Below are 230686 nucleotides of genomic sequence, written 5' to 3'. Positions count from 1 at the left end.
GCTTTGGGCCTTAACCCTTTTGAGGAGGCCGTAGTGCGTACTACTTTGGTACAATCAGTTCAAAAACGGATAGAACTTCAAATTTTGGGTCTTGAGCCATTGAAGGCCAAGGAGGAAATGGAAAAGATTGAAAAGAAACAAAATGAGGAGTTAAAGGCCGGCTTGCCAGAGGACAAATACAACGCATTTATGGAACTCCAAGAGAACCGCTTCAAATCCAAGAAGAAAAAGAAGAATAAGAAAAAGAAAAAAGATTAACAAATCGTTAAGGTCATTGACGGGCCCAATTGTGCTGTTGACAGATATTAATTTCAGTTCTTCTGAATTTCCTACCACATTTGTCGACTTAAAACCAAACTATGCACAAAATCATCATCCCGTTATTTCTATTCGCTTTATTTGCGGTAAATATCCAAGCTCAAAATTCCATCACCATTTCTGGAAAAGTGGTGGATCAAGACTCCGGTCAACCGTTGGAGTATGCCACTTTTGTGCTGCAAAACGCCAACAGCCCCGATCAGGTCACCGGTGGAATAACAGATTTGGATGGCAAGTTTGAGGTTGAGGCTTCGCCAGGTCAATATAATATCCGGGTTGAATATATTTCCTATAAAACCTACGCCCGTACCAATCAAACCTATAACGCTTCCACAAATTTAGGTTCCATTATCCTAGCTCCTGATGTAGCACAACTACAAGAAGTTGAAGTCGTCGGGGAAAAAACCACTGTGGAGGTAAGACTGGATAAAAAGGTCTATAATATTGGAAAGGATATCACCACTAGTGGAGGAAATGTAAGTGATGCATTGGGCAATATTCCTTCTGTTTCCGTGGATGTTGAAGGGGCCATAAGTTTACGAGGCAATGAAAATGTGCGGATATTGATCAATGGAAAACCTTCCGCTCTAGCAGGGTTTGGTTCAACTGATGCCCTACGTCAATTACCGGCAGATGCCATTGAAAAAGTAGAGGTCATCACCAGTCCGTCTGCCCGTTATGATGCAGAAGGAACAGCTGGAATCCTGAATATTATCCTCAAAAAGGAAAAGACATTGGGTATCAACGGGTCCGTGAATACCACCGTGGGCATTCCTTTCAATGCAAGGGCAACGACCAATTTTAATATTCGTACTGAAAAGTTCAATATTTTCAACACATTGGGGTATTTCCACAGGGAATCTCCGGGAGAAGGAAGAAATGACAATACCTACCTTTCTGATGCTAGCCAGTTTGATCGAATCATTGAAGAAAGGGATATCAGTCGAAATGACGATGGTTTTAACATAAATCTTGGGATGGAATATTTCCTAACGGATAAATCTTCGATTACCGGTAGTGTTTTCTTTAGATGGTCCGATGAAAATGACCTGACGGAAAACGACAACCAGCGTTTTATAGATAATAACTTGGACAGCCGAACCTTTAGAACGGAAGATCAAGGCGAGGATGACCGTAGCAGTCAGTATTCCTTAAATTATACCAATAACATAAATGATAATGGCCACAAGCTTACCGCAGATTTTCAATATTCAACGGATGATGAGGATCTTTTGACGGTTATACAGGAAAACAACACTTTTCCAAATGACAATTTGTTGGCCCTTGAGAACATTTATGAAAAGCAAACCCAAGATGATATTTTGGCCCAGATAGATTACGTTCTACCCATGGGCGATGCACAATTTGAGGCAGGTTACCGAGGTAATTTTGAAAAGGAAATCAATGATTATCAATTGGATACCTTGAATCAAGGTACAGGCAATTTTGAAACCAATACCGACTTGACCAATATATTTACGTACCACGAAAACGTAAACGCACTCTACACCCAATATGGTAACAAGTATGGCAAGTTCTCTGTTTTGTTGGGCCTGCGTTTGGAAAATACCCAAATGAAAGGGAGTGTGGATTCTGACATTGATGGCGCTGTATTGGATGAACTCATTGGGGAAGATGTTGACCTTAATTTTGATAAAAATTATTTGGGTCTATTCCCTACGGTAAACTTAGTTTTCGAAATTTCCGAGACCCAGAACATCTCTCTTGGATATAACAGAAGGATCAACAGACCAAGAGGTTGGTTCATCAACCCGTTCCCGTCAAGATCTAGTAGGACCAATGTTTTTCAAGGGAATCCGGACCTTGACCCTGCATTTGCCAATGCCTTTGATTTGGGATATATGAAAAGATGGAAAACCTTGACCTTCACTTCTTCCATTTACTATCAAAAGGAAACAAGGTCCTTTGAGTTCATTACGGAAGAAACGGGCCAGGTAACTTCAGATGGTATACAGATTATCCGATCTCTGCCCATAAACCTATCCACCAATGAACGTGTTGGTGCGGAAGCAGGTGTAATGTACAGTCCTACAAAATGGTGGAGATTGAATGGGAGCGTCAACTTCTTTATGTTCAGTACAGATGGAGAGTTCAACAATGTAGATTACGGTGCCTCCAACTCAAGCTTTTTCACTAGATTGAGTTCCAAGTTCACACTGCCCGCTAAAATGGAACTTCAGGCAAATTCATTTTATATGGGTCCACGGCAAAATGCCCAAACCGAAACCGAGGCAATGTTTTCTTTGGATATGGCATTGAGCAAGGACTTGTTCGAGGATAAGGCTACACTTTCATTGAATGTAAGTGATATGTTCAACTCAAGAAAGCGCCAATCCTATACACAAACTGCTTCGTTTATCAGGGACAGTGAGTTTCAATGGAGAAAAAGACAGGTGAACCTATCATTTATATACCGATTTAACCAGCCCAAGGATAGAAGGCAAGGAAACCGACCCGACGGGGATGAACGTGGTGGTGAAGAGCAGGGAGAGTTTAAAGGCGGAGGAAATTCCTAAGCTGGGGACAAAAAAAAGAAGCCAAAAGGCTTCTTTTTTTTTATTTTCTTTTTTTATTCTTCGAGCTGGGCTTTTTTGGCCTCGCGTTTTTCTTTCATCATTTCCCTAAGGTTGCCGACCAACCAATAAGGGACCACAAAGGTCAATAAGAAAATCATCAACCAAAAACCGATGGTCAATATTGTCAAAAAAGCTAAAAATCCTAGATATTGGTCAAATTCGAACATTATTCTTTCCTTTTGTTCAACAAAGATATAATGAAAAAGTATTATCAAGCAACTACCAAGATACTTTTATGCCTTTTTTGAACCAAAAATTTTCTTTCGAAAAGTACCAAAAAGTGCAGCGGCCCCAACGGCAATAATTTTCCAAAATTTGAGAAGCGCTGCAAAAAAACCAACTTTCGTCAAAATTTTACCAGCAATCAAGCCTCCTATCCCATAGGCAGCAACATCGTCAAAATCCGGATCGAAATCTGAATATCTATAACCTTCATTAAACTCGGTACTGGATATTACTTTATCCACATTTTGTTCGACCAACGATAACTGATTCATATCACTTATTGCATTCAGGTTTAAATATCCTTTTCTTCCCAAGATCCTAATGTTATAGTTCAAGGTATTTTCGTCTTCTCCCTCAAACTTAATTTCTTTGGCCCAATATAACTTCTTTGTATTTTGATCATAGTAGGGTTGTGTTGCCCAACCAACAATTTCAGCTGTGGGATATCCCTGTTCTGTTCGGAATTTATTTTCTTCTATGGCGCTTTCCTGCATTTCTTCCAGCAAATCGTCATAATCAATGTCATCAGCATCACTATCATCGATATACCCCTCTTCAGAATAGGTAATCTCAATCGCATAGGTGAAATTCTCTCCTATAATGGGAGTGTCCTCAGGAAACAACATTCCTAAATTTTCAGAAGGAGGGTTCCCCCATAGTTCTGTCAAAACCCTTTTGCTTTGATCTCCATCAAGATATTTGTATCCATTGGGAACATTCAAAGTTGCCAAATCACCTCCAAGTATAATGGTTCCTTTTTGATACGTAAACGAATTATTGATGCTATCAATAATTCGTTGATAGGCAATTTCATCAATTTCGTTATAAGTTTCAGTGGAATCTGTTTGGGCAAATGAAGTGTATGTACCCAAGAATAAGGCTAAGTAAACTAAGTTTTTCATGGTTAGCGAGTTGTTAATGGGTTTTCAATTAACCAATAATTTGTTAAAAGAAAAAGCTGTATTACAAATTTTAGTCAAAAAGCAACATTATTGGGTTCATGTAGATGCATGATATTTTCATGCTTATCTTTGTTACATATTATCAATTATCATATTCCAATGGATTTCAGAATAGAAAAAGACACCATGGGCGAGGTAAAAGTGCCCGCAGACAAATACTGGGGGGCGCAAACCGAACGCTCCCGAAACAATTTTAAGATTGGCCCTTCGGCTTCCATGCCCCTGGACGTGGTCTATGGCTTTGCCTATTTGAAAAAAGCCGCGGCTCATGCCAACCATGAACTGGGTGTTCTTGCCGTGGAAAAAAGGGATTTGATTTCCCAAGTCTGCGACGAAATCCTGTCCGGAAAACACGATGACCAATTTCCATTGGTGATTTGGCAAACAGGATCCGGGACCCAAAGCAACATGAATGTCAATGAGGTAGTTGCCAATAGGGCCCACGAAATTGCCGGCAAGAAAATTGGGGAAGGCGAAAAAACCATCCAGCCCAATGACGATGTGAACAAAAGCCAGTCTTCCAATGACACTTTCCCCACAGGAATGCACATTGCCGCCTATAAAAAGATTGTAGAGGTAACCATTCCGGGAGTGGAACAACTCAAAAATACCTTGGAGAAAAAATCCAAAGAGTTTAAGGAAGTCGTGAAGATTGGGCGTACCCACTTAATGGATGCCACTCCCCTAACCTTGGGACAAGAGTTCTCCGGGTATGTATCACAGTTGGAGCACGGACTGAAGGCCTTGAAAAACACATTGCCCCATTTGAGCGAACTTGCCTTGGGCGGAACTGCCGTAGGTACTGGACTTAATACCCCAAAGGGCTATGATGTCCTTGTTGCCAAATACATTGCGGATTTCACCAAACTTCCATTCATAACTGCTGAAAACAAATTTGAAGCTTTGGCGGCACATGATGCCATTGTGGAAAGCCACGGCGCCCTTAAACAATTGGCAGTGTCGCTCAACAAAATTGCCAATGATATTAGAATGATGGCCTCAGGTCCCCGTTCCGGAATAGGGGAAATCATTATACCGGCCAATGAACCCGGAAGCTCCATTATGCCCGGTAAAGTAAACCCCACACAATGTGAAGCACTTACCATGGTGTGCGCACAGGTATTAGGCAACGATGTGGCCATAAGCGTTGGCGGCACGCAAGGCCATTATGAACTGAATGTATTTAAGCCCATGATGGCCGCAAACATTCTTCAGTCGGCCCAACTATTGGGTGATGCCTGCGTGAGTTTCGATGAAAACTGTGCAGTGGGTATTGAGCCCAACCATCAAGTGATCAAAACCCTTTTGAACAACTCCTTGATGTTGGTTACAGCGTTAAATACTAAAATTGGATATTATAAAGCTGCTGAAATTGCCAATACAGCCCATAAAAATGGTACAACCCTACGGGAAGAGGCCGTTAATCTTGGGTACGTTACCCCAGAAGAATATGATGCTTGGGTAAAACCGGAAGATATGGTGGGCAGCTTAAAATAGTTGCTAACCTTCTAAAAAAAAACAAAAGGCCCGTCCAAATTGGACGGGCCTTTTATGGTTTATGGATAGTGTGTGTATTATTTCAACTCAAATTTGGAAGTACCCAACAATTTCAACTTGTTGTCATAAACATTGACCATGTAGTTTCCTTTTTGGTAGTCACCAGCAGGTTTGTTTACGTAATCACATACATCCAAGGAGCTGTTCTCATAATAAAAGTTGGTTCCTTTGCTGTATGTAATGGAAGCTCCTTCCTCAGTAGCTTTGGTCAATCCTTCTCCAAGAACGTTTCCTTGAGGACCCAATACTTCAATGAAGAACTCCCTGTCACCAGCCTCGGCAATAGTGTTGTTGGCCACTGTAAAACATACTTTAAGTTTATCGGTAGCCCTTGCTCTTGAAGTAGATACCAATTTACCGCTACTTCTTTCCTTAACAGCATCTACGCTGATAACAGAAAGGTTAAGTGCAGAACCTCTTTCCACAGCATCGGCCAATTGGGTGTTCTGTACGATCAAGGAATCGTTGAAAACAGTTTGTTTTTCCAACTCGGTGAACGTACTGTCGCGCTGCATGGCCAACAAGCTGTTGGACTGTGTCAAGGAATCTACTTGTTTCAATAGTTTTTCTCTTTCAGCCTTTAGAACGCTTACTTGTCTTCTGTATCTTGAAAGGGAAGCGATATCGGCTTTCATACCCTGTACTGAATCGATGTACTTTGCAATGTTGTCCCTAGCGGCAACCAACTCTTCGTTAGTGGCGTTGCTTTCAAGGATAGCTTTGTCGTACTCAGATTTCAAGTTGTTCAAATCTTCAACAACCAACTCCTTTTCTTGTGTAAGGGCTTGAGTGGTCTCCTTTTTATCTTGGTAAAGGCTAACAGTGTAGATAATGGTTCCCAAAAGAACTACACCCAACAAACCAGCAATTACCTTCAATCCGTTGTTATTTTTTGCTTCTGTCATAACTTTTTGTGTTAATTGATTCTCGTTTAAGGTTTTTAATCAATCGTGTTTGGTTTATATACGCTTCAGATTATTGTTTGGATCATTTGAAATAAAATAATCTTAAAAAAATCACTGTAAAGATTCAGATACCTTAATTTTAAAGGAACTTCAAAAGAGTCGTCATGATAAAAAAAATTACCATTTTGTGTTTAGGAATTGCGTTGATTGCCAGTTGCAAGTCAAAAAATAAGTCACAGGAGGAAACCCATGAAACCGTTTTTGAAAGCAAAATGGATATCCCTTCAGAAGTCTCTATCATACCTATTGAGCATGCCACTGCAGTTTTGGAATGGAATGATGTTACCTTATATATAGATCCTGTAGGAGGGAAATCTGCTTTTGAAGGACAAAACAGCCCTGATATAATTTTGGTGACGGATATACATGGTGATCATTTTAATTTGGAGACCCTCCAAGAAGTTTCAACAGAGAACACTACAATTATTCTTCCCCAAGCTGTTGCAGATGAAATTCCAAGCGAGTCTACCTTGGCCTTGTATATCATGAACAATGGGGACACCAAAACCCATTCCGGAATAGCGATTGAAGCCATTCCCATGTATAATTTACGGGAAGAAGCGTTGGATTTTCATACCAAAGGACGTGGAAATGGGTATCTCTTGACTATTGGTGGGCAGCGTCTCTATTTTTCTGGGGACACCGAGGACATTCCGGAAATGAGGGCCCTAAAAAACATTGACAAGGCTTTTGTGTGCATGAACCTTCCCTATACCATGACCGAAGATAGTGCCGCGGATGCCGTTTTGGAATTTCAACCCAAGGAAGTCTACCCATACCACTATAGAGGTCGACCCGATGTAAGTGATGTGAAAAGGTTTAAAGAGCTTGTAAATAAAGGGAATCCCAGTATTGGGGTAATCCAATTGGATTGGTATCCGAATGACGATTTTTGATGGAATAAAATATTTCCCCTACATTGTCGTTAAGATAACAGACTTAACCAAATCAAAAAATACTTTACCATGGCTCCCAAATCCCATGTTTTAGTAGCTATTGCATTTTTCTGTGCACTACAAGCTGCTTTTTCCCAATGTGACAATTTTTATTCCAAGGTGACCTATGCGCTGAACCATTGCAAAAAAGGAATGTCGGCCACCAATTTTGAGCACCAAATGTATTATGCTGAAAGGGCTTTGACGGCCCTTGAAAAATCGGAACAGTTCAAAAATGAATGTGATTGCGCCAAGGCAGAGAACAAAACTTTAGACGCCTTGGAGACCTTGGACAAAGCCATTGAACCCGTTGATTGGGAAGCTGGCAGGTACTTTACCAAAAAGGCCCTTGGGCAAATCAATGACCTGATCACCATTTTGGATGAATGTACTTTAGGTGCTTCTACCACGGTGACCATTGCTGATAATGCGACCACCACTATGGAACACCAGGCCCATGCTGATGATGAAGCTCCTGAAAATGCTATGGAAATGGAGATGATCAAGGTATTTGAGAAACACTCCAGCGAAAAACTAAATTCGGCCAAAGAGGCCATTGACCAGCTTGTGGAGCTTTCAAAAACCATTGGAACCCTAAATGGCAACAGCATTGACTCCAATAGTTTGGAGTATCACCAAAAAGCCTATCTGGAAAATGCCAGAAAACTTCTTGAGGAAGGATTGAAAAATATCGGCGGAGAAGAGTAAAATTCCCGTCTACCTAATAAGTTTCTTGTATTTGATACGCTTGGGCATGATATCCGTTCCCAAGCGTTTCTTTTTATTCTCCTCATAATCGGAGAAAGATCCTTCAAAGAAATATACCTGTGAATCCCCTTCAAAAGCCAAAATATGGGTGCAGATCCTATCCAAGAACCATCTGTCGTGGGAAATGATCACGGCACAACCTGCAAAATTTTCGAGACCTTCTTCCAAAGCCCTCAAGGTATTCACATCCAAATCGTTGGTGGGCTCATCCAAAAGTAAAACGTTGCCTTCTTCTTTTAGAGTCATGGCCAAGTGAAGTCGGTTACGCTCTCCACCGGAAAGCATGTTTACTTTCTTATTCTGCTCACTACCAGAGAAATTAAATCGGCTTAAATAGGCCCGGGAATTCACTTGCTTCCCTCCCATCATCACCAATTCTTGTCCATCACTGAAATTCTCCCAAATACTCTTTTCTGGGTCGATGTTAGAATGAGATTGGTCCACATAGGCCAGTTTGGCGGTATCCCCAACAATAAACTCGCCTTTATCCGGGGTTTCTTCTCCCATAATCATTCTAAAGATGGTGGTCTTACCCGCACCGTTGGGGCCAATTATTCCAACAATCCCTGCTTGGGGTAGATTGAAGTTTAGGTCTTCATACAACAATTTATCCCCATAAGCTTTGCTTACCCCCTTGGATTCAATAACGTTGGTGCCCAATCGGGGTCCATTGGGGATGTAGATTTCCAGTTTTTCTTCCAACTGTTTTTGGTCCTGACTAAGGAGTTTGTCATAATTCTTCAGACGGGCCTTTTGCTTGGTCTGTCTTCCTTTGGCTCCTTGACGAACCCAATCCAACTCACGTTCCAAAGTTTTTTGTCTTTTGGAGGCCTGTTTGCTTTCCTGTGCCAAACGCTTGGCCTTTTGGTCCAACCATCCAGAGTAATTCCCTTTCCAAGGAATGCCTTCACCTCTATCCAGTTCCAAAATCCAGCCAGCTACATTATCCAGGAAATAACGGTCGTGCGTTACGGCAATCACCGTTCCCTTGTATTGTGCCAAATGGTGTTCCAACCAATGTACGGACTCTGCATCCAAGTGGTTGGTAGGTTCATCCAACAATAGTACATCGGGTTCTTGTAGCAATAACCTGCATAAGGCCACACGTCTTCGTTCCCCGCCAGAAAGCACCCCAATCTTCTTGTCTGATTCAGGCGTACGCAGCGCATCCATGGCAATCTCCAATTTGGTGTCCAGTTCCCATGCGTTCGATGCGTCAATTTGATCTTGAAGTATCGCCTGACGGTCCATCAACTTTTGCATCTTATCGGCATCTTCATATACTTCGGGAAGACCGAACATATCGTTGATCTTATTGTATTCGTCCAAAATAGCAACGGTCTCGGCAGCGCCTTCCTTGACGATTTCAAGTACGGTCTTTTCTTCATCCAATTGAGGTTCCTGCTCCAGATATCCTACCGTATATCCTGGGGAAAATACCACATCACCCTGATAGTTCTTATCCACTCCGGCAATAATCTTGAGCAAGGTGGATTTACCGGAACCATTAAGACCCAGAATCCCAATCTTAGCCCCATAGAAGAAGCTGAGATAAATATTTTTGAGTACGGGGGTATTGGCCGTTTTAAAGGTCTTGGTAACCCCGGACATTGAAAAAATGACCTTTTTATCGTCTGACATTTGGTTGTGTTTATAGAATTAAGAAAAAGAGAACTTATACCCGTCCCTTGAGTGCGTTGAAAACCCAAGCTACGGCAAAAAAGCCTATGCCTACTGCTCCAAAACCGTATCCGGCCACTTCATCGTACTTGAAAGCGCCAAGAGCTATCATTCCGATTCCCACAAAAATCATAATCCAAGTGGCCCAAGCGAGCACAGTATTTTTGTTCATTCCCATATATATCGTTCAGTAGAAGTCCAAATATCGTAAAAAATGGACTATTCCAAAATGGTTATTTGTCGATTATCCCTCAAAAGGGAACCGAATCCCGCATTTTTCACGCACAGTGTCCAGTAATTCAGCCACATCCAAACTATTTTGATGCGTCCACAAATCACTTTCCACTTTCTTCGCCCTCAAGCATTGGTGCACCTCCAAAATCTCGTAATAAAACCCTATTCCTTTTAACGGATGTTCAAAAGTTTCAGAAACACCATCTTTCAGTAAAGTATACCCATCTGCCTCATGCCATCGGGAGGGAAGAAAGATTTCACCTTGGCTTCCTGATAGTTCCGCTTCGGTACGGGTTCTACTGGTAAATCCACTATACAGCACGGCTTGCGCCTGGGGATACTGGAAAATCATTGAGGTCTGTAATTCCGTTCCATTAGGGTGAAAATTTGATGCTGCAAATATTTCCTTGGGCTTGCCCAAAAATAGGTAGGCCAAAAAAATGGGATAAATACCAATATCCAATAATGAACCGGAAGCCAAATCAAGGTTAAGCACCCGGGAATCCTCATCCCTGTCCAAGGCATAAAACCCAAAATCCGCATTAATGTGGGTCAAATCCCCTATCTCCCCATTATCTACCAACTGCTTTACTTTTTGAATGGCCGGATTAAAACGGGACCACAGTGCTTCCATAAGAAAAACCTTGTTCCGTTGGGCCGCATCCACCATTTCCTGCACCTCTGGTTTGCTCACCCCCAAGGGTTTTTCGCAAAGTACGTGCTTACCAGATTCAAGGGCTTGCAAAGTCAATGCTTTGTGGAACCGATGTGGGGTGGCAATATAAACCACATCCACAGTGTCTGAAGCAAATAGTTCCCCATAGCTTCCAAACACATTTTCAATGGCATATTCGTCGGCAAAATCCTTTGCCTTGCCCAATGAACGGGAAGCTACTGCTGCAACCTCGGCATCTTCCACCAATTGTAAATCCGATATAAACTTCCGTGCAATTTTTCCCGGGCCCACGATGCCCCACCGTATCTTAGTTTCCATATGGAATCAAAAGTAATGATTATAACTCCTTATCTTTAGCCAATAAGAAGAAATTGACAGTACATGGATATCAACTTCAATAAAAACGAAGACCATAATAAATTGATGCTTTCCCAACTGCGGAAACGACTAGCCGAGGTTAAACTTGGAGGGGGAAAGAAACGCATTGAAAAGCATCACGAAAAGGGCAAAATGACCGCCCGTGAGCGTATTGATTATTTGTTGGACCCCGATTCCAATGCTGTTGAAATTGGCGCGTTTGCAGGAGATGGAATGTATGAGGAGCATGGTGGCTGTCCGTCTGCCGGGGTGGTGGTGAAAATAGGATATGTCCAAGGAAAGCAATGTGTGGTGGTGGCCAATGATGCCACGGTGAAAGCTGGAGCCTGGTTTCCCATTACCGGAAAGAAGAATCTAAGAGCACAGGAGATTTCCATAGAGAATAAACTGCCCATTATCTATTTGGTGGACAGTGCCGGGGTATACCTCCCTATGCAGGATGAAATTTTCCCGGACAAAGAGCATTTTGGTCGCATTTTCAGGAACAATGCCATCATGAGCAGTATGGGCATTACCCAGATTGCTGCGGTTATGGGCAGTTGCGTGGCCGGCGGGGCCTATTTACCCATTATGAGCGATGAAGCCCTTATTGTTGATAAAACAGGAAGCATTTTCTTGGCAGGCAGTTATTTGGTAAAAGCGGCCATTGGTGAAAGCATTGATAACGAAACCCTGGGCGGGGCCACCACACATTCCGAAATCAGTGGAGTCACGGATTACAAGGCCAAGGATGATAAGGATGCGCTCGATAAAATTAAAAGTATCGTGGGCAAGATCGGTGATTTTGACAAAGCTGGTTTTAATCGGGTTGAAGCAAAAGACCCAACGGAAAACCAAGAAGATATTTACGGTATCCTCCCAAGTTCACGGAGCGATCAATACGATATGCTTGAAATCATAAAACGATTGGTGGACAACTCCGAGTTTGAACAATACAAAGAGGGCTATGGTAAAACTATTTTGACCGGCTATGCCCGAATTGATGGTTGGGCCGTGGGCATTGTGGCCAACCAACGGAAAGTGGTCAAGACCAAAAAAGGCGAAATGCGTTTTGGTGGGGTCATTTATTCTGATTCGGCCGATAAAGCCACCCGTTTTATTGCCAACTGCAACCAAAAGAAGATTCCCTTGGTGTTCCTGCAGGATGTAACCGGTTTCATGGTAGGCAGCAAGAGCGAGCATGGGGGCATCATTAAGGATGGTGCCAAAATGGTGAACGCGGTTAGCAATTCCGTGGTACCCAAATTCACCATAATCATAGGAAACAGCTACGGGGCAGGTAACTATGCCATGTGCGGCAAAGCCTATGACCCTAGATTGATCGTGGCTTGGCCCAGTGCCGAACTTGCCGTGATGAGTGGAAACTCAGCCGCAAAGGTGCTGTTGCAGATTGAGAAGGCTTCCCTTGAAAAAAGTGGACAACCTTTGGATGCCGAAAAGGAAAAAGAATTGTTTGATAAAATCAAACAGCGGTATGACAACCAAATATCCCCCTATTATGCCGCGGCACGGTTATGGACGGATGCCATTATAGATCCCTTGGATACGAGGAAATGGATCAGCATGGGGATTGATGCTGCCAACCATGCCCCCATCGAGAAAAAATTCAATATGGGTGTACTTCAGGTATAGCTCAATCCACAGAGAATTTGGCCAATTGGACCTCTTCCTCCACTTCCTGTAAACGGATTAAAAATTCCTCTTTTCTTTGGTTAGGCTTTCCAAAATTGTACTCAACACTACATTTTAGAAACGTAGCCGCTTTGTTGGCAGGGGTTCTGTTCCCGTCATAAGTGACGTTCAAAATCCATTCTCCCTTGGTATCGGAACCCACAATTTCAAATTGCTCCGTGGAATTCCCGTTTTCCAGTTCATCCAAGATTCTTTTTCGGTCCCCTACCTCAGTATGTTCCCAAGTGAAAAATCGTTTCTGCGGATTTACAAACTGTACGGAAAATTCAGCATCTGGTTGGTTCCAATCCAACACCAACCGGGCATTATAGGTAAGGTTGTTGTGGTATTTTGGGTTGACCTTTGAGATATCCAACTCCGCCCTATGTTTGTTCACCAAGTTTCGTACCTCTGCTCCCACTACCTTTTCCATTCCCCTAAAATTCAATTGAGGATTGGCTTCGCCCGTTAGCATCCCATTGTACATATTGAGTGCTTCCTGATAGTTTCCCAATTGTTCTTGTGAAATGGCCACATCCAAATAGGATTGAATCTTGTTGGGAAACACTTCGAACAATCGGTTGGCCGCCAAAAGGGCCATACTATGATTTTCGATTTCCACGGACCGCAGATATAGGCTTCTCAAAGTGCCATAATCGGTGTCCTCGCTTTCCAAAACATTGGACAAAATACGCAAGGCAATTCCTGGACTGGTCCCAAAAAAGAAATTGGAGACATCCAAGAAATACGATGGTTCATTTTGATATTTTGCCCTTTGGGCAAGATAGATATCATACGCCTCCCTGATATTTTTGCCTCCTTTTAATTCCTTTAAATATGGAGTGACCAAGGTTTTGGTATTTACCTTGATTTTTTCTTCGTAGATATTATCGGTCAAACGGGCCAAGTCCTTCTTCTCACCGGTTTGCTTGGCATATGTTGCCGTTTTTGTGGTGATCAACAATACTCCGTTAGCCCCCAAACTACCATATTTATTGGTAGCGGCCAAACCCTTTAAAACCGTGATGTCTGCAATGTTTTCCGGATTTACAAAATCTGTACTGTACACCACTCCACTGTGTGATCCTGATTGTCTCAGAGGAACCCCATCGACCACAATCAGACCATAAACATTTCCCAAAATAGTATTCCGAGGACGCATTCTGACTTGGCTCAAATCTTCATTATTCCCCAAATTGACTCCTGAAAATTTTCCCTGTACGGCCATATTGACCGTGGATGCGGCATCAGGGATATCGTCTTCAGTAATGGATTGAACGGCATAACCCACGGCATCTTTGTTCTCTTCCCCATAGGCTGTGATTATCTTTTCTTCTGGTTCTGCTATTCTTTCACTCACCACTACTTCCTGTAACTGTACACCTCCATCGCCCAATGAAAAATTCATCGTCTTGGAATCCCCCAAAACCTGTTTTTCCATTTTGTCTCCGTACATCGCAATAAGGGTATCCCCTGGCTTCCCATGAATACTGAAGCCTCCTTTTTCATCCGATCTTACTTTGTCCTCCTCGTTACCTTGGATATAGACTTCGGCATTGGACAAACCTGCAGTACCACTTAAAATGGTTCCAGAGTATTCCTCAATGGGGTCAATGGATTCATCCATCTCTTTCTTTTCCATAAAATTCACCACATCACCATTATTCATGATAGATAATAAATTAAGGCTTCCTCTATCAAAGCTCTTATTACTATTAATGATGAACAATTTTCCTCCAAAGTTGGGGGTGCTTGTCCCGAGATTCTGTCTTCCATCGGTGAACAAGAGTATGGTGCCACCGGTTACATAACTTCCTAAGGATGCATAGGATGTAGCGCCATCATAAGAAAGTCCTTTGAGTTTTTCCTTAATGTCGGTCCAACTACCAGCGGAAACCACAAAGTCATGCTTTGACAAAACTTGATCACTAAAGGTCAGAACAGTAACCTTGGCATTCTGGGCTGTTTTAAAGTAAGCATCCAAGAAATAGAAATCCTTTTCAATATCCCGGTTTTGCATAGAGAGGGATACATCCCAACAGATGGTAACATTCTCGGTGTTTTGGGCCTGTACATGAGTTCCCCAAAAAACCCCAAAGGCGAGAATCATTATAGACAATAGCTTGGTCATTTTTAAAATGTTGTTGTGGAGCTACCATTTTTTATTTGGAAAAGGGCCTGGTTAATGTTTTTAGCGGTAAGTTTAAAAACTTTGATTTCCTTACGCTGGTTTTTGGTGCCAAAATCATAGAATATGGTGGCTTTAAGATACGATGGGGTCAAGCTTTTGTTCCCTAAATATTTGACATTTATTGTCCAATTGCCTTGAATGGGTTTGTAGAACAGATAATCTTCAGATGAAAACCCGTTGGTTTTTTCTTCTTGAATTCGCTCTGCATTGGAAAACATCGTATGTTCCCATAAATAATATTGATTCTCTGGGTTGACCAACTGAAGCTCAAACTCTGCTTCGCTGTTATTCCATTCGAACAACAAACGGACACCGTCAAAATCCTCGTCTTCTGTCTGGACGACACTTGTACTTCCTATTAGGGAACCTTGTCTGGAAAACAGGCTATTGATATCTCTTTTAATGATGGGTGCAAAGGTTTTGGAAGAATCCAAAAGTGATTTCTCCACTAAATCAAAATAGCGTGCATAGAGGACCACAGCACTTTCCACCGCACCCATATTTTCATAACTCCTTGCCAAGTCCGAATAGGATTGGGCGTAATGGGGCCTCATGGCAAAAATCTGTTTGTATAGGTCACTGGCCCATTCGTACTGGTTTTGTTGCTCCAGTAGATATGCCAATGCCTTGAGTACTGTAGGATCCGTGGCAAACTTGTTCTGAATTTCTTCACCAATGGTTTTTTGCATCTCACCATCTTTCCACTTTTCACCAAAAAAAGAAAACATATCCAGATAGAAAAAAGGAGAAGTTTGATACTTTTTCTCCAATTCCTGATATAGCGCAATACCTTCTTCTTCACTGGCAACCACAGATAGTTCCTCTATATATTTTGGGAGCGCCATCTTGGAAATGGCCACGGCACTTCCTTTTTCAAAATAATTATCCCGTCGCCGGGCCAAATCGTAAGGTTTATTCGTTCCAGGTTCTCTTGTTGCGTAATTACCCGTTTTTGTGTTGATCACTATAACTCCACCTGCCGATCCCGTTCCATATTTGGAGGCTCCCGCCAAACTACCAATCACTGCCACCCGCTTGATATTATTGGGAAGGACAAAAGTTGGCGCGGTTCTATACACCATACCATCCACTTCATAAATTGCGCTTTGGCCCAAAAGTTTCTTCATAGTATTAAGATACATCACCGGGATATTTGGATCATCCGGTGATGGCTCTATAATTACCCCCGGAAGTCTTCCTTGAAGTGCCCGAACCAAATCAATGGCTGCCGGGTTGAGCTCATCCCCATCAAAAATTCTCAGGGAATACCCCACCCTATCTTTGTCCAAAATACCGAATCCGGTTTTGATCAGGTTTTTGTTGGATTCATACTCATACAACAGTTCTTTTTGGGTTTTCTTTTTTTTCTTGGTCACCACTACTTCATCCAATTGCTCAATATTGGGATACAAGGTCACGTTTAAGACCGAGGTAATGTCTTCCACAATGATTTCAATGGTCCGCATACCCACATAACTATAAACCAAAGTCTGTCCTTCATCCACATAAATTTCATAGGTTCCATCCGTGTTGGACTGCACGCCAGTGTCTGTACCCTTCACGGCAATGTTGACATTGGATATGGGTGATGCCCCATCCGATACCCTACCCCATACCTTCTTTATCTGGGATTGGGAAAAAATCATTGAAAACGATAACAGGAAAACGGTAAACACAATTTTACGAAGCATGGCGATGTGTTTTTTGGCTAATTTCCTACAAGTTAAAAATATTATTTAAATATTTAGTTCCCTGCACGTTACGAATTAAAACCGTATCACAGTCATCCAGCTATTAAGGAAATAAAAGCCTTCCTCCCTAAGTTCGCCAGAACCAAAAACCCATTTTACATGGGTATAGGTCAATAGCCTTGTTGCTGTTTTATCCTTGGGATCAGTAGTAATTCGGTCTGCCTGCCATTTACATATCTGAAACCGTTCTCTCCATAAAAGCCAGCTTCTTCCAACATAATGCGAATGTCCCGTTTCCATTCGGGTATGTTCACGGTAGCATTCAATTCTATGGCATAAACCGTATTAGGGTTTAGGGGGTAGTTTTCACCATCGTCCTTCATAACCCCTCCTTGTGCATCCCACATGCCAATAGTAGTCCCTGCAGAGTGGCCATATGTTCCCAACGGATGGGTATAAATGGCTGGTTGCAATCCATTATCCTTGGCATCTTGTAGTGCTTTGGCCAATATTTGGTTTCCTGTTCTTCCCTTGATCATGTTTTTGGTAAGGAAATCCTGCACTCGGTTTCCGTCGTACAGGGCATTCACCAAAAATGAAGGGGCTTCCGTTTCCCCAGGTTTGAGTACATAGGCCAACTCCTGACAATCTGTATTGAGGCGCAAATAGGTAATTCCAAAATCGCAATGCAAGAGGTCCCCTGGCAGTATCACCATATCATCTGGACGGCCTGAAAAGGAATATAAATGGCCCACCAATTCTTCACTATTCCGCTGGATGTCGACAGTTGGATGAAACCATGTTTCCAGTCCCAGGTCGGTCACTTTTTGTCGCATCCACCATTCCACCTCAGTGGTTGTGGTCACCCCGGGAGTGATCACTTTTTCCGAAAATGCTTCTGCAATGATATCGTGGGTAATATCCACCAATTGATCGTAGATGACCATTTCACGTTCGGTACGGGTTTCAATCCAACGTACGGCCAATGATTCGGCGGAAACCACTCTTGAATGGAATTTCTTGGGTAGATTCTGCATGAACTCATCGTAATCTGTTTTGTCCAAACCATCTGCAATATTGTGGTCTTTGGAGAAGTTCAATCCAATTTTGTTTGGGTTTCGCTCTGCGATCAACTCCATTAACCGCTTCCATTGATCGGGTTCCTTTTCCTTGTCCCATGCCGAAACGATGCTTTTCCCGACATTATAACGTGCCACGGCGAGCTTGTCCATGGTGTTCTTTTCCTTGTCCCGATAAAACAGTAGGATGGTCCTTCGCCTTGCGTTCAACCAGGTGGCAGGAAGCATGGTCCGAAGGACCGGGTCTTCATTGTATTCCCGTGAAATCAATATCCACATATCCACCCCTACATCATCCATCAACTTTGGAAGTAGATTGGTAAACCGATCTTCCAGCAATTCATCTACCACCCGAGCGCGTTCCACTTCGGGAAGGATTTGTTGGGATTGCAATACAAAACATGAAAATATGCCAAGGATGGTAAACAGTCTGTTCATAGGGTTGATTTTGGATGAAGTTACAAAATCCATCCATATCCAATCAATGTGGCATCAATGATTGTCCGATACGCATGAAAGCTGTTTTCTTACTAGAAATCAAATGCTTATATTAGAAGTCAAGGAAATCTCCCCCATTAAACTAAACAAGGATGAAGAAAGTTTGTTTTCTAATGTTATTTGTTTGCGCTGTAGGTTGGTCACAAACAAAAATTGAGGGGGTTGTCTTTGATAAAGCCACCCAAGAACCACTACCCTTTTCCACAATTACCGTTTTTGGAGAGGATACCCATCACACCATCACCAATGAGGATGGCAAATTTGCCGTGGACGGTCATATCCAAAAAGATTCCATGGAAGTACGGCATTTAGGGTTTAAAACAAAAATAGTGCCCTTGACATACTTTACTGATGAGTCCAACCTTTTTTTGGAGCCCGATGTTTCCACCCTACAAGAAGTTGTGCTCACCGCTGGTGAGGACAAGGAATACCCTTACAGATTGTTGGACAATATTGTTCAAAAGTATAGGCAACAAGGGGAAACCACTTCAAGCAAGGCCTTTTTAACACTAACCTCCGCTGTGAGAGGCATCCCCCTAGAACAGATAGAAGGTTTTTATAATAGTAAGCAAAGCCTTTCAGGAGGTATTACGGATCTAAAAGTCAAAAGCGGACGATTTGGCCTCAACAAATCTTTTGCGTTTTACAGTCTGGACAACACCCAGATTTTAAGTGATTTTACCTTTTTCGAGGAAACCGGTCAAATATTGCCCGATCACCCTGGCAATATGGACTACAATGCCCTCAAAAGAAAATATATGGTTCGAATTGACGATTGCAGTTCGTGCACCCAAGAAGAAGCATCGCTTTCTTTTACACCCAAAAACCCGAATGGAAGGTTGTTCTATGGAAAAATGATTGTGGATTATGAGAAGTTGATTGTCAAAAAAATTGAGCTTGGCATCAAGGACCCCGTGACCAATGCCCTGACCTCCATAAATGAAACCGTTTCCCTGACCCCCATGGAAATTGGGTTCAATATTGTTTTCAATCCTTTGGATTATGGGAAAATCCAATATTTGGATTTCTCCTTTCAGATGAATTACACTACGGAAAGTATTTCGGAAATCATCAATTCACGAACATTCATCTATTTCTATGATTACAATAAATCGTTTGAAGAACCTTATTTTACAAAGGACATTTCCTTTAGCAATGACTATGATAAAATAATCGCCCTACAGGCATCCGATGATTTTTGGGAAACCAATTACCAATACCCAAAAAGCTTCAATGACCAAAGATCTTTGGATTATATGAAAGAAAAAGGGTACCTGATCAATTATGACAGCTATATTCCTATCGAAGATTTGGCCTATGCCCGCCCATCGGTCCTTTCATGGCAAGAAGACAAACGTTTTGAATGGGACCATTTACGCGATGAAACCGAGGATGTTCCCAAAGGGATTCAAGGTGACAAGGAATATAAAACGGGAAAGGACTATGATTCCCCCTTTCAAGTTCTAAGGAAAACCTCTGGCCCCAAAGGAAAGAACCAGATCAATATTGGTTATATGCTGGATATGTACTGGGATTGGAACGGAAACAGAAAAATTGTCGGAAGAACCCTTATGGATATCAACTCTTCCGAATTTCATCATGAGCATACCAGAAACAAACTTATTTACATTAATCTGCTCTTTGACATCTATGAGATATATAGACAGTTGGCCAATTCCCGAATCAAGGAAGGGATGACCTTTGACGAAATGAAAGCCATTTACGATGAGGTCTACGATGGCGCCAATGCCGAAGCCAAAAACATGAGGAAGGAGACCGATCATGGGGATGACCTTGAGGCGTTGCGCAAATGGAACGGCAGGATAAAATCACGGTTGAAGATTGATAATTTCGCCCTTATGCGATAACCTTCAATCTATTCAATACCAATTTTGTTCGTTAAAAGTCACTTCCTTCCCCGGCCCGGATAGAGTTTATAAAACTATTTCCCTAATGTTCCCATGGAGGTATTGATCTTTACCAAACCATTCCCTTCATATTCTTGGGTTAATTTTAGTACCCGGGTTTCCGAACGCTGCGTGGGAAGTCCATAATTGAAATAACTGGTTATCCTCAAGTAGGTAGGGGTTTGGGTTTCACTCTCATAATAAAGTAAATTTAATAGCCACTCACCTGACACATTTTCATCCAGAAAAAATTGAGTACTGGCATATCCCCTGTCCGTTTCATCATCATGGGATTTTACTTCCCATGTCTTGAATGAAGACTCGGGATCCTCCAATTGGAACCCAATCTTAACATCAGGGTTGTTCCAAGACAAAGCGATTCGGGTATGTGAAATCTCTCCTCCCATTCCTTCGTTTATTTTTTCCCAGCTCGGTCTTTCTTTATTGGACTTCACATATCCATAAGAGTCCGTGGTCATGAACAAATCTGCGCCATACGCATCATAAGGAAGATCATTCCCTCTCATGGCTTGATAATCTTCATACGTCTTGGAAACTTTTTTATAGTTCATTCTTTCCGCGTAGGCCTGTGCGACATCACAATAGGATTGTGCGGACAAGGGGTCTTGCTCCAATACTTCAAGGAAAATCTCCAAAGCCTTATCATGTTTGCCCAATAAGGCGTACCTATAGGCCAAACCTCTCAAAGCAGGTATGTTTTGCGAAAATTCTTCATGAATTTCCTTTAGGATATTGTTTGCTTCCTTTTCGTCTTTCCAACGTTCTCGAAAATAATACGCCATATCCATTAGAAAATACGAATCCTTCATGTAATCTCCCTTGCTCGTTTGGAACAACTCCATTGCCACTCCTTCTGAGGCAATGGTTCCAAAGGCTTCCATATACTCCGGAATTGCAGGTACATAATCTGCTTCTTCAAACAAGTGGTTCATACTATTGCGCACATCGGCCGTGGTATAATCCTTGCCATACCCCAACGCATCCATTTCACTTTTGGCTTTGGTATTAATGATGATTACCCCACCAATAGCCCTTGGCCCATAGCGGCTTACGGCTGCATTACGTTCCAATATGGCCACTCGGTCAATATCCGAACCGGTTAAATAGGTAGGAGCCGTTTCCTGCACAAAACCATCCACATCAAAAATAGCCCTGGGTTGTGAAGTCCGAAGGGAATCTCCTGTAACATCCATATAAGAGATTCTGCGTAAATACACGTTCACTTCACCATACGGGGCTTCAGGAGGCCTAACTACCCGCATATTAAGGTTAAAATTCTGCAAAGACGCCAAAAAATCCGGACCCACTGGCAACAGATTATCACCATCAATAATTTCCAAGGCCGTGGAAGAACGATCTTTGTCCAAAATACCTATTGTGGTCTTGATCAAATTTTTATTGGTGGCATAGTCTACCAACAGGTCCTGTCTAGTCTTACGCTTGGCCTCTTCCACAACCACCTCTTTCAACTTTGTGGTCCTAGGGGAAAGGATGATTTTAAATCTTTCTTCCATTTCCAGTATCTCCATTTCCACATTGCCATACCCTACTGCAGAAAACACCAACACTTCCCCTGTGTCGGCATTTAAAGAGAACCTTCCTTCCGCATCGGTCTGTACCCCACGCTCCGTACCTTTTACCAAAACGTTCACATCTTCTATAGGGGTTTCCCAAACATCGGTGACCTGTCCGGCAACCATCCTATCCGTAGCTTGGGGGTAAAGTGGCAGCACCGCACACAAAACCAAAAACAATAGTGTGTTTTTCATTTTTTTTTTGAGATTTCAATGATATAACTGATTATAAATCAATTGGGGAACTCTATGAAGATATGAAAAAAAAGCTTACACAGTGTAAGTAAGTTCCTGTGTTTCATTGCGCAATATTTTCCCCGTTTTGGTTTCAATGAATTTGGGAACGCAATAAATGACTTTGGGCACTTCAAACTTTTGAAGCGTTTCAAGGGATTTTATTTCTAGAAGGAGCTGCTTTGTATTGCAAGTTCCTTCTACTATCAAAATCAAACGTTGTCCCAATTTTTCATCGGGCTCTCCTGCTACAAAAAATCTGGAATTGAAAAGTGGGGATAGCTTTTCTTCTATCTTTTCAGGAACCAGTTTTATTCCTCCAGAATTTATAATGGAATCAAACCTACCCAACCACTGAAAGGTGTTTTCCGAAACAATGTCCACCAAATCATTGGTCACTATAGCCTCTGATGCAATAGCTGGAGCTTCTATGACCAAACATCCCCTCTTATCCTTTGAGATGTTAACCCCGGGAAGTGTCTGAAAAATATCGGAACCTTTGGGACCATTAATGGCTTTTAGGGCAATATGGGTCACGGTTTCGGTCATGCCATAGGTTTCATAACAGTGGGTGCCAAGGGTACCCAGCTTTTTTTTAAGAGTTGCATTTACCGGTGCCCCTCCTATGATCAATGTGCGAACCTGCCCCAATTGTTCCAGTGAGTTTTGCACTTGCAGCGGAACCATGGCCGCGAAATCATATCGTTTGCTGGTACGGGTCAAGGGTGTGGAGGTGGGTTCCACATAATCCAATTGCCAGCCCAAGACCATGGCACGGACCAACATCATTTTGCCGGCAATCCCTGAAAAAGGCAGACAAAGCAAGGCCGTATGACCCGCATCCATGTTGAAATATTGACCGGTAGCCTTGGCGGAATTGACCATATGCTCCTTCTTTAAATTGATTTTCTTAGGCGCTCCCGTAGACCCGGAGGTAAAAACCTCTTGTGCAGGGTCCTGTGAAAGCCAGCCCAATAAAAAGGTGCCCATATCACGCTCAAAAACACTGCCTTCCTTGACCAAGGCATGCCCTTTATCCAAAAGTTCGTTAAAGGAGTACGGAACACCGTTGAGCTTAAAAGCTGGATGGATATTATGCCATATCGGATTCCCCATGGGTCAATGCTACAAATTCCTCTTTGGTCATTACCTTTCCGAACAATCGCTGTTTCCAGTTTTTCCATCCATATTTTCTGGAGAAGAACCATAACAGTAAGGGGAAAATCACAAACACGGGAATCAACGCATCCCACCCCAAAGCAGGTTCAGAAATATCTTTGTAAACAGAATTGGTTTGAAAAGCCGTCCAATCCGCTGTGACCAATAAAGCCGTTATTAAATTGTTGGCAGCATGAAAACCCAAGGCGAGCTCCAGTCCTTCATCCATCAAGGTGAGGATTCCCAAGAAAAAACCGGTACCGATATAATAGACCAAAACTCCATGACCCAGCTTTTCCACTTCCGGATTGGCAATATGCATCAAACCAAATAAAGTGGAGGTGACTACCAAGGGCACCCATCGGTTTTTGGCCAAAATACCTAGACCCTGCATCATATGTCCCCTAAAAAGGTACTCTTCGAAACTGGTCTGCATGGGAATCAGGACAACCCCAATAATCGCCAACAGAACAAACTTGGCCCAATCAAAATTGAGCACATATTTATCCGGGGAAGCGTAAATATCAATTCCTGTCAGAAGTAGTGTCAGTACGGTCCATAAACCAAAGGAGAAAAAAATCCGCTTCCAGTCCACTTTTTTTCTGGAGGTGGTCAACGAGGTTATGGACTGTCTATGGACCAAATAGGTCCAGCCCCATACCACCAACAATCCAACGGACAAGGGCAGCAAAAGAATAATCAATACCGTATTGGAACCTAGCTGCTCTATCAACTGCTGCATGGTGTCCTCCACACTTATGGGCGAATTGATCGTGATGATATAGTTCATTACCATAAAACCCATAAATGCCAACGGAATCACAAAATATTTCCATAACCCAATTTCTCCTTTATAGCCTTGTTCTATATACATAAACTTTTAATTAAATCATTTTTCCAATTCTTATTCGACTTATAGCACAAATTGCCGTGCCCCACTTCCAATGGACTCTCAAAATTGTTGGTATACAAGCTTCCAGTGCCCAAACCTTGTGGCATTTGGTTGCCCAAGGTGTATGTCCATTGAGCAATGGCATTGAGTCCTATATTGCTCTCCAAGGCACTGGTGATCCACCACCCGATTCCCTGCTTTTTGGCCAAATCAATCCACTCCAAACTCCCAGAAAAGCCGCCGACCAAACTTGGTTTCAATATAATATATTGGGGTTGAATGGTTTGTAGCAATTCTTCTTTTTCTGTTACACTGAACACGCCTATGAGTTCCTCATCCAAGGCAATGGGCAAGGGAGTATTTTTGCATAAATCTGCCATCTCCGTAGATTGACCAGCCTTGATGGGCTGCTCTATGGAATGCAATTGGTATTCTGACAATCGTTGGAGTTTTCCCAAAGCTTCATGAGGTGTAAATGCTCCGTTGGCATCTACCCGAAGTTCAATTTCATCTGGACCAAAGTTGTTACGAATACTTTCCAAAATGGCCATTTCCTTCTCGAAATCCAAGGCCCCTATCTTCATCTTGATGCAGCGGAACCCTTCCGCCAATTTCTGCTCCAATTGGGAAAGCATAAAAGACTCATCCCCCATCCAAATCAAACCATTGATGGATATGGGCGCTTCGTCTTGGGTGAATTCCGAAGGGAACAATTCAAATGGATTCGAGGACTTTAATGAGCGAAAAGCCTGTTCCAGTCCAAACTGAATGGAAGGAAACTCTTGAAGCCTGTTTAGTAGCTCCATCTCACCCAAATCCATATTATCACAAACCCAGGCAAGTTGTTCTTCGTATTCGGGGACATCGTCCACACTCAACCCCCTTAAAATACCACACTCCCCTATACCAAGGTGGCCTTTTTCTTCGAGAATCAAAAACCAGGTCTCCTTTTGGGTAAGAATGCCACGGGAGGTCCCACTGGGTCTTTTAAAGTCAAGGGTGTACTTTCTGTAATGTGCTTTCATCCAATGGTATCAAATGTAACCATTTTAAAAAGCCCAAGCAGAAAAGATCTTAGCTAAAGTTGAACCAGAACCGCACCCCTTCATTATCCCTATCAATGTTCAATTTGGATTGAAGCTGGTTCACAAGTCTGTTCATCAGTCGGATACCCATGGAGGAATGGGCACGCTCCTCGGCATCTTCTGGAAGTCCTACCCCATTGTCTGTGTATTCAAAATAACCCTGTTCCCCATTTTTTCTGAGATGGATATAAATTTTTCCGTTCTCATCATTCTCCGGAAACGCATATTTAAAGGAGTTCGATACCAATTCGTTCAAAATCAATCCAAACGGAATGGCACGGTCTATATCCAGCTCGGTACCTTCGGCATCAATGGTTATGCTGATGTTGTGGCCACCTTTCTTATAAACCGATTGCACACTGTTGATCAAACTTTCAATATATCCCTGCATTTCAATAACGGAAAGGTCATCGTTCTGATACAACTTTTGGTGGATCAATGCCATGGCCTTTACCCTGCTCTTTCCTTCTTCCAAGGCTTCAATGGCGGCCTTGCTCCGTGTATTTTTTGTCTGCAGGCTCAAAAGACTGGAAACCATCTGAAGGTTGTTCTTTACTCTATGGTGGATTTCCTTCAACAGGGAATCCTTTTCAATAAGCGCATTCTCTATGATGTGGTTCTGCTCCGCGATCAACCGCTGGTTTTTTATACTCTTTACATAGGCATATACCAATCCTGCAAAACCAAGCAAAGTGAAAATCAAGGAAATGAACACCAAATTGATGCGCTCATCCTTGGCCTTCATCTCACTACGCGCCAATTCATTGATCCTTTTTTGTTCGTCGATCAAACGTTGGGAATTTTCCAAATCCTCATTGGCCACAATGGTCACCAATTGCTGCTTGATAATGGAGGACTGTTTTTGCGCAAGGGAATCTTTTATCCGCTCATTGCGCTTATAATACATGGCCGCATTTTTGTAGTTTTCGACCTTATCATAATAGGCTGCCAACAAACTGTTCCTTTTGATGCTTTGGAGTATGCCAATATTCTCAAAATCAACATCCAGACTTTTTTTGGCTTCTGTGTAACGCTCCAATTGCAGATTGGCATCGGCCAAATAAAGCGTGTTTTCAATGATTTCGTTTCTGTGGGCATTTTTGGGAGAAACTTCCAAAGCTTCAATACTGCCCTTGAGCAAGGGGATGGCTTGCTCGTATTCCCCCAACATGACGTGACATTTGGCAATATTGCCTTCGATATCTGCTTTGAGCAAGTCGCTCTCAAATATCTCAGCTTCGCTCTTTTGTGCCGAAATGTCATTGAGATAGACATCCAAATAAGCTTTTGCCTTTTTTAATTCGCTTAGAGCAGTTGGGGCCGAATTGTCCAATCTCAGGTAATTGCCCACTTTACTGTGGTATTTGGCCAACCCGTAGGAATCATTGTCCGCTATGGTTGGTTTTACCTCCATGATGTATTGGTTCCGAGCCTTTCGGTAGAGTCCCAAGTTGCTGTAAATATCATAAAAGGCCACATTTTCCGTAATGCCCATTTCCCGCTTCTGCTTACGGATCTCAATCTGCTTGTCATACAATTGGAGATTGGCATAATTGTCATCCAAGACATCCAAAACAATTTTTTGTGATTCGGTGTCCAAGGAATCCTTGGCAAAATAGAGCTCCTTGGCCAGCGCGGTACTTTTGTCGTATTCCCCAAGATCATTGTATATCTGGGCCTGCATAACCTGATATAGTCTTGTGGCTATGGTGTCATTGGTCTTTTGGGCATTGGAGAGGTATATTTTTACAGTATCCAACCAATCGTATGCCGAATGTTCTTGGTACCTGTTCACGGAATTGAAAAAGACATTGAACCTCCCGGATGGGGTGTTTATATCCTGAAACTCCTTTAGGGTATTGGGTTCCTCACCAGTGATGGATTGCGCAGAACCACTGAATAGGAAAGCAAAGTATATGGTGGCAAATAAGAATCTTACGTAACGTCCCATTAATCTATTAAATATATCGACCTTGGGAATTACCCTCAAGGTCCATACTACTGTTTGTGCCCTTTTTCATGTCCCCATTACGCAAAATGGCAAATCTGCCTAAGCAAAAAATAAAGCTTTGCAATGCAAGTATGGGGTATATAAAGAACGCTAGTTTACCCCCAAAATTAAATCCAAACGGAAAGACTTGCCCACCAATGTTGTGAAACCCCAAATTTCTGTTGTGAAACCACCCTTTGGTTATGTGAAAGTGTCTTTTGTCGATGTTTTGTGCATTTCATGGATTTTACGGAGTATTGGCCCATGTACCAAACCAAAAAAGGCCTTGCCAATTTGAACAAGACCCTTTTACGAGAACACTATATGAAAATGAAAAAATTACTTTCTGAATCAATTACATTGCTAAAATACCGGCATCCTCCCGAAGCATGAAAATTTTGTTGTGAACCCCGTGAAAGTTGTGGTCATGTATTTAAAAGGGATTGTGGCATAAAAAAAGTGCCCGATCGGGCACTTTATCATATCTTATTGTTCCTCAAGAATCAACTGTTCATTGAGGAGAGGATGAACTCTTTGAAATCCTTGGAAATGGGAATCAAGTTGTTATTGATCATAATATCCTTGGAGTTGATGGCATCAATATGGTCCACATTCACAATATAGGATTTGTGCGCCCTGTAGAATTTGTTCTTGGGCAATTTTTCCAAATAATCCTTCAAGGGAGAGCGCACCAAGAATTTCTTGTCCACCGTGTTCACTTCCAAATACACGTTGTCCGCTTTGATAAATTGAATGTCACCGAACTGGATTCGGTAATACAAATGTTGCTTTTTTACGAATATGGAGTCTTTGAGCACTGAGTTGGATGTGATGGTATCTCCATCCTCACTGTCCGTTTCCTTTATTTCCGCTTTTTTTGAATAGTTAAAGTTGGAAAGGGCAATTTCTATGGAAGTATACAAATCTTGTTGCTCAAATGGCTTCACCAAATACCCATCCGGTTTTACCGTTTTGGCATTTTCAACCGTGGCCCTATCCGAGTTGGAGGTCACAAAAATGAATGGAATATTGTACGCATCGCGGATGTGCTTTCCAAGGTCTATCCCTGTTTTGTCAGAAGCCAAGATAATGTCGATCAAAACCAAGTCAACATGGTTGTTCTTCAATACTTCCACGGCCTGCTCGTAAACAATGACATTGTCCACGATCTCATAACCAATCTCTTCCAACATGGACTGCATATCATCCGCAATGATGACGTTGTCCTCTACAATCAAAATTTTAATCGGTTGCTCCACGTTCCTTAAAGTTTATCTGGTTATATCTCAAAATTACAAAAAATAATTTACTGCCGCATAGAAGAGTATGGACAATAGAAAAGTACTGAGGGCCAACTTTTTAAGTTCACTATCCAAGGCTCCTGGCACTTGGGTGGACATGACTTTTATCAAGTGGACCACTATGGGCACAAAAGCGATCATAAAAAAGGATTGCGCAATGCTCAATCTTTCAATAAGGATGTAGGTTATAAAGCTAAGAAGGGCAGATACCAATAATAGGAAATGATATTTTTTTCCATTTTGAAACCCCATTTTTACGACCAAGGTATTTTTTCCGTGCTTTCCATCGGAAACCACATCCCGCAAGTTGTTCAAATTAAGGACTCCCACACACAATGTTCCTATACCAATAGCGGGCAACAATGACGTCCAAGTGATGCTTTTTGTATAGAGGAACATGCTTCCCAACACGCCCAAGAGCCCAAAAAACAAAAACACGAACACATCGCCCAAACCCATATACCCATAAGGATTGGAACCCATGGTATATTTCAATGCGGCCCAAATGCTGAGAATGCCAAGTATTAAAAACAATAGAATGTAAGGTAGATTATCCAACCCAAAAGCAATGTAGATTAACCCAATGGCCAACAAAAATGAAATCCCAATCGATACGATGATTCCTTTCTTCAACGCAGAACGGGTAAGCCACCCACTTTGTAGGGCACGTGCCGGACCTATCCGGTCTTCATTATCGGTTCCCTTTACCCCGTCGCCATAATCATTGGCAAAGTTGGAGGTCACCTGAAAACCGACCGTGGTCAACAGTGCAAAAATAAAAATCGTCCCACTAAAAACACCTTGTTTGGTAGCCAAGGCGGTACCCATTATAATTCCGGATAGAGATAACGGAAGGGTGCGCAGTCTAGCAGCCTGTACCCAGGCCTTAAAATTTCCCAAGATTAATACGGATCTTCTATTTTAATTCGTTTTCCGTCTTGGTACGAGGCTACAAAGGCATCCTGAAAGCCCATCTGTACCAATTGTTTCCGGAAGGATTGCGCCTCATCCAAGGTCTCAAAGTTCCCTAGTGAATACGCATAAAATGGATTGGTCTTTACAAAAAGTGTATTGGTCAATGCTTCTGAGGCAAGCGTTACATTGTTGTCCACAAACGACTTTACCTGTACGGAATAGATGGTTTCCTTATTCAGGAATTCTTTGGCCAAGTAAAATTCCTTGACCAAGCTGAGTTCCTCATTCTGGCTTTTAAGATTGTCTATTCGGGTCTTGATGGCATCCAGACTGTCAATACTGACCAAAAGATTGTTTTGGTTCTCAAAGGATTGTTTGCTACTCAACCCTGCTGTAAAGGATGTGATGGCCAAGGTGCCAATCACAAAAAGTCCAACGAAACCCATAAGAATGTTCCGTTGCAGCTTTATTTTCCGCAAATCCTTGTTCTTATATTTTATCTGATCTAGAAGTCTTTCGTTGATAATCTGGGCCTTATCGATATCCTTATGAAGGTCCAACAAATCGCTTTCTTCAATAAAAGGCATATTGCTAAAAGGTTACGGGTTCTACAGTTCTGCTAAGCACATAACTGTCAATGAGTTAATCTACACACTTACAAATGTAAAGTTTTTGTTGAAAGAAAAAAACCCAATGGTATCAAAATCCCTTATAAATCCTTGCTATTTGGGCCTTTATGGTATTTTACTCACAACAAGTGGATGCCATCCTCCTGAAGATTGATCTTTCTTTGTCGGTACAGAATGCCTATCCCCTTTTTAAAAGCCTTTTTGCTCATGCGCAACATCTGCTGTATTTCTTCTGGAGAAGATTTATCATGCAAGGGCAGAAATCCATCGCTCTGCACCAACTTATCATAGATCATTTTGGCCGTGGGCTCCAACATTTTCGCCCCAATGGGTTGAAGGGACAGGTCTATTTTTTTGTCCGCCCTCACATTTTTGACATATCCTTTAAGAGCGTCCCCAATAGAAATGGGCCGGAAAACATCACTTTCAAAAATGAGTCCTTTGTGCCTTTCATCCACAATGACCTCCCATCCCAACGGGGTTCGTCTATAGACTAGCAAATCCACCTCATCGTTTATCTCATAGGCCACTTCCACATTGGATAAAAACTTGTCCACCTTGCTGGAACCTGTCAAGCGGAATGTCTTTTCATCCAAATAACAGTGTACTACATACTTTCTCCCTTCTTCCATTCGAACGGTCTGTTCCTTGAACGGAACCAACAAGTGTTTCTCCACGCCCCAGTCTATAAAAGCCCCGAACTCCCCTACTTCAGCCACTTCCAAAAAAGCAAAACCATTTCTAATGATGAGCGGCTTCAATGTAGTGGCTATGGGGCGTTCATGATTGTCCAGATAACAGAACACCTCCATGTCCATGTCTATCTTAAAATCTTCCGGGACATATTTATTGGGTAGAAGGATCTCGGTTCCTTCATCATCTCCCAAAAAGAGGCCTACGCTGGTACTTCGCAGTACCTTTAGGGTGTTATAATTGCCTAGTTGAATCATGTGGCAAAGGTAGATTGAAATTATGGGTATAAAAAAAGCTGCCCATTCAGCAGCTTTACTTGTGGTGCCTTTTCTTACGTATAGATGGATTCCTTTTTGAAATGCTTGGCCAACATATAATAAATCACAGCACGATATTTATTCTTATCCGACCTACCATAGGCATCTATGACCGTATTGATGGCTTCGGACAATTCGGGACCATCCGAAAGTCCCAGCTTTTTGATCAGGAAATTGTTTTTTACCGTTTCCATCTCCTTTTCATTGGACCCGGAAACTTTTGAAGCGTCCAAATTATAAATGGAAGGTCCCAATCCTACGGTTACCTTGGTCAAAAGGTCCATATTGGGTTCCTCTCCGAATTTTGTTTTGATCTCCTCTGCGTACTTCTGGATGAGTTCGTCTCGTTTGCTCATTTTTAAATGGTTAATGTTGATGATGTATACTTCCCCTAAGATATGAAATCGAAGTAGCCAAGCAAAATTTTATCGTTCAGCAATCGAGGGGTGCTAACCTCCAAGATCTTGGGACTGCCAGACGCATCATAAAAACCGGTCAACCCGTTCTTCAACTGTGCCTCATCATCCACTTTTTGATACGAAAACCCATACATTTTCGCCAAATGTTCCGCCGTATGGCCATGATGGGTTTCGAAAAAGGTAGAAAACTCACCCGTATCCTCATTTCCGGGAAGAATCCTAAATATGCCCCCTCCTGAGTTATTGATCAAGATAATTCTAAAATCTGGACGCATGTGAGCGTTCCACAACGCATTGCTGTCATAGAAAAAACTCAGGTCGCCCGTAATCAAAAGTGTGGGCTCTTCTGTAAAAATGGAGGCGCCCACCGCCGTGGAAGTGCTTCCATCTATCCCACTCGTACCCCGGTTACAGAATACCTTCAGTGAAGGGTGCATGGGAAACAATTGGGCATACCGTATGGTGGAACTATTGGCCAAATGCACCTGATACCCTTTGGGTATACCGCGTAGAATCTCATTAAAAACCGAAAAATCCGTGAATGGAATTTGTTCCAAATACGTCCTGCGCTTTTCTTCATAGCCTTCTTTTACGTTGAGCCATTTGGTTTTGTAGGCACCAAGGGTACTTTCATCAGGAAGTATAGCCTTGAAAAAAGTGTTGGGGTCTACCTTTAAATGCTCAGACAGACAAAAGAACGTATCAAATGCCTTTTTGGGATCCACATGCCAATGGGTCTTGGGTTGATACTTTCGTAAAAAAGCCTTGATCTTTTTGGAAACGATCAGTCCACCAAAAGTGACCAGCAAATCCGGTTGCAAATCCTGAAAAAGGGTTTCCCGATCGGCTGATTTTTCTATAGGGGCGATAATACTGTCAATACTGGAAAAGAAATCTGGATGATGCAGATTGGACGTGGTCTCGGTGAATACCAAGGTGTTGCCATCTTGTGCCAAGGCTTCCAGCACTCCCCTCTCCATAATATTGGGCTGGTTTACCCCCACCAGTACCATTTTCCGTTTACTGGTTTTCCAAACCGAAGCGAAACGGTCCCAATCCATTTGGACTTTTTCCAATTCCATTCTTTGTTTATCCGCTGGAATGGGGATGGTAGGCTCTGATACCGTCCCATACAAAGGTTCCTCAAAAGGAATGTTGATATGTACCGGGGATTTTTCAAAGAGTGCGGTTTGCAGCGCTTTCCCGATAGTGGCTTCGTTATAGGCCTGTATATCTTCTTGATTTTCTTTTGAGCGTTCCCCTCCCCATTTGGAAACGGAAGCAGCAGCATGTGAAACATCCTGCTTCAAATTGGCGGAGTACCCTACGTGCTTTTCCAATACATTTTCTTGACGGATGGTCTGGCCGTCACCAATATCAATGCGATAGCTGGGACGATCTGCCGAAACCACGATCAATGGAATATCACTGTAAAACGCTTCGGCCACGGCAGGGTAATAATTCAACAACGCACTGCCCGATGTACAGACCACGGCAACCGGTTCCTGTAATTGCTGCGCCATGCCCAAGGCAAAAAAAGCAGCGCATCGTTCATCCACAATACTAAAGCACTTAAAAAATGGATACTTGGTGAACCCCAAGGTCAAGGGAGCATTTCTAGAACCCGGGGAAATCACAATATTTCTGATACCTCGGGATTTAAAATGTAAGACCAATGTCTGCGCCGAGGGGATATCTGAGTACATCATGGAGTACAAAAATACACCTGAAAATGGGATTGCCCTAAATTATGCCATGCCAAATTACAGGATATTGAGCATGGTCCTGCTTTTATTCTGGGTCTCAATCCATTCCCGTTCCGGGTCAGAGGCCTGTGTTATCCCCCCACCTACGAAGATTGAAGCTGTGTTACCCTGAAGTTCCATACACCTCAAGTTCACAAACAAAGAAACTTCTGCCTTGACATTGAGATTGAGTTCGCCCAAAAATCCCGTGTAATAGGTTCGCTGATAGTCTTCATTTTCCAAGATAAAGGTCTTGGCCGCTTGGGTCGGGATGCCACAAACCGCAGGTGTAGGGTGCAATAGGGAAATGATTTCCCGCACGGAACTATTTTGAGACAACACACCTTTGATTTCGGACCGCAAATGCCAAAGGTTTCCCGCCCTAACAGATTTGGCAGCTTCTACATCCAAGGTTTCCATGGAAGGGGTCAAACGTTCCTTAATGTAATCCGAGACCATTTGCTGTTCCTCCAGTTCCTTTTGGCCCCAGTTTGGGGTCTCTCCCTGAACAAACGGAAGGGTGGCCGCCAAGGACATGGTGCGCATTGTTTTGTTTTGAATCTGTACCAAGGTTTCTGGGGTGGCACCACACCAAGTGCCTACTTTAGGATGGGAAAACAGATAGCAGAACGCATTGGGGTACGACAGCAAAAGTTTCCCGAAAATTTCGGTGATGGGTTTCTCGGTTTCCTTTTCCAATTTTCTGGAGAGGACCACTTTTCCCAATCGGCCTGCAGCGATTTCCTGAATTCCTTTTTGCACCAAATCAAGATGGGCCTGCCTGCCTATTTCAGTAACGGAAATCTCTTCAATCGAAGGACGAACACTACTGGTATGCCCACACAAATACATCTCATCCGGTTTGAGCAATACCGCTCCATTCTCCAAACGGAACGGGGCAAAGACAAATCCACTTTCCGTAAAATCCACGACCGGGTGCAAGCGATCATCCGTTTGAAAGACTGCCTTTATTTGGTCCTCCTGGGGTTTCCGATAAATACAGAACGGTAGACCTTTTTGAAACCAAAGGTCCACTTGTTCCATAATGGTTGTAAAATCCTTATTCTCTGGGTAGGGCAATGGTGGTAAGTTTACAGTTGGAAATGAGTTTCCCTTCTTCGTCGGTGACCTTGATCTCCCAAAGTTGGGTGGTCCTTCCCCTATGCAACATGGAAGCACGTGCATACACATAGCCTTCCTTTATGGACTTGACATGGTTGGCGGCAATTTCTATACCTCGAACAAAGAATTTTTTTCCATCCAAAAAAACATAGGAAGCGGCACTGCCCACACTCTCGGCCAATGCTACGGTGGCCCCTCCATGGAGAACGCCATCGGGTTGATGCACTTTTGGAGTTACCGGCATACGGGCAAGTAAAAAATTCTCCCCCACATCTATGTAATCTATATCCAAGGTTTCCATCAATGTCCCCTTGCAAATGTCGTTGCAAACGGACAGAATTTTCGCTTTATGCGCTTCCATCGTTCTATTTTTTTGTAAAATTACACAAAGCTTAATCAATAGTACCCCTACAATCCACTTTATGTTCCCCAAAGAAGAAACGGTAACGTACACCGCTAAAAACACCTATCTTACGCAGAATTCACTGGGAGAAAAAACCAAAAATGTTTGGTTGGTATTCCACGGCATTGGCTATCTAAGTCGATATTTTGTGAAGTATTTTGAAGGTCTTGACCCCGATGAAAACTATATCATTGTTCCCCAAGCCCCCTCCAAGTATTACCTCAAGAACGAATATAAATATGTTGGGGCCAGTTGGTTGACCAAGGAGAATACTTCCATGGAGATTGAAAATGTCATCCATTATGTAGATGCGGTTCTCCAAGCAGAACAGATACCTTCCCACATAAATCTTGTTCTTTTTGGATTTTCCCAAGGGGTTTCGGTGGCCACCCGTTTCTTGGTCCATAAAAAGCTGAAATGCCATGCCTTGGTTTTATATGCCGGGGGAATTCCGAACGAACTCAAAAAAGAAGACTTTGATTTCCTTGATCGGGACACAACGCAGGTAAAATTCATCTATGGGGATAAAGACGAGTTTATAACCCCCGAACGGTTAGCTTCTGAAAAGGTTAAAATTGAAGACCTGTTTCAAGGAAAGGCTGAAGTTCTGATGTTCAAAGGTGGTCATGAGGTGAAACCAAAACTCATTCGGGGTTTGGTCTAACCCCTATTTCTTGTCATTGGGCCCCTGTTGGGTTTCTTCTTTCTCTGGGTAATAGGTAATCACCCGGGTGATGTAGGTGTTGTTTGGGGTGATGATTTGCTTTACCCAGTTTTTTTCCTGGTGGTTATCAAACTGAAATATGTATTCCTCAACAGCTTCCGTGGTCACGGTCTTGGTCACCACCTTATCCAATACTCCATCCGAATAATGATAAAAGCGTTTCTCTTGTGAGATAAATTCCTTTTCCGCTACATTGTACAAAAAGTCTTCGCTGGTAACCAGTTTACCGTTTGGACTAAAAACTTCCTCAGTGGCACGGTTGGGTTCCCCATCTATATACTCCTTGGTAAGGATCACTTCCTGTACCCCTTTTTTAGTTTTCCGTTCCGACGTGCGAACGGATTTTTCCAAAATACCATTGGTAAACGTACTTACGGTAATCTCATTTTTATATGGGGTGTATTCAAAAGTGGTCTCATCCACTCCTTCGGCATTGGAAGTAATGATCCGTACCAACTTACCCTCTTCATTGTATTGGTATACCTGCTGTTCCAAGAACTGTTTGTCATAGGAAACGATTTTTTCCAATACTTTACGTTGTGGCACCGTATCAATGGTGTAAAAATTGGCCATGGAGGTAGATGCGTCCAACGTATTGTTCTTATAACTTTCCATGCGTTTTTCCACCAATTCCCCACCATCGTACTTATAATAGGTAATATCTTGATCGGAATCGTTGTATTGGGTCACCGTCCGTTTCAACACCCCCTCTTCATTAAACTCGAAAGATTCCCTGCCATAATCCGTGATCACCAGACACGACTTTACCTTCCCATTCAGGTCAAAATCCCCCACATGGAATATGCGAACCTCTTGGGGATATAGACTGAGATTCAGAAAAAAGAGAAAGAATGAAAGTATGGTGTAGTCTTTTATCATAGGACAAAATTACTTTTAAAAAGAGCAACTAAAAAATTTATGGCACATACCGTGCCTAAATTAACCCAAAGAAAATATGGACTTTAAAACTTACGATCGGGATGAAACGCATTTAGGTCCATAGATGGCTTTTCCCCAGAGACCAGCTCTGTCACAAATTTACCGGTGGCAGGACCCAAACTCCACCCCATCATGGCATGACCTGTGGCCATGATGAGATTATCAAAACCTTTGGGTCGTCCAATATATGGTAGGCCATCTGGGGTAACCGGACGCAAACCGCACTGGGCATTGTTCTTGTCTTCTTCTGATATGGTAAGTCCTTTGTAATAATGTGTTGCTCCCTTGGCAATGGCTTCCACCCTTTCTTTACGAATGATGCTATTGATTCCTGAAAACTCCATGGTCCCAGCAAAACGGGTAAAACCTTTCATTGGCGTGACCGCCATTTTGGATTCCATTAAAATTGCGGGCATGGATATTCCGGTGGGTGCTTCCACATTGATGCGATATCCTTTTCCCGCCTGCAACGGAAGCTTTATTTTCAATTTTTTGGAAAGAAGAGAAGTCCATGAACCTGCCGCAAAAACCACTTCATCGGCTACATAACTTCCTTTATTGGTGACCACTTCCGAAATGGTATTTCCTAAAATCTTCAAGTCTACCACCTCTTCGTCCTTTTTAATGGTCACTCCTACTTTGGTAAGGAAATCCACCATACTTTTCATAATCTGGGGCGGAGTGGTATGTCGGTCGCATTCGTACAAAATGGCCCCTTCGGCATTCAGTTCAACATTGGGTTCCATCTTCTGGAGTTCGGACTTGTTCAAATGTCTACCTTCCAACCCCAATGCACTGGCTTTCTCCATTACTTCCAATTCATGGTCCCTTGCTTGATCGGTCTGATACATCATGAGCAGACCTTTATCACCCAAATGAAAATCACCCAGGTCACCCGAAGCCTTCATGTCCTCATACAACTTTCTACTGATAAGGTTAATGTCCCTGATGACAGGCATAGACCGCTCCACCTTGTCCTTGGTGGATGATTTTTTAAAATACCAGGCCCATTTGAAGAAATCCATATCCAATCGGGGCTTCATATAAAACGGACTGGAAGAATTGAACATATACTTGATTCCCTTTGAAATCATTCCCGGGGAGGCCAAAGAAATAATGTGGCTAGGCGTTAAATAGCCTGCATTGACAAAAGAGGCCCCGGAAGTAATATCGGACTTGTCCAAAACCGTGACCTGGTGTCCCTCCTTTTGCAAAAAATAGGCTGTTGAAAGTCCAACAATGCCCCCACCGACCACTATGACGTTCTTGTTCTTACCCATACTTCGAATCATTTCCAAGGCAAAATATCGCCCTGTTTTAGGTTAACCACAAAGCTCTAAAATAGGGAGCCAAGATACATAAAGGGCTTGAAAAAGTTAATCAGGCGCCCATCATTTCTTTCGTAATCTTTTAAGTACTTTTGGTAAATTTTGAAAACCTATCACACAATGAAAAAAATCTGCTTGTTTGCCCTGGGCCTGATGTTTGCCTGCAACTCCTCCCAAAAAACAGTTTCAGAAAATGCCTCAACAGCAACCCAGCAAGGACCGGATTTGTCCATTACCTATGCCCATACCATTACCCAAGATGAATTAAAGGAACATTTATATACCTATGCATCAGATGAGTTCGAGGGGAGGGAAACCGGAAAACCCGGCCAAAAGAAAGCAGCGGAATACCTGAAAGCCCAATATGAGGCCATGGACATTCCAGCAGCCAAGGTAGATGGCGACTATTTTCAAAAAGTTCCCCTTGAAGTGGCCGGTGTGCCCCAAGGTAGCATCAGCATAAACAACACCACTTTTCCCTTAGGGGAAGATGTGGTGACCTTTACGGTGGCGCAAGGTGATTATAATGAAATCATATATGTAGGCTATGGGGTCGAAGACGGCAACTATTCGGATTATACCGGACTGGATGTAAATGGAAAAGTAGTTCTCATCAAAGCAGGGGAACCAGCCAATACAGATGGCACCTATGTAGTGACCGGTACCGATCAAAAATCGGTCTGGGGCAATATGTCCGATGGCATGGAAAAGAAGGCCAATCTGGCCATTGATAAGGGCGCCCGGGGAATTTTATATTATGACTCCCTAAACTACCCTCGGTACCAAGGGTATTTTAATTTTATAAAAACCAATAGTAGTGGCAAAATGGAGTTGGCCGGGGACAACAGCGAGGTGTTCTTGATCATGCTCAACGAAAAATCCGCCACCAACCTTAAAAAGGATATTGATGCCAATGCCACACCGGAAAAAATCACGGTAGACATAAAATTGAGTGTGGAAAGTGGAAACGAAAAGATTGACTCAGAAAATGTCGTTGCGGTATTGAAAGGGTCCGAAAAGCCCGATGAATATGTGATCATTTCATCGCATCTAGACCATATTGGGGTCAATGCCAATGGCGAAATCAACAACGGCGCGGATGACGACGGCTCTGGGACCGTTGCTCTTTTGGAAATAGCCCAAGCCTTTAAGCAAGCTGCCGATGAAGGCCATGGACCAAAGCGGTCCATTGTATTTCTTCATGTGACCGGAGAGGAAAAAGGGCTGTTGGGTTCCAGATACTATACGGATGTAGACCCTATATTTCCTTTACACCAAACCGTGGCCGACCTCAATATAGACATGATCGGCCGTATAGACCCCAACAGGGATGGGGACAGAAACTATTTGTATCTCATCGGTTCAGACAAGTTGAGTACGGAACTCCACAATTTATCAGAAGAGGTAAACAAGAAATACACCAACATTGAGTTTGATTACACTTACAACGATGAAAACGACCCCAATAGGTTCTATTATCGAAGTGATCACTACAACTTTGCCAAAAACAATATCCCCATAATTTTCTATTTCAACGGAACCCATGCGGATTACCACAGACCGGGCGATACCCCGGACAAAATCAACTACGATCTTTTGGAGAACCGAAGCCGTCTTATTTTCCATACGGCGTGGGAAGTAGCCAATAGGCCCAATAAGGTTCTGGTAGACAAACCCATTGAATAATATTCAAGGAATCATACAGAAAAGCCCTCCAAATGAGGGCTTTTTCATTACAAGCAAACGACAAATAAGGCTTTTAAATTTCTTATATCACCAGACTTGCCAAATGATGTGATTATTCCATATTTTTACACCAAATAAGTTCTTTACTTAATTTCTTTATCAAAACGATAAAGGTCTTCATTGAAGAATGGAGTTAAAAGGGAATCGTGTGTAAATCACGAGCTGACGCGCAACTGTAAGTCCGATCCCATTTTGGGATAGCATGTTTTTGCCATTAGAGCCATTGTCTTTCTAAAAAGATGAGAAGGCGGTAAAAATCGGATGAGCCAGGATACCTGCCTTTTCGTTCCCACTTTGTGGGATTTTGACGGTGCCTTCGCGTATAAGGCAGGTCGAACGTTTGAACTTTCCCATCAACCCGGGCAAATTCCGTACGCGTTCTTCTTGTTTTAAGGCATTGCGAAGTTGAGCTAAGGAGCTTTTATCTAATTGTTCAATTTTATAAAAGCTTTAGCAATGAAGACAAGCAATTTGGGTTACCCAAGAGTTGGTGCCCACCGTGAGCTGAAAAGGGCTTGCGAAAAGTATTGGTCGGGCAAGATTTCTTTGGAGGAACTGCTCGTGACCGGAAAGAGCATCCGAAAAGAAAACTGGAAGCTCCAACACGAAAAGGGAATCGACCTTATCCCTTCCAACGATTTTTCATTTTATGATCAGGTTCTGGACACCACTTTAATGGTGGGTGCCATTCCAGAGCGCTACAAAAATGCCCAGGCATCCAATGAAAATTTATTGGATCTTTATTTTGCCATGGCGAGGGGCTTGCAAAAAGATGGCGTGGATGTCATTGCCATGGAAATGACGAAATGGTTCGATACGAATTATCACTACATCGTTCCTGAATTTACCAAAGATCAAGAGTTTGCACTACTATCCTCAAAAGTCATTGACGAATTCAATGAAGCCAAATCACTTGGAATCCATACGAAACCTGTGCTTTTGGGTCCTGTAACCTATCTGCTACTGGGGAAGGAAAAAGAAGAGGGTTTTAAAAGGCTTGATTTATTGTCCAAGCTTCTTCCTGTATATTTTACCATTTTGGAAAGATTGACGGAAGCGGGAGCGACCTGGGTACAATTTGATGAGCCTATACTGTCCACAGACCTTACACATGAGGAACAAGAAGCCATTATCCATGTATATCATAGGATTTCAGAAAAATTCCCAAACCTAAAAACCTATTTGGCCAGTTATTTTGGGGATTACGGGAACAATCTTGATACTGTGCTTTCATTGCCGGTATGTGCACTCCACTTAGATTTGAAAAGAGGGCCCAATCAACTGGAACAGGTTTTAAAGTCCGATAAACGCAGAGAAAACATTTCTCTTTCTTTGGGTGTGGTCGATGGGCGGAATATTTGGAAAAATGACTTCGCAGCCTCATTGCAATATATTCAGCAAGCCAAACAACAATTAGGAGAGGACCGTATCTTTATATCTCCATCTTGTTCGTTGTTGCACGTGCCTTATGATTTGGACTTGGAACAAAACGAGAAAGTGCTTTCCAACGAAATAAAGGATTGGATGGCCTTCGCCAAACAGAAATTGGAAGAACTCCAAAGTCTAAAGACACTGGCCCATATCCCTGATCATGGATCCCATCCTCTTTTCAAGGAGAATTTGGCTTCCATCAAAAAAAGGGAGAATTCCACATTGATCCATAAAACCAAAGTGAAACAACGTCTGGAACAGTTGGATGAAAAGGATTACCATAGACAATCCCCGTTTGAGAAAAGGAAGGTCCTGCAAGAATCACATTTAAAGCTTCCTCTTTTTCCAACCACTACCATTGGGTCTTTCCCTCAAACTAGGGAAGTGAGACAAAATAGGTCATTGTTTAAAAAGGGGGTGATCAATGAGGAACAATATGTTGCATATCTAAAAAGTGAGACCGAAAAAGCAATAGCATTACAAGAAGAAATTGGCCTGGACGTACCCGTGCATGGCGAATTTGAACGTAACGATATGGTGGAGTACTTCGGGGAACAACTGGAAGGCTTCACGTTCACCCAAAACGGATGGGTCCAAAGTTACGGATCGCGCTGCGTAAAACCCCCTGTTATTTATGGCGATGTCTCCAGACCAAATCCCATGACGGTTTTCTGGACTTCATTTGCACAATCATTGACCAACAAACCTGTAAAGGGAATGTTGACTGGACCTGTAACCATTTTGCAATGGTCTTTTGCTCGGGATGATCAGCCCCGATCCGCTACCTGTGAGCAAATTGCATTGGCCATTCTGGATGAAGTCTTGGATCTGGAAAAAGAAGGCATCAACATAATCCAAGTAGATGAGCCTGCCATCCGCGAAGGATTGCCTTTGCGCAAAAAAGATTGGAACCATTATCTGGATTGGGCCATAGGGGCCTTTCGGCTATCTACAAGTGGTGTAAAGGATTCCACACAGATCCACACACATATGTGTTATTCCGAGTTCAATGATATTATCCAGAGCATTGCGGACATGGATGCCGATGTGATCACCATTGAGTGTTCCCGATCCCAAATGGAACTGTTGGATGCTTTTTATCAGTTCGATTATCCCAACGATATAGGGCCTGGGGTGTATGACATCCATTCTCCACGGGTTCCTTCTTCCAAAGAGATTTTGGGGCTTTTACAAAAAGCTGAAAAAGTGTTGCCCGCTTCCAAGCTATGGGTAAACCCAGACTGTGGATTGAAAACAAGAGGTTGGGAAGAGACCAAGGAGGCTCTGAAAATCATGGTTTCGGCCGCACAACAGATGAGAGATACCATTAAACAACCAGTGCACTAAAACAATGGGGCCAATGAAAATTGGCCCCTTACCCATATGGCACATCACGAGGAAAAAAATTGCCCGCGCTGCAATACCCGTTTCGAATGTAAAATGGGTTCCATCACCTTGTGTCAATGTACGACTATTGAACTCGATAAGGAAGAGTCTGGATACATTAATCTAAAATATGACGATTGTCTTTGTGCCCAATGCATGAAAGCACTAAAGGCCGAATACAGGAACTTAAAACACCAACAATCCCTAAAAAAAATACTGGGGATTTATTACAGAAAAAACCATGACAACAGCTGAACGGATAGAGCAATCCAAAACCAACATATTCAAAGCGGTATTTCCCAATACGGTGAACCATTACGATAGACTTTTTGGAGGTACTGCCCTTAGCTTAATGGATGAGGTGGCCTTTATTACCGCAACCCGCTTTAGCAGAAAACAGATGGTCACGGTGAGTACGGACCGCATTGATTTTGAATCCTCCATCCCCTCAGGAACCATCATAGAATTGATAGGCTCGGTAGTGAAGATCGGGAATACTAGCCTAAAGGTACAAGTAGATATTTTTCTGGAAGAAATGTACTCCAATACCCGTGAAAAGGCCATAAGTGGCCTATTTACCTTTGTGGCGTTGGACGAAAACAAAAAGCCTATTCCAGTATTGTAAAACCCACCACTAAACCATTGGAATATGAAGGAAGAAAATAAAACCTATGTTTCGCCCCTACTTAGTTTTGACATGTATTTGGAGCATTACCACAAATTATGTGGGCGACTACGGAGAAAAAATGACGTCACCCAACTACAGTCAATTCTAAAAAGTGAAATCGCTTCCAAGGTACGGGAAACCATCATTGAAGAAGAATATGATGCGCTTGTCCTTACAAAATCCAATCAAAATATTGTTTGGGTAAGCAACGGTTTCCAAGAAATGACGGGATACTCCAAAAGTTTTGCGTTGGGAAAAAATCCTCATTTTCTTCAAGGACCCAAAACTTCAAAAACCATTAAACTGGAAATTCGGGAACAGTTAAAGCATAGGCATGGGTATAAAGGTTCTATTATAAACTACCGTAAGAATGGGGAAACCTATATATGCCATATCAAAATAATTCCCATTTATGATCGCAACAACATTCTGACAAACTTCTTGGCGTTGGAAAAGGAATTACCTGCCGCTTAATCGGAAAAGTACACCAGCCCCTTTTTCAATATAAGTTTCCCAAAAAACAAAAGCCTCTGCAAAATACAGAGGCTCTGGGCTATTGGGTGGAAGACCGGGTTCGAACCGGCGACCTCTGGAACCACAATCCAGCGCTCTAACCAGCTGAGCTACAACCACCATTAAAAGCGGATGCAAAAATACTTTTTTGTATTGATTCAACCAAAAGATTTTACTACTTCCCTTAAGCAAAATCAACTTTTTTTAAAGGTGTCCACTTTCTGTTAAGTAAATCACATAAGGTCAACACAATATAAATTGAAGTCTATTTCCTACAAATATCGATGAAATGCATTTTTAAGCGGATAAAACACACATTTTTTGACCTTTCACAACATTTAGTTTCTTACAACAGGTATGGAAAGGTATTTTTACACTTGGTAGATTAGCGTAGTATGCCCCATAAAAAATTCAACCTTTCACTACTCCAATTCCAACTTGGGAAAGTTGCCATTCTTTGGTGCGTACTTCTGATGTCTTCATTGGCACACGCGCAACTGACCAAAAAAGATAGTCTTTCCTATAAATTAAAAAGGTTACAATCCACCAATCGGTTCAATACCAAGGACACTACCCATATCAACTTACTTTCCGATCTTGCATTCTCATATCGTTTTGTCAACAGTGATAGCCTACATAGCATTTCCAAGCGGGTATTGAAATATAGTACCGACATTGAGTATACCGGAGGGATCATAAAAGCGTTAAGCGGTATGGCCAACTACAATTCTGATCAGGGTAATCGTGAAAGATCTATGGCCCTATTTAAGGAGGCTCTTATCTTAACTGAAGAAACCGGGAATGAGCTTTCCGAATTGGACATCATCAATGGTCTGGCCCATGATTATAGTTATGAAGGCAATTATGCCGAAGCCCTGAATCTTTATCTGAAAGGAATTGATGTGGCCCGCCGTATTGATTGCAAAAAAATGCTGTCCATATTAAATGAAAATATAGCCAGCTTGTATGCCGACCAGAAAGATTATAAGAATGCCCTTATATTTTATGATACGGTACAACGAATCAACCGAAAACTGGGTGATGATATCATAGACGCCGAAACCTCGAGCAATATGGCCTCACTCTACAAGGATGCCAAGGATTTTGACTTGGCCATGTTCAACATCAACAAGAGCATCAATACGTTTGAAAAAAACAAAGTATATGATTGGTTGGCCTATGCCTATGAGGTAAAGGGAAGCATATATCTGGAACAGGAAAAATATCAGTGGGCCCTATATTGGTATGACCAGAGTAACATGCTCCACAACCAACAGTTGGATGACGATCGCGAAAAAATAAACCTGATGAACGGTATGGCCAAGGTGTACCTGGGCTTGGGTAGGGACAGCCTCTCCATGAAATACGCGAACGAGGGCCTTGAGATATCCAAAAAAATACAATCGTTGCAAGGGCAGATAGATTGTTCCGAAACGCTTTACAAGGTGTACAAAAACAATGAAGAGCATGTTGCTGCCCTTAATTATCTTGAAAGCTTCAAAGCACTTTCCGACTCCTTGTTCCGGGACAAGAACAAACAAAGCCTTTCCCTTTTGGAAACCAAAATACAGTACGAACAGGAAAAACAACAACTTATAGAGGTCAATGAAGCCGCTTTGGCCAAGCAACGGAACTATATCTACTTTACGGTAATCATCCTATTGATTCTCAGTGTGATTACATTTGTGATACGCCGTAGTGAGAAAATCCAGAAAAAGCTGAACAAGGAACTTCACGAAAAAACTGAAGCCGTAACCGAGAGGGAAAGCCAGTTGAACGAGGTGAACAAGACCAAGACCAAACTGTTTTCCATTATCGGGCACGATCTTAGGGGGCCTATTGGGGCATTACATGGATTGTTGAAATTGTACACGGATGGTGAAGTGAACAAAGATGAATTCGTATCGTTCATCCCAAAGCTTAAAGCTGATGTTGAGAACATCTCCTTTGCCTTGAACAATCTGTTATCATGGGGACAGACCCAGCTAAATGGAGTAGTTACCAAACCCAAACGGGTCTCTTTGGATAACTTGGTGAACGCCAACATACAGTTGCTTTCCGAGATAGCCTCTGGGAAATCCATCAAGATCATCAACCAATTGCCGGAAAATCCCCAAATATGGGCCGATCAAAACCAAATTGATATTGTGATTCGAAACCTTCTGAGCAACGCCATCAAGTTTACCCCGGACAATGGTCTGATCACCATTGAGGCAGTGGAAAAGTCGGGCATGTGGCAAGTAACGGTAAAGGACACTGGCATTGGAATGAACCAAGAAATCCAGAAAAAGATATTCGAAGACTCCTCCAATATCACCACCTATGGTACCAATAATGAAAGAGGTACCGGTCTAGGGCTGTCGCTCTGCAAGGAGATGATCCTGAAGAACAAGGGGAAAATATGGGTGGAAAGTGTTCCCCGCAAAGGCACTTCGTTCTTCTTCACCGTTCCAAAGGCTGAAAAACGGTATCAGCAGGCCAGTTAATCCAAATTAAATAAGGGCGTCCAAATTATCCACAGCGGCATAGCGTTCCACTGTGAAACCTTCAGCGTGCTGTACTCCCACCAATCTTCCTAAATCCCTGGCCCTATAGATAACACTGTCCGTAAAGTTCTTACTGCTGATAGGGGTTTCCGGCTCATCACTGTTTGGGTCGTAGAACTGGGAGGCATAGGCCATGATCGCCTCAGCTTTCCTGTCCATAAAACCAGAAACATCCACCACAAAATCCGGTTCCAAATTCTTCCATTGGATGAAGTGGTATACCAACTTCGGACGCCAAGGGTCCTGCCATTCGTCATCCCCATCCATTTGGGTGTCAATTTTCACCAGCCCACTTAAAAAGCAGGCATCACTGACCAATTTACTCCCTTTGGGGTGGTCAATATGGCGATCGTCCACAGCATTGCAAAGCACAATTTCCGGGCGATATTTCCGAATCATCTTGATGATTTCCATCTGGTGCTCCCTATCGTTCATAAAAAAGCCATCATCAAATTCCATATTCTCCCGAACAGCAATGCCCAGAATTTTTGCAGCCTTGGCGGCTTCCTTGTCCCTTAGTTCTGCGGAACCCCGGGTTCCCAGTTCACCCCGGGTCAAATCAATGATCCCTACTTTTTTTCCACGGGAAACTTCTTTGGCTATGGTTCCTCCGGCACCCAGTTCGGCATCATCCGGATGGGCCCCAAAAACTAAAATATCTAACTTCATAGGTTTTGTTATGCGGGTATGGTCATGGTTTTGGCCTGTGCAATGGCTTGTTCAATATCTCCAATAAGGTCATCAATATCCTCGATTCCCAAAGAGAACCGGATCAAACAATCCTTGATGCCCTGCTTCTCTCGATCTTCAGGGCTCATCAAAGCATGCGAGGTAGTCACGGGCAAGATCACCGTACTTTCCACCCCAGCCAAACTCATTACCGGTTTTATCAATTTAAGGTGTTTGAAGAATTGGGATATATCCACATGGGGCAACTCAAAGGAGAGCATTCCCCCAAAGCCGCTCATCTGTGATTGGGCCAATTCATGATCAGGATGGTTCTTCAGTCCTGGATAATATACTTTTTCCACATCTGGATTGCTTTCCAAATAATTGGCCATTTTTAGAGCATTGTCGTTCTGCGCCTTCACCCGGATTCCCATGGTCTTGATACTTCGTTCCAAGAGCCAAACCGTATAATCGCTCAAATTACCTCCAAAACAAATGGCTGATTGGAACACTTGGTCCATATGGGCTTGCGAAGCTGCCACTACACCAGCGCAAATATCGGAATGCCCTCCCATATACTTGGTGGCACTGTGCAACACCACATCCACCCCAAAATCAATGGGGTTTTGGTTGATGGGGCTGGCAAAGGTATTATCGATCATGGAGATCAATCCTTTGGATTGGGCCAACTGGGCCACTCCCTGGATATCCGTAATGGTAAGCAGCGGGTTGGAAGGGGTTTCCAAATACACCACCTTGGTATTGGGTCTGATTTCCTTTTCAAAGTCTTCTACGGCCCATCCGTTGGTAAAGGAATATTCTATGCCATACTTATTAAGCTGGGTAACCGCAAAGTGATAGGTGCCGCCATACATGGTCTGCTGCAGCACAATATGGTCGCCTGCCTTCAAAAAAGCCATCAAGGCCGTGCTGATGGCGGCCATGCCACTGCCAAAAATCAAAGCGGCCTCGGCATGTTCCAAGGCCGCCAGCTTTTTGCACAACGCTTCTTGGTTGGGCGTGTTGAAATATCTTGGGTATCGTTTTAGGTCGACATCATCAAAAGGATAGGACGTGGCCATGTACAATGGGGACACGGCACCTCCAAAAACTGTATCGTCCAATTGCCCACTATGGGTGCAAATGGTATTGACTCCTTTATTTTTGGTATTCATGATGGTATATCTTTATTAGGTTAAAGATACGAAACCCATCATACTTGAACCTGCTTCCATTTTCCTTTTTTGAACCAGACCATGGCCATGATGGCCAATAGCACTTCGGCCAAGGTGATGGCAATAAAGACTCCTTTGGCCCCCCATCCCAAAACCAAAGCGGCCACATAGGCCAAAGGCAATTGAAATAACCAGAAAGAAATCAGGTTGATCTTGGTCGGGGTTTTGGTATCCCCCGCCCCATTGAACGCCTGACTGACCACCATACCATACGCATAGAAAACATATCCCAAGGCAATGATCTGGAGACACAGCGCTCCATTTTCCACCACACTGGGTGTTGCGTTGAACCAAGAAATGATGCTTTTAGCAAAAATGAGATACACCAAGGATACAGCTCCCATAAAATAGGCATTATATTTTCCTGTTTTCCAAACGGATATTTCGGCCCGATCGGGTTGCTTTGCGCCCAAATTCTGTCCCACCAAAGTGGCTGCGGCATTGCTCATGCCCCATGAGGGCATAAGGGTAAACATCATCACACGAATGGCTATGGTATACCCGGCCAATACCTCACTACCGAACTCGGACATAATCCGCATGAGGAATACCCAACTCGAAGTACCTATCAAAAACTGGGCAATGCCTCCTAGGGAAACCCTGATCAAATTCACCATGACCTTGACGTTCAACACCAAATCCTGAAGTACCAATTTGATCTTTCCCCATCCAAAGAAGAGGATTCCTAATTGAAACAAGACTGCCGTACCACGCCCAATATTGGTAGCTATGGCCGCTCCCATGACCCCATACTCGGGAATGGGTCCCCAACCAAAGATAAAAATGGGGTCCAAAATAATGTTGAGTCCATTGGAAAGCACCAAGGTCCACATGGCCATGGAGGCATTACCGGCACCCCTAAAAATGGCATTGATCAAGAACAAAAGCATGATGGTAATGTTCCCCCCGATCAAAAGTTTGGTATACCCGTATCCTTCGGCAATTAAATCGGGTTCTCCTCCCATGAGCGCCAAAATTTCCTTGGCATATAGGATTCCGACCACTCCCAAAACAAGGGAAACCAAAACACCCAAGCCTATAGCCTGAACGGCAGCCACCTTGGCCCCGTCAACGTCTTTCTCCCCTATTCTACGGGCCACTACCGCCGTTGCGGCCATACTCAACCCAATGGCCAAGGCATATACCAAGGTGATGACGGATTCGGTCAATCCGATGGTAGCCACGGCGTTTACGCTTACTTTGGAAACGTAGGCAATATCCACCAAAGCAAAGATGGATTCCATCAACATCTCCAAAATCATAGGGATGGAGAGCATAAAAATAGCCTTGCGGATGCTCCCGGTTGTAAATTCGGTTTCCTTACCGGATACGGCAATCCAGAAATAGTTAAGATATTTCTTTACTGAAAAGTTTCTATGATTAGATTGTGTCATTTTAAAAAGAATTATGTGTGTAAAAAAGAAGTAATGTCAATGGTACCGAAAAGTATTTCGGTTACTTTTTTGGCGTAAAGCCAAAGATGACATCTATAGCGTACATAATTCTTATAACTTCATGATGAAGCAAATATGCAATTTTTTTTCAAGTGAAATCCCATAAAGGGCAAATTATTTTGCGTAGTGCACTTTATATCGCCACAAACTGACCCCTCCCAAAATGAATACCCCAAGTACGGTATACCAAATAAAAGTGGGGGTTATCACTTGATCTCCACTGGCATAACTGTGCAATCCCACCAAGTAAAAATTAACTCCAAAATAAGTCATCATGATACTGGCAAAGGCAAGGATACTGGCAAAATTATAGATCCATTTCCCCCGAAGACCGGGTACCAAACGCATATGGAGCACAAAAGCATAGATCATTATGGAAATCAGGGCCCAGGTTTCCTTGGGATCCCAACCCCAATACCGTCCCCAACTCTCATTGGCCCATTGTCCTCCCAAAAAGTTTCCAATGGTGAGCATTACCAGACCAGCGGTCAAGGCCAACTCATTGATAATGGTCAGCTCCTTAATGCTCAAGTCCATTCGTTTTTTGTTCTTTTCAGTGGTCAAAATCATTAGGATAAGGGCCACAACCCCCAAAATCATCCCAACGGTAAGTGGGCCATAGCTTCCCACAATAACGGCCACGTGGATCATAAGCCAATAGCTGTCCAGAACAGGCACCAGATTTGAAATGGCCGGATCTACCCAACTTTGATGTGCAATGAACAAAAGCATACAGGTCACAAAGGCACTTGCCGCAATGGTGAGCTCACTCTTTTTGGCAAAGGCCAAGCCAATTCCCATGGTGGCCCAAGCCACGTAGAGGATACTTTCATAGGCATCACTCCAAGGTGCATGACCCGAAATGTACCAACGCAAGATCAGTCCGGCCGTATGCCATATAAACATGAGGATAATGGTCCCCTTGAGCAGGTATGCCAATGCATCGTAGATTTTCCGCTCCTTAAAGATTTTCAATATCAGTATAAGGAAAAGGAGACCCCCTACCAATCCATAATACCTGTACAATCGGTTGAAGATATCCAGCTTGTTGTATATGATCTCAATCTTTATCTTTTTATCGGAAGGCAATATTTCCTCCCCATGGTTTTTCTGATTCTGTTTGAAAGCATCCAACAATTTGTCCGGTTGGGAATAATCTCCCGTAGCTATGGCTTCTTGCAAGGAACCCAAGTAATAGGGCATGGCATTCCGCACAAAATTGGAATACAGGGAATCCTGCATTTGGTATTGACCTGATCGGTACTCCACAGCCGAAACCCACTTATTGTTCTCATCTCCCAATAAGGGGAAAATCTTGACTATCCTACCACTCAAAGCAATGTCCAACAAACTGAGTCTTTCGCCTACTTTTTTAAAGTCCTTTTCAAAATTTGAAGGATTGTTGGTCGATGTGGCCTTCTCCAAATACGGTTGCAGCTTGTACCTGCCTTTTTCATCAAAGAAATCCGTGGCCTTGACATATTCCGTGCCTTTTGGCACCCCTACAATTTCCCGGATACTATCATTTTCACGTTTGGCTAGCTCTATGAACTCTGTGCTGTACCATACCCCAGGGTTCATCATCATGGAAAGAAAAACCTGATTGGCCGTTAAATCCTGATAGGTGTCCTTGCCACTCAATTTACGTAAAAGCTCAGAGGCAAACGTATGAACTGGTTTCATTCTACCCCCTTCATCCTGAATGACCAGAGCCCCGAATTTTTCTGCATGTTCCTCGGCAACCACCGCTGAATGAATGATGGAATCTACCTGCTGCTTTGTGGGCAATCCAGCATGTTCATGACCAGTGGTATCCTCTTGGGCATTAGCCAAAGTAGTAGTGAACAATAGCACAATTGCCGTAAGTGCGGCTTTTTGGGCCTTTACCTTTTCAATAGCCTGTTGCAAATCCCTAAAGCGGGTCTTTCCAAAAAACATGATGCCCATCAACCCTATATACAATAAAAAATAGCCTATGTAGGTAATCCAAGTTCCCCACATATCGTGGTTAACGGACAGAACGGTACCCTTTTCATCCGGATGGAAACTGGATTGGAAAAAGCGATAGCCCCTATGGTCCAAGATATGGTTCATATAGATGTCATAGTCAAACGGACGTTCATCCTGCACCGTTACCTTGCTCATGAACGAGGCATAGCCTGTCTCGGTTCCAGGATACTTTTCCGCGATAAAATCATTGAGTTTGATCGAAAAAGGAAGCTCATATACCTTGGAACCATAACTCAATGAAAAGTCCAATCCGCCTACGGTAATCTTGTCCGAAAAATCGGCATAACCCCTAGCACCCAACAACTCCACCTGTTTGGTTTCCCCATTGGCCGAAATGGAAACGATCAACGCGTCCTTGGAGCTTTCATCTACCTGCTCCTTAGGCAACTTGACCACTCCGTAGCTTCCCTTCACTATGGGGTCGGGAATTACAAACTGCATTCCCGCCAATGAATAGAGGGAACGCAACTGCAAGGCTTGCAGGCTGTCGTTCGCCACATTACCTTGGAATTGGTCCGCCATCCGCATAAAGTTTCCTTCGAACGGGGTCTTTATTTGATAATCACTGCCATCGTAAAAAATGTTGATGGCTCCTTCCGTCTCCTTGTTCAGGGCAAACAACACATTATGTATGCTGGCAATCTGGCCATTTTCCAGATAATGCTCATGGCGTTGTCCATCCCCGGCTTCCACAATCTTTAAATATTCCTTTCCGTTTTCATTGGGAACCAATCCTTCGTCCGCACCAGCAATAAAGTCAACATATTCAATAGTAAAAGGTTGTCCGTTGAAATCGGATTTCCAGGGAAGACTGGAACGACGGCCTTCAGGTGTTACGATCAGATTGTCCTCAAGTACCTTGCGTCGGGTTTCCCCATTAAAATCGCCATCCACAAAAGCAGTCAAATAGGTCTTGTCCGAAAACATTTTGTTCTCCGTGGCCCCCTCTCGAATGGGCATTACCCCTTCATAACTGATGTATCGGGTAACAAATGCACCCAAGATGATCAATATCCAAGAAAGGTGCAGGACAAGTACCGCCCATTTTTTCCACTGCAACAACTGGTACCGGAAAATATTCCCGATAAAATTGATCACAAAAAAGACCATGATCGCTTCAAACCAAGTGGCGTTGTAAATGTAAATGCGTGCGGTTTCCGTGCTGTACCAACTTTCCACAAAGGTGCCAATGGCCATTGCCGTGGCAAAAACCAAAAAAAGAACGGCCATAAGTCTGGTGGAAAAGAGGGTTTTCTTGAGAATGTTGATCATGTAAATGCGGTGTACTTTTCAACATGCAAAAATACGGCCTTTTTACAACTTAGTTGTTCGTGGCATGCACAAAAAATCAAACAATTTTGTTAATTCTTTACGTATCCCATCGGTTCAAAATTTGTAGTTTTGGGCATGCTCAGCATTGTGATTTTAGGTACCGGAAATCTTGCCAAGCATCTGTTCAATGCCTTCGCCAAAACAGATGGCGCCCAAGTGGTTCAGGTTGTGGGTAGAAACCATGATCGCTTGGAATGGTTTTCGAAAAAGACTTCCGTTTCCCATGATTTTTCCTCCATTATGAAGGCCGATATCTATCTCATAGCCGTCAAGGACGATGCCATAGCGGAGGTCTCCCAAGCCTTATCGCATAAAAAAGGTGTGGTGGCCCATACCTCTGGGGCAGTTCCCCTAAATGCCATCGCGGCAGAACGAAAAGGGGTCTTTTATCCTTTACAGACCTTTACAGAAGGGAAAATAATGGATTTTAAACCGATTCCCCTATGTATTGAGAGCAACCGTGATGAAGACATATTGATTCTCAAAAAGTTGGCCAATTGCCTATCGGATAATGTGAAGCAAATAGATTCCGACCAACGAAAAAAGTTGCATCTTGCAGCCGTTTTTGTCAATAATTTCACCAATTACCTATTTGGCGTGGGGGAAGAAATTTGCCTGGACAACCAGTTGTCCTTCGACCTATTGAAACCGTTAATCAAGGAAACCGCGGAAAAAGTACAGTCCATGTCCCCGAAACTGGCCCAGACCGGACCGGCTCGGAGAGGGGACCAAAAGAGCATGCAAGAACATTTGAAATTACTGAAAAACAAAAACCAAATAGCACTTTACACCTTGTGCAGCGAAGCTATAGAAAACGCTTATGAAAAAGAATTATAAGGAATTGTTGAGCGGCATCACCACTTTTGTGTTTGATGTTGATGGTGTATTTACCGATGGCTCCGTATTGGTGACATCAAAAGGGGAACTGCTCCGCAGAATGAGCGTAAAGGATGGCTACGCAGTCAAGACCGCCATTCAAAAAGGGTATAATGTATGTATCATTACCGGAGGCACCAACGAAGGAGTCAAGGAGCGTCTTCAAGGACTAGGGGTTACGGATTTTTATATGGGGGCGCACCACAAGCAAGACCCCTTGGAAGAGTATCTGGATATTTACAACATAGACCCCAAAAATGTGCTGTACATGGGTGATGATATGCCAGACATTCCCCCCATGAAGATAGTGGCGGTGGCCACTTCCCCCCAAAATGCGGTACAGGAGGTCAAGGCGATTTCCGACTATGTTTCCCATAAAAATGGTGGTGATGGCTGCGTGCGGGACATTATTGAACAAGTTCTTAAAGTCCGTGGGGATTGGAACGATAACTTCAGTGCAGAAAATGACTGACAACCCGCTCAATACAAAACTCAAAACATACACACTAATTTTAGGCTCCGGTTCGCCCAGACGAAAAATGTTCTTGGAAGAAATGGGATTGGATTTTGTGGTACGACCCAAATCCGTGGACGAAGTTTATCCCGACCATTTACAGGGAAAAGAAATTTCAGATTATCTAGCGGAACTCAAGGCTGTTCCCTTTCAGGCCGAGCTAAAGGAAAACGAGATTGTACTGACTTCCGATACCGTGGTGTGGCATAACGGTACCTCTCTAGCCAAAGCCTCCACCAAGGAAGAAGCTTTCTCCATGCTTCGCACTCTTTCAGGGGATTGGCATCAAGTGATAACATCGGTATGTTTTACCACCAAAGCCAATCAAAAGATCGTAAACCAAACCACTGAGGTAAAATTCATGGATTTTACCGATGAGGAAATCAATTTTTATATTGAAAACTGGCATCCTTTTGATAAAGCTGGGGCTTACGGCATCCAAGAATGGATCGGCATGGTGGGAATTTCAGAAATACGGGGTTCCTATACCAATGTAGTGGGGCTCCCCACCCATTTGGTTTACAAAACGTTAATGGACATGGTTTCTTAGGTTGGGTTGCTTAACTTTACTGAAAACCAGTGTCATGACACCCATTCGCGCTACTATTACCCTCTTATCCTTTCTTGTTGCCTCAATTTCCTGTAAACAGAAATCCGGTTCCACAGAAGAAGCTATGCTAGTTTCCAACGAGGAGGTGATATTGGAAACCGTAGCTCCCAAGAAACCACTTTCCAATGAATTTAAGGACTATTGGTACGCAGGCAAAGCTGAGATTACTTCCTATACCTTGGAGCAGGCACGTTATGGGGAACTTCGGGATGGGAATGCAGTCCTTATTTATGTTACCGAGCCATTCCTTCCCGAAAAACAAGTCAAGGCAGACCATAACAATCCTGGTAATATATCGGTCTTAAAACTCAATGCCACCAAAAACTTTTTAACGGGTATCTACCCCTACTCCATCTTAAGCAGTACTTTTTATCCGGTCCATGACAACCAGCATGCCTTAAAGACCAGTTTGTCCGTTCAGGAATGGTGTGGCCATGTCTACGCACAAATCAACAACAGAAATACTTTTGAATACACCTCCCATTCGTATTTTGAAAAGGAGGCAGACCAAAAATTAAGTCTGGACAAAGCTATCTTGGAAAATGAAGTCTGGACCAAACTGAGGATTAACCCCTTTGACCTTCCCATTGATAACATTAAGGTTGTTCCATCTTTGGAATATCTCCGTTTGAGCCATACAAAGATTGATGCCTATAATGCAGTGGGTTCACTTTCGTCCAATGAAGGAATGGCCTCCTATACATTGACTTACCCCAGTTTGGGCAGAACTTTACAAATTGATTTTTCTCCCGAGTTCCCGTATACCATACAGGGATGGACGGAAAGTTTCAAAAGCGGATTCGGGGCCAATGCCAAAGTCCTGACCACCAAGGCCACTAAAATGAAGTCCATCAACACGGCATATTGGGGCCAGAACAGCAATCAAGATTTGGTGCTCCGCGACAGTTTGGGGCTATAATTAACAACTGGGGAGCGGCTTGTTAAAGATGTTCTAAAGTGCCAACCCCTGCTACTAAACTTTCTATATTTGGGAAACCACAAAAACCAAACTATGCGTAATTTATTGGTTTGCACCTTGGCAATCATTGGAGTCCTATCCAATGGTATTGCCCAAAAACCGGACAAACCTACTTCAGCAGAAATCTACCACAATCTCCAAAAATTGAATTTTTTGGGTACTGCACTCTATATTGCCGCCCATCCTGATGATGAGAACACCAGGCTCATTTCATATCTCTCCAACCACGACAAGGCCAGAACGGCATACCTCTCCCTGACCCGTGGCGATGGTGGACAAAATTTAATCGGTTCCGAACTAAGGGAGCTGTTGGGCGTATTGAGAACCCAAGAGCTTTTGGCTGCCCGAAGTATAGATGGTGGGGAACAACGGTTTTCCCGCGCAAACGATTTTGGTTTCTCAAAACATCCCAAGGAAACCCTCAAAATTTGGGACAAGGATAAGGTATTGGGCGATGTGGTCTGGACCATCCGTAATCTAAAGCCTGATGTGATCATCAATCGGTTTGACCACCGAACCCCGGGATCCACACACGGACATCATACCTCTTCGGCCATGTTGAGCATGGAAGCCTTTGATTTGGCCAATGACCCAAATGCCTACCAAGAGCAATTGAGCCTTACCTCTACCTGGCAACCCAGAAGGGTATTTTTCAACACTTCGTGGTGGTTTTATGGCAGTCCCGAAAATTTTGAAAAAGCCGATAAATCCAAAATGTTGAAGTTGGATGTCGGGGTCTATTATCCCAATCTAGGTCTCTCCAACAATGAAATAGCCGCCATGGCCAGTAGCCAACACCTTTGCCAAGGTTTTGGTAGGCTCACGGATAGAGGTTCCACCGATGAATATGTGGAGTTGTTAAAAGGTGATCTTCCTTCAGGCACCAACCTTTTTGATGGCATTGACACCAGTTGGTCGCGCATCAAAGGTGGGGCGGCCATAGGGGATATTTTATATCCCATTGAGAAAAATTTTGACTTCACCAATCCTTCCAAGCATGTGCCTGATTTGGTAAAAGCCTACCAACTTCTACAAAAGATAAAGGATGAACACTGGAAATCCATCAAATCCAAAGAACTCAAAAATTTGATACTTGCCTGTTCCGGGCTCTATGTGGAAGCCAACTCCGAAAATGCCTCCACTACACCGGGAAGTTTGGCCAAAATTAATATGGAGGTGGTCAACCGTAGCTCACAGCATATCGTACTCAAGGAGATAAAACTTATTGGCGCCACTGCTGCCATACAACCCAATAAGGTACTCCAAAACAACCAAAAGGAAGACTTTACCATGGACTTCACTGTCCCCAACACGGCCCAATACTCCAGTCCATATTGGTTAAATGAGCCTGGCACGTTGGGGATGTACACGGTAATGGATCAAAATCTTATTGGAAAACCGGAAACGCCCAGTGCTTTTAAAGCCCAGTTTGTGTTGGATTTCAATGGAACGATCATCAATGTTGAAAAAAACGTGGTCCATCATTATTCAAAACCGGATAAAGGGGAATTGTATGAACCTTTCGTGGTTTTGCCAAAGGCTACTTCCAAAATCGATGAAAAAGTCCTGATTTTTTCTGATGCATCTTCCAAAGCCGTGCAGGTAAAAGTACAAGCTGGAACCGATAACCTAAAAGGACAGGTAAGCCTGAACCACCCTTCGGGCTGGATGGTCTCCCCGGCCAGTATACCTTTCTCCATTGCGCAAAAAGGTCAGGAACAAACCGTGACCTTTACCGTTACCCCGCCTTCCTCGGAAAGTGAAGGGAAAATTTCCCCAATAGTCACCATCAGAAACCAAACCTATGGCAAGGAACTTGTGGAGATTACTTACGGACATATTCCAAAGCAATCCATTCTATTGCCTTCGGAAGCAAAAGTGGTTCGTATGGACATTCAAAAATCGGGAGAACATATTGGGTATATCATGGGTGCTGGTGATAAAGTTCCTGAAAGCTTGGAGCAAATTGGCTACCAAGTACATCCCATCGACCCCAGTGACATCCAAAAAGGATCCTTGGACAAGTACGATGCCGTTGTTGTGGGTATTCGCGCCTACAATGTAGTGGATGACCTGAAATTTAAACAACCCATTTTATTCGACTATGTAAAAAATGGCGGGAATATGATCGTGCAGTACAATACCGCTGGACGCTGGGCCGAACAATTTGAGAACATTGCACCCTATGATCTTACCCTGTCCAGGGACCGTGTGACCGATGAGACTGCCAAAGTGGACATTATTGCCCCCGACAATTCCTTGGTAAACTTCCCCAACACCATTAAAGAAAGTGACTTTGATGGATGGGTCCAGGAAAGAGGGTTGTATTTCCCCACGGAATGGAGCTCGGAGTTCACCCCGGTACTTTCCATGCACGATGAGGACGAATCCCCTAAAAATGGAAGTCTTTTGGTGGCACCTTATGGCGAAGGTCATTATATTTACACAGGGCTCAGTTTTTTCAGGGAACTTCCGGCAGGGGTTTCAGGAGCCTACAAACTTTTTGCCAATATGCTTTCCGTGGAAAAGGATGAAGTAAAAAAAGAAAGTCATGTCAAAGGATAACATGAATACTAAATTCGATTGGAAGAAGGAATACACCATTGTCATTCTTTTGAATATGATCTATATCCTTATTTTTTATTTCATCATGATACTAAATAATTAAACCTTAATGGCCTTATTAGATTGGATCATTCTTGGTAGTACATTGCTCTTTATTGTTGGGTACGGCGTATGGAAGACCCGTGGGAGTAAAAATGTTGACGATTATGTTTTAAGTGGCAATGATGCCAAATGGTGGACCATTGGGCTTTCCGTAATGGCCACGCAGGCCAGTGCCATAACCTTCTTATCCACACCGGGCCAGGCATTTCACGATGGAATGGGCTTTGTGCAGTTTTACTTTGGACTTCCGTTGGCCATGATCGTTATCTGCCTGGTGTTCATTCCCATTTACAAAAAACTGAAGGTCTTTACCGCCTATGAAATGCTCGAGGGAAGGTTTGACCTAAAGACCCGGACGCTCACCGCATTTCTGTTTTTGGTACAGCGTGGTCTTGCTGCGGGAATCACCATTTTTGCCCCATCCATCATCCTTTCCGCCGTGTTGGGTTGGGATCTACGGACCCTGAACATCATTATTGGCATTCTTGTCATTATTTACACTGTATCTGGAGGTACAAAAGCGGTAAGTGTTACCCAAAAGCAGCAGATGTTCATCATCATGATGGGGATGTTCTTTGCCTTTTTCTTCATCTTGGGGTCCTTCCCTACGGATGTTTCCTTTGGAAAGGCATTGAAAATAGCAGGGGCCAACAACAAATTGGACATACTGGATTTTACGTTCGATACCAACAACCGATACACGTTTTGGAGCGGTATTACGGGAGGTTTCTTTTTGGCGCTGGCCTATTTCGGAACCGACCAGAGCCAGGTACAACGCTACCTATCGGGAAAGTCGGTTCGGGAAAGCCAATTGGGGCTGATCTTTAATGGTATCCTAAAGATTCCCATGCAATTTTTTATTCTATTGGTGGGTGCCATGGTCTTTGTTTTCTATCAGTACAATCCCTCTCCCTTGAATTTTAACCCAGCGGCTACCGAAGCGGTCATGGAATCGGAATATTTGGATGATTACAAGGCCTTGGAGGAAGATCATTTGGAGTTGGAGATGGAAAAAAGGATTGCCCAAAATGCCTTTTCAGCGGCACTGGAGCTCAAGGAATATAATGCCATTCAGCAGGCCAAACAGAATATCATCAAAATCAATGAAAAGGAGCGTGCCAGTAGAGACACCGCCAAAGAGCTTATAGAAAAGGCCAGCACAACGGTGGAAACCAATGACAAGGATTATGTCTTCATACATTTTATATTGAACAACCTTCCTACTGGGCTCATTGGGTTACTTTTAGCCGTAATCCTATCCGCGGCCATGTCGTCCACGGCTTCTGAGCTCAATGCATTGGGGACCATCACTGCATTGGACCTTTACAAAAGAAACAATAAGAACCCTAAGGATGACAAACATTACCTTTTTGCCACCAAGGGCTTTACCCTACTTTGGGGAATTATTGCCATTGCCATTGCCTGTGTGGCCAGTCTGTTTGATAACCTTATCCAACTGGTGAATATTATAGGTTCTATTTTTTATGGTAATGTATTGGGTATTTTCCTCTTGGCATTTTTCTTCAAGTTTGTGAAAGGCAATGCAGTTTTTGTGGCGGCCATAGTCACCCAGATTATTGTGATCATAGGATGGTACATGGATTGGATGTCCTACCTATGGCTCAATGCCTTTGGATGTGTGCTGGTCATTATATTGGCCTTTATCACACAAGTCTTTGACAACTTCTTGGGCAATTCCCCCATAGAGTAATAAAAAAAGCCCACATAAAGTGGGCTTCCAAAAACCTTTTAGGGATGTCTATTCGGTTTCCCATTCTTTTAGGGAGTCCTTGTTCATTTTTACATAATCTTGGTTACCGGCCGCCTGTGCCGCCACCAAAGATTTCTTGGCAGCTTCAATGGCTCCTTTTTTGTCTCCCAACTTGGCATAGATCAACGATTGAACGCGCATCATCCAATAGGCACTTCCATCACCCATGGAAACCGCTTTGTCTATCCACTCCTTGGCCTTGCCCACATTCATGCCCTCACTAAAGTAGTAGGAGGCGGCAGCAAAATAATCATTGGCCGTTAAGTTGGATGGGGACGCCATAGCAGCCTCAATACTTTCTGTAGCCTTGGCCACTGTAGGGACCACAAATTTTACTCCAACATATACTTTTTCCCAAAGGATGCCCAAAGTACCACCATTATTATGCAAATCATCAATGATCATGGTATAGGTTTCAATGGGAACGGGCATGGGGTAGACTTCCACTTTGACCGTTGCAGCCACCTTGGAAGCATCCCACTCTTGGGGAGTTCCCCAGTTCTCTGAATCCGAATAGAAAATGACTTCCCAAACGGCTTCACCTGGTCTTGTAAAGATGGCGTAGGTGCCGGCTTTTAATTCTTTCCCTTCAACCACAACATCATCGCTAAAGGTAACAGTGGTATTTTTATTAGCTCCTGTTCTCCAAAGAGCATCATAAGGGACCAAATCCCCAAAAATGGTCCTTCCACGCATGGAGGGACGGGAATACTCAACAACTACATTGGTAAGTCCCACAGTTTGCTCCAATTTGGAGGATGGACTGGGTTGAGGTGTCTGTATCTGGGCTTGCAGGGAAACCGAAAGCAATGCCGTAAATACTACTAGTGCAAATTTTTTCATAGGAATAGTGTTTTAATTGTTAGCTGAACAAAACTAAATATAAAGACATGTCCCATTTGTTAAGAAATTCCTAAACAAATAGCCACTAAATGACATGAAGGTGATAAATGAACATACCTCAAATAAATATTTTGTTTAATTTATTTATAATAAAGTTAAACATTTTGTATTTTTGTATCACATTTAAAACAGTAACCGTGTATCAACTAAGAGCTCTACAAATAGTCCCTGTGAGCAAGTCAAAGGCTTGGGAATTTTTATCAAATCCGAAAAATCTAAAAGTGATTACTCCCAGTAGTATGGGTTTCCATATTTTAAGTGGGGCCGATAGACCCATGTATCCCGGTCAAATTATCGAATACAAGGTAAAACCCTTTCCTTTTTCCAGTGTGAGATGGGTCACTGAAATTACCCATGTAGCCGAAAATGATTATTTTGTTGATGAACAACGCTTTGGACCCTACGTGTTCTGGCACCATAAGCATTTTTTAAGGGAAACCTTGAACGGGACGGTTATGGAAGACATTGTGGATTACAAGCTTCCCTTTGGCATTTTGGGGAGATTGGCCCATTCATTTTGGATAAAAAAACAACTGCAGCATATTTTTAAATATCGGGAACAAAAACTCATCCAGCTTTTCGGAGAGGTCCAAGAAACCAAGAATGCACTGGAACTCAAGCGCATTTAATGCAACGGTATGATGAAAACCATTACCATATTTTGGTTCCGGAGGGATTTAAGATTGGACGACAATGTAGGACTGTACCATGCCCTAAAAGGGGAACACCCGGTACTTCCCGTGTTCATTTTTGATACGGAAATACTGGACAAACTTCCTAAAGACGATGCCCGGGTCACCTTTATCCACGAGCAACTTCAAAAAATCCGGGAGGCCCTGCAAACCCAATTCAAAGGAAGTCTAGCCCTGTTTCATGGCAACCCCATTTCAGTTTTTCAGGAGCTTATTTCCAAGTATGAAATCGATACCGTCCATACCAATCACGACTACGAACCCTATGCCCTAAAACGGGATGCTGAAGTGAAGACATTCCTGGACAAGCATGGGATTGGATTCAACACCTATAAAGATCAGGTGATATTCGAAAAAAATGAGGTGGTAAAGGATGATGGCAATCCTTACGTGGTGTACACACCATACATGAAACGCTGGAAGGAAAACTTCAATCCATCCAAAAATATCAATGGGCATGACTCCTATAGCTTACTTCGTGAAAGCGTATTGCAAGAAGACAATCTGCCCAATCTAAGCCTTAAAGACATTGGCTTTACCGAATCTACCATCAAAGTTCTTGATTACACTGCCACACCAAATTTCATCCAACACTATGAAGAAACCAGAAACTTCCCTGCCTTGGCCAGTGGCACATCCAAATTGGGTCCGCATTTGCGATTTGGCACGGTCTCCATCCGTAAAATGGTACAAAAAGCCATTTCCGAAGAAAACGAAGTGTTTTGGAACGAACTGATTTGGCGGGAATTCTTCATGCAGATTTTATGGCACTATCCCCATACCCTCAATAAAGCTTTCAAGCCCAAGTATGACCGGGTTGAATGGCGAAACAATGAAGCAGAATTTGAACTGTGGAAAACGGGAAACACAGGGTATGCCTTTGTGGATGCCGGTATGCGGGAGCTCAATGCCACCGGCTATATGCACAACAGGGTACGGATGATCGTAGCCAGTTTTTTGTGCAAGCACCTACTTATCGATTGGCGATGGGGAGAGGCCTATTTTGCTGAAAAATTGTTGGACTACGAACTCGCCAGCAATGTAGGAAATTGGCAATGGGCCGCTGGTAGCGGAGTGGATGCAGCTCCCTATTTTAGGATTTTCAATCCCATGACCCAGATTGAAAAGTTCGACAAACAAAGGCAATATATTGACCATTGGGTTCCTGAATTACAAGAACTTAACTACCCTCCAAAAATGGTCGATCACAAAATGGCCCGCGAACGCTGTTTAAAAGTCTACAAAGAGGCGGTAGGTTGATGCATTTTCAGTATTTTTAGAATTCGTTCAATCTCTTGCCATCTTAAATATTGGTCTTGAGGTTGTTGACAATGTTTAACCGACTCAAACATTTTGAAAATGAAAAAAATTTCAACCTTACTCTTTTTAGGTTTGATTTCATTGAACCTAACTGCACAAAAACTTACTTCAAACAAAAAAGCCTTGATTGCTTCCGTAGAGCAGCACAAGGATGACCTTATCAAGATCAGTGATTCCATTTGGGCCTTGGCCGAAACGGCCTTTGAAGAATCAAAATCCGCCGAAATATTGGCCAAGTATGCTGAAGAAAATGGAATGAACGTCACCCGTGGTGTGGCAAATATCCCCACGGCGTTTACAGCCACCTATGGTTCGGGAAAACCAGTGATCAGTATTTTGGGAGAGTTTGATGCCCTCCCCGGGTTGTCACAGAATACGGTCCCCACCAAAGACCCACGTATAGAAGGCGCACCAGGACATGGGTGTGGGCACAATATGTTCGGAGCTGCCAGTTTGGGGGCCGCGATTGCCATCAAAGAACAAATTGAAGCTGGAAAAATAAAAGGTACCGTCAAATTCCTGGGGACCCCAGCCGAAGAAAAATATTTTGCCAAAGTATGGATGGTGGAAGCCGGGCTTTGGGACGACGTGGATGTGAATGTAAGCTGGCACCCCGGGGCCAACATAGAGGCCGATGTACAGAGCGGCCTTTCCTTGATTGACTTTATTGTGGAGTTCTACGGACAGGCGGCCCATGCCTCAGCCGATCCATGGAACGGTCGTAGTGCCTCCGATGCTTTGGAGCTGTACACCACAGGAATCAATTATTACAGGGAGCATATAAAACCTACCTCCAGAATCCATTATCATATACAAGATGGAGGCCAAGTAGTGAACGTGGTTCCCGATTATTCCCGAATTTGGGTACGGGTTCGCGATCCTAAAAGAAAAGTAATGCTTCCTACCTACGAACAAGTAAAGAAAATGGCCGAAGGTGCCGCGATCATGGCCAATGTGGATTATAAAATCTCGTTGGTTTCCGGGATTTATGAAACCTTGGTGAACCGTTCGGGTGGTGAAATCATGCAGAAAAACTTGGAGCTTTTAGGCCCTATCACCTATACGGATGAAGAGATTGCCTATGGCAAAGCCATCCAGGAGGCCACTGGAAAACCCCAAGTGGGCATGGACAGCGACATCAATCCCTTGCGGGAAACCGAAGAGCTTCCCGGTGGTGGATCTACCGATGTGGGCGATGTAAGTTGGAACGTACCCAACATCAACCTAAGTGTCACTGTTGCCCCAAAAGATACCCCGTGGCACTCATGGGCCGTTGTGGCCTGCGGTGGAATGAGCATTGGCCACAAAGGAATGATCTATGCCGCCAAAGCCATGGGAATGACCATGTTGGACCTTTTTGAAAATCCAAAATTGGTGGATAAGGTAAAAGAAGAATACAAAACCCGTAAAGGAGATGAAAAATATGAGGCTATGATCGATGGCCCACCTCCAATACAAGGACAATAGATAATGAAAAGAACAATGTGTATAAGCCTGCTTCTCGCAGGCTTTTTCAACTTGCAGGCCCAGAGTAATGGACTTTCCATTTTTGAACCTCTGATGGGAAAAACATGGAAAGCTGAGGGTACTTGGGGCGATGGTTCCCAGTTTAAGCAGGAAATCACATTTGACTATGACTTGGGCCAAACCTTGGTGGTAACCCACAGCAAGGGTTTCACCAATCAGGAGCAGACCACTTACGGTGACAGAAACCATGGTATTAGAAAATACGACCCACAAACCCAATCCCTGATTTTTTGGGAGTTTGATGTTTTTGGCGGCGTTACCAAAGGTACCGTGGCCCAAAAAGGCAAGGATATTGTCTATACCTATCAATATGGCGATTCACAGGTCACGGATTATTGGGAATATGTGGATGCGAACAGTTATAATTTTACTGTGGGCAGTTACAAGGATGGAAACTGGGAACAAACCTATCTTCAGACCCAATTCAAGGCAGACATCCCTGATTTTGGTTTTACATTTGATCATTATTCCATCATCGTGGATAAATTGATGGAAACCGGTGATTTTTACCGGGATGTATTTGGATTGACCGAAATTCCCCATCCCGATAAGGCTCCTGGTTTCAGATGGTTTCAAATACACGGAAGCTCCCAGCTGCATCTCATCAAAAAAAATGTGGACGGATTTACGAAGAATAAAAGCATGCACCTCTGTCTGTCGACCCAAGACCTGGAAAGTTTCATTGAACACCTGATGGCAAAAAACATTGATTTTTATGACTGGCCGGGAAACAAAAACTCCATTACCGACCGATCGGATGGCGTTAAACAAATCTACATCCAAGACCCGGAAGGGTACTGGATTGAAATCAATACAGCAATACCTTGATCATTATGAACAATCCTATTTTACATACATTTCCGTTGGGTTTTCCTTGGCACACCCAGGACCCCTTCCTCTTCTGCGTATACCATTTGGACCATTTTCCCAATGGAAATGGTGAAATGGGACCCGACCCTGAGCTACTCAAGGGAAGAAATATGGGCAATGATTTTGACCCCACCCAAAAGTGGCGCATGTACCATGGTAAGACCATACCCGGTTTTCCCTATCACCCACACCGTGGATTTGAGACCATCACCGTGGTGAACAAAGGGTATTGTGATCATTCAGATTCTTTGGGAGCCGCCGGGAGGTTTGGCGAAGGCGATGTACAGTGGATGACGGCAGGAAGAGGGGTACAACACTCCGAAATGTTTCCGTTGCTCCATGATGATACGGACAATCCCATGGAACTGTTTCAAATTTGGTTAAACCTACCCAAGGCCAATAAGTTTGTGGATCCCCATTTTAAAATGCTTTGGCACGAAGAGATTCCCATGGTAAAAGAAAACGGGGTACAAATAAAAATCATTGCGGGGGGCTACAAAGACACTCCTGCCCTTTCCCCGGCCCCTGATTCCTGGGCGTCCAATCCTGAAAATGAGGTAGCCGTTTGGAATATTTCGGTAGAGGCCGATACCCAGTTTACTCTACCAAAAGCGAGTAATGGCACTAATCGTACCCTATACTTTTACGAAGGGTCCGAAATCTTTATCGGAGACCGCAAGGTAAACTCCAAATTTGGCATCGCTCTGGATTCTACCCTAGAAGTCACGGTTAAAGTGGGTGCAGAAAAAGCCCATTTCTTGATGCTCCAAGGAAAGCCTATTGGGGAACCCGTAGCCAAATATGGCCCATTTGTTATGAATACCCAAGAGGAAATCCAACAGGCCATGGAAGAATACCAGCTCACCCAATTTGGGGGTTGGCCTTGGCCCCATCCAGACCATGTGCATGATAAGCACAGAGGTAGATTTGCACTTTATCCCGATGGCTCTCTAGTGGAAAAAGACTCGTAAATATTCCTATTTGCCTGAAATAGAACAATAAACTTTGCCATATGTAGGTGAAATTTTTAAAAATTATTTGTGTAGTCAAATAGCTACACATATATTTGTAGCCATATAGCTTCATATTTTAAATTGCTTCATGATGAAATTGAGACGAGATCCATTCCAAGCCATTGCCGACCCAACACGCAGGGCCATATTGGTCCTGCTGGCATCACAAACCATGACCGCTGGGGCCATAGCGGAAAATTTTGATGCGGCTCGGCCCACCATATCCAAACATCTTCAAATCCTAAACGAATGTGATTTGGTCAAATCCAATCAACAGGGTAGAGAAATCTTCTATGAGTTGAAGGTTGACAAGATGCAGGAAATTGACCTGTGGCTGGAACAGTTCAAGAAAATCTGGGAAAACCGTTTCGATAATCTGGATAGGTATTTGGCCGACCTTCAAAACGCAAAAAAGAATGGAAAACACTGAACGCAGACAATTATCAATATCAAGAACCCTCAAAGCTCCCATTGCATTGGTATGGGAAGTATGGACCAACCCCGAACATATTGCCCAATGGTGGGGACCCAATGGTTTTACCAATACCATACAGCAAATGGATTTTAAGGAAGGTGGTGAATGGAAACTGACCATGCATGGGCCAGATGGCACCAACTACCCCAACCGGAGCATTTTCAAGGAAATAGTTCCCCATAAAAAAATTGTGTTTGAGCATTTCAATCCACATTTCATTACCACAGTTGTCTTTGAACCCAATGGAGAGGAAACCCACATGTCCTGGACCGCAGTATTTGATACCGAGGAAATGCTACAGACCGTAATCAAGGCCCACAAAGCTGATGAGGGCATGAAACAGAACATCGCCAAACTTGAAAACTATATATCCCAATTAAAACCTTCTCTATGAAAACCAATCTCTTATTTGATTTTACTGTAAACAAGGAAAACAGCAGCGTACATGTAAAGCGGGAATTTGCCGCCGGACAGGATGTGGTGTGGGATGCTTTCACTAAACCGGAAATCCTGGACCAATGGTGGGCACCACAACCGTGGGTGTCCAAAACCAAATCCATGGTCTTTGAGGTAGGTGGAAGACGCCTGTATGCCATGTGCGGTCCCGAAGGAGAGGAACATTGGGCCGTGGCCGATTTCACCTCCATTTCACCAAAGACCAACTTTCAGTATATGGATGCTTTCTGTGACGCAGACGGAAATATCAATGATGAATTTCCGAGATCTAACTGGAATTTGGATTTTGTGGACCAAGGAAACACCACCTTGGTATACATCACCATCAAGCACAAAAACTTGTCCGATTTGGAAAAAATAATCGAACTTGGTTTCAAGGAAGGCTTTACCATTGCTTTGCAAGGGTTGGATTCCATATTGTCAAATTCATAAATTATTCCTACCATGAAACAAAAAATCATTACTGTTGTGAGTGTGCTGTTCGGTCTGATGTTCATGAATGCAGGATTGAACAAATTTTTCAACTACATGCCCGTTCCTGAAGACCTGCCGGAAAGTCTAATGCAAATGATGCAAGCCATTATGACCATGGGGTGGTTGATCCCTTTAGTGGGCCTTGTGGAACTTGTTGGCGGTATATTGTTCCTTTTCAAAAGGACCAGGGCACTGGGGGCCATTGTCATTCTGCCCGTGATGGTGGGCATATTGTTGATCAACACCATTACCGATACTTCAGGACTTCCCATTGCACTTCCCTTATTTGCCATCAACCTTTGGGTCATTATTGAGAACTGGCCCAAATATCGCCCTATGCTACAACCTTAAACCAATACTGACATGGATACAACACCCATCACCATAGACGTCAACATTGCTGCAACCTTGGATAAGGTCTGGGCTTGTTATACAAAACCGGAACATATTACCCAGTGGAATTTTGCCGATGATAGCTGGCACTGTCCATCCGCAAAAAATGATTTGCAAAAAGGCGGAAAATACATAGCTCGAATGGAAGCCAAGGACGGAAGCTTTGGGTTTGACTTTGAAGCGGTTTACGACGAGCTTGTTCCTGAAGAGAAAATGGTCTTCACTCTTGAGGACGGAAGAAAAACAACCGTTCTTTTTGAAGAATCCAATGCAGAAACCAAAGTGACTATCACCTTTGACGCTGAAAAAGAGAACTCCCTAGAGATGCAAAAGAATGGCTGGCAGGCCATTTTAAACAATTTCAAGAAGTATACCGAATCACATTGAGGTTTTAGACCCTTACTATTTTCGCCCCAATGGCCCGTAAGCGCTCATCAATGTTTTCATAACCACGGTCTATCTGCTCAATATTATGGATCGTGGAGGTTCCTTTGGCCGAAAGTGCCGCTATCAACAGGGAAACTCCTGCCCTAATATCGGGGGAAACCATGGTAGTGGCCTTTAGGGTCGATTTAAAGTCGTGCCCGATCACTGTGGCCCTGTGGGGATCGCAAAGAATGATTTTTGCCCCCATATCTATCAATTTGTCCACAAAGAACAGTCGGCTTTCAAACATTTTTTGGTGGATGAGCACCTCTCCCCTAGCCTGTGTGGCCACTACTAGAATGATGCTCAACAAGTCTGGTGTCATCCCTGGCCATGGCGCATCGGCAATGGTCAATATGGAGCCATCTATGAAATTTTGGATTTGGTAGCCCTTGTCGTGCTTGGGAATGAAAATATCATCATCCCTACGTTCAACAGTAATACCCAACTTACGGAAAACACTGGGAATAAGTCCCAAATTGTCCCAACTTACATTTTTAATGGTCAGTTCGCTGCGGGTCATGGCCGCCAATCCGATCCAACTACCTATTTCGATCATATCGGGCAACATGGTGTGTTCCGTACCTCCCAATTCATCAACACCTTCAATGGTCAATAAATTGGAACCAACACCTGAGATTTTCGCCCCCATACGGTTAAGCATCTTGCACAATTGCTGCAAATAGGGCTCGCAGGCAGCATTATAGATAGTAGTGGTACCTTCCGCCAATACCGCGGCCATGACAATATTGGCCGTTCCGGTCACGGATGCCTCATCCAAAAGCATATAGGTGCCTTTGAGTTTTGTGGCCTCCACACCATAGAAATATTCTTCTTTGTTGTAGCGGAACTTTGCTCCCAACTTTATGAATCCCTCAAAATGGGTGTCCAATCGACGCCTCCCGATTTTATCGCCTCCGGGCTTTGGGATATATCCTTTGCCAAACCGGGCCAATAAAGGTCCCACCAACATGATGGACCCACGAAGTCCCCTGCCCTCTTCCTTGAATTTGGCCGATTGCAGATATTCCAGATTGATATCATCCGAAATGAACGAGTAAGATCCCTTGCCTTTCTTTTGGATTTTAACCCCCAAATCTTCCAACAAGGCAATCAGTTTGTTTACATCGACAATGTCCGGGATGTTATGGATCGTGACTTTTTCTCCGGTCAGAAGTACGGCACAAAGAATTTGCAGTGCTTCATTCTTGGCACCTTGGGGCGTAATTTCACCATGTAGTTGATGTCCACCCTCTATTCGAAATGTTCCCATGGATTCCTTTGGAATTTAATACCTTTTTTTCCTGTTGCGTTGCCCTTTTTTGCTTCCGCCACCATTTCTGTTGGATTTGGCTTGCCTATTTTTAAGGAACTGTCCGCTATCGGTCAGGTTTTCGCCATCATTGGCCAAATCAATCTCCCCGTTGCTCATTTCCTTCAAATGGCCAAAAATAGCCACATCTTCCACAGTATCCTTGTTCCAAGTAAGGTAGCACTTTTTCATGTGGTTGGCTATGGCATATTCCAACCCGGAGCGCATATCACCCTTCTCCCATTTTACGGCCACATCGATCATTCTTTTGATGTTGTTCCCATAAAATCGATATTTAGGGTGGTTCTGTGGGTACTCCAAAGGTTCTGGGCGCTGTTGCAGCACTTCCTTGGAGGTGATGGGAAAGGGAGAATCCACATCCAGTTTAAAGTCGGACATGATAAACAATTGGTCCCAAAGCTTATGCTGAAAATCGGGTACATCCCTTAAGTGGGGCTGAAGATTTCCCATGACGCTGATAATGGCCTGGGCTTCTTTATTGCGTTCTTCCCGGTCGGCTATGGAAACAGCATGATCGACCATTTTTTGAAAATGACGGCCATATTCGGGAATGAAGAGCTTTGGACGCTCTGTATTGTATTCTAAATTCTCTACTAGGTTCAAATTGAAATGTTTATTGAAATTAAATTATCGGGAAGTCTATCCGATAACGCCTGCAAAATAATAAAATTATGGCAATCTCCGGTTTTAAAGGGAAATAACACCTTCCACGGTGGAAACTTGTTTGTATTTGGCTATCACCTCGTCCGGATCCTTCATGTTCACGGTGATGGAAATACTGGTGTATGTACCTTTTTTTGACTTCTTGGACTCAATTACGGCTCCCGTATTGTCAAAAATGGCATTGATTTCGTCTATGCGATTTTCGTCCGTGGGCACAATAAACTTGAACAAATAATTGGAAGGCCAACTGGTAGTTTCCAATAATTGCTCCTTGAGTCTCGCATAGAATTCGTCCGGATTGTCTTTTTCCATCTTTTTTTTACAAATATATGGCTTACGGCCCAATTTTTTTTCCATCGGCTGATTTCATTACTTTGTAATTATAAATCACAGTGTTTGGGCAAGAACAAAGTAGTTGTTACGGGAGCTCCGGGAACCGGAAAAACATCCATAATCCATGGTTTGGAAAAGAAAGGGTTCCATTGTTTCCACGAAATTATAAGGGACATGACCTCCAAGGCCAAGCTTGAAGGGGAGGAACATACCCATATCTCAAATCCTTTGGTGTTTGTGGAGGATGCCATGCAGTTTAACAAGGACCTACTCCATGGAAGGGCAAAACATTATCAAAACTCCTTGATGATGGACGTTCCCCTGAGCTTTTTTGACCGTGGAATCCCAGATGTGCTCGCTTACATGGATTTCTTCGGACAGTCCTATGGCAAAGAATTCATAGACACCTGTCAGAAAAATAGATACGATACCATTTTCATTGTTCCACCATGGCAGGAAATCTATGTCTCGGACAATGAGCGTCTGGAAACCTTTGAAGAAGCGGAGAATATCCATGATGCCCTGATGAATACGTACACCCAATTTGGCTATAACCCCATTGAAGTGCCAAAAGATGCAGTCCCAAAGCGGATTGATTTTATTTTGGAAACCCTTAATCAACTTTAGTGCAAAAAGAGGCAAAGGTTATTTTAAAGGAATTCTGGGGCTATGATGATTTCAGGGAATCCCAAAAGTCCATTATAGACAACGTCATTTCCGGGCAGGATGTACTGGCATTGATGCCCACTGGTGGTGGAAAGTCCATTTGCTACCAAGTCCCCGCATTGGCCATTGATGGCATTTGTATTGTTGTTTCCCCATTGGTGGCCTTGATCCAAGATCAGGTAAAACAATTGAAGGCAAGAGGTATTAAGGCCATTGCCCTGACAGGAGGAATCCCCTTTGAGGAACTCAACGACCTTTTGGACAATTGCCTGTATGGCAATTACAAATTCCTCTACCTCTCCCCCGAAAGGTTGCAACAATCCATGATCCAAGAGCGTATCCAAGAAATGAACGTGAATCTCATCGCTATAGATGAGGCCCATTGTATCTCGCAATGGGGCAATGATTTTAGACCAGCCTATCTGGATTGTTCCCTACTTAAAGAACTTGTTCCCGATACTCCTACCATTGCGTTGACGGCCACGGCCACGCCTAAAGTAGTTCAGGACATTGTCCAAAATCTGAAACTGGACAACGCCACTATTTTTAAGGATTCCTTTTCCAGGTCCAACATTGCTTTTAAGGTAAAGCGCACCGAGGACAAGCTATACCAGTTGAAAAAATATATGGAGAAATTCCCGGGAAGCTCCATTGTTTATGTACGTTCCCGAAAAATGACCCAAGAACTTTCGGAGTTTTTGAACCGGAACGGTATTAAATCTACATTTTTTCATGGGGGCATCTCCAAAACCGAGAAGGAGGAAAAACTCAACCTTTGGTTGGAAGGAAGCATCAATACCATGGTGGCCACCAATGCCTTTGGTATGGGAGTGGACAAGCCCAATGTTCGTTTGGTAGTGCATTATCAAATCCCGGACAGTTTGGAAAGTTACTTTCAAGAAGCTGGAAGGGCTGGAAGGGATGGAAAATCCTCCACTGCTATTATACTAACCACCCGCGAGGATCAAGAAAGGGCCAAACAACAGTTTCTATCAGGGTTACCGGATGTGGCATTTGTGAAGACCGTGTATTCCAAGCTGAACAATTTTTTCCAAATTTCCTATGGGGAATGGGTCGAGGAACCTTTGGGGTTTAAGTTCAATAAGTTCTGCAACCGGTATGGATTCAATCCCAATATGGCTTTTAACGCCTTACGGATATTGGACCAAAACTCTGTAATAGCGCTTTCGGAAAATTTTAGGGAAAAAACCTTACTACAATTTGTAGCTCCAAAAGCGGGCATTTTTGCGTATCTGGATAAAAACCGTAAAACAGCTCCCATTATTCAGACCATACTTCGTACTTACGGCGGAATTACAGAATACGAAACAAAAATAAACCTGTATTTACTGTCCAAGAAAACCGGCAAGAGCGAAAAATCCTTGAAAAAACTTCTAAAACAATTGCAGGATGATGGTATCGTGGAATACCAAAACAATACCAGCGACCTTGAAATCACCTTTTTGGTGCCCCGGGAAGACGACCACACCATAAACCCATTTGCCAAAAGGATTAGGGAACTCAATGCCGTGAAAGAAGGAAATATGGAGGCCATGCTGGGCTATATCAAAAACAAGAAAACTTGTAGAAGTGTTTATTTGCTAAAGTATTTTGGGGAAAATGCTAAGGAAAAGTGCGGCACTTGCGATATTTGCACCAAACAGAACAAGCTAAAATCCCCCGTTAAGTTAGAGGACAGAATCCTGGCCTTTCTGAAACTTGGTCCAAGCACTTCCAGAAAGTTGGAAAAGGCGACCGGAGTGGATGAAAGAGCATTGTTATTGGCCTTACAGGGACTTTTGGAGGATGAAGTCATCGTTTTAAACCAAATTAATGAGTACACCATCAAAGAATAAATTGCGAATCGTTTTTATGGGCACCCCGGATTTTGCGGTGGCCAGTCTTAAAAGTATCCTTGAAGCGGGTTTTGAGGTCGTCGGGGTGGTAACCGCCCCTGATCGGCCAGCAGGTCGCGGACGAAAAGTCCAACCCTCTGCCGTAAAACAGTTTGCACAGAAACACCATATAAAAGTATTGCAACCCACCAATTTAAAAGACGAATCCTTTCTGGATGAATTACGGGGGCTGCATGCCAACCTACAAGTAGTGGTAGCCTTCAGGATGTTGCCCAAAGAGGTTTGGCAAATGCCTGAACACGGCACGTTTAACCTACATGCCTCACTCCTGCCCCAATATCGTGGAGCGGCGCCCATCAATTGGGCCATCATCAACGGAGAGACCGAAACAGGGGTGACCACCTTTTTTATTGATGATAAGATTGACACCGGAAGCATCATCCTCCAAAAGAAAGAGAGTATCCTGCCAGAGGACAATGCAGGCTCATTACATGATAGACTTATGGAACTTGGGGCCGAACTTGTAGTGAAGACCTGTAACCAAATAGCTGCCGGCACCGTGGATGGTCTGCCCCAAAAGGAAATCAACAACCTTAAGCCTGCCCATAAAATCCACAAGGAGACTTGCCGTGTGGACTGGAATGCTCATTTGGAAGACGTACATAACCTTATTCGAGGTTTAAGCCCCTATCCCGCTGCCTGGACCTATTTGATCAACCATGATAAGGAGGAACCCATCAAAGTTTATGGAACCCGGATAGAAACCGGAGAACATAATCTTAAACCAGGGAAGCTTATAGTAGACAAGAAATCACTCAAGGTTGCTGGAAAGGGAGGTTATTTACAGATTCTGGAACTACAGTTGCCTGGCAAGCGCAGAATGAAGATTTCCGAAGTTTTGAATGGATTGAACTTGGATGAAAATGCCCACCTCCGCTAAACCCTTGCTATGAAAGGGCTGGGAAAAAAGTGGTTGTTTTTTCTGACTTTATCAACAAACGTTTCAAGTTATCAACAAAAACCCCTATTTCCCTCGGTTTTACTTGCGTTAAATGCAAATCCGTATAAATTTGTTCAGCATTAAAATTATTTTAACAACAATTAATTTAATTCCATTATGAACAAAACAGAGTTAATCGATGCTATGGCAGCCGATGCGGGCATCACTAAGGCAGCAGCCAAAAAAGCATTGGAATCTTTCTTGGGAAATGTAGAGGGATCGCTTAAAAAAGGAAACAGGGTTTCCTTGGTTGGTTTTGGTTCTTGGTCCGTTTCTAGAAGAAACGCCAGGGAAGGTAGAAATCCACAGACTGGTAAGACCATCAAAATTGCAGCTAAGAACGTAGTAAAGTTCAAAGCAGGAGCAGAATTGAGCGGTGCAGTAAACTAATCAATTAGTAATTACAATATACAAAAGCACTTCCCTAGGGAGGTGCTTTTTTAGTTACAAGGGTTTTTTGTTTTTGTAAATGTTGTATATTATACTGCAATTAAAGTCAAGTAGTCCATGAAAATGGTAAGTCCAAAGCCAGAAAAAGGCACGTTGCTTGTTGCAGAACCTTCGCTCACCGGTGATGTTTCTTTTAATAGATCCGTGGTCTTACTTGCCGAGCACAACCATGAAGGCTCGGTAGGGTTTATCCTGAACAAACCTTTGGATTATACCATTTGTGACCTTGTCTCCGAAATTACCATTCCCTTCAAAGTATTCAATGGCGGTCCCGTGGAACAGGACAATCTTTACTTCATCCACAAGGTTCCAGGATTGATTGAGGACAGTGTTGAGATTTCCGATGGTATCTTTTGGGGCGGAAACTTTGAGAAAATCGTTGAGCTCATCAATAATGGCATCATTACCGAACAGGACATTCGCTTCTTTTTAGGGTACTCCGGGTGGGGGTCACAACAATTGGACAATGAGCTTTCCTCCAAGTCTTGGGTAGTGGTCAAAAATGAATATGAGAGCAGTATTTTGGGTAAATCCTCAATTTCTTTCTGGAAAGAAAAAATGGTAGAATTGGGCGGTGATTACCTGTTATGGTCCAATGCCCCTGAAAATCCTTCGCTTAACTAGTCTGTGCCATTCTGGCCTTGGTATTCAATTTTCCCACTAATCCTTTGCTGATCGTACTTACAAATTGTTTTTTGCGGTATTTGCTTATGGGTTGGATCCCCACAATGCTATTGGTTATAAAAAGCTCATCTGCCTTTTGGAGCTCAAAAGGGGATACCGATTCTTCCAGCATTTGGAAACCTTCCATGGACTCCACTATCTCCATGATTTTTTTCCGAATGATCCCATTGAGACATCCATCACCCAATGGTGGGGTTTTTACCGTGTCTCCCTTGACCAAAAAAAGATTGCCATTAATGGCTTCAACCACATTTTTGTCCGTATTCACCAATAAACAATTGGAATACCCATTCTCTTGGGCATACACACTGGCGACCACATTCAGGATTTTATTGGTGGTCTTTAGCGTGGACAACATATCCTTGTTGACATAGTAATCCTTGAAAAGTTCCACCTCATAACCCTCATCTTGGATGAGATAAAATGGAGATTCCATTGCCTCGACCTCAATCAAGTAAGAGACATCATTGGTCAATGGGGCGTACAATCCCCCATCATTTCTAAAAACAGTGATGCGTACCCTAACAGCTTCATCATCCAATTGATTTCCGTTGATGGTCTTCTTGATTTCCGTTTCCAAAAATTCCAAGGTAAACGTCATGGGAATTTCCATACGCAACATACGCATGGAAGCCATCAACCTAAAATAATGGTCTTCCCAAAAGAAAAGGTCTCCCTTGACACATCGGAGGGTCTCAAAAAGAGCATCACCATATTTTAATCCCCTATTGATGGAAGTTAGGATATCCGTTTCAGCTGAAAAAAGTTCTCCGTTGAGATTTACCATAAAAAAACCTTGAAAAATCAAGGTCAAATATACGGCTTAGTTGAGAATACCACTATTTGGAGCCCAATACCTGTTTCAGGTCGGAGATTTGGTTTTCCCAAAGCATTTTGGCCTCGTCAACTTCATCATCTTCTGCAAAATCTGTTATGAAGAGAGAGACATCTTTGGTGATTTCATCCACAATGATACGCATCTCAAAAAAGGAATCGTCCTCATTGTCCACCCAAGTGAACTTGACAAATTCCTCACTTTTTCGCTTCAACATTTTGGCCTGTTCTTCGGCCCCGTCCCAAATAAAGGTGAATATCTCACCTCTGGAATTCACATTATCGGCATACCATTCGGAAAGTCCGGATGGAGTGGAAATATATTGGTAAAGCAACTGTGGGGATGCTTGGATTACAAACTCAATTTCAAATTTTACCTTATCGCTCATTATACTGTTCTATTATCCCTTTTCAACAATTGATATAATTTGGGAAGATAAAAAAATAAATATCAAATAATAAATTAATCCTGAATTTTGATTCAGCAAAAATTAAACTTTATATTTGCACCCGCTTAGCGAAACCACGGCGAGGTAGCTCAGGTGGTTAGAGCGCAGGATTCATAACCCTGAGGTCGGGAGTTCAAGTCTCCCTCTCGCTACATTCACAAAGGGTCAACCAATTGTTTATCAAATTGTTGGCCCTTTTTCTTTTACTACCCTTATTCCATATTTGCTCCAAAGAATTTATTCCTTTTTTGTTTATAAGTCTATTATCATATCTTTTCCCAATACTTATGGGGAACCGCAATCCTATGCGGTAAATAAAAACAAAATCGTATCTTAATTCAAAATAAGAGAATTATGTTAGGAATCTTACTTTCAAAAAGAGGGAAAACAAAAACAGTCCAAATCCTTATGGTAGCTTCCGTGCTATTGATAGGCTTAGGTTTGGCCTTGCTATAAGGCATCTAGTCCAATCCATAAGAAAAACCACCAACATTCCATATACTTAATCAGAAGGCCACCAGCATTGTTGCCTTTTTTCTTTTGAAGTGCATCCGTACAATGGGTTTTACCATTACATTTATGGTATGAAGAACACCATTTCCGAAAGAGTTGCTGATTTTTTAAAAAAATTCCCTCCTTTCAATATTCTGGCGGAACACCAATTGGAAAAATTGTCCTATGAAGTCACGATCATCCATAAGGAGAACAACAGCTTGGTCTTTGCGGAAAAGGAGCCTCCCCACAACTTCTTTTATGTAGTGCACAAAGGAGCCGTGGCCCTGACCAAAAAAGGGTCGCAACAGATGCTGGACATTTGTGATGAAGGAGATATTTTTGGTCTACGCCCCTTGTTGGCGCACGAAAACTACAAACTTCAGGCCACGGCACGTGAAGAGACCATTTTGTATGCCATTCCCATTCAGGAGTTTAGGCCCATTGCCTTGGAGAACCAACAAGTTGGGGACTTTTTAATTGAAAGCTTTGCCTCCAACACGCGTAACCCCTATTCCCTTAAACATAGGGGCAAGTTGTATGGGGTTCCCAATGAAACTGAAGGAAACCCGGAAACCAAAATGCTGGATCTACAGCCAGTTCGTTACTCCACCAATTTGGTGACCTGCTCCAAGGAAACCCAGATCAAATCCCTGGCCGCTTCCATGACCCAAAGAAATGTAGGTTGCGTTCTGGTTACCCAGGACGGACTTCCCATTGGAATCATCACCAATAAAGATTTAAGGAACAAGGTAGCCACGGGATTGGTTTCCATTACGGAGAATGCCGAGGCCATTATGTCTTCCCCGGTCATTACCTACTCCAAGGACCTGACCATTACCCAAGCCCAAATGGCTTTGATGAAAAGCCAGATCAGTCATCTGTGCCTTACTGAAGATGGGACCACGGACACTCCCGCCATTGGTATTCTTTCCAAACACGATGTCATGGTCGCGCTGGGAAATAACCCTGCTGTACTCATGCGGGCCATAAAAAGGGCTACGGACTCCCAAAGACTCCGGACCGTTCGGTATAGCATCTTAAACCTCTTGCAGGGCTATTTGGAACAGAACATTCCCATGGGGTTGGTCTGCAAAATCATCTCCGAACTCAATGATGCCACCATTAAACAAGTGATTCAAATTTGTGTTGACCAAATGGACACCCCTCCTCCCGTAAAGTTTACGTGGTTGGCCATGGGAAGTCAAGGGCGGGGCGAGCAATTGCTCACTACAGATCAGGACAACGCCATCCTTTACGAAGATGTTCCAACGGAGAAAAAGGAAGAGACCCAAGCCTATTTTTTACAGTTGGGCAAACAAATTTCAACGGAACTCAACTTAGTAGGGTTTGAATATTGTCCGGCTGAAATGATGGCCTCCAATCCGCTGTGGTGCCATAGTTTGGAGGAATGGAAAGAGGTTACCTCCCATTGGATGAACAATCCTGGTCCGGATGAGATTCTCCTATCTTCCATTTTCTTCGATTTCAATGTCAATTACGGAGAAAAGGCACTCGCCGATGAACTTTCGCTGCACATTTTTGAGAATGCGAAAAAGTATCCCCAATTCCTGACCCATTTAGCAAGTGGAGCGCTTCAAAATCCATCGCCATCAGGATTTTTTAGGGACTTTTTGGTGGAACAGGATGGAGAACACAAGGATTTCTTCGATTTGAAACTTCGTGCCCTCATGCCCATTATTGATGCCGCAAGGGTCCTTATCCTTTCCCATGCCATAAAATCCATCAACAACACTGCGGAACGCTATGAAAAACTGGCCGAACTGGAGCCCAAAAACAAAGAACTCTATTTGGCAGCTTCGTATGCCAGTAAAGCGCTTTTAAAGTTCAGGACAAGGCAGGGCTTGCAGCATAATGATTCTGGCCGGTATATTGCCTTGGACCAATTGAACAAGGAAGAAAAAATAAAGCTCAAAAGGACCTTCAAGACCATCAAAGAAATCCAAGAGCTGTTGCAAGTACGATTCCAAGTAAAAAATCTTTTGCGATGATGGGTTTCTTTTCCAAGAAAAAACATTTGGAACTTCCTGAATTTTGGTTGAAGTATGCTAGCCATTTCAAGGATAAACTTCCAGAAACGATCTCCGAAAACACTTTTGTAGTGCTCGATACCGAAACCACGGGGTTCAATATGACCAAAGACCGAATGCTATGCATAGGGGCCTTAAAGCTCAGGAACAACACCATGGTCGTAAAGGAAAGTTTTGAAGTATATGTGGAGCAAGAGCATTATGATGCTGAAAGTGCCGAAATCCATGGAATCCTTAAAAAGAGTAAAAAAGAACGGGTAACTGAACTGGAAGCTTTGCAACAATTTTTGGCCTATGCCAAAAACCATGTGTTGGTGGGCCATCATGTACTGTTCGATGTAGGTATGATCAATGCTGCTTTAAGACGAAACGGACTTCCCCAATTGCTTAACAAGACCTTGGACACTGGACTGCTTTATAAGCGGACCTTGCTCATTTCTTCCGTACTTCGAAAGAAAGAAAACTATTCGTTGGATGAACTTGCCGAAAAGTTCAGGATTTCCAAAAAAGATAGGCATACCGCTTTGGGCGATACGTTGATCACCGCCATTGCTTTTCTGGTAATTATGGAAAAATTAAAGCCCAAAAATTTGAAAGACTTGTTCAAAAAACAAAATCCACCAAAATTTGGGCTTTAAGTCTTATAGACTTTCCTTCATGATTACCTCAACCACTTCTGGGTTCAACAACGTTGAAGTATCCCCCAGATTACTAGTATCCTTTGAGGCAATTTTTCTAAGGATTCTTCTCATGATCTTACCGCTACGGGTCTTGGGCAAACCGGGCACAAACTGAATCTTGTCCAGTTTGGCAATTGGCCCAATATGTTCGGTAATCAATTGGTTGATCTCTTTAGCAAGGTTTTCCCTATTTCTGGTTTCCCCTGTTTCTTTTAAAATGATATAGCCATACAATGCATTCCCCTTGATATCATGTGGGAAACCAACAATAGCCGATTCCGCCACCGCTGGGTGTTCATTGATGGAATCCTCTATGGGTGCCGTACCCAGATTGTGTCCGGAAACAATGATCACATCATCTACCCTACCAGTGATTCGGTAATAGCCCACTTCATCGCGAAGGGCACCATCACCCGTAAAATATTTCCCTTCAAAAGCGGAGAAATAGGTGTCTTTATAGCGTTGGTGATCTCCCCAAATGGTCCGTGCTATGGAAGGCCACGGAAATTTGATACACAATCGACCTTCCACTTGGTTCCCTTTCATCTCATTGCCATTCTCATCCACCAGAGCAGGTTGAACACCTGGCATGGGCAGCGTGGCATATGTGGGCTTTGTAGGGGTTGAAAATGGTATCGGAGAAATCAGGATTCCCCCGGTTTCTGTTTGCCACCATGTATCCACAATGGGACAATTCTTCTCTCCAACGTGATCGTTGTACCAGTGCCAAGCTTCTTCATTGATAGGTTCCCCCACAGTTCCCAAAACTTTAAGGCTGGAAAGGTCATGCTTGGTAACAAAATCCAAATTCTCCTTGGCCAAGGCCCTAATTGCCGTTGGTGCCGTATAGAATTGGGTTACTTTATGCTTTTCGACCACTTCCCAGAACCTACCATAATCAGGGTAAGAAGGCACGCCTTCGAACATTACGGTGGTAGCTCCATTGGCCAGAGGTCCATATACGATATAAGAGTGTCCGGTAATCCAGCCGATATCCGCCGTACACCAGTACACATCCTCTTCTTTATATTGGAAGACATTTTTAAATGTATAGGCCGTATAGACCATATATCCAGCGGTGGTATGCATCATCCCTTTGGGCCTACCTGTAGAACCCGAAGTATACAGAATGAAGAGCGGGTCTTCGGCATCCATGATTTCTGGAACACAATCGGAATATGCCTTCTCCAAAAGAGGTTGTAACCATTTGTCACGACCTTCTTGCATCGGGATTTCTTCTCCGGTACGTTTGGCCACCAATACAGTGTCCACATTGGGACAATGCTGCAAAGCTTCGTCCACAATACCTTTTAGGTCGATGGTCTTGGTACCTCTGTACGATCCATCCGACGTCAGTACCATTTTGGCTCCACAATCGTTGATACGTGTGGCCAAGGCCGTTGAAGAAAATCCTGCAAACACCACGGAATGGATCGCGCCGATACGTGCACAGGCCAACAATGAGATGGCCAATTCAGGAATCATGGGCAAATAAATGACAACCCGGTCCCCTTTCTTGATTCCTTGATCCTTGAGTACATTGGCAAATTTGCAAACCCTTTCGTGCAACTCACGATAGGTAATATGCTCCGCCTCCTCATTGGGGTCATTGGGTTCAAAAAGAATGGCCGTTTTATCGCCACGACTACGCAAATGGCGGTCTATGCAGTTTTCGGTAATATTGAGCTGTGCTCCATCAAACCATTTTATTTCAGGTTTTGTAAAATCCCATTCCAAAACAGAGTTCCATCTTTTTCTCCAAAAAAAATGTTCTTCCGCCACTTCTTCCCAAAAATCCTCAGGGTTTCTAACAGATTTGCGATACACCTGAAAATATTCTTCCAGATGCTTAATATGGTAATTGCTCATTTAGGTATAGTAAATTTTTATGTGCCTTAAAATTAAAAAAAGAGAGGGACTTTCACCAGAATTAATGCTCAATTGCTTCTCCGGCCCCACTAGGTATACGTATGTTTTCCACAATACCCTGTACTTCTTCCGGAGGAGCTGGTGTAAATCTTGAAACTAAAATAGACACAGCAAAATTGACCAACATACCCATGGTTCCGAAACCTTCAGGTGAAATACCCCACCACCAGTGCTCTTGGGTACTGGTTTCCGGGTTTCCAATCCAACCGAGTTTAAAACGGGCAATGTAATAGCATGTGATACCAAGTCCGGCGACCATACCAGTGATGGCTCCTTCCCTGTTCATCCGCTTGCTAAAGATTCCCATGATAATGGCCGGGAAGAATGAAGATGCGGCCAAACCAAAGGCCAAGGCAGTCACTGAGGCCACAAAGCCCGGAGGGTGAATACCAAAATATCCGGCTACCACTACAGCCAAAAGTGCTGAGAAACGGGCAACCCATAGTTCTTTTTTATCCGAAATGTCCGGAGCGATCTGCTTTTTGATCAAATCGTGGGAAATGGATGTGGAAATTACCAAAAGTAACCCTGCAGCGGTAGATAGTGCTGCGGCCAATCCACCTGCGGCAACCAAAGCAATGATCCAGTTGGGCAATCCTGCAATTTCAGGGTTTGCCAAAACAGTGATATCACGATCCACATACAACTCATTGGCTGAAGAGCTGGCATTGGAAATCATTCGTTGACCTTGTGTGCCCCTGCTTTCTATAAACTCGGGCTGTCTGCCTTCAACGGCATCACCTGGGCGGTATTGGATCTTTCCATCCCCATTTTTATCGGTCCATGCAATGAGGCCTGTATTTTCCCATTTGGTAAACCAAGCTGGAATTTCCTCATAAGGGGTATCCTCAACGGTTTCGATAAGGTTGGTACGTGCAAATACGGCAATGGCCGGAGCTGTGGTATACAAAATAGCGATAAACAACAACGCATAACCGGCCGACTTACGGGCATCACTAACCTTGGGCACTGTAAAAAAGCGAATGATTACGTGAGGTAATCCTGCAGTACCCATCATCAGTGCCGCAGTGATAAACAGCATATCGGTCATGGATTTGGTACCATCCGTATAGGCCGTAAAGCCCAATTCTGTCATCAACCCATCCAACTTATCCAACAAATACACCCCGTCTTCACCTGACGAAGCGAATCCCAGTTGCGGAACTGGATTTCCAGTAACCATAAGGGAGATGAATATGGCGGGGACCATAAATGCAAAGATCAGTACACAATATTGTGCTACCTGTGTATAGGTAATTCCTTTCATTCCTCCCAAGAACGCATAGAAAAATACCACAGCCATACCTATGTACACCCCAGTATTCACCTCTACATCCAAGAAACGGGAAAAGACCACACCCACTCCACGCATTTGCCCGGCCACATAGGTGAACGATACAAACAATGCAGCAACAACGGCCACGGTACGGGCTACATTACTGTAATAACGGTCTCCGATAAAATCAGGGACCGTGAATTTTCCAAATTTTCGCAGATATGGGGCCAATAGCAATGCCAAAAGCACATATCCCCCGGTCCATCCCATAAGATATACGGAACCATCATATCCTGCAAAAGCAATAATTCCTGCCATTCCCAAGAAAGATGCCGCGGACATCCAGTCCGCGCCTGTGGCCAAACCATTGGCCAAGGGAGATACTCCTCCTCCTGCAACGTAAAATTCTTTGGTAGATCCCGCTCTGGACCAAATAGCAATTCCAATATATAAAGCGAAAGTGAGCCCGACGATAATAAACGTCCAAGTTTGTATATCCATTATGCGTCCAGCTTATATTTTTTATCCAATTTGTTCATGAGTCGGACATACACAAAGATCAAGATCACGAAAACATAAATCGATCCCTGTTGGGCAAACCAAAAGCCCAATTTAACACCTCCCAATTTAAAGGCATTCAGTTGATCCACAAGAAGGATCCCAAACCCAAAGGAAACCAAAAACCAAATGGCAAGAAGAATGCCCAGGTACTTTAAATTTTCTTTCCAATACTTTTCTCTCTGCTTAATGTCCATTTTATAATTTTAATGCCTGAAATATATGAAATCTTCAGAAAACAGCACTCAAAATTATAAGGGATAACATTTTCAAGAAAGTTTGTTTAAATACTCCGAAACGTTGAGTTTGATGCGTTCATCAATGTTTGAAACATCTGCTTTTTCGAAATCTTTCCCTGTAATACTCTCATACAGTTCAATATACCTTTCGGAAACCGATTCGATGTAGGCATCGCTCATTTCGGGCACAACCTGACCTTCCAAGCCCTGAAAATTATTTGCAATCAACCACTGACGCACAAATTCTTTTGACAACTGTTTCTGGGATTCGCCTTTTGCCTGTCGCTCTGCATACCCATCCGCATAAAAATAGCGGGAGGAATCGGGTGTATGGATCTCATCGATGAGTACAATTTGCCCGTCCTTGGTCTTGCCAAATTCATACTTGGTATCCACCAAGATCAATCCGCGCTCGGCGGCAATTTCTGTTCCTCTCTGAAACAGGGCCCTAGTATATTTTTCTAAGACCTCATAGTCTTCCTTGGAAACAATGCCACGCTCCAAAATCGCTTCCCTGGAAATGTCTTCATCATGATCTCCCTTGTCCGCTTTGGTCGCCGGGGTGATGATGGATTCGGGGAACCTATCGTTTTCTTTCATCCCTTCGGGCATAGGCACCCCACATAGCAAACGCTTTCCTGCTTTATACTCCCTTGCTGCGTGACCCGAAAGATATCCCCGTATCACCATTTCCACCTTAAAAGGCTCACAAGCCTTTCCTACTGCCACGTTGGGGTCCGGTGTAGCCATTAACCAATTAGGGACAATATCTTCGGTGGCCTGCATCATTTGGGTGGCGATCTGGTTCAGAATCTGCCCTTTGTAAGGAATCCCCTTGGGCATGACCACATCAAAAGCTGAAAGTCGGTCCGTGGCCACCATGACCAAGATATCGTTCTCCAGCGTATATACTTCCCTTACTTTTCCTTTGTATACCGATTTTTGGCCCGGAAAATGAAAATCCGTGGCCATTACTGTATTTTGCCCCATAATCTTGTTTAGAATTGGTTTTGGTGTTCTATGTTCTTGTAGGCGTCGATAACCTTTTTGACCAGTTTATGGCGAATGACATCCTTGTCATCCAAATAAATGATACTGATGCCGTCCACATTCTTAAGAATAAGCAAAGCTTCCTTTAAGCCCGAAATGACCCGTCGGGGCAAATCTATTTGCCCAGGGTCCCCCGTTAGCAGAAACTTGGCGTTCTTTCCCATACGGGTTAGGAACATCTTCATTTGGGCATGGGTGGTATTCTGTGCCTCATCCAAGATCACAAAGGCATTGTCCAAGGTGCGTCCCCGCATGAAGGCCATTGGTGCAATCTGAATGGTTCCGTCTTCAATGTACTTTGCCAATTTTTCAGCGGGAATCATATCCCGGAGGGCATCGTACAAAGGTTGCATATACGGATCCAGTTTTTCCTTTAGGTCGCCAGGCAGAAAACCAAGGTTCTCCCCTGCTTCCACAGCAGGACGGGTAAGAATGATTCGCCGCACCTGTTTTTCCTTCAAAGCTTTTACGGCCAAGGCCACTCCTGTGTAGGTCTTTCCTGTACCGGCCGGGCCAATGGCAAAGACCATATCGTCCACTTTGCAAGCATCCACCATTCTACGCTGGTTTACGGTCTGGGCCTTGATCAATCTGCCACTTACACCGTGGACCAAGACGTCCCCGCTGCTTTTGGATGCCACATGGTCCTCATTTCCATCACTGGTGAGTACGCGCTCGATCATGTTCTCATCAAGCTTGTTGTACTTGGCAAAATGGCTCGTGAGCATATCAAATCGCTTATCGAACTCTTCCAAGAGTTCTTCATCCCCATACACTTTTATCTTATTGCCGCGGGCAACGATTTTCAGCTTTGGGAAATATTTTTTCAGCAGTTCAATATTCTCGTTCTGTTGCCCGAAGAAGTCTTGGGGGCTTATATCCGTGAGTTCAATTATAAGTTCGTTCAAAAAACGGGGTGTTTAGAGTTATTTTTTGAAGAATTGGATTCTTTCTTTTTTAATGTAATTTTACTCCACAAACTTAACCAAAAATCAATTCGAGCGTGGAAAAACATATCAACAGTATTGCATGGCAATCATAACCTTAACTACAGATTTTGGCTATAAAGACCACTTTGTAGGTGCTGTAAAAGGGACCATTCTGGGTAGTCTGCCCGAGGTGAACATTGTTGATATTTCCCATGCCATAAGCCCATTCAACATCCAAGAGTGTGCCTATATCCTTAAAAATGCCTACCGTTCCTTTCCTGAGGGTACCGTGCATATTGTTGGGGTGGATTCCGAATTATCACCTGAAAACCAGCATATTGTGGTGCAAGTGGATGGACATTATTTTGTAAGTGCCAATAATGGGGTCATTTCATTGATCACATCTGAGATAACGCCCGAAAAGGTAGTGGAGATTCAACTGCCCAATACCCAATCCGGTTCTTTTCCCGTATTGAATGTCTTTGTACAAGTGGCCTGCCACATTGCCCGGGGCGGTAAATTGGAAGTCATTGGAAAACCTTTTGATGCACTCAAGGAACTCAAGGAATTTGAACCCCGCGTCTCCAATGATGGAAGGACCATTTCTGGAAATGTCATTTATATTGACAATTACGGCAATGTGGTCACCAACATACAGCGAAGCTTGTTTGAAGCTTATCGCAATGGACGGGACTATGAACTGACCGCCCGTACCACTAAGATCAAGGAAATCCAAAAGAGTTATAACGGTATCATCAACTTTGATTTGGACAGGAGTCAGCGAAAAGGCCCTGGCGATGCCCTAGCCTTGTTCAACTCTGCCGGATATATTGAGCTTGCCATTTATAAAAGTGACCTAAATTCTGTAGGAGGGGCATCTACCTTATTGGGATTGAATTACAGGGACATTGTAACCATAAATTTTTCATAAATGCTGATACGCATCGTAAAACTCACCTTTAAACCCGAAAATATTCCTAGTTTTGAACGGATTTTTGACGAATCGAAAAACGGGATTTTGGCTTTTGAAGGGTGCTCCAAGGTGGACCTTTACCAAGACCTCAAGAATCCAAGCGTGTTTTTTACGTACAGTTTCTGGGAAAAGGAATCAGATTTGGAAAACTATAGGACATCAGATTTTTTTAGAGCGGTTTGGGGACATACCAAAACCCTATTTGCCGATAAACCGGAAGCTTGGAGCGTAGCCAAGGTAAATTCCTCAACTCCAGAATAATGTTTGCAATTTTTAAGAGAGAGGTCCAGTCTTTTTTTACTTCACCCATTGGGTATTTGATCGTAGGTTCTTTTTTACTGCTCAATGGACTTTTTCTTTGGGTGTTCAAAGGGGAATACAATATTTTTGATTATGGCTTTGCCGATTTGGGCAACTTCTTTTTGTTGGCCCCGTGGATCTTTGTCTTTTTGGTTCCTGCCATCACCATGAAGAGCTTTTCTGAAGAACGTAAAATGGGTACTTTGGAATTGTTGCTGATCAAACCCATTTCGGTTTGGAAATTGGTCTTGGGCAAATTTTGGGGTGCATTTCTGTTATGTGTCATTGCCGTTGTTCCAACCATCATCTATGTTTTTGCCATTTCCAGCTTGGGGGTCATTGAGGGTAATTTTGATTTGGGAGTGGTTATCGGCTCCTATTTTGGATTGTTGTTCCTCATAGCGGCCTATGCCGCTATCGGAATCTTTGCCTCTACCCTTTCGGATAACCAGATCATTGCCTTTTTGGTGGGTATCCTGATTTGTTTCATGATTTTTAATGGATTCGATGCCCTATCCTCTCTGTTTTCCAATGGGGAAACCCAACAATGGATACAGGGTCTGGGAGCCAAATCGCATTTTGACAGTATCGCCAGAGGAGTCATGGACACTAGGGATTTGATATATTTTATCTCCCTGACCCTCTTTTTTCTGTACCTCACCCATCAACGCCTAAAACAATTGCCTAGATGATGCCAAAATTTTTTGTTTCCTTGCTCAAGGCCATTGTTGTTGTCATTGTACTGAACCTTATTGCTGGTTTTGTGTACACCCGATTGGACTTGACCGAAGACCAACGCTACACCTTGTCCCAACCTGCCGTGGAGGTGGTCCAAAAGTTTGATTCTCCTGTCATTGTGGATGTATTGTTGGATGGAAACATCCCTCCTGAATTTTCCAAACTCAAGACCGAGACCATTCAGCTATTGGAGTCATTCGCCTCAAAAAACAGCAACATCAAATATAATTTGGTAGATCCTCTGGAAGATGAGAGTCAGGCCCAACAAACCATTGCAGAGCTTCAAGGTTTGGGGCTTCAACCCGCCAATGTAACAGTTGAGGAGAACGGAAAGGTTTCCCAGGAATTGGTATTCCCATGGGCCATGGTCAACTATAGGGACAATACAGTCAAAGTCCCTCTCTTAAAGAATAAACTCGGCTCCACGGCCGAAGACCGCATCAACAATTCGGTGCAGCAATTGGAATACGCCTTTGCCGATGCCTTTACCAAGTTGAGCATCACGGAGAAAAAAAGTATTGCAGTCATCAAGGGAAATGGAGAGCTCGATGATATGTATCTGGCCGATTACCTGACCACCATTCGCGATTATTACAACATTGGCGCCATCACCTTGGATTCCGTGGCGACAAGTCCGCAAAAGGTGCTGGATCAACTCAAAAGCTTTGATTTGGCTTTGGTGGCCAAACCCACGGAAGCCTTTACGGATCAAGAAAAGTATGTTTTAGATCAATATGTGGTTCAGGGTGGCAAATCCATTTGGTTGATGGATCAAGTAGCCATGGAAATGGACAGTATCTATAGTGGTGGAGGAAGTGCATTTGCCCTACCCCGCGACCTTAATCTCAAGGATTTTTTCTTTCAGTACGGGGTGCGGATCAACCCGGTTCTCGTCAATGATATGTACTTCACCCAAATTGTTTTGGCCACTGGGGAAGGAAACGATTCCCAATACAATCCCCTTCCTTGGTATTACAACCCCATGGTGTTTTCAAGGAACGATCACCCCATCAACACCAATATAGAAGCGGTTCGGTACCAGTTTACCAGTCCCATGGAGGTATTGGACAATGATTACCAAAAGACCGTTTTGCTCCAGAGCTCCCCTCTGTCAAAAACTGACGGTGCTCCCCGACAGATCAGTTTGGATATTTTGAACAATCCCCCGGATAGGGAGTCCTATACCAATGGTGACCTACCCTTGGCCGTTTTGATCGAGGGAGATTTTGTTTCCATGTACAAGAACCGGGTAAAACCCTTGGAACTTCAAAATACCGAGGAACAAGGTCCAGAAAACAAAATGATCGTGATCTCCGATGGGGATGTCATCAAAAACCAATTGCGCAACGGCAGACCCTTGGAACTTGGGTATGACAAATGGACCAATAGTTTCTATGGCAACAAGGAATTCTTGGTGAACTGCACCAATTACCTTTTGGACAATACCGGACTTATAAACATTAGGAACAGAAAAGTGTCCATCCCGCTCTTGGATGTTGAAAAAATTGTGGAACAGAAAACACGTTGGCAGCTAATAAACATCGGTATACCAGTTGTATTGACATTGGTTTTTGGTATTTTCTTCAACTATGTGAGAAAGCGAAAATTCACTGTGTAGCTGTTAATAAATTTGTTTCTCTGCTTAATCGTTTTAAGATATATTTGCTTTTGTCGATTACACGGCCCGTTTACTTGGATGAAACATCCAACGGACAACATAGCTAAAGAATTTCTTTGATGAAGTTTATTGTATCCAGTACATATTTATTGAAACAATTGCAGGTTTTGGGAGGAGTTATCAACAATAGCAACACCCTACCCATCCTGGACAATTTCCTATTTGATCTAAAACAAAATCAACTTACGGTCTCCGCGTCCGACTTGGAAACCACCATGAGTTCCGTACTCGAAGTGGATTCCGACGCCGAAGGTACCATTGCGGTTCCTGCCCGGTTGTTGTTGGACACCTTGAAAACGTTTCCAGAACAGCCTTTGACCTTTGTTGTTGAAGATAACAATACCGTGGAAATCAGCTCCAACCATGGTAAATATGCCTTGGCATATGCCGATGGTGCTGAATTTCCAAAAGCCGTTGAGGTTTCCAATCCAAGTTCTACCACTCTGTTGGGCGATATTTTGGCGACGGCCATTAACAAGACCATTTTTGCCGCGGGCAATGACGACCTACGCCCAGTAATGAGCGGGGTGTTTTTCCAGTTCTCCCCGGAGAATCTCACCTTTGTGGCCACAGATGCCCATAAGTTGGTAAAATACCAACGGCAAGATGTGACCGCTTCGGAAGTGGCCGAATTTATCATGCCCAAAAAACCTTTGAATCTATTGAAGGGGATTTTGGCCGGTTCGGAATCTGAGGTAACTATCGAGTACAATGACAGCAATGCCAAATTCATTTTTGACAATTCGGTATTGATCTGTAGGTTGATTGATGGAAAGTACCCGAATTATGAGGCGGTTATTCCGAAGGAAAACCCGAACAAATTGACCATTTCCAGAAATCAGTTCCTGAGCTCGGTCCGTAGGGTTTCCATTTTTTCGAATAAGACCACGCACCAAATCCGATTGAAGGTTGCTGGAGCCGAGCTGAACATATCTGCCGAGGATGTGGATTACAGCAATAAGGCCGAGGAACGTCTGTCCTGCTCCTACCAAGGGGATGATATGCAGATTGGGTTCAACTCCCGTTTTTTGGTGGAAATGCTCAACAATCTTTCTTCAGATGATGTTTCATTGGAAATGAGCTTGCCCAACAGGGCCGGTATCCTTACCCCTATTGACGGGTTGGATGAAGGAGAGCACGTGACCATGCTGGTAATGCCCGTGATGTTGAATAACTAAGTACACAACCTAAATATATGAAAAGCGGGAACCAAGGTTCCCGCTTTTTCTTTTTTTTATAGGAAACGTATGGTGAGAAAATAAATGGGCGATTCGCCGTTGGCCGCTTTTACCGCGTTTACAATAGGCAGGACAAACCCTAAGATTCCAACTCCCATAAGTCCCAACAATCCCAATCCAAAGACTAAAATAGCAGGAATGCTTATGATCAAGTACAGTAACAAACTCAACTGTAGATTAATAATGGCCTTGCCGTGCTCGTCCATTCCTTCAACCGTTCTTCTTGTAGCCAACCAAAGAGCAAGGGGTACAATGAATCCTCCAAATCCAGTAACATAATGTAATAGCTGTGATAAGTGTGTGAAGGCCAATAAGGTATTGTCCTTCCTAATAACGTTTTGATTGATGATTTCCATTTCTGATTGATTTTTGATGATGTACTTTATTAGTGTCCTTTTTATGGAAAATGTTACAACCCATGGTTAATTTGTACTTTTGACCCCATGTTGTACAATGATAACATCGTTGCCCTTGCAACCCCATCAGGAACTGGGGCCATTGCCGTGATTCGCATCTCGGGTCCGGACGCCATTTCCATGGCCGATTCTGTTTTTCAATCGGTAAAAGGGAAAAAATTGTCTCGCCAGAAAACCCATACCATTCATTTGGGGCATATTGTGGATCAGGATAAGATCTTGGACGAAGCTTTGGTATCCATTTTTAAGGGACCGCACTCGTATACGGGTGAGAATGTAGTGGAAATCTCTTGTCATGGCTCTCCGTACATTCAACAGCAGATTATACAATTGATACTACAGAAAGGGTGTAGAACTGCTTCTGCCGGGGAGTTTACCCTCAGAGCCTTTTTGAACGGAAAAATGGATCTGAGCCAAGCGGAAGCCGTGGCCGATCTTATTGCCAGTGATAGTGAAGCGGCACATGATATTGCCATGCAACAAATGCGGGGCGGCTTTAGCAACGAAATCCAAAAACTTAGGGAAGAGCTCCTCAACTTTGCCTCCCTGATAGAGTTGGAACTCGATTTTTCACAAGAGGATGTGGAATTTGCCGACCGTACCCAGTTCAATGCCCTCTTGAACCGAATCAGTGAAGTGCTCAAAAAATTAATTGATTCCTTTGCTTTGGGCAACGTCATCAAACATGGTATACCCGTAGCCATTGTGGGTCAGCCCAATGTGGGCAAATCTACCCTTCTCAATGCCCTATTGAATGAAGAAAGGGCCATTGTAAGTGACATTGCGGGTACTACCAGGGATACCGTGGAGGACCATATCAGCCTTAATGGAATCAACTTTAGGTTTATAGATACCGCAGGGATACGGGAAACCGAGGATGTTGTGGAAAAAATTGGTATTGAGCGTACTTTTGACAAGATTGAAAAAGCGCGTTTGATCATTTTCCTGTTTGATCGCATTGATTTTGACCGTTCTGAACTGGAAAAAATCAAAAAAAAATATCCCAACAAGCAACTTTTGGTCATTTGCAACAAGGTAGACCTTCTGAATGACGAACAAAAAGAACAACTCAAAAAGGAAATCCCCAACCTATTATTCCTTTCGGCCAAGCATCAATCCGGTATGGAGGAACTTCAAAACAAACTTCTAAGTCTTGTGGACTCTGGGGCGTTGAGTGGGGACAGTACCATCATTTCCAACAGCAGACACTATGATGCCCTATTGAAAGCATTGGAGGAGATACAAAAGGTAAAAGAGGGCATGGATGTTGGTTTAGCAAGTGATCTTGTGGCCATAGACATCAGGCAAGCACTCTTTCATCTTGGCGAAATTACCGGAAGTGTCACCACCGACGATTTGCTGGGCAATATATTCTCCAATTTCTGCATCGGGAAATAACTCCCATACGCCTCTAAATTCAGATTAGATTAGAGATTCGACTCCATACAAGCATCGTAAGTTTGACCATGCCCAAAATCATAAACAAATCCCTATTTTAGTGTAAGCATCCAAATTTCAACAATTTAAATCGCTTGCATCTTGCCTAAAAAGAGAATACGTGAACTTAAAAAGACAGTCCGAACCTTTTGGACCTCATTCTTATATGGATCGTTCATAATTCTTCTTTTATTCCCGTTGCTTTCCATTTCTCAGACCAATGAGCGACTGAATGTCTCTATGGCCGAAAAGATTTATATCCAACTCGGTTCTAGTGTCTATGCCACGGACCAGGGAATATGGTTCAAAGCTATTGTGGTGGATTCTGAAAACCACTTACCAAGTACAACAAGTCAAGTATTGTATGTTGATTTAATTGGCCCGAATGGAAAGGTCATTGAACACAAATTGACCAAACTTGCCTCTGGCTTGGGCAATGGTTCCTTTGAACTGGGTAAAAATTACCCTGTGGGACGTTACCTCATTCGCGCCTATACCCAATGGAACAGAAATTTTGGCAATGATTTCGTTTTTGAGGATTATATCAACATCGTAGCACCCGAATCCCCACCCAACAACGGCATCTTACATACATTGACCACTACTGAACTGGAATCGGGCAAATTTCTATTGACTGGAGAAATCAACTCCTCCACTATCAAATCCTCAGACGAAAAGCAGATTCCCATATATCTCAATTATGCAGTGGGAAAGGATACCCTGGAACTAAAGAAGAAAAACGGGGTTTATACCTTAATCTATGAAACTCCCAAAAATGTGGATTGGGTAACTTTATCCGTGGGAGAAACCCCTGATTCTTACCGATCGGAAACTGTCATCCTAAAGAAAAATCCCGTTGATCTACAGTTTTTCCCCGAAAGCGGGCAACTGGTTCATGGTTTCCTCAATAAATTAGGTGTCAAGGCCATTGGAATAGGTAGCAAAGGAATCCCGCTAAAGGGTACTGTTTTTGATGATAAAGCTCAACCTATCATAGATTTTTCAACCAATCACCTAGGGATGGGAACCTTTACCATGCAGGCTGATAGTGCCAGAACCTATTATGCCAAAGTTTCGGAACCCAATGATTCCACTGGAACAACCACCCATATCTATCCATTGCCCAAAGTATCCCCGGAAGGCAGTATCCTATCCGTATCCCGCGTAGGGGAAAAAATCTGGACCCGTATTTCCTCCAACAGCTTGAAAGGACAAGTTTATATCAAGGTTGCCTGCAGGGGAAAAGACTATTTTTTATTGGAAGGCCCGTTAAAAAATGGAAAACTGGTGAAGGACATGCCATCTGATGAACTTCCAGCTGGGATTTTGGTATTTACCCTACTGGATCAGGAAAAACGACCTATTGCCGAACGACTTTTCTTTAATCATAAAGATGAGGAAGCTTTGGACATTTCAATCCAGACAGATAAAAACGTATATAGTCGTAGGGAAAAGACCCAATTGGACCTGCATATTATTGGACCAGCATCCCAATCCAAGAGAGCCAGCTTATCGGTCCTTGTCCTGAACAAAGCACACTTTCAACCAGAATCCATCAATACCATCCGTTCCTATCTCCTATTGGATTCGGAGATTCGAGGTGAAATAGAAGACCCGGATTATTATTTTAGGGCTCAAACCCCTAAACGTTTCGAGGCTTTGGATGCACTATTGCTCACCCAAGGTTGTAGAAATTACCTATACCCCGTAAAACGGAAGGGCCATACTTTTTATTGGCCAGAAAAAGGCTTGGAAATCAATGGGGCTGTTCAAGTTTTGCGAAACAAATCAAACACATCGCCAAATATAAATGTAAGTCTGGCCACTTTTGGAAGGGAAACCAAGTTTTACACTACGGCGGCAGATAGTTTAGGTCGATTCGGTTTTGTATTGGATGACGATTACGGTCCCGATATGCCGTATTTATTGAGCTCTGTGGACCCCAAGGGAAAGAAATCCAACCACAATATACGTTTGGACACCATAAGTCAGCTGAAGGTTGCCTACAGACAGAAACCCATTATCCGTGAATCGGACACCGTGGTCAAAGCCGTAGTAGAGGCTGGAAAAGAAAGACTTCGCACCGAGATGGTATTTGACTCCCTTTATGGTGTTACCCAATTGGACGAAGTGGTGGTTTCAGATCATTTCCTAACACCCGAGCGGGCAAAACTTTATGAAAAATATGGAGATCCGGATGTGATCATCCCCGGTGACGATATACGGGACAAAGAAAAAGAATGGTCGTATGGATTGTATAGCATCCTTTTGTTCAACTATGGTGATCAAATAGCCATAGAACGATTCCCGGACGGGTTTATGTTGGCCCACGTAAGGGGCGGTAGCAGGGAAGCTACTTTATTGATGGTGGATGGAAAATTGCTGGAAAGCCATCTTTACGAATATGTCCCCAGCATGTCCCCAGAGATAGTGGAACGCGTGGAACTCATAAAATACGCCAAGTTTTTCAAGTCCCGGTACCTCACTGTATTTCCCCAGGCCGACTTATTTGAAATACCATCTTTGGGCCATATCATTTCCATAACCACCAAAGGTGGTGTGGGTGTTCAGGCTCCTATCCGGCCAGAACCGGGAACCCTCAAGGCCTCGATACCCCTATATTCACCCGTGAAAGAATTTTATGCTCCAAAATATGACAGGCCCGTTCCATCCCAAGAGGACAAACCAGACCTACGATCGGTAATCCATTGGCAACCCGATATTTTTATCGACCAAACACAGAATACGTCCAGTAGTTTCTATAATGGGGATATATTGGGAGAGTACGTAATCATTGTGGAGGCCATTTCGGAAGATGGCCACTTGGGTTATGCAACAAAAGAATATGTGGTGGAAGAAAAAAATGGATTCAATGAAAAGCCCGACCCCAGTAACTAACCTTTAAAGCAAACAAATGAGAAACAGGGTCGGGCACAACACATCAATCAATAAACTAGATTCTTCTAAGCTCGCCAGACTCCAATGCTTCCTTAATATTGGCCGCTACTTGCCAATGACTGCCAAAAAAACGACTGCCATCGGTCTTTTTTATTTTTATCCGTACTGATCCATCCTTTTTCTCCTTAATGGAAGTAACCACAACCTTGTTCCCCTCTACCCTTTTGTAGTTGGCCAATCCACCACGTTTAATGATAAAATTGGGCTTGGGAAATTCAATATGCTCGTACTGGGTGGATTCCGGTTTTCCAACCTCAAGAATATCCCCAATGGCAATCTCACCCTCATTCAAGTTTTGGGCCTGAAGCCCGAGGGCAAATACTGAAAACATCAATGTAAAAATGTATTTTTTCATAGCAATTAATTGAGTTACCATATGACTTCGTCTCCGCTTCATGTTCATATGGGAATGTCTTCAGACATAAGCAAAGCGCGTGCCTAAAATGCCACAATCACCATGACGACCAATAAAGAATTGAAAATTAGATTATTACGAATGATTCCTTTGAAAATCAATAATTAGGTCGTGGGTAATTTTTACCCACACGGTACATTTCTCCTCGCCTCTATTTTAATTTTTCCCGAAGGGTCTTACGGTCAATTTGGAGAATTTCAGCCGCCTTTGTCTTGTTGTTCCCAGTAGCTGTAAGTACCTTTTCTATATATTCCTTTTCTATCTGTTTGAGTGGTTTTAAGGCCTGCTCCGGAAAATCTATTTGAAATTTCACCTGTTCCGGTAAATGCTTTACGGTCACTTGGCCATCACTCATAATAACAGCTCTTTGGATCACATTTTCAAGCTCCCTGATATTTCCGGGCCATGAATAGCGCTCCAATACTTCCAGAGCATCTGGGGCTATTCCCACCAATCGGTCCTTATACTCCACTCCATACTTCTGAAGAAACTTGGACACCAACATAGGAATATCTGAAATCCTCTCCCTAAGAGGGGGAACGGATATGGAGACCACCGTAAGCCTATAATACAGATCTTCCCTGAAAAGTTTCTTTTCAATAAGCTCGGTCAAACTACTGTTGGTGGCAGCAATGACACGTACATTAAGTTTTTCAGACTTTTGTGAGCCTACTTTGGTAACTTCCTTTTCCTGCAAAACCCTTAGCAACTTCCCTTGAACGGCCAAAGAGGCATTACCAATTTCATCCAAAAAAATGGTGCCATTATTGGCCGCCTGAAAAAAACCGTTACGGGTTTCAAAGGCCCCGGTAAATGCGCCTTTGGTGTATCCAAAAAGTTCGGCTTCAAGAAGGTTTTCGGGAATGGCCCCACAGTTGACGGCTATAAAGGGCGCTCTTGCAAACTTGCCCGAATAATGGATGGAACGGGCCACAAGCTCCTTTCCTGTCCCGCTTTCACCCTGGACCAAAATAGTGGCGTGGTTGTCCTTTACACGCTCAATGATCTCCACAACCTCTTTAAACGCCTCTGAAGTGCCTATCATTTCCCCGTACCCTTGCTGCATCTTTGAAGGCTCCTTCCCTTTTGATTTTCGCTGTTGGATACACTCCAAGGATTTTTGCACGGCATCAGCCAATTCCGATTTGGTAAAGGGCTTTGTAATATATTCGGTGGCCCCGGATTTTATAACGCTCATGGCATCATCAATGGATGGAAAACCGGTAACCACCAGTTTGGGAATATCCGGGTAATGCTCTGCCATATATTTGATCAATTGAATGCCATTGATATCCGGCATGTTGATGTCGGTGATCAAGAGATCAATTGCCGTATCTTTTAATATGTACAGTGCTTCCTTGACCGAAACAGCACTATAGGTATGGTAGTGCATGGATGTTAAATGCCGTTGCAGCAGCTCCAAAATCTGTATATCATCATCTACCAACAGTATATTTTCCTTCTTCAACATCCTGATTTTTTTTATAGTTTGGGAAATTCTATGGTAAAGATAGTACCGCTAGGGCTATTGGGCATATGTTTTATGGTGCCTTGATGGCTCTTTACAATACCGTGCACCACACTTAATCCCAATCCGCTACCCTCTCCCACGGGTTTGGTCGTAAAAAAGGGGTCGAACACTTTATTTGCGATATCTAGAGGTATACCAACTCCCTCATCCGAAATCTTAAGGACAACCGTTTCTTTATGTTCGCAGACCGCTACCACTATCTTACCCTTGGGCGGAGAAAAGTACAGGGCATTCACTATAAGGTTGAAAAGTACCTGGGTCAACTGGATCTTATCAATCTTTAGGGTGATGTCTTCTTGTCCGACCTCCAATTCGCAACTCACTTCATTTCTACTGAGCGTGGTACGTAAAAGGTCAATGGCATCCTTAATAATGGGCACTATATTGACGCTGGCCCTCTCTTGGGGCATTTCGCAGGCAAAAAACATCAGCTTCTTGACCACTTCCCTTGAGAATATGGCGTTGGAAATGATTTTGTCCAAATCCTTTTCTGCATCGGAGTCTCCTTCAATCCGTTCACGTAACAATTCGGCAAAGCCTAAAATATTTGCCAAAGGTGTATTCAGCTCATGGGCAATTCCGGCCGTGATCTCGCCTAGGATACGCAACCGATCTGCCTGCTCCACCTGTCTGCGGATATCCACTTGATTTTCCTTAATTTCCTTACGCTCCAAGAGGTTTCCCACTTCAAGACATACATTGTCCAAAAGCCGCTGTTCCTCTATTAGAAAATCGGACTGTGTGTACTTGGATGAGGGGTACCCTACCCTGATATAACCTTCCTGCTCATTGAAAACCTTGATGGAGGACTGCAGAAAAACACATTTTCCCATTTCTTCATCCGTTTTGATGTTCAACGAGGAAGTTTGTAACTCCACAAGGGCATCGGCATCATATTGCCAGGCACGTTGAAGACAATGGGCTATTGCCCGCAACACCTCTTCAATTTGCTCATAGTCACAATTTACGATCAAAGACGTCACCTCATACAAGCAGGTCAATTCCTTGATTCGTTCCCGTAATTTTTCTTCAGCAGTATGCAAAGCTTTCTCTTTGCTTGCAAATTACTAATTTCCTATCTACAAAATGGAAGAGTGGTATAAACGGAGGTGTAGTTCAATCCGTGATTATGGAACTTAATTTCTGGATTTCATGGTCTGCCGCCAAAATCAGCCCCTTTAAATATGTTGAATCCTTTTTGGGGCATTGCTGTGTCAACTGGTATTTGGAACTTTCTATAAGTCTTTGGCAATAGGCAATTTGCTCATTGACCGGCAACTTGGAAATGGTTTGCTTAAAAAGTTCATCCAAATGGACCAATGGCGTTTTTTTTGATTCGCTGCGTAAAAATTTAAACATTTAACTAAAATAGTTGGTTGGATTATCCAGAAAAATCCACAAAAACCAGGCCATGTGTTTAAATCGAAAAGATTATTTCCTTTCTTCCACACGGAGCATGAACCCCCTCCTATTTACATTCACAATACTTATTCTGGAATCTTTGGACAAATGTTTTCGCAAATGCGAAATGAAAACGTTGAGACTCTTCTTGTTAAAGTAATCGTTCTTGTCCCAAATGGTGGTCAGGATTTCCTTGTGCGTGCAAAGTTGGTTCATGTTCACTGCCAGTAAGGATAAAAGGTCAAATTCCTTTCCGGTAAGTTTTATCTCCTCATCTTTATATCTCAGGCCAAATCTATCCGTATCCAAGATATAATCGCCTATTTGATAGCTGGATACTTGTCCTTCCTCTGGTTGGGTGTTCGACAAACGGGATAAAAGTGCATGGATCCGCACCACCAGTTCCTCTTCATCAATGGGTTTCTTCAAATAATCCACGGCCCCAAGGGAAAACCCTTTCAATACATCTATTTTTAAGGATCGTGCGGTTAGAAAAATAAATGGAAGCTGGGGATTTATGCTCTTAATTTTTTGGGATAGTTCAAAACCATCCATATCTGGCAACATTACATCCAAAATAGCCAGATCAAACACATTGGCGTTGACTTTTAAGAGTGCATCTTTGGCATCCTTGGCCCATGATACCGCAAAGCCTTTCATTCCCAAGTACTCCGAAAGCAAATACCCCAAGGAAGCATCGTCTTCCACCAAAATCAATTTATACGTGTTGTCCATTTTTTGTCAGGTTAAAAGAAAGCGTGAACGTAGTCCCCTTTCCCAATTCACTATCCACTTTAATATGGCCATGGTGCATCCTCACAATTTTTTGCACATAAGACAAACCAATACCATGCCCCTTTACTTTATGCAGGCCACCATTTTGCACCCTATAGTATTTTCTAAAAATCCGTTTTCTTTCCTTTTCGGAAATGCCCTGTCCATTGTCTGAAATGGCAATGATCAACTTTCCACGATGTACACGGGCCTTTAACCGTATTTTGGGGTCGTCTGAATACTTTTTGGCGTTTTCCAATAGATTGAGAATGGCGTTTTCCAAGTGAAACTTTTCCAAGCGCATGTGATAGGGACCTTCCTCCAGTTGATATTCAAAATCCGTGTTCTCATACTGTGAAAGCATTTTAAAATCCTCGCAGATCCGATTGAGCTCTGGCCTAAAATCCAATTCGGTGAACTGCATCAGTTTTTTTCCCGATTCCAAGCTGGCCAACTCCAAGACCTTGTCTATATGTTGCTTGAGCCTATCCGTTTCCCTACGAATAAGTTCCAGGACCGGTTTTTTATCCTCCGTAAGTCCATCCTCCAATATTTTGCTCGCCAAGCCTATGGAAAATACCGGGGTCTTGAGTTCATGGGTAAGATTGTTTATAAAATCGTTGGTAGTGGTGATTATACTGCTCTGCCAATAAAAAGATCGTAACACCCAAAACACTACCACTATAATGGCCAAAAGAAACAATAGCCCTGGAATGGTAAGACCATTCAGCTGACGGTAAAAATACGTGTTGATATCCTCAAAGCCCAGTTCCAATATTACTTCCTTTTGTAGGTGTTCTGGAAGGTACCCTTCAATCTTTATAGGATAGGTAAGTATGTCCTTACCTCTTAGATGTGGCTTTTGAGAGGTAAGGTATTGCGTGGAATCCCTAGCGTACAATGCATAAGTAAAAGGAGCGTCTATCCCAGATACACCAAGTTGGTAAGATATGTAATCATTCAGGTAAAACTGTGAGGCTCTTTCCAGGCTGTCCAAACCGATCTTCACTTCAGAGGTGTCTTTGGTTATGGCATTGGCAAGCGTATAGGACAGCGTATTGAATTCGGTGAGTTCTTCATTGATATGGCTTCTTGCTTCGTCTATTTTTTTTGAAAACTGTACGCGGGCCAGCCCCAATCCTACCTTCAAATATTGATACTGTACCACTAAAAGTCCAATGACAGAGACCACAAAAACAACAACATATACGTTTCTCTTTGTCAGCATATTGCGAAATAAGTAAAAAAACACATGCGATTTACCCATTGGTTAAGTAGATTAATCTTTCATTAATCTTTTTGTTTTTTTGTTAACCCCAAGCTACTGGACAAGTCCTTATTTTTACCCTTGAGTTTAGTTAATAAAAAAGTAAGTAGTGTAACTTTTCCGAAAAACACTGAAAAAGGTCAACCTTATGGGTTGGCCTTTTTAATTGCTTGCTTTCTTTTTTCAATCTTCCTTTTTTCAAGAAAAGGTTTGTGCAGTCTGTTTTACATATCCCTTATATTTGTCTTCCAAATTTTAGGCATGTTTCATTTTTTTCAAAAAAAATACTTCTTGGCCGATTATCTTCATGGCATGGTGGATATACATAACCATATACTCCCCGGTATAGATGATGGGGCCAAAACGGTAGAAGAATCCATCGATCTATTAAATGGTTTCTCCGAGTTGGGCATAACCAGCTTTATCTGTACGCCGCATATCATGCACAATCATTATGACAATACCCCCAGTACCATACTTGCGGCCCATAAATTGCTTGAAAAGGAAATGATCTCCAAAAAAATGGAAAATATTTCGCTTGAACCTGCTGCGGAGCACATGGTTGATGACAACTTTGAGAATTTGCTTGAAAACGACCAAATCATGGCCCTAAAAAAGGAATATCTCTTAATAGAGATGTCTTACCTTCAACCTTCACTGAATTTTGATGCGGCCATTGATAAAATAGCCTCACACAATTACTTCCCCATTTTTGCCCATCCAGAACGGTATATGTATTTCCACAGAAGATACAAAGTCTATACCTCATTAAAACGACAGGGAATACTATTTCAAATGAACCTTCAATCCCTTAGTGCAAATGCATACGGGAAAGACGTTCAGAAAACAGCCTTGAAATTATTGGAAGATGGATTAATAGACTATGTTGGTTCTGATGTCCATAACCTAAGACAATTGTCGCTTATCAAGGAAACCAAGTTGTCTAAAAACACCTTGAACCTTTTACTTCCACTTATTGAGAATACGATACAAACTTTCTATTGATCAAGAAAAGTTCCACCATTTTTTAATGGTCTTGCCATACCCATAGCCATACTTGCCACCGTACCCCAAATTGGTCTGTTTAACGTTATTGACCACAAAGGAGAGATTCTTGAGTTTTCCTTCTTTTTGGAGTTTCAAAGGATATTCAACCACCTTTCTTTCGGTAACATTGGCCTTGGTAACATAAAGTACTTGGTTTGCGTACTGATTGATAAGCAGGGTATCCGCCACTACCATTAACGGTGCGGTGTCCACAATGATATAATCATACATGTCCTTCACCGTTTTGAACAATTGCCCCATACGATCACTCATTAGCAATTCAGAAGGGTTAGGAGGAATTTTTCCAGAGTAAATAACATCAATTGGGTGGTTATTTATGGACGTATTGACTATGATTTCACTTTCGGAAAGTGATGAATCGAACAAATATTCCGTCAAACCTTTACCCACGTTTCTCTTAGCCTTGCCATTTAGACTTTGTTCGCCCTTTACATCTGAAAAGAACGTATAAAGTTTTGGATTTCTAATATCTGCCCCAATGAGCAAAACCTTTTTCCCTGTATTGGCAAAGATTATGGCCAAGTTGGACGATACAAATGTTTTTCCTTCCCCAGGCACACTGGAGGTCACAAACACCACTTGTCCCGAATCCTTTGATTTTGACTTAAGGATATAGTCCAGGTTTGTCCTAAGAATCCTCATGGATTCCGCCAACACGGACCTGTCTTCCCCAAGTACCATCTTACTCTCTTTTTTTCCTAGTTTAGGAAGCTCAGCCATCACGGGAGTATCGTTGACGATGGTTTCTAAATCTATCTTATTGTGAATTTTATTATCCAAAAGGTCTTTTGCGTAAACCACTGAAAATGGCACCAAGAAGCCTAGTAAAAATGCGGCCAGATAAACAATCTTCGGTTTCGGTGATACTGGAAAGCGGTTTGCGGCATGCCCCTCTTCAACAATTCTGGATTTGGGCTCTGCAGAGGCGAAAGCTATCTGGGATTCTTCCCTTTTTTGGAGTAAGTAAAGATACAACGATTCCGTAGTCTGCTGTTTCCTTGCGATATCCCTTAATGCTCTTTCATTGCTCGGTGCCGCATAAATTCTAGAATTGATCTGGGAGAGCTGCTTGCTCAAGCTATTCACCCTTAAATTCAAATTATTGGTCACATTGTTCAAACTGGAAAGCATTCCTCTTTTTAAAGTTTCAAGCTGTTGGTCCAATTTTACGATAACCGGGTTTTTCTCATTGGAACTTTCCAAAAGTCTGTTCCTCTGAGCCACCAGTTCATTATACCTAGTAGCTGCATCTGATATCCCTTGATTGGACAACCCAATATTGGTAGGGATTATATCGTACTGGTCTTGCGAACCTATAAGGTTTTGCATAGAATTTGCAATATCCAATTGAATGCTGGCATCTTCAAGTTCCTGCTCCCCAGCTGCACTCCTGGTAAAGTTAACATTGGATTGGGAACCCAGGTCAGCTATTCCCCTACTGGATTTATAGGTTTCGGCAGATTGGTCAACATCGGACAGGTTGGAATAAATTTCCGTGATTCGGTCATTGATGAATTTTGAGGTCCTATCCGCAATTTCCTTCTTGTCCGCAATGGCATTGCCATTGTTGATTTCAATAAGGTGGTTGATGATATCTATCGCTCTACGCTGAATGGGATCGGTGAGGGTAATATTTATAATATTGGAGAACTCACTGGCAGGACTCACCTTCATGGCCTTTTGGTAACTTTGGGCCACATCACTTACAGGTCTAATCTGTATTTTAATCCTTTTACCTATATAGGCTTTTAACTTTTCGGTGTTGGGTATCAAGATAATCTCGCCTACTTCCGTTGGAATGGCCGAACCAAACGATTTGGACTGAAGAGGCTCATCTTCATGTTCCGAAAATCCATAGGACGATTCCGATTTAGGCTCTACATAGAAGTCATACTTGGATTGGTAAATGACCGAATCCGAAGCCAAAAAATTTATATTGAAAGGAAACGTTTCGCCATACAGTTCATCATCCTTCAAATTTCCCTGGATAACATACTTAATATTAACCCCCAACTCTTTAATGACTTGAATAAAATTGGCCCTTGAATTCAAGATTTCAATTTCATCCTCAATCCGGGTCTTACTCCCTGAAAAAACATTAAGATCCCTAAAGACACTAAGCTCAGAACTGGAATTTTTGTCTTCCATTATCTGAATTTTGGCCGAAGCACTAAATTGGGGCACGGTATACCTTAAATGGACATATGCCAAAGACATGGCCACCAACAAAGAGATTACGAACCATTTCCAATACCTGAGATAGGTACTCAACAAGCTTCTAAGGTCCAGGCCCTTACTACCTTTTATAAAATCCATGAAAAATTGGGGTTAACAGCTTTTATTATTATATAACTATTAATTTCGGGTAAATATTACAACCGCAGAGGTAATTAAAATTGATGCTATTGAAATTGCTATGGAGGCTCTCTGATCTAGACTCGATTGTGTTTTTCCAGATTTATTGGGCTCAACATAGACCACATCGTTTTGCGTTAGGTAATATACCGGCGATTTAAGTGCGTTCTTTTCGTTCAAGTTTATTCTATTATAAACCTTTGTGCCATTGAAATCCCTAATGACCATGATATTGTCACGACGGCCCTTAATGTTTATATCGCCTGCAAGTCCAAGAGCTTCAAGAATACTGGTTTGCTCCCCATCAATCCTGTATGTACCCGGCCTATTGACCGCTCCCAAAACGGTTACGGTAAAATTACGGATCCGGATATTTATTATGGGATCTTTCAAATAATCTTTAAGTTTCTCCCTCAACAGGTCCCTGGTCTCGGATGGGGATAGTCCGGCCACTTTTATTTTTCCGATTACCGGGAAATCGATCTCGCCATCCTTATCTACCAAATAATTCACTTGTTCTGCCCTGAACCCTCCTTCTTCGGCTCCTCTGAGCAAATTAAACGGGGCACTGGCTTCAGGATCCAATGTAGATATGTGGATACTCAACAAATCATCAACTTTAAATTTTGTCGTGAACGAATTGTCTTCCACTAAAGTTTCAAACTGACTTGCATCTTGAAAATACACCACTTCTTTGGTAGAGGAACAAGAAGTAAAACAAATTACAGAAAATATAACAAGGATAGGAGTGATAAAATTTCTACGCATGAATGATAAGGTTAATGTGATTGAGAGGATACCAAAGGATTATCCGCACTCTTTAATGGGTTTGGTTTTTGTTGTTTTTTGTCCAATTTACAAAAATCGGAATTGTTGGAGATGTATTCCGGAACAATACTTTTCATAAGCTGTACCACATTGTCCTTAAAGAATAGGTTTGAAATGCATAGTTCATCGATCATGGTCCTAGTCTTTGTATAATCTATGTCCCGTACTTTACTGATCATGATCTTGTCATGATAGGTTGGTAAAGTATTTTCGCCGTTGGCCAGTAATTCTTCATACAATTTTTCGCCCGGCCTCAATCCGGTTATTTTAATATCAATATCATCAGGATAATGCAAGCCTGATAATCTGATCATATTTTTTGCCAGATCCATGATCTTTACGGATTCTCCCATATCAAATATGAAAATCTCCCCTCCTTTGCCCATTGCGCCAGCTTCCAAAACAAGCTGTGACGCCTCGGGTATGGTCATGAAATATCTGGTGATGTCCTTGTGGGTAACGGTCAATGGACCGCCTTTTTCCATTTGCTTCCTAAACAATGGGATCACTGATCCGTTGGAACCCAATACGTTACCAAACCTAGTGGTCACAAACTTGGTCTTCCCTTCTTGTTGCCTACAACTTATGTACATCTCTGCGATGCGCTTGGTCGCTCCCATGACATTGGTTGGGTTAACCGCTTTGTCCGTGGATACAAAAACAAATTTATCCACATTGTATTCCACCGCAAGATCTACAATGGTCTTGGTTCCAGCAACATTTATTTTTACCGCTTCATATGGATTTTGTTCCATGAGAGGCACATGCTTGTATGCCGCTGCATGAAAAATACGATCGGGTCTATGCTCCTCAAAAAGCATTCTCATTTTGTTTTTATCCCTAATATCGCTTACGATAGGAATAAAATTAAAGAAGCCCAATTGTTTAAGTTCCTGTTGAAGGTCATATAGAGGTGATTCTGCCTGATCTACAACAATAAGTGATCGGTAGTTGTATTTGCATATCTGACGAACCAGTTCACTCCCAATGGATCCTGCTCCCCCTGTGACCATGATGACCTTATCTTCAAAATCCTTCATCACCTTACTGTTCTTGATCGTAATGGGTGGCCTATCCAAAAGGTCCTCAATCTGAACCCTCTTGATTTGCGACACTTTTAGCTCACCATTGATCCAATCTTCAACAGGAGGCACAATTTTTACCTTAACAGGCAGATCCACAATCTCATTGACCAAGGTGCGTAATTGTTTTGGACGAATGGTCTGTATGGAAAAGATGACTTCCGAAATATTGTTGAACCGAACAAAATCTTCGGTAAGAATGGATTTATCGTATACTTTTACCCCATTGATCTGCTTTCCAACCTTCTGTAAATTATTATCCACAAAGCCAACAACCCTGGCCTTCATTTTGGAATGATTGGTCAATGTATTGTATGTAATGATTCCTGATTCCCCTGCACCATAAATGATCAGGTTCTTGGTCGGGGTCTCATTTCTGTTCATTAAACTTTCATAGCAAATCTTGAACACATAGCGTGATGCTGTCAGTGTGATAAAAGTAAGTAAGCTATTGATGATGATAATGGACAATGGAATCGTAAAACTATCCACAAACTCCATATACCTATTGAGCAATATTATGGCTATGGTTCCAATACTGGCCAAACATACTGCGTTGAATATGGCATAGACATCTTTTATTCCCGTATGCCTCACGACTCCTTTGTAGCTCCCAGAAATCAAAAACGCGGCCAAGAACAGTAACACCACAATGGGCAACTGGGTCCAAAGCCTTTGTACATCAAAATTGAAGCTAAGGTTAAACCTTATGAAATACGCCAAAATAAACGAAACCGCAACAATGCACAGGTCAATAAACAACACTGTCCATTTGGAAGCGTAATGTTTATTATTGTTAAGAAGGTAATTCTTTATCATTGGATTTCAGTTTTAATAATTGTGCATATTCTTTCCAAATCATCCAATTCCAAGCTTGACCCACTCGGTAGGCATAGTCCATTTTCAAAGAGTGATTCACTTACGCCATTGGTATAACTGGGCATGTCTTGAAAAACCGGCTGCAAATGCATGGGCTTCCAAAGTGGTCTTGACTCAATATTCTCGTTTTCAAGTGCTTTTCGTATTCTCTCGCGAACCCCATAGGAAGAAAACAGACAACATGTGAGCCATCTATTGGAAATACTTCCTTCTTGTTCGGGCAAAAAGCTTATTCCTTGAAGACCTGAAAGATTATTCTTGTAATACTCAAAGTTTCTACGACGGGCATTGACCCTATCTTCAAGAACTTCCATCTGTCCCCTACCAATACCGGCCAGCACATTGCTCAATCTATAATTATAGCCAATATGTGAATGTTGATAATGAGGTTCATTGTCCCTAGCTTGAGTGGCCAGAAAAATAGCTTTCTCCTTAACCTTTGCATCTTTACAAACCAAGGCCCCTCCACCTGAAGTGGTTATGATCTTGTTCCCATTGAAAGAGAGGATACCCATGTGGCCCAGGTTGCCACAATATTCCCCTTTGTACATACTCCCCAATGCTTCCGCACTGTCTTCCAGGACAGGGATATCATATTTTTGGGAAATGGCGTTGACCTCATCCACTTTATAGGGCATCCCATATAAATGAACGGCAACAATGGCCTTGGGCTTTTTTCCTTTGGCTATTCTTTCTTCTATTGCCTTCTCCAATAGTTCCGGGGAAATGTTCCAAGTATCCTTTTCACTATCAATGAAAACGGGAGTGGCTCCCAAATAGACAATAGGATTCGCAGAAGCGGAAAAAGTAAAGCTCTGACATAGGACTTCATCACCAAGACCGACTCCAAGCAGTTTTAATCCCAGATGTATTGCCGAAGTGCCTGAACTTAAGCACGCAACATGCGCACCGTTGCCAATGAAATCTTCGATGGCATCTTCAAACTGTTTTACGTTGGGACCAAGAGGAGCAATCCAGTTGGTATCAAAAGCTTCCTTGACATATGCCCTTTCATTGGAGCCTATATGAGGGGGGGATAACCAAATTTTTTTTGAGATAACGGTTTCCATTTTAAATTTTGGGTTGATATAAGTAGGTGAGCCTTTAAGCTCTTCAAGGATAAAAGTAATAGTAAAATCTCCCCTTTTACCCATTTGCATTCACTATTCGCCGAAGATGAAAAAAAATCGATTAAGTGTCGGTTTGAAACAAAACCTTACGCCTGCCAGTTACAATTAAAGGTAGTCTGCTCTATCGCTGTTGGATGAAATACACATGTTGAAGTCACCATTACCCATAAAAGGGCTGGTCACGTGTTGTGCTACAGCACCAATCTTGGAAGTGCCGTTCAAATGAAAATCTCTAGGAATGGTAGACCCTATTTTACCTGCTGTATCTCTTTGGACAATTTTATGGAATAAAGCTCCGCCCCCATTTTTGACATATGGGAACGATCTTTCCAATAATCAATATTGAACTCCTTGAAAAAATCCAAGTCATCTAAATATTGTAGCCCTTTGGTGTTAAAAAAATCTGCGGTGGAATTTCTAATTTCCTCATCTACTTTATTTAAGGAAGGGGACGTGAAGAAAATCAAACTCGAATGGTTCTTTGCAGCCACCTCAATGGCAAAATCCACAAAGCTCTCAAACCTATGGTTCACTTCAACAGGTTCCTGAATATCAATTCTTTGGGTTATCCCACTTTCTTCCAATATGGCCTCAAAGGTCTCTTTTTGGTTCTTGGTAGGTACCAAAGGGGAAAATCCGTTGGATCGTGAACCCGTATTCTTGCCAAGAAATGCGTTTTTTAACATTCCCAGCACCTTACCATTGTAGACATAGCAATTGGATAGATTTGAAAGATAAATTTCCTCTGGATAGTATTTCTTGATGAAATCCTCCATAGCATCCGAATCCTTGGACTCGTTTAAGAGCGACAACATATCATCACCCTCATAATCAATGTCGTATACTTCATGATGGTCTACATGTACCAAAACAAGCTGACCTTCCTTTTTCAAGGTGGAAATCAACGCAGTTGCATAGCCCAAGTGGGTGCCATCCATACCCATATTGTATCCGGGAATGGAAAAGCTTTCGGGGTCAACATGACGTGCCGCCCTAGAGCTTCCAAGCACCAATAAATCAACTGAATCCTTAACGGAATTAAACTGATTTGCCTTTCCAACACTTTGTCCTGTATAAACATTTTCTTCAATACCGTGCAAGGCAATATATACCAATCTGTCACAAATCAACAGACTGATCAAAATGAAGAGGAACAACGTAATGGATTTCTTTTTCATTTTATGTTAGAATTGAAAATAAATGAAATTGTTTGCATCTGAATAGAACAGAATGATATTGATGATGGTGAAGGTCAGAAAGGCCACATACCACCAGGGTTTCATCCTTGAGCCAAATTCCTCCAATCGTACCTTTCGCACAAACAGAAACGTATCAAAAATAAGCGCCAAAAGCAAACCATATACTACTGTTCCAAAAATGCTCAGATTGCCTATAAAAGGTTTGCCATAATCCGAACTGAACAGTTTGTGCATTATGATCCCGGTATCCTCAAAACTCAATGACCTAAAGAATATCCAAATAAAGGAAACCACCAAAAAAACTGCGATGTTATTGAATAGGCGGTATCTATTGGGTATCAAATTAAAGCGTTTTTCCAATGCCAAAAGTATCCCATGCAATGAGCCCCAAACCACAAAGTTCCATGAGCTGCCATGCCATAGCCCTCCCAAAAACATCGTTATGAAAAGGTTGCGATATTGCTTAACAAGTCCTTTCCTGTTTCCTCCCAACGGTATATATAAATAATCCCTGAGCCAAGAAGACAAAGAGATATGCCATCTTCTCCAGAACTCGGTAATGGACGAAGAAAAATAGGGTAGATTAAAATTAGGTTTGAATTCAAACCCCAACAATTTTGCCGTTCCTATGGCAATATCCGAATACCCACTAAAATCAAAATATATCTGAAACGAATACAGCACCACGGCCATAAGAATACTAGAGGAATTATGCAATTCCGGGGCATTGTAGATACCATCTATCAAAGACCCAATGGAATCGGCCACCACTACCTTTCTAAAGAAACCGACCACTATTTGAAAAAGACCGTCCCGGAACCTTTTATGGCTCCATTGTCTTTTGCCCACCAATTGGGGGATAAGGTTTGAAGCCCTTTCAATGGGTCCTGCCACCAGTTGCGGGAACAATGCCACAAAGCTGGCGAAAGCCACAAAATCCTTGGTAGGCTCAATTTCCTTCCGATAGATGTCTATGGAATAGGACATGGTCTGGAACGTATAGAAAGAAATACCTACGGGAAGGATAATATTCAATGTGGTGATTCCCGGAACATATCCGATCGTTTCCCCAATTGCCAAAAAAGAGTCTATAAAAAAGTTGAAATATTTAAATACGCACAATAACCCCAAGTTCACAAAAATGCTGATCATTAAATACGAACGGCTCTTTCTGCCTTCACTTTTGGCTATGGCGATACCCAAAAAGAAATCCACAAAGGTGGAGAATGCTATTAAGGAAAGAAATCTCCAGTCCCACCAGCCATAAAACACATAGCTGGCTACCAAGAGCACCAAGTTCTGTACTTTAACCTGTTTTCTGGGAATTGACCAGTATAGAATAAAGACGATTGGAAAAAACAATAAAAATGCAAGGGAGTTGAACAGCATCTTAGTCGAAAGAATTTTACATCTGCCAAAAATAGTTTCTTGAGAAGAATATCAACCTATTTTTAGATGTTTTCCCTTTTAAAAGGATAAAAAGCATTGAACCCGGAAAATTCCGGGTTCAATTATATGGTGCAGGTATTACATTTCAAATTCTATAACCCACTGTCAACCAAGTTGATGTACTCTTCAATGTTGGTGTAACCATCATTATCCATGTCACCACTGTCATCGGCAACTTGCGGATTAAGTCCCATGGCCATTTCCCACTCATCGGGCATACCATCCCCATCACTATCTGTTTTGGAGGTACCATTATTGAGCGAAGGATATCCTCCAGCCATCTCGGGGGAGTCGACAATTTTACCGGATAGACTGTAATAATCCTGGATGACCCTTTGGTCCAAGGTATCAAAATAGGGATATCTAGCCCCGGCGTTGGCCAATACATAATCTATGGCCTGATTCACTGGTCTAGGAATAATGCCTGAATCCACTGGAGGCGATCCAACAATGTAAGATTCCCAATTGGGTGCCAAAAATGGAACGCTAAAGTCGTTTGTATTGTCTGATTGGTAAATACTACCTGAATGTCCTTGTCCAGAATCATTTATATAGCTGGTAATATTGGCAGAACCGATATCGGTAACTCCTTTTTTCCAATGATTTCCAATGGCCGTCCAAGATTGTCCGGAACTAAACCCTCCAGCACCTCTAAAATCATAGAATACGTTGTTGATAAGTTCAAAGGTGGATCTGGCCGCCCTAATGTTTCTCTCAGAATTGTGGGCCACATAGTTATTATAAAAGGTAACATCCTGGGACCTGTTGATCAAAACACCCATGGAATGGGAACTACTCTCATAGTGTACAGATTGACCCAAAGCTTCAGATATAATACAATTCTGAATGGTTATATTTTGCGAATCGACCACGGAAAAGTTCTCATCAACACTCCAAGAAACAGAACAATGATCTATAATCATGTTGGAAACGTTCAAAAGCTCCAGCCCATCATAAGCAATCCCTGACGGCTTTGACCCTACAATGTTCCCTGAGGCATCTTTCCAACCATCATCCCCTAGTCTAAAACGAATATTTCTAAGTATGATATTATCGGTATAATTAAACCTTATGGACCCCTTTATGGTAATACCTCCACTATTTACAGGTGCAGTTTGTCCAGCAATGGTCAAATCCCCGTTCCTAACAAACACTTGATCTTCATAGTCCAACTCTATGGTACCTCCAACGGCAAAAACTATGATTCTAGGACCTGAAGCTTGAAGAGCCTCAACAAAGGAACCTGGTCCACTTTTGTTCAGATTGGTAACGGTATAAACGGTTCCTCCCCTACCTCCAGTCACATTTTTCGCAAAACCTTCAGCAGTGGGAAAAGCTTTCAAATTGGAAGAAACAGTGTCATCTATCGGGATTTCTCCGTCGGAATCACCACCTTCGCCATCAGTAGTATCATCATCAGGATTCTCTGATGTTGTGTCATCATCATCATCATCATCGCTGTCGTCGTCGTCGTTATTTTCATCTATGTTTTCACTGATTTCATCTTGAACGGATTGATAAAATAAATCCGAATCCTTAGCGCAAGAATTCAACATCAGTAAAACAAATAGAAAAAACATAGTAAGTGGGAAATAAAATCTTCTAATCATGGGTTTTTGACTTAGGGTTGTAAAATTAATTACTAAAAAACTTTTTTAGTTGAAATGCATTGTTTTTTCGATGAAATGCACTATTTTATTTATTTTTCTATACAAAGTAGTTATACGCCATTCAACCATGAAATGGATCGCTTCGTCGACTTTTTTAACAAAAAAAGGGGGTTTTTTCGACCAACTACCTGTTTCTTTAACAACTGAAGGGAAATCAAGTGAAATACTTAAGCGGGCTTCTGTCCTTTATTATAATGAAGGTTATATTTGTGCTTCAAAAAAACACACATGAAAATACTGGTTACCGGAGCAGCCGGTTTTATAGGGTTCCATACTGCCAAAAGTCTACTTGAAAGGGGACATTCAGTAGTTGGTATCGACAATATAAACGACTATTACGACGTCAACCTAAAATTGGCCCGTCTAAAGGAGCTTGGTATTGTGGCCGACCTCAACGAACTGGAAACCGGAACCACAACAAGTACCTTGTTCCCAGATTTCTCATTCGTAAAACTGGATCTTACCGATAGGGAAAACCTGCCCAACCTGTTTTCCATGGAAAAGTTTGACGTGGTATGTAACCTAGCTGCCCAAGCAGGTGTAAGATATAGCCTGGAGAATCCAGAGGCTTATATTGATAGTAACATTGTTGGTTTTCTCAATATTCTAGAGTGTTCCAAGAAATATGGGGTAAAGCATTTGGTCTATGCCAGTAGTTCCAGTGTTTACGGAGCCAATAAAAGTGTTCCCTTTAAGACATCCGATAATGTGGACCATCCTATTAGCTTGTATGCAGCCACAAAAAAGAGCAACGAATTAATGGCGCACACTTATAGCCATTTGTATCAATTCCCAACCACGGGTTTACGTTTTTTCACGGTATATGGTCCTTGGGGCAGACCAGATATGGCTATGTTTCTCTTCACCAGTGCCATTTTAAAAGGAAAGCCCATCAAAGTGTTCAACCACGGTAGTATGGAAAGGGATTTCACCTACATAGATGATATTGTGGAAGGAATTGTACGTATCATCGAGGCCGATGTTGCCAAAAGACATAACGATGAGGGTCTTTATAAGGTGTACAACATAGGGAACAACAAGTCCGTGAAATTAATGGACTTCATCGGCGCAATAGAACAGAACTTGGGAGTCACCTCCAAAAAAGAACTTTTGCCCATGCAAGACGGGGATGTTCCCAAAACATGGGCAGATGTCCAAGATTTGGTGAAAGACTACGATTATAGTCCCAACACTCCTGTTGAAGAAGGTGTGGCCAACTTCATAGAGTGGTATAAAGATTTCTATGGGGAAAAAGTATAGCCCTTCTTTTTGGTTTGAGTCCATGCAAATCCCAAACTATGAAGAACATTACCTTTTATCGGTTTTAATCAACATTGGTAGTAAAACTATCCTGTTTTAATTTCTTTTACTGATTTTTGCACTGAACTTGAAACTACTTTTTAATGGATATTACACACCTAAAGCTTAGTCCTGACCATAAAATTTTAGTAACAGGAGGGGCTGGCTTTATAGGCTCCAATCTATGTGAAGCCCTCTTGAAAAACGGCAATACGGTTAGATGCTTGGACAATTTCGCAACCGGAAAAAGAGAGAATATTGAACCCTTTCTTTCCAATCCAAACTTTACGCTCATTGAAGGAGATATTAGAAATGCGGAAGATTGTAAAAAAGCATGTTCAGGGATGGATTATGTATTGCACCAAGCTGCGCTTGGTTCGGTCCCTAGGTCCATCAACGATCCCTACACCAGTAACGAAGTCAACGTAAGTGGCTTTTTAAACATGCTCATCGCCGCTAAAGAAGCAAAAATCAAACGCTTTGTATATGCTGCCAGTAGCTCTACTTACGGAGACTCCAAGAATATGCCCAAGGTAGAGGACATTATTGGAAGGCCTTTGTCCCCATATGCCATTACCAAATATGTCAATGAACTGTATGCAGATGTTTTTGCAAAAACTTATGGAATGGAAACCATTGGACTTCGATACTTTAATGTATTCGGAAGAAAACAAGACCCCAACGGAGCGTATGCCGCTGTTATTCCAAAGTTTGTGATGCAACTCATGAAACATGAATCCCCTACCATTAATGGCGATGGTAGCTTCTCAAGGGACTTCACCTATATTGACAACGTCATTGAAATGAATGTCAGGTCAATTCTAAGTCCCAATCCCGATGCCGTAAATACGGTATACAACGTGGCCTTTGGAGAGCGCACATCATTAAATGAGCTTGTGGAACTTCTAAAGGAAAATCTTGGAAAATACGATGCGGAAATAACCAATGTGAACATTGTATATGGTCCAGAAAGAAAAGGTGATGTACCACATTCCTTGGCATCGATTGAAAAAGCAAAGAAACTATTGGGGTATGACCCAAAATTCAATATCGAGAGCGGATTAAAGGAAGCTGTGGATTGGTATTGGGGCAACTTGCAATAAAACGAACAATTCAACGATTATATATAGTAAACTTTTCATCCAAAATTAATCCTGAAGAATTATTCTCAATTAAATGAATTTACTTGTTATAGGTACTGGTTATGTAGGTTTGGTAAGTGGTACTTGTTTTGCAGAAATGGGAAATAATGTCACCTGCATTGACATTGACCAAAAGAAAATAGAATCCCTTAAAAAAGGGATGATTCCCATTTATGAACCTGGATTGGAGCCCATGGTGGCCAGAAACATCCAGAACAACACCTTACATTTCAGTACTGACCTCTCTAAACACATTCAAGATTGCGATATTGCCTTTATAGCAGTGGGCACACCAATGGGGGAAGACGGGTCTGCAGACCTACAATATGTTCTCAAGGTCGCGGAGCAGATAGGTCAACACATGCAATCCCCACTTATTATAGTTGATAAGTCAACCGTACCTGTGGGTACTGCAGATAAAGTACGGAACGCAATAAAAAAAGAATTGGAGAAGCGGAATGTGGACATTCAGTTCGACGTAGTTTCCAATCCTGAATTTTTGAAGGAAGGCGATGCTATAAACGATTTCCTCAAACCAGACCGTGTGGTTGTGGGCTCTGACAATGATGAGGCCACTAAAAAAATGGGAAGGCTCTATGCACCTTTTTTTAGGAGCAGTATGGATCGTCTCATTACCATGGATGTAAGATCGGCGGAAATGACCAAATATGTGGCCAATGCCATGCTTGCCACCAAAATATCCTTCATGAACGAGGTGGCCAATATCTGTGAACTTGTCGGGGCCGATGTAAACAAAGTGAGGATCGGGATTGGATCCGATCGAAGAATAGGTTACAGTTTTATATACCCCGGAAGCGGATATGGCGGCTCTTGCTTTCCAAAAGATGTAAAAGCATTGAAGAAAACGGCAATGGAGCATGGTTACACGCCTCAGTTGATAGGTGCCGTGGAAGATGTCAATGATCGCCAAAAATTGGTGATCGCCAAAAAAGTGGTAGATCGTTTTGGAGAGGACCTAAATGGGAAGACCTTTGCTGTTTGGGGATTGGCCTTTAAGCCTCAAACCGATGATATGAGGGAGGCTCCATCCATTTACATTATAAAGCATCTTGTGGAAAGAGGCGCCACCATACATGCCTATGACCCTAAGGCCATGGAAGAAGCAAAGCACTTTTACCTCAAGGACGTCCCGAACGTAACATACTTCGATTCCAAATACAATACCCTAAAAAGTGCTGATGCAATGATTCTGCTTACGGAATGGAAAGAATTCAGGTCTCCAGATTTTAATGAAATCAAAAAGCAATTGAACATGCCCGTTATATTTGATGGGCGTAATCAATACAATGATACCCTTTTGGAAGAAATGGGAATCGAATACCATCAAATAGGAAAATCCAAATAAGAAACAACCATTATTAAACTATAAAAATGAACCCAACTAAAATAGCAGTCATTGGACTGGGTTATGTGGGACTACCACTAGCCAGACTTTTTGCAACCAAATTTCCCGTAATCGGATTTGACATCAACCAAGCCCGTGTTACTGAGCTACAAAATGGAACGGACAGTACTTTGGAGGTGGAAGATGATATCTTGCAGGCCGTTCTTAGCAGTGTTCCCAACATGGAGACAGGGCTGTTCTGCACTTCCAGTGTTGACAATATAAAGGATTGCAATTACTATGTGGTCACAGTACCAACTCCTGTTGACAGCACAAACAGACCCATACTTACCCCACTTTACAAAGCTAGTGAAACGGTAGGAAAGGTCCTTAAAAAGGGAGATACTGTAATTTATGAATCAACCGTATATCCCGGTGTAACGGAAGAAGAATGTGTTCCCGTATTGGAAAAAGTAAGCGGTCTCACTTTTAACAAGGACTTTTTTGTTGGGTATTCCCCGGAAAGAATAAACCCAGGGGATAAAGAACACACCGTAGAGAAAATATTGAAGGTCACTTCGGGATCCACTCCAGAAATTGGTAAAAAGGTAGATGCCCTATACGCTTCAGTAATCACTGCAGGTACTCACTTGGCCCCTACCATAAAAGTTGCGGAAGCAGCCAAAGTAATTGAAAACTCACAGAGGGATATCAACATCGCGTTTGTGAACGAATTGGCAAAGATTTTTAGCCTAATGGAGATAGACACCCATGATGTACTGGCAGCAGCCTCAACCAAATGGAACTTTTTGCCTTTTAAACCCGGACTGGTCGGTGGCCACTGTATTGGTGTGGATCCATACTACTTGGCCCAAAGAGCGCAACAATTTGGATACCACCCGGAAATTATTTTGGCAGGACGTCGCATGAACGACGGTATGGGAAAATATGTTGCTTCCGAGGTCATAAAATTGATGGTCCAAAACGACATCAAGATCAAGAGTTCAAAAATATTGGTAATGGGCATCACATTCAAGGAAAACTGCCCAGATGTCAGAAATACAAAAGCTGTGGACGTAGTTACCAACTTGAAAAGCTATGGAATCACGGTAGATGTATGTGACCCTTGGGCCTCTCCTGATGAGGTAATGCATGAATACAACCTTGAAACTTCAAAGACAACCAAAGCAAACGATTATGACGCAGTGGTTTTGGCTGTGGCGCATAATGAATTCAAGGATTATCCTTTTGATTCATTAATGAAGAAGAACGGTGTACTCTACGATGTTAAGGGATGTATAGAAAAAGATTTGGTAAACGGTAGATTATAACACATGAAGCAACAACCTCTTATCAGTGTTGTCGTACCGGTATACAATGTAGAGGAATACCTAAACCAATGCGTTGACAGTATACTTGACCAGACCCATAAAAACCTTGAGGTCATTCTGATAAATGATGGCTCCAAGGACAATGGTGGGAAAATCTGTGATGCATATGCGGAAAAAGATGCAAGGGTCAAGGTAATACACCAAACAAACAAAGGACTTAGTGGTGCCAGAAATTCTGGCCTTGAATTGGTTTCAGGTGAATATTTGGCGTTTGTGGACAGCGATGACTGGATAGAGCCCAACATGTTTTCCCGCTTAACGGAACTATTGCAAGAAAACAATCTGGACATTGTAGAGTGTGGCATAGCAAAATCCAATGTAAAGAAGCAAGCCAAGAAAGACGTCCAGCTTACCATTGAAACCTATGAGGAGGCTTTAAAAAGAATCATTAAGAACAACCAATATTCGGTTTGGAGAAGAATCTATAAGACCAGTTTGGTCAAAGACTATCGTTTTTTGGAAGGTAAGACCTCCGAAGACGTATACTTCACTATAGACAACCTGAAGAAAGTAGATAGGATCGGTGTATACCTTATGCCCTTCTACAACTACAGATACAATCCAACGAGTATCACAAAGAGCCCATACAGTCTTAAAAAATTCGACTCCTTGGATGCCGGGTTCTATCTTTTGAACAAGGTTAAAACGGATGGAGATGCCCCAGAAGTGGTATCAATAGCCTATGACCATATGTTGAAGAAGTTATTGAAACACTACAAATTACTCAATTACAATCCACATGTGGACCCCGATTATGAACATCGCAAAAAATTAAATACAAAGATTAAGGAACTGTACCCCCATTCCAAGGAACCCATCCCCTACCTTAAATTGGCGGTGAAGCTTCCCATAAAATTATTTGAAATCTTTATCCGTTTCAACAAACTGAAACACAACCTAACCAACAGTAAAGTTGGGTAAGTCCTGTATATGTCTAGAGTAAGGAAATCCATTAAAAATGCCAAAATTGGAATATTCTTTTTTGGGCTGTCCATCCTTGCTCAATTTTTCTCAAGAAAAATATTCCTTGAATTTTTAGGAGACGAATTTATGGGTCTTACCGGAACGCTCAGAAGTATGCTGAGTTTTCTAAACCTTGCGGAATTGGGAATTGGGACAGCTATAGGCTATACTTTGTACAAGCCCATTTTTGACAATGACAAGATAGAGATCAACAAGGTTATTGGATTACTCGGATTTCTATACCAGCGCATAGGTTTGATCGTGCTGGGTACCGGAGTAGTGGCTTCCCTCTTTTTCCCTTGGATTTTCAATGATACTTCCCTTTCCATTGGGTTGGTCTATTTTACGTTCTTTTCGTTTTTGGCGACCACCTTGTTCAGCTACTTCGTCAATTACCACATGGTACTTTTGGAGGCAGATCAGAAAGGCTATGTTGTACAAGGATATTTTCAAACAAGTAATATTATAAGACTCATTGTACAATCTTTGGTGTCTTATTATTTCCAGAGTTTATATGTCTGGGTAGCCTTGGAACTCTTTTTCTCAATTTTGTACTGTATCATCCTTAGAATAAAGGTAAAGGAGCATTACCCATGGCTCACCATACGGGCCAACGAGACCAAAAACATCATCAAGGAATATCCTGAGGTCATCAAGAATATCAAACAACTTTTTGTCCATAAGATTGGGTCTTTTGTGAAGGATGGCACTGACAATATCCTGGTATTTGCCTTGGTAAGTCTGGAGAGCGTGGCATTTTTCGGGAACTATCAGCTCATATTCACCAAGCTTACGGGGCTGGTAAAAATGGTATTTTCCGGAACACGGGCAGGTATTGGCAACTTGGTCGCGGAGAACAACATGAAGAATATCTTTAAGGTGTTTTGGGAAATACAAGCATTACAATTCTTCATTGGTGGTGTATTGGGGCTTGTACTGTATCATTGTATTGAGCCGTTTATCACTATTTGGGTAGGCGAAGAATATATCCTGGATAAAAGCGTACTCCTTTTACTCGTCATCATTTTTTTCATTGGACAAGTAAGAGGTGCTGTCGAATTTTTTAAAAATGCCTATGGCCTTTTTTCAGATACCTGGGCCCCTGCCGCCGAAGCTATTGTCAATTTATTGATTTCTTTCATCTTTGGTAGGATGTTGGGCATTAGTGGAATTATGCTGGGCACGTTGGTAAGCCTTGTACTTTTTGTGGTGATATGGAAACCCTACTTTCTTTACAAGCACGGCTTTAAAACCAGTCTCTGGCCCTATTGGAAAGGTTTTTTGGGACACCTGTTTTTGTTTCTTTCTGTGTTTATTGGATTGAATCATTTCATACAATCCTTTATAAATACCGAAGTCAATAACTACGGTGCATGGATTTTGTTGGTTGTGGAGATTACCGCCATCAGCGCTATCTCATATGGCCTGTTATTGTACATTTTTGCAACTGGTTTTAAAAATCTGACCTATAGGGTGATCAAGCTGGTCTCTAAGAAAATCTCAAAAAATGGACACTAAAAAACGGATTGCATTTGTTATCAGCAAACTTTCTTCGGGTGGAGCACAACGGGTCATTGCCACTTTGGCGAACAACTTGGTTTCAAAGTTTGATATAACCATAATCACCTACTCCAATCAAGAATCCTTTTATGAATTGGATGAAAAAATAAACGTGATCCCCTGCTTTGAGAAAGACCATATCGAATCCAGTAAAAACGCACTCCAATCCATACGACTCAACTATCGGTTATATAGATCCATCAAAAACATTTTAAAAGAGGAAGGAATAGACCTGGTCATCGGATTCATCACACAGTCCAATATTTTCTCGGTATTTGCGGCCAAGAAAAATAAGGTTCCCTGTATCATATGTGAACGTACAAATCCCGAAAGAGCCAAAATCCAAAAGTTTTGGAAAATTTTAAGGCACGTGGCCTATCCCAAGGCAGATTGCTTGGTAGTTCAAACCAACTTCGCCAAAGATTTCTATCTGAAAAACATTCCCGAATCCAATATTAAGATCTTACCCAACCCGATCAATCCAAAATTATCAAACAAGCGAACAGCGGAGCAAAAAGAAAATATTGTATTGGCGGTGGGAAGGCTTCACAAGCTCAAGAACCATGCAATGGCCATTACATCTTTTGCCAATGTGAACCCCCAAGACTGGAAATTACTGATTCTTGGGGAAGGAGCCGAACGGTCCAACCTAGAGAAATTGGCCGCCAATGTACAGAATGTGGAACTGCTGGGAGCAAAGACAAATATTGAGACGTATTATAACAAAGCCAAAATATTCTTGTTCACTTCCTATTACGAAGGGTTCCCAAATGCTCTATTGGAGGCCATGCATTTTGGGGCCGCCCCCATATCAACTGATTGCAAATCCGGTCCCTCTGAAATTATTGAGGATGGAATCAATGGATACTTGGTCAAAATAAACGATGATAGGGCCATGACCAAACATTTAAGTCAATTGATTGATGATTCCAACCTAAGGAATTCCATGGGAAAGGCCGCACAAAAGACCACCGAAAGGTACTCATCGGAAAATGTGACCCGTTTGTGGTACGATTTGATCATTTCAAAACTTAATTAAAAAAAGACCCTTAAATTTAAATCATAAAAAAGCCCTTTGAAAATCCTCAAATACGTTATACTGTCCCTTATCATCCTCAATCTACCGGCAGCCACCCTTAAGTTTGGAGGCGGTGGACTGGGCAGTATGTTGAGCTATGCCTCTTTGATCCTTATGATCATATATTTCATGTTCTCCAATAAGGGAAAAGCCAACATATGGATGATCGTTATAGGACTCAGCTACTATCTTATATCTGCATTCCAATATACCGGGGACTTTAAAACGTTTCTTACACTGTTTCTAAAATACTTCATTGTAGTCATTTGCGGGTATGAAGTCATCAAGGATACTTCAAAGAAGGAGCTTTTCTACTTTTTAATCGTGGGTGCACTAAGTATTTTGATCCATACGCTTTTCTTTACAAGTGATTATGGAAGGTACAGTGGGTTTTACATCAATCCAAATGTTGGTGGTTTTATATGCATATTTGGTTATGGTCTCACTTATGGCCTAGAAAACAAAAAATTAAAGTTATTGGGGCAGTTTCTTTTCACTTTAATGGGCCTGTTGACATTTTCTAGGACCTTCATTGCCTTATGGCTCCTTTTGAATGCCCTGTCCATTTTTATCAATATCAAGAACATCCGTATTTTCTTGCTCGGCGCCCTAATCATGAGTACACTTTTTATGATCGATGAATTTATTGGCCTCAACAATCCAAGGTTCCAACAACTCAAGGCAATAGTAAACAATGAAAATGTGGACAGTAGGGAAATCAATGAGGACTCCCGGACGGAAACATGGGCAAGATTCTATGATTACATCCTGGAAAAACCATTCTTTGGAAATGGATATGGTGCATTTCAGGGAGGAGGAGTACACCGATTAGGTTCCCACAATACGTATCTTTTGGTGATTGGTGAATCTGGTATTATACCATTTTTACTCTTTGCAGGACTATTCCTGTTTTTGATCTATAAAGGCGTCTTACTGTTCAGAAAAGCTCCAAATCTGTTGATGCAGGCCATTGGAATATCCGTGTTTTTATTGGCAAACCATAATTTTTTCAATTTTTATTACATCACATTTTTGGCGATGTGGTTACAATATCAGGTTGCCTTGAACGATAACGAAGAAAGCTCCATGAATCAAAACCCGCTTCCCATATGATTGTAAAAATATTTTTTGTGATTCCCTCGTTAAGAGCGGGCGGTGCGGAAAGGGTAATGTCTTTTTTGGCTGAAAATTTGTCCCATGATAAATTCAAGGTAACCTTAATCGTTATTGGCCACCAAAAAGACCAGGCATACTCCGTTGATACCAAAATGGTGGATGTGGTCTTTTTGGGCAAGGACAAGGTGTCTCAAGCTTTCCTTCCCATGTTCCGGCAGGTTAAAAGGCTAAAACCGGACATTGTACTCAGCTCCATAGGACATTTAAACATATTAATGTCTTTCATGGCCCCATTACGGCCAAGAACGGCCTTTGTGGCCAGAGAGGCCAATATTGATAAGGTGCGGAAAAAATTCAGTGCCAAAAAGAAAGGATTAAGACGTATTAATCTTAAGAAAATTGGATATAGATTTTTGAAAACCATCATATGTCAATCCAACGACATGTATGAGGGTTTTACAGGTGAATTCCCCCAGTTCAAGTCAAAAACAGTGGTGATCAACAACCCGATCACCAATGGTTTTACCCTTAAGGAAAAGAAAAATGAAACTGGGATATTCGCATTTATTACGGTTGGGGCCTTACATGGCAGAAAAGGCCATGATAGGATTCTAAAAGCCCTTTCAAGATTCCCCCATCCGTTTACATACACCATCGTTGGGAACGGCGAAAAAAAACAAGAGATTTTTGACATGGCAAAATCTTTGGGCATTTTTGAAAAAATACAACATATCCCTTACACCAATGAAGTTCCCAAATATTTGGCCAAGAACGATTTCTACTTGCAAGGCTCTTACGTTGAAGGGTTTCCCAATGCCGTTATAGAGAGCTGTGCCGTTGGTACCCCGGTGTTGGCGTTTGACGCCCCGGGAGGAATCAATGAAATTATCGATGAAAATGTCAATGGGAGTGTTTCAAAATCCGAAGATGAATTTTTGGAAAGTCTTATTCACCATACCACAACCAATACTTTCAATCCAGAACAGGTGAGGGAGTCTGTTCTGAAAAAATATGGGAAAGAAATCATACTCAAAAAATATGAGGATCTCTTTTTTAAGTTTATTTAACCATCATTTATGAAAATCCTTATAATAGTACCCAACAATAACCTTGGTGGAGCTGAGCAATTTCTTCGAATGGTGGCTTCCCATTACCACAAGGAGCATGAAGTTTCCCTTTATTTTTTTTATAAAAAAGTAGAAGCCAATGCTTGGGACAAACTTGTGGGATCCAATATCAAAAAACACTTGTTCTCGAACAAAAATGAGAAAATGGGGTTTTTAAAATTTTTCTCCCACCAATTATTCGGAAACAAGGAAGAGTATGACTACATCTACACTTCCAATGTTTTTGTTACGGGAATCACGGGACTATTTTTAAAACTTGGACTGCTCAAGACCAAAAAATTCATTGGTAGGGAATCCACTTCCATATTTATTCGATATAAGGGATTAAAGCTGATGCGCTATAAACTCTTCTACTATTTGGGATACAGCAAAGTAAATCTTCTTATTTGTCAAACAGATGTCATGCGGGAACAACTGGTCTCCGCACTACCCTTTTTAAAGACAAGGGCGCATACCATTTCAAATCCTATCAACTTAACCGAAATGATAGCTATGTCCCAAAAAGAGTTTACCATTGAACTTCCAAATGAATATATGGTTACCGCAGGCAGACTAATGCCCATCAAAGGTTTTGACTATTTGATCAGAGCATTTGCCAGCATAAAGGATAGGTTTCCAAATCTAAAATTGGTGATTTTGGGAGATGGAAACGAGGAGGAAAAACTACGGGATTTGAGCCGTTCCCTTCAACTGGAAAACGATGTGATCTTTGAAGGGTATGTACAAAATGTTTATCCATATTTTAAAAATGCCAAGCTTTGCGTAGTGTCCTCCATACTGGAAGGCTTTCCGAATGTTCTGTTGCAAATGATGAGCCAAAACAATAATGTGGTATCTACACTTTGTGCGGGCAACATTGATAAAATCAATGGAATTGAAGTGTGCCGACCCGGCGATGTTGAAGATCTTGCAAAATCCATTGAAAAGGTATTAATGGGAGATACTACAAATAATAGAATGCTCTTCGATACGTTTTTAGAACAGAATGATATTGAAAAGTTTGTGAAAAAGGTTGAGAATTTAGCGTAAGAATATGGATAGCAAAAATGGCTCTCTGGTTATTTCTTTGGATTTTGAACTACTCTGGGGGGTTCGGGACAAAAAGACCATTGCATCCTATGGTCAGGATATAGAGAATGTAAAATATGTAATCCCAAGGTTATTGAAGGTCTTTGCGGATTATGATGTAAAAGCTACTTTTTCCACCGTAGGATTTCTATTTGCCCATAACAAAGAAGAACTTTTAACGTATGTGCCTCAAGAAAAACCAACGTACATCAATAAGAATCTGTCACCCTATAATGGACATTTTGATCTTCTTGAAGAAAGTTCCCTTACGGATCCCTACCATTATGCCCCCGAGTTGATCACTCAAATAAAAAGTGATCAAAGACATTCACTCGGAACACATACTTTTAGCCACTACTACTGTCTGGAATCCGGTCAAACCTTAGACCAGTTCAAAGCAGACATCGTTTCGGCCAAAAGAATTGCCGAAAACAACGGTATACAGCTCCAATCCATTGTGTTTCCAAGAAACCAATGCAATATTGATTATTTGAACGTTTGCCAAGAACTTGGAATAGCTTCATACAGGGGCAATGAAAAGAGCTGGGCCTTTGAAGGAAATAGGAATAAAACTGGAAGGCTATGGATGTATGGAAGAAGATTGGGAAGGGGTCTGGACGCCTATTTCAATATATTTGGACACCATTGCTATACCTGGGATGAGTTAAGGTTTAAAGACCCTATTTATAATTTACCATCAAGCAGACTCTTAAGGTCCTATTCCAAAAAGCTTGGATTCTTGGAGTTTCTTAAAATAAGACGGATAAAAAAGAGCATGAAACACGCCGCCAAGCACAATAAGGTTTTTCATCTGTGGTGGCATCCACACAATTTTGGTTCCAATATGGATCAAAATTTCAAAAATTTAGAAAAGATTTTAACCATGTATCAGGCCCTTAACAAAAAGTACGGATTCATGTCCCACTCTATGGAAAGCCTGGTTGAAAAATTAGAAAAAGATGGACGAGATCAGTATACGTGAGGCCACAAAAACAGATTCACCGGAAATCGTTGAGTTGCTAAAAATTGCTCTAGGCGAAGGAACCGAAAAATCTGTTGAGAACTGGCATTGGAAACACTATGATAATCCATTTGGAAAGTCAAAGATATATGTAGCAACCATCGGTTCTGAAATTGTGGGCGTAAGGGCTTTTATGCAATGGAGATGGAAAGAGGCAAGTACCGAAAAAGAACTGAAAGCCGTACGGGCGGTAGATACGGCCGTATCTCCAAACCACCGGAGAAAAGGGATATTTTTAACATTGACCAACTATGCCCTTGAGAAGGTTAGGAAAGAGAATTTTGATTTTATCTTCAACACCCCAAACGATAAAAGTATCGGTGGGTATCTAAAACTTGGATGGGTTCTAAATAGAAAGATCCCCGTTAATTTGTTGGTCAACCCTCTTTTTTGGCTCTCTTCAAAGAAAAAACTGGAACAACTTTCAAAAGATTCGTTGGAGTTCATTGAACATGGGACACTACAATTTGCTACTCCATTCGCGGAAGCGGATTTAAGCTGCCCTTTTTCAAAGGAATATCTCCAATGGCGATACCTAAACAACCCTCTGGTCCCTTATAAGTACCTATACTCATCCGGTGTTTTCTTGGTCTATCGACTAAAGAAGACAAAAAAGATTACAGAGTGCCGTATTGTAGAGGTACAGCTCATGGATGCCAATGCGCACCAACATGTTAAAAAGGTCATTGCAATCTTGGCCAAAAGATATCTTGTTGTTTCAATGGTCAAAGGGATTCTTAAATCCAAATGGTTATTGAAAAATGGGGTGCTAGCCGTAAATCTAGAAAGGGAAGGCCCCAATATGGTAACAAAAAATGTAACCCTCCCTGAAAAAAAATATCAAATGCTCTTAGATACCCATTCCCCATATTGGGGCTTTAATCTTGGGGACATGGAATTGTTCTAATACGTGGACGGTCAAATGAAGAAAAAAATTATACGGATAACCACAGTACCAGGATCCTTAGGAGTTCTTTTGGACGGACAATTAAAATATATGTCCCAATTTTATGAGATCATTGGAATCTCTTCTGCAGGTAAACCCCCGCTGAGTCTCGAAAAAGTGGGCCAAAAGGAAAACATTAGGGTCATTCCTGTGGAAATGAGCAGAAGAATAACATTTTTTAAAGATCTAAAGGGAATTTTCCAGCTTTGCCGGATATTTTGGAAAGAAAAGCCGGATATGGTCCATACCCATACACCCAAAGCTGGTCTTTTGGGAATGATTGCAGCTTATATCACTAGGGTTCCACATCGATTACATACCGTTGCTGGTATGCCCTTGTTGGAGGCCACAGGAAAAAAAAGGAACCTATTGGACCTGGTTGAAAAAGTAACTTATTTCTGCGCCACCCATGTATATCCCAACTCATTTGGATTACAAGAGATTATCCTTGCCAACCAATATGCCCCACAAAAAAAGGTGAAGGTCATTGGACATGGAAGCTCTAATGGAATAGACACCTCCTATTTTGACCCAACCTTATTTGATGCCCAAGATAAAGCAACCCTTGCCCAATCCCTGAATATTTCCAATGATGACTTTGTTTTTGTATTTGTTGGAAGATTGGTAAAGGATAAAGGCATCAACGAGCTTATTGCCGCCTTTACGGAGTTGTCCAAGGAGAATCACAATATTGTGTTGTTGCTGGTAGGTGGTTTTGAAGCCGAATTAGACCCGCTTTTACCCGAAACCCTTGCCTTAATGGATGCCAATAAAAAAATAGTGTCCGTAGGATGGCAAAACGATGTAAGACCATATCTAGCCATGGCAGACTCCATGGTATTCCCCAGTTATAGGGAGGGCTTTCCCAATGCAGTCCTGCAATCGGCCGCAATGGGCCTACCCAGTATTGTGAGCGATATCAATGGCTGTAATGAAATTGTCAAAAATCATGTTAACGGTATCATTGTAGCACCAAAAAATACGGAACAATTAAAAAATGCCATGGCTTCCCTGTTAAACAATAGGGATACGGTTCAATTGAACTCTGGTGAAATTAGAAAACAAATCCAAGACCACTATAAAAGACAGGTCATTTGGGAGAACATTTTGGAAGAATACAACCAGTTGTTACTGAGCTCCAACACCCCATAAAGCAAAAAATATATGTACAAATTGTTTTTCAAAAGATTCTTAGATTTAGTGCTTTCCATATTTGGATTTATTCTTCTTTTTCCAGTTTTCTTATTGATCTGGTTCATCCTTCTATTTGTGAATCAAGGGAAACCTTTCTTTCTACAACCTAGGCCTGGAAAAAATGAAGCCATTTTCTCCATCATAAAGTTCAAGACCATGAAGGACACCAAAGATGGAAATGGGAAACTTTTACCTGATGAATTAAGGGTCACCAAATTTGGAACTTTTTTACGAAAGTCCTCTTTGGATGAAATTCCCCAGCTGATCAGTATCATCAAAGGGGATATGAGTTTAATAGGACCTCGGCCCCTGCGGGTGCGCTATCTGCCCTATTACACCGAGGCAGAAAAAATAAGACATACCGTAAGGCCGGGAATAACTGGTCTTGCGCAAATTTCGGGAAGAAATTTATTGGATTGGGACAAAAGGCTTCAAAAGGATATTGAGTATGTGAACAATCTATCTTTTATACTTGATATGCAAATTTTTGTAAAAACAGCCATAAAGGTCCTCTTCAGAAAAGATGTCGCCTTGGATTCAGAATCCGGTATGATCGATTTCGATGTACTTAGAAAAAATGAAGCCCAGAAGAATTGATTGTGGTCAGCATTGAACTTTAAAACATATTAGTTCACCAAATCCAATTTATCCATTTCCTGGGTCTTCTTGACCAAGTTTCTTTGTTTTGCTATGGCATTATTGATGACCAACTTTCTTTTTCCGGAAGGCAATAGGGGAATGTCATCAACATATTTGATCTTAATTTTTGCATCCTCACCGAAATATTCCATATAGCGGTCGTGTAGGGTCCTTTCACTTCTGTCATCCAATCGTTCGGAAACCTTCAATTTTATGATATATATGCCATTTTCCTCCTCTACAAATTGAAACTGCTCTATTCCCTTGAACTGCAATATATGGTGAATTATATGCGAGGAAACGTACTCTCCTTTGGTATTTGTGAACATATCCATTTTTCTACCTTCAATACGGGCAAATGACACGGTATGATGTTCTGGGTCCTGCTGCAAAACACCAACATCTCCCGTATCATATCTGATAAGAGGCATGGAATAATTGAACAGATCGGTAATGACTATCCTTCCCGGTTCTCCTAGATCTACGGGTCTGTCATGGTTCAAGTCCAATATCTCTATATGATAGCTGGCCCAATTGATCTCAAAATTTCCTGTCTGACCGTTAATTTTTTGCTGTGCCAATATTCCATTTTCACTGTTGGAGTATCTAGATACCACCTCTGTCCCGAAATACTCCAACACCTTGTTCTTTACATCGGAACCTAATGCTTCGGCTATTGCAATCACCGAATTGACCTTGAATTTTCGTTGGCCAAAATCCTTTTGGTTTTTGTCCAGATATTTGCAAATGGAGTCCAAAGCGGAAGTATAGGCCAATAAATTTTTGTTTGACTTGTCCTTTTCAAGTGCAGATATCAATTTCGCAACATTTTGATCGCTCAAATTGTCCACAGAGTGCATGGATATGTTCTGAAGCAAGGACAATAGCCAATTTTTCTTATACTGCTTGTCCCATAACCTTAGGTAATAGAGTCTTGATCCAAGTTCAAACCCTGCTCTTTCCGCAAAAAATATGGTGTCGGCAGTGTTCCTATCTCTTTTGTTTCCATCATGCAATATCTTAAAAGGTTTACCGGTTGAGCCGCTGGTACTGACCTCGTGCATGTGTCTGTTCTTGTAATCCAAACTTCTAAAGTGCTCAAACTTCTCCCTTACAATCTGTTTGTTTATTACAGGGAATTGTTCCAACTGGGCCAAGTTTAAAGGGATATCATAATAAAAAGGCACCGTTTTAATAGTATGCTCAAGAATATTGGATAGATTTTTATGCCTTATATACCGAGCTTCGTCAGAGTTGGGGTTGTTTAGCACCAACTGAATCTCCCGATAATGTTTCTTTACTCCCCCACCCTTTAAGGCATCAATGCTCCAAAAAGCATTCTTGCGAAGTTTTTCCAAAATTTTGATCATAGGTTGTACATTATATAATGGGGGATTGGTTTATCATTTATTTTTAGTTGTCAATTTCTATCCGGCTAACGTATATTACCTTATTTTTCAGACTATCAATCACATAGGTGTATTGTTTAGACTCCTCTTCAGGAATTTTTACATATCTCCCAACATGCTGGCCATCAACTGTGGCATAGATTAAGGGATCATCCTTTAGCACATTATACTTTACTCTTCTATATTCAGTGGTATCATTGGGCCTTAAATCCCCAAACCGTGTCGATAGCAAAGCAACTTGTCTAAAAATACAATCTGTATGGTTCACAATACGGACCGGGATGCCTGATTCTTCTTCAACTGAACTGGCAATCTGTCCATAAGTATCATGTAGACAACACCCAAGGAACAATCCGGTCATTATTTTGAACAAAACCATTCTAAAATATATTCCATCTAAAATTACCATATAAGAGTTCCATCTGTTGTTTAAAATCTGCTAAATCCCTAAAAAATCTATGAACTGCATTCTTTGTTTTAATTATGGCCAATATTCCATTATAAGACAAGAAATTCGTAATTTTAAACTATAAAAAACTTCATTTCTCAGTGGTGAGATCATACACTTTTCTTCTCCTTCTTTTTTTTACTATCAATTGCTTTTCACAACTCCAAGTTACGGGAAGAGTGTTGGAATATAATGATAAGGGAAAAACCATTGGGTTACCAGATGTAAATGTCTATTGGTTATCCAGTACAATAGGAACAACCACCGATCTATCGGGAAACTTTAAAATTCCTTTTAACAAAGATTATAAGTTTCTTGTTGTTAGCTCCATTGGGCACCGCTCGGATACCATTCCCGTAAACAGGCCCAGTCTTGGCAATATTGTACTATACCCCAATGTGGTATTGGAGGAAGTAATCGTGGAAAAGGAGTTTGCCCCCTTACAGAAATCGCTCTTCAAGGTACAGAACGTGGTGGCAGTGGACGGCAGAGAAATGCTAAAAGCCGCATGTTGCAATCTCTCTGAAAGTTTTGAAACCAATCCTACCGTGGATGTAAACATTTCCGATGCCATTTTAGGGGCCAAACAAGTACAGATGTTGGGACTAAATAGCCCGTACCTGATGTTCACCCAAGAAAATATGCCATCCATAAGGGGTGCATCGCAGGTATTTGGACTTTCTTTTACCCCCGGCTCCTGGATTGAAAGCATTCAAATTACGAAAGGGGCTGGAAGCGTGCTCAATGGTTTTGAGAGTATTTCAGGGCATATCAACAGTGAATTGGTAAAGCCTTTGGCAGACAAGCGTTTTTTTGTCAATATGTACGCAAACAACTATGAGCGCTATGAGTTCAACTCTCGAGTAAACCATAATATTTCCGATTTTCTTGGTGTTGGGTTCTACATCCATGCCAATTTAAGAAACGGGCATATAGATCGTAATAAGGATTCATTTCTAGATACTCCACTTGCCAAACAAGTCAATTTCATGAACCGGTGGCAATACCTAAATCCGGAGAACGGTTGGGTAAGCTATTTAAATATGCAATACCTATCTGATTCCAAGGAAATCGGTCAATCTGATTTCAATCCGGATACCGATAAGCTCACCTCCAATTCATGGGGTAGTGAAATCAATACCTCCCGATGGGACCTGTCTGCTAAAGTGGGATATGTGTTTCCCGACCTACCCTATCAAAGTTTTGGATTTCAAACTGCATTTAGTTCCCACGATCAAAATTCTTTTTATGGGCTGAACCTCTATGACATAAACCAGAATGCTTTTTATTCAAATTTGATTTTCAATAGCATCATAGGAAGCACCCAGCATAAATTCAAAACGGGATTAAGTTTAACCCACGACGGTTACAAAGAGACCGTAAATTCGTCTTCTTTTAACCGAAACGACAATACCATTGGTGCCTTCTTTGAATACACTTATGACAATCTGGAAGGTCTAAGTTTTGAAGCAGGCATACGCGCCGACCACAGTAATAATTTGGGTAATTTTGTTACCCCCAGGTTCCATTTGAGACAATCTTTATGGGACAAGGCCAGTTTTAGGGCCTCATTTGGGAGAGGAAAGCGTGGGACCAATATTTTTTCGGAGAATCAACAACTTTTTGCTTCCTCTAGACAGATCGTGATAAACGGTACTGGCGGCAACTATTATGGTTTAAGGCCGGAAAAAGCATGGAACTATGGGGTAAGTTTCATTCAAAAACTATATTTATGGAACAGGGTCTTGGATTTTTCCATTGATTTTTACAGAACATCATTTGAGGACCAAATCATCGTAGACTGGGAAAATCCGAGGGAAATAGCTTTTTATAATCTGGATGGAAAAAGTAGATCCAATAGCCTACAAATCGATCTTAACTATGAAATCCTCCAAGATTTCCATTTAAGAACCACCTACAAATACTTTGATGTAATCGCCGATTACAACAGTGGCCGATTGACAAAACCATTACAACCTTCGTACCGATTCTTTGTCAACCTAGGCTACGAAACACAGAAAAAGTATGAAAGGCAATGGCGTTTCGATATCACATCAAATTGGCTCGGAAAACAAAGATTGCCCAACACGAGTTCCAATCCTGAAGCGTATCAACTACCCACCCATTCCGAAGGATATGTTTTGGTAAATACGCAGATTACACGGGTATTCTCCAATAAATTTGAACTTTATATTGGTGGGGAAAACATAGGGAACTTTACCCAAAAAGAACCGATTTTGTCGAGTAACAATCCTTTTGGCCCATATTTTGACAGTACCATCTTATACGGCCCTGTTCTGGGCAACACCTATTATGCGGGCTTTAGATATAAAATTTAAACTCTATTCCATATGAAAACAATACTATTTGCCGTTTTTACAGTAATGCTGGTTTCCATTGGCCATGGTCAAGAGAAAAACAAATCGGTTACTTTTGAGATAAAAGGAAATTGCGGCATGTGCAAAAATCGCATTGAAAAAGCTGCCATAAAGATCAAAGGGGTAAAGTTTACTTCCTGGAATGCGGACACAAAAGAGTTCCATGCCATCATCGATGAGAGGAAATGTTCCATATCGGACATCAAAAAAAGAATTGCAGAAGTCGGGCATGACTCAGAAGGGTTCACAGCACCAGACGAGGTCTATGACAACTTACCGGAATGCTGTAAATACAGAGACCCCGCAAGCATACATATGGACCATGGAAAACATTGATGGGTTCCATCAGATACAAACAAGGTTTTAAAACAAAAAAGGAGGGCAAATGCCCTCCTTTTATATTATGAAGTATCTTATTTATAAGATTACATTTTAACAACTCGTTTGACCACCAGTATTTTACCATTGGCATCGGTGACCCTTATTACATAGAACCCAACGGAGAGGCCATATAAATTTTTAATCACCAAGGTATCGGTATTTTGGAAAGCTTCTTCCCTAATCAACATACCCATCATGTTGAATACTTCTATCACGCAATCCTTGCGTTTACTTAGGTTTATAGTAATCTTTTCCGTAAAAGGATTAGGATGTGCCGTAATAATAATAGGCTTATCATCCAACAAATCCCCTCCCTCTTCCCATACAATGGGTTCGAGAAGCATTGGGGAGAAATCATATGGGTTTTTCTTTCTAATGACTCCAGATTTACCCGAAATGCCCCCATTCTCCACATCAATACTAGCTTGGAAAGAAGAACCTGCAGAAGCCTCAAAACCTGGGGTTAGATCAATTTGGTTAACAGATTCAAATCTTGCCGAAGTGCCGGCAGGTACTATAAAGTTATTGCCAGCTTCTATATTATATTGATAATAAAAGATTTCTTCCGGATTATAGGTGTTACTTACTATATAATTGTCCAACTGGGCCAGTCCATTTTCCGCATAAAACACTCCCAACACTCTAGTATCGGTAATATCATTGGGATCAACCAAAGGAAGCGTCTGTCCATCAAAAACATATGTGCCGTCGTAACGCAACATGGAAGTTGTTATGAATGCAGATGTTCCATGAATAGCCTCCCACTCTACCCAAACCTTATCTACAAAGGAATGGTGAAAATAGAACACGGGGTCCCTTGGAGACAATGTAGTAGGCATTGCACCTCCTGTCCAAACGTGTGCCCCACGGTGCACGGCTTGTCTTTCCAAAGCATTGCTAAAAACAAAGAAATCGGTAGCGTTCATTAGATTGCTTACATCCATTGGGGTGGGTAACGGTCCTCCTTCTCCAAAATTCCGGTTCAAACTCCAATTTTCATCAAAAGTCCCCAAAAGATCATCGTCCCAAAGGGCATCCGTAGATGATTGGTATATGGAAGAATCCCAAAACGCCAAGCTTATTTCCGGGTTGATGTCCTGGACAGCTTGTTCCATTTCAAACATTTGTCTACGGTGCCAAGCCAAGAAAATTTCCCGTTCGGCCTCATCGGGAAGATTAAAGTGTAAATCAAGTCTTGTTGGGTCCGCAGTATTGTCAAAGTTGAAGAAATCACCATGAAATTGGGCCAAATCATTAAATAAATCCGGGCCTTCCCTTAAGAGATAAAATGCATTTACCAACTCAGTTTTCTCATAATCGGTCATTTCATCAAACCCCTTACGGATACTTTGTCCAACACTCACTTGGACAAAAAGACAAATTGCAGCAATATAAACTAAAAAGTATTTTTTTTTCATAGGTTAACAGAACTGTGGCAAATGCTAATATTTTAATTGATGGTCATCTGTTTTAGAAAAGATGTCATGTGACTTTTTCAAATTACCATTCATTATCAATGGGATGAGCCGTTCACATCCATTTTTTTTTCTATTCTCTCCAATCTTTTCAGCAGATCCTTCATTTTCTCATTCTCTTCCTTCAACTCTTTTATTTCATCATTTTGACTTAAAACGTAAAGAGTAAGCTCTTCTATTTTCTGCAATAATTTTGCATTCATGGTTCCAAGATCGATTCCCTCTTCCTCAATCTGCTTGGCACTTGGGATATTGGGCAAGTGTCCATGCTCTTGGATATATTTTCTGATTTCTTCCAATTTCAACAAATCAAACTGATCGTGAAAAACAAAATCAGGCCAATTTCCTTGAAGTTCAACACGAACCCCTTCTGCAATCACATTACCTGCGACAGCCAATCTATACCCCTGTGTATCTGTGGTACCAATTCCTACATTACGATCGGCAAACAAATCCCTTGCGGTCCAATCCACGGTGGTGAGATTGGAGTTCTCTGAAGTATAGTCCACTACTCCACCTCCGGCTGAAGTGGTCACTGTTTCTGTATTGCTGACCGTGGAGGTGTTTCCTGCTAGATCTTCCGCAAATACGGTGAAATCGTAGCTGGTACTTGGTGTGAGTCCGGTCACATTGAACGTGGTAGCTGTACCTGAGCTGCCGATACTCACGCCATCCCTGAAAACCTCGTAGTTGGTCACCCCTACATTGTCCGTGGATGCACTCCAGGACAAACTGGTGCCGGTTGATGTTGTATTGGAAGAGCCAAGGTCCGTGATCGCACTGGGAGCCTCCGTATCCGGAACCGCTGGTGTGTTCACGGTCTCCGTGTTGCTCACCGCAGAGGTGTTCCCTGCCGCATCTTCGGCAAATACCGTGAAATTATAGCTTGTACTTGGCGATAGTCCAGTAACATTGAAGGTCGTGGCAGCACCCGTATTGGCGATGCTCACACCATCCCTGAAAACTTCGTAGTTGGTCACCCCCACATTGTCCGTGGATGCACTCCAGGCCAGATCAGTACCGGTTGACGTAGTATTGGAAGAGCTCAGGTCCGTAACCGCACTGGGGGCCTCCGTGTCCGGTGCCGCCAAGGTGTTAACGGTCTCCGTGTTGCTCACCGCAGAGGTGTTCCCTGCCGCATCTTCGGCAAATACCGTGAAATCATAGCTTGTCTCCGGCGACAGGCCGGTCACATTAAAAGTTGTGGTTGTTCCCGTATTGGCAATGCTCACACCGTCCCTGAAGACCTCATAGTTGGTGACCCCGATGTTGTCCGTGGATGCACTCCAGGCCAGATCAGTACCGGTTGACGTAGTATTGGAAGAGCCAAGGTCCGTGACCGCACTGGGAGCCTCCGTATCCGGAACCCCTGGTGTGTTCACGGTCTCCGTGTTGCTCACCGCAGAGGTGTTCCCTGCCGCATCTTCGGCAAATACCGTGAAATCATAGCTTGTACTTGGTGATAGTCCAGTAACATTGAAGGTCGTTGTCGTTCCCGTATTGGCAATGCTTACACCATCCCTGAAAACTTCGTAGTTGGTCACCCCCACATTGTCCGTGGATGCACTCCAGGCCAGATCAGTACCGGTTGACGTAGTATTGGAAGAGCTCAGGTCCGTGACCGTACTGGGGGCCTCCGTGTCCGGTGCCGCCAAGGTGTTGACGGTCTCCGTGTTGCTCACCGCAGAGGTGTTCCCTGCCGCATCTTCGGCAAATACCGTAAAATTATAGCTTGTCTCCGGCGATAGGCCGGTCACATTAAAAGTTGTGGTTGTTCCCGTATTGGCAATGCTCACACCATCCCTGAAGACCTCATAGTTGGTGACCCCGATGTTGTCCGTGGATGCACTCCAGGTCAGGTCCGTACCGGTTGACGTAGTATTGGAAGAGCCAAGGTCCGTGACCGCACTGGGGGCTTCGGTATCTGTTCCCGCCAACGTATTCACATTTACTGTGTTGCTCACCGTAGAGGTGTTCCCTGCCGCATCTTCGGCAAATACCGTAAAATTATAGCTTGTCTCCGGTGACAGGCCGGTCACATTGAAGGTGGTGGCAGTACCCGTATTGGCTATGCTCACACCATCCCTGAAAACTTCGTAGTTGGTCACCCCTATGTTGTCCGTGGATGCGCTCCAAGTTAAATCCGTACCGGTTGATGTTGTATTGGAAGAGGACAAGTCCGTAACCGCACTGGGGGCTTCGGTGTCACTACCGGCAACAACTATGGACACGGCATCTATCAAAACAGTGTTCCCTGCGATAGTGCTTGTAGAGGATGGACTTGTATACACCCTTATCCTAGGTCTAGATGTGGTAGCTCTAACATTAAAAACATATTCGGCCCACTCAGTTCCAGAAATCTCTGTAACGGAAAACCCCGCCATCCCGGCCCAAGCTGCAAATGCAGGAGCGCCTGGCACCGTCCCCTTAGGGCCTTCCTTCGCCCAAATTCGTATGACATAGTCTTCCCCTACAACGGCATCAAAATAATATTCCAAAATCCTACCATTGGCGCTAGTAGATACCGCTCTAATTGAAAAACTACCAGACTGGGCATCAGTTCCATCTGAGGTAATGGTCGCATCTCCTATCCATCCTGTTGTGGCATTTGCTTCATTTTCTATGGAAGCTGCATTGGATTCGACATGTAGATTTTGAGAAAAAAAAGTACTAGGGAAACCTAAAATCAAAATTAGGGGTAAAACTCTTTTGAAAATCATTTTCTTGGCGGTGTTTTTATACGAACAAGGGAACATTACAAAAATATAGTGTGTTATAGAAAAAGGGGACCTGGACCTAAAAATTATCGATGAAACGCAAAAAAACACTTTGAGTACCACATAATTGCCCCTCTATGAAGATTGGGTAATATAGCAATACATACTTCATACCCAACTTTGTTCGTTATTACCATGTACGTTCGGGCCAAACCTGATTCCCAATAGCCCTCGGGGCATGAGTGTATCAGCTATTATTTTTGAACCATTTGGGAGCGTTTAACTTAAAATATAATGTATTCTTTAAGAGTATTTGTGACATTTAGCGTAATTTGGTTTCAAATTAAAGGTACGACCTAGTTGGACCTTTAGTTATCCGCCCTATTTTTTAAAAATTTGTCTTAACCTCTATTAAAAATGGAACACAACTTTTTTAACCTCGCGAGGAACAAAATGTTCTGGATTTTAGATGCGGTGAAAGGGGGTAAAATCAAAAAAAACTTAAGAGACATAGAAGCCTCTTTTTCTCTTGGGTCATTTGATTTACTGATGGATAAGAACAATCCTGCCTTAAAAAACTTGTTGGATCTAGCCGTAAATGAAACCGAATTCTACAAGAACCGCAAAACATATACTTCCCTCCAAGATTTCCCTGTTGTCAACAAGAATGTTATAAAAGAACATTTTGAGGGATTGGTGACTACATCTTCCAAGGAAAAAAAGGTCAACAAAATTTTCACCAGTGGCTCTACGGGGGTCCCTTTCATGATATATCAGAATCAAGAGAAAAAAAATAGGAACACGGCGGATACCATTTATTTTGCGAAGCAAGCTGGATTTACCATTGGTGACAAATTACTCTATGTAAGACTATGGACCAAAGAGCTTAGGAAGAAAAGAATACCTGCCTTAATACAGAACATTTCCCCGATCAATATAGAGGATTTGGAAGGTGAAAAAATTCAGCATTTGTTGACAAAACTCCAAAAAAACAAATCCCCAAAGGGATGGCTGGGCTATCCTTCCGGTCTTGAAAAAATATGTGACTATTTAGATGCTATCAATTCAAAACCAATTCATTGCAACATCAAGTCCATCATAGGAATGTCTGAAAACCTGAGTGATGATGTCCGTAGTAGAATGTGGTATTACTTTGATACCCCTATGGTCTCCAGGTATTCAAACTTTGAAAATGGTATCATAGCACAACAGACCGCCAGCAGTAATTATTTTGTCATAAATTGGGCCAGTTACATACTTGAAATATTGGATTTCAACTCTGACAGACCTGTGAAACATGGCGAATTGGGCCGTATTGTGATTACCGACCTATACAACCATGCCACCCCCATGATCAGGTACGATACTGGAGATGTTGGCGCCATAGCGATCGATCCCGATCAACCTTTCCCTGTATTGAAAACAGTGGAAGGAAGAAAATCGGATATTCTATTGGATACTATGGGTTCCATGATAAGTCCTTTTAAGTTCATGAGTATCATTCCAAAATATCCAGAGGTCAAACAAATCCAATTTTTACAGGTAGACAATGCAACCTACACTATCAAAATAAATATGGATGACTCTTTTAATAGAGAAGAAGAGCTCCTAAGCTTATTCAAGTCCTATGTAGGCCAAGATGCCAAGGTAAAAATGGAGTATGTGAATGAAATTCCCCTATTAAATTCGAAAAAAAGAAAAATCAGTCGAAATCTCTTAACTGAAAAAAATATATCAAAAGAAAAATCCCTTTCCGTTTAGTATTCCTTTTATGAAACCAAACCACATCCTATTTACCTGTGCGGGCCGCAGAAACTATTTGATCAACTATTTTAAAGAGGCCTTACAGGGCAATGGACTCATATTGGCGGCTGACAATCAATTGTCGGCACCGGCGTTAGTTGATGCCGATGTAGCTTTGGAGGTCCCTTCCATCTATGATAAAGAATATATCGGAAAATTAAAGGAGCTCATAAAAACACATGAAATCAATGCGATCATTTCACTCAATGATTTGGAGCTGCCCATTTTGGCCAAACACAAGGAAGAACTTGAAAGTCTTGGGGCCAAGGTAATTATATCTGCCCCCAATGTAATTGACATTGCCTTTGACAAATGGAAAACATTCAACTTTTTCAAGGAAGTTGGGGTAGATACCCCCAAGACGTATCTGACCCTTTTTGATGCCCAAAAAGCATTGGAAAATGGTGAGTTGGAATACCCCCTTGTCATTAAACCCAGATGGGGAAGCGCCTCCATAGCCATTGATGTGGTTGAAAATGAAGAAGAACTTGCATTGGCCTATGAATTGCAACGTATCAAAATCAAAAAATCCATTCTTAAGGATGCCAGTGCGGACGATATTGAAAAAAGTATCCTTATCCAAGAAAAAATAAATGGGGACGAATATGGAATAGACATCCTAAACGATTTTCAAGGAAATCATTATGGCTCATTCATCCGAAAAAAAATGGGTATGAGGTCTGGTGAAACGGATAAAGCATTATCTGTAATAAACAAGGAGTTCTCTAAAATAGCACAAACCATTGCTGAAAAGACCAAGCATATTGGAAACATGGACTGCGACTTTTTTGTAAGTAATGGAAAGGTGTATTATTTGGAGATGAACCCAAGATTTGGTGGAGGATATCCCTTTTCACACGAAGCTGGAATAAACACTCCTGCCATTTATCTTGCTTGGCTCAATGGGGACGACTCTGTGGACCGGTTCAACAACTTTAAAGAAGGATTGATGTTCTCTAAATGTGACAGACTTATCCCGATAAAAAATTGGTAATAAGCATAGCTTATCTCTAAACAAAATAAAAAAGCCGAGCTAATGCTCGGCTTTTTTCTATATGTCAACCCTATCTACAGGTTTATTATCTTGAATTCCGACCTTCTGTTTTTGGAGTGCTGTTCCTCTGTACAACGTACCCCATCCGCACAATCGTTCACCAATTGTGTCTCTCCAAAAGCTTCATGCTGTATACGATCTTGAGATATTCCCTTGGAAATCACATACTCTACCGTACGTTCAGCCCTTCTCTCGGACAGCCACTGATTGTATTGGTGTGTACCTCTGGAATCTGTATGTGCAGCAATCTTAATGGTCAGTTTAGGTTCACTTTCCATAATGGACACAAGCTCATCCAACAATTCCTTGTCCTTTGAGGTGAGGTAAGATGAATTCAATCTAAAGTACACATTGCCCAATTGATTGATTTTGTTCTGAAGGGTAGCTCGTCTTGCTTCCTCGGCCTCTTTTTTGGCTTTCTCGGCAGCGGCCAATTCGGCAGCTTCCTTTTCCCTTTGTAAACGTTCCGCCAACAAGCGGGCTTCTTCTGCTTTTGCTATGGAATCCTGAACCCTTTGTTGCTCTTTTTCCATTTCTTCCAACAAGGCCAATTTTTCCTGTCCTTTTCTGGAAAGTCCTTTTTCCACATCAAACCTGTAGGCAACACCCAATGCGTGTTGAATGTGATTTGTGGCATTATCCGTACTCATTGCCCATTTTCCCGTAGTATTGAAATCCAACCCCCAATGGTCAGAGAACCATGTCCTAAATCCCGCCACGGCGTTGTAAGTTCCCCTACCTTGATTATTCGCGTCAGTGTAACCGGCACCAATACCAATATAGGGGTCAAAAAATCCGGTTTCCCCCAAAATCATATTTAGGTCATAGCTTACCCTAAAATCAATTCCAAAGTAATCTTTGTCCTCAGGATTGACCACTTTATCAATGGTCTTTCCTTCCTTGTATTGGTTATAGCTACCAATGGCTTCCAATCCCAATCCATTCTTAAAATAGCGGCCAACACTAATTCTGGAGGGGTAAGGTACCATGTTCCAGGCATCTTCCATATCAAAAAGTCTGCTAAACTCATGTCCGGAATCATCCACTATGTTGGTTCCCAAAGAAACAAGCCAATAGCTGTTTACAATGCTATCTTTCTTGGTCAGCTCCAATTCTGGTTCTTGGGAAAAAGTAGATGTGGTTAAAATACATGCCAAAGCCACACAGGCCAATCTTGAAATATTCATTATGTAAGATTTGAGGTTATTGATAACAAAGCTAGGCCAACATGCCAAAAAGGAGAAGTTTGCACTTTCAAGTGCTTTAATTTTCGATGAGACGCAAAAAAAGGAAAGTTATTTTGGGTTTACCACCCTACCTTTTGAAAATGGATTTCCTTTGGGGTACGTGGCATTTTATACAAATAAAAAGGGTGCGAAACAGCTTGGAATCCTTCTTCTTTTGCCGGATTGGATAGTTCTATCGCTACCAATAGTTCGTCTTCGGTCTGCTGAATTCTTGATAGCATTGGTTCCTTTTCTCCTTGAAGTTCTCCCAAGCAGACGACCAAAACCGTTTCGGTTGAAAAATCAATACTTGGAACAGGAAGACCAGGCTTTCTGGTCTTGTTGATCTGTGCATAGAATTTGTTCAACGACTTGGTATCCTGTATAACCATGGTCTCATACTCAGAAATACCACTGTATCCATCATGCGCCACCAAAACCAAATCTTCCATTTTTTCCCCATATAGGGACTGCGCCTTACAGGAAAGCAACCCAATCAACATCAGCAAAGACAAGGCATATTTCATATATTAAACGGTATTCTTGAACCTGGAATTATAGGCTTTCTCGTAGATTTCTTCATACAGGGGCAAAATATTGATAATATCAAACTTGGAAGCTACGTTGTATGCGTTTTGTTTGAATTTTTCCAAAGTTTGGTCGTCCCTCAAGATCTGTAGGGCCTTGGAGGCCATATCATCCACATCACCCACATTGGACAAGAAGCCCGAAACTCCATCAATGTTCACTTCTGGAATACCTCCCGTATTACTGGAAACCACCGCAACCTTGTTGATCATGGCTTCCAAGGCGGCCAAACCAAAACTTTCCGTTTCCGAGGGTAACAGGAAGAGATCTGAAAAACAGAGAATCCTATCAATTTCAGTACTATTGCCCAAGAACAACACTTTATCCTTCAGGCCTAAATCATCACACATCTGCTCAGCACTTTCCTTTTCGGGCCCCTCTCCCACCATAATCAATTTTGAAGGAATTTCCTTTTGAATACGATGGAACACCCGAATAACGTCAGGAATGCGCTTTACCTTTCTAAAGTTACTGATATGGGTTATGATACGCTCATTGTCCTTGGCCATCAAAGAACGTTGGCAATCGGTATATTCCGTACTGTACTTGGTTTTTTCTATAAAGTTGGGAATCACCTCAATATCTCTTTCAATCTCAAAAAGATCCAACGTACTTTTTTTCAAGGCCTCGGAAACGGAGGTGACCACATCGGATTTATTGATACTGAAGGTAACAGCGGGCTTATAGAATGGGTGTTTGCCCACCAAAGTGATATCGGTTCCGTGCAAGGTTGTGATCATAGGAATAAAAATCCCATACTCCTGAAGCATCTTCTTGGCCATATAGCCCGCATAGGCGTGAGGAATGGCATAATGCACGTGCAGCAACTCGATCTCATACAATTTTATGGTATCCACCAACTTACTGGACAATGCCAGCTCATAGGGTTGATAATGAAACAGGGGATACTCGGGAACATGGACCTCGTGAAAATGGATGTTGTTCCCTAAAAGTCCCAATCGAACCGGTTGTTTATAGGTAATAAAGTGCACTTCATGCCCTCTTTCCGCCAAGGCTATTCCCAATTCGGTGGCAACAACACCACTTCCCCCAAAAGTGGGATAACAAACAATTGCAATTTTCATGAAAACAAAGCTACGGTAATATTTGCTTCTTAATTTATAATAGAATCATAAATAGCTTGTTGTATCCTCGTCCTAAGACCAGACTTGATCAACAAGGTATTGGTGGCCGATGGGTAGGTTCGGTTGGACAAGAACACATAGACCAACTCTGCATCAGGGTCTGCCCAAGTATACGTTCCCGTAAAGCCACTATGTCCAAAACTCTTATGGGATACGCAACCACAGGTTGGCCCACTCTCTTCCAATTGGGGTTTATCAAATCCCACCCCGCGTCGTACATTTTTATTGCAGAAATAACAGGTATTGAATTTTTTCACGGTCCTATCATTAAAAAAACGAACCCCTCCGTAATATCCGCCCTGCAGGTACATCTGCATGATCTTGGCCACATCACTGGCCGTACTGAACAGTCCGGCATGCCCCCCTACTCCGCCCTGCATGGCCGCTCCCATATCGTGGACATATCCCTGAATGGTCTGGTACCTGTAGTAATCATCCTCTTCGGAAGGGACTATTTCATCTTTGGGAAACTTATGCAAGGGGTTAAACGCCGTATGCTGCAGTCCCAAAGGCGTATAGAGAAACTCACTGATAAGCTCATCAATAGGCTTACCATAAGTGTCCTCAATGTATTTCTTAAAAACATAATAGCCCACATCACTATATCTGTAGCGATTGGATTTCAAACTCTGCCTTCCTATTCTATCGTAGATGGAATCTTTATAGGCATTAGTGAGATACAAATGATCGGCTACCTGATAGGAATACCCTTCTGTGGGTGACTTTCTATAAAATTCATCGGACGGTTTTCTTTCCTTGGTAAGCGTGTCCAGATAAAAAGCGATCCAAGCCGGAAGGCGACCGTAATGGGACAACGCCTTGAGCACGGTTACATCCTTTAGTTCAGTATCCCCATATTCCGGCACCAACTCTTGAAAGGTATTGTTTAGGGCAATCTTTCCCTCTTCCTCCATTTTCATGATCAAAGGCAGGGTAGACAATATTTTGGTCAGCGACGCCAAATCATAAATGGAGTTGGTATTCACGTGTCTTGTGGAATCATAAGTAGGTTTTCCAAAACTTTTGTTATAGACCACCTTACCTTTTCTCGCCACCAAAACCTGTGCCCCGGGAAACATCAAGGAATCCAGACCGGAATGCACCAAACTGTCCACTTCGGCAAGTCCTGTGGAACTCAACCCTACCCGTTCCGGGATGCTATAGCCCAAACGCTTCAAGGATTTCAGTTTCTCCCCGGTGTTTACCGGAAACTCTGGATGCGCGGAAACCGGGAGTTTACCATCGGCGCCAATGGCACCAAAAATGACCTCCGCAGCTTTTTCTTGGGCAATTTTACTGTTCTGATAGGCTACCACCACACCATCCATTGCATCAAAGTTCAATACATCCAACAGGGCATAGGGTTTGGCAAAAAGGGTCAAAATGGTATTGCTGGTACGCAAACGCGATATTTCCTCCAGCCAAAAAATCTCATTCTTGGAGAATTTATACCCTTTCCAAGGGCTTGCATTGCTTTTGTGGAACCCTATGATCACCAAATTGTAATTGGTCAACTCTTTACGATATCCGGCGATGTCCTTTGCCTTGATGGCTGTAACCTTGAAATATTGGTTCAGTGCATCCAAAAAAGGTGCTCCCTCATCATCCCCAAAATGGACATAGGCTATTTTTTTGTTCTCCAATTTTTTGATGGGCATCAAGGAGAAATTGTTTTTGGCTACGGTAATGGCGCCCTCAATGGCCTCTTCATAAAGTACATCGTTCTCGATTCCATTTAAATCCTCATAAAGGTTTTCCAAGGCAATGGGCTTATAATCGGACAATCCGGCCTTGTATTTGGCCATCAAAATCTTCTTTACGGAATGGGAAAGGCGTTCTTCGGTAATGGTCCCGGCTTCGTAGGCCTCCATCAGTTTTTTCTTGGCCGACAGCACATCCACAGGCATCAGCAACATGTCATTTCCAGCCAAAAACGCTTGTAGCTCCACCTCTCCGTCCGGTGCGAACTCAGAAACGGCCTTCATGTTCAGGGCATCGGTAAAGACCAATCCCTTGAAACCCATTTCATTTTGAAGCAGATCTACCACAATACTTTTGGAGAGTGAGGAAGGAAAGCCCTCCCTTTCTTCCAAGCTTGGAACTGCCAAATGAGCAATCATCACCGAACTCAGACCATTATTGATGGCCTTATTGAACGGATAAAGTTCAATGGAATCCAATCGTTCCCTATTTGAAGTAATGATGGGCAATGCCTTATGGGAGTCTGTAGCCGTATCGCCATGACCGGGAAAATGTTTCCCACATGAAAGAACCCCAGCTGCTTCCATACCCTTTGCAAAGGCCACACCCTTCTGGCCCACATTTATAGGGTCTTCCCCAAAAGAACGGTTCCCAATGATAGGGTTCTTGGGATTGTTGTTCACATCCAGGTCTGGTGCAAAGTTGATGTGCACCCCCAAGCGTTTGGCATGTTTTCCTATCTGATACCCTACCTTTTCCACAGTTTTGTTATCCTGAATGGCCCCCAAGGTCATGTTCCAAGGAAAGGCATAGGTTGAATCCAACCGCATGGCAAGTCCCCATTCAGCATCCAACCCGATTAAAAGAGGAATTTTAGATTCTGATTGGTAAGTATTGGTCAGTTTTGCCTGTTTTACAGGGCTGCCCGGTAAAAAAATGACCCCGCCAATACCCTGTTCCTTCACCAATGTGGTTATTTTATCCGTGGCGGCCTTATCTTGATTTGAAGCAATGCTCACCATGAAGAGTTGCCCCACCCGTTCTTCCAAGGACATTTTTTGGTATTGCCCTTCCACCCAATGGACTTGGGCCAAAGAATCTTTCACAACCAAAGGATCATTTTGACCGCTTAGGCACACACTGAACAATAAAAGAAAGGGAAAGTAGTAGTTTAATCGCATAAATATCTTGCCTATGACATGAACTTATAGCATATAAAAATATTGCATTTCATCGAAGAATGCACAGAAATTAAGATAATTTAAGAGCATTGCTATACAAAACGGGCATGCCAACTTTCACTGGCAGGGACTTCCCAATTCTCCAAATATTCTAATTTACTGGCCACCAAATTGTTAAAGACTATGGTGTTTTTGGATATCGCCTTTTCCTTTGCCATCCGTTTGAAGTCCTGCAATGGTTTATAGGCGACGAACTCTCCCTGTTTGAAGGAAACGTTCATTCTATCCAGTAAAACCACATTGTATTTCTGTTCCAAACTTTGGATAAAGTGAACCGAAGCGTCTATGGAACATCCCGAAGCGCCGGTATTGGACTGGTCCAACCCGATGATGATGAATCTTTTATATCGAATCTCAAAACCTGCATGCAGTTCACTGCCATGGGCCGTCCATTCCTTTAAAAATCCGGATAGGCTTTCTTCAATCTCTTTAAGTTCTGCATCGGTAAAACTTCTGTTGGATTGGTAAATCCATATTCTTGAGTGACCTGGAAGGTCTTTAAAATCTGTCAACATACTAAATGGAGTTTGCTAAAAGTTCGGCCACATCCAAAACCGAAACAGTATCTTCTTTTTCATGGGCTTTGATGCCATCCGTCATCATGGTGTTGCAATAGGGACATCCTGTTGCAATAATGTTGGGTTGGGTCTCCAAAGCATCTTTTGTACGTAAGACATTAATGTCCATATCTCCCTTTTCCGGTTCTTTGAACATTTGTGCCCCTCCCGCTCCACAGCACAATGCCCTACTCTTGTGTCGCTTCATTTCCACCAAATCGGCGTTTGTTTTGGAGAGTACTTCCCTGGGCGCTTCAAAAACCGAATTGGCACGGCCTAAGTAACAGGGATCGTGGAAGGTGATGCGTTTTCCTTTGTAGGTGTTGCCTTCAATGGTCAAACGTCCGGAATCCAACAATTCCTTTAGGAATTGGGTGTGGTGCACTACATCATACTTTCCTCCAAGACCTGGATATTCATTTTTAAGGGTATTGAAGGAATGTGGGTCACAGGTTACAATCCGCTTTATTTCATAGCCGTTCAACAATTCAATGTTCATCATAGCCTGCATTTGGAACAAAAACTCATTTCCTGCCCTTTTGGCCACGTCTCCGGTGGAACTTTCCTCTGGTCCCAAGACGGCAAAATCCACTTTAGCTTTATTCAGCAACTTTACAAAGGCACGGCTTATCTTTTTGGCACGGTCATCATAACTACCAGCAGAGCCCACCCAGAACAATATTTCCGGCTGCTTGCCTTCGGCCATGAATTGCTGCATGGTCTTCACTGTCAATTGCTCGCTCATAGTCCTAAAATTATTCGTTCACCCAATTTAAACGGTCCATTTGGTTGTACGGCCAAGGGGCTCCATTGTTCTCTATATTGGACATCATCGTGTTCAGCTCCATTGGTGCCGCAGACTGTTCCATTACCAGATACCTTCGCATTTCCACAATAATGGACAAAGGGTCTATGCTCACGGGGCAAGCCTGTACACAAGCATTACAAGTGGTACACGCCCACAGTTCCTCATGGCTGATATAGTCTCCCAAAAGTTGCTTTCCATCCGGGACAAACTCCCCTTTATTGGCATCCATGACCTTACCTACTTCCTCCAAACGGTCACGGGTGTCCATCATGATCTTCCTTGGGGATAATTTTTTTCCTGTCTGGTTGGCCGGACACTCGGAAGTACATCTACCACACTCCGTACAGGTATATGCATTGAGCAATTGCACCCAATTTAAATCCATGACATCCGAAGCGCCAAACTTTTCAGGTACTGCAGCACCCCCTTCCGCAGGTGCGGCAAATGGGTCTGCCGATGGGTCCATCATCAATTTGACCTCATTGGTCACCGATTCCAAATTATTGAACTCCCCTTGGGGCTTTACCCTTCCATAGTACGTGTTCGGGAATGCCAAAAGAATATGCAGGTGTTTGGAATAATAGAGGTAATTCAAAAAGGCCAAAATACCCAAAATATGCAACCACCACGCTGTGCGTTCAATAACCATCAATGAGGAGATGGACAATCCGTCCAATAGCGGCACTATAAATTGACTTATCGGAAAAGCGCCTGCCTGGGTGTAATGCTCGGCTCCTAATTGCTGCAACTGAAAATCGGCAGCATTCATGGTCAAAAACAGCAACATCAAAACAAATTCGATGTACAGGATCATGTTCCCATCTTTCTTGGGCCATCCGTTCATTTCAGGTTTGATGAACCGCTTCAGTCGGATAATGTTCCTACGGATCCAAAAAACCACGACGGCCACGATTACCAAAAGGGCCAAGACTTCAAAAGAACCGATAAGGAAATCGTACAATCCTCCCAAAGGCGAAAACAATCTGTGCGTCCCTAGAATCCCATCGAGGATGATCTCCAATACTTCTATATTGATGATGATGAAGCCTACATACACAATAATATGCATAAGACCGGCCACGGGACGAACCACCATTTTGGTCTGCCCCAATGCGATACGAACCATGTTGCGCCAACGCTGCGACTTGTTATCGTTTACATCAACATCTTTCCCCAATTTGATATTTCTGGACAGTTTTTTCACATTTCTCGCAAAAAAACCTATTCCCACAATAAGGGCTATCAGAAAAAGAATGTTGGGCACGTATTCCATAGGCTAGTTTTCCTGTTGTTGGGCAGGGTCGTTTTCGGGAAGGGCGTATTCTTTCTGCTTTTTCCCGAACACGGACACATTTACATATCGTTTTGGGTTAAGCCTGAAGTCTTGCAGCAGAAGGTCCAATTCCTTTGAGGCATCCGTTAGGTTTTTATAGAGTTGCTCATCCTGCGTAAGCTTCCCCAAAGACCCTTCGCCTTTCTCGATTTTTTCGAGCACCGAGTTCAATCGGTTCACCGTAACCTGAAAATTGGAGACAGTCTCGGCAAGACCTGCATTGGCCAATGAATCGGACAGTTTTGAAAAATTGGTGGTGATTTTGTTCACATTCTTCAAGGAATTGTCCAATTCTTCTTTATTGTTTGCCAACAGCCCATTGAGCTTGTCCGCACTTCCCTTAAAGGCATTTACCATCTCGTGAAGGGCCACAATGGTTTGTTTGAGTTCTTTTTTGGTGGGGTCGTCCAAAATCTGGTTTACATTCATCAGCAGTGAATCGGCATTGGAAACCGCTCCCTCCACTTTCATCTGTAAAGGGGTAAGTTTTTGCTGTACCAGTTCCGTGATTCCCGGTTTTATGTTTGAAGTAAGTGTATCTCCTGATTTTGCCAGCGGGGCATTATCAAAAACGGGATTTATCTGGATTCCCTTTCCGCCGATGATACCGGTGTCATAAAGTTCCGCCACACTGTTCCCGGAAAAATCAAATTCGTTGCTGACGGTAAAGGTAACCACCAGCTTTCCTGAGCTGTCCTTGAACTTAATATTGTTCACATTGCCCACAGTGAAACCATTGATGGACACTTGGGTACCGGGTTGCAGTCCGCCAACATTGTCGTATACGGCGTAGAAGGTTTTGTTGTTTTCAAAAAGGGAGGCGGATTTAAGATAACTCAGCCCAAAGATGAAGGCCAAAATCCCAACGAGTACTATAATCCCAGTTTTGATTTCCCTGGATAATTTCAAAAGATTCGGTTTATGGTTCTAAACAAAATTAGGAATAATTTTAACAAGACTGCCATTGTTTTTGCACTCCTAATTTACTGCCTGTGATATGGGTACGCGTTTTCCATTTTTATAGGCCACAATATATGAAGTGGTATACCCCTTGGCATCAGCATTGGATTTTAGCTGTTTTGCTTCTTCCAAAGTACTTGCATTCCCATACATGTATCGATACAGGTTTTTAAAGGGTTCCCGCGACAATTGGTCCAGACCGTTAAAGTTGGCGCCATTAAGGGGAATGCTCTTGGCACTGGCCAAAAGCTGTATTTTAAACACCACATCCGATTTGTTTGCCACTGGGGGAGTCACGGTTTCTTTTTTGACTTCCGCCGGAGGTGTGGACTCTTCCTTTTTTTCCTGGTGTACAGGTTGGGTCTCTTCTGGAAGGTTCACGGCAACTTCGGTATCTTCAATTTCAATACTTGTTTCACTTGGTACTGGGGCCCCACTGATATCCGCCTTGTACGCCAAAACTGCGTAAGCGATGGCCTTGCCCATTTCTGTTTGTCCTTTTGAAGAGTTGAGGTAGCTCCCCTCGCTTTTATTGGTCAAAAAGCCCGCTTCCACCAAAACACTGGGCATAAAGGTTTGGTGCAACACTATAAATCCTGCTTGCTTGACTTTTCTATCTTTTCTTTTTAGTTGTTTGGTGAAATTATCTTGAAGCCTTTTTCCCAACATGATGCTCTGGTCCAAAAACTCTTCCTGCATAATGGTAAGGCCTATCACAGATTCCGGGGAATTGATGTCATACTCGGCATAACGCTGCGCATAATCATCTTCCAAATAGATTACGGAGTTTTCCTTTTTGGCCACTTCAAAGTTCTGTTTGTTCTTATGAAGTCCCAAAACAAACGTTTCCACACCACTGGCGTCTGAACTATGGGAATTACAATGGACCGAAACGAACAAGTCTGCATTGGCCTGATTGGCGATTTCACCTCTTTTGAAGAGATCCACAAATGTATCGTCCTTTCTGGTGTATATGACTTTAATGCTGGGGTCCTTACTCAATTCCTCGCCAGCTTTCAGCACAATGTTCAATGATATATCCTTTTCCAGATACCCATTTCCGAGGTTTCCTGGATCGTGCCCACCATGCCCTGCATCCAAAACCACAATAAATTTATCCTTGGGGGGGACTTCGGTATTATTTTTGGTAAAAGATGTCAGTGTGAGGAGTGTAAGGAGAAAAACCAAAAATGTTGACCTGCTTTTATTCATAAGAACCGAGTAATTATAGTGTCCTGTAATGGTTAAAAATATCGTAATCAGCCATAATCAGAACAAAAAATATATGTAAGTTTGAGCCCAAAAACTGAGCCAAACCAGCACAAAAATAGGATTTATCACGTTGCAATCAAACAAACATCTTTTAGTTTTCCTATTTGTTCTTCTTTGTGGCACAATATCCTCGGTGGCTCAGGAAGACCTCATTACCCCTTTGCCCATCAAAGCCATCAAGGATAGCATAACGGCTCCCGTCCTTACCTCCGATTTGCTAAAAGATCCCAATGAGGTGGATTCCGTTGAGGTGGATTCCGCTTCCCAAAAACAGCCTTTGTTGTTGGATAAAATTAAATATAAAGCCAAGGAATACGTAAAACTCAGTCAGAAAGATAACAAAATTTATCTGTACGATGAGGCAGAAATCTATTATCAGGACACGGAACTTAAAGCCGGTGTCATTGTAATGGATTATGTAAAAAATGAGGTATATGCGGGCCGGATGAAGGACTCCACGGGCACCTACTCACAAATTCCCTATTTTAAACAAGGTAGCAATGAAGTCCGTCCGGACTCCATACGGTTTAATTTTGATACGCAAAAGGCCCTTATCTGGAATTCCAGAACGGAACAGCAGGCCGGTCTAGGCCAATTGGGGAGCGATGCCATGAAAGTATATGCCGAGGTCACCAAAAAAGAGAACGACTCGGTTTACTTTTTAAGCGAGGCCAAACTCACCACCTCAAAGGATACCGTTGATCCCGACTATTACATACGGGTGCGCAAGGCCAAGTTTGTTCCCAAGAAAAAGATCATAGCGGGCTTCAGCAATATGTATATTGTAGACGTACCCACCCCAGTGGCCTTGCCTTTTGCTTATTTTCCATTGACTACAGGGCGGGTAGCAGGGCTTTTGTTCCCCACTTTTGGAAACGACCCCCAAAGGGGGTACTTCCTACAGAACGGAGGGTATTATCTGCCCATCAGCGAATACGTGGACCTTAGTGTTACAGGGGATTTCTATACCAACGGCAGTTATGGGTTCCGGGGGCAGTCGGAGTATTCAAAACGGTATCAATTCCGGGGCAACATCAATTTTAATTATGAAAACCTGATCCAAAGCCAAAAAGGCTTTGATGATTATAGCAGGACCAGCAACTACAATATCCGTATATCGCACACCCAAGACCCAAAGGCCAGTCCTTATTCAAGGTTCTCGGCATCCGTGAACTTGGGGAGCAGCCAATATTACACCAACTCGCTCAATCAAATAAATAGGAACAATTCGCAGACCAACACCTTTGCGTCCTCCATCAGTTATTCCAAAACGTTTCCTGCATATCCTTCGGTGAATGCCAGTCTTACGTTGACGCATACCCAGAATACCCGAACAGAGGAAAGGACCATCAACATGTCCCTACCGACCTTTCAGGCCAGTATGGAGCGTATTTTTCCATTTGCGAAGCGAGATGGAATAAAAAAGGGAATCTTGCAGAACATCAACTTTCAATACGATGTGAACGCCCAGAACAGTATCACCACCAATGAGGAGGATTTTTTCACCAGCAAAATGTTCGAAGGTGCCCGGGTCGGGGCCAGACACCGTATTCCCATTGGCACCAACTTTAAGGTGGCCAAATACTTGAGCGTAAGTTTAAACGGAGGTTATGAGGATGTATGGACCTTGGAGACCATACGCCGCAGATATGTTGAGGAGGAACAAGCGGTTGTCACGGACACGGTAGCGGGGTTTGACCGATTTAACCGCTATAACCTGGGTGCCAGTATAGGTACCGTGGTCTATGGTACCTTTAATTTTGGGGAGGACAAAAAGATTCAGGCCATACGCCACGTCATGCGACCTTCCATTGGATACAGTTACACCCCTTCCTTTGAACAATTTTATGATACTTACACTGATGGCGATGGCGATGAGGTACAATACACTCCGTTTGAGACCAGTATTTATGGAAGGCCTTCGTTGAGCAAGGGAAGTTCCCTGAACTTTTCATTGCAGAATACCTTGGAGGCCAAGGTGAGGGACAAAGACTCGACGGCCACGGAACCGAAGAAAATCAGTATTCTGAGTAACCTTACCCTATCCACGAGCTATAATTTTGAGGCAGACTCCCTGAAATTGAGTCCAATCAATCTTTCGGGTTCCACAGAAATCATCAAGAAGGTGCCCATTAATTTTTCGGCCTCCTTTGACCCCTATGCGATAGACAACAATGGTAGAAGAATCAACACCCTGAACATAAAAAACGGGGGAGGGTTGGCCCGACTTACTTCGGCACGATTGAACACAGGCTTTACCTTGGACAGTGATATGTTTAAAAAAGGGGCAAAAAACAAGGAGGATAAGGACAAACAGGAAGACCCAGACTATGGGGCCAATCCATTTGAGCTAAAGGGTGCCCGGGATGGCGAATCCCACTTTGGAAATAAGGATGAATCCCCCGATGATGACGTTGAGAACCCAACATACAGTACCAAAATTCCATGGGATGTACGACTCACCTATGTGGCTACCTACAGCAACCGAAACCGGGAAAAACAAATCACCAACCATTCTTTGATGTTTACTGGAAATGTTCAGCTTTCCCCTAAATGGGAAGTGGGCTTTAACTCCGGGTATGACCTTAAAAACAAGGGATTTGCAGATACACGGTTCAATTTTAAAAGGGATTTGAACAGTTTTAGGCTCAGTTTTGACTGGACCCCCTTTGGCCGTTATGAACGATGGTATTTCTTTATTGGTATAAAGAGTTCCATCTTGAGTGACCTGAAATGGGAAAATAGAAGCCAGCCTTTTAGTGGTAGAAGATAATTTTTGAATATCTTCAAGTCTCTAAACAAAAGCATAGACTTTCCATGAAAAAAATCATAAACACTCCAAAGGCGCCTGCTCCCATTGGCCCCTACAATCAAGCTGTATTGATCAAGGACACCCTATACATTTCAGGGCAAATTCCAATAGACCCCACTACGGGCAAATTGGTGGAAGGAGATATTAAAAAGGAGACGAAGCAATCCATGGAAAACCTCAAGGCCATTTTGGAAGAAGCTGGCCTTAGCTTTGATCATGTGGTAAAAACCTCCATTTTCATCAAGGACATGCACCAATTTTCGGAAATAAACGAGGTATACGGCACCTATTTTGATGCAGATACCGCCCCGGCCAGGGAAACCGTGGAAGTGGCCAATCTCCCCAAATTTGTGAATGTTGAAATTTCTATGATCGCGATCAAATAGTTTCTTGGTGAAACTCAACCAGACCTTCAATAGGTCTTCTACGAATAACCCCAAGAATAAGGTCGTTCCTTTCCAAACAGGCTTTTAGTTCGTCCTGCAGAAAGTGCGCTATACTACCTACAAAGTTGATAGGTACCTTGGTGGCCAGTTCAAACTGCATAATATAGTTGTTCACAAACTGTTGCAGGCCTTTTTCAATGACCCCCTTGCAATACGGATGCTCCTTGTTTTCAATAATGAAACGGGCAAACGTGGCCAAATAGGTATTGGGATTGGGCTGTTTGTAAAGATTTTCTTTGATGACATCTGCCTCCAGATTGTACTCCTTGGCGAATTTGATTCCCAAATCCTGTGGCATCTTATGGAAATAATAATCACGCAACAACTTTCTTCCAAAGAAGTTACCACTACCATCGTCCATTAAGATATAGCCTAACGAGGTAACCTTTTGCATCAATTGATGACCATCATAATAGCTACAATTGGAACCTGTGCCCAATATGCAGACAATCCCTTGACGTCCAATCTTGGTCGTGGCATATATGGCGGCAAAGGTATCTTCCCGAACCTCAGCTTTGGCATTGGGGAAAAAATCCTTGAAAATTTCTTTTAGGAAATTCTTCATTCTATCCGTGCCGCAACCTGCACCATAGAAATACAATTGACTAACGATTTCTCTATTCTTGGAAAGCTCAAAATTATTGGCCAACCTATCCTCAATCACCTCACGTGTAAGCACCTCTGGACTTAACCCAAGGGTTTGGGTAAGAAACAATTGTTTCCCCTTGTCGTCCAATGCAATCCAATCGGATTTAGTGGCTCCACTATCCACAATCAAAATCATATGCGTCAAAGTTTTTTGTTGAATCCCAAGAGAGGGCGATTGCCCTCTCCTGGAATTATATGCAAGATACTATTATTAAAGGCTCGCAGCGTGCTCGGCCAAATCTACCAATTTGTTTGAATATCCGGTTTCGTTATCATACCAAGATACTACTTTGAAAAATTTGGAGTTCAGCTCAATTCCAGCTCCGGCATCAAAGATGCTTGTTCTGGTATCGCCCACAAAGTCTTGGGAAACCACAGCTTCATCCGTATAGCCCAAAATACCGGCCAACTCACCGTCAGCAGCTTTTTTGAACGCTTTCTTGATTTCCTCATAAGAGGTCTCTTTCTCCAACCTAACGGTCAAATCCACAACAGATACATCTGCTGTAGGCACCCTAAAGGCCATACCGGTAAGTTTTCCTTCCAAAGCAGGAATAACCTTGGTTACCGCTTTGGCGGCTCCAGTAGCTGCTGGAATAATGTTCAAAAGGGCACTTCTACCTCCTCTGTAATCTTTTCTGGATGGTCCGTCAACGGTCATTTGGGTCGCTGTGGTAGCGTGGACCGTGGTCATTAGACCTTCCTCAATTCCAAACTCATCATCAAGTACCTTGGCCAAAGGAGCCAAACAGTTGGTAGTACAGGATGCGTTGGAAATAATGGTATCGGATGCCTTGACATCTTGATGGTTTACCCCCATAACAAACATTGGGGCATCTTTGGACGGTGCGGAGATCACAACCTTCTTGGCTCCACCATCAATATGGTATTGGGCAGTTTCCAAAGTAGTGAAGATACCGGTACATTCGGCAACAACATCTGCACCAACCTCATCCCACTTCAAGTTTTTGGGGTCGCGTTCTGCAGTGATCCTGATGGTTTTTCCGTCTACAATAAGATTTCCATCCTTGATTTCGATGGTGCCATCGAATCTTCCATGAACGGAGTCATACTCCAACAAATAGGCCAAGTGCTCTACATCCAGTAAATCGTTAATGGCCACTACATCTACATTGTCCCTTTTTACGGTTGCACGAAACACCAACCTTCCAATTCTACCGAATCCGTTGATTCCTATTTTCAATTTTGACATTTTCTCTCCTTTTTGGTTTTTAATTATGTTGTCATTATATCAGAAACTCTAATGAGTTCTTGGTCTATTTCCGTATGTGCCTTTATGGCCTCGGCAATGGGGGTCAGTACCAGTTTGGTATCCTTTATCCCCACCATGAAGTTGGATTTGCCTTCCAATAGGCTCTCCACGGCCTTCACACCCATTCTACTGGCCAAAACCCGGTCAAAACAGGTGGGGTTTCCACCGCGTTGCATATGCCCTAGAACGGATACCCTTACATCATAGATGGGCAAATGTTCTTCCACATATTCTTTAAGTTCGAAGACATTCTTCCCGATCTTATCGCCTTCGGCGACAATTACGATACTGGAAGACTTGCCTGATTTTTTACTTCGTTTAAGGGACTCTACCAAACGTTCGAGACCCAGGTTCAATTCGGGAATCAAAATTTCTTCGGCACCTGCCCCTACACCTGCGTTCAAGGCAATATGGCCTACATCCCTTCCCATGACCTCCACAAAGAACAAACGGTTATGGGAACTTGCGGTATCCCTGATCTTATCCACAGCTTCGACCACTGTATTGATCGCGGTATCAAAACCGATGGTATAGGATGATCCCAAGATATCATTGTCAATGGTTCCTGGTATACCCATTACAGGAAAACCAAACTCTTGGTTGAAGAGCATGGCACCGTTAAAGCTACCATTGCCCCCGATCACCACAAAGGCATCTATGCCTTCCTTGACCAATTGGTCGTAAGCTTTTTGTCTTCCTTGCTTTGTCCTGAATTCCTCACAACGGGCAGATTTAAGTATGGTTCCGCCTTTATTGATGATGTTGTTGACACTTCGTGCATCAAGGGCCTTGAAATCACCCTCTATCATACCTTGGTACCCACGATAGATACCAATACATTCAATTTTTAAGTAAGCACAAGTTCGGACTACAGAACGAATCGCTGCATTCATTCCCGGGGAGTCCCCTCCAGAGGTAAAAACTCCTATTTTCTTTATTTCTGAAGCCATTCAAAATTTTAAAGGATCAAAACTAGGAAACTTTATCCAAAATATGAATGGCTTAATAATTTATTTACCTCCATTGATTTTTTCAAACGTTTTCGTAAAGAATTCATCAAAATGCGTGAAAAATTATAAGCCTATTGTCCTGTTTTGGAAGGAGAATCTTTCTTGGGCATAAACCGGATCAGACTGTCCTGCCCCATAACCTCAGTCGCCTCTTTTTGTTTTGGGGCCTCTTGTACTTTGTCCTTCTTTTTAAAGACCTTCTGCATGAGCTCCTTAAAACTGTTGAAGTCTACCTGATAGGAAAGTCCAACCCCTTGGGTATACCCTTGGCGTTCGGCCAAAAATCGTTGGATTTGGTTCTCCCGATTAAAGATCTTGGCACTTAGGGTCCCCTGCTCATTCAATAGCACCTGGACCTCTACATCACCGGCCACTACCGTTTCGGAAACTCCTCCCACAGGCACCCCTACTCTTCCGTTTACCAAGATTTTATCAGATATCTGGGTGGAAACCGTGACCCCTATCCTATTCTCGGTCCGCGTACTGGCATTGGGGTCCAAAAGACCTTGCTCGTAGGAGACTCCTAGATTGAACTTGTCATTGTCACTCCCCAAGATTTGGTTCAAGAGTCCAGAGGCTGTCTGTATAAGGTTTCCGGTAACAGCCTGTTGGTTGATTCCGGACTGTGAATCCACGAATGTTCCCTGCGCCAAAAGAAAAAAGGCATTTCGTTCCTTTACAGTAGGATCCTGCAATCGGTACTGGAGCTCGGACTGTACCACGGAACTGGTTCCGGGAAAGTCAATATCGAAATTGATATTGGGGCTTTCCAGCTCCCCGTCCAAACGCACGATTACCTCAGTGGGTATCCTTCCAGCGAAACCTGAATTGTCCAACAATGGGGCCGGATTGGCATTTAGGGCATATACGGCCTCAAGGTTCAACTGGGCCGCCAGGGGATCCCGCTCCCAAAGAATGGTACCACCCGGGCGCACCTTGAACTTTTTGTCGATGACCCCACCATACTTAAAGTTGTACTCACCCGTTACGGCAACAAACTCCCCGTACATATTGAATTTTCCATTGGTGTTGATTTCTATCAACAAAATTCCTTCACCAGTTCCCTTAAGGGAACTTCCCGTGCTCTGATCTACTACGATCTCTACTTCGGCTTCCGGGGTCACCGCAAGGTCAAAGGCCATTTCCAAGCCTTGATAATCCTGTAACACCCGTTCTTGCTCAAAGGAATTGGATTCCCCTTTTTCAATGAAATTGATAAACGAATAGTCCCCTATACTGGTAACATCACTCAACGGAATCTTAAGGGAGGTGCCCCTCGCCGTGGTCGCATCCACAGCAATGGTCAAGGCGTCGGTTGGTCCATAGATACTTCCCGTACCATTGATGAAGCCTTTTCCGTAATAAAGGGATTCTTCATCATATTCCGTATTAAGAATCATGAACCGATCGTTCTTGGTATCCACATCCAATCCAAGATACCAGTCAGAAAACCCAGTATGGCTAATGGTTCCATCCAGAGTAGCTTTGGTGCCTTCCGCTACGTCGGAAAGCCCTACATTCTCAAAATAGAAGGTTTGATCAAAAAGCCGGACGCGGGAATAGGGTGCAAAATTATAGTCCACATTGAGGTAGGGAATACCAATACCTGCATTGTTGAGGCTCAACGTTCCATTGATGGACGGGTTGTACAGATCTCCAGTGATCTTGGCGCTTCCTATGACACTGCCCCGTATGTTGGAAATGACCCCATCGCCCAATGGGCTAAAGGGTTCTAGACTAAAATCGGTGAAATTGGCGGCAAGATCCACTTGTTGTTTGTTATTGATATTGGTCACCTTCCCGTTGATGCTCATCTTCTCCTTGCCATTATCGACCAACCAAGTACTCACCCCAAATTGGGTAAGATTGTTGTTCCCAAAAATGCCTACTTCCAAATCTCCCAAACGCATGCCATTAACGCTAAAGTCTTTCACATTAAGGCTGGATGTGGGAAGGTATTTGCCGTCTTTTTGTAGGATGTTGAGAAAACCATCCACCGATCCGTTCATCTTAAGGCTGTCTATGGCTGGGGTAATCTTACTGAGGGACACAATCTTAAACTGTAGGTCCAAGTCTTTATAGGTAGAATCGGCCAACTCGCCCCGGAGCCTGATCTGCTCCTTATTGTTGTTGTCCATCACCACATCCTCTATCGTTATGCTGTCCAAGGTCTTGTTGATGATAACCTTGTTCTTACTGTTCCCATCTTTGTTCAGCACCCAAGTGTTCCCCTTAAAGCTGATATCCGATTTTTTAAGGCCAATGACCGATCGGTTGTTCGCATTGAAGGTATGGTAGAAATTGAGGTTGTAACTGTCGTTGTACTCGCTGCCCCCCTTGAACTCGGTTCTAAAGAAAAGCGTGTCCTTCAATGTAGTGTTGATAAGACTGAAATCTTTAATGTCATAATAGACCGTGGACATGTCCTCCACCGAAACGAAAGTATTGAAGAGCGGGTTCTTGTTATCGACCTTGAGTTCAACATTATCGAACCTATTGTCAAACGCCTCTATACTGGGCGATTTGAACGTAAGCTTAAAGTCGCCCTCGTCCGATACAATACTGCCCCGCATAAAGGTATTGGGGCCAAAGACCACTTCTGGAAAGAAAACATCCACAATTTTATTGTAGATCTTAAAGTTGAAATCCACATGCTGTCCCTCTGAAATTTCAAAGGGTTTGTAATTGGTATAAATACTTCCCACGGAGTTTTGCACCAATTTGCCTATTTCATTCACTTTAAATTTCCCTTTGACATACCCTGTGATGATATCCGGTGAATTGATTTCAATGGTGCGGACCGTATCTCGATCAAACGATGAAAAGACAGCAAAATCCTCAAAATAATAGGTGGTATTTATATTTTGATAGGTGGTATTGGAAAAACGCATCTGGCCCACCATATCATCCAAAGTCCTTCCTTCAATATCCATATTCACATGACCTTTGAATATGGAAATGCTATCATCAATAAAATTGAGTTCCTTAAGATCGGCGTAATCCACAGCAGCAATAAAGTTGAATTTGTTCTCGGTACCGCCAAAGTCCGCCAAACCTTTAAAATCGAATCGGAAATTTTCATCATTGCAAAGCAGGGAACCATCAAACAACTGATCTTTTAAGATCCCTGAAACCTTAATGTTATTGTATTCGTAGTTGTTGAACTGCAGTTTATAAACATCACCAATAACCTCAGTATTCAAATTTTCAGCGGCAAATCCTTTTCCTTCCACATTGAAATCCAAGGAGGTCAGCCCCAATTCATCATCTTCGATAAAATCTCCTAAGTCAAAATCTATAAGGGATATAAAACCTATATAGGAAGCGTCATTTTTTGCTTGGAGGTTGGTCATTTGCACATCCATATAGCTGCTACCCACCGCTGTATTGAGGTTGATTTTTACATCTAAGGACGTCTCCGTCACTTCCGCATCACCTCGAACCGTAAATTGTCCTAGCTTTTGTACAGTTTCGGGAATGTTATCCCCCAAAATATTGGGCAAAATGGCCCTAAGTTGATAGTAGCTGGAGGTAAGGTTGTCCAGATCGGCCTGCATGACAAAGGGAGCCTCATCAGAAAAAATATTGGAGAACACAAAATCACCATGGATACCGGTATTTTCCATGTGCACATATAGGTCATCCACTTTTAGTTGATTGAGCACTCCTCCCATCTGTCCAGAAAAAGTCACTACCCGGTCCTTGCCAAACTCATTGTAAAATGCATTCACTTCGTTCAGGGCCACACTGGATTCATCAAATTGTGCCTCGATGTTCACCTTGTCCAAAAACTCGGCAAAATCCTCCCGATTATAGTTAAAGACCAAGTTCCCTTTGATTTCTGATTCTTCCGTGTCAACAAGAAGGGAATCAAAACGCATCTGTTCCTTCGTATACTTAAAGTGCGTAGTCAACTTCTTTAGCCGAATGCCCCGCTTGGCCAAGGTGGAAAGGTCTTCAATCTTCAAGGTCACTTCCGGGCCCAAAATTTGAAAATCCCGTGCCAATATCTTCAATTCTGAAAAATTGAGGGACTCTTGGGCCTCCAAATTTTCATCGATCAACCGGAACCTACCACTATTGATCAGGATTTCATCGGTGGACATAAAAAAGGGAGGTGTTCCCGGAGGTCTTGGCTTCCCGTCATCCAACTTTGCCACGAAAACATCCAGATTAGTGTCCCGTTCCCCTTCATAGGTCTTTAAATTGAAAATGATACCGTCCACTTCCATGTCCCCAAACTCCAACTTTCCATTGGCCATGTTCCGTATGTTCAGTATAGAAGTGCTCAACTTATGGATATAGGCCAAGGTATCTTTTTTATAATCCTCTATATAAATTCCCTTGATGCCGGTATTAAGCGTAAAAAGTGAAAGGCTAACCCGATCGATCTGAATGTTGGTCCCGAACTCCGCATTGATGGAATTGGTGGCGTATTTGGCAATTTTGGTCTGCACTACCGGCATGGACAACACCAAAGACCCCAATACCATGAGCAGTACTAGGGCCAAAAAGAATCGTATTAGTATTTTACGAAGTTTTTTGATAGGGCTTTATGTTTTACCTTTGATGACCAATTTTTGTTCCAAAACCAGTGACAAATCCAAAAAAATATATTCTGGCCATTGAATCTTCTTGTGACGACACATCTGCCGCTGTTTTGTGCCATACAAAGGTACTGAGCAATGTGGTGGCCACACAAGAAATCCACAAGCAATATGGTGGTGTTGTCCCAGAGTTGGCTTCACGGGCCCATCAGCAAAACATTGTACCAGTGGTTCATCAGGCCTTGGCCAAGGCAAATATCGATAAAAAACAACTATCTGCCATAGCATTTACGCGTGGCCCCGGACTTATGGGTTCGCTGCTCGTGGGCACCTCCTTTGCCAAGTCTTTGGCCTTGGGACTTGACATTCCTTTAATCGAGGTGAACCATATGGAGGCGCACATTTTGGCACACTTTATTGAAGATGATGACAATACCCCCCCGAAATTCCCTTTTTTGGGGATGACCATTAGCGGGGGACATACACAAATTGTGAAAGTTTGTGACCATTTTGATATGGAAGTCCTTGGCGAAACCCTGGACGATGCCGTGGGCGAAGCCTTTGACAAGAGCGCCAAACTTATGGGACTGCCCTATCCCGGAGGTCCCTTAGTGGACAAATACGCCCGGGAAGGGAATCCACATGCTTTTGAGTTTCCAAAACCCAAGGTAGACGGACTCAATTTCAGTTTTAGTGGTCTAAAGACCAGTATTCTTTATTTCCTTCAGCGGGAGACCCAAAAGAACCCTGATTTTGTTTCGGAAAACATCAACGATATCTGCGCCTCGGTACAGCACACCATCTTGGAAATCCTGATGGATAAACTGACTTTGGCCGTGGAGCAAACCGGAATCCAAGAAATTGCCATTGGAGGCGGTGTTGCCGCCAACTCCGGCATACGTGCCCGACTCAAGGAAGCCGAGGAAAAACTGGGATGGAAAACCTATATCCCCAAGTTTGCCTACTGCACGGACAATGCCGCCATGATCGGGATTGTGGGGTACCTAAAATTTCTGAAAGGTGATTTTACCGACCAAAGTGTCGCCGCCAAGGCACGCTATGCAATTGGGAGCTAAACCAGTCTTGGATTCGCGGATTATTCGGATATTTGGACATAGCAGAACACTGGCATATGGCCTACAATGAAGAAATAGCCCGTAGGGTCCAATACCTTTTGGGTCTCTTCCCGGAAGAGTTTACCGAAAAGAAAATGTTTGGGGGCATTGCTTTTCTTTATCAAGGTAAAATGACCGTAGGAGTGGTAAAAGATGAATTGATGGTTCGTGTGGTCGGAGAAAAAATGGACCGTATCTTGCAGCAGGATTATGTACGTCCCATGGATTTTACGGGAAAGCCCATGAAAGAATTTGTTTTTGTCTCCCAAAAAGGTTTCAAGACCGAGGAACAATTGCACCAGTGGATTGAACTGGCTCTGGAACACGCCAAAAGTAAACTTTAGCCTATGCAACTTTTCTACAACCCCTTACTGGACAATAGCGTTACGCAATTCACTTTCCCTCCAGAGGAGAGCAAGCATATTGCCAAAGTCCTTCGAAAAAAAGAGGGGAATATTGTCCATATCACCAATGGGAAGGGATACCGATACGAAGCGGAAATATTGGTCTCCGACCCAAAGCGATGCAGAGCTACCATTGTGTCAAAACACAAGACCATTCCTAAAAGGTACGCACTTCATATGGTTGTGGCCCCCACCAAAATGAACGATCGATATGAGTGGTTTTTGGAAAAGGCCACCGAAATTGGTGTTGATGAGGTCACCCCCATCATTTGCGATCATTCCGAACGAAAAGTGGTGAAGCAAGAAAGAATGGAGCGCGTGCTGCAATCCGCCATGAAGCAATCCTTACAGACGGTGCTGCCAAAACTGAATCCGGCGATTTCCTTCAGGGATTTTTTGGAACAGGAACAAACGGGCCTCAAATTCATTGCGCATTGTGATGATGGCGAAAAGATGGAACTCAAGCGAAAGGTCATTTCCGATATGGACATCACCATCCTTATTGGTCCCGAAGGGGATTTTTCCAAAGAGGAAATCGATTTGGCCCGCAAAAAGGGGTATATCCCTATTTCTTTGGGCAATACACGACTACGAACCGAGACGGCTGCGATTGTAGCCTGTACCACCGTGACCATCATCAATAGTTAGCGCTTTACCAAGGCCTTGGCCGCAGCAGTGATGTCAAGATTTTCGGTTTCGACCAACAAGACGAGAGTCAAGTTGTCGGATTCCAAAACCAGTTGGGGAATTTTTATACTAGCTTTTCCCGCCGAAGCCTCCAAATCCAAATAGGCCTCCTGAACCACAATATTGCTGTTCTTTAAAGTCCTATTCCGATTCTCTCCGCGCTTCACTTCAGTGGTTCGATCATCGATCACCAAAATGGCCCGCAACAGTTTATGGTCCAAATCCCCCGTAGCGGCATATTCAAACGAAACGGCATTGACACCAGCAACAACATTTCGTAGCTGAATTCCGTTTTGGGCCTTCTCTTTTAGATGGGAATTGATTTCAGCATAGAGCTTGGCTTGGTTGGACCCCACAAAGTGAAGGCTACCATTGAGCACCATTTCAGGGGTATAGTTGCCATCGTAACCCAACTTTTTATTGTATTCGCGCTGCTTTCGGCTATGGCCCGATTGGGCAAAAGGGTCTTTCCAACCTATATAATCCCAGTAATCCACATGGTAGGAAAGTGCAAAAACCTCATCGGGAAATTCCCTTTTTACTTTATCCAAGAGAATATCGGCCGGCGGGCAACTGGAACAACCTTGGGAGGTAAAGAGCTCCAGGACGACCATTGGCGTTTCTTGGTTTTCCATTTCAGACAACGGATTTGAAACTTCCTCGGTCCGCGCTGTATAAAGTGCCATCAAGGACATCGCGAAAAAGGCAAATGAGACAATTATGACTTTTTTAATCATGAATACCGTACTTTTGAGTAGTTGGTTAATCGCAAATCCATGGGACAACTTACCAAACTAGGGTGCATTTTAACTTTTTTTATGATGGGCACAATGGGCGCCCAAGAGATTGCCATCCTCAAGTATGGAGGGGGGGGAGACTGGTATTCCAACCCCACTGCGCTACCCAACCTCATTGCGTTTTGCAACAATGCCATCGGCACCAAAATCAACCCTGAACCAGAAACGGTCGAAACAGGAAGCGTTACCCTTTTTAAATATCCCTTTCTCCATATGACGGGGCATGGCAACGTCTTTTTTACCGACGAGGAGGCCCAAAACCTGAGAACCTACCTCCTTTCCGGTGGTTTTTTACATATTGATGACAATTATGGAATGGAACCCTACCTGAGAAGGGAGCTTCTCAAGGTATTTCCTGATAAGCAATTGGAGGAATTGGGCTCGGACCACCCCATTTTTGATCAAAAATTCAAGTTTCCCAACGGACTTCCCAAAATACACGAGCATGATGGCAAGAGACCTCAAGCCTTAGGTGTTTTTGACAAGGGCAGATTACTCTTGCTCTTTACCTTTGAATGCGATTTGGGTGATGGCTGGGAAGACCCCTCGGTGCACAACGACCCAGAAGAGGTGCGATTGAAGGCACTACAAATGGGTTCCAATATTATTGAATATGCCTTTAAAAGCTAATCTATGACCTCAAAGACCATTGCCAATGGAATTCTAAGGGCCGTAGCCATTATTGTGGGTGTGGTTCTTTTGGGCTACTTTTTGTACAAGATCCAATCCGTGATCACCTATTTGGCCATTGCCTCCGTAATTGCCCTTTTGGGTAGGCCCGTTGTTCTCTTTTTACGAAAAAAACTAAAGTTTCCCAATACACTCGCCGTAATAGCCACCATGATTTTTATGCTCGGTATTTTTATGGGCATATTGGCGCTTTTTGTGCCCTTGATATCGGAACAGAGCAAAAACCTTTCCCTGTTGGATATTGAAGCGTTAAAAGGCGATATCAACAAACTGTATTTTCAGATTTTGGAATATTTTGGGGCCTCTTCCGGAAACGTGGAGCGCTTGGTGGAGGAATCCCATTTGGAGGAAAGTTTTCTAAAAGGTCTTGACTTGGGGTTCATTCCCAATTTTCTCAATTCATTCATGAATGTCCTGAGCAATTTTAGCATCGGTCTGTTCTCAGTGCTGTTCATCTCCTTTTTCTTTTTAAAGGACAGCAAATTGTTCCAAAATGGCATCCTTACCTTTGTTCCCGATGACAAGGAAAGTAACCTCGTAAAATCCATTGATAAAATCAACGGATTGCTCTCAAGATACTTTGCGGGCATCCTTCTTCAGCTTTTTATTCTCTTTGTGATTTACACCATTGCACTGTTGATCGTTGGGGTGGAAAATGCGATTGTGATCGCCTTCCTCTGCGCCCTGTTCAATATCATTCCATACATTGGTCCGATCATTGGCGGAGTGATCATGGTCACCCTCACCATGACCAGTTTTTTGGGAGCGGATTTTAGCACGGTTATCCTACCCAAGGCCATGTATGTTTTAATAGGTTTGGCCATTGGTCAACTGGTGGATAATTTCTTTTCACAGCCCTTTATTTTTTCGACCAGTGTGAAGTCCCACCCCCTTGAAATCTTCTTGGTCATCATTATCGCCGGACTACTTTTTGGGGTGGTTGGAATGGTCGTAGCCGTACCCGGATATACCGCCATAAAGGTGATTTTAAAGGAATTTTTGGCTGAATATTCCTTTGTGAAGAAATTAACCAAAAATTTATAGTATCAGTTTGAATGAATTGATATTACATACTGGTGTACAAGAATTTATACATGAAAATTGGAATGCTGACACGATGTCAGTTTTGCTCCAAAAACCCCTCTTTGAAGGGATTTCCCAAAAAGAATTGGTAGAGCAGCTCGAGGCCAAGAAAAAATGCAAGGACAAGCTCCCTGCCTGGTTTGCCGCACCACGCATTTATTACCCTAATAAGCTCAACATTGAACAGACCAGTTCCGAGCGAACGGCACGTTATAAAGCAAGCTTGGTGGTGGGTAAAAACCTGCTTGACCTTACCGGAGGATTTGGAGTGGATGCCTACTTTTTTTCCAAAAAAATGGAAGCCGTTTTTCATTGTGAAATCAACAAGGAACTCAGTGAAATTGCCTCCTATAATTTTGGGGTTTTAGGACAAAAAAATATCACTTGCATTCCTGAAGATGGCATCCACTATGTACAAAACCATTCCCAAAAATACGATTGGATTTTTGTAGATCCCTCACGAAGAAATGAACATATTGGAAAGGTGTTTTTGCTCAAGGATTGCCTTCCCAATATTCCCGAACACCTCCCCTTACTTTTTAACCGTACCAAGAATATCCTCATCAAAGTTTCCCCAATTTTAGATCTCGCCCAAGGTTTGGAGGAACTTAGTTATGTAAAAGAGATCCATGTGGTGGCCGTTAACAATGAGGTAAAGGAATTGCTCTACTTGTTGGAGCAGAATTATACGGGGGATGTCATGATCAAAACCATCAACCTCACCCAAGACAAAGAAGTTGTTTTCGACTTTATCCTCGATGAGGAAAAAGCAAGTACCAGACAATTGGGAGAACCGCAAAAATTCCTATATGAACCCAATGCTGCTATTCTAAAATCCGGGGGGTTTAAAATTGTGGGGGAGAAACATGGATTGTCCAAATTGCATCAGCACTCCCATTTGTACACGTCTGAAACACTGGTGGACTTTCCTGGGAGAAAGTTCTCCATAATACAGGTCCTCCCCTATTCAAAAAAGACCTTGCGAAGCTTTTCCCAAACGAAGGCCAACATCACCACCCGAAACTTTCCACTTTCCGTGGCAGAACTGCGAAAAAAGCACAAAATCAAGGATGGCGGCGACCGCTACCTGTTCTTTACCAAGAACCATGATGATTCTTTAGTAGTTCTTGACTGTTCCAAAGAATTGGATTAATCCAAATTATCTAGCCAAGCAACAAACAGGTCCAGCCAATTTTTTAATCTTTTATCCTTGTGTGCCAAGGAAAAACCATGCCCACCCGAAGGATAAATATGCATAGTAGTCGAAATATCATGGGCCTTCAACGCTTCAAAAAACATGAGGCTGTTTTCTACAGGCACCGGATTATCATCTGCTGCGTGCAGTAAAAAAGTAGGCGGCGTATTGGCCTTTACTTGCTTCTCGTTGGACAAATAGTTCAATTGTTCCATAGTTGGCTCCTTGCCCACCAAGGATTCCCGTGACCCCATATTTACAGCGGGCTCCATAAGGGTAATCACCGGATAGATCAGCGCCATAAAATCAGGGCGGGCAGAAATTCCATCAATAGCATCCTGTGCTGGGTACACTATATCCCCAAAATGCGTTCCCAAGGTAGAAGCCACATGTCCACCTGCTGAGAATCCCATGATGCCAATTTCATTTTTTGCCAAATTCCATTCCTCTGCTTTACTCCGCACCATCCTGATGGCTCTTTGGGCATCTTGCAAGGGAACTATTTGTTGGTCTGCCACAATCGATTTTGACCGTGGCAACCGATACTTCACCACAATTCCAGCAACGCCGTTTCCATTTAGGGCCTTGGCTATATCCCTACCTTCCCAATCGTACGCCAATCCGGAATACCCACCCCCAGGGAAGATGAGCACCACCTTTCCATTGGCGTTTCCCTTTGCAGGAAGGTATACCTCCAATGTTGGTTTTTGAACATTGGTAATCCAAATTATACCTGATTCCCTATATTCTACTTGCTCTTTTTCATTGGTGTCCGTTTTTTGGTTGGGCACTGCATTGGGCCAAAGTGGCACAATAGCATCTTGTGCCGACACACCTAGGGACATCATCACCAAAAACAGAAATTTTATTCTTGTTGCCTTCATTGTATTTTCATTTAATCTTGCTCTGGACATTCCCATTTAAAGTTGGCTACTTTATCATTGGAACCGGCCGAAAGATTATAATGCCACCATTCGGTCCTGATGGACCAAAACCCATGGGCCTCCATGGTTTCCTTCAGCAACTTTCTATTCTCCAAGATTTCCTTTGGCAAGTCCAGATTGTCATGATAGGCCCTTTTTCCAAAAAAGTCGAAGTCCGTCCCCATATCCAATTCGTTTCCTTCCAAATCTTCCAAAGTAATATCCACCGCACCTCCTTTGTTGTGGATCGACCCCTTCTCTGGATTGGCCACATATTGGGGGTTAGGTACAATGGCCCACATTTTATATTGAACGGAATTGGGTCGGTAACAATCAAAAAACTTTATTCTTACTCCCTTCTCTTTAAAATCGGCATTGGCCTTGATAAGCGCTTTGGCTGTTTTTACCCGGGTATAACACTCTGCGCAGTCGTATACCTTCGCCTTTAAGAAATTATTTTCGGTGGCATATCTCAAGTCATAGGCAAAGTCGTCGCTAAAATCCGCCAAACGCACGAAAGTGGTGTCCGCCAGCCCTTCAAAAGTTCTTAATCCTTTTTCAGGTTCTTGGACCACGATGGAGTCTGCCAGCTCTTTGGCCATCATTTCAACCGGTTCCGCCGTTTTGGCTTCCTTGGGTTTTTCATGGCAACTGGAGAAAATAGAAATCAATCCCAAGAGCACAATGCAATATCTCATAACATTCAATTTATCCGTTTTTGTTTGGCCAACCAAGTATACAAAGAATCTGTGGTGTAAGCCCTGTCCCATACATTATGGCCTACCCCTTTATATCTTGTATATTGGATATTGTAATTCATTGATTTAAGCTTTTCCACCATGGCATCGGAATCCTCGACCGGGATGGTTTCATCCAATTCGCCATGGAACACCCAAATGGGCATTTCCCTGTCAATCCAATGGGCATATGGTAAGGGCGCCATGCCGCATACCACGGCCATGGCTGCAAACCTATCCGGGTATTGGGTGGCCATTTCCCATACGGCATTACCTCCCCTGCTTATCCCTGTGAGGTATATTCTATTTATATCGACCCTGTTTTCAGCAACAATGGAATCTAAAAGTTGCATAACGGCTTCCGTGTTCCACCATTTTCTTTCATGGGGATTATGAGGCGCCAATATTAAAAAAGGGAATTGCTTGCCTTCTTTTAAAAGTTTTGGGGGGGCATTTGTTTTGAATTCTTCCCGGGACTCCCCAGATTCCCCTCCTCCGTGCAAAAAGAGCAACAAACCATAGGTTTGCGAAGGGTTGAACAAATAATCTTCGGGATAATATAGATAATACTGTAGGGTTTCCTTGGTTATGGTCAATTGTTGTCCTTCTATCAGATTGGATTGGGCGGCACAGGCCTGAAACAGTAAAAAAGTGCCTAAAAGCAATGTATGGGGTACCCTAAAAAATAATCGCATTCACAAATCTACAAAAGTTTGGCTGCGATTTCCTTCCAGTTATCTGCGCGTTCAAACTCGGTCTCACGCATGTTGTGGGGAGAAGTGAACATGATTTTTCTACCTTCAAAGGGTTTAAGGTTACGGGAATGGTCATCAATCAGCAAATCTCCCTTCAAAATATATTTATGTCCGCACAAGATTCGATGTTGCCAAGGAATGAATGGAAAATGCTCATCCAACCAATCCGATTTTTCACGCAGAGAATTTGGATACTCCATGGCAGCCGAGGCAATGTATACCTCATGTTCCTTGGACAGTTCCCTCAAAACCTCCTGACTATCGGGAAATACCTCTAAGTTTCTAAAAAACCCATCCCGCGCAGTATATCCCCTTACCAGTTCCAGATGCTCTTCGGGAACACATTGTTTTATTCCCTTTCCATGGCAGTCTTCCAGTTTTATTTGAGTATTGAACTCTGAGTTGTACAATTCCAAATGCGCTCCATAGGTATCCGCAATCACCTCATCCATATCCACAAAAATGATCATATTTCGTTTTTTTGATGAAGTACGGCAAAATCCAAAACAAACAAAAGAAATTTACAGAATGATAATCATTGGACCTTGTTTTGTTTGATTTCACAATAAAATAAAACCTTCACTGATATTCTTCTTTTGATTGATTCCATTCCATGATTTTTTTTCATGGGATAGTGACCAAATCCCTGTTGGAGGGCGGACTGTATTTTATCGATAAGGGGTTATTTTTATTGGCCATACCACAGGGTGAAACTTGAAAAGCATGCACTTCATCGCCTTTTATCCACCGTTTATATAAAGTACTCACTTTGATGGTTTTTTAACTGGAACAGCAAGCTACTTTTGCACACGATTTTAAAAAAATTCGCTGTGAAAAGAATGAAATTCGCTGTTGTTCCCTTACTGTTTTTGTCTGTACTTTTTATCTCATGTAGCACCTCCTCCACAGATGAGGAAGAAGCCTTCTTTGTAGCCAGCACGGCCACTGATATGGAAATGGAAGTTTTGCACCTTGTGAATGAATATCGCCTTTCTAAAAACCTCACTGCCTTAGAGTTTAATGTCACGGCTTACGCATATGCCACAACCCATACCAATACCATGGTCAAGGATGGGGAAATAAGCCATAAGGATTTTGAAAAACGCTCGTCTGAATTGGCCATGGAGACCAACGCAAGTCACGTTGCTGAAAACCTTGGACGTAGATATATTTCTGCCGAAGCTTTGGTTGATGCATGGTCCAAAAGTCCAACCCACCAAAAAGTAATGGAAGGGGATTATGACTTTACTGCAGTAAGTATTAAATCTGACCCTGAAGGGGTACTGTATTTTACGCAACTCTTTTACAGATAGCAACTTTTTTGATGGCCTGCCACTAGATACTTTTCTTGTTAGCATAACTAAATTTCACTCTAAACCCTTTTAAAGAGTGAAAACAATCAATATACTGTAAATCAATTATTTATTCAAAATTCCTTATTTTTAAGTAAGTATTTTCCTTCGATTCAAAATATTTAACATTTTTTTCTGTTATATACAAAAATAAAGTGCTTTAGATATGGATCAAATAATACTTAAGAAAAATTATTGCGTATTTCTCATAATGCTATTGACTGTTTCGTTAAGCGTTACAGGGCAGACCTTTGCTCCAACCATCGTAAGCGAAGACGAAGTAGATCTCTCCGCAAATGCCGTTGACGACAATTTGACCACCAATGCTTCGGTTAGGGCAAGCACAGGTGTCTTATTGGGAGTTGGAGCCTATTCCGGCCACTTGGAAATGGAGTTTCCATCTGCTTTAAATCCCAATACCACATCATATGTTAAACTGGAAACCGAAGATGATCTTCTTCCCTACCTATTAGGGGGAAGCCTTGGAGGACTCCTATCGGACATTGCAGGTGCGATCCTTATAGGGAATCAAGAATTTACAGTGACCGCCAAAAATGGCAATACTACCATACTTGAAGAGGCTTCAGGAGTGGCCAACGCCTTTACCAATGACCAAATGAAAGTAGTGACCAATGTGGACAATGACTACTTTATGGCCATTACTCCGAATGCTCAATACAACCGCATACGGATGACCAACCAGATAGGGGCATTGCTTGGACTCAACAATACCAAGACCTTGGGTGTTTTTGGAGCTTTCCACAATCAAGGATTGGCTTCATGCGGTCTCCCCACATATACTTCTTATACTGGTACTGGGCTCACTTTGGACCTACTGGACTTGGGCGGGGCGGGTGTCACCAATCCCCATTTGTTACTTGATGGTGATGCAAATACATTTTCAGAATTGAGTCTCGGCATATTGGGTGTCGCTGCAAGTATAGAACAGACTGCCTATTTTGACACACCTTCCAACTCTGATGATAACTATTATATCACATTGGCCATAAACCCTTCTTTGCTACAAGCCGGAGTGGCCAGTTCCATTGAGGTAATTGCCCAAAATGGTGCTGAGTCCCCCTTTTACACAGAGAGCCTGAACAATATATTGACCTTAGATCTCTTAACATTGCTACAAGGTGGTCAAAAAGCAACCATTGCCGTTGCACCAGGTGATGAGGCAACTCGAATTACTGTCCGTCTATCATCTTTGTTGAATGTTGCCTTGGAACAGCAATTGCAGATTTTTGATATCTATCGGGCTCCAGCCCTACCCGTACTGGATGCCAATTCGGAAGATGTGAGCATTTGTACCGGAAACTCCGTTGACCTGATAGCCACAACTACCGGAGGCAACGAACTAAGATGGTATGATGCCGAAACCGGCGGAAACCTTTTGGATACCGTAAACTCTGGGGAAGCCTATACAACTCCCGTGTTGAACACCACCACTACCTATTATGTGGCAGCAGCCGAGCCGGGCTGTCCCGAGGAATCTCCAAGGGTGCCCGTTACCGTTACCGTGGTTGATATACCAACGGCAGGTGACATAAACATTACCGGAGATGAAAACCCAATCTGTTCCTCAAGTATTGTGACTCTAGTTCCCTCAAGTACGATCAATGGCTCCTACAGTTGGTATTTTGATGCCAATGCCACCAACGAAATTACCAATGGGCTGGTGCAAGGACCTGTTACCTATTCCATAGCCCCAAACGGCACCCTTTCCATTACCGGCCTGGATGAAGCTGGTGGACCCTATAATTTCTACGTGCGCATTACCGAAGCTACAGCAGGCTGTGAGAATGCTGCAGGAGATTTGGCCCAAGCCACGGTAGACATCATTGATTCGACCAATAGCATTACCATTGACTCAACTCCCGTCATTGATCTATCCAATCTGATTGACTTTTTTCAAGGGACACCCTCCTATAACCTAACCGGATCGGTAAACGGTGACGCCAATGTTGGGGATACGGTTTCCCTTTTCATCAATGGGCAGATCTACACAGGGGTCTTGGATACCAATTTGGATTTTGATATTGTGGTCGATGGTACCGACGTGGCTTTGGATGTTGATGGCCTCATTGAGGTATTCTTGGAAGGGGCACTTTGCACCCTGACCGGAGATATTACCGTAGACCTTCCCGAACTTGTCGTGGATGATCTTCTTCAAATTTTCTGTGCTTCAAGTAATCCTACTTTATTGGATTTGCAAGTCACAGGAAACGATATTGTATTCTTTGATAGTTTGGATACCTCCGTTGCACTTGACCTTAACACCCCCTTGGTTGATGGCTCAGTTTACTTTGCCGGTATTTTGGATATCCCCATATCTGTCTTGACGAGGATTGGTATTACTGTCACCCTCTTGGAAGACCAACCTATTACCTTGACGGGACAAACAAGTGAAGCCTGTTTGGAAGAAGAACAATACACCTACTCCACTGAAAGTGGAAAACAGAACTACACATGGACTGTTACAGGAGGAACCATAGTCGATGGTGGAGGTACAACCGATGCCAGTGCCACGGTCATATGGACCGAACTTCAAAACACTTCAATCAGTGTTCTATATGAGGACAGCACCAGTTGTACACCGACCGAAGCCACAGAATTACAAGTGGAAGTTGAAGACTGCGGGGAAGTATTGGGTGAAGAGTTCTGCTTGGAGGTTTACAACGAATTCACCCCAAACAATGATGGGTACAACGACTTCTTTGAGATAGAGTGCATAGAAAACTATTCCAATACACTCCAGATTTTCAATAGGAATGGCAACAAAGTCTTCGAGGCCATGGACTATCAAAACAATTGGGATGGGATTGCCAATGTAAACGGTGTCATGGGTAAAGGGCAACACCTCCCTTCTGGCACCTACTATTATGTGGTGAATATTCCCGAGCTCAACAGAAATCTTGTGGGCTGGCTCCAACTGGCACGATAAAATCCAAATTCCAAACCTATAAATCCAACAATTATGAACATCAACATAAAGAATCTCGGCATACTCATAGGTCTGGTTTTGGTCATACCACTGACCAAAATACAGGCGCAACAAGCCCCACAATACACCCAATACATGTACAATACCACGATACTCAATCCAGGATATACAGGCACCTCGGGTAATTTTGAGGCCAATGTACTCTATCGAACACAGTGGGTTGGCATAGATGGCGCTCCAGAAACACAATCGTTTACCGTACAAGGGAGAACAGGAAAACGAATTGGTCTAGGACTAACAGCCATCAATGATAAGATCGGGGCTTCCAATGATGTAAAGATCAATGGGCACTTTGCCTATGAGATTCCAACAGGACCACAGACCAAGCTCTCCCTCGGCCTGAATGCCGGATTGGACATCCTATCCATTGATTGGTCCAAGGGAAATTACGCGGATGACCAAGACCCCATATTTGCTGAAAACCTGAACAAGACCAGACCCATATTTGGGATTGGCGCCTTCTTCTATGGTTCCAACTGGTATATGGGACTGTCCAGTGACAACCTTATGAACTCTCAGATCTATAATGACAATGAGGTTGCTGTGACCGATAGAAAAAGTCAATATTATCTTATGGGAGGTTATGTCTGGGATGTTTCCAATACAATTAAATTCAAACCTGCTTTTTTGACCAAACATGTTTCCGGAGCCCCTTTGACCGTGGATGTCTCGGCAAATTTCCTCTTTCAGGAAAAAGTAAGCCTTGGACTAGCCTATCGCTACGATGATGCCTTCAGTGCATTGGTCGGTTTCCATTTGGCCAAAAAATTCTTTATAGGCTATGCCTATGATTATTCCATATCAGGATTGGACAACTATAATGATGGTTCTCACGAAATCATTTTGAAATACACCGTTTTTGATGCCAACAAAAGGGCTTTGTCGCCCAGATTTTTTTAAAAAGCACCATGATGAAAAAAATAATACTCTTCCTAACACTATCTGTCTTTACCAGTGTTTTTCCACAAAGCAAATTGGAAAAGGCCGATCAACTGTTCAACGATTTCAAATTTGAAAAGGCCATTGTGCTCTATCAAGATTTGGCCATGCGGAAAAGCAAGCCCTCCGTCCATGTGATCCAAAGATTGGCTGACAGTCATTTCAACCGGAATGAATACCAAAAAGCCAAGGATTGGTATCAGAAACTCTATGCCATTGAAGGCAAAAGAATGGGTGAAAACAACATCATCAAACTAGTCCAGTGCCTAAAAGCCAGTATGCAAACTGCTGAAGCCGATATGCTTCTACGTGATTTTTACTCCGATCAAAACCGATTGGATATGATCATGGCCCAAAAAAAGAATCTGGACAGTCTTTTGCTGAAAAACCCCAAATATGAAGTTCAAAATTTGGAATTCAATAGTGATAAATCAGACTTTGCCCCTTCAATCTATGATGATATGCTGGTATTTGCCTCGGCTAGGGACACCCTAAAGTCCAATGGAAAACTGTATCCGTGGAACAATCAACCGTACCTGGACCTATACCTTACCAACCCCCACATGTCACAATTTGTCCCTGAAAAGTTTCTGGAAAACCTGGAATCCTCTTTTCACGATTCCAATGTGGCGTTTGACCCAAGGTCCAAATCCATCTATTTCACCAGGAATTTCATCAAAAAAGACAAACTGAATGCCAACAGTGAAGGGCTCTCCAATATGCAGATCCTAAAAGGAACTATTTATGCAAATACCCTTGTCAATGTTACTTCCCTTTCCTTCAACAGTAAGGAATACTCGTGTGGACATCCGGCTTTGAGCCCGGATGGCAAGTATCTATATTTTACTTCCAATATGCCCGGGGGGCATGGAGAAAGCGACCTGTACGTGGTTGAACTTGGCTTGAAAGGTGATGCCCTTACCCCACCCATGAACTTGGGGGAGACCATCAATACCCGGGGCAGGGAGATGTTCCCTTTTGTGGATGGCAACACCCTATATTTCTCCTCGGATAGCCATTATGGTCTGGGAGGGCTGGATATTTTCACCTCAACGATCAAGTCCAAATCCAGTTACGGTCTACCCCAGAATCTTGGCAAGCCCATCAACAGCAATATGGACGATTTTTCATTGGTGATGGACCACAGTGCCGGGGATGGCTATTTTGCATCCAACCGATTTGGTGGTGCCGGGGATGACGACATCTACTATCTAAAAAAGGCCAAGCCCATTGATTGTCTTGAGTATTCTGGATATGTGCTGGATGAAAAAACGGGCGAACCCATTCCTCTGGCAAGTGTTGAACTCTACGATGTGAACACAGGGCTTTTGGATGCCATGAAAACCGATGAAACCGGATTCTTCAGTTTTGTTTTACCATGCAACAAGGAAAATAAACTGGTGTTCATCAAACCAAAATATGTGAAAAAGGAAATTATGGTGCCCACTGGCGAAAATCCCCAAACAGCTTCAACGAACAACATGATTTATTTAACCCCTTTTGAAAGCTTGGTCGTTAAGGACGGGAATGTTGAAAAAATAAAGGTCAATCCCATCTATTTTGAGTACGACAAGTCTGATATTACCCCCCGTGCAGAAATTGAGTTGGAAAAGGTTCTCTTTGCCATGCGAGAATTTCCCGGCATCAAAATCAAGATTGAATCGCACACCGATGCCAGGGGTTCCGACCAATACAATCTAAAATTGTCCGATGACCGGGCCAAGTCCACCATGCGTTACCTGATTGCCAAAGGCATTGATTCCAATAGGATTGAAAGTGCAAAAGGCTATGGAGAGTACCAACTCAAGAACCATTGCTCCAATGGGGTCAGGTGCAGTGAACAGGAACATCTGGTCAACCGCCGATCGGATTTCATCATTGTGGAAAAGGATTTGGGTGACCAAAACGCCCGTAAATAGTGCAATAGGGCTGTTCCCGAGTAGTTTACTCCTTGATCATGTTTGGATCTAGAACAGTCCTAAACCCTAAATGCTCCAAAGAAGAATCCAGACTGGTGGCCATCCGTGCTGAAATTCGGTAACTGGCGCAATAAGAGGCGCTGCACAAAAAAGACCCGCCTTTAATGACCTTTTCACGGGCGTAGGGATTGGTGGCATTATAGGGTCTTGAGGCTCCTTGGGGATTTAGAGCCAACTGCTGTTCGGCTTGGAGTTGGCCATAATATTGGGTATTGTACCAATCATTGGTCCACTCCCATACATTACCGGCCATATCATAGAGACCATACCCGTTTTGGGGATAGGACATTACTGGGGCGCGCTTCTCATACCCATCAGTCTTGAGGTTTTCCACCGGAAACTCCCCCTCCCAGGTATTGGCATTTGAACTGAGTTGTTCCAAGTCGGTACCCCAGAAAAAAATAGCATCTTCCTTACCGCCCCGGGCCGCAAATTCCCATTCCGCCTCCGTGGGCAATCGCCTTCCCGCCCAATTGCAATACGCAATGGCATCCTCATAAGCAATGTGTACCACGGGATGGTTCTCCTTTCCTTCAAGGGAACTTTCCGGTCCATCGGGATGTTTCCAATTGGTACCGATACCCCACTTCCACCATTGGGAATAGTCATAGAGATTAGGTACCGTGGATTTTGTTTTTTTGAACAGTAACGAACCGGGCTGTAAAATGGAATCGTGGGGTTTGGGTGTTCCTTCAGGGAGTTGCTTCTTCATTTCCTCCCATTCAATCTCCCGTTCCGCTACGGTGATATATCCCGTTTCTTTCACAAATTGGGCAAATTGGGCATTGGTAACCTCATGCGCATCCATGTAAAAACCGTCTACCGCAACTTCATGGGCGGGGCTCTCATGGGGCATGGCCATTTTATCGGATGAAACAGCACCCTGCACAAATACCCCACCGGGAATCCATACCATCCCTTCGGGAATAGCAATAGGAGGTACAGTATCCAAAGAGGAAAGGTCCAACTTCTCCTCTACTTGGGGTTCCTTGTCATCTTCTTTTTGCCTCTTTTCCTTTTCTCCACAACTTAATAACGACAGGGCAATCAATACCATTAAAAATCCACTTGTGCGATACACACCCCTTATGTTTACTTCCATATGAAATACCTTCCTAAAACTTTATTATGACTTCCAATTCTGTTACCCTTGCAAGGTATTAAATCTAAGCCGTAAAAGATTCCCCCAGCCCTGTCAAAATCGAGTTTTTATTTAGGAAAATAACCGTTACCTTCACAAGCAATACCATTCAAAACTGACCACAAACTATGCTTCCAAAAGGTAATTTTCCAGAAAAGGTTTTCCTGAACGGGACCATTTATTCCTCTGATGCTGCCCAGATATCGGTATTTGATCGCGGGTTTCTTTTTGGCGATGGTATTTATGAGGTCATGGTGCAGTTGGACAATGGCATATTTTACAAGAAAGCCCATCTAGACCGTTTGCAAGAGAATTTGGACAAAATCAACATTTTTTATGATGTTGGCCAAATGGAGGCACAAATTGCTCCTTTGCTCGAAGCCGCTTCCCTTGAAGATAAGTCCTGTTTGATCTATATGCAAGTGACCCGTGGCGTGGCCCCAAGAAAGCATGCCTATCCAAAAGGTTTCCCAGCTACAACCATGATGTATGCCCTACCTTTTTCACTTCCCCATATCAACACAAAAAATATAGCGGCCATTCTGCAACCCGATTTTCGTTGGCACCGATGTGATATCAAGTCCATTTCCTTGCTGGGCAATGTCATGACCAATGAAATGGCCATGAACCAAAACGCGGATGAAGCCGTACTGGTCCGGGACGGAATGATTACCGAAGGTTCCCATACCAATATCTTTTTTATAAAGGATGAAAAAGTGTACACCCATCCGGCCAACGAACACATTTTAAATGGTGTCACCCGAAAGATTGTACTGGAACTGTGCCAGGATTTGGGGATTCCTGTGGTGGAAGAACCCATTGCCGCCAATTCAGTTTCCGCAATGGATGAAGCCTTCCTGACCGGTACCACCACCCAAATTGCTTCGATTGCTCAGCTTGGGGAACACCGATTCCATCTTCCGGACGCCATTGGAAGAACAACCTTAAAACTACAGGAAGCCTTCGCCAAACTCAAGCAATTGGATTCCTCAACATTGATAGTATAACCATGCACAATTTTAGAAAAACCAATACCCTTCCCTACCTTGATTCATTAAAGAAAATAGGTATGGGACTATGCCTCCTGTTCATTTTTTCATGTGGAGGCACCAACAATTACGATCTTCTGATTTTAAACGGAACGGTTTACGACGGGTCTGGCAACACCCCGACCAAGGCCGATATTGCGATTAAGGACTCCATGATCGTTATGATCGGTGATTTGGACAATGCCACCGCCACCCGGACCATAGATGCCCAAGGACTTGCCGTTGCCCCTGGTTTTATAGACATGCACACGCATTTGGAACCCATTATGGAACTTTCTTCCTGTGAAAGCCACGTAAGGCAGGGGGTCACCACAGCATTGGGTGGACCCGATGGGGGCTCCCCATGGCCATTGGGGTCTTTTATGGACAGTCTTGAGGCCAAAGGCATCGGAATGAATGTCGCTTATTTGATAGGGCACAATACCATTCGAAGGAACATCATGGGGTTGGAAAACCGAACTCCCACCCCAACCGAACAAAAAGCCATGGAGGCTCAAGTGGACAGTGCCATGCAGGTGGGAGCCTATGGAATTTCCACTGGACTTAAATATTTGCCAGGTACTTTTTCGAAAGTGGAAGAGGTCATTGCCCTATCCAAGGTAGCTTCAAAATATGGTGGAATCTATACTTCCCACCTTCGGGAAGAAGGTCTGGGACTTTTTGATGCTGTTGCGGAAGCCATCCAGATTTCAGAGCAGGCCGATATTCCCGTGGTGCTCACCCACCACAAGGCCATTGGAAAACCCATGTGGGGGAAAAGTTCCCGTACGCTGGCCATGGTAGATTCTGCAAGGACGAAGGGGTTGGACATTAAAATGGACCAGTATCCCTATACCGCCAGTTATACCGGAATATCCGTCATCATTCCCAGTTGGTCCATGGCCGGAGGGTTGGAAGCTTTTGAAAAAAGGGTTTCGGACCCCATACTCAGGGACAGTATCCGAAATGGGATTGTCTTCAATATTTTAAACGATAGAGGTGGTTCCGACCTGAACCGTATTCAGTTTGCAAAAGTGGAATGGCAACCCGAACTGGAGGGAAAAACATTGAAATATTGGGTGGAACAAAAAGGAATGGAGCCCACGGTGGAAAACGGTGCAGAGTTGGTCATTGAGGCCCAATTGAATGGAGGGGCTGCCTGCGTCTTTCATGCCATGGCCGAGGAAGATGTAACACGGATCATGCAACACCCACAGACCATGATAGGTTCCGATGGGCGTTTGGTGGAACCCGGTATGGGCCACCCCCATCCCAGATGGTACGGTACCTTCCCACGAGTACTCGGACATTATGTACGTGAGAAAAAAACCTTATCCCTTGAAGAAGCCATTCGGAAAATGACCCTTTTGCCCGCACAGACCCTAGGACTAAAGGACAGAGGACAAATCAAGGAAAACATGAAGGCAGATATGGTCATCTTCAATCCTGAAACCGTTATTGACAAAGCTACTTTTGAAAAACCGCACCAATACCCGGAAGGCATCCCTTTTGTCATTGTAAATGGAAGTATAACCGTGGACAATGGCAGTTTTGTAGATGCCCGTTCCGGTAAAGTATTACGAAAACAATAGAATAGACCTATGAAATCATTTGTAAAAGCTCCCTTCATTGCCTTGGCCTTGATATCTGCCTGTATTTCGGCCCAACAGAGCACACAAATTGACAAAAAGTACACCAAAGAAATAGCCAAGTTGGCCAAGTCCAAAAAGGTACAAACCGCTTTTGGACATATCGATTCACAAGAACATCAAACCATGAAAGATTTGGTGACCTTGACCGAAATCTTGGCCCCTCCTTTCAAAGAAGAGGAAAGAGGCAAAGCCTTTGGCCAAATGTTACTCGCGGCAGGAGTGGACAGTCTGTGGACCGATAAGGTAGGTAACGTCATCGGTTTACGGAAAGGAACTTCAGGAGAATCGGGTTTTGTGGGTGTAGATGCCCATTTGGATGTGGTTTTCCCTGAAGGTACCAACGCAACGGTTACCCATGTGGGCGATACCCTAAAAGCTCCCGGTGTGGGGGATGATACCCGTGGCCTTGCCATGCTCATCAGTCTATTGAAAGCCATGAACCAATCCGAAATCCAGACCCAAAAGGACCTACTTATTGTTGGAACCGTGGGCGAAGAAGGCTTGGGAGACCTTCGGGGCATGAAGTATCTATTCAACGAATCTGGGTTGGACATCGACTCCTGGATTGCCATTGATGGTGGTGATATAGGCCGAATCAGCAATGCAGGTCTAGGCTCCAAACGTTACAAAGTAATCGTTCGCGGTAAGGGCGGTCATTCGTGGGGCGATTTTGGCCTCGCCAATCCGCACCATGCCCTAGGCAAAATCATCTCCACCTTTTCATCCGATGCATGGGCCTATACTTCGGGAAGCATCCCAAAAACCAGTTTCAATGTGGGCCGAATGGGTGGAGGGACCTCAGTCAACTCCATTCCTTTTGAATCTTGGATGGAAGTCGATATGCGTGCAATAGACCCCAAGAATCTGGATGAAATTGAAGATTTGTTTAAAAACGCCGTGGAAAAGGCCATTACCGAATATAATTCCAGCGGTATAAAAGGGGAGGTCACCTATGAATTGGTCCAAATTGGAGATCGTCCTTCCGGGGAGCTTTCCCCTTCCCTACCCTTGATTCAAAAAGCAATGGCCGCTACCGAATATTTTGGTGTGGAACCTAAATTGGGACGTGGCTCAACCAACATCAACATTCCTGTGTCCAAAGGAATTCCTTCCGTATGCATTGGTCGGGGTGGTAAAGGCGGAGGCGCACACTCCCTCCACGAATGGTACCTGAATGATGAAACAGGACCGGAATCCATCAAACTGGCCCTATTGATCACTTTGGCCGAAGCAGGACTCAAAAAATAATACCATGAAACGTTCATTTTATACTCCATTGTTCCTCGTCACTTTTCTATTTTATGGAATGGCTTCCGCCCAGTTATCCGAGGATAAGACAGTTCAAATTGACAGTCTTTTCCTCGACTGGAACCGTCCCAACCACCCCGGAGGTGCCATTGCCGTCATGCAGGGGAATAAAACGGTTTTTTCCAAAGCGTATGGTTTGGCCAGTTTGGAATATTTGGTGCCCAATTCCCCGGGAACCCAGTTCAATGTGGCATCGGTTTCCAAACAGTTCAGTGCTTTGGGGATCGTACAGTTACATCTGCAGGGCAAACTATCGGTGGACGATACCATTGACCGCTATATCGATGGATTGCCGGACCTTGGACAAAAGATCACCATACGCCATATGTTGCACCACACCAGTGGACTACGTAGCCTCCATGCCCTTTTTGCCTTGGCGGGATGGCGGGGTGATGATGCCAAGACCAATGCGGACCTAGATCGGATCATTGTAGATCAGCAAGAATTGAATTTTGAACCTGGATCGGAATACCTCTATTGCAATACCGGTTATATGTTCTTGGCGAACATTATTGAAAAGGTTACGGACAAGTCATTTGTGGATTATATGCGGGAAGATGTATTTGTTCACTTGGGAATGGAAAATACTTATGTGGAAGACCAATACAACCGGGTCGTGCCCAATAATGCCACTTCGTACATCCCTACCGTTGATGGTTTTGAACGTGCCGTGGAATATTGGGGCTATGTAGGCTCCGGGAACATGCATACTACCACCGATGATCTTTTGGGATACCTGAAAAACTTCTATGACCCTCTTCCGGGTTGGGAAAAGGCTTTCGAACTCATGCTAACTTTGGATCCACTCAATGACGGCAGTCCCAATCAATATGCCTTTGGGGTAAATGTGGATGAACTTTTTGGTGAAAAGCGAGTAACCCATGGAGGGGCCATTGGTGGATTCCGTTCCAACGTTGCCGTGTTTCCCGAAAAAGAAATCAGCATTGTGGTACTCACTAATTTTTCCAGCGCATCCCCAGCTTCCAAGGTTTCCAAAATTGCAGAGGTTCTTTTAGAGCCGGCCCACTCGCCCGCGCCTAAATCTCTAAAAAGAGTCTCAAAAGCCAAAATGCAATCTTATACAGGCTTATATTGGGATGATATTACCCTTCAAGAGCAAAAAATTGAAGTAAGTGGCGATACCCTAATTTTGGTTGGAGGAAGTCCAAAATTCGTTCCGGTCGACACCGATAGGTTCGAGGCAATTGACCCTGAAAACAAAACCGTGATCACCTTTGATGGAAATACAATGACTCTACTACGCAATAGCGGTGCACCCTTGGTCTTTAAAAAATATACCCCTTCGGCGTTGGACCCGAAAAATGCAGTGGAGTATGTCGGTACGTATTATAGCTCTGAAATCCAAACGGCCTATACCCTACATTTTTCAGATGGAAAGCTGTACGCCCACCATATCAGGCATGGAAAATTGGAGCTCAACCAAAAGCAAAAAGACCTCTTTGAGGGCAAGTATCCCTTGAGTGTGCTAAAATTTATCAGAGACGATACGGGGAATATAAAAGGGATGCGGGCATCCAACGGCAGGGCCCGTAACCTTTGGTTCAAGAAAACAGAATAATTCAATATGAAAACAGGTAGATTTATTTGCGCTTTTGCGGCCGTTCTAATGCTGACGTGCTTTTATCTTGAGGCACAAGAGTTCCCGGACCGCGTATGGCACAAGGCCAGTCCAGAAGAAGCCAAGGCTTGGCAAAATCCAAAGGCACAGGCTTTTCAAGAATACCTTATCGACAGCACCAAAATTACCGGACTCATGATTGTTCACAAGGGCAAGGTGGTTTTTGAATATGGGGATTTGGAGGAACTCAGTTATATTGCCTCTTGTAGGAAAAGTGTATTGTCCATGCTGTACGGACAGTATGTGGAAAACGGTACCATCCGCCTCAACAAGACGATCAAAGAACTTGGGATAGATGATGTGGAAGGCATCCTCCCTATTGAACAGACCGCTACCGTCCAAGATATTATCTCTGCACGATCTGGAGTATATCATCCTGAAGGATATCCCGGAGGAATGCAGGAATATGCCCCCAAGCGGGGTTCGGTAAACCCCGGGAGCTATTGGCTGTACAGCAATTGGGACTTTAATGTGGCGGGGTACATTTTTGAAAAAGAGACCGGACGCAACATCTACGACGAAGTGGAACGCCAACTGGCCAACCCATTACATATGCAGGATTGGGACCGCTCCATGCAACAAAAGGAAGGCAATACCTCCATCTCAAAATACTTGGCCTATCCGATGTGGTTTTCCACCCGTGATATGGCACGTTTGGGATTGCTGATGCTCAACAAGGGAAAATGGAAAGATGTCCAAGTAATCAGTGAATCTTGGGTAGATGAAATGTTGAAATCCCGTACCTCACATGAAGAACTCAACCGCAACGTTCCCGTTTTTCAGGAAACGGGCATCAATTATGGTTACGGATATATGTGGTGGCTGTGGCAAGCTGTGGATGACCTTCGTTTTGAGGGAGCTTATTCCGCCAAAGGAGCCATGGGCCAGAACATAACGGTTTACCCTGCCATAGAAACGGTCTTGGCCTTTAAGACCAAAGCCATTTATGGCCGGAGGAACTCTTCCAGCGTGCGTTTAAAAGTAGCCCAAAAGGCTGCTGAAATATTTGATTCCACTATCAAATAATTCTGTAAAAAGTATCTAAAAAAGCCCCATAAATGGGGCTTTTTTAATCATATTATGTGATTGAAGGGCTTATACCACTATCACTTCCACATTATGTTTTTCCAAGGCTTTTAGGTGCTCATCCGGAATACCATCATCCGTAATCAATTTATGGATATGGTCGCATTCACAGATAAATGCCATCCCCGATTTGGCAAATTTGGAGCTATCGGAAACCAAAATCACCTCCTCGGTAAGATTGATCATCAGTTGATTTAACTGGGCCTCTTCAATATGGTGGGTAAACACTCCTTTATCAGGTTTAATGCTATCCACACCCAAGAAGAGTTTGTTACAGGACAATTGCTTCAGGTTGCGTTCTGCCAATGGACCTACCAAGGACATTGAAAATTCCTTGAGATAGCCTCCCGGCATAAATACTTCCAAGTTGTCTTGCTGGGCCAAGTTGTTCACAATGTCCAACGCATTGGTGATCACGGTCAGCTTTTGAAAGTCGCGCAAAAATCTTGAAATCTCAAAAGTGGTGGTCCCCGAATCCAAGATAATGGTATCTCCCTCTTCTATGAGCGAGGCAGCTTTTCTTCCAATCCTGGTCTTCACCTCCATGTTCAGCTTTTTCTTCTGACTAAAGGTTAGAATAAGATTGTTTGATTTGAACGCCCCTCCATGGGCCCTGACCAATAAATTGTTTTTTTCCAGCTTGTCCAGGTCATTTCTAATGGTGACTTCACTGACACCAAATAGTTTACTGAGCATATTGACATTTACTTGGCCATCCTTATCGAGTTCCTCAAGGATTTTCGCCCTACGGTATGCAGTTTTTTTCATCAAAATTCTATTGCCTATGGTTAGCTATAAAGGCAAATATAACTTTAATCTTATAACCAAAAAATCGCCTATTGGCATTAATCCTGATCGAAAACCTATCCTAAGACGCTCATATTGACCCCTGTAGTGGCTCCCTTCTCCAAAGAAATATCCACTGGGGCATTGCTTTCCCAACTACCACGGGTAAAGTCCGGAACATCAATGGATTGTGACCTATTGGCAACGGATTGCTCGCTCAAAGGTGCAACAGCACTCCAAAGTGCAGCATCATACACATCTTGATCTAAAGGAAGTCCATTTCTCAAACAATCGATAAGTCTCCAATCCATTATAAAGTCCATTCCACCATGTCCGCCTACTTTTTTGGCCATTTCCCCCACTTTCTTCACAATCTTGGGGGTGTACTGTTCTTCCAAAGCCTTCATTTCCTCCTCTGTGAACCAAGAATGCCCAGTAGCCACCCTAGATGGTTCAGGCCATTTACGGGCAATACCTTTGGTACCGCTCACCAAATGTATCCTGGAATACGGTCTGGGTGAGCTTACATCGTGCTGGATCATGATGCTCTTTCCCTTTTTGGTCTTGACCAAGGTAGTGTTCATATTACCTCTAAAGGCAGCATTGGTATATTCTTGGAAGAAAGGATCTTCCTTGGCCAATTCCATCGCTTTTTGTTGCATGGTGAAATCATTCGTGGATAATGAGGTAAGGTAATCCATATTATCCCCCCGGTTGATGTCCATGACCTGGCAGATGGGCCCCAAGCCGTGGGTAGGGTACAAACTTCCATTACGAGTAGCATTTTCCTTTAAACGCCACATATCCTCATATCCTGTTTCCTTGTTGAAGTTGAGGCCTACCAAATCATGGATATAGGCACCTTCACCATGGATAATGTCCCCGAAGAATCCTTGTCTAGCCATATTCAAGGTCAATAGTTCAAAGAAATCATAGCAGCAATTTTCGAGCATCATGCAATGTTTCTTGGTCTTTTCGGAGGTTTCCACCAACTGCCAGCATTCGTCTATGGTCTTGGCTGCTGGAACCTCAACGGCAACGTGTTTGCCTGCCTCCATGGCATATACGGCCATTGGGGTGTGCAGTGCCCAAGGGGTAGCAATATAAATCAGGTCGATATCATCACGATCGCACATCTCTTTCCAAACCTCTTCACTACCGGAATAGGTATCTGGGGTATGCGTGGTATCTTCCAATATTTTTTTGGCCTTTTCCACTTTTTCGGGAACCAAATCGCATAGACCTTTTATTTCAACGCCTTCAATAAGTCTGATACGTCCAACCGCACCGGGGCCCCTCATTCCCAATCCTATAAACCCAACCCGAACAGTCTCCAAAGCTGGAGCTGCGTATCCGGACATATTAAAAATCTGTTTCCCATCATCCTTGACAGGTGTGCCAGGTTCTGCCCCGGCAACTGATGATGATTCATTCTTGCAAGAAACCAGTGCATTGGCCCCGACCACACCAATTCCCGCCATGGAGACTGATCGTATAAAATTTCTCCTGTTGTTTTTCATAAGATTGAGTTTTAGTCCATCAAACTCCTGGCTTCCCATAGGTTTTGACAGCGTTTGTATAAAATATCTTCTCCAGAACTGTTTCGGGCAAGGCCAAGCCTTTGAATTCCCCCTTGAATTCCGGTGCTTCCATTGTATTTTCCGTTGCAAAGAAATCCCAGTGGAATTTCCATAGGTATTCCAATCTATCTGCCACTTCCTGACCAGATAGAGAGCCATCGTCAATCACATCGGTACCATAAATAATCCTGTCTTGGTACTTGATGAAAAAATCCCTCACCCTTGCATGGTCTTGTAATGCTTGATACTGTACGTGACAAATCCGCTCCGCTAAATCGGTCATGGTCTCTGGGAAATCATCCAATCGTTTGGCCACCTCATCCAGATTCCATTCCAAGCTAAAAAGGTGCAAGCCCACGAATTTTAATTTGGGATGGCGTCTAAGTATATTGTCCCTTGCTTCAATCTGGGCTTCATAAGAGGGATACTCCGGGTTAAGGTACATATGGTACTCCGGATGGGCACTAAAATAGTTACGGTCCGAATCCACGGTCATTTCATCCAAAGGAAGCCAGCAGTTTTTGGGCTCCCCTTGATGCCCGATAAGTACCAAATCATTGGCTTGAATGTATTCATAAATGGGATCGAACGCAGGGTGGTCCAGCATGAGGAAATTTCCTTTTTCATCCCGGAGTTCGGCATCCATGCCAATATTCTTCCACATTTTTACTCCTTTCGCCCCGCGGGCTATACCTTTCTTGATCTGCTCCAACACATCTGTCAACCAGTTTTCCTTTCCCCATTGCCGCATATCAAAAGAGCAGACATAGACCGCACGATCATTGAATGTTTCGTTCAGGGAATGAACCATATCTTCCTGTTCTTTTAAGGAAGGAAAAAAGGGAATATCGGTATTTATGGACAAGAAATAGACATCATGGCCTATGGCCGCTTTCATCTTTTCCCCACTTTCGGTATTCAGATGCACATGGGCATCAAAGAATGGTCGTAGCATGGTTTTAGTTCTTTACCATCAATAGTTTGGTCTTCACCAATTCCGTGACAGCATTGGTTGCCACAGGAAAGACTTTTCTAAGATCTATTTCCTCATTGCTCCGTAATCTTTCTTGGAGTGTTTTCATGAAGATATTCTTGATCTCCGTAGCGAGGTTTATCTTACATATGCCCAAGGATATGGCTTTTTGCACTTGGTCATGGGGAACACCGGAACTGCCGTGCAGCACCAAGGTTGAAGGGGTAATAGCCGCAATTTCCTTTAAAAGTTCCAACTGTAACTTAGGCTCGCTCTTATAAAATCCGTGGGCTGTTCCAATAGCGATGGCCAAGGCATCAACCCCGGTTTGTTCCACAAAATCCTTGGCTTCATCAGGTTGGGTGAAACCTGCTCCTTCCGTAGATTGACCCAATTTGGCCACAAAACCCAGCTCGGCCTCTACATGGGCCTTGTATTGTTTTGCCAATTCCACTACTTCCTGTGTCATGGCCACATTTTGCTCGAATGGAAGTTCACTTCCGTCGATCATAACAGAATCGAATCCTGCATCCAGACATTTATGGGCCAACTCAACGGAACCTCCATGATCAAGGTGTATCCAACCCGTTACGCCAAACTGTTTTAGTCCAGAACGACCTAGATTTACCGCTGTTTCAAGTCCCATATAATCAATGGAACTTTTGGTCAGTTGCAAAATAATGGGTTCATTCAAATCGGATGCCGCCTTAAGCACGCCATGCAAGGTTTCCACATTGTAGTAGTTGGTTGCCAAAAGCCCTCGCCCCTGTTTTGTGAATTCTTTCAGTGTTTGTTTAAGCTCCATACTAGGATGTTGTTTTGCTATGTTGTAATTGTTCTATTTTCGTTTGCAAGGCCTTTTTATCCTTGAAAGCCTCTGTTCCTCCTGCCATTGTAGTGTTGATGGCCCCCATCAAATTGCCATTCAAGAGACAATCCGCAAGTTCTGCCCCTTGCAGGTATTTTGCAATAAATCCGGAATTGAACGAATCCCCAGCGCCGATGGAGTCCACATAAACATCTGCCTTGAAGGCCGATACTTGAATCCGATTCCCATTCTTGATTCCCAAGCTGCCTTTACTTCCCATTTTAAGGGCTATGGTATTGGCAAAGGGTTCCACCTGTTTCAAGGCATCTTCTACGCTATCTTCTTGGGTGAGGCGTAAAATTTCCGCTTCATTGGGCATAAATACATCGACATAGGGTAGACATTCTTTGTAGTCAAAATTCCATACATCGGCAGGATCCCATTGTAAGTCCAGAGATGTGGTCAACCCTAAGCTCTTCACTTTTTTAAATATGGCCGTAATCTCTTGATGGAGTCCTTTCTGCAAAAAGAAATTGGATAAATGAAAATGCCTGTAGTCCGACATTTCAAACCAAGGGATATCCAAAGAGGTCATGGCCTCCATGGCACCACAATAGGTAACATTGGCCCTATCCTCATCATAATTCATCACCACGGTCACCCCTGTCTGATGGCTGTCCGACCTTCTCACAAAGGCAGTACTTACGTTGCGGTCTTCCAAGGTTTCCAAGATATAATCCCCAAATTGGTCGTTGCCCACCATTCCGGCAAAACCTGTGGAAAGACCCAGTGCGGCTGCATTGGCAGCCATGATGGCCGAGGAGCTTCCCAAAGTGAGTGTTAGATCGTTGGCCACTATTTCTTTTCCTATTTTGGGGAAGCCTTGAATCCCATTAAGGATAAGGTCCACATTAAGTTCCCCAACTACCAGTAGATCGTTTTTAGCCATGGCACAAAAGTTTGGTTTCGGTCGATGGTAAAAAGTCCATTACATCTTTATGTTTTAGCATGCCCAAATCGTCATTGACACAATTGGCCGCCCCAAAGGCCGCTCCATAGCGGGCTACTTGCTCCAAGGACATATTTTCGGAAAGGGCATACAATATTCCTGCGGTAAGGCAATCCCCACTACCCACGGTACTGATTACTTTCTCCAAGGGTTTTAGGGCATGCACCACTTCAGTACCATCCGCAAGGTAAAGTCCCTTTTTACCCTTGGTCAGCGCCAGAAGCTGCACACTATCCTTTAGATCCTTCTGCACTTTTTCAGCGTCCTCGGTTCCAAAAAGGTCTTTGGCCTCGTGCTCATTGATATGCAGTCCATAAAACCCGGACCGAAGCGCATTCTTTAGTTGGATCCCAGTTCCGTCCAACATCAATTTCTTGTTCAAACCCTTACAGCTTTGAGCCACAATTTGACTTGCATTCCCTGGGACACCTTTGGGCCAAGAGCCCGATAGGTTCACCATTTCGGATTGCTCCACAAGTTCCTGCAACTTTATGGTAAAGGATTCCCAGTCTTCGGGGCTTACCGTTGGACCAGGCTCCAAAATCTCTGTATTGGCCACAGAAGCGTCTTCCGAACGGAAGGTATAACATTGCCTGTTGTTTTCTGACAGCTCTACCCCTTCAACCTGTATCCCTCTTTTTTCACATTCCTTCTTGATCCATTGGCCCGTGGTTCCTCCCCAAAATCCAAAGAGGGTCACTTTCTTTCCCATTTCGGCCAAAGCCAAGGCAACATGGGTCGCTTTGCCTCCCGGGTAGGGTTTTATTTTTTCCATACGATTGACCGACCCTATTTCAAACTCCTTGAAGTAGGCATAACTGTCAATGGATGGATTTGGACAGATACAAAGAATCATGTCACTTCTCGTATATGGTTACTCCTTGCACCACTCTACTAATGGCGCCGTTGACTGAAGGATTATCCGGATTCAGTCCCAACTCCTGCGATTTATAAAGTCCCAAAAGCTGACCTATGACCACATAAGGCAAGATGAAAACACCGGCAACATCATCGGGGTGTTTGGTTATTGGGAACATATAGTTGGATTCCATGGACTCGTTTCCTTGCCCCACCAAGACCATATCCAGATAACCGCCTCCTTGAACTATGCTGGAAACCAGATCATTCTCATATTTGGCCACATGGGCATCCGGGGACAGGAAGAAGACCAACAGGGTATTTTCCTTGACCACTGCCCTGGGACCATGTCTGAACCCCAAACAGGAATCGTATTTACAAATCACCTGACCATCCGTGAGTTCCTGTAACTTTAAATGGCACTCATTGGCGATTCCCAAAAGTGGGCCGGACCCCAAAAAGATGGCCCGATCAAAATCCAAACGGGCCAAGCCCTTCAAAAGTTCTGCGTTATCAAAAATTTTCACGGTTTCCTTTCCCACATGCTCTACCCAAGCCTGTGCTTTATCCAACTTGTCCAAGTTAAACACCAATAAACTGGAAAGCAGCATGGATGAAAAACTACTGGTCATGGCCAAGGACTTATCATTGGTTTCCTCTGGCAATACAATACAATAATGTGTAGAGGAATCCTGCTCTGCCATTTTGGCGAGAGCTCCGTCTGGATTACAGGTAATTACCAAATGTTTTAGTTTTCCCAATCTGGACTCCAACAATTTTACGGTTTCCACACTTTCGGGACTATTACCGGACCGCGCAAAGGATATTAAAACAACAGGAGTGTCGGTTAAGGGATCCACTGCCTCAGGATGTGTCACCAAGTCCGTTGTGGCAATGGCCCTGGTATTGAGCCCCGTAGCCTCTGCAATAACAAGTTCTACCGATTCTCCAATAAAAGCAGATGAACCGGCTCCTGTCAACAATATAGTTGTGTTGGGATTTGACAAATGAGCGGAGAGGAACTTGCCGATCCCATCCCGTTGCCCTTGAATTTCCTCGAAGACTTTTTTCCAAACTTCAGGTTGTTGAAAAATCTCTATTTCCGTATAGGTTTTATTCTTTTCTACCATTTCCATGGTCATATTCTACTTTAATGGTTAGGTATGGCCAAGCTTAAGTAGCTGACCTATCAACAAAATAAACTAAAATGTTTCACAAAAAAAAGCTTTCGATTCCTTTTTATTTAAAATAAATTTATTTTCAAATTGTTTTTATTTGTATTTACCTATATGAAACGACACACAATACTTGATAAATATCAATATCTGAGGAACAAATGTTTATTTTTCACAAAAACATTACTTCATATACGTATCAAGCCGTATCTTTCGGGTCCAAAAATACCTGTCCTGCCCCATTTTGGTGTTTTTGAAGCATTGTTCAATACTTTATACCAAAACCAGCATTCCAAATGCATTCCAATCAGAATATAGAGAAGAATCTCTTCATTATCCTGTACCTTAATTCCATTTATCCACTCAGTTCAGAACTTAAGTCCTATCTGGCCAATAAGATCAAAAGCTGCTTTTTCAGAAAAAATGAAATCATTAGCAGGGCCGGGGAAGTTTGCAATAGACTTTACCTTATAAAAAAAGGGATGGTCCGGGGCTATTTTTTAAGTGATTCCGTAGAGATCACCACATGGATCGACACCGAAAATGAAATCTTCACCTCTATAACAGGCTTCTTCAGAAATGAGAAGAGTAGGGAGTTTATCCAAAGTCTTGAAGAAACCCATTGCGACTATCTGGATTATGAAGACTACAAGTATTGCCTCAATCATTTTCCTGAAATACGCCAGATCAACAGAATCATGCTCGAGCAATACTACATTTTGGCAGAGCATAGGGTGTATTTGGCCCGGATTCCCAACGCAAAAAAGCGGGTCCTCTATTTTAAGGAAAACATTAGACCCGATATTGTAGGAAGAATCCCCAGAAAACATCTGGCATCTTTTTTGGCGATGAGACCGGAAACCCTTTCCCGCATCATGAAGGAAATTCTATAGAAGGCTTATCTCAATACCATAAGTCCTACACCAAACCTATATTTTGTAAGAATAACCCTTTAACCAAGCCCCTTAAATAGGGGGTTTAGGTCTATTTTGCTTCATTTACTGTAAGAAAATGACTCTAAATTGATATTTGTCAATTCTCCGAACGATTTCATAAAATAAGACTATACCACCTCCGTTTCTTAGGTGAGAATAAGAAAAATTGTACAATTCTTAATGCCGTGACTGTAGGAAAATAATGGTCACCTCAACCTAAAAAACATTTAAAAAAAGCTCCCTCTTATGAAAGATATTTACTAGAACCCACCCAATATATTTTCTTGATTTTAAGGCGGTCCCATTAACCTTGGCGCCACTAAGTGAATTGCCTCGATTTTGCAGGCATGACCTTCCTATGCCTTAACTGAACCGAAATACAGAACAAAAAAACAATTGACACAACCTTAAACCAAAAATCAATGAAAGATTCAATCTACATGAAATTTATGCAATCCTTTTTTTGCCTATTCTTTTTTGCAGTGACCGCAACCATGGCACAATCCAGCAGTGTTGTAGTCCTGGATGCCAAGTATTCACAGAAACAACAGGTCTTGGACAATCTGCCAAACCAGACAGAGGTATTGGAAATCGATGAAAATGGAAATCCGTGGAAATCCATTAGGGAGTACCTGGAAAACCATCGATCCACTCTGGCAGTCCACCTGTTTGTCAATGCAAGTTACAATGCTTTTGAACTGGGAAACACCACCTACGATTCCGATAGTGTGGACCAAGAATTTGAACTATCCATGTTGGAAGGACTCTACCAAGGCGACCACATTCAACTTATGGTCTATGACTGCAACTTGGGGTCCAATGCGGAAGGTCTGTCCCTACTCAAGAAAATCAGTGACAAATCGTACTTCAACATTGCCGTACCCACCAACTGTAACTCAGTTTTTGGTGGCAATCTGACATTTGATCATACCACCATGAACCAAGCAACCCAAAATTCAATATTTCAATAGATCAACCGACCATGAAACAGACTTTTACAAGCTTTTTATCGCTTTTCGTACTATTTCTACTGGCAGGGACAGTAAAGGCCCAAACTGTGGATATGACCGTACAACAAGGACCCAATGTGGATGTAATGGTTACCGTTGGATCGGCCAACGTGGACCTATCCACTTTCGAGGACGACCTGGAACAAGCCATGCACTTAAAAGGAATTCCCTTGGGAAAACTAAGGGTAGAGGCTTTTCAACGAAGCTCCATATCCTCGGACCAAGCAGATGCCAGCGACATCTTCAATAGCTGGAACAAAATGAACTTCAATGGAACAGAGCCACCCGTACACAACTCCTATACTGGGGACTATTTCTCTTTTGACTCAGGAACAAACCGGGTCATTGCAGATTTTGTGGGCAGATATACTTCCTACGGATGGGGGTTTGCCATGTATGACCCCACAGGGGATATCGCTGACGGCTCCATTTCAGCAACCTGGGGACTCAGTGAAGCTCCTTACGCTCACGGTGAGGTAGGTTTTATTTTTAGAAAAGTGGACAACCAAAACTTCTATGCCTACATTATAGACAACCACTCAGCTTGTGGTAATATTAGCGGTTATGGTACCGACGGTGATCCTGCCGAGGCCATTATTAAAGTTCAGAACGGCTCCATAACCGTATTGGCCCTGAACACCAATAGTGGAAACTCCGGTTCTGCCACTTATGGGTGGAACGGAACTAGGGCGGACATGTTTGCTGCATACTTCAATGGCCAGACCATAGATTTTAAAATTGATTTGAATGGCAATAACATCAAAATCTCAAGGAGAGGTGGTGGTGGTACTGCCGGAACCGATTGGGTGGAAGCCTTTAATTTTGATGACACTACCCATGCCCAAGGTAGCTATGGTTTTTACGTACACGAACAATCCGGGGCTTATTTCAAGGACATCAACATTGAAAAATTGGAACTTCGTGCCTTTAAAGATGTACTGCGTGAGCCCCAATGGCGAAACAGTGCCTTGCGTTTCAACGTAAACTTGGACGATCTTGAGGTTGCGGATTTTGATTCTGATACCGACCTATCGGAAATCTTGATGCGAACCATCAATGAGGACATCCACTACATTGGTTGGGGTACCAATACCAATGAGGCCCAATTTGAGCGTTTCATTACACAAAACAACGACCAGGGTACATTCATCAACAGGGATGCCGGAAGCTGGAACTCATGGATCGATGACATGGCCCAATACATCTACGAGCAATATCAATTTGGTACGGTAAGTGCCGGGGAATTCTTCATCGCCGGGACATCGGTTGAAATCGATGTAGACCCTGCCCAGCTTAAAACCAATACGGCCAACGCCAGTTACCCAAGTGGTCGCTGGAACATTACCCATGATGAAACCTATTTTGACAACAATACCGGAAAAGTGTCTTGGAACGGGTTATACCTCGAAGACGTACCGGAATACTACGAAAAACCGGGTAAGTATACCTTTACTTTCGAAGACCTGCCCACCGCACCAACGACGTTGTTTTTCCACCGTAAGCCCGTAGCTAGTTTTACGTATAGCGGGGATACCGGTTTTATCAACAATACCTCCTATGATTTGGATGGCGGTGCCAATAATGGTATTGCCCAATCCGAATGGAAATGGAAATCCGTGGATGCAGCCTCCACAAACGATTGGAACACGGGAGCTTTTGATAAGAATTCCGTGAGTGATGGCCAATATTTGGTTATGCTACGCGTACAGGACCACCAAGGAACTTGGAGTAGTCCAACCAGTATCTATGTGGAAAAAACTTCAGGCTCAGGAGGTTCAAGTGACCTTCCCATAGCCCAGTTCAACATTCTTCCGGATATGCTCAATACCTACACAGGTAGCATGACCATTGCTATTGAGGATAACTCTGTAGATCCCTACGGTAGAACTTTGAGCACCCAAGAGTGGATTGTTACCCAACGGGTCTATGATACGGACGGTGACCCTACCGATACGGAAATTTACAATGCGGGTACTCCTATGACCGATTTCTCGGCCTACAACAATATATCTGCAGAATACATCATCAGTCTTCGAACACAAACCGATACCGGTGTTTGGTCCGAACCTTTTTATCGCACACTGACCATTGTGGATGATAATACAGACCCTACCATCACTGCAACGCCTTCCAGCGGCAACCTGGACACCGACACGGACATCCAATTGGTTTTTGCCGATGAAAACGGAGGTAGTGGTTTTGATGTACAACGTTTTGTCAAAATTCAGAGTGCCACTCCCCCAGCGACCGATAATGCCGCGTGGACTTCATGGAGCAACAGTCAATCCAAGATTACCACATTCGCTAGTGGAGGTTCCGGTTGGTACATCCATGCCGAAGTTAAAGATAATGCCGGGAATGTAGGTACAGCAACCTTTGGTCCATACGATGTTACCCTGGTGGTAAGTGCCGATGACGATCTCGCCATTTTGGACGAGGATACCACCTCCAGTCCAATAGACGTGCTCTTTAATGATGTGTACGATACCAACGTTACCCCAACCGTGACCATTACGGTACAGGGAACCAAGGGTAATGCCGTGGTCAATGGAAGCAATCAGGTAGTGTATACTGCAAATGCCAATGAAAATGGAACGGATACCGTAACCTATGAGTTGGATGATCAAGGCCAGAAAGTAACAGCCAACATTACCCTATCCATTTTACCCAAAGATGATTTGCCCGTGGCAAATGCAGATACCTTTACCATGGACGAAAACGATACTTTGAATGAGGACGTTTCCACCAACGATGTGGAGATTGACGGGGATGATTTGGTGTACCATCTAATTTCAGGGCCATCGCATGCAGCTTCCTTTACCTTTAATCCAGATGGAACCTTTTCATATGAACATGATGGGGATGAATCTGGTTCGGATAGCTTCACCTATAATTTTGAAGATGAGGTATCCTTCACACAAACTGTGACTGCTACCCTTACCATCAACAATGTAAATGACGTCCCTGAAGGAGGTAATATATCCGTAGATGTCATTCAAGATGCAGGATACACATTTGCTGCGGAAGATTTTACTTTTTCCGATGATGACCCAAGTGATGGTTTCAATGGAATACAAATTATCTCATTGCCTTCAAAAGGTACATTGACCTACAACGGAAACCCTGTTTCGGTCAATGATATGATCAATGATGTAACCCTATTGGTATACACTACAGCGAGTGGTGAATTTGGCGCCAATTATACCTCCTTCTCATTTAAAGTCAAAGATGGTTCCGATGCGTTGAGTGCCACTACATACAGTGCAACTATCGCAGCGGCCCAAGATACCGATGGGGATGGAATTCCAAACGATTTGGATACCGACGATGACAACGACGGTACCCCTGATACCGACGATGATTTCCCATTGGATGACTCAGAGGATACCGATACCGATGGTGACGGAACTGGCGACAATGCCGATACCGACGATGACAACGACGGCACCCCTGATACCGACGATGATTTCCCATTGGATGACTCAGAGGATACCGATACTGATGGTGATGGGACTGGTGACAATGCCGATACCGACGATGACAACGACGGCACCCCTGATACCGACGATGATTTCCCATTGGACGATTCCGAGGATACCGATACCGATGGTGACGGAACTGGCGACAATGCCGATACCGACGATGACAACGACGGCACCCCTGATACCGAGGATGATTTCCCATTGGATGACTCAGAGGATACCGATACCGATGGTGACGGGACCGGCGACAATGCCGATGACGACGATGACAACGACGGAACTCCTGATACCGACGATGATTTCCCATTGGATGACTCAGAAGATACCGACACCGATGGTGACGGAACAGGTGACAATGCCGATACCGACGATGACAACGACGGCACCCCTGATTCCGAGGATGCATTCCCTAAAGATGATTCCGAGGATACAGACACCGATGGTGACGGGACTGGCGACAATGCCGATACCGACGATGACAACGACGGTACCCCTGATTCCGAGGATGCGTTCCCAAAAGATGATTCCGAGGATACAGACACCGATGGTGACGGGACTGGTGACAATGCCGATACCGACGATGACAACGACGGTACCCCTGATACCGAAGATGCGTTCCCTAAAGATGATTCCGAGGATACCGATACCGATGGTGACGGAACTGGCGACAATGCCGATACCGACGATGACAACGACGGCACCCCTGATTCTGAGGATGCGTTCCCAAAAGATGATTCCGAGGATACAGACACCGATGGAGATGGGGTTGGAGACAATGCCGATGATGATGCCGATAACGATGGAACCCCTGATTCTGAAGATGCCTTTCCAACAGACCCCAATGAGGATTCTGATGCAGACGGAGATGGTATTGGGGACAATGAGGACAATGATGACGACAACGATGGTGTCACCGATGAAGACAATGATGGAGATGGTCTTGGAGACAATGTGGATACCGATGACGACAACGATGGCATTCCCGATAGCGAAGACGATTTCCCAAATGATGCCTCGGAAACCATCGACACCGATGGGGATGGAATCGGAAACAACGCCGATACCGATGATGACAACGATGGCTATTCCGATGAGCTTGAAATAGAGCAAGGAACAGACCCAACCGATGCTTCAAGTATTCCATTGGATACAGATGGCGATGGTATTCCAGATAGTTTGGATGATGATGATGACAACGATGGTGTTGTGGATGGTGACGATGCATTTCCAACGAGTGATGAGCCTACCCTGGTTCCCGCTCAGGCCTTTACTCCCAACGGGGATGGCAACAACGACGCTTGGATCATTCCAGGTATCGACAACTATCCCAATAACACGGTATCGGTCTACAACCGATGGGGCCATGAAGTGTTTGCCACAAGGTCCTACCGAAACAACTGGGAAGGTTTCTACAAGAGTAGAAATGAAAAGCTTCCTGCTGGATCGTACCTGTACATCATTGACTTGGGAGATGGAAGTGCTCCATTGCAAGGCTGGATCTTTATCAACTATTAACCACAACAACAAAAAACACACAATACAGACATGAACCTAATTAATAAATTACAGATACTGTTGGCGGCCATGGCTTTTACCGCAACGGTGAGTGCCCAACAAGACCCCAACTATACCTTTTACCAGTATAACATGAACATATACAATCCGGCTTTTGCTGGTAGCTCCGAAGCTGCCGAATTCTCATTGGGAATTCGGAGTCAGTGGGCCGGTATAGAGGGTGCGCCAGAGAGCCAAAGTGCCATTTTTGGTATGCCCATGGGAAAAAATGTGGGATTGGGGGCATCCATTCTCAATGACCGTACCTTTATAGAACAGCAAACATGGGTGGCCATAGATATTTCATATTATATTGATCTGGATGAAGAGCACAGGCTTTATTTCGGGATCAAGGGAAGCGCCAACTCCTATGATGCGAACACCAATGGTCTGGTTACCTACGGTGTGGGACAGGATGGGGCCCTAACGGACTATGAAAGTAGGTTTACCCCAAACGTAGGTGCAGGGGCTTACATGAAGCACGACAGATATTTTGTATCGCTTTCGGCCCCTAAACTTCTCACTCCTGATAGATTGCAGGAACGAGATGGGAATGCCTATTTGGGCGCAGACCGTATGCATGCTTACCTCAGTGGAGGCTATAGCTTTTTCTTGGGAAAAACCTTGGACCTAAAGACCATGGGAATGTTCCGATATGTAGATGCCTCCCCCATATCCTTGGAGGTCACCGGTATCTTGGACTTTGGGGAGCGTTTTGAGTTTGGGGCATCATACCGCCATGATGAGAGTATCAGTGGACTTGTGCTCTTCAATGTGAGCAACGGTTTCAACTTGGGATATGCCTATGAGACCTCCATCCAAAATTCCATTGACGGTTTGGACAACAATACCCATGAACTCTTCATGCGATTGCGTATGTAAAATCAAAGTAGATTTATACTTGAAAAATGCCCCTCATCTGATGGGGCATTTTTTTATGGATATACTTACGTTTTCTTATTCTCGTTGAGAGTTTCACAACTTAATGCCCAATACCGTAATATCTAACAAGATTTTTACCCCTTACCTCATCGTTTTGTTTAGCTTTGCCAGCATTCAACCAAATTGCAAAAATGCAGCGCCTTTACGTATTGTTCTTTTTTCTCGTTAGCCTAACGACCTATTCCCAAGATGTAGAAATTTTTAAACCCAATCCAAATAAAAATAAGCTGGAAGCCATGGAGACTTCGGGTCCCATAAAAGTGGACGGTGTTCTGGACGAAGCAGATTGGGCAAAAACAAAGCCCCACCCCAGGTTTACCCAGGTAGACCCTTACCAAGGTGAAGCTCCCAATCACGATACGGAAATCAAGGTGCTTTTTGACGAAGACAATCTATATTTTGGGATTTTCTGCAAGGATTCCTTGGGAAAAAAAGCCATTCGGGCCACAGATTTTAAACGGGATTTTAACTTTAGGACCCATGATTTGGTAACCCTCTGTTTTGACGGGTTCAATGACGAGCGAAATGCCATGTCCATAGTGGTCAACCCCTATGGGGTACAACGGGACTACCTATCCTTTGATGCCATGTATTATGATATTGAGTGGGACGGTAGGTGGACTACCCGGACTACCCGGACGGACAAAGGTTGGATTGCCGAAATTGCCATTCCATGGAAGACTTTAAGATACCCCAAGACCGATGACCCCACCCAAATTTGGGGCTTTCAATTGTATCGCAACCGAAGATTGACCAACGAGATTACCGCTTTCTCCCCATTTCCACGTTCGTTCAGTGCGGCGAGAATGGATTATGCGGGAAGGCTCACCAACCTGAAACCCCCACCACCAACGGCCAATATCCAAGTAAAACCCTACCTCCTCACCTCCTATAATCGGTATAAGGGAAACAACCCTGATATTGAAGATGAGAATACGGATGTAAAAGCAGGTGGCGAATTTAAATGGGCCATTGACCCCAACAATGTTTTGGACATTACCGTGAACACTGATTTTGCCCAAGCAGATGTTGACCGTCAGGTGAACAATATCAGTCGTTTCTCGGTATTCTTCCCAGAACGACGACAATTCTTTCTTGAAAATGCTTCCCTTTTTGGAATCAATGTGGGTCCTGGTGACCGTTCACAGGGAGGATCCATGGTGGTACAGCCCTTTTTTAGTAGAAGTATAGGGCTTGACAACGAAGGGAATCCGCTTCCCATTGATGTTGGAGGACGTTTTGTACATAGGGCTTCACGAAGAAATTATGGCGGGATCTATATTCGCCAAGCAGGAAATTCAACGGTGTCCGGAACCAACTTCATGGTAGGAAGATACTCAGAGAATTTTGGAAAACAGAACCGCATCGGGGCACTGGTAACCGCCAAGAATGGTTCGGAGAACACCAATGTTACCGGTACTGTGGATGCCTTTATACGTTTAGGGGAACCACATTCCATCAACGCCCTTTTAAGTTACTCCGGAAACACGGAAATAGGCGGTGGCGGTTTTTCGGGGATTGCACAATATTACTATACTTCCAATAAATGGAAAGCATGGTGGACCCAATCCGTGATCACCAAAGATTTCAACCCGGAAATGGGATTTGTCTCCAGAAGTGACGTTATAGGAACCACCCCCGGAATCACCCGGTTCTTCCGAGGTGAGAAGATGCCTTTTAAGCAATGGCTACGTGCCTATGAACCCAGTGTACATGCCCAGTTTTATCACCAAGCCTCCACGGGAAAATTGATTGAGCGCCAGTTAACCGGAAACCCATTGTACCTCAATCTTCAAAATGGAGGGAATTTTGGTTATGAGATCACCAGCTTTTTTCAAAACCTGACCGAAACCTTTACCCCTTTGGGCCTATCAGTCCCCATGGGCGAATATGATTACGTACAACATTCGGTTTTTGGGAACAGTGACCCTTCCAAAAAGCTCAATTTTGGAGGTGAAATAGAATGGGGCAGCTATTTTGATGGGGATTTGACCTCGTACAATGCTCAGGTAGGATACTCTCCCCTTCCCCATATTTCCTTGGGCGGAAGTTTTAACCGAATTGAATTTGATGGTGTAGGAACAGGTAGTATCAGTAAAAAAGTAGATCTGTTCAGTTTGGAATCCCGTTTGGCCTTGAACCCAAGGGTCCAGCTGTCAGGGTTCCTTCAAAAGAATACGGAAAACGACCTCACTAACATCAATATCCGTTTTTCATGGGAATACAGCCCGCTGTCGTTTGTGTATTTGGTGTTCAACGATCGGGATTTCAATGAGACCCTCTACGGAAATCAAACCGAGCAACAGGCCATTGTAAAAATCAACTTCCTAAAACAATTCTAATCTTCTCCGATTAAGATTTGTTTCAATTCTTCTTCATTAACAGGTTTGATGATGTAGTTTCCCACTACCTCATATGTTTTGGCACGTTCTTGATCCAACGGGTGTATGGATGAACTGACCACATAAATGGTGACCTTTTCCCTATTGTGGTGGGGTATTTTCACAAAATCATCCAGAAAGCCCCAACCGTCTTTGATGGGCATGTTCAAATCCAAAAAAATAACCGAAGGCAATGACTTTCCGGCCCCTAACATATCCAAAAGGCCATCTATGGCCTCTTGTCCGTTTTGGAACACCGATACCTCATCGGAAAAGTCCAGTCTTTTCATCAAGACCTTCATACCAAATAAGTGTATGGGATCATCATCCACAATACAAGCACTTTGCAACTGGCCCATTGTTTTTACGCTTTTAATAGTTTTACCCTGAATTTTGTCCCTATATTGATTTCACTTTCAACCTCTATGCGTCCGCCCATGGACTCTATCTGGTTTTTGGTGATAAAAAGTCCGATGCCGCGAGCATCCTTATTGCCATGAAAGGTTTTGTACATCCCGAACAATTTTTGACCATATCTCTCCAGATCAATTCCGAGTCCATTATCCTCCACCATCAATTCAATGTACTGCCCCTCTCCATTGGCATAAATGGTGAGTGTACATTCCTTTTTATGGTCACGGTACTTGATGGCATTGGTCACTAAGTTCAAGACAATGCTCTCCATATAGGCCACCACCCCTTTTACCTTCATTTCATCTGGAACATCTACCTTGACCTGGATCTTGTTCTCAATAATCAAGGCGTTTACATCCATTAAAATCTTGTTCACGGTTTTCTGTAGGGGGACCACTTTTAGTTTCTTTTCCGTTTCCAGTTTTACCTGCACCACTTCATTAAGGTGCGCAATGGTCTCATTGAGCCCGTGGGAAGCCCTGCCCAGCATCGTCAACGTATCCTTGCGTTCTTCCATGGCCAATGTTTCATCCAAAAGGAACTCACTGATCATGGTAAGGTTGGCCGCATGGGAACGCAAATTATGCGAAACAATATGTGCAAAATTGAGAAGGCTGTTGTTTTGGTTGGTGGTCAACTGCAACAATCCCTTTAGCTTCTTTTCCGCATTGATCCGGGATGAAATATCCACAATCTGCGATATAAAATGGGAGATTTTCCCATCTATTTTCTTTACTGAAGTTACGGTTAAAAGTACATACACCAACTGTCCTTTTTTATCAAAATAGCGTTTCTCTATTTGATACGTGGATCGTTTTCCTTCCACAACTTCCCGAAGTAGGGCAAGATCTATTTCCAGATCGTCAGGATGGGTTATATCTTGAAAGGTCAATTGCAAAAGTTCCGAATTGGTATACCCTAAACTATTGCACAGACTTTGGTTCACTTGAATGAACCTACCATCCATCCCTACCAATGCCATCCCCACGGAAGAGTTCTCAAAAGCGCCTTGGAGTGAATCTTCACTGGTAACCAATTGCAACTGGGCCGTTTTTAACTCGGTTATATCCGTATTGACCCCAATCATTCGCAAGGCCTGTCCTTCTTTATCCCTTATAACTGTAGCTTCGGCTTTTATCCACCGGACTTTTCCATTGGGCCATTTTACCCTAAACGTGGTGTTGAACTCCTTTTTCCCATCTATGGCGTCTTGTACCTCCATGGAAGTTTTTTCCAAATCTTCTGGAAGTACGCAGGCTTGCCACGCTTCATATACTCCCTCAAAACTGGATGCCTCAATACCATAAAGCATGTACATGTTGGAGTCCCAGAATATTTCATTGTTTTGGATGTCGTATTCCCATATACCGATTCCAGCAGTTTTTGTGGCCAATGCCAATCGTTCACTGACATTTTTGTATTCGATTTCAGCTTTTTTACGCCTTTCAATATCCTGAAAGGTTCCGGTAATCCGAACACATTTTCCATCGATCATTTCAGGTTCGCCTATGGCCCTTACCCAAACCTCCTTGCCTTTGGCAGTAACAATCTGGAGCTCCGTGTCCCAAGCCGTTCCAAGCTCAATGCCTGTCTGTACCATTTGGGTTATGGTGTCCCGACTGTAACCTTCTTTAAAGAAGAATATCCAATCTTTGAGGTTAGGGATATAATCATCGGGTACCTCATGGATCTCGCGGGTAATACTGGACCAGTAAATGGCATTGTTCACCAACTCAACTTCCCAACCGCCAATCCGTGCCACTTCTTGAGATTTGATCAAATGGGTCTCATTCAATTTTCTCCCGGTGATGTCTTCCAAAACCAGGATTACCCCGCTTACCACATCATCTTCGTCTTTTACAGAATCTATCTTCCATTCGTACCATACACTTTCACCATTTTCCAAAATCACTCTCATGGTATCCGTCCTAAAACTGACACCTTCCAAGCAATAATCGATGTCCAACTTTAGCTCTTCAGGCAATTTTGGCATGGATTCAAAAAAGGGTTTTCCCAAGGAATTTCGTGATAGCCCAAAATGGTTGAGCCATCGATCTGAAAAATCCACAAAAGTTAAGTGGGTATCCAATAACGCTATTGGAACGGGGGTCCTTTGAAATAGAGATTGGTCAATCGTCATGTAGCACGCTGGGTTATTAAACTAAATTTAGGAAAAATGTCGCTAATAGTTTGCCATGATTACCTACAATAACGATAAAAAAAACTGTGCTAGTATTCAGAAACAATGTTAATCCTTTACTATTCCAAAAAATATTTACCCATGGGTCCAAATCCATTTTTAATGTCTATACTTGATTTATCAAAATTCATATAAGGATATGAAAATCAAAGGATATTTTTTGGTGATATGTTCATTAATTCTCTTGGAAAATTGAAAACATGGATTAGTGCCAAAAGCTTTCGTAATTCATTTATTCCAACTAATAAGTCCTCAAACACAAGGAATTGTAACAAACAATTTGTTTCTTTTCCCAAGGGTTACCATGAATTATAAGTAACTTGTAGGCAATGATGGAATACTATAGTCACTCCATAGAACTTACAAGATAACCTTAACCATGAAAGCGAAGAAACAGCTCGAAATCAAAGCCGGGGCGGCTGGTTCATGCCCAACCTCAGAAACCACCATAACTGAAACACATTTTACACGTCGCGAAGCATTGGGACTGACCGGAATGGCCGGTTTAGCGGCACTAATGGGATTGACTTCCAGTGCCATTCCAATGCAGCCACAAAAAAAAGTGCGTATTGCATGTCTTACCACCTATTGGGCCGCGACCCGATCGCATGCAGATTGGATTTTTACCAAGTTGTTGGATGGCTATTGGTGGCAAGGTGCTTACATGGAGTCACGTGTAGAGGTCGTTTCCGTTTACATTCACCAACTTAAGGAAAGTGGTCTGGGCCAGAAAATATGCAAAGCCAAGGGCATTCCCATTTTTGATACCGTTGGCGAAGCCGTGACGCTTGGTGGTGATGAACTTGCGGTGGATGGTGTGGTCATTGTTGGGGAACATGGAAACTACCCTACCGACCTCAAAGGACATTGGCTTTTGCCCCGCTGGTGGATCTACAATCAGGTTATTCGGGTTTTTGAGCGGAGCAACCGTTCCGTTCCCGTTTTTAATGACAAGCACCTTTCCTATAATTGGGACGAGGCCAAGTGGATGTTCGACAAATCGCGTGAGCTCAACTTTCCTCTGACCGGAGGTTCCTCCATACCCATTTACTATCGGAAACCTGAAAAGGAACTTCCCGTGGACACGCCTATAAAACATTCCATCGTACTTGGCGGAACCTCAGATGAAGGTGCCATTTTCCACGCCATAGATGTACTCCAGGCTTTTGTGGAACGTCGTAAAGGAGGAGAAACAGGTGTGAAATCCGTTCAATCCATACGCGGTCCGGAAACCTGGAAATGGGTGGAAAACACCCCATGGGCCCGCAAACTATTGGGTTCCGTGGAGCAAAAATTTGAATTGGAAGCCGGACACTTTCAACAGCACCCCCAAACCAATATGTGTCTTATAGAGTATAATGATGGCACCCTAGCTGCTGTTATTGGTGGCCGAGGTGTGGGATGGACCTATGCCGGTGAAATTGAAGGGCAAAACGACCCCACTATCATCTCCATGCTGGGTTGGGCCGGCCCTTTTGACCAATATCATGCCTCTAATGCACAACCGCACTGGATTACCGAAATGATGGTGACCAAAAAAGAACCTTTCCATGCAGAGCGACTACTATTGTCTACAGGCATTGTAAACCACTATATGGATTCCAATTGGGAGAACAGTGAATATTCCCCGATAGGTCGCCGAATTGAAACCCCAGTACTCAATATGAAATACCACACTACTCGGGGAGCACAATTCAATACAGGGGAACGGCCACCAAGTCGCCCGTACATAAGAGGGTTTAGCGAATAGAGCAAGACTCAACAATAATGATAAAAAGCAATACACATATGCAACGAAGAGAACTAGTAAAGAGTTTATCCATGCTTCCCTTGGCTGGAAGTGTTTTTCCCATAACATCCTTGTTATCCACTCCCGCTGTGGGAAATAAAATGCCTTTGAATTTTGACCAACAAACCATGCCCGAGTTACACCGGAATGCTTTTGTTATGGATGGACACACCCATGTCATGACCCGTGAACTGTTGATGGGAACAGATATAGGGCAGCGTTATTCGGATGGTACCGTGGACCTTCCAAGGGCCATAGAGGGGGGGCTAGATGCCATGTTCTTCTCCGTATATACCCCGGAACATTATTATCCGGGAAGATTGGAGACCAAAAACACCTTTCGTGTGATCAATCTAGCTTTGGAACAGATTGAAAAGAACAACGATGTCATTGAATTGGCACTCAATGCTTCCGATATAGAACGTATCAACAAAAAAGGGAAAATGGCTGCTTTTCTGGATTTGGAGGGCGGTTACGACCTTGATGGGGATATTCTATTGCTTCAAGCCCTCTATCGCTTGGGACTTAGATCGATCCAGTTGACGGCTCACAATACAACCAATGCCTTCATCGACACTTGTAATGATGTGAGCCGTTGGGGCGGAATCAACGATCTTGGCAAAGAGATCATTGCAGAAATGAACAGGCTTGGTATGGTCATCAATGTTGCCCATGCCTCCAATGATGCCATCCTACAGACGGTTGAGGCCAGTAAGCATCCGGTCACCTACAGCCATGGTGGATTTTATAGTATTGTGAACCACCCGCGCTGTATTACGGACGAAGCTGCAAAAGCAATTGCCTCAAAAGGAGGTGTGATCGGGATTCACTTTGGCAGTCTTTTCAACAATCCAAAATATTTTGGTTGGCAGCAAAAGGCCGCAAATGAGACCACTCCATCCTCGGTACAGGATTTTGCAAAGACCCTTGAGGAAGCAGATAGGGCGGTTGCCAAAGAAGTTCCTTTAAATTTCAAGGGAACCATTCCTGATGAGTACTGGATGCATGTGGACCAACTGGCCAAGGTCATCGATTATGGTGTGAATTTAGTGGGAGAAGACCATATGGCCATCGGTTCCGATTTGGATGGTGGCCCGGAGCTACCACGTGAAATCAAAGACATTAGTGACTTTCCCCAAATCACTATGGCCATGCAAAGGCTGGGTTATAGCGACGAACGAATCAAGAAAATCCTTGGTCTCAACTGGCTGCGTGTGATTCGAGAAGTAACCGGAGGATAGAGGAAAGAGCGGAAAATCCAAATCGTACAAAACAAAAAAGCAAGCTTAAAGCTTGCTTTTTTTATCGGTGATCGCGGAAGGATTCGAACCTTCGACCGTCTGCTTAGAAGTCCCAAAAAATCGATGCTTTTCAATTAAAATAGTATTTTGAAAATACTTAAAATACACATTTACTGATAGTTAGTGTTATTTGTGTTTTAATGGATTGAGATAAAAGTGTGCACAAAGTGTGCATTTTTATTTTCTTACTTTCATCACTATCACTAACTATTATGGCCAAAGCACGGATCATACTTGACACCAGGACCGAATCCCAAAGTAAATTTACAGGATTATATCCCATTGCGGTCAGAGTATTCCACAAAAAAGCTCGAATCATTAGGTTGTCTCACTATACATCTCCAAAGGGATGGAATGAAAAAGAAGGCACCTTGAAACGATCGGTCAAGGAAAATTCAAACCTTGACTGTGATGCTATCAACCATGAGTTGTTTGAAAAGCTTACGATGGCCAAGAGACTCATCCTTGACCTTGGTGAGAACATCGATAACATAACGGTGGACACCCTGGTAGATGAAATAAAGCGGTCATGGGAAAACGACAACAAAACAGAGATCAAACAGAAATATGAAAATTGCATCACGCTTTCCGAATTCGGCGCAGTCCTGATCCAAAGAAAGCTTAAGGCCAATAAGCCCGGCACCGCCAAATGGTACAAGGACTGTATCAAGGTCTTTATGGACCAGAACGGCGGTAGAGACCTGAAATTATCTCAGATAACCGTCCGCTTCCTTAAGGACTTTGAGGCGGAACACAGGTCCAGGGGAAACGTCACCAACACCATAAGCAACTATATGCGAGGGGCAAGGGCCATCTATAATGCCGCTATTAACGAGGATGAATATTTTCCCGAAAGAAATGTATTTACAAGATATAAGATCCCGACCAGTAAGCGAGTCAAAAAGAAAGCTCTTCCTAAAGAAAGCATTTTAAAGGTATTGCAGGTCGAGTATCCATGTGAAACAATTATGTGGCATACCAAAAATTATTTTATCACTATGTTCATGGCCCGAGGAATGAATTTTATCGATTTGGCAAAGTTGAGGGTGAAAAACATCCATTCCGGATATATCTTTTATGGCCGTAGCAAGACCGATGACCCTATAACAGTGAAAATTGTCCCTGCGCTCCAAAAAGTCCTTGACTATTATCTACAAGGAAAAAAACCTGATGATTTTGTTTTTCCCATCGGTAATGATGGGTCTCCAAAAATGTTCAAAAAATATAGGAACGATATCAGTTCCATCAACAAAAATTTAGCAATACTGGCCAAAGATGCTGGAATCGATGAAAAACTGACTACCTATTACCTAAGACATTCATGGGCGACCATAGCAAAACATATGGGTCTTTCCATCGCCATGATCAGTGATGCTCTTGGGCATCAAAGCGTGGTCACTACTGAAATTTACTTAAAAAGTTTTACCAATGAATCCTTGGACGAAGCAAATCTTCTTGTAGTTGGATAGCAGGATTTGTCACTTACTTTCCAAAATACCTTTTGTATGATCACATTCTGTAGGCCTATTTTTAATCTAAGCCATGGCTAATAAAAGAAAATGTAGAGAACACGAGCGGCCAACAGTGAATAACACTAATTAACTATATTCTGGGCCAAGGGAGCTGGAAAGATGGGCGATATTAACGGGCATCCAAAATTCCGTTTGGCCATCCTGCTCGACACCACCCATATCGGGATGATCCGAAAGACGGATGTGCTTATCCCAATGGTCACCGATTTTCTGGATTCTGACCTGAATGCGACACTACCTATCTTTAAGGTATATCCTGAACAATCTTCTTTTTGAGTAATACAATATGATCATGAAGATCTTTAAAAAAGAGTCTTGTTCAAACTGTCAAAATGTGGTGACATCAAAATTATCATGAACTATGTCTGTCCGTTTTCCTTACCGCACGGAGAGCTCTTATCCTGTCCATAGCTCCGGGGTATAAGATTATTACCCTCCGAAAACCTAACTAAACTACAAATTAAAACTTATCCCATATGGACCCATCCAAACAATATGTATGTTCTCTTTACGTGAAACTAAAACAATATACAAGGTATGCCAGCTATTTGATAATTGCCCAAGTTGAGGATATCCCCAAGACTGTGGAAAACCAGATTGGCAAGGCCCTGAAGTCCATTCGGGAGCAGGTCAAAGATCATATCTTCACTTTCTTTTTACTGACAAGAAAATGGATGGGGTTGGCTTGATCGCCGATAGCATCCCCACCCATATTGCCAGTGACCATTTATCTTTATCGGTATTATTTTTTTTCAAACTCAAAAAGGGCTTCATCGACTTCAGCATTCAAGACATAGGACTCAACATTGATAGCCAGTTGAACCTCATTGATAAACCAAGTTATGGTAAAGGGCAATAAGATCCCATTAACATTCTTATAATCCTGATAATAGGTATATACCATATGATCACTTCTTGTGTTTCGGTTTTCCACCAACATTTCCAAATAATTGTCCTTGTTTATGAATGAAATGGCTTCATCATCAACTTCTTTTCCTTTCACAAAGGTTTTTCCTTTGTTAATCTTTAATTTATAACAGTCTTCCCCCATTATCTTTTCTTCACCAATAAGCTCCATTCTATATCCCAGTTCTTTTGCTTTCACAAACATCAGCGGAAATTCCTGGGCTTCTTTTTTGGCCTTGGACGATATTTTGGAGTTCCGTTTGGTCAACTCACCTTTGACAAAATCATAGTCCCAAAAATGTTCCCCGTCAAAAGCAAACTGTACCACCCTTTTCCCATCTACTATCTTATTGCCTAAAAGCCTTCCCGATTTACTAATGGTAAGAATCTTATCAGACCCCGAAGAAGTAATGAACTCTCCCTTCAAGTGAATGGATTTTATTTTACTCCAAGCCTCTTTCCCACCTATTTTTTCGATATGGTTTTCGATAATTTGATCTACAGATTGTGCTGATACTATACCAACAGCGCATACCCATAGAATAACTGTATAAACTCGTTTCATAAAAATATTTTTTTTAATGTTAAACTGTAATTGATTGTAAGAGATATCTTCTGACCATATCCTTAATTTGATTCACAAAGAAATTTGGTCACGATCAATCTATTTTTTTCTTCTTGTCAGCCATATGGACAAATAGGTAATTGCAATTCCCAATGGTAACAACCAGACAAGCACAATTTTCCATATTTTGATAGTGGACTGACTGATTTTGAATCCATTGTCCTGAAATTGCGGTTTACGCACATCAACTGGAAATTCACTATTGGAGAGCCATTCAAAAATACCCATCATAAATCTTGGATTATTGGTTTCCAAATCTTCCCGTTGCATAAATGCCTCACTATTACTCCAACAATCCGCATCACCCAAGACCACTATACGTTGTACCTTGCCAGCTTTTTGTTTACTCAGTGCAACGGCCATTTCATAAGGTTTTTGAATTTCGCCAACATCAGTATTCTGAACCAAGCTGTCCCCCTCAAAATTTGTGGATTCCAATTCATTCCAACAGCCACGCCATTTGGTCTGTAAAAGGGGGGTAACCGCATACCCTTTTTCTTTGGCCAGCTCATATTCCAGTCCCATACCTTCGAGTGTTGTCACTTTTTCATTCCGTATTGCCATACGTTCAAATACAAAAGAGATTTCTTCCTGAATTTTGGGCGTAAGGTTATTTATGACCAAAGTGGGGGAAAAATTCTCACTGGGTTCCACAATGACCCCATCAATAAATTCGACGCCAATATGTTTGGCTAAAGGGGCCAAATGCTCCCTTCTGTTGGGTTCTGCAGCAATGAGCAGATTACCCCCATTGCCTATGAAGGAATACAATCTTTTCTGTTCCAATTCTGATAGGGGTGACCTGGCATCGGCCACTACCAAAATATCAATGCTTGCCGGGACATCTCCATGAGACAGGTCTATCTCCTCAAAATCAAATCCATTGTTTATCAGTGACTCCCTATAATTTTTCAAAACCGAGACCCTGCTATAGTCAGCGTCTCCCGTACCGAACACTTCCCGTTCACCATGACCTTTTACAAAGCCCACTGTAATACTTCTTTTGTCGACACGCTTCAAGGCCACGGTGATTTCCTTCTCGTCAGGCATGACCTGCATATCCTTAAAAATCCGAAGAAATGTTTTTTCTCCATCTTGATGCTCCACAAGCCTTACAAATACGTTATCCTCTTCTTTCAATCCCATGCCCTTTACTTGATCCGGACCTAAGACTTCATTAAAATCTATGTCATAGAGATCTGCCACTTTTTTTGCCATTTCAGCTTCAGAATCGTCTGGATATCGACTGTAGATGTAAGGATTATTGCTTGGGGTATCCCAGTAATAAACATACTTTAGTTCGATATCCGGTTTAAAGCGGATATACTTCTCGAAGCGTTCCATATCGACCTTGACCCTAATGGGAACCCCATAGTACATGTTGTATCCCAAAATGTTCACATAGGTGGTTATGATCAATTTACCATCAATATTCTTGACAATACGCTGACTGTTCTCACGAAGGGTATTGTGCTTATTTGCAGTTACATCCAAATAACTTTTTATGGTTGGTCTTGAGAAGACAAAGCCCCCCACGACACCAATCAACAGAATTAAGGCATACCTACCAAAGTTCACAAACTTTTTCCGTATCCTTCCAGCTTCCAACTTAACAATGGTAAACCCTAAAAATATAGTGACCACTATTAGAAAATACATAACATCCTCGCTGGTCAATAAACCGGAAATCATGGTCTCCGTGCGACCGGACATTGACAGCCAATAGGTCAACTCACGTACGAATGCGATACTCTGACCAACCGTGCCAACATAGTTCAACGCGCCCAAAATTGCGAGTGTGCTGAAAGCAGCCACCACCTGATACGACGTGAGCGCGGACATGAAAAGTCCAATTGCGGAATAGGCACATATCAATAGATATACACCAAATAACCCTGAAAGCAAATAGGGAACATCCAAATTTTTGACCCCCATACTTCCAAAAATTACTGACAGTGATAATATTCCTATGAGGATCAAGCCATAGAACAACATGGCAAAATACTTACCAAAAACAATTTGATAGGATGACACCGGTGAAGAGAACAGCAGCTTTATAGAACCGCTGCTAATTTCACGACTCATCAATCCCATGGTCAATAAGGGGATATATAAGAATAGGTTGTTCTGTATTTTGATGAACACGGTTCTGGCCCCCATAGGTTCAGTAAATATCCTTGTTGTGATATTAGATGAGCTCCTACCTGAATCCGCAAACTTTAACAGCAACTCAAACATGTCTAGAAAGGTAATGTTCGCCTGTATGGTAAAAATGATAAGAATCAGCCAAGCTATGGGGGAATAGAACAAGTTCTTCAGTTCTGTCTTCGCAATATTTAGGATTGTTTTCATATTCTTTCGTTTTAAACTTGATTGACAAATTCTTTTTTTGATAAGGCGGCAAATGTTTCTTCCAGTGTAGTCTTTTCGACGGTTATCTCGTACAGGTGCCACCCTCCTTTTATACTCAGCTCGACAATGTTCTCAAGCGTGTCCTTTTCATTGTTGACCTTAAAACGGAACACGCCCTTGGCATTCAAAGGGGTCACGGCATCCACTCCTTTCATTTTTTCGAGTTCTTCTATGGAAGGTGGCGTTCGCATCTTTACCAGAGCTGTATTGGTCTCAATCACATTGTGGAATTCCTCGATGGTTCCCTCAAAGACCATAACGCCGTTCTCAATCATTTTTATGTGGTCACAAATGGCCTCAACCTCCGATAGAATGTGCGTGGATACAAGGACAGAACAGTCCTTGGCAATATTCTTTATTAGATTTCTGACCTCTATGATTTGATTGGGATCCAAACCATTGGTTGGCTCGTCCAATACAACAAAAGAAGGCTTGTGTACAATTGCCTGTGCGATCCCGACGCGTTGTTGGTATCCTCCTGAGAGGTTTCGCAGCAATCTGTTGCTGAAATGCATGATACCGCACTTGAGTTTGGCCTCTTCAATGGCATCATGGATGATCTTCTTGTCCGTATGCCTTAGCTTTGCACAATGCAACAGATATTCATCAACGGTCAAATCAGGGTGCAATGGTGCTTTTTGGGGTAAAAATCCAATTTGCTTTTTGGCCTCTTTGGGATATTTTCTAACATCAATTCCGTTGATAAAAATATCTCCCTTGGTTTGATAAAGGGTGCCGCACATGGTGTTCATCAACGTTGATTTTCCGGCCCCATTGGAGCCCAGAAGCCCTATGACGCCATTATGGGTGACATCGAAGCTTACATCCTTGACCGCCCATTGGGAGGTGTACCGATGGGAGAGATTTTCTATTCTTAATCTTGCGTTTTCCATTGCCATTAATTTTTAGACCTTACTTTTAATTCTAGTCGTTGTTTGGTTCAAAGGGGTTTCTATAATTGAATTTCAAGGGCTCAAGCCCCAAATGTTCGCGGATAAGGGGCTCGAGTCGTTTTCCCCGTGCATGTTTGTCCACTATTTTTCCTTCTTTGTCCAACAGCCAAACTGTGGGATAAGATGATATCTGGAACAGTGCATGGTGATTGACCTTAGCTTTCTTGCCCTTATCCAGGACTTGGGGCCATGTCGCATCCGCTTTTTCCGTGATGTCCATAACATGTTCCCTTGCAGCCTCACCTTCTTCCGCGATTCCGATGATCTCAAAACCTTTATCCCGGTATTTCTTGTACATTTCGGCTACCTGTGGCATTTCTTTGATACTGTAGGGGCATCGAATGGACCAGAATACAAGGAGGACGACTTTCCCTCTAAAATCTTCAAGGTCAATGACATTGCCCCCCATATCCGTAACTTCCAGTTGAAAGGGGTCATCGGGACTTCTATGCTTCAATACTTCCAGTGCTGCCATGTTTTTCTTGGCTATTTCATGAAGGGCCGTAAAGGCCGATTGATCGGAAAAGGGTTTTCCACTTTCTGTTATCTCCAAAAAATGGGCCCAGTAGGGTTCCTGAAGGGAGGGAGCATAGCCTGATACATAACCTATGAAACGTTGGACCGTGGTCGCGATCGATTCCTCATTTGAATACTTGTTTAGAAGTTCGGTCATTTTCAAGCGGAAGGTTTCCCAATAGTGGAGATCGAACCGTTCCCAATAATTTTCTTCCGTAGGATCTTTGTACAGTCCTTGGTAGTATTTCAGCGCCAATTCCAAATCCCTATAGAACACCTTCAGGTCAATTCCCATTTTTTTGCTCATAGGCGCATCTGAATTGGATTTCGAAGCGGCCAAACTCCTTCCAAACCGAAGCCATTCCTCCATAGCTTGATGGTCCACTGGAACAACCCTGTTGAATTTGGAATAAATCTCAGCCTTTTCCTCTCTAGTTTTGGACGCTCTATATTGGACCGATACCCTATTTATTTCTGTTAACAGGCTGTCTGATATTTGATCTTCAATAAAATCGGGGGTGAAGGTGCGGTGGAAATACATGTCCAGCACCTCATCATAGTGGGGGTCGTCGGGATAATCCCTTAAAAAAGAGGCTGCTAGCTTACTTTTTTTGGATGCGATTTGATCATTGTGCCGTCTTCTTTCAAAAATCGATAACCCCTTATCGGGTGTGCCAAAATAATTCTTGATACTGTCCAGTTCTTCCCATGCTTCCTTCGCACTTGATTCCTTATTGCTAGTGCTTTGGGACCATCCGCTAATAGTCAAACAAGAACATAGCAACACTTGCATTGCTGAACGGATCATTAAAATAGCTTTCATTGTGTTTTAAGATTATGGATTAGTATTTCTTTCGAGCATTATCATCTGGCCCGCAGATAATTAAACCTTATCAACCAGGGTGTCGTAACATTTAAAAGCATATTCCTTTTGGACACTGTTCTATCTGCCGGCACTCGTATCAAAGAGACCGGCAGAATGAATATTCCAGTATGCTTAAAGGATCAATACCCCGGGTTCTGGGGTTCAAGGTTCGGGTTCAACTCGATTTCATTGAGAGGAATCGGAAACAGTACATCCGTATCCTTCCAGTTGGTTTTTATTGGGGCCAAGACTTCACTGGCCTTCCCCATTCGTTTAAGATCGAACCAACGGTGCCCTTGTTCAGTGAACAGTTCAACACGACGTTCCTGTAAGATCGCATCCAATAGATCGGCTTTGCCGGCCGCTGTTGTATTGGCCAGGCCTGCCCTATTCCTAATGACATTTAAGTCTTGCTGTGCACCCGAAATATTTTCCAATTGTGCCCTAGCCTCGGCACGAATCAAATATTGTTCCGCCAATCTGAATACTATGGTATACTCCAGAGATAATTCTGTGGTGTAGAAAGCTTCCTTGTACTTATGGGCATAATACAATGTAATTTCTTCGTCAGATTCGCTTGTAAAACTACTGATCCAATGCTCCAACCGTTGATCTCCTTCCTCAAACGACGACAAGAGTTCATCAGTGACCGCATAGTAATTTCCTGGTATCATCCGAATTATCAGCCAAGAGGCTTCATTTGCATTGTTGTCCGGATAATCATCAGGCTTGAACTGCCATATGGCCTCGGAGGATTCCTTCAAAAAGACATTGGCCACATCTGGTTCCAGTTCAAACCCATCCAATACTTGAGATGCCGTTGTCTCGGCCAACCCCCAGTTTTCCGTATACAGATAAATCCGCGCCAACAGTGCTTTGGCAACCCATCTATTGGGAATCACACGTTCGCTCACCACATAGTCCTCACCCAAGAGATCAATAGCATCGATAAGATCATCAATAACGTGTGCATACACCTCAGCTTCCGACATGCGGCCTACAGTATTGTTTTTCAAATAATCGGTTGTAGTAATATAAGGGACATCACCGTACATGCCCACCAATAGACTATGTATAAAAGCACGAACAAAGAGCGCCTGCCCTTTATATTCATTTATTTCAGCAGTGCTTAAGCTTTGTGTTTGATCAAGACCAATGATGATATCATTGACCGCATAGATGATATTATAGGCATGGGTCCACCATTCCAAAGCAGTTGAACTGCTATTTATGACGCCATGATTATATATCCTCGAATATTCGACAAAAGAGTTATAATAATCTAATTCATCGCTATAGGAACCCATTAATAAACCCAAGCCAAAATTACCCGATACCATACCGTCATCCCGCATTTTAACATACACATTGGCCAATGCGGATTCTACGGTCTCTGAATCCTCAAAAACCGTTTCTGCTACCAAGGTATTTTTTGGAGGGTCGATTTCAACAAAATCCGTACAGGCATTAATCCCGAGTATTGCTAGTAAAAGGACTTTGTATTTTATGCTATGAACACATTTTTTCAAGTGCTCACGCTGTAAAATTGATTTCTTTATGTTGATTTCCTTAGTCTTCATAATCAATAATTTAAAAGTTTAGGTTCAATCCCAACGTGAATTGACGTAGTGGCGGTAAATAATTAAAACTTGTCTGTTCTGGGTCGCCAAATCTATACCCTGTGATGGTCAATAAGTTCTGGCCTTGTAAATAGACGCTTGCATCCAACCCTAGGCTAAAACCCTTTGGTATTCTATAGGTCAGCAAAACGTTGCGCAATCGAATAAATGAAGCATCCGTAACGGCTGCATCACTCGTAGCTTGGTATCCGCCAACATAGGGTAGATCACCGCTAAAGTCCAATCCAGCCGTTGCACGTGGATAGGGAGCAATATCTCCAGGTTCCTGCCAACGGTCATAAAAATCCACGGGTAGATTCCTAGGGTATCCGGGTAAATTCTGATCCCGATAATAGTTGTACCCCAATTGTTTTTTGAATTGAAAGAAAAAATCCAAGGATAGATTCTTATACCTTAATGTATTGCCCAAACCACCATAAAGATCGGGCGTAAAATCCCTTGTGACCTGTCTATCATTTGTCCTATCGGTGAGACCGTCGTTATTGAAATCCTCGAACTCATATAAACCGGTTTCCGGATTTACGCCAAGGGAGCGGAATAAATAACGAATGTTCAAGGATTTTCCGACTTCATATCTATTGGCAAATGTGGAATTTTCAATGTCATCGAACTTCAACAGTTCATTTTTTGGAACTGTGATATTGAAGCTTGTGGTCCATCGAAACCCCTTACCTTGGACATTAACCGTATTAAGATCTAATTCAAAACCGGTATTTTGAACAACAGCATCAAAATTCCCTTCTAAACTCCCAAAACCAGTTGTGGCCGCCAAAGGAATTCCTATCAACTGGTTGGATGAGCGGTTTCGATACCAAGAAGTATTCAATACTAACCGGTCTTTAAAAAATCCAAGCTCAAGACCAAACTCAAGTTTTTTGTTCTCTTCCCAAGCCAAGATAGGATTGAAAATTCCAGAGGGCTCCATTATGTTGATGCCATTATACTGCTCATTGGACGTGGTATAAGTATCCAAAAATTTATAATTTCCTATATTATCGCTCCCGGTAGTGCCATAACTCGCCCTTATCTTACCGAAATTGAACGTTGGATTGTCTTTAAGAAAGTTTTCATTGGAAAAAATCCAAGCCGCCCCGACAGCTCCAAAATTACCGAACTGTTTTCCCGGCCCAAACCGCGAGGAACCATCCCTTCTACCGGTAAGGTTAACTATATACCTGTCTTTCCAATTTAGGTTCAGTCGACCAAAAAAGGCTTGATAGTTGTATTCACTATCGATATCATCCACTATTTCAACAGTTTCTGCAGCAGCGATATTTTGGATGAGTTGGTTGCTGGCAAAACCTCTACCCCGCTGCACAAATTGTTCCGTGGTCTCTTGTTGAAAGGTGGATCCCACCAACACATCCAGTTTTAGGCCGTTCCATTCCTGCATCCAGTTTATTTGTGGTTCAACGATCCAAGAATCACGAGCTGAAGTATTCAGGTCAATGATTGAACCGGTCCTTGATGTGTATCCGTCACCGGGACTTCTGGAATCATGTGGAAAAGTATTGAAGGAACCATATTCGCTGTTGTTATACCCTAAGTTTGTCTTAAATTCCAAACTTGACAATAAGCGATATGATACTCCCAGATTTGCAATGAGTGTTTTTGTTTGTACTTGATAGTCCCTTAGCATTTGGGCCATCGGATTGTCCCGGAACGTATTGTTTTCCCAATTAATATTACCTTCTTCATCATATACCGCAGGCGCGTTCGGTGGCAAGGAATAGGCTAGGCTTGTTGGGTCTTGACGAAGTAAATCATTGTTCTCTATCGCATAATTGGTTGAAAAATTCAAACTAAAACGGCCATCTTTCGATTGGTGGTTGACATTACTGTGCACGGTTGTCTTTTTATAATTGGAGTCTCCCGGAAAAACGGTGGTCTGTTTTTGATGTGCCCCACTGATCAAAAATTGGGTTTGATCACTACCGCCAGATATAGAAAGCTGTACGTTGTTTCTGAAGGCTGTACCCCCAATGAGTTCTTTTTGCCAATCTGTATATCGATCTTGTCCCCACACCGTAATATCAGGCCAGAAAAAATCGAAAGCGGGATCCTCTAAAAATGAGCCATAGCCATCCTGTACAGCCCCTTCCCTCCTAACTTCCAAAAATTGATCCGTGGTCATTAAATTTCTGAACTGGCTCACCTTTCCCAGGGAGGTGCTTAAGTTTGCCGTGAATTGGGTTTTCCCAGCTTTTCCCTTCCTTGTAGTAATCAATACCACCCCATTAGCACCTCTAGATCCATAAATGGCCGTGGCATCTGCTTCTTTAAGAATTTCAATACTTTCAATGTCTTGTGGATTGAGCGCATTCAGCGGACTTACGTTCGCTTGATTAATCTGTGAACCTACCCGGGTTGCTTCCAACGACTCTGAGCTAAAAGGGACGCCATCGACAATGAACAAAGGATTTGTACCCCCGTTTATAAAATTTCTGCCCCTGATCTCGATTTCAAAACCGCCGCCAGGAACTCCTGTGGTCTGTCTTATGTCAACTCCCGACACATAGCCTTGAAGGGCCCCTAAAGGATTATTGACAGGTTGGTTTTCAATGGTTTTCTTATCTATTCTAGCAATATTTCCAGTGGCCTTTCTTTGGGAGGTTTTGTAATAGCCCGCGTTCAACACCACTTCGTCCAGTTCGCTGACGCTTTCCTCCAGACTTATATTGACCGTACGCAGCTTGCCTACGGAAATCTCTTGGCTGCGGTAACCGACACTGGTGAATACCAGAACACTGGATTCATCGGGCACCATAATTTTAAAATCACCATTGAAGTCGGTAGCCACACCACGGTTCATGTTTTTTATCCGCACAGTGACCCCTGGCAAAGGAACCCCGTCCAGGTTTGTCACCTTGCCTGTTACCACAAAATCCTGTTGTCTTTGGTCCATGGACATGGATTCGGGTTTGATGAATATGGTATTGGAATCGGTCAGGTCGAGAATTACGGGAGAATCGGCCAAGCTCAATTGCAAAAGCTTGTCCACTTTTATCTTTCCCTTCTTTAACTCGACCTTTGGCTTCCCTTTGAAGAGATCCACTTGGTAGATGAAATTGTAGTCCGTCTGTTCCATGATAAGGTCAAAGACCTCATCCACGGTCAGCACTTGGTCGGTTGCAATGACTACCATTTGCTGGGATAACACCTTGTCCGTGTTCATTCCCATGGCCAAAGTACAAAAAAAGAGAAGGTAGCCTTTCATAGTCAATAACAAGAGCTTGTTTCCAAGGGATTTTGGAGAAGCCCAATTTGTTTGGTTTTTCATAAATTTGATTGCATTTAATTAATGAGTCATTAGTTATTTGTCCAGGGGGAAGGATTATCGTCGGTGAGATGTTGGTAATCCTGTCCCTCTCTTTTTTTATAGTGGTCCACTTAATGGACGGTTCTAGCGGATGACCACTTTGTTCTCTTCTATGTCATAAGCGTTGATGAATTTAGTGTTCTTGATAAGTTCCAATATTTCTTCCAAGGGTTGGTCCTTGCTCAGTGTGCCCTTGAATTCGACATCTTTCATGGATTGTTCGGTAATCTCTATATCGATATCATACCATCGGGAGAGGGTAACGGCAATCTCGCCCAAAGGTTTGCTCTTGAACATGAAGAGTCCCTCGCGCCATGCGGTTTCGGCCTTTACATCCAATTGTTGGACCTCAAGGGTACCGTTTTCAAGATTGGCAACGGATTGATCGTTTGGCACCAAAATGGCTTTTAAAGTGCCAAAACCTATTTCCACCTTCCCTTCCACTAAGGTCGTGTACACCTGTTTTTCTTCTGGGTATGCTTTGATATTGAACTCTGTTCCGAGAACGCGGACATTTTGTTGTCCGTGTTCCACTTCAAAGGCATCACCTCCATGCTCCGTGGCGGGAGTGACATCAAAATAGGCCTCCCCGTATAAGAGCTCGACAACTCTGGTTTCCCCTGGATTGAAATGCACAGGATATGTAAGCTTCGAGCCTGAATTCAGCCAGACCTTGGTACCATCGGCCAGCGTAACGGCAAATTGTTTCCCTCGGTTGACGGAAATGGTATTGTACCGATGGCTCTCCTTGGCCTTCTCCCTATCATAGACCACTTGTTCCCCATTACTGGTCACATAGTTGTTTTGATAGTTGTTCCCTTTTTGCAACACCACTTCAGTGCCATCTTCCAAGGTCAGGATGGCCCCATCGGTTCCTTGTTCGATGGAGGTTTCCACAATCTGGGTGGGCTTGTTTTCACTGGTCATATCATAAAAATACCAGCCAAGGCCCATACCCAACAAAAGGACAATGGAAGCTGCGGCTATCCATTTTCGACCGAGCTGGAATTTCCTTGCTCCTGTGGTCCTGCCATTTTCATTGGCCGATTTTAGTACCTGTTCATAGAGACGTTCCATATTCGCATCTGAATCTGATAGTCTCAGATAATAATCAGCTTTGACATAGGTGTTGAAGGTTTTTTTATTGGCCGGTTTCTGCAACCATGTCAATAACATGTCCCATTCGTCCTCTGTCAGTTTTCGGTCAAGGAACCTATGGATCAGCTGTTCTTCTTTTTCGGTCATTGGGTATGTGTTGTTTATGGGTTAAACGGATGTCACTTAAAAGATACTTAATCATTTCTTAACTTTTTTCTACATTTACCCGGCGTTGGTCTGTTATGTCCCATCACTCAATTCCCCTAAAATGAAGACATTCGAAAATGACAATGAATTGGCGAAGGCGATCATTAACGGTGATAATCAGGCTTTTAAATTGTTTTTCGATACATACCACAAGGCGCTGTTGGGCTATGTCCTTACCCTGACCCATGACCGGGATCTGGCCGAGGATATTGTCCAAATGAGTTTTGTCTCGATTTGGAAAAGACGAAAATCCCTACAGCCATTTGGGTTTAAACAGTTGTTGTTCACCACGGCAAAGAACCAATTCATAGACCACTACAGGAGTACCCTGACTAGGGCCAACCTCTATGCAGAATTGACCTTTGATGCTGTCCATGATGAAAGAGAAGGTGAAGAATATGCCCAACAACAGATCATCAAACTTAGAAAGATCATTGGGACTTTGCCCGAACGTTGCCAACAGATCCTTCGCATGACCAAATTAGAGGGGCTGAGCCAGCAAGAGGCCTCAGATTATTTGGGAATCTCAGTCCGCACGGTCGAGGCGCAGGTTCGAATTGCCTATAACAAGATCAGGGAAGCCTTTGATGGTGATGATACGATGATCCTTTTTTTACTTATGGGGGCATTGCATCAATTATATGTGGAACAGGGCAACTCTTGATCACTTATCCTCTATTACCGGGACAAGACAAGAGAACCGTTGCCTGTCCTCCTATCTGCTCCGTTGTCAAATTTCTTTCAATACCGTTTGAAGGGCAAAAGGTGCGGATTTTTCAGTATACAAATAGGTCATACTGGAAGTTCCGTCAAACACTAAAACTATATGCCCTCCACATGACAACATGAACAAGGGCCTGAAAATTATTGCCTACGATACAGAAATAGAGAAAAAACGGATCACCTATACCATTAGACTTGCATGGACCACCATTGAAAAAGACCTTAGTGCCTCAATGGCCCCTGTAAGTGAGGGCTTGGGATACAATTCCATCACTACCATGGAAATCTATTTGAAGAACTTTGAGAATGCTGCATTCGACCAAATCAATGAACTGGCCATAGTCTATACCTTATCATTGTCAACCATTTCTCTCAATCATTCTCAAACACTTTTATTTCCTTCCATTTAATCTCACCTTCCCTCGGCTCGGCATTGTCACAGTATACTATCCATTGCAACACTTCCTCTGAGGTCAAAACTGACGGATTGAGCCCTATTTTCTTAAGCAACAGAAATCTTTTCGGCAATATGGGGTCATACCTCGAAGGGCCCAACTTTTCGACAGCATCACTACCGGTCATGGAAGGGAAAAATTGTACGTCCACAACCTCACGTACGGTATTGTCCATAAAAAAGGTCGCCATGCCTTCTTTATTCTCCTCGTTTTTGGCAAGGTATTCATAGGGTATCCCAATATCCGCATTCAAATACTGGGCAAGTACCCTGCCCGTGTTCACGGCCCAAACTCTAAGCGTCAAATACGTTTTAACCTTTTTTTCTGGTTCGGTCCCTCCTAAGGAACCCAGGCTAAGAATTGGGTTTTCAAGATAGGATGGTGATGCTTTTACCTCTACCGTTTTGGAAAGTATTTCAAACTCAAGGTCTATTATGGGGTCTTTGGTACGGTTAAGAACGTCCCTGATCTCATAATCAAGCATAGCCTCCGAATTAAAATTGTATCTCTTATAGTATTTCTTATCCTTAGCTTGGTGTGCAGTGTTGCTCTTTGGAATATCCACCACATAGATTACATGACCTTTTTGCTCATTCACCGTGACTGGATGGATTTTGATTCCATCTATTCTTGGTCTAATATTTCCCTGGATGATTTGCTCTAACCATTCCTTTGAAACCAAATTTCTGTCAATGGGATCGATTCCTTGGGGCAAATGTCGCTTTTCAGGATCTTCCGATACCCCATAGATTATGGTTCCACCATCTGAATTAGCAAATGCCGATACATCTTTGGAAATTTCATTCACCTTTTTGTCCTGTTTTCCAAGAGATGCCGATGCCTTATAGTCAAGATTTAGGTTTTCCTCAATCTTATTAGAAATCAAACTATTGATTTTATTCAAGTCCCATTGCATTTCTAATCCGTCTTATGTTTAAACTTATCCCATTCAATATCACTAACTAATTTACCTTTTTTCGTCTTTGGATCACGTCTTATCAACATCAAACCTTTTTTGGATTCATCCCAATTATTTGGAAAATTTGAAGCTACATTGATTTCATAGACCAAGGCATCTAACATCAACTCTATTTTGTCCAAGGTATCCCGAATCAAAGTAGATGCGAGAAAGGATAAGGAAATTCCCTTATCCTTGTCATAATTTGCCAAGCTCTTTTTAAAAAATCTTTTTGACGTATCAGAAGCGGAAAGGTAAAGTTGTGTTACTTTGGTTTCGTTCGATTTAAATGCCATTAGAGGATGAACATCCCGTTTTGTATGGATTAATCGGGACCTATAATCATCTAGTTTAGAAACAAAATCATCATTAACTCGTACTATGGTTTCTTTGATCCATAAAGTGGATATTTCATTTCCCTTTGCCTTCGCATAATTTCTTAGGCCAGACCAGTACACCGTTTTTTTTATTTTTTTCAAACATATATAGCTGGTGATATGTGCCAGATAATCAAAAGAGGTGTTTAGGTGATAAACCAAACTATCGAAAATGGCCGCAAGCTCCTCCTCAATTTTCCCGGCTACTGGATTTTTACCTCCCCAATTAACCTGAAACAATCTTGGGTCATTCTCTAAAATCTTCGTTAGTTCCCGCTCTTTCAATTCATATTCGTTCAAGAGCAGCAGATATAAGTGTTGAGCCGATTTTAACCGATATGCTAAATTGTCCTTGAGCTCATGTATTCTTTCAAAAGAGTTGATATCATCTGAATAATCATGATATATCATTGCCATAGCCTTTAATCCATGAATCATTCTCCCAACCAAGAGATTTATTTCTTGGTAATCTTGGTTCCTATCATTGATATCATAAAATTCAGACTCCATGGATTATCGTGAGGTTTGACTATAATGTCGTACGATCTGTATATTGACCTTATTGAAATAACTCTTGATTACCCCGATAAAGCCCTTTAAAAATTCAGTGGATTCAATTTGGACGAGTTTTCGTTCCGGGTAATAGGTGACCCCGTTCCTATTATCAATAAAACTCCGCAAATCACTCTTCATTTCAGTTATCTTACCACTTTTGTGGGTGATTGCATTCCGCAAACGTTGATGTTTAAGTATTTCGTTCCAATCTTCCATGGTTTCGTCCATGTCCAACCCGATAACCTTTATCAAATAGCGCCTGCACTGGTCTATATAACTGTTGCCGGAAAGATCTCGGACCTTCATCCTACTTTTATGGAGACTTCCCGTCATCTGACAGAGTTCAAGGTAGTGGGATTCAAACATGGCGTAGAGCACCAAATACACTGAATTGTTGAGCAGTTCTGGGAATTTGGAGTGTTCCAAGACCTCATTTTCATACACGTCATACGCATCGGGCAAATCTGAATCCTGCTTTTGCTTCTCGTTCCACTCTTCAAACTTCCTACTGATCTCCTTTTCCTTTTCAGCGATCATCCCCGAGGCACCATCCAAGAATGAGATTACTGGATCAAACTTAAAATCCAGCATGACAGAATCGGTCTGGAAAGTCCATAATAATGAATCCCCGATCTTAAAATCTCTTCCCATAGTATTGTTGTTTTGTTTTCATTTCTACCGTCAAACAATCACTCTCTTTTTTCCATTGTCTTTTTCCTATATTCCTGAAATTCGAAAAGGTAATCATCATTCCTTCCTTTCTCCTTTCTATAGGTTGGATTGTCATCCAATCCAAACTCTTCCACCAAATCAAAATCATGCAACAACAGCCCATTGTCCAAGTTGTGGATCATACGGTAATCCGTAAGGAATTTATTTCTTGGGTCGTTCCACTTTCTGCCAAATTTCGATTTAAAGTTATAGAATAAAAGAGCCTGCTCCTGATTGGAAAGCTGTGCCCGCAAGGTCCTGAGATAACTCCTTTTTTCCTCATAGGTGATAAAATCCTCAGGCTGTTTGGCAACAAATTTGACCGTTTGGTATAGGTGCCGGTAGTAATGGCCCAATTGACTGCCATGGCCATAGGCCATCCAACAGTCAGGGAACTTCTTTATCCGGTCTCCCGTATGGTGGGCGATCCCATTTAGCCCTGAAGAAATTCCCCCTCCGTTTTTGTGAACCGCATTGACCTGGATAATCCCTTTAATGGCCTTTGAATGTGGGTCTTTGGACGGTTTCTTTGCATAGGCTACATCCTGTTCTCCTATTCCCTGGAAAAAATAACTGTAGGCCAAATCAATATGGAATTCCTTTTCCTCCAGTGGGAAATAGTGTTTGACAATGGCATAAATTGCCTCTACCTCCTTTAAAAATTCCACAAAAACCTTTCGCCCATATACTTCCCTGGGCTCTTTGGCTATGGGCCGTACCACGAATAACATTTCATCTATGTTCTCCTTGTGCAAACGCAGCATCTCATAGAACCTTTGTTCAAAAGCAGTTTGTTTAAACTGTTTTTGTTGTTCCTTCAGTTCCTTTTGGAACCGGTCCCGTTCCTCAACAATCTGTTCCTCGAACAGTTCGCGCTGGAGTTTATTGGCTCTGACCTGCATATAGAATGCCAAGAAAGTTGATATAACCCCGGCCGCGGCAATAAAAGGGTTCATGATTCCCCCAATGGTATCCCCAACGGTTCCATACGGTGACATGTCAATATAGGAGAATCGTGTGAGGAGCCATGGTGCGAAGAAGGAAAATATCAGGAGTAGGGCGGCCAGCAACATCAAAACCTTGGAAATCTTTCCCAATTTGAACTGCTTGGTCCCGGCATCGTTGGTTTGTTTATCCTGAGCCATACTATTATGAATCATGTTCAAATTTCATTGTAAACCGCTGTGCCTTGACGTTCGCCTTTTTTATTCTCTCCCATTCTTTTTCGCTAAAGAACATGATATGCGCTGATTTACCCTTGCCGCTATCAAACATGGACTTTCTGCTTTGGACCATATTGGCAATCAGATTGGAAGTCCAATGGGTCAACAGGATGTCCCGCTCATAATCCAAGGCCTGGGTCTCAAAACGGGAAACTTTATTTTTGGCATCCCAGACATAATTGGTCAGGGTATTCTCCATATCATATTCCATAAGCCGTTCTTCAGTCTCTGGATCAAAGACCTCAATGGTTTTAAAAAATGGGATGGCCTTCAATCCATGTTTGTAACTGTTCAATTCTGTGCGGTTGGCCAGCTCGCTCGCCAATACCTTTAAGGAACGATATATCACATCCACGCATTTACTAATATCATGTTTGACTTTATCCTGTTCCACACCGGCATAGAACAAGTGTTGTATAAAGGGCATTTGCCTTTCTTCCTGCTCCATAGTGAAGAATAGAATTTTGCTGAAGGTTTCATCCAAGATGTTCTTCTCTCCCTTGGCAAATTTTCTGATTTCTTCATTGTTGTGCTTTCTCTGGGCAAGTCTTTGTAATATCCTCTTGTCGTTCATTGTGCCATCTTTTTCGGGTAAAAGGGCAAAGATGAATTCGAAAAGTGCCTCAACCGACAAAAGAAAGGTAAATCGGATATCCATCCTGATGGTCCTGTCGTAATCCTTCCTATTGCCATTGATGATTCCCTTGAAGGTCCGGGGAAAAGTCTCTTCGTCCATTTCCAACAAATACCGGTTGGATTCCTGTTTATAGTCAAAGTGGTTCAACTGGAAATAATTGTAGAAATGTTCCGAACTCAACATAGATTGAAATTTTAACAAAAAAAATTACCAAATATCCTTAGAATGACCATGCAGGTCAATCGAACAAATTAATAGGTACTACTACCGTTGTAGTTTCCTTTCTCCATTTTGTGCTGCTTCCATGGGATATGGGCTTCACAGGATTCCTTTTTGCCCCTTCTCTCAAGCCGCGCTGACCCTCCTCTTTTTTTGTAGGCAAAACAACAACATCCCTCCTTGTAGCCAGCATAAAGCCAGAACCCCACTTCCGTTGGGGCTCTTTTTTATATGGCTTGCACAATTAGCGATGTTGTACTCTAATCAGCATCAAAAAAAGGGGACAGCGACGGCGCTACTGGAAGTAAATCAAAAACTGGAACCCATGAAATCGTACACATCCCATATATCGGAAGCAGTTCAAAAAAATCAAAAAAAGGAAGACGCTCGAGATACCATAAGTAAATCAGGAGCCTTCGGCCTTTTTCCAGTGGGTTTTTGGGATGGGTCGGGGTTTCCCATTGAGGTTGAGTTCAATTTTTTTCTAACCGCCCTTTTTGGGCATAAATCCTTTAATCATGAGCAATTTTAGAAATCATGTACAATTAGTCGGAAATGTGGGGGATGCCCCTAAAGTGACCAGCCTTGAAAGTGGTCGAAAAGTGGCACGGTTCCCCTTGGCCACCAATAAGTATTACAAAAATGGTAAGGGGGAGAAAGTCCAATCAACCGATTGGCACCAGATCGTGGCCTGGGGCAAAACTGCCGAAATCCTGGAAAAGTACACTTCCAAGGGCAGTGAGGTAGGGATCAGGGGCAAGATCAAGACCCGTTCCTTTACTGCAGATGATGGCAACCAACGGTATGTGACCGAGATCGTGGCCGATGAAGTGTTACTCTTGGGGGCGAAGACCGAGACTGAGCCTGGCAACGGCAGCAAGAACAATGCCGCCAAAAAAACGGAGACCCCTAAAAGGAAGGCCAATGAAAAGGCTGCCTAGGTCAAAAAGGGGTGCCCGTTTTGGGCATCCCTACTTTCTTATTAATCCTAATCTATATCCCATGGAAATATCCATCCAAGATTTTAAGGAACAGTTGAGCCATTTCCACGGTTCGCAGTGCATCTATAGCCTGCCGATTTGCCGTACCCTATATACCGAGGGCGTCCAGTACCTTGCCCAAACCGCCAATGCGTATTGGCTGCTTACGGATGCATCGGTCATGGGCAAGAGTTTGATGGACAAGAGCACTTTTATCACCGTGGACTTTAAACGCTATTCCGAAGCGGAACGGGAAAAGATCGGCTTTGATGCCGTCATTGCCTACAGCGATGGGAGCGGTACCGTTTTTACCGAGCAGCAATACCACATCACGGATTTTCCCTTGGACGAGCTGCGGCTCTTTTTTGTGGACAACACCCTGCTATTGCCCTCCGAGTATTAGTAATGGTCGAGGGGATGCCCTGTTATACCCCCAGAACATCCCCGCTGCCCATTTTTCCAAACACTTTTTAAATACCTAGAAAAATGACAGCTAAAGTTAATGAAATAAAAATCAGCTATTGCGAGAAATTGGGAGCAATCCACTCCCCTAGGGTGACCTCTTCCCATGAAGCGGCCAAGGTGTTGCATGACAATTGGAACCGGGATACCATTGCGGTAAAGGAGACCTTTAAGGTGCTTTTGCTCAACAATTCCAACCGGGTCAAGGGTACTTTCCAAGTCTCCGATGGGGGCATTACGGGAACCTTGGTAGATCTGCGCATCCTTTTTGCCGTGGTGCTCAAGACCCTGTCGGTGGGCATCATTTTGGCTCACAACCACCCATCGGGCAATTTGAAACCAAGCCAACAGGACAGACAGTTGACGGAAAAAATCCGAAAGGCTGCCGAACTGTTCGACATCAAGGTGCTCGACCATCTTATCATCGTGCCCGAGGGTGGCTAC

General features: G+C 43.0%; 192 protein-coding genes, 2 tRNA genes and 1 riboswitch (2 of these 195 running past the window's edge). Of the genes, 96 read left to right on the top strand and 98 right to left on the bottom strand.

The genetic code is table 11. The features are described from left to right. Both ACPD8L_RS03010 and ACPD8L_RS03005 read left to right on the top strand, forming a co-directional pair. Positions 1-258 carry the 3' portion of a hypothetical protein gene (locus ACPD8L_RS03010; protein ID WP_421809296.1) on the top strand. Its footprint begins 213 nt before the window's first position, so 258 of the gene's 471 nt are visible here — the last part of the coding sequence; its start codon lies off the left edge, out of view; it ends in the stop codon at positions 256-258. A gap of 101 nt (positions 259-359) precedes the next feature. Next, positions 360-2855 carry a TonB-dependent receptor gene (locus tag ACPD8L_RS03005; RefSeq protein WP_116218900.1) on the top strand — a complete coding sequence of 832 codons (2496 nt, stop codon included), beginning with the start codon at positions 360-362 and terminating at the stop codon, positions 2853-2855. Between the two features lie 53 nt (positions 2856-2908). On the opposite strand, the gene ACPD8L_RS03000 is transcribed toward ACPD8L_RS03005, so the two are convergent. Continuing rightward, complete coding sequence (locus ACPD8L_RS03000) at positions 2909-3082, bottom strand: hypothetical protein (RefSeq protein ID WP_165357395.1); 174 nt, start codon at positions 3080-3082, stop codon at positions 2909-2911. A 66-nt stretch (positions 3083-3148) separates the two neighbouring features. Further along, positions 3149-4042, bottom strand: coding sequence for a DUF2167 domain-containing protein (locus ACPD8L_RS02995; RefSeq protein ID WP_116218901.1), 894 nt, complete (start codon positions 4040-4042; stop codon positions 3149-3151). Between the two features lie 159 nt (positions 4043-4201). Here ACPD8L_RS02995 and fumC point away from each other — a divergent pair, with 159 nt between their 5' ends. Beyond that, a complete protein-coding gene (gene fumC, locus ACPD8L_RS02990) occupies positions 4202-5599 on the top strand; it encodes a class II fumarate hydratase (protein WP_293300312.1) in 1398 nt (465 codons plus the stop codon). Between the two features lie 77 nt (positions 5600-5676). On the opposite strand, the gene ACPD8L_RS02985 is transcribed toward fumC, so the two are convergent. Beyond that, positions 5677-6564 carry a hypothetical protein gene (locus ACPD8L_RS02985; RefSeq protein WP_116218903.1) on the bottom strand — a complete coding sequence of 296 codons (888 nt, stop codon included), beginning with the start codon at positions 6562-6564 and terminating at the stop codon, positions 5677-5679. 164 nt (positions 6565-6728) lie between these two features. Here ACPD8L_RS02985 and ACPD8L_RS02980 point away from each other — a divergent pair, with 164 nt between their 5' ends. Beyond that, positions 6729-7520: an MBL fold metallo-hydrolase gene (locus tag ACPD8L_RS02980; protein ID WP_423941777.1), complete on the top strand. Its 792-nt coding sequence runs from the start codon at positions 6729-6731 to the stop codon at positions 7518-7520. Between the two features lie 69 nt (positions 7521-7589). Further along, a complete protein-coding gene (locus ACPD8L_RS02975; protein ID WP_423941775.1) occupies positions 7590-8267 on the top strand; it encodes a hypothetical protein in 678 nt (225 codons plus the stop codon). 9 nt (positions 8268-8276) lie between these two features. Here ACPD8L_RS02975 and ettA read toward each other — a convergent pair whose 3' ends face one another. From ettA to ACPD8L_RS02960, 3 genes are all read right to left on the bottom strand, one after another. Then, entirely contained in the window at positions 8277-9968 is a 1692-nt protein-coding gene (gene ettA / locus ACPD8L_RS02970; RefSeq protein ID WP_423941774.1) for an energy-dependent translational throttle protein EttA, read from the bottom strand. Between the two features lie 34 nt (positions 9969-10002). Beyond that, the gene (locus tag ACPD8L_RS02965; protein ID WP_231562643.1) at positions 10003-10179 is read right to left on the bottom strand and encodes a CAL67264 family membrane protein; all 177 of its coding nucleotides are present in this window, start codon (positions 10177-10179) and stop codon (positions 10003-10005) included. 72 nt (positions 10180-10251) lie between these two features. Beyond that, positions 10252-11235, bottom strand: a complete 984-nt coding sequence (locus tag ACPD8L_RS02960; RefSeq protein ID WP_423941772.1) for a Gfo/Idh/MocA family protein — start codon at positions 11233-11235, stop codon at positions 10252-10254. Between the two features lie 63 nt (positions 11236-11298). Here ACPD8L_RS02960 and ACPD8L_RS02955 point away from each other — a divergent pair, with 63 nt between their 5' ends. After that, positions 11299-12927, top strand: a complete 1629-nt coding sequence (locus tag ACPD8L_RS02955; RefSeq protein ID WP_423941770.1) for an acyl-CoA carboxylase subunit beta — start codon at positions 11299-11301, stop codon at positions 12925-12927. Position 12928: 1 nt separating this feature from the next. Here the strand turns inward: ACPD8L_RS02955 and ACPD8L_RS02950 are convergent, their stop codons facing one another. The 3 genes from ACPD8L_RS02950 to ACPD8L_RS02940 all read right to left on the bottom strand — a co-directional run bounded on the left by ACPD8L_RS02950 (position 12929) and on the right by ACPD8L_RS02940 (position 18365). Beyond that, positions 12929-15097, bottom strand: coding sequence for a TonB-dependent receptor plug domain-containing protein (locus ACPD8L_RS02950; protein ID WP_423941768.1), 2169 nt, complete (start codon positions 15095-15097; stop codon positions 12929-12931). A gap of 2 nt (positions 15098-15099) precedes the next feature. After that, positions 15100-16848, bottom strand: a complete 1749-nt coding sequence (locus ACPD8L_RS02945; RefSeq protein WP_423941767.1) for a carboxypeptidase-like regulatory domain-containing protein — start codon at positions 16846-16848, stop codon at positions 15100-15102. Between the two features lie 170 nt (positions 16849-17018). Then, the gene (locus tag ACPD8L_RS02940) at positions 17019-18365 is read right to left on the bottom strand and encodes a M24 family metallopeptidase (RefSeq protein ID WP_423941765.1); all 1347 of its coding nucleotides are present in this window, start codon (positions 18363-18365) and stop codon (positions 17019-17021) included. 152 nt (positions 18366-18517) lie between these two features. On the opposite strand from ACPD8L_RS02940, the gene ACPD8L_RS02935 reads away from it, so the two are divergent. Next, entirely contained in the window at positions 18518-20293 is a 1776-nt protein-coding gene (locus tag ACPD8L_RS02935) for a carboxypeptidase-like regulatory domain-containing protein (RefSeq protein WP_423941764.1), read from the top strand. A gap of 74 nt (positions 20294-20367) precedes the next feature. Here ACPD8L_RS02935 and ACPD8L_RS02930 read toward each other — a convergent pair whose 3' ends face one another. The 13 genes from ACPD8L_RS02930 to ACPD8L_RS02870 form a co-directional block, all read right to left on the bottom strand. Further along, positions 20368-22122: a carboxypeptidase-like regulatory domain-containing protein gene (locus ACPD8L_RS02930; RefSeq protein WP_423941762.1), complete on the bottom strand. Its 1755-nt coding sequence runs from the start codon at positions 22120-22122 to the stop codon at positions 20368-20370. A 75-nt stretch (positions 22123-22197) separates the two neighbouring features. Further along, entirely contained in the window at positions 22198-23277 is a 1080-nt protein-coding gene (locus ACPD8L_RS02925; protein ID WP_423941761.1) for an AMP-binding protein, read from the bottom strand. Next, positions 23255-24193 carry a CPBP family intramembrane glutamic endopeptidase gene (locus tag ACPD8L_RS02920; RefSeq protein WP_116218914.1) on the bottom strand — a complete coding sequence of 313 codons (939 nt, stop codon included), beginning with the start codon at positions 24191-24193 and terminating at the stop codon, positions 23255-23257. The genes ACPD8L_RS02925 and ACPD8L_RS02920 overlap by 23 nt, the downstream gene beginning before the upstream one ends. Next, positions 24184-25236, bottom strand: a complete 1053-nt coding sequence (menC, locus tag ACPD8L_RS02915; RefSeq protein ID WP_116218915.1) for an o-succinylbenzoate synthase — start codon at positions 25234-25236, stop codon at positions 24184-24186. Before menC ends, ACPD8L_RS02920 begins: the two co-directional genes overlap by 10 nt. A gap of 49 nt (positions 25237-25285) precedes the next feature. Then, positions 25286-27247, bottom strand: a complete 1962-nt coding sequence (locus tag ACPD8L_RS02910; protein WP_116218916.1) for a sensor histidine kinase — start codon at positions 27245-27247, stop codon at positions 25286-25288. Positions 27248-27789: 542 nt separating this feature from the next. Beyond that, a complete protein-coding gene (locus ACPD8L_RS02905) occupies positions 27790-28545 on the bottom strand; it encodes a LytR/AlgR family response regulator transcription factor (protein ID WP_116218918.1) in 756 nt (251 codons plus the stop codon). A 33-nt stretch (positions 28546-28578) separates the two neighbouring features. After that, positions 28579-29487, bottom strand: coding sequence for a 1,4-dihydroxy-2-naphthoate octaprenyltransferase (menA, locus tag ACPD8L_RS02900; RefSeq protein ID WP_421809281.1), 909 nt, complete (start codon positions 29485-29487; stop codon positions 28579-28581). Positions 29488-29489: 2 nt separating this feature from the next. Then, entirely contained in the window at positions 29490-30089 is a 600-nt protein-coding gene (locus ACPD8L_RS02895) for an SPOR domain-containing protein (protein ID WP_116218920.1), read from the bottom strand. A gap of 161 nt (positions 30090-30250) precedes the next feature. Then, a complete protein-coding gene (locus ACPD8L_RS02890) occupies positions 30251-31081 on the bottom strand; it encodes a CvfB family protein (protein WP_421809280.1) in 831 nt (276 codons plus the stop codon). Positions 31082-31155: 74 nt separating this feature from the next. Then, a complete protein-coding gene (locus ACPD8L_RS02885; protein ID WP_116218922.1) occupies positions 31156-31497 on the bottom strand; it encodes a DUF2853 family protein in 342 nt (113 codons plus the stop codon). A 35-nt stretch (positions 31498-31532) separates the two neighbouring features. Then, entirely contained in the window at positions 31533-33269 is a 1737-nt protein-coding gene (gene menD / locus ACPD8L_RS02880; protein WP_423941757.1) for a 2-succinyl-5-enolpyruvyl-6-hydroxy-3-cyclohexene-1-carboxylic-acid synthase, read from the bottom strand. Between the two features lie 54 nt (positions 33270-33323). Next, a complete protein-coding gene (locus tag ACPD8L_RS02875; RefSeq protein WP_423941755.1) occupies positions 33324-34385 on the bottom strand; it encodes an isochorismate synthase in 1062 nt (353 codons plus the stop codon). Further along, positions 34366-34788, bottom strand: coding sequence for a PaaI family thioesterase (locus ACPD8L_RS02870; RefSeq protein WP_116218924.1), 423 nt, complete (start codon positions 34786-34788; stop codon positions 34366-34368). Before ACPD8L_RS02870 ends, ACPD8L_RS02875 begins: the two co-directional genes overlap by 20 nt. 61 nt (positions 34789-34849) lie before the next feature. Here ACPD8L_RS02870 and ACPD8L_RS02865 point away from each other — a divergent pair, with 61 nt between their 5' ends. Next, a complete protein-coding gene (locus tag ACPD8L_RS02865; RefSeq protein WP_116218925.1) occupies positions 34850-35494 on the top strand; it encodes an alpha/beta hydrolase in 645 nt (214 codons plus the stop codon). A gap of 3 nt (positions 35495-35497) precedes the next feature. Here ACPD8L_RS02865 and ACPD8L_RS02860 read toward each other — a convergent pair whose 3' ends face one another. After that, positions 35498-36433, bottom strand: a complete 936-nt coding sequence (locus tag ACPD8L_RS02860) for a hypothetical protein (RefSeq protein ID WP_116218926.1) — start codon at positions 36431-36433, stop codon at positions 35498-35500. Between the two features lie 83 nt (positions 36434-36516). After that, on the bottom strand, positions 36517-37773 hold the full coding sequence (locus ACPD8L_RS02855; protein ID WP_423941753.1) for an NAD(P)/FAD-dependent oxidoreductase: 1257 nt from the start codon (positions 37771-37773) through the stop codon (positions 36517-36519). 168 nt (positions 37774-37941) lie between these two features. Here ACPD8L_RS02855 and ACPD8L_RS02850 point away from each other — a divergent pair, with 168 nt between their 5' ends. From ACPD8L_RS02850 to ACPD8L_RS02830, 5 genes are all read left to right on the top strand, one after another. Continuing rightward, a complete protein-coding gene (locus tag ACPD8L_RS02850) occupies positions 37942-39507 on the top strand; it encodes a M28 family peptidase (RefSeq protein ID WP_293300265.1) in 1566 nt (521 codons plus the stop codon). A 154-nt stretch (positions 39508-39661) separates the two neighbouring features. Further along, positions 39662-39863, top strand: a riboswitch (cobalamin riboswitch). Positions 39864-40023: 160 nt separating this feature from the next. Next, a complete protein-coding gene (metE, locus tag ACPD8L_RS02845) occupies positions 40024-42345 on the top strand; it encodes a 5-methyltetrahydropteroyltriglutamate--homocysteine S-methyltransferase (RefSeq protein WP_423941751.1) in 2322 nt (773 codons plus the stop codon). 36 nt (positions 42346-42381) lie between these two features. After that, positions 42382-42639, top strand: coding sequence for a cysteine-rich CWC family protein (locus tag ACPD8L_RS02840; RefSeq protein WP_423941749.1), 258 nt, complete (start codon positions 42382-42384; stop codon positions 42637-42639). Beyond that, complete coding sequence (locus tag ACPD8L_RS02835) at positions 42626-43009, top strand: acyl-CoA thioesterase (RefSeq protein WP_423941748.1); 384 nt, start codon at positions 42626-42628, stop codon at positions 43007-43009. Before ACPD8L_RS02840 ends, ACPD8L_RS02835 begins: the two co-directional genes overlap by 14 nt. 24 nt (positions 43010-43033) lie before the next feature. Beyond that, a complete protein-coding gene (locus tag ACPD8L_RS02830; RefSeq protein ID WP_421809273.1) occupies positions 43034-43525 on the top strand; it encodes a PAS domain-containing protein in 492 nt (163 codons plus the stop codon). Positions 43526-43609: 84 nt separating this feature from the next. On the opposite strand, the gene ACPD8L_RS02825 is transcribed toward ACPD8L_RS02830, so the two are convergent. Beyond that, positions 43610-43685 (bottom strand) — tRNA-His (locus tag ACPD8L_RS02825). A gap of 274 nt (positions 43686-43959) precedes the next feature. On the opposite strand from ACPD8L_RS02825, the gene ACPD8L_RS02820 reads away from it, so the two are divergent. Continuing rightward, a complete protein-coding gene (locus tag ACPD8L_RS02820) occupies positions 43960-46050 on the top strand; it encodes a tetratricopeptide repeat-containing sensor histidine kinase (protein ID WP_423941745.1) in 2091 nt (696 codons plus the stop codon). A gap of 6 nt (positions 46051-46056) precedes the next feature. Here the strand turns inward: ACPD8L_RS02820 and bshB1 are convergent, their stop codons facing one another. From bshB1 to ACPD8L_RS02800, 4 genes are all read right to left on the bottom strand, one after another. Next, complete coding sequence (bshB1, locus tag ACPD8L_RS02815) at positions 46057-46779, bottom strand: bacillithiol biosynthesis deacetylase BshB1 (protein WP_293300253.1); 723 nt, start codon at positions 46777-46779, stop codon at positions 46057-46059. An 8-nt stretch (positions 46780-46787) separates the two neighbouring features. Then, a complete protein-coding gene (locus ACPD8L_RS02810; protein ID WP_423941743.1) occupies positions 46788-47954 on the bottom strand; it encodes a trans-sulfuration enzyme family protein in 1167 nt (388 codons plus the stop codon). A gap of 38 nt (positions 47955-47992) precedes the next feature. After that, positions 47993-49408, bottom strand: coding sequence for an MATE family efflux transporter (locus tag ACPD8L_RS02805; protein ID WP_293300249.1), 1416 nt, complete (start codon positions 49406-49408; stop codon positions 47993-47995). A gap of 174 nt (positions 49409-49582) precedes the next feature. Beyond that, positions 49583-52750: a cytochrome c biogenesis protein gene (locus tag ACPD8L_RS02800; protein ID WP_423941741.1), complete on the bottom strand. Its 3168-nt coding sequence runs from the start codon at positions 52748-52750 to the stop codon at positions 49583-49585. Between the two features lie 135 nt (positions 52751-52885). Between ACPD8L_RS02800 and ACPD8L_RS02795 the strand changes: the two genes are divergently transcribed. From ACPD8L_RS02795 to ACPD8L_RS02770, 6 genes are all read left to right on the top strand, one after another. Further along, complete coding sequence (locus tag ACPD8L_RS02795) at positions 52886-53647, top strand: Rossmann-like and DUF2520 domain-containing protein (RefSeq protein WP_423941739.1); 762 nt, start codon at positions 52886-52888, stop codon at positions 53645-53647. Next, positions 53631-54158, top strand: a complete 528-nt coding sequence (locus tag ACPD8L_RS02790; RefSeq protein ID WP_421809269.1) for a KdsC family phosphatase — start codon at positions 53631-53633, stop codon at positions 54156-54158. The genes ACPD8L_RS02795 and ACPD8L_RS02790 overlap by 17 nt, the downstream gene beginning before the upstream one ends. After that, positions 54151-54750 (top strand): Maf family nucleotide pyrophosphatase, encoded by a 600-nt coding sequence (locus ACPD8L_RS02785; protein ID WP_293300242.1) that lies wholly within the window; start codon positions 54151-54153, stop codon positions 54748-54750. Before ACPD8L_RS02790 ends, ACPD8L_RS02785 begins: the two co-directional genes overlap by 8 nt. 34 nt (positions 54751-54784) lie before the next feature. Further along, positions 54785-55729 (top strand): septum formation inhibitor Maf, encoded by a 945-nt coding sequence (locus ACPD8L_RS02780; protein ID WP_423941738.1) that lies wholly within the window; start codon positions 54785-54787, stop codon positions 55727-55729. Between the two features lie 93 nt (positions 55730-55822). Next, entirely contained in the window at positions 55823-58354 is a 2532-nt protein-coding gene (locus ACPD8L_RS02775; RefSeq protein WP_423941736.1) for a PIG-L family deacetylase, read from the top strand. A gap of 109 nt (positions 58355-58463) precedes the next feature. Beyond that, positions 58464-60167 carry a sodium:solute symporter family protein gene (locus tag ACPD8L_RS02770; RefSeq protein ID WP_423941734.1) on the top strand — a complete coding sequence of 568 codons (1704 nt, stop codon included), beginning with the start codon at positions 58464-58466 and terminating at the stop codon, positions 60165-60167. A gap of 48 nt (positions 60168-60215) precedes the next feature. On the opposite strand, the gene ACPD8L_RS02765 is transcribed toward ACPD8L_RS02770, so the two are convergent. Beyond that, positions 60216-61070, bottom strand: a complete 855-nt coding sequence (locus ACPD8L_RS02765) for a DUF2911 domain-containing protein (protein WP_423941733.1) — start codon at positions 61068-61070, stop codon at positions 60216-60218. Between the two features lie 230 nt (positions 61071-61300). Here ACPD8L_RS02765 and ACPD8L_RS02760 point away from each other — a divergent pair, with 230 nt between their 5' ends. The 10 genes from ACPD8L_RS02760 to ACPD8L_RS02715 all read left to right on the top strand — a co-directional run bounded on the left by ACPD8L_RS02760 (position 61301) and on the right by ACPD8L_RS02715 (position 68737). Next, entirely contained in the window at positions 61301-61759 is a 459-nt protein-coding gene (locus tag ACPD8L_RS02760; RefSeq protein WP_423941731.1) for an SRPBCC family protein, read from the top strand. A gap of 9 nt (positions 61760-61768) precedes the next feature. Beyond that, entirely contained in the window at positions 61769-63082 is a 1314-nt protein-coding gene (locus ACPD8L_RS02755) for a cryptochrome/photolyase family protein (protein WP_423941730.1), read from the top strand. Positions 63083-63181: 99 nt separating this feature from the next. Continuing rightward, positions 63182-64609 carry an amidohydrolase gene (locus ACPD8L_RS02750; protein WP_423941729.1) on the top strand — a complete coding sequence of 476 codons (1428 nt, stop codon included), beginning with the start codon at positions 63182-63184 and terminating at the stop codon, positions 64607-64609. 3 nt (positions 64610-64612) lie between these two features. Then, a complete protein-coding gene (locus tag ACPD8L_RS02745) occupies positions 64613-65497 on the top strand; it encodes a VOC family protein (RefSeq protein WP_423941727.1) in 885 nt (294 codons plus the stop codon). A 5-nt stretch (positions 65498-65502) separates the two neighbouring features. Next, positions 65503-66510: a pirin family protein gene (locus tag ACPD8L_RS02740; protein WP_423941725.1), complete on the top strand. Its 1008-nt coding sequence runs from the start codon at positions 65503-65505 to the stop codon at positions 66508-66510. 133 nt (positions 66511-66643) lie between these two features. Continuing rightward, on the top strand, positions 66644-66982 hold the full coding sequence (locus ACPD8L_RS02735) for a metalloregulator ArsR/SmtB family transcription factor (RefSeq protein WP_116219327.1): 339 nt from the start codon (positions 66644-66646) through the stop codon (positions 66980-66982). Next, positions 66969-67421 carry an SRPBCC family protein gene (locus tag ACPD8L_RS02730; protein ID WP_116218948.1) on the top strand — a complete coding sequence of 151 codons (453 nt, stop codon included), beginning with the start codon at positions 66969-66971 and terminating at the stop codon, positions 67419-67421. Before ACPD8L_RS02735 ends, ACPD8L_RS02730 begins: the two co-directional genes overlap by 14 nt. Next, positions 67418-67915, top strand: coding sequence for an SRPBCC family protein (locus ACPD8L_RS02725; RefSeq protein WP_116218949.1), 498 nt, complete (start codon positions 67418-67420; stop codon positions 67913-67915). Before ACPD8L_RS02730 ends, ACPD8L_RS02725 begins: the two co-directional genes overlap by 4 nt. A gap of 12 nt (positions 67916-67927) precedes the next feature. Beyond that, complete coding sequence (locus ACPD8L_RS02720) at positions 67928-68308, top strand: DoxX family membrane protein (RefSeq protein WP_116218950.1); 381 nt, start codon at positions 67928-67930, stop codon at positions 68306-68308. Between the two features lie 12 nt (positions 68309-68320). Then, complete coding sequence (locus ACPD8L_RS02715) at positions 68321-68737, top strand: SRPBCC family protein (RefSeq protein WP_116218951.1); 417 nt, start codon at positions 68321-68323, stop codon at positions 68735-68737. Positions 68738-68741: 4 nt separating this feature from the next. Here the strand turns inward: ACPD8L_RS02715 and murA are convergent, their stop codons facing one another. From murA to ACPD8L_RS02700, 3 genes are all read right to left on the bottom strand, one after another. Next, a complete protein-coding gene (gene murA / locus ACPD8L_RS02710) occupies positions 68742-70049 on the bottom strand; it encodes a UDP-N-acetylglucosamine 1-carboxyvinyltransferase (RefSeq protein ID WP_423941723.1) in 1308 nt (435 codons plus the stop codon). Positions 70050-70064: 15 nt separating this feature from the next. Next, the gene (locus ACPD8L_RS02705; protein WP_116218953.1) at positions 70065-70712 is read right to left on the bottom strand and encodes a DUF4290 domain-containing protein; all 648 of its coding nucleotides are present in this window, start codon (positions 70710-70712) and stop codon (positions 70065-70067) included. 84 nt (positions 70713-70796) lie between these two features. Continuing rightward, positions 70797-71084 (bottom strand): DUF493 family protein, encoded by a 288-nt coding sequence (locus ACPD8L_RS02700; protein ID WP_116219328.1) that lies wholly within the window; start codon positions 71082-71084, stop codon positions 70797-70799. Positions 71085-71168: 84 nt separating this feature from the next. Here ACPD8L_RS02700 and ACPD8L_RS02695 point away from each other — a divergent pair, with 84 nt between their 5' ends. The 5 genes from ACPD8L_RS02695 to ACPD8L_RS02675 all read left to right on the top strand — a co-directional run bounded on the left by ACPD8L_RS02695 (position 71169) and on the right by ACPD8L_RS02675 (position 75701). Further along, entirely contained in the window at positions 71169-71732 is a 564-nt protein-coding gene (locus ACPD8L_RS02695) for an AAA family ATPase (RefSeq protein WP_116218954.1), read from the top strand. Further along, positions 71732-73627: a RecQ family ATP-dependent DNA helicase gene (locus tag ACPD8L_RS02690; RefSeq protein WP_423941721.1), complete on the top strand. Its 1896-nt coding sequence runs from the start codon at positions 71732-71734 to the stop codon at positions 73625-73627. The genes ACPD8L_RS02695 and ACPD8L_RS02690 overlap by 1 nt, the downstream gene beginning before the upstream one ends. Then, positions 73605-74567, top strand: a complete 963-nt coding sequence (gene fmt, locus ACPD8L_RS02685) for a methionyl-tRNA formyltransferase (RefSeq protein ID WP_423941720.1) — start codon at positions 73605-73607, stop codon at positions 74565-74567. The genes ACPD8L_RS02690 and fmt overlap by 23 nt, the downstream gene beginning before the upstream one ends. Before the next feature lie 177 nt (positions 74568-74744). Then, entirely contained in the window at positions 74745-75017 is a 273-nt protein-coding gene (locus tag ACPD8L_RS02680; RefSeq protein ID WP_116218957.1) for an HU family DNA-binding protein, read from the top strand. Between the two features lie 123 nt (positions 75018-75140). Next, positions 75141-75701 (top strand): YqgE/AlgH family protein, encoded by a 561-nt coding sequence (locus ACPD8L_RS02675; RefSeq protein WP_116219329.1) that lies wholly within the window; start codon positions 75141-75143, stop codon positions 75699-75701. Here ACPD8L_RS02675 and ACPD8L_RS02670 read toward each other — a convergent pair. Both ACPD8L_RS02670 and ACPD8L_RS02665 read right to left on the bottom strand, forming a co-directional pair. Beyond that, positions 75694-76548, bottom strand: a complete 855-nt coding sequence (locus tag ACPD8L_RS02670; RefSeq protein ID WP_423941718.1) for an aminotransferase class IV — start codon at positions 76546-76548, stop codon at positions 75694-75696. The two genes, ACPD8L_RS02675 and ACPD8L_RS02670, sit on opposite strands and share 8 nt — an antisense overlap. Before the next feature lie 52 nt (positions 76549-76600). Continuing rightward, on the bottom strand, positions 76601-76984 hold the full coding sequence (locus ACPD8L_RS02665) for an START-like domain-containing protein (RefSeq protein ID WP_116218958.1): 384 nt from the start codon (positions 76982-76984) through the stop codon (positions 76601-76603). Between the two features lie 138 nt (positions 76985-77122). Between ACPD8L_RS02665 and ACPD8L_RS02660 the strand changes: the two genes are divergently transcribed. From ACPD8L_RS02660 to ACPD8L_RS02650, 3 genes are all read left to right on the top strand, one after another. Further along, positions 77123-77196, top strand: a tRNA-Met gene (locus ACPD8L_RS02660). A gap of 432 nt (positions 77197-77628) precedes the next feature. Next, entirely contained in the window at positions 77629-79548 is a 1920-nt protein-coding gene (locus tag ACPD8L_RS02655) for a DUF294 nucleotidyltransferase-like domain-containing protein (RefSeq protein WP_423941716.1), read from the top strand. Then, complete coding sequence (locus tag ACPD8L_RS02650; RefSeq protein ID WP_423941715.1) at positions 79545-80225, top strand: 3'-5' exonuclease; 681 nt, start codon at positions 79545-79547, stop codon at positions 80223-80225. The genes ACPD8L_RS02655 and ACPD8L_RS02650 overlap by 4 nt, the downstream gene beginning before the upstream one ends. A gap of 3 nt (positions 80226-80228) precedes the next feature. Here the strand turns inward: ACPD8L_RS02650 and acs are convergent, their stop codons facing one another. The 5 genes from acs to ACPD8L_RS02625 all read right to left on the bottom strand — a co-directional run bounded on the left by acs (position 80229) and on the right by ACPD8L_RS02625 (position 86227). Further along, positions 80229-82136, bottom strand: coding sequence for an acetate--CoA ligase (gene acs / locus ACPD8L_RS02645; protein WP_116218959.1), 1908 nt, complete (start codon positions 82134-82136; stop codon positions 80229-80231). A 61-nt stretch (positions 82137-82197) separates the two neighbouring features. Beyond that, entirely contained in the window at positions 82198-83973 is a 1776-nt protein-coding gene (locus ACPD8L_RS02640; protein WP_116218960.1) for a sodium:solute symporter family protein, read from the bottom strand. Then, on the bottom strand, positions 83973-84227 hold the full coding sequence (locus ACPD8L_RS02635) for a DUF4212 domain-containing protein (RefSeq protein WP_116218961.1): 255 nt from the start codon (positions 84225-84227) through the stop codon (positions 83973-83975). Before ACPD8L_RS02635 ends, ACPD8L_RS02640 begins: the two co-directional genes overlap by 1 nt. A gap of 72 nt (positions 84228-84299) precedes the next feature. After that, a complete protein-coding gene (locus ACPD8L_RS02630; RefSeq protein ID WP_423941713.1) occupies positions 84300-85259 on the bottom strand; it encodes a phosphoribosylaminoimidazolesuccinocarboxamide synthase in 960 nt (319 codons plus the stop codon). A gap of 8 nt (positions 85260-85267) precedes the next feature. Continuing rightward, complete coding sequence (locus ACPD8L_RS02625; RefSeq protein WP_116218963.1) at positions 85268-86227, bottom strand: PhoH family protein; 960 nt, start codon at positions 86225-86227, stop codon at positions 85268-85270. 121 nt (positions 86228-86348) lie between these two features. Here ACPD8L_RS02625 and ACPD8L_RS02620 point away from each other — a divergent pair, with 121 nt between their 5' ends. The 5 genes from ACPD8L_RS02620 (at position 86349) to dnaN (ending at position 91115) form a co-directional block, all read left to right on the top strand. Continuing rightward, a complete protein-coding gene (locus ACPD8L_RS02620; RefSeq protein WP_116218964.1) occupies positions 86349-87179 on the top strand; it encodes an SAM hydrolase/SAM-dependent halogenase family protein in 831 nt (276 codons plus the stop codon). Further along, positions 87180-87482, top strand: coding sequence for a putative quinol monooxygenase (locus ACPD8L_RS02615; protein ID WP_129654439.1), 303 nt, complete (start codon positions 87180-87182; stop codon positions 87480-87482). Further along, entirely contained in the window at positions 87482-88213 is a 732-nt protein-coding gene (gldF, locus tag ACPD8L_RS02610) for a gliding motility-associated ABC transporter permease subunit GldF (RefSeq protein WP_423941711.1), read from the top strand. Before ACPD8L_RS02615 ends, gldF begins: the two co-directional genes overlap by 1 nt. Continuing rightward, positions 88213-89877, top strand: coding sequence for a gliding motility-associated ABC transporter substrate-binding protein GldG (gldG, locus tag ACPD8L_RS02605; RefSeq protein ID WP_423942967.1), 1665 nt, complete (start codon positions 88213-88215; stop codon positions 89875-89877). Before gldF ends, gldG begins: the two co-directional genes overlap by 1 nt. Positions 89878-89996: 119 nt before the next feature. Continuing rightward, positions 89997-91115, top strand: a complete 1119-nt coding sequence (gene dnaN / locus ACPD8L_RS02600) for a DNA polymerase III subunit beta (RefSeq protein WP_116218967.1) — start codon at positions 89997-89999, stop codon at positions 91113-91115. Between the two features lie 56 nt (positions 91116-91171). Here the strand turns inward: dnaN and ACPD8L_RS02595 are convergent, their stop codons facing one another. After that, entirely contained in the window at positions 91172-91531 is a 360-nt protein-coding gene (locus ACPD8L_RS02595) for a DUF4870 domain-containing protein (RefSeq protein WP_116218968.1), read from the bottom strand. 87 nt (positions 91532-91618) lie between these two features. Here ACPD8L_RS02595 and mnmE point away from each other — a divergent pair, with 87 nt between their 5' ends. Then, positions 91619-92989, top strand: a complete 1371-nt coding sequence (mnmE, locus tag ACPD8L_RS02590) for a tRNA uridine-5-carboxymethylaminomethyl(34) synthesis GTPase MnmE (protein WP_293300188.1) — start codon at positions 91619-91621, stop codon at positions 92987-92989. 279 nt (positions 92990-93268) lie between these two features. Beyond that, on the top strand, positions 93269-95926 hold the full coding sequence (locus ACPD8L_RS02585) for a hypothetical protein (RefSeq protein ID WP_423941709.1): 2658 nt from the start codon (positions 93269-93271) through the stop codon (positions 95924-95926). A 55-nt stretch (positions 95927-95981) separates the two neighbouring features. Here ACPD8L_RS02585 and ACPD8L_RS02580 read toward each other — a convergent pair whose 3' ends face one another. The 6 genes from ACPD8L_RS02580 to ACPD8L_RS02555 form a co-directional block, all read right to left on the bottom strand. Next, positions 95982-96341, bottom strand: coding sequence for a hypothetical protein (locus tag ACPD8L_RS02580; RefSeq protein WP_116218987.1), 360 nt, complete (start codon positions 96339-96341; stop codon positions 95982-95984). A 211-nt stretch (positions 96342-96552) separates the two neighbouring features. Beyond that, on the bottom strand, positions 96553-97872 hold the full coding sequence (locus ACPD8L_RS02575; RefSeq protein WP_423941707.1) for a sigma-54-dependent transcriptional regulator: 1320 nt from the start codon (positions 97870-97872) through the stop codon (positions 96553-96555). 11 nt (positions 97873-97883) lie between these two features. Then, on the bottom strand, positions 97884-98975 hold the full coding sequence (locus ACPD8L_RS02570) for a sensor histidine kinase (protein WP_293300183.1): 1092 nt from the start codon (positions 98973-98975) through the stop codon (positions 97884-97886). 73 nt (positions 98976-99048) lie between these two features. After that, positions 99049-99291 (bottom strand): hypothetical protein, encoded by a 243-nt coding sequence (locus ACPD8L_RS02565; RefSeq protein WP_423941705.1) that lies wholly within the window; start codon positions 99289-99291, stop codon positions 99049-99051. Positions 99292-99363: 72 nt separating this feature from the next. Next, the gene (locus ACPD8L_RS02560; RefSeq protein WP_293300181.1) at positions 99364-100068 is read right to left on the bottom strand and encodes a response regulator transcription factor; all 705 of its coding nucleotides are present in this window, start codon (positions 100066-100068) and stop codon (positions 99364-99366) included. Then, on the bottom strand, positions 100052-101335 hold the full coding sequence (locus tag ACPD8L_RS02555; RefSeq protein ID WP_423941703.1) for a sensor histidine kinase: 1284 nt from the start codon (positions 101333-101335) through the stop codon (positions 100052-100054). The genes ACPD8L_RS02560 and ACPD8L_RS02555 overlap by 17 nt, the downstream gene beginning before the upstream one ends. Before the next feature lie 300 nt (positions 101336-101635). On the opposite strand from ACPD8L_RS02555, the gene ACPD8L_RS02550 reads away from it, so the two are divergent. Further along, positions 101636-102379, top strand: coding sequence for a tyrosine-protein phosphatase (locus ACPD8L_RS02550; protein ID WP_421809249.1), 744 nt, complete (start codon positions 101636-101638; stop codon positions 102377-102379). Here ACPD8L_RS02550 and ACPD8L_RS02545 read toward each other — a convergent pair whose 3' ends face one another. The 7 genes from ACPD8L_RS02545 to ACPD8L_RS02515 all read right to left on the bottom strand — a co-directional run bounded on the left by ACPD8L_RS02545 (position 102380) and on the right by ACPD8L_RS02515 (position 112920). Continuing rightward, entirely contained in the window at positions 102380-104758 is a 2379-nt protein-coding gene (locus tag ACPD8L_RS02545) for a GumC family protein (RefSeq protein WP_116218994.1), read from the bottom strand. A 39-nt stretch (positions 104759-104797) separates the two neighbouring features. Next, positions 104798-105565 (bottom strand): polysaccharide biosynthesis/export family protein, encoded by a 768-nt coding sequence (locus tag ACPD8L_RS02540; protein WP_423941702.1) that lies wholly within the window; start codon positions 105563-105565, stop codon positions 104798-104800. Positions 105566-105576: 11 nt separating this feature from the next. After that, positions 105577-107526 (bottom strand): polysaccharide biosynthesis protein, encoded by a 1950-nt coding sequence (locus tag ACPD8L_RS02535; RefSeq protein WP_116218996.1) that lies wholly within the window; start codon positions 107524-107526, stop codon positions 105577-105579. After that, positions 107523-108656, bottom strand: a complete 1134-nt coding sequence (locus ACPD8L_RS02530; RefSeq protein ID WP_423941700.1) for a DegT/DnrJ/EryC1/StrS family aminotransferase — start codon at positions 108654-108656, stop codon at positions 107523-107525. Before ACPD8L_RS02530 ends, ACPD8L_RS02535 begins: the two co-directional genes overlap by 4 nt. A gap of 308 nt (positions 108657-108964) precedes the next feature. Next, on the bottom strand, positions 108965-109894 hold the full coding sequence (locus ACPD8L_RS02525) for a hypothetical protein (protein ID WP_423941699.1): 930 nt from the start codon (positions 109892-109894) through the stop codon (positions 108965-108967). 6 nt (positions 109895-109900) lie between these two features. Beyond that, positions 109901-111208 (bottom strand): MBOAT family O-acyltransferase, encoded by a 1308-nt coding sequence (locus tag ACPD8L_RS02520; protein ID WP_423942965.1) that lies wholly within the window; start codon positions 111206-111208, stop codon positions 109901-109903. A 248-nt stretch (positions 111209-111456) separates the two neighbouring features. After that, positions 111457-112920, bottom strand: coding sequence for a pectate lyase family protein (locus ACPD8L_RS02515; protein ID WP_421809246.1), 1464 nt, complete (start codon positions 112918-112920; stop codon positions 111457-111459). Between the two features lie 342 nt (positions 112921-113262). Here ACPD8L_RS02515 and ACPD8L_RS02510 point away from each other — a divergent pair, with 342 nt between their 5' ends. From ACPD8L_RS02510 to ACPD8L_RS02445, 14 genes are all read left to right on the top strand, one after another. After that, the gene (locus ACPD8L_RS02510) at positions 113263-114294 is read left to right on the top strand and encodes an NAD-dependent epimerase (RefSeq protein ID WP_116219002.1); all 1032 of its coding nucleotides are present in this window, start codon (positions 113263-113265) and stop codon (positions 114292-114294) included. 143 nt (positions 114295-114437) lie between these two features. Beyond that, positions 114438-115436 carry an SDR family oxidoreductase gene (locus ACPD8L_RS02505; protein ID WP_293300168.1) on the top strand — a complete coding sequence of 333 codons (999 nt, stop codon included), beginning with the start codon at positions 114438-114440 and terminating at the stop codon, positions 115434-115436. Between the two features lie 73 nt (positions 115437-115509). Beyond that, complete coding sequence (locus tag ACPD8L_RS02500; protein ID WP_423941696.1) at positions 115510-116841, top strand: UDP-glucose dehydrogenase family protein; 1332 nt, start codon at positions 115510-115512, stop codon at positions 116839-116841. A gap of 26 nt (positions 116842-116867) precedes the next feature. Then, a complete protein-coding gene (locus ACPD8L_RS02495) occupies positions 116868-118151 on the top strand; it encodes a nucleotide sugar dehydrogenase (protein ID WP_293300164.1) in 1284 nt (427 codons plus the stop codon). A 3-nt stretch (positions 118152-118154) separates the two neighbouring features. Continuing rightward, on the top strand, positions 118155-119132 hold the full coding sequence (locus ACPD8L_RS02490) for a glycosyltransferase (RefSeq protein ID WP_116219006.1): 978 nt from the start codon (positions 118155-118157) through the stop codon (positions 119130-119132). A gap of 9 nt (positions 119133-119141) precedes the next feature. After that, on the top strand, positions 119142-120692 hold the full coding sequence (locus ACPD8L_RS02485) for a lipopolysaccharide biosynthesis protein (protein WP_423941694.1): 1551 nt from the start codon (positions 119142-119144) through the stop codon (positions 120690-120692). After that, the gene (locus tag ACPD8L_RS02480; protein WP_293300159.1) at positions 120682-121773 is read left to right on the top strand and encodes a glycosyltransferase family 4 protein; all 1092 of its coding nucleotides are present in this window, start codon (positions 120682-120684) and stop codon (positions 121771-121773) included. Before ACPD8L_RS02485 ends, ACPD8L_RS02480 begins: the two co-directional genes overlap by 11 nt. Before the next feature lie 36 nt (positions 121774-121809). Beyond that, positions 121810-122925 carry an O-antigen ligase family protein gene (locus ACPD8L_RS02475; protein ID WP_293300157.1) on the top strand — a complete coding sequence of 372 codons (1116 nt, stop codon included), beginning with the start codon at positions 121810-121812 and terminating at the stop codon, positions 122923-122925. Then, positions 122922-123995 (top strand): glycosyltransferase, encoded by a 1074-nt coding sequence (locus ACPD8L_RS02470; protein WP_423941691.1) that lies wholly within the window; start codon positions 122922-122924, stop codon positions 123993-123995. The genes ACPD8L_RS02475 and ACPD8L_RS02470 overlap by 4 nt, the downstream gene beginning before the upstream one ends. 9 nt (positions 123996-124004) lie before the next feature. After that, positions 124005-125084 (top strand): glycosyltransferase, encoded by a 1080-nt coding sequence (locus tag ACPD8L_RS02465; RefSeq protein WP_293300153.1) that lies wholly within the window; start codon positions 124005-124007, stop codon positions 125082-125084. Positions 125085-125088: 4 nt separating this feature from the next. After that, positions 125089-126105: a polysaccharide deacetylase family protein gene (locus ACPD8L_RS02460; protein ID WP_116219012.1), complete on the top strand. Its 1017-nt coding sequence runs from the start codon at positions 125089-125091 to the stop codon at positions 126103-126105. Then, positions 126083-127051 (top strand): GNAT family N-acetyltransferase, encoded by a 969-nt coding sequence (locus ACPD8L_RS02455; RefSeq protein ID WP_421809242.1) that lies wholly within the window; start codon positions 126083-126085, stop codon positions 127049-127051. The genes ACPD8L_RS02460 and ACPD8L_RS02455 overlap by 23 nt, the downstream gene beginning before the upstream one ends. Positions 127052-127066: 15 nt before the next feature. Then, positions 127067-128242, top strand: a complete 1176-nt coding sequence (locus tag ACPD8L_RS02450) for a glycosyltransferase family 4 protein (protein WP_116219014.1) — start codon at positions 127067-127069, stop codon at positions 128240-128242. Between the two features lie 12 nt (positions 128243-128254). Then, the gene (locus tag ACPD8L_RS02445; RefSeq protein ID WP_116219015.1) at positions 128255-128881 is read left to right on the top strand and encodes a sugar transferase; all 627 of its coding nucleotides are present in this window, start codon (positions 128255-128257) and stop codon (positions 128879-128881) included. Positions 128882-128910: 29 nt separating this feature from the next. On the opposite strand, the gene ACPD8L_RS02440 is transcribed toward ACPD8L_RS02445, so the two are convergent. Further along, positions 128911-130293 carry a phenylacetate--CoA ligase family protein gene (locus ACPD8L_RS02440; RefSeq protein WP_116219016.1) on the bottom strand — a complete coding sequence of 461 codons (1383 nt, stop codon included), beginning with the start codon at positions 130291-130293 and terminating at the stop codon, positions 128911-128913. Positions 130294-130336: 43 nt separating this feature from the next. Next, positions 130337-130693: a hypothetical protein gene (locus ACPD8L_RS02435; RefSeq protein WP_423941689.1), complete on the bottom strand. Its 357-nt coding sequence runs from the start codon at positions 130691-130693 to the stop codon at positions 130337-130339. 266 nt (positions 130694-130959) lie between these two features. Here ACPD8L_RS02435 and ACPD8L_RS02430 point away from each other — a divergent pair, with 266 nt between their 5' ends. Then, positions 130960-133119 (top strand): TonB-dependent receptor, encoded by a 2160-nt coding sequence (locus tag ACPD8L_RS02430; protein WP_421809239.1) that lies wholly within the window; start codon positions 130960-130962, stop codon positions 133117-133119. Positions 133120-133131: 12 nt separating this feature from the next. After that, positions 133132-133494 carry a heavy-metal-associated domain-containing protein gene (locus ACPD8L_RS02425; protein WP_116219018.1) on the top strand — a complete coding sequence of 121 codons (363 nt, stop codon included), beginning with the start codon at positions 133132-133134 and terminating at the stop codon, positions 133492-133494. An 89-nt stretch (positions 133495-133583) separates the two neighbouring features. On the opposite strand, the gene ACPD8L_RS02420 is transcribed toward ACPD8L_RS02425, so the two are convergent. Further along, entirely contained in the window at positions 133584-134957 is a 1374-nt protein-coding gene (locus tag ACPD8L_RS02420) for a tyrosinase family protein (RefSeq protein WP_293300138.1), read from the bottom strand. 95 nt (positions 134958-135052) lie between these two features. Further along, positions 135053-137734, bottom strand: coding sequence for a fibronectin type III domain-containing protein (locus ACPD8L_RS02415; RefSeq protein ID WP_423941687.1), 2682 nt, complete (start codon positions 137732-137734; stop codon positions 135053-135055). Between the two features lie 546 nt (positions 137735-138280). Here ACPD8L_RS02415 and ACPD8L_RS02410 point away from each other — a divergent pair. Both ACPD8L_RS02410 and ACPD8L_RS02405 read left to right on the top strand, forming a co-directional pair. Continuing rightward, positions 138281-139492, top strand: coding sequence for a phenylacetate--CoA ligase family protein (locus ACPD8L_RS02410; RefSeq protein WP_423941685.1), 1212 nt, complete (start codon positions 138281-138283; stop codon positions 139490-139492). Positions 139493-139502: 10 nt separating this feature from the next. Then, positions 139503-140528, top strand: coding sequence for an ATP-grasp domain-containing protein (locus tag ACPD8L_RS02405; RefSeq protein WP_116219022.1), 1026 nt, complete (start codon positions 139503-139505; stop codon positions 140526-140528). A 74-nt stretch (positions 140529-140602) separates the two neighbouring features. On the opposite strand, the gene ACPD8L_RS02400 is transcribed toward ACPD8L_RS02405, so the two are convergent. From ACPD8L_RS02400 to ACPD8L_RS02360, 9 genes are all read right to left on the bottom strand, one after another. Continuing rightward, positions 140603-141775 (bottom strand): OmpA family protein, encoded by a 1173-nt coding sequence (locus tag ACPD8L_RS02400; protein ID WP_421809235.1) that lies wholly within the window; start codon positions 141773-141775, stop codon positions 140603-140605. Positions 141776-141894: 119 nt separating this feature from the next. Then, positions 141895-142341 (bottom strand): hypothetical protein, encoded by a 447-nt coding sequence (locus ACPD8L_RS02395; protein ID WP_147300878.1) that lies wholly within the window; start codon positions 142339-142341, stop codon positions 141895-141897. 3 nt (positions 142342-142344) lie between these two features. After that, positions 142345-143487 (bottom strand): N-acetyl-alpha-D-glucosaminyl L-malate synthase BshA, encoded by a 1143-nt coding sequence (gene bshA / locus ACPD8L_RS02390; protein ID WP_116219025.1) that lies wholly within the window; start codon positions 143485-143487, stop codon positions 142345-142347. Positions 143488-143516: 29 nt separating this feature from the next. Continuing rightward, the gene (locus tag ACPD8L_RS02385; RefSeq protein WP_421809234.1) at positions 143517-146429 is read right to left on the bottom strand and encodes a serine hydrolase domain-containing protein; all 2913 of its coding nucleotides are present in this window, start codon (positions 146427-146429) and stop codon (positions 143517-143519) included. 92 nt (positions 146430-146521) lie between these two features. Then, positions 146522-147004: an ABC transporter ATPase gene (locus ACPD8L_RS02380; protein ID WP_293300123.1), complete on the bottom strand. Its 483-nt coding sequence runs from the start codon at positions 147002-147004 to the stop codon at positions 146522-146524. A gap of 1 nt (position 147005) precedes the next feature. Further along, positions 147006-147791, bottom strand: coding sequence for a (Fe-S)-binding protein (locus tag ACPD8L_RS02375; RefSeq protein WP_116219028.1), 786 nt, complete (start codon positions 147789-147791; stop codon positions 147006-147008). Positions 147792-147801: 10 nt separating this feature from the next. Next, on the bottom strand, positions 147802-149127 hold the full coding sequence (locus tag ACPD8L_RS02370; protein ID WP_423941681.1) for a 4Fe-4S dicluster domain-containing protein: 1326 nt from the start codon (positions 149125-149127) through the stop codon (positions 147802-147804). Positions 149128-149130: 3 nt separating this feature from the next. Next, a complete protein-coding gene (locus ACPD8L_RS02365) occupies positions 149131-150096 on the bottom strand; it encodes an MlaD family protein (RefSeq protein ID WP_116219030.1) in 966 nt (321 codons plus the stop codon). A 69-nt stretch (positions 150097-150165) separates the two neighbouring features. Continuing rightward, positions 150166-151359 carry an N-acetylmuramoyl-L-alanine amidase family protein gene (locus ACPD8L_RS02360; protein WP_421809232.1) on the bottom strand — a complete coding sequence of 398 codons (1194 nt, stop codon included), beginning with the start codon at positions 151357-151359 and terminating at the stop codon, positions 150166-150168. Positions 151360-151489: 130 nt separating this feature from the next. On the opposite strand from ACPD8L_RS02360, the gene ACPD8L_RS02355 reads away from it, so the two are divergent. Both ACPD8L_RS02355 and ACPD8L_RS02350 read left to right on the top strand, forming a co-directional pair. After that, entirely contained in the window at positions 151490-154192 is a 2703-nt protein-coding gene (locus ACPD8L_RS02355) for a putative LPS assembly protein LptD (protein WP_423941680.1), read from the top strand. A gap of 44 nt (positions 154193-154236) precedes the next feature. Then, a complete protein-coding gene (locus tag ACPD8L_RS02350; RefSeq protein WP_423941678.1) occupies positions 154237-154617 on the top strand; it encodes a RidA family protein in 381 nt (126 codons plus the stop codon). Here the strand turns inward: ACPD8L_RS02350 and ACPD8L_RS02345 are convergent. The 4 genes from ACPD8L_RS02345 to ACPD8L_RS02330 form a co-directional block, all read right to left on the bottom strand. Then, positions 154610-155461, bottom strand: a complete 852-nt coding sequence (locus tag ACPD8L_RS02345) for an N-acetylglucosamine kinase (RefSeq protein WP_116219034.1) — start codon at positions 155459-155461, stop codon at positions 154610-154612. The genes ACPD8L_RS02350 and ACPD8L_RS02345 overlap by 8 nt on opposite strands. A gap of 75 nt (positions 155462-155536) precedes the next feature. Next, entirely contained in the window at positions 155537-156538 is a 1002-nt protein-coding gene (gene gap, locus ACPD8L_RS02340; protein WP_116219035.1) for a type I glyceraldehyde-3-phosphate dehydrogenase, read from the bottom strand. 23 nt (positions 156539-156561) lie between these two features. Next, positions 156562-157548, bottom strand: coding sequence for a 6-phosphofructokinase (gene pfkA, locus ACPD8L_RS02335; protein ID WP_116219036.1), 987 nt, complete (start codon positions 157546-157548; stop codon positions 156562-156564). 131 nt (positions 157549-157679) lie between these two features. Then, positions 157680-162074 carry a translocation/assembly module TamB domain-containing protein gene (locus ACPD8L_RS02330; RefSeq protein WP_423942963.1) on the bottom strand — a complete coding sequence of 1465 codons (4395 nt, stop codon included), beginning with the start codon at positions 162072-162074 and terminating at the stop codon, positions 157680-157682. A 128-nt stretch (positions 162075-162202) separates the two neighbouring features. On the opposite strand from ACPD8L_RS02330, the gene tsaD reads away from it, so the two are divergent. From tsaD to ACPD8L_RS02315, 3 genes are read left to right on the top strand one after another with little or no spacing between them, the layout of a single operon-like run. Continuing rightward, positions 162203-163231: a tRNA (adenosine(37)-N6)-threonylcarbamoyltransferase complex transferase subunit TsaD gene (tsaD, locus tag ACPD8L_RS02325; protein ID WP_423941676.1), complete on the top strand. Its 1029-nt coding sequence runs from the start codon at positions 162203-162205 to the stop codon at positions 163229-163231. Between the two features lie 56 nt (positions 163232-163287). Further along, positions 163288-163614 carry a TfoX/Sxy family protein gene (locus ACPD8L_RS02320; protein WP_423941674.1) on the top strand — a complete coding sequence of 109 codons (327 nt, stop codon included), beginning with the start codon at positions 163288-163290 and terminating at the stop codon, positions 163612-163614. A gap of 3 nt (positions 163615-163617) precedes the next feature. Then, positions 163618-164322 carry a 16S rRNA (uracil(1498)-N(3))-methyltransferase gene (locus ACPD8L_RS02315; protein WP_423941672.1) on the top strand — a complete coding sequence of 235 codons (705 nt, stop codon included), beginning with the start codon at positions 163618-163620 and terminating at the stop codon, positions 164320-164322. Here the strand turns inward: ACPD8L_RS02315 and ACPD8L_RS02310 are convergent. After that, the gene (locus ACPD8L_RS02310) at positions 164319-165098 is read right to left on the bottom strand and encodes a DUF1223 domain-containing protein (protein WP_423941670.1); all 780 of its coding nucleotides are present in this window, start codon (positions 165096-165098) and stop codon (positions 164319-164321) included. The two genes, ACPD8L_RS02315 and ACPD8L_RS02310, sit on opposite strands and share 4 nt — an antisense overlap. Before the next feature lie 81 nt (positions 165099-165179). Between ACPD8L_RS02310 and ACPD8L_RS02305 the strand changes: the two genes are divergently transcribed. The 3 genes from ACPD8L_RS02305 to ACPD8L_RS02295 are packed head-to-tail and all read left to right on the top strand — an operon-like array spanning position 165180 to position 168084. Next, positions 165180-165788 carry a DUF4159 domain-containing protein gene (locus ACPD8L_RS02305; protein ID WP_423941668.1) on the top strand — a complete coding sequence of 203 codons (609 nt, stop codon included), beginning with the start codon at positions 165180-165182 and terminating at the stop codon, positions 165786-165788. A 3-nt stretch (positions 165789-165791) separates the two neighbouring features. Continuing rightward, positions 165792-166892, top strand: coding sequence for an AI-2E family transporter (locus ACPD8L_RS02300; protein ID WP_116219043.1), 1101 nt, complete (start codon positions 165792-165794; stop codon positions 166890-166892). 7 nt (positions 166893-166899) lie between these two features. Continuing rightward, on the top strand, positions 166900-168084 hold the full coding sequence (locus ACPD8L_RS02295) for a THUMP-like domain-containing protein (protein WP_423941667.1): 1185 nt from the start codon (positions 166900-166902) through the stop codon (positions 168082-168084). Here ACPD8L_RS02295 and ACPD8L_RS02290 read toward each other — a convergent pair. Genes ACPD8L_RS02290 through ACPD8L_RS02275 form a run of 4 tightly spaced genes read right to left on the bottom strand, consistent with a single transcriptional unit; the run spans position 168081 to position 171011 of the window. Next, a complete protein-coding gene (locus ACPD8L_RS02290; RefSeq protein ID WP_423941665.1) occupies positions 168081-169010 on the bottom strand; it encodes an alpha/beta hydrolase in 930 nt (309 codons plus the stop codon). The two genes, ACPD8L_RS02295 and ACPD8L_RS02290, sit on opposite strands and share 4 nt — an antisense overlap. An 11-nt stretch (positions 169011-169021) precedes the next feature. Then, entirely contained in the window at positions 169022-169747 is a 726-nt protein-coding gene (locus ACPD8L_RS02285) for a M15 family metallopeptidase (protein ID WP_423941664.1), read from the bottom strand. 5 nt (positions 169748-169752) lie between these two features. Next, a complete protein-coding gene (locus ACPD8L_RS02280) occupies positions 169753-170481 on the bottom strand; it encodes a carboxylesterase family protein (protein ID WP_423941662.1) in 729 nt (242 codons plus the stop codon). Between the two features lie 8 nt (positions 170482-170489). Then, positions 170490-171011, bottom strand: a complete 522-nt coding sequence (locus ACPD8L_RS02275; protein WP_116219046.1) for a 5' nucleotidase, NT5C type — start codon at positions 171009-171011, stop codon at positions 170490-170492. Positions 171012-171380: 369 nt separating this feature from the next. Here ACPD8L_RS02275 and ACPD8L_RS02270 point away from each other — a divergent pair, with 369 nt between their 5' ends. The 4 genes from ACPD8L_RS02270 (at position 171381) to ACPD8L_RS02255 (ending at position 177758) form a co-directional block, all read left to right on the top strand. Then, positions 171381-171854, top strand: coding sequence for a CAP domain-containing protein (locus tag ACPD8L_RS02270; RefSeq protein ID WP_116219047.1), 474 nt, complete (start codon positions 171381-171383; stop codon positions 171852-171854). A gap of 205 nt (positions 171855-172059) precedes the next feature. After that, positions 172060-174840, top strand: coding sequence for a T9SS type B sorting domain-containing protein (locus ACPD8L_RS02265; protein ID WP_423941659.1), 2781 nt, complete (start codon positions 172060-172062; stop codon positions 174838-174840). 33 nt (positions 174841-174873) lie between these two features. Further along, positions 174874-175800: a PorP/SprF family type IX secretion system membrane protein gene (locus tag ACPD8L_RS02260; protein ID WP_423941657.1), complete on the top strand. Its 927-nt coding sequence runs from the start codon at positions 174874-174876 to the stop codon at positions 175798-175800. 11 nt (positions 175801-175811) lie between these two features. Then, positions 175812-177758 carry an OmpA family protein gene (locus ACPD8L_RS02255; protein WP_423941655.1) on the top strand — a complete coding sequence of 649 codons (1947 nt, stop codon included), beginning with the start codon at positions 175812-175814 and terminating at the stop codon, positions 177756-177758. A 25-nt stretch (positions 177759-177783) separates the two neighbouring features. On the opposite strand, the gene ACPD8L_RS02250 is transcribed toward ACPD8L_RS02255, so the two are convergent. After that, positions 177784-178920: a formylglycine-generating enzyme family protein gene (locus tag ACPD8L_RS02250; RefSeq protein WP_423941654.1), complete on the bottom strand. Its 1137-nt coding sequence runs from the start codon at positions 178918-178920 to the stop codon at positions 177784-177786. A gap of 167 nt (positions 178921-179087) precedes the next feature. On the opposite strand from ACPD8L_RS02250, the gene ACPD8L_RS02245 reads away from it, so the two are divergent. From ACPD8L_RS02245 to ACPD8L_RS02225, 5 genes are all read left to right on the top strand, one after another. Further along, on the top strand, positions 179088-179966 hold the full coding sequence (locus tag ACPD8L_RS02245) for an aminotransferase class IV (RefSeq protein WP_423941652.1): 879 nt from the start codon (positions 179088-179090) through the stop codon (positions 179964-179966). Between the two features lie 62 nt (positions 179967-180028). Beyond that, entirely contained in the window at positions 180029-181579 is a 1551-nt protein-coding gene (locus ACPD8L_RS02240; protein WP_423941651.1) for an N-acyl-D-amino-acid deacylase family protein, read from the top strand. Between the two features lie 9 nt (positions 181580-181588). Beyond that, complete coding sequence (locus ACPD8L_RS02235; RefSeq protein ID WP_421809215.1) at positions 181589-182887, top strand: M20/M25/M40 family metallo-hydrolase; 1299 nt, start codon at positions 181589-181591, stop codon at positions 182885-182887. A 4-nt stretch (positions 182888-182891) separates the two neighbouring features. Beyond that, complete coding sequence (locus tag ACPD8L_RS02230) at positions 182892-184526, top strand: serine hydrolase domain-containing protein (protein WP_423941649.1); 1635 nt, start codon at positions 182892-182894, stop codon at positions 184524-184526. A gap of 6 nt (positions 184527-184532) precedes the next feature. Next, positions 184533-185612, top strand: coding sequence for a serine hydrolase domain-containing protein (locus ACPD8L_RS02225; protein ID WP_423941647.1), 1080 nt, complete (start codon positions 184533-184535; stop codon positions 185610-185612). Positions 185613-185681: 69 nt separating this feature from the next. Here the strand turns inward: ACPD8L_RS02225 and agaR are convergent, their stop codons facing one another. The 7 genes from agaR to ACPD8L_RS02190 all read right to left on the bottom strand — a co-directional run bounded on the left by agaR (position 185682) and on the right by ACPD8L_RS02190 (position 192822). Then, on the bottom strand, positions 185682-186440 hold the full coding sequence (agaR, locus tag ACPD8L_RS02220) for a transcriptional repressor AgaR (protein WP_116219057.1): 759 nt from the start codon (positions 186438-186440) through the stop codon (positions 185682-185684). Between the two features lie 95 nt (positions 186441-186535). Further along, positions 186536-187978, bottom strand: coding sequence for a Gfo/Idh/MocA family protein (locus tag ACPD8L_RS02215; RefSeq protein ID WP_423941646.1), 1443 nt, complete (start codon positions 187976-187978; stop codon positions 186536-186538). Positions 187979-187997: 19 nt separating this feature from the next. Beyond that, complete coding sequence (locus ACPD8L_RS02210; protein ID WP_423941644.1) at positions 187998-188993, bottom strand: amidohydrolase family protein; 996 nt, start codon at positions 188991-188993, stop codon at positions 187998-188000. Between the two features lie 4 nt (positions 188994-188997). Then, entirely contained in the window at positions 188998-189816 is an 819-nt protein-coding gene (locus ACPD8L_RS02205) for a class II fructose-bisphosphate aldolase (protein ID WP_116219059.1), read from the bottom strand. Position 189817: 1 nt separating this feature from the next. Continuing rightward, positions 189818-190768, bottom strand: a complete 951-nt coding sequence (locus tag ACPD8L_RS02200; RefSeq protein ID WP_421809209.1) for a carbohydrate kinase family protein — start codon at positions 190766-190768, stop codon at positions 189818-189820. Continuing rightward, positions 190761-191684, bottom strand: coding sequence for a 1-phosphofructokinase family hexose kinase (locus ACPD8L_RS02195; RefSeq protein WP_423941642.1), 924 nt, complete (start codon positions 191682-191684; stop codon positions 190761-190763). The genes ACPD8L_RS02200 and ACPD8L_RS02195 overlap by 8 nt, the downstream gene beginning before the upstream one ends. Before the next feature lies 1 nt (position 191685). Then, positions 191686-192822, bottom strand: a complete 1137-nt coding sequence (locus ACPD8L_RS02190; protein WP_423941640.1) for an SIS domain-containing protein — start codon at positions 192820-192822, stop codon at positions 191686-191688. Between the two features lie 335 nt (positions 192823-193157). Between ACPD8L_RS02190 and ACPD8L_RS02185 the strand changes: the two genes are divergently transcribed. The 5 genes from ACPD8L_RS02185 to ACPD8L_RS02165 all read left to right on the top strand — a co-directional run bounded on the left by ACPD8L_RS02185 (position 193158) and on the right by ACPD8L_RS02165 (position 203126). Next, the gene (locus ACPD8L_RS02185; RefSeq protein ID WP_116219062.1) at positions 193158-193754 is read left to right on the top strand and encodes a Crp/Fnr family transcriptional regulator; all 597 of its coding nucleotides are present in this window, start codon (positions 193158-193160) and stop codon (positions 193752-193754) included. A 464-nt stretch (positions 193755-194218) separates the two neighbouring features. Continuing rightward, complete coding sequence (locus tag ACPD8L_RS02180) at positions 194219-194767, top strand: DUF4347 domain-containing protein (protein WP_423941639.1); 549 nt, start codon at positions 194219-194221, stop codon at positions 194765-194767. Between the two features lie 11 nt (positions 194768-194778). After that, a complete protein-coding gene (locus ACPD8L_RS02175) occupies positions 194779-199803 on the top strand; it encodes a T9SS type B sorting domain-containing protein (protein ID WP_423941637.1) in 5025 nt (1674 codons plus the stop codon). 30 nt (positions 199804-199833) lie between these two features. Then, positions 199834-200724 (top strand): PorP/SprF family type IX secretion system membrane protein, encoded by an 891-nt coding sequence (locus ACPD8L_RS02170; protein WP_116219064.1) that lies wholly within the window; start codon positions 199834-199836, stop codon positions 200722-200724. A gap of 191 nt (positions 200725-200915) precedes the next feature. Beyond that, entirely contained in the window at positions 200916-203126 is a 2211-nt protein-coding gene (locus ACPD8L_RS02165) for a DUF5916 domain-containing protein (RefSeq protein WP_423941635.1), read from the top strand. Here ACPD8L_RS02165 and ACPD8L_RS02160 read toward each other — a convergent pair. Beyond that, complete coding sequence (locus ACPD8L_RS02160; RefSeq protein WP_421809203.1) at positions 203123-203524, bottom strand: response regulator; 402 nt, start codon at positions 203522-203524, stop codon at positions 203123-203125. The two genes, ACPD8L_RS02165 and ACPD8L_RS02160, sit on opposite strands and share 4 nt — an antisense overlap. Positions 203525-203529: 5 nt before the next feature. Next, positions 203530-205719 carry a PAS domain-containing sensor histidine kinase gene (locus tag ACPD8L_RS02155; RefSeq protein ID WP_293300042.1) on the bottom strand — a complete coding sequence of 730 codons (2190 nt, stop codon included), beginning with the start codon at positions 205717-205719 and terminating at the stop codon, positions 203530-203532. A gap of 439 nt (positions 205720-206158) precedes the next feature. Here ACPD8L_RS02155 and ACPD8L_RS02150 point away from each other — a divergent pair, with 439 nt between their 5' ends. The 5 genes from ACPD8L_RS02150 (at position 206159) to ACPD8L_RS02130 (ending at position 211090) form a co-directional block, all read left to right on the top strand. After that, positions 206159-207529, top strand: a complete 1371-nt coding sequence (locus ACPD8L_RS02150) for a hypothetical protein (RefSeq protein ID WP_423941633.1) — start codon at positions 206159-206161, stop codon at positions 207527-207529. Between the two features lie 38 nt (positions 207530-207567). Continuing rightward, a complete protein-coding gene (locus ACPD8L_RS02145) occupies positions 207568-208809 on the top strand; it encodes a dipeptidase (protein WP_423941632.1) in 1242 nt (413 codons plus the stop codon). A gap of 272 nt (positions 208810-209081) precedes the next feature. Next, complete coding sequence (locus ACPD8L_RS02140) at positions 209082-210338, top strand: tyrosine-type recombinase/integrase (RefSeq protein WP_423941631.1); 1257 nt, start codon at positions 209082-209084, stop codon at positions 210336-210338. Between the two features lie 162 nt (positions 210339-210500). Next, a complete protein-coding gene (locus ACPD8L_RS02135) occupies positions 210501-210677 on the top strand; it encodes a hypothetical protein (RefSeq protein ID WP_207211137.1) in 177 nt (58 codons plus the stop codon). 200 nt (positions 210678-210877) lie between these two features. Continuing rightward, positions 210878-211090, top strand: coding sequence for a hypothetical protein (locus ACPD8L_RS02130; RefSeq protein WP_129656014.1), 213 nt, complete (start codon positions 210878-210880; stop codon positions 211088-211090). A gap of 53 nt (positions 211091-211143) precedes the next feature. On the opposite strand, the gene ACPD8L_RS02125 is transcribed toward ACPD8L_RS02130, so the two are convergent. From ACPD8L_RS02125 to ACPD8L_RS02095, 7 genes are all read right to left on the bottom strand, one after another. Continuing rightward, positions 211144-211872 (bottom strand): hypothetical protein, encoded by a 729-nt coding sequence (locus tag ACPD8L_RS02125; protein ID WP_423941629.1) that lies wholly within the window; start codon positions 211870-211872, stop codon positions 211144-211146. A 99-nt stretch (positions 211873-211971) separates the two neighbouring features. Beyond that, complete coding sequence (locus ACPD8L_RS02120; protein WP_423941628.1) at positions 211972-214284, bottom strand: Gldg family protein; 2313 nt, start codon at positions 214282-214284, stop codon at positions 211972-211974. 11 nt (positions 214285-214295) lie between these two features. Further along, positions 214296-215237: an ABC transporter ATP-binding protein gene (locus tag ACPD8L_RS02115; protein ID WP_129656011.1), complete on the bottom strand. Its 942-nt coding sequence runs from the start codon at positions 215235-215237 to the stop codon at positions 214296-214298. A gap of 31 nt (positions 215238-215268) precedes the next feature. Further along, positions 215269-216636: a TlpA disulfide reductase family protein gene (locus tag ACPD8L_RS02110; RefSeq protein WP_129656010.1), complete on the bottom strand. Its 1368-nt coding sequence runs from the start codon at positions 216634-216636 to the stop codon at positions 215269-215271. Positions 216637-216818: 182 nt separating this feature from the next. Beyond that, positions 216819-218258 (bottom strand): RagB/SusD family nutrient uptake outer membrane protein, encoded by a 1440-nt coding sequence (locus ACPD8L_RS02105; RefSeq protein WP_129656009.1) that lies wholly within the window; start codon positions 218256-218258, stop codon positions 216819-216821. Between the two features lie 10 nt (positions 218259-218268). Continuing rightward, on the bottom strand, positions 218269-221535 hold the full coding sequence (locus ACPD8L_RS02100; protein WP_423941625.1) for a SusC/RagA family TonB-linked outer membrane protein: 3267 nt from the start codon (positions 221533-221535) through the stop codon (positions 218269-218271). A 186-nt stretch (positions 221536-221721) separates the two neighbouring features. Beyond that, on the bottom strand, positions 221722-222882 hold the full coding sequence (locus ACPD8L_RS02095; RefSeq protein WP_423941624.1) for a FecR family protein: 1161 nt from the start codon (positions 222880-222882) through the stop codon (positions 221722-221724). Between the two features lie 121 nt (positions 222883-223003). Here ACPD8L_RS02095 and ACPD8L_RS02090 point away from each other — a divergent pair, with 121 nt between their 5' ends. Together ACPD8L_RS02090 and ACPD8L_RS02085 are read left to right on the top strand one after the other, a co-directional pair. Beyond that, positions 223004-223606, top strand: a complete 603-nt coding sequence (locus ACPD8L_RS02090; protein ID WP_423941622.1) for an RNA polymerase sigma factor — start codon at positions 223004-223006, stop codon at positions 223604-223606. A 181-nt stretch (positions 223607-223787) separates the two neighbouring features. Continuing rightward, on the top strand, positions 223788-224075 hold the full coding sequence (locus ACPD8L_RS02085; RefSeq protein ID WP_423941620.1) for a hypothetical protein: 288 nt from the start codon (positions 223788-223790) through the stop codon (positions 224073-224075). Here ACPD8L_RS02085 and ACPD8L_RS02080 read toward each other — a convergent pair. Genes ACPD8L_RS02080 through ACPD8L_RS02060 form a run of 5 tightly spaced genes read right to left on the bottom strand, consistent with a single transcriptional unit; the run spans position 224038 to position 228764 of the window. Then, positions 224038-225006, bottom strand: coding sequence for an AlbA family DNA-binding domain-containing protein (locus tag ACPD8L_RS02080; protein ID WP_423941618.1), 969 nt, complete (start codon positions 225004-225006; stop codon positions 224038-224040). The two genes, ACPD8L_RS02085 and ACPD8L_RS02080, sit on opposite strands and share 38 nt — an antisense overlap. Before the next feature lie 32 nt (positions 225007-225038). After that, positions 225039-225965: a hypothetical protein gene (locus ACPD8L_RS02075; protein WP_129656004.1), complete on the bottom strand. Its 927-nt coding sequence runs from the start codon at positions 225963-225965 to the stop codon at positions 225039-225041. Positions 225966-225968: 3 nt separating this feature from the next. Beyond that, positions 225969-226661: a hypothetical protein gene (locus ACPD8L_RS02070; RefSeq protein WP_129656003.1), complete on the bottom strand. Its 693-nt coding sequence runs from the start codon at positions 226659-226661 to the stop codon at positions 225969-225971. A gap of 38 nt (positions 226662-226699) precedes the next feature. Next, complete coding sequence (locus ACPD8L_RS02065; RefSeq protein ID WP_129656002.1) at positions 226700-227866, bottom strand: putative phage abortive infection protein; 1167 nt, start codon at positions 227864-227866, stop codon at positions 226700-226702. Between the two features lie 4 nt (positions 227867-227870). Then, positions 227871-228764, bottom strand: coding sequence for a hypothetical protein (locus tag ACPD8L_RS02060; RefSeq protein ID WP_129656001.1), 894 nt, complete (start codon positions 228762-228764; stop codon positions 227871-227873). A 554-nt stretch (positions 228765-229318) separates the two neighbouring features. Between ACPD8L_RS02060 and ACPD8L_RS02055 the strand changes: the two genes are divergently transcribed. The 3 genes from ACPD8L_RS02055 to ACPD8L_RS02045 form a co-directional block, all read left to right on the top strand. Continuing rightward, complete coding sequence (locus ACPD8L_RS02055; protein WP_423941616.1) at positions 229319-229741, top strand: single-stranded DNA-binding protein; 423 nt, start codon at positions 229319-229321, stop codon at positions 229739-229741. Between the two features lie 61 nt (positions 229742-229802). Then, on the top strand, positions 229803-230183 hold the full coding sequence (locus ACPD8L_RS02050) for a DUF6876 family protein (RefSeq protein ID WP_423941615.1): 381 nt from the start codon (positions 229803-229805) through the stop codon (positions 230181-230183). An 83-nt stretch (positions 230184-230266) separates the two neighbouring features. Then, on the top strand, positions 230267-230686 hold the 5' portion of the coding sequence (locus ACPD8L_RS02045; RefSeq protein WP_423941613.1) for a JAB domain-containing protein. Its footprint extends 30 nt past the window's final position; only the first 420 of its 450 coding nucleotides appear in the window; its start codon is at positions 230267-230269; its stop codon lies off the right edge, out of view.

It is taken from the genome of Flagellimonas algicida, from assembly GCF_049629585.1.
Classification (GTDB): domain Bacteria; phylum Bacteroidota; class Bacteroidia; order Flavobacteriales; family Flavobacteriaceae; genus Flagellimonas.
The sequence above is the reverse complement of the archived record's forward strand: the minus strand, read 5'-3'. Positions and strand labels throughout refer to the sequence as shown.

What these genes read in the sequence shown, in the direction of transcription:
- ACPD8L_RS02380 (WP_293300123.1), bottom strand. Translation starts at nt 147,004, where the DNA reads ATGTTGACAGATTTTAAAGACCTTCCAGGTCACTCAAGAATATGGATT.
- fmt (WP_423941720.1), top strand. Translation starts at nt 73,605, where the DNA reads ATGAGTACACCATCAAAGAATAAATTGCGAATCGTTTTTATGGGCACC.
- ACPD8L_RS02820 (WP_423941745.1), top strand. Translation starts at nt 43,960, where the DNA reads ATGCCCCATAAAAAATTCAACCTTTCACTACTCCAATTCCAACTTGGG.
- ACPD8L_RS02790 (WP_421809269.1), top strand. Translation starts at nt 53,631, where the DNA reads ATGAAAAAGAATTATAAGGAATTGTTGAGCGGCATCACCACTTTTGTG.
- ACPD8L_RS02190 (WP_423941640.1), bottom strand. Translation starts at nt 192,822, where the DNA reads ATGGAAATGGTAGAAAAGAATAAAACCTATACGGAAATAGAGATTTTT.
- ACPD8L_RS02745 (WP_423941727.1), top strand. Translation starts at nt 64,613, where the DNA reads ATGAAAAGAACAATGTGTATAAGCCTGCTTCTCGCAGGCTTTTTCAAC.
- ACPD8L_RS02250 (WP_423941654.1), bottom strand. Translation starts at nt 178,920, where the DNA reads ATGGAAGTAAACATAAGGGGTGTGTATCGCACAAGTGGATTTTTAATG.
- ACPD8L_RS02135 (WP_207211137.1), top strand. Translation starts at nt 210,501, where the DNA reads ATGGGCGATATTAACGGGCATCCAAAATTCCGTTTGGCCATCCTGCTC.
- ACPD8L_RS02160 (WP_421809203.1), bottom strand. Translation starts at nt 203,524, where the DNA reads ATGGGCCAGTTGCAAAGTGCTTGTATTGTGGATGATGATCCCATACAC.
- ACPD8L_RS02920 (WP_116218914.1), bottom strand. Translation starts at nt 24,193, where the DNA reads ATGTATATAGAACAAGGCTATAAAGGAGAAATTGGGTTATGGAAATAT.
- ACPD8L_RS02965 (WP_231562643.1), bottom strand. Translation starts at nt 10,179, where the DNA reads ATGAACAAAAATACTGTGCTCGCTTGGGCCACTTGGATTATGATTTTT.
- ACPD8L_RS02785 (WP_293300242.1), top strand. Translation starts at nt 54,151, where the DNA reads ATGACTGACAACCCGCTCAATACAAAACTCAAAACATACACACTAATT.
- ACPD8L_RS02665 (WP_116218958.1), bottom strand. Translation starts at nt 76,984, where the DNA reads ATGAGCGATAAGGTAAAATTTGAAATTGAGTTTGTAATCCAAGCATCC.
- ACPD8L_RS02630 (WP_423941713.1), bottom strand. Translation starts at nt 85,259, where the DNA reads ATGGGGCAAAATACAGTAATGGCCACGGATTTTCATTTTCCGGGCCAA.
- menC (WP_116218915.1), bottom strand. Translation starts at nt 25,236, where the DNA reads ATGAAAGCACATTACAGAAAGTACACCCTTGACTTTAAAAGACCCAGT.
- ACPD8L_RS02435 (WP_423941689.1), bottom strand. Translation starts at nt 130,693, where the DNA reads ATGACCGGATTGTTCCTTGGGTGTTGTCTACATGATACTTATGGACAG.
- ACPD8L_RS02980 (WP_423941777.1), top strand. Translation starts at nt 6,729, where the DNA reads ATGATAAAAAAAATTACCATTTTGTGTTTAGGAATTGCGTTGATTGCC.
- ACPD8L_RS02205 (WP_116219059.1), bottom strand. Translation starts at nt 189,816, where the DNA reads ATGGAGCTTAAACAAACACTGAAAGAATTCACAAAACAGGGGCGAGGG.
- ACPD8L_RS02425 (WP_116219018.1), top strand. Translation starts at nt 133,132, where the DNA reads ATGAAAACAATACTATTTGCCGTTTTTACAGTAATGCTGGTTTCCATT.
- ACPD8L_RS02885 (WP_116218922.1), bottom strand. Translation starts at nt 31,497, where the DNA reads ATGAGCAAACGAGACGAACTCATCCAGAAGTACGCAGAGGAGATCAAA.
- pfkA (WP_116219036.1), bottom strand. Translation starts at nt 157,548, where the DNA reads ATGGCTTCAGAAATAAAGAAAATAGGAGTTTTTACCTCTGGAGGGGAC.
- ACPD8L_RS02650 (WP_423941715.1), top strand. Translation starts at nt 79,545, where the DNA reads ATGATGGGTTTCTTTTCCAAGAAAAAACATTTGGAACTTCCTGAATTT.
- ACPD8L_RS02545 (WP_116218994.1), bottom strand. Translation starts at nt 104,758, where the DNA reads ATGGATTTTATAAAAGGTAGTAAGGGCCTGGACCTTAGAAGCTTGTTG.
- ettA (WP_423941774.1), bottom strand. Translation starts at nt 9,968, where the DNA reads ATGTCAGACGATAAAAAGGTCATTTTTTCAATGTCCGGGGTTACCAAG.
- ACPD8L_RS02850 (WP_293300265.1), top strand. Translation starts at nt 37,942, where the DNA reads ATGAAAAAAATCTGCTTGTTTGCCCTGGGCCTGATGTTTGCCTGCAAC.
- ACPD8L_RS02730 (WP_116218948.1), top strand. Translation starts at nt 66,969, where the DNA reads ATGGAAAACACTGAACGCAGACAATTATCAATATCAAGAACCCTCAAA.
- ACPD8L_RS02055 (WP_423941616.1), top strand. Translation starts at nt 229,319, where the DNA reads ATGAGCAATTTTAGAAATCATGTACAATTAGTCGGAAATGTGGGGGAT.
- ACPD8L_RS02310 (WP_423941670.1), bottom strand. Translation starts at nt 165,098, where the DNA reads ATGATTAAAAAAGTCATAATTGTCTCATTTGCCTTTTTCGCGATGTCC.
- ACPD8L_RS02185 (WP_116219062.1), top strand. Translation starts at nt 193,158, where the DNA reads ATGCATTCCAATCAGAATATAGAGAAGAATCTCTTCATTATCCTGTAC.
- ACPD8L_RS02095 (WP_423941624.1), bottom strand. Translation starts at nt 222,882, where the DNA reads ATGACCGAAAAAGAAGAACAGCTGATCCATAGGTTCCTTGACCGAAAA.
- ACPD8L_RS02405 (WP_116219022.1), top strand. Translation starts at nt 139,503, where the DNA reads ATGAAACCAAACCACATCCTATTTACCTGTGCGGGCCGCAGAAACTAT.
- ACPD8L_RS02120 (WP_423941628.1), bottom strand. Translation starts at nt 214,284, where the DNA reads ATGAAAACAATCCTAAATATTGCGAAGACAGAACTGAAGAACTTGTTC.
- ACPD8L_RS02995 (WP_116218901.1), bottom strand. Translation starts at nt 4,042, where the DNA reads ATGAAAAACTTAGTTTACTTAGCCTTATTCTTGGGTACATACACTTCA.
- ACPD8L_RS02725 (WP_116218949.1), top strand. Translation starts at nt 67,418, where the DNA reads ATGAAAACCAATCTCTTATTTGATTTTACTGTAAACAAGGAAAACAGC.
- ACPD8L_RS02320 (WP_423941674.1), top strand. Translation starts at nt 163,288, where the DNA reads ATGGCCTACAATGAAGAAATAGCCCGTAGGGTCCAATACCTTTTGGGT.
- ACPD8L_RS02395 (WP_147300878.1), bottom strand. Translation starts at nt 142,341, where the DNA reads ATGAAATATGCCTTGTCTTTGCTGATGTTGATTGGGTTGCTTTCCTGT.
- ACPD8L_RS02360 (WP_421809232.1), bottom strand. Translation starts at nt 151,359, where the DNA reads ATGAATAAAAGCAGGTCAACATTTTTGGTTTTTCTCCTTACACTCCTC.
- ACPD8L_RS02515 (WP_421809246.1), bottom strand. Translation starts at nt 112,920, where the DNA reads ATGTTGAATTCTTGCGCTAAGGATTCGGATTTATTTTATCAATCCGTT.
- ACPD8L_RS02540 (WP_423941702.1), bottom strand. Translation starts at nt 105,565, where the DNA reads ATGCGTAGAAATTTTATCACTCCTATCCTTGTTATATTTTCTGTAATT.
- ACPD8L_RS02535 (WP_116218996.1), bottom strand. Translation starts at nt 107,526, where the DNA reads ATGATAAAGAATTACCTTCTTAACAATAATAAACATTACGCTTCCAAA.
- ACPD8L_RS02175 (WP_423941637.1), top strand. Translation starts at nt 194,779, where the DNA reads ATGAAACAGACTTTTACAAGCTTTTTATCGCTTTTCGTACTATTTCTA.
- ACPD8L_RS02115 (WP_129656011.1), bottom strand. Translation starts at nt 215,237, where the DNA reads ATGGAAAACGCAAGATTAAGAATAGAAAATCTCTCCCATCGGTACACC.
- ACPD8L_RS02125 (WP_423941629.1), bottom strand. Translation starts at nt 211,872, where the DNA reads ATGAAACGAGTTTATACAGTTATTCTATGGGTATGCGCTGTTGGTATA.
- ACPD8L_RS03000 (WP_165357395.1), bottom strand. Translation starts at nt 3,082, where the DNA reads ATGTTCGAATTTGACCAATATCTAGGATTTTTAGCTTTTTTGACAATA.
- metE (WP_423941751.1), top strand. Translation starts at nt 40,024, where the DNA reads ATGAAGACAAGCAATTTGGGTTACCCAAGAGTTGGTGCCCACCGTGAG.
- ACPD8L_RS02670 (WP_423941718.1), bottom strand. Translation starts at nt 76,548, where the DNA reads ATGGTAAATCTCAACGGAGAACTTTTTTCAGCTGAAACGGATATCCTA.
- ACPD8L_RS02440 (WP_116219016.1), bottom strand. Translation starts at nt 130,293, where the DNA reads ATGATCAAAATTTTGGAAAAACTTCGCAAGAATGCTTTTTGGAGCATT.
- ACPD8L_RS02910 (WP_116218916.1), bottom strand. Translation starts at nt 27,247, where the DNA reads ATGGGACGTTACGTAAGATTCTTATTTGCCACCATATACTTTGCTTTC.
- ACPD8L_RS02145 (WP_423941632.1), top strand. Translation starts at nt 207,568, where the DNA reads ATGCAACGAAGAGAACTAGTAAAGAGTTTATCCATGCTTCCCTTGGCT.
- ACPD8L_RS02505 (WP_293300168.1), top strand. Translation starts at nt 114,438, where the DNA reads ATGGATATTACACACCTAAAGCTTAGTCCTGACCATAAAATTTTAGTA.
- ACPD8L_RS02200 (WP_421809209.1), bottom strand. Translation starts at nt 190,768, where the DNA reads ATGGCTAAAAACGATCTACTGGTAGTTGGGGAACTTAATGTGGACCTT.
- ACPD8L_RS02950 (WP_423941768.1), bottom strand. Translation starts at nt 15,097, where the DNA reads ATGACCAAGCTATTGTCTATAATGATTCTCGCCTTTGGGGTTTTTTGG.
- ACPD8L_RS02445 (WP_116219015.1), top strand. Translation starts at nt 128,255, where the DNA reads ATGTACAAATTGTTTTTCAAAAGATTCTTAGATTTAGTGCTTTCCATA.
- ACPD8L_RS02925 (WP_423941761.1), bottom strand. Translation starts at nt 23,277, where the DNA reads ATGGGGAATCCGATATGGCATAATATCCATCCAGCTTTTAAGCTCAAC.
- ACPD8L_RS02975 (WP_423941775.1), top strand. Translation starts at nt 7,590, where the DNA reads ATGGCTCCCAAATCCCATGTTTTAGTAGCTATTGCATTTTTCTGTGCA.
- ACPD8L_RS02840 (WP_423941749.1), top strand. Translation starts at nt 42,382, where the DNA reads ATGGCACATCACGAGGAAAAAAATTGCCCGCGCTGCAATACCCGTTTC.
- ACPD8L_RS02735 (WP_116219327.1), top strand. Translation starts at nt 66,644, where the DNA reads ATGAAATTGAGACGAGATCCATTCCAAGCCATTGCCGACCCAACACGC.
- ACPD8L_RS02050 (WP_423941615.1), top strand. Translation starts at nt 229,803, where the DNA reads ATGGAAATATCCATCCAAGATTTTAAGGAACAGTTGAGCCATTTCCAC.
- ACPD8L_RS02865 (WP_116218925.1), top strand. Translation starts at nt 34,850, where the DNA reads ATGTTCCCCAAAGAAGAAACGGTAACGTACACCGCTAAAAACACCTAT.
- ACPD8L_RS02280 (WP_423941662.1), bottom strand. Translation starts at nt 170,481, where the DNA reads ATGCGATTATTTTTTAGGGTACCCCATACATTGCTTTTAGGCACTTTT.
- ACPD8L_RS02455 (WP_421809242.1), top strand. Translation starts at nt 126,083, where the DNA reads ATGGACGAGATCAGTATACGTGAGGCCACAAAAACAGATTCACCGGAA.
- ACPD8L_RS02195 (WP_423941642.1), bottom strand. Translation starts at nt 191,684, where the DNA reads ATGATTCTTTGTATCTGTCCAAATCCATCCATTGACAGTTATGCCTAC.
- ACPD8L_RS02330 (WP_423942963.1), bottom strand. Translation starts at nt 162,074, where the DNA reads ATGCCGGTAGTGCAGACCAAAATTGCCAAATACGCCACCAATTCCATC.
- ACPD8L_RS02525 (WP_423941699.1), bottom strand. Translation starts at nt 109,894, where the DNA reads ATGAAAAAGAAATCCATTACGTTGTTCCTCTTCATTTTGATCAGTCTG.
- ACPD8L_RS02150 (WP_423941633.1), top strand. Translation starts at nt 206,159, where the DNA reads ATGAAAGCGAAGAAACAGCTCGAAATCAAAGCCGGGGCGGCTGGTTCA.
- ACPD8L_RS02550 (WP_421809249.1), top strand. Translation starts at nt 101,636, where the DNA reads ATGTTTCATTTTTTTCAAAAAAAATACTTCTTGGCCGATTATCTTCAT.
- ACPD8L_RS02805 (WP_293300249.1), bottom strand. Translation starts at nt 49,408, where the DNA reads ATGACACAATCTAATCATAGAAACTTTTCAGTAAAGAAATATCTTAAC.
- ACPD8L_RS02495 (WP_293300164.1), top strand. Translation starts at nt 116,868, where the DNA reads ATGAACCCAACTAAAATAGCAGTCATTGGACTGGGTTATGTGGGACTA.
- ACPD8L_RS02110 (WP_129656010.1), bottom strand. Translation starts at nt 216,636, where the DNA reads ATGAAAGCTATTTTAATGATCCGTTCAGCAATGCAAGTGTTGCTATGT.
- ACPD8L_RS02835 (WP_423941748.1), top strand. Translation starts at nt 42,626, where the DNA reads ATGACAACAGCTGAACGGATAGAGCAATCCAAAACCAACATATTCAAA.
- ACPD8L_RS02370 (WP_423941681.1), bottom strand. Translation starts at nt 149,127, where the DNA reads ATGGAATACGTGCCCAACATTCTTTTTCTGATAGCCCTTATTGTGGGA.
- ACPD8L_RS02070 (WP_129656003.1), bottom strand. Translation starts at nt 226,661, where the DNA reads ATGGGAAGAGATTTTAAGATCGGGGATTCATTATTATGGACTTTCCAG.
- ACPD8L_RS02375 (WP_116219028.1), bottom strand. Translation starts at nt 147,791, where the DNA reads ATGAGCGAGCAATTGACAGTGAAGACCATGCAGCAATTCATGGCCGAA.
- ACPD8L_RS02985 (WP_116218903.1), bottom strand. Translation starts at nt 6,564, where the DNA reads ATGACAGAAGCAAAAAATAACAACGGATTGAAGGTAATTGCTGGTTTG.
- ACPD8L_RS02210 (WP_423941644.1), bottom strand. Translation starts at nt 188,993, where the DNA reads ATGCTACGACCATTCTTTGATGCCCATGTGCATCTGAATACCGAAAGT.
- ACPD8L_RS02830 (WP_421809273.1), top strand. Translation starts at nt 43,034, where the DNA reads ATGAAGGAAGAAAATAAAACCTATGTTTCGCCCCTACTTAGTTTTGAC.
- ACPD8L_RS02945 (WP_423941767.1), bottom strand. Translation starts at nt 16,848, where the DNA reads ATGCTTCGTAAAATTGTGTTTACCGTTTTCCTGTTATCGTTTTCAATG.
- murA (WP_423941723.1), bottom strand. Translation starts at nt 70,049, where the DNA reads ATGGGAACATTTCGAATAGAGGGTGGACATCAACTACATGGTGAAATT.
- ACPD8L_RS02740 (WP_423941725.1), top strand. Translation starts at nt 65,503, where the DNA reads ATGAACAATCCTATTTTACATACATTTCCGTTGGGTTTTCCTTGGCAC.
- ACPD8L_RS02245 (WP_423941652.1), top strand. Translation starts at nt 179,088, where the DNA reads ATGCTTCCAAAAGGTAATTTTCCAGAAAAGGTTTTCCTGAACGGGACC.
- ACPD8L_RS02130 (WP_129656014.1), top strand. Translation starts at nt 210,878, where the DNA reads ATGGACCCATCCAAACAATATGTATGTTCTCTTTACGTGAAACTAAAA.
- ACPD8L_RS02585 (WP_423941709.1), top strand. Translation starts at nt 93,269, where the DNA reads ATGGCCGAAAAGATTTATATCCAACTCGGTTCTAGTGTCTATGCCACG.
- ACPD8L_RS02510 (WP_116219002.1), top strand. Translation starts at nt 113,263, where the DNA reads ATGAAAATACTGGTTACCGGAGCAGCCGGTTTTATAGGGTTCCATACT.
- ACPD8L_RS02170 (WP_116219064.1), top strand. Translation starts at nt 199,834, where the DNA reads ATGAACCTAATTAATAAATTACAGATACTGTTGGCGGCCATGGCTTTT.
- ACPD8L_RS02575 (WP_423941707.1), bottom strand. Translation starts at nt 97,872, where the DNA reads ATGTTGAAGAAGGAAAATATACTGTTGGTAGATGATGATATACAGATT.
- acs (WP_116218959.1), bottom strand. Translation starts at nt 82,136, where the DNA reads ATGAGCAATTACCATATTAAGCATCTGGAAGAATATTTTCAGGTGTAT.
- ACPD8L_RS02560 (WP_293300181.1), bottom strand. Translation starts at nt 100,068, where the DNA reads ATGGACAACACGTATAAATTGATTTTGGTGGAAGACGATGCTTCCTTG.
- bshA (WP_116219025.1), bottom strand. Translation starts at nt 143,487, where the DNA reads ATGAAAATTGCAATTGTTTGTTATCCCACTTTTGGGGGAAGTGGTGTT.
- ACPD8L_RS02580 (WP_116218987.1), bottom strand. Translation starts at nt 96,341, where the DNA reads ATGAAAAAATACATTTTTACATTGATGTTTTCAGTATTTGCCCTCGGG.
- ACPD8L_RS02290 (WP_423941665.1), bottom strand. Translation starts at nt 169,010, where the DNA reads ATGAAGGCAACAAGAATAAAATTTCTGTTTTTGGTGATGATGTCCCTA.
- ACPD8L_RS02500 (WP_423941696.1), top strand. Translation starts at nt 115,510, where the DNA reads ATGAATTTACTTGTTATAGGTACTGGTTATGTAGGTTTGGTAAGTGGT.
- menD (WP_423941757.1), bottom strand. Translation starts at nt 33,269, where the DNA reads ATGATGTACTCAGATATCCCCTCGGCGCAGACATTGGTCTTACATTTT.
- ACPD8L_RS02775 (WP_423941736.1), top strand. Translation starts at nt 55,823, where the DNA reads ATGCGTAATTTATTGGTTTGCACCTTGGCAATCATTGGAGTCCTATCC.
- ACPD8L_RS02700 (WP_116219328.1), bottom strand. Translation starts at nt 71,084, where the DNA reads ATGGAAAAAGACAATCCGGACGAATTCTATGCGAGACTCAAGGAGCAA.
- ACPD8L_RS02155 (WP_293300042.1), bottom strand. Translation starts at nt 205,719, where the DNA reads ATGACGATTGACCAATCTCTATTTCAAAGGACCCCCGTTCCAATAGCG.
- ACPD8L_RS02890 (WP_421809280.1), bottom strand. Translation starts at nt 31,081, where the DNA reads ATGATTCAACTAGGCAATTATAACACCCTAAAGGTACTGCGAAGTACC.
- ACPD8L_RS02485 (WP_423941694.1), top strand. Translation starts at nt 119,142, where the DNA reads ATGTCTAGAGTAAGGAAATCCATTAAAAATGCCAAAATTGGAATATTC.
- ACPD8L_RS02940 (WP_423941765.1), bottom strand. Translation starts at nt 18,365, where the DNA reads ATGAACAGACTGTTTACCATCCTTGGCATATTTTCATGTTTTGTATTG.
- ACPD8L_RS02165 (WP_423941635.1), top strand. Translation starts at nt 200,916, where the DNA reads ATGCAGCGCCTTTACGTATTGTTCTTTTTTCTCGTTAGCCTAACGACC.
- ACPD8L_RS02655 (WP_423941716.1), top strand. Translation starts at nt 77,629, where the DNA reads ATGAAGAACACCATTTCCGAAAGAGTTGCTGATTTTTTAAAAAAATTC.
- ACPD8L_RS02385 (WP_421809234.1), bottom strand. Translation starts at nt 146,429, where the DNA reads ATGCGATTAAACTACTACTTTCCCTTTCTTTTATTGTTCAGTGTGTGC.
- ACPD8L_RS02870 (WP_116218924.1), bottom strand. Translation starts at nt 34,788, where the DNA reads ATGGAAGCGCATAAAGCGAAAATTCTGTCCGTTTGCAACGACATTTGC.
- ACPD8L_RS02410 (WP_423941685.1), top strand. Translation starts at nt 138,281, where the DNA reads ATGGATAAGAACAATCCTGCCTTAAAAAACTTGTTGGATCTAGCCGTA.
- ACPD8L_RS02350 (WP_423941678.1), top strand. Translation starts at nt 154,237, where the DNA reads ATGAAAAAAATCATAAACACTCCAAAGGCGCCTGCTCCCATTGGCCCC.
- gldG (WP_423942967.1), top strand. Translation starts at nt 88,213, where the DNA reads ATGCCAAAATTTTTTGTTTCCTTGCTCAAGGCCATTGTTGTTGTCATT.
- ACPD8L_RS03005 (WP_116218900.1), top strand. Translation starts at nt 360, where the DNA reads ATGCACAAAATCATCATCCCGTTATTTCTATTCGCTTTATTTGCGGTA.
- ACPD8L_RS02230 (WP_423941649.1), top strand. Translation starts at nt 182,892, where the DNA reads ATGAAACGTTCATTTTATACTCCATTGTTCCTCGTCACTTTTCTATTT.
- ACPD8L_RS02265 (WP_423941659.1), top strand. Translation starts at nt 172,060, where the DNA reads ATGGATCAAATAATACTTAAGAAAAATTATTGCGTATTTCTCATAATG.
- ACPD8L_RS02285 (WP_423941664.1), bottom strand. Translation starts at nt 169,747, where the DNA reads ATGAGATATTGCATTGTGCTCTTGGGATTGATTTCTATTTTCTCCAGT.
- ACPD8L_RS02615 (WP_129654439.1), top strand. Translation starts at nt 87,180, where the DNA reads ATGCTGATACGCATCGTAAAACTCACCTTTAAACCCGAAAATATTCCT.
- ACPD8L_RS02100 (WP_423941625.1), bottom strand. Translation starts at nt 221,535, where the DNA reads ATGAAAGGCTACCTTCTCTTTTTTTGTACTTTGGCCATGGGAATGAAC.
- ACPD8L_RS02530 (WP_423941700.1), bottom strand. Translation starts at nt 108,656, where the DNA reads ATGGAAACCGTTATCTCAAAAAAAATTTGGTTATCCCCCCCTCATATA.
- ACPD8L_RS02620 (WP_116218964.1), top strand. Translation starts at nt 86,349, where the DNA reads ATGGCAATCATAACCTTAACTACAGATTTTGGCTATAAAGACCACTTT.
- ACPD8L_RS02315 (WP_423941672.1), top strand. Translation starts at nt 163,618, where the DNA reads ATGCAACTTTTCTACAACCCCTTACTGGACAATAGCGTTACGCAATTC.
- ACPD8L_RS02960 (WP_423941772.1), bottom strand. Translation starts at nt 11,235, where the DNA reads ATGGAAACTAAGATACGGTGGGGCATCGTGGGCCCGGGAAAAATTGCA.
- ACPD8L_RS02420 (WP_293300138.1), bottom strand. Translation starts at nt 134,957, where the DNA reads ATGAAAAAAAAATACTTTTTAGTTTATATTGCTGCAATTTGTCTTTTT.
- ACPD8L_RS02085 (WP_423941620.1), top strand. Translation starts at nt 223,788, where the DNA reads ATGAACAAGGGCCTGAAAATTATTGCCTACGATACAGAAATAGAGAAA.
- ACPD8L_RS02565 (WP_423941705.1), bottom strand. Translation starts at nt 99,291, where the DNA reads ATGTTTAAATTTTTACGCAGCGAATCAAAAAAAACGCCATTGGTCCAT.
- gap (WP_116219035.1), bottom strand. Translation starts at nt 156,538, where the DNA reads ATGTCAAAATTGAAAATAGGAATCAACGGATTCGGTAGAATTGGAAGG.
- ACPD8L_RS02060 (WP_129656001.1), bottom strand. Translation starts at nt 228,764, where the DNA reads ATGTTGAGTTCGGAACATTTCTACAATTATTTCCAGTTGAACCACTTT.
- ACPD8L_RS02235 (WP_421809215.1), top strand. Translation starts at nt 181,589, where the DNA reads ATGAAATCATTTGTAAAAGCTCCCTTCATTGCCTTGGCCTTGATATCT.
- ACPD8L_RS02490 (WP_116219006.1), top strand. Translation starts at nt 118,155, where the DNA reads ATGAAGCAACAACCTCTTATCAGTGTTGTCGTACCGGTATACAATGTA.
- ACPD8L_RS02255 (WP_423941655.1), top strand. Translation starts at nt 175,812, where the DNA reads ATGAAAAAAATAATACTCTTCCTAACACTATCTGTCTTTACCAGTGTT.
- ACPD8L_RS02755 (WP_423941730.1), top strand. Translation starts at nt 61,769, where the DNA reads ATGATGAAAACCATTACCATATTTTGGTTCCGGAGGGATTTAAGATTG.
- dnaN (WP_116218967.1), top strand. Translation starts at nt 89,997, where the DNA reads ATGAAGTTTATTGTATCCAGTACATATTTATTGAAACAATTGCAGGTT.
- ACPD8L_RS02270 (WP_116219047.1), top strand. Translation starts at nt 171,381, where the DNA reads ATGAAATTCGCTGTTGTTCCCTTACTGTTTTTGTCTGTACTTTTTATC.
- agaR (WP_116219057.1), bottom strand. Translation starts at nt 186,440, where the DNA reads ATGAAAAAAACTGCATACCGTAGGGCGAAAATCCTTGAGGAACTCGAT.
- ACPD8L_RS02635 (WP_116218961.1), bottom strand. Translation starts at nt 84,227, where the DNA reads ATGGACATTAAGCAGAGAGAAAAGTATTGGAAAGAAAATTTAAAGTAC.
- ACPD8L_RS02300 (WP_116219043.1), top strand. Translation starts at nt 165,792, where the DNA reads ATGACCTCAAAGACCATTGCCAATGGAATTCTAAGGGCCGTAGCCATT.
- ACPD8L_RS02640 (WP_116218960.1), bottom strand. Translation starts at nt 83,973, where the DNA reads ATGGATATACAAACTTGGACGTTTATTATCGTCGGGCTCACTTTCGCT.
- ACPD8L_RS02180 (WP_423941639.1), top strand. Translation starts at nt 194,219, where the DNA reads ATGAAAGATTCAATCTACATGAAATTTATGCAATCCTTTTTTTGCCTA.
- ACPD8L_RS02855 (WP_423941753.1), bottom strand. Translation starts at nt 37,773, where the DNA reads ATGGGTAAGAACAAGAACGTCATAGTGGTCGGTGGGGGCATTGTTGGA.
- ACPD8L_RS02595 (WP_116218968.1), bottom strand. Translation starts at nt 91,531, where the DNA reads ATGGAAATCATCAATCAAAACGTTATTAGGAAGGACAATACCTTATTG.
- ACPD8L_RS02680 (WP_116218957.1), top strand. Translation starts at nt 74,745, where the DNA reads ATGAACAAAACAGAGTTAATCGATGCTATGGCAGCCGATGCGGGCATC.
- ACPD8L_RS02415 (WP_423941687.1), bottom strand. Translation starts at nt 137,734, where the DNA reads ATGATTTTCAAAAGAGTTTTACCCCTAATTTTGATTTTAGGTTTCCCT.
- ACPD8L_RS02795 (WP_423941739.1), top strand. Translation starts at nt 52,886, where the DNA reads ATGCTCAGCATTGTGATTTTAGGTACCGGAAATCTTGCCAAGCATCTG.
- ACPD8L_RS02260 (WP_423941657.1), top strand. Translation starts at nt 174,874, where the DNA reads ATGAACATCAACATAAAGAATCTCGGCATACTCATAGGTCTGGTTTTG.
- ACPD8L_RS02675 (WP_116219329.1), top strand. Translation starts at nt 75,141, where the DNA reads ATGGTAAGTCCAAAGCCAGAAAAAGGCACGTTGCTTGTTGCAGAACCT.
- ACPD8L_RS02275 (WP_116219046.1), bottom strand. Translation starts at nt 171,011, where the DNA reads ATGATCATTTTTGTGGATATGGATGAGGTGATTGCGGATACCTATGGA.
- ACPD8L_RS02470 (WP_423941691.1), top strand. Translation starts at nt 122,922, where the DNA reads ATGATTGTAAAAATATTTTTTGTGATTCCCTCGTTAAGAGCGGGCGGT.
- ACPD8L_RS02480 (WP_293300159.1), top strand. Translation starts at nt 120,682, where the DNA reads ATGGACACTAAAAAACGGATTGCATTTGTTATCAGCAAACTTTCTTCG.
- ACPD8L_RS02090 (WP_423941622.1), top strand. Translation starts at nt 223,004, where the DNA reads ATGAAGACATTCGAAAATGACAATGAATTGGCGAAGGCGATCATTAAC.
- ACPD8L_RS02750 (WP_423941729.1), top strand. Translation starts at nt 63,182, where the DNA reads ATGAAAAAAATTTCAACCTTACTCTTTTTAGGTTTGATTTCATTGAAC.
- ACPD8L_RS02810 (WP_423941743.1), bottom strand. Translation starts at nt 47,954, where the DNA reads ATGAATACCAAAAATAAAGGAGTCAATACCATTTGCACCCATAGTGGG.
- ACPD8L_RS02800 (WP_423941741.1), bottom strand. Translation starts at nt 52,750, where the DNA reads ATGATCAACATTCTCAAGAAAACCCTCTTTTCCACCAGACTTATGGCC.
- ACPD8L_RS02895 (WP_116218920.1), bottom strand. Translation starts at nt 30,089, where the DNA reads ATGCCTTTTATTGAAGAAAGCGATTTGTTGGACCTTCATAAGGATATC.
- fumC (WP_293300312.1), top strand. Translation starts at nt 4,202, where the DNA reads ATGGATTTCAGAATAGAAAAAGACACCATGGGCGAGGTAAAAGTGCCC.
- ACPD8L_RS02930 (WP_423941762.1), bottom strand. Translation starts at nt 22,122, where the DNA reads ATGAAAAACACACTATTGTTTTTGGTTTTGTGTGCGGTGCTGCCACTT.
- ACPD8L_RS02955 (WP_423941770.1), top strand. Translation starts at nt 11,299, where the DNA reads ATGGATATCAACTTCAATAAAAACGAAGACCATAATAAATTGATGCTT.
- ACPD8L_RS02305 (WP_423941668.1), top strand. Translation starts at nt 165,180, where the DNA reads ATGATGGGCACAATGGGCGCCCAAGAGATTGCCATCCTCAAGTATGGA.
- ACPD8L_RS02780 (WP_423941738.1), top strand. Translation starts at nt 54,785, where the DNA reads ATGACACCCATTCGCGCTACTATTACCCTCTTATCCTTTCTTGTTGCC.
- ACPD8L_RS02555 (WP_423941703.1), bottom strand. Translation starts at nt 101,335, where the DNA reads ATGCTGACAAAGAGAAACGTATATGTTGTTGTTTTTGTGGTCTCTGTC.
- ACPD8L_RS02765 (WP_423941733.1), bottom strand. Translation starts at nt 61,070, where the DNA reads ATGAAAAAATTTGCACTAGTAGTATTTACGGCATTGCTTTCGGTTTCC.
- ACPD8L_RS02460 (WP_116219012.1), top strand. Translation starts at nt 125,089, where the DNA reads ATGGATAGCAAAAATGGCTCTCTGGTTATTTCTTTGGATTTTGAACTA.
- ACPD8L_RS02075 (WP_129656004.1), bottom strand. Translation starts at nt 225,965, where the DNA reads ATGGAGTCTGAATTTTATGATATCAATGATAGGAACCAAGATTACCAA.
- ACPD8L_RS02465 (WP_293300153.1), top strand. Translation starts at nt 124,005, where the DNA reads ATGAAAATCCTTATAATAGTACCCAACAATAACCTTGGTGGAGCTGAG.
- ACPD8L_RS02935 (WP_423941764.1), top strand. Translation starts at nt 18,518, where the DNA reads ATGAAGAAAGTTTGTTTTCTAATGTTATTTGTTTGCGCTGTAGGTTGG.
- ACPD8L_RS02400 (WP_421809235.1), bottom strand. Translation starts at nt 141,775, where the DNA reads ATGAATATTTCAAGATTGGCCTGTGTGGCTTTGGCATGTATTTTAACC.
- gldF (WP_423941711.1), top strand. Translation starts at nt 87,482, where the DNA reads ATGTTTGCAATTTTTAAGAGAGAGGTCCAGTCTTTTTTTACTTCACCC.
- ACPD8L_RS02860 (WP_116218926.1), bottom strand. Translation starts at nt 36,433, where the DNA reads ATGATAAAAGACTACACCATACTTTCATTCTTTCTCTTTTTTCTGAAT.
- ACPD8L_RS02240 (WP_423941651.1), top strand. Translation starts at nt 180,029, where the DNA reads ATGGGACTATGCCTCCTGTTCATTTTTTCATGTGGAGGCACCAACAAT.
- ACPD8L_RS02140 (WP_423941631.1), top strand. Translation starts at nt 209,082, where the DNA reads ATGGCCAAAGCACGGATCATACTTGACACCAGGACCGAATCCCAAAGT.
- ACPD8L_RS02215 (WP_423941646.1), bottom strand. Translation starts at nt 187,978, where the DNA reads ATGAAAAACAACAGGAGAAATTTTATACGATCAGTCTCCATGGCGGGA.
- ACPD8L_RS02225 (WP_423941647.1), top strand. Translation starts at nt 184,533, where the DNA reads ATGAAAACAGGTAGATTTATTTGCGCTTTTGCGGCCGTTCTAATGCTG.
- ACPD8L_RS02450 (WP_116219014.1), top strand. Translation starts at nt 127,067, where the DNA reads ATGAAGAAAAAAATTATACGGATAACCACAGTACCAGGATCCTTAGGA.
- ACPD8L_RS02720 (WP_116218950.1), top strand. Translation starts at nt 67,928, where the DNA reads ATGAAACAAAAAATCATTACTGTTGTGAGTGTGCTGTTCGGTCTGATG.
- bshB1 (WP_293300253.1), bottom strand. Translation starts at nt 46,779, where the DNA reads ATGAAGTTAGATATTTTAGTTTTTGGGGCCCATCCGGATGATGCCGAA.
- ACPD8L_RS02065 (WP_129656002.1), bottom strand. Translation starts at nt 227,866, where the DNA reads ATGGCTCAGGATAAACAAACCAACGATGCCGGGACCAAGCAGTTCAAA.
- ACPD8L_RS02345 (WP_116219034.1), bottom strand. Translation starts at nt 155,461, where the DNA reads ATGATTTTGATTGTGGATAGTGGAGCCACTAAATCCGATTGGATTGCA.
- mnmE (WP_293300188.1), top strand. Translation starts at nt 91,619, where the DNA reads ATGTTGTACAATGATAACATCGTTGCCCTTGCAACCCCATCAGGAACT.
- ACPD8L_RS02715 (WP_116218951.1), top strand. Translation starts at nt 68,321, where the DNA reads ATGGATACAACACCCATCACCATAGACGTCAACATTGCTGCAACCTTG.
- ACPD8L_RS02770 (WP_423941734.1), top strand. Translation starts at nt 58,464, where the DNA reads ATGGCCTTATTAGATTGGATCATTCTTGGTAGTACATTGCTCTTTATT.
- ACPD8L_RS02105 (WP_129656009.1), bottom strand. Translation starts at nt 218,258, where the DNA reads ATGAAGACTAAGGAAATCAACATAAAGAAATCAATTTTACAGCGTGAG.